The following is a 228,178-nucleotide window of genomic DNA, read 5'->3' as shown; positions in this document are numbered from 1 at the left end:
GCGGTGCTGGCGCCCAAGCTCAGCTTCGCCTCGCATCAGAACTCAGTACCGGTGCTGCGCGATCTGCGCATCCTCAATCTTGGCGGCGCAGTCCTGGAAAATGTGGTGGTGGAGATCAGCGCCGACCCGCCGGTCTTCGAGGCGGCGCAATGGCGCCTGGATCGTGTGGCACCGGGCGGGGAAACACACATCACCAAGCGGGACCTGAAGCTGAATGCCGGTCTGCTGTTGCAGTTGAGCGAGGCGGTGCGCGCCACGGTCAGCCTGCGGGCCTGGAGCGGCGATGTGGAGGCGCTGCGGGATTTTCCCATCGAACTGCTGGCGCGCAACGAATGGGGTGGGGCAGGCGCCATGCCGGAACTGCTGGCGGCCTTCATCCTGCCCAACGATCCGGCGGTGGGCCGACTGGTCAAGGCGGCCAGCGAGGTGCTGCGCCGTGGTGGCCGGACGGACAGCATGGAGGGCTACCAGTCCAAGAGCCGCACGCGGGTGCATGAATTGGCGTCCGCCATCTGGTCCGCTATGTGCGGCCTGCGTCTGACCTATGCCGAGCCGCCGGCCAGTTTCGAATATCAGGGGCAGAAGGTGCGCACCCCGTCGCAGGTGCTGGAGACGGGGCTTGGCACCTGCCTGGATACCGCTTTGCTTTTCGCGGCGGTGATGGAGCAGGTGGGGCTTTATCCCGTCATCGTCATGACGCGGGGGCACGCCTTTGCCGGCGTCTGGCTCCAGCCCCAGGAATTCGCCACCCTGCTGGTGCATGACGCGGCCAGCCTGCGCAAGCGGGTGGCGCTGCAGGAACTGGTGCTGTTCGAGACGACGATGGCCACGGGCGGCGCGCCATCCGCCTTCTCCCGCGCCATCGCGCAGGCCAACCGCCAGATCGGGGAGGAGCGGGAGGAGGAGTTCGTCCTGGCGCTGGACATCAGGCGGGCGCGGATGCAGCGTTTGCGGCCGCTGGCCATGGCGGATGCGGGCGGTGCCACGGTGCCGGCGGAAATCGTGTCCGACCCGGCCGGCGATGCGCTGGAGGCGGCCCCGGCCCTGCCAGATTTCGACCTTGCCGAACCCGATGCCCCGCCCGCTACCGCCGAGGGGCGGCTGGCCCGCTGGCAGCGCAAGCTGCTGGAACTGACCACACGCAACCGGTTGCTGAATGTGAAGGAAGGGCCGGCCGCCATCCGTCTGATCTGCCCCGATCCGGCGGGGCTGGAGGATAGGCTGGCCGACGGCGCCAGTTTCCGGATCGTCGCGGCACCGCAGCTGGAAGGGGCGGCCGGGCGCGACGCGACGCTGCATCTGCAACGGTCGGGGGAGGCGCTGGACCTGGCCTATGCGCGCGAGGCGCTGGACAAGGGGGGAGATCCTGTCGCTGGCGCCGCCCGACAAGCTGGATGCGCTGCTTGCCGATCTTTATCGCAAGACCCAGTCGGACATGGCGGAGGGCGGGGCCAACACCCTGTTCCTGGCGGCCGGCTTCCTGCTGTGGCGCAAGTCGGAAAGCGATGCGCGCCAATATCGCGCCCCCTTGCTGCTGCTGCCGGTGAAGCTGGAGCGGCGCAGCGTCCGGTCAGGCGTGAAACTCTCCATCCATGAGGATGAGCCGCGTTTCAATCTGACGCTGCTGCAGATGTTGCGACAGGATTTCCATCTGGACATCCCGGAACTGGCCGGCGCGCTGCCGGTGGATGACAGCGGCATCGACGTTGACCGCATCTGGAACCTGGTGCGCCGGGCGGTGCGCGATACGCCGGGCTTCGAAGTGGCGGAGGATGTCATGCTGGGCACCTTCTCCTTCGCCAAATACCTGATGTGGAAGGATCTGGTCGATCGCACCGAGGTGCTGAAGCGCAATCCGGTCGTCCGCCATCTGCTGGAAACGCCGCGTGAGCATTTCGCCGGCAGCGAAGGGCCGCCACATCCACGCGACCTGGATGGCTCGGTCCAGCCCGACGAACTGTTCACGCCGCTTCCGGCCGACAGTTCCCAGCTTTCCGCCGTGGTGGGATCGGCGCGAGGCTGCGATTTCGTGCTGGACGGGCCGCCGGGGACGGGCAAATCGCAGACCATCGCCAATATGATCGCCCATAATCTGGCGCTGGGCCGCAAGGTGCTGTTCGTGGCGGAGAAGCGGGCGGCCCTGGATGTCGTTCATCGCCGGCTGGTGGCGCATGGGCTGGGGCCGTTCTGCCTGGAACTGCACAGCAACAAGGCGTCCAAGCAGGAGGTGCTGCGCCAGTTCGATGCGGCCTGGACCACGGCGGAGGAACATCCGGCCGAGGCCTGGCGCCGCCGGGCGGCCGAGTTGAAAACCAGCCGCGACCACCTGAACCGGCTGGTGGAGGCGATGCACCGCCGCCGGCCCAATGGAATGACGCTGTACAACGCCATCGGCCGTGTGGTGCGCGACGGGCATGGCCAGGTGTTCCGCCTGGGCTGGCCGCCGATGTCGGCCCATGGCGCCGATGAGTTGGAAGCCCTGCGCGAGGCGGCCCGGCGGCTGGATCTGCATCGCGGGGCCGCCGCCGGCCAGGATCCGGCGTTCGGGCATGTCGGCCGCACGGAATGGTCGAACGCCTGGCAGGCGGAACTGCTGACCCATGCCGTCGCCCTGGCCCGGTCGGCGGACGCGCTGGCTGTGGCGCGGGAAAGGCTGCTGGCCCTGCTGGGGGCGCCCGTCGATGCCGACCGGCGCGGGCTGGCGGCGCTGGCGACGCTGGCATCGGTGCTGCAATCGGCGGCCGGGCTGGAGCTGGGCTTCGCCTTTGGCGCGAATGCTGCGAAGATGCTGGAGCTGGCGCCGCGTGCCGTGGCGATCATCCGCGAATATAGGGATGAGGCGGCTGGGCTGTCCCGCCCCTTCGATCCGGCCACGGTCAAGGGCTTGGCCCTGGATGAGCTGGATGCCGCCTGGGCGGCGGCGGTCAAGTCGATCTGGCCCTTGTCCATCAGTCGGAAGAAGGCATTGGTGGCCCGTCTGGACCCGTCCGGCCAGATGGACCCGGATACGGCCCTGCCGCGCCTGCGCCGGTTGCAGGCACTGCTGGCCCAGTTGGATGAACTGAACCTCATGCCCGGCCTGCCGGGCTGGAACGGGGTGGCGACCGATCTGGACCGGTTGGGCCGGGTGCTGGAGGTGGCGGGAAGTTTGCGCCCGGCCATCGCGGGGGCGGCGCGCACCCCGGAGCAGTTGATCGACCTGCGCACGGCGCTGCGGCGGCTGTGCGTCGACGCCAACGACATGCTGGCGCCGGAAGGGGCCGTCGGTGCCGCCGGGCAGCTTTACCTGGACGCCCATGCCGCCTTCGTCGCGGCGAAGACGGAGTTCGAGATCACCGCCGCCGCCCCGGCCCCGATCGACGCTGCCGATCTGCCGGGCGAGTGCAAGACTATTGCCGCCGCCATCACCGCCCGCTCCGCGCAATTGAACGCCTGGGCCGGCTGGTGCCGTGCCCGGCAGGCGGCGCTTGATCTCGACCTGGGGGCGCTGGTCGCCGCCATGGAGGCCGGTGCCGTTCCAGCCGGCGAGGCGGTGGCGGCGTTCGACATCGCCTATGCCCGCTGGTGGGCGGAAGCCGCCATCGATGCCGAGCCGCTGGTGCGCGATTTCTCCTTGGCCGAGCATATGGATGTGATCCAGCGTTTCCGGGACATGGACCGTGAATTCGCCGGCCTGACGCAGCTTTATATCCGTGCCCGCATCGCCGGCGGCATCCCGCCCAAGGACGACAAGGCGCCACCCAGCGGCTTCGGCGCGCTGGCCCACCAGTTGAAGTTGCAGAAACGGCACAAGCCGGTGCGCCAGCTGCTGGGGGAGATGGGGCCGGCCCTGACCACGCTGACGCCCTGTCTGCTGATGTCCCCGCTGTCGGTGGCGCAGTACCTGCCGCCGGACGCCGCACCGTTCGATCTGGTGATCTTCGACGAGGCATCGCAGATCACGCCCTGGGATGCGGTCGGTGCCATGGCGCGGGGCCGGCAGATCGTCGTGGCGGGCGACCCCAAGCAGATGCCGCCCACCAGCTTCTTCGACCGTGGCGCCGGGGCGGAGGATGATGACGGGGAGACGGAGGCCGACCAGGAAAGCATCCTGGAGGAATGTCTGGGTGCCCGCCTGCCGCAACGGCGGCTCAGCTGGCATTATCGCAGCCGGCATGAAAGCCTGATCGCGTTTTCCAACCACCGTTATTACGATGGCGATCTGATTACCTTCCCCGCACCCGTGACGCGCGACACGATGGTCGGTTTTCGCCAGGTGGCGGGGGCCTGGTCCAAGGGCAAGAGCCGCACCAACCAGGCGGAGGCGGAAGCCATCGTGGCGGAGGCGGTGCGCCGGCTGCTCGATCCCGGCTTTGTCGATGAGAAGGGCCGGGCCCTGACGCTGGCGGTGATCACCTTGAATGCCGAGCAGCAGAAGCTGATCGAGGATCTGCTGGACAAGGCAAGGCGGCGCCACCCCGAACTGGAGCCGCATTTCGCCGAGGATGCGCCGGAGAAGGTGGTGGTCAAGAACCTGGAGACGGTGCAGGGCGACGAGCGCGACGTCATCCTGCTGAGCATCGCCTATGGACCGGAGACGCCGGGCGCGCCCGTCATGCCCATGAATTTCGGCCCGCTGAACCGGGCCGGCGGCTGGCGGCGGCTGAACGTGGCGGTTACCCGGGCGCGCCGAGAGATGATGATCTTCACCTCCTTCCCGCCCAACCTGATTGATCTGAACCGCACCAGTTCCGACGCCGTGCGCGACCTGAAGCATTTCCTGGAATATGCCGAGCGCGGGCCGCGCGCGCTGGGCGAGGCGGTGATCGGATCGGTGGGGGGCTTTGAATCACCGTTCGAACAGGCGGTAGCGCAGGGCCTGCGCCGGCGCGGCTGGACTATCATACCCCAGATCGGCGTTTCCCGTTTCCGTATCGACCTGGGTGTGGTGCATCCCGACCGGCCGGGCGATTTCCTGGCCGGGGTGGAATGCGACGGCGCCTCCTATCACAGCGCCGCCACGGCGCGTGACCGTGACAAGGTACGCGGCGAGGTGCTGAAAAGCCTGGGCTGGTCATTGGTGCGGGTCTGGTCCACGGATTGGTGGATCGACGCGCAGGGTGCGCTCGACCGGCTGGATGCGGCCTTGAACCAGGAACTGGAGCGATCGCGGGCGGAGGCGGCCCTTCGTCCCGAGGTGTCGCCCATCCCGGATATCGACCTGGCCTTCGAAGCGCCGGACCCGGAGGAGCCGGAAGCGGCTCCCTCTGAACCGGTGGCGGAGCTGCTGGGCGGCGATTACCGCATGACGGATTTCAGTGGCCAGGCGGTGATCGCACCGGAGCGATTCCACGATGCGGATTATGCGCCTGTCCTGAAGGACATGGTCCTGCGCGCGGTCGCCTGTGAGGCCCCCATCCGCGACAGCCTGCTGGTCGAACGGATCGCCCGTGCCCATGGTTTCAAGCGGTCTGGGCGGCAGATCCGTGACCGTGTCCTGTCCGTGGCGCGTGGTGTGGCCCATCTGGAGACGGAGCCTTCCGGTGCTGCTTTCATCTGGGCCGATGCGATGGCGCCGGCTACCTGGGAACGGGCCCGCTATCCCTATTCCGGCGATGATATCCGCATGGTGGAGGATATCGCCCTGCCGGAACTGACCGCCGCCATTCGTGGATGCGTGTCGGCGGAGGATTCAGTGTCCGAGGCGGCGCGGCGTTTCGGCATCCGCCGATTGAGTGCTGTGGCGAGGGAGCGCCTGAGCTTGGCAAAGCCTGTCACCGGACATATCCGTGATTGACGTCGTTTCCCAAGGTTGAGCATTACAAGTCCTTGGCTTCGGGGTAGTTCAATCCTTCCGCCATGCTGAACCACGCTGGGAACGGACGTATCATCGCTCAAACCCTTGCCGGCAGACGTCAAAATCAGTGCAGTCCTGTAAGCCGAAATTCGCAGAAACCTTGATAATAGGGCACTTTTCCGCCAAGCGCCCGGGCTCTCCGAAGGCAGAGGTCGCGCGTTCGATCGTGTCGGGTCCGCCATTTTCTCCCAATAGAAAATCAGATGGTTGGCAAGGTTAGGCTGACCTCGCTCTGACAATCATCGCTCGCTGCACGTTTGGGGTTTCGTGAAGGGTCGGGATTCTGAATCCCCGTCACGCTCATCAGCGGCCACGACCGCCCTTGCTCCAAATGTCCCGGACTTTGTCGTGCTGATTCTGCGGACCTTTGATATCAGCCTTCCGCGTTCCAGCCGTCAGTGTCCTTGCGGCTGGAACGCATATGATACTTGAAACGGTCGGGCCGGTAATGGGCATGGATGAGTTGCACCGCGCGTCCCGACCGGTCCCGCATGACACGCTCGATCCTGAGCAGCGGTGAACCCGATGCAAGGTCGAGCGCGGCCGCGATATGGGGTTCGGCGGCGACGGCCGTGATCCATTGTTCCGCGTCGAAGGCGGCGAAACCCGCCCGTTCGAGCAGAAGCAGCGTGGGCACCGCCTCCAGCTCCGCTGCGCTGATACAGGCGGCGATGTCGGCCGGCATGTACTGGATCAGGTAGCTGAACGGCGCGCCCGACAATTTGCGCAGGCGCACGGCCCGCTGTACGGTCGCACCCGGTTCCAGGTCCAACAAGGCGGCCAAGGTGGTCGGGGCCGGCAGATCAGATAGTTCCAGGACCTGCACCTGGGTTTCCAGGCCCATGGTCTTCAGGCTGTCGATCAGATTGTAGAAGCTGCCATGGACCTGGGGCAATGCCGCCGACGCGGTGACGACGGTGCCGCGCCCGCGATGCCGGCTGACCAGGTCATGGGCCGCCAGCTCGTTCAGCGCGCGTTTCACCGTGATGCGGGAAACGTTGAACAGCTTGGACAGTTCCTGTTCGCCGGGGATGGTGCTGTCGGCCGGAAACTCGCCCGTCCGGATCTTCTCCCGCAGCACCAGATAAATCTGGTGATAGAGCGGGGTGGGGGCCGTGGGATCAAGTTGGTCCGGGCTCAATCCTGCCGGAGTCGAGGCATGGTCCATGAAGCCTGTCCGTGGGACGGGGGAAGAAGGAATGCCCCTGATTTATCCGCATCTTGTGACCGATGCACAAGAATGGCGATAAGGCAGAGGCGATCCTGGGTTAAGCGGACAGCGCACCCATCAGGTCGGTCGGTGTGACGGTGGCGCAGTCCGCCCGGTCCAGCACGCCCTTCAGGCTCTCGCCCAGGGTCTTCACCCGGTAGGGCAGGCCGCTGACATAGGGGCGCACCGTCAGGGTCAGCAGGCGCGGGCTGTTGAACCGCACCGCCTCGTCCGACAGCCAGTTGGCCGCGTCGGTGACCTGGCTCACCCATTCATGTTCCGGCCGGGAATGGGTGATCAGGATCTGCCAGTCATCCAGCTCGTTGGACAAGGGCAGGGCGGCCAGCTCGCCCTTCCCCGTCTGGAAGCGGGTGGGCAGCTCGTCATGCGCCCAGTCGGCGAACCAGCTTATGCCGGCATCGGCCAGCCGGGCCGGGGTGGCGAAACCTTCGGCGCGGGCCGGGCTCAACCAGCCGTCGGGACGCTTGCCGGCGGCATTCTCGATGGCACCCAGGGTCATGGCGATATAGCCCTGCTCGGCTTCCGCCGACAGGCCGGAATGGTGCAGGCTGTCATTGTCCCAGCCATGGGCACAGATATTGTGCCCGTCGGCCAGCACATCCTTGACCAGGGCTGGATAGCGGTCGGCGACCGCCCCCTGCACCGCGAAGGTGGCGCGCAGGCCCAGCCTGTCGAACAGCTTCAGCAGCCGGTAGGCACCGACGCGATTGCCATAATCGCGGGTCGTGTAATGGCGCAGGTCGGGATAGGGCGTCTGCATCGACCCCGGCGCCTTGAAGGGCAGACCGGACGGGTTCAGCGGGAAATATTCCAGCGGCACCACCACCCACAGGCCAAGCTTCGCCCCACCCGGCAGGGTGATGGGGGCGCGGGTCCGCACCGGCGAGGCCGGATAGAAGCCGTGATCGGGGCCCTTGTGACGCTGGGGATAGACCAGATAGCTGTCGGGCAGGAGGCTCATCGCGTGTTCCCCTTCAGGCCGGGATTGAAGCCGGTGCCGGGCCGTGCATTGCCGCGCCGGGCGATGTCGGCCAGGGTCTGGTCGTAATGATTGTCGCGGTAGAACTGGGCGATCTCCTTGGCCGTCGTTACCCAGATATCGTCGCGATGGCCGGTGATGTAGCGCAGCGCCTCGCGGAAGGCGCCGATGCGGTGCGGATGGCCCACCATATAGGCGTGCAGCGGGATGCACATGACGGTGCCCGTCTCCGCCCCTTCCTCCAGCAACTGGTCGAAATGGCGCATCAGCGCGTCGGCATAGGCGCGCGGGCTCTGGTTATAGACGCCATAGGTGATGACGTCGTTGACCTCCAGACTGTAGGGCATGGAGATCAGGCGGTTGTCGCCCTTCACCTTCACCGGCTGCGGCTGGTCGTCCTGGAACAGGTCGCAGGTATACCAGAAGCCATATTCGGCCAGCAGGTCCATGGTGCGTTCGGTATGGGTCAGGGCCGGGGCCAGATATCCGCGGATGCGCTGGCCCGTGGCGTCCTGGACCGACCGGATGCTGTCCTCGATGACCGCGCGCTCCTGCGCCTCGGTCATGTTGTAGGAATAGCGGGTATTGTAGATGCCATGGCTGAAGAATTCCCAGTCCCGGTCCACGCAGGCGCGGATGATCTCCGGGTGATGGTCCAGCATGGCGACGGACAGGCTGACGCTGCCGCGCAGCGTGAACTCGTCCATCACCTCCATCAGCCGCCAATGGCCGACGCGGTTGCCCCAGTCGCGGGCCGAATAGGGCACCACATCGGGATGCGTCCGGCCCCAGGGCTTGCGCGACGGGTTGGTCGGCGGGTCCAGTTCATAGAATTCGATATTGGGGGCAATCCAGAAGGCCAGCTTCTTGTTGCCGGGCCAGGTGATCTTGGGCCGGTCGCGATAGGGCCAGAAATCATAGAGATTGGGGTCGCGCTGCATGTTCCGCCCTCCGCGCTTATTTGGCCAGCGATGCCAGATGGGCATCGACCTCCGCCACCTGGACCACATCGGCATATTTCAGCAGCAGGTCGGTCAGGTTGGCGTAGTGATAGCTCTCATGCTTGTCGGCCACGCATTCCTCCGGAACGATGGTGCGGTAGCCGTGCGACAGGCTGTCCACTGCCGTGGCGCGCACACAGCCCGAGGTGCTGCCGCCGGTGACGACGACCGTGTCCACCTTGTGCCAGACGAGGTAGGAGGCGAGCTGCGTCTCGAAGAAGGCGGAGGGCATGCGCTTGGTATAGATCAGGTCGACCGCCTGATCGATTTCGCAGCGCGTGTCGAACGCGTGGCGCTCGCTGTCATATCTGATGTTCTGCAAACTGTCGGGCGTGTTGGTGCGGGTGCCCCACACACCGGCATCGCCCGCGTCCGGCTTGTAGGCCACGCGGGTCCAGATGACCGGCATGCCCAGGCGGCGCGCGGCGGCGCTGATCCGGTTCACATGCGCGATCTGGTCGGGATCGGTGACGTAGGAGGTCTTGGGGAACAGGTCGGGCCGCGTATAGGCCTGCTGGAAATCGACATTGACGATGGCCAGCCTGTTGCCGAAGCCGAACTTGGCCCGCGCAGGATTGGCCTTCACCTGTTCATAAAGCGCGCGGGCCGTCTTCTCTTCCCGCACCATCGTCGGCTCGAACCGCATCTGTTCGCCTCGCTCTGCATGCTGATTGATATAACTTTATATCATTTAAGCGCATTCGCGCGGGTGCAGCAATGGGGATTATTGGAAAAATCATCCGGGGTCTGCATCGCCCATCGGCACCGGCGCCGGATCGCCGGTGATTTCGGCCATGGTGTCGGCGAAACAGTCGGTGACCCAGGACCGGAAGGACAGCGCGCTGGCGCTCAACACCGTGCCCGTCTGCCAGACCAGGTGATAGCCATAGATATCCTCCGCTCGCACATCGAACAGCCGGACCAGACGCCCACGCCTGATCTCCTCCTGCACCATCAGGCTGCCGGCCAGCGCCACGCCCTGGCCGCTGCTGGCCACCTCCACCAGCATGGAACTGTCGGACAGGGTCAGGCCGGCTGTGGGTTCCGGCATGCGCAGGCCCGCCGCCCGCAGCCAGTTCGACCAGCTTTGCCAGCCATGGCGCAGCAGGGTGCAGCGCCGCAGGTCCTCCGGCGTGCGGATATCCAGCCGGTCCCGGTATTCCGGGGTGCAGACGGGATAGAATATCTCTCCCCCCAGCCGCAGGCTGGTGCAGTTGGGCCAGTCGCCGGCGCCATAGCGGATGGCCAGATCGACGCCGCGCACCAGGAATTCCTCCAGGTCGGCCGTGGAGCGGATGGTGACGGCGACGTCGGGCATCGTCCGGGTGAAGCTGCCCAGACGTGGCAGCAGCCAGCGCGTGGCCAGTGCCGGGTGGATGGAAATGACCAGCGCCTCGTTCCCGTCGCTGCGGCGATGGTCGGGAAAGGCGCGGTCCAGGATGGCCAGGGCCTGGCGGACATGGGCCAGCAAGGTCACCGCCTCGCGCGTGGGCGCCATGCCGCGCCCGGCCCGCCGGAACAGGGTGATGCCCAGCCGTTCCTCCAACTCCCGGATACGGTGGCTGATGGCGCCATGGGTGAGGCCAAGTTCGTCGGCGGCGGCGGAATAACTGCCGTGGGTGGCCGCGCGGTCCAGGGCCCGCAGGGTCTCGATCGAGGGAAGGCTGCGCATGGCGCCCTCTGCTATTGTGAAATTCCTTCACATCTTAGGCCAAATCATATCGTTTGTCATGATGGGTTATTTCCCGGACGCTATCCCCAACAAACAAGCAAAGGAGCACGCCAATGACGAGTGCCCTGACGGCAGGTGAGACGGGTAAAGGGCAAATGCAGCGGATGCGCGACGCATTGCGGTCTGGCTGGTATATGGTAATCCTGCTCACAACAGCGCAGATCGTCTCCTACATCGACCGTTTCCTGCCCGGTCTGTTGATCGGTCCGATCAAGGGTGATCTGGGCCTGACGGATTTCCAGGTCGGTCTGTTGCTGGGGCCCGCCTTCGGCGTGTTCTACGTGCTGATGGGCCTGCCGCTGGGCTGGATGGCCGACCGGTACAACCGGCGCGGCATCCTGGCCGTCGGCATCACCATCTGGTGTTCGATGACGGCGCTGGCCAGCCTGGCCAAGGGCTTTCCGGCCCTGTTCGCCACCCGCCTGGGTGTCGGGCTGGGGGAGGCGGCGCTGGCGCCCTGCACCGTATCGCTGATCAGCGATCGGTTTCCGCGTGAAAAACGCGCCCGTGCGCTCTCCATGTTCATGTCGGGCACTTTCTTAGGCGCCGGTGCCGCCTTCCTGCTGGGTGGGCCGCTGGTCCATGCCATTGCCGGCCTGCCGGGCGTGGTGGTGCCGCTGCTGGGTGAGTTGAAGCCCTGGCAGATGAGTTTTCTGATCGTCGGCCTGCCGGGCCTGCTGCTGGCCGCCCTGATGTTCACCTTCAGCGAACCGCCGCGCCAGGAGCGGGTGGTGGATGCGGAATCCGGCCTGGATGGTGAAAAGGCGTCGATCCCCCAGGCGCTGCGCTTCATCGGCAAGCGCTGGCGGGCCTTTGGCGTGCTGTTCGTGGGATCGGCCGCCGTCGTTACCATGGGATCACTGGCCTTCTGGAATGCCAGCCTGTTCGAACGCAGCTTCGGCTGGAACGTCCGTGATGTCGGCATCGCCACCGGCGTGATGTTCCTGACCGGCGGCCCCATCGGCACGGCCATCGGCGTCTGGCTGACCAACCGCTGGATCAGGGCCGGGCGCAAGGATGCCACCCTGCGCACGCTCCTGTCGGGGCTGTTCGTGGCAGTGCCGGGCTTCGCGCTCTATCCGATCATGCCGACGGCGGAACTGGCCATCGCCGCCCTGTTCTTCGCCTTCGTCGGTCAGGCCATGGCAGCGGCGGCCGGCCCCGCCTCGCTCAGCCTGCTGGCGCCCGGTCAGATCAAGTCGCAGGCCACGGCCATCTATTATCTGGTGATCTCCATTTCCGGGCAGTTGATCGGCCCGCCGCCCGTGGGCTGGATGACCGACATGTTTGGCGATCCGTCCAAGCTGGGCTGGGCCATGAGCATCGAGGCCGCGACCGTCGGCGGGGCCGCCCTGATCATCCTGTCCTTCGGCATGCCCGCATATCGCAAGGGTGTGGAAGCGGTGGAGCGCATGATCGGCGAGGGGGACCGCACCCATGGCTGAGGCGTCCCGTCCCTTGCTGGGCACCATCCGGGCGGTCACCCATTGCGTGCCCGACCTGTCGGTGATTCGCACCGCCTATACGGAGGTGCTGGGCTATCGCGTGGTGGAGGAAGGCCATGTGCCGGCACCCGTGGCGGCGTCCTGGTCGGCACCCGCCATGGCGGGCCGGGCCTATATGACGCTGGCACCCGCCTGCGGCACCCCGTCCTTCCTGCGCTTCGTGGAGAGCAAGGCGGCGGCGGGTTACCAGGCGCTGACCAGCCATGGCTGGAACGCCACCGAGATTCTGGTGCAGCAGGTGGATAAGCTGGCCGAGAAGCTGGAGAACAGCCCGTTCTTCCGCATCATCGGCCCGCCGAAAAGCCTGCAGCGCTTCCCGATGATCCGCGCCATGCAGGTGCTGGGACCGGCCGGGGAGTGCCTTTATTTCACCCAGGTGGGTGATGGCAGCGGGCTTGATCTGGCCCAGGCCAAGGGGTTCGTGGGCCATGTCTTCATCGTTGTGGCCGGCGGGCCTGACCTGCCGGCGATGTTCAACGCCTATGCCAGCTTCGGCAATGACATCGATCCGCCGGTTTCAACCAAGGTGCAGGTGATTTCCTGGGCCAATGGCTTGTCGCCGGAGACCGAGCATGCGCACGGGCTGATCAAGTTGCCCCTGGGCACGCTGATCGAACTGGACGCCTATCCGGACGTGACCCGTCCCCGGCCCCGGCCGGAAGGGGAGCTGCCGCCCGGCATGGCGATGGTGAGTTTCGCCGTCGATGATCCGGCCCTGCTGGAGAATGCGGCGACCCTGCCGGCCTTGTTGCCGGGGGGCGGGGCCGCCACCTGCTGCCGGGGAGCGGCGGGTGAGTGGATTGAACTGATCGGGCCGGTCTGACGGGGTTTCCCTGCGGGAACCTTGCCCGCGGGAACCTTGAAGGACGGTGCCCATCCTGAGGTTTGGCTGCGTCGCCTGTGCGGCGCGGCAACGGGGGCTGCTGTGCCGGATTACCGGCACCACGATAAGGAGGGTGAACCATGGTGATGGCACTGGAAGACCGGGCCAACCTGGATTTCGTCTTGAGCTTGCGGCGCCATTGGGCGGCCACGGTCTATCCCCGGCTGCGGGGGGATTTCGACGCCATCGAACCCCCGCCGCCACGGGTGAACGACGCGGCCAGCCTTGCCCCCCTGGTGCATGGGCTGCCGACATATCCGTGGTTCTCCTGGCTGGAGCGCGGATCGCAGAAGATGCTGTGGCGGGCCGTGACCGATGCGGTGGTGCATGAGGGGGATCTGGCCGCCCCGCCCGCTGGTCCTGCCAGCGTGGAACCCGACCCCGATCTGGTGCTGCCGCAATGGTACACGGACTGGGACATCCATTTGCAGCCCGGCAGCTTCTGGTCCCATGATCTGGCCGGCCGCGTCTATGAGCTGGGTGCCCGGCTGGTGATGCTGGGCGAGAATGACGATTACGGCTTCCACCGCCTGTTCACCCGCACCGCCCTGCCGGCCCGCCCCTATCGCCGCATCGTCGATATGGGCTGCGGCTTCGGCAAGTCCGCCTGGCCGATGAAACAGGCATTCCCCAAGGCCGAGGTGGTGGGCGTCGATCTGGCGCTGCCGTGTCTGGAACTGGCGGCACGGCGGGCCAGCGAGCGCGGCCTGGCCGTGCGCTTCCGCCAGGCCGACGCCGTGGCCACGGGGCTGGAGACGGGCAGTGCCGACCTGGTGACCTCCACCATGTTCGTGCATGAGGTGCCGACCGACGTGCTGCCCGACATCTTCAAGGAGGCCTCGCGCCTGCTGGCGCCGGGCGGCCTGCTGCGCTTCCTGGATTTCCAGCGCACGGGCGACGGGCTGCGCGATCTGGCCATGGTCGAACATGGTGCCCGCAACAACGAACCTTTCCTGCCGCCGATGATCGCCGCCGACCTGCCCGCCATGGCGGCGGCTGCCGGTCTGGTCAATGCCCGCTGGGTCGCGTTCGACGAACGCGGTGGCGGCAGGCAGGAGACCCTGTCCTGGCCCGAGCGCCCCGAATGGCATTTCCCCTGGGCCGTCCTTGAAGCGGAGAAGCCGCAATGATCCCCAACCTACCCCCCATGCAGCCGGATATCGGCCGGCTGACCGGGCTCGTGTTCGAGCTGGCCGCCCAGCTTCATATCGAGCGCACGGGCCGCCTGGCCCTGGAAACCGCCCTGGAGCGCGCGGGCGCCCTGGCGCCGGGTGCCCTGACGGCGCTGGCCGATGACGCCGCCTTGCTGTCCCGCTCGCGCGGTGAGCTGGAGGCGTCGATGCGCAAGCTTCTGCGCGTGCTGGGCGACGATCCCGATCCGCGCACGCCGCTTTCCGGCGATGTCCCGACTAACCCTTCTTCGACTTGAGGAGCCACGATTTTGGCACGCTCATGGGTAGAGTTCGTCCAATCGCAGCATATCCCCTGGCAGCCCCACGACCTGTGGGGTCTGCGGCCGGGGGTGGAGGCGCGGCTGCTCAGCCGGGATGATGAGACCGGCGCGGTCAGCATGCTGGTCCGCTATCCCGCCGGCTATACCGCTTCCGCCGCGTCTTTGCCGGTGGATGAGGAATTCCTGGTCATCGACGGCTCGCTCGCCATCGACGATCAGGCCTATGGCCACCTTTGCTATGCCCACCTGCCGGCCGGGTTCCAGCGCGGGAGCCTGACCAGCGTGTCCGGGGCCGTGGTGCTGACCTTCCTGTCGGGCGACCCGGCGGGGGTGGAGGTGCCTGCGACCTATGATCCCGCCCGGCTGGTGCTGCGGGCCGATGGGTACCAGATTCCCTATACGGGCAACTTCCATCCGGAGTTCCCGCCCGGTGCCGGCCGCAAGCTGCTCTACAAGGATCCGGTGACGGGTGACGTCTCCTGGCTGCTGGGCACGTTGCCGGTGCGCTGGGCGGAACGGTCGGAGGTCCATCCGACCGTGGAGGAGATGTATCTGCTGGGCGGAGAGGTGCATGGCAATCGCGGGGTCATGCGGCCCGGCGCCTATTTCTGGCGCCCGCCGACGGTGCCACACGGCCCCTACGGCACGCTGACCGGCAACCTCTATTTCTTCCGCACCAAGGGCGGGCCGCTGACCACGGACTATGTACCGCCCGACCGCCCCTTCCAATGGTGGCCACCCTACGACCCGGTGCTGCCGCCATCGCTGGAGACCTGCCGCGGCGAAGTGCCCGGCACCCCCCTCGCTTTCTGAGGTTCGGTGGACAAGGCGTAACCGCCGCCGCCAAGATCAACAATCTGACATGGGATGCATCATAATGAAGGCCAAGTTTCTGGGAACCGCGTCGTTAGCCCTTATCGCCACGCTGACGGCGAACAATGCCCTGGCGCAGACCGCCCCGGCCCCCGCCGAGGAAAGCTTCCAGCTTGAAGAGATCGTGGTGTCGGCACAGCGCCGCCTGCAGAACCTGCAGGAAGTGCCGCTGGCCGTCTCCTCCCTGGGTGCCGCCGATCTGGAAGACAAGCAGATCCGCAGCACCATCGACCTGATCCGGGAGATCCCCAATCTGGTCGGCAACAACAATGTCGGCCTGGGCAGCTCCAACACCTATTATATCCGCGGCATCGGCAATACCGAATCCATCGCCACGCAGGACGTGCCGGTCGGCACCTATGTCGATGACGTCTATATCTCCCGCCAGAACGCCAATAATTTCGGCCTGTTCGACGTGGAGCGGATCGAGGTGATGCGCGGGCCGCAGGGCACGCTGTTCGGCCGCAACACCACCGGTGGCGCCATCAACGTCATCATGAAGAAGCCGTCCACCAAGCCCGGCGGCTATCTGGAAGCCGGGGCCGGCCGGTTCGGCGCCATCGATGTCCGGACCAGCATCGACGCCCCGCTGGCCGAGAAGGTGCTGACCAAGATCAGCGCCTATCGCTCCACCAGCGACGGCTATGTCACGCAGCGCTCGACCGGCAACAAGTTCAACGGGACGGATGCCTATGGCCTGCGCGGTGCCGTGCGCCTGCTGCCCAATGACGATCTGACCATCGACCTGTCGGGCGATTATGTCGATCAGGAAGCCTCCAACCTGATCAACTATGTCGATCCGGTCACGGGCAAGCGCGTGTCCAGCCTGGGCATCACGCAGGGCGCGCTGGCCAACTATTTCACCGGCTCCAAGGCCCGCAACAAGCCCGGCAACGAGACCAAGAACTGGTCGCTGGCCTCCAACATCGCCTGGGAAGTGGGCGGAGTGACGGTCAATTCGATCACCGGTTACCGCGACACGACCCAGCGCTATTTCATCGACAGCAACCCGGCGGCCCCGAACCCGATCCCGACGGGCGTGTCGCCGATCACCAATTACAGCCGGCACAAGCAGTTCTCCCAGGAACTGAAGGTCAATGGCCTGGCGTTCGACGACAAGCTGAACTACACGGCCGGCCTCTATTACCTGCATGAGAACAACGACACCGATCTCGGCACCGGGGTGGGCACCGCCACCGGCTTCACGGTCAGCGGCGACCGCACTATCTCCAACGACCTGGACTCCTACGCCGCCTACCTGCAGGGCGACTACAAGGTGACGGATGCTCTGACGGCGACCGTCGGGGTGCGCCTGTCGCGGGAGGTCAAGGACCTGGAGGTGGAAAGCAATCCCGGTGCCCGTGGCCCGGTGTTCAGCACCGACCTGATCGAGGCGTCGGGCATCCCGACGGAGCTGAAGAACAGCTTCGTCACCCCGCGTTTCGCCTTGTCTTATCAGGTCGATGACGATGTCATGCTCTATGCGTCGGTGACGCGTGGCGAGAAGTCGGGCGGCTGGAACGGCCGTGCGCTGTCCAACAACCTGTTCTTCGCCTTCTCGCCGGAGAAGGTCTGGTCGGAGGAGGTGGGTATCCGTACCGACCTGTTCGACCGCACCCTGCGCCTGAACGCCACCGCCTTCTACAGTGAGGCGAAGGACGTGCAGATCTCGGCCGCCTATACCACGGCCCAGGGCGCACGTATCTTCACCACCACCAACCCCGCCGGCATGCGCAATTACGGTGGTGAGCTGGAAATGCTGTGGCGGCCGATCAAGGGGCTCAGCATCAACGGTTCTGTGGGCCTGCAGCACGCCCGCTATATCGACATTTCCGACGATGTGCAGGTGCAGCTGGCAAACTGCCAGGCGGCTCTGGCTTCGGCCAACGCTACCGGCATCGCGGCCAATTGCAATCGCGGCTTCGTCGATTTCAAGGGCCGCATTGCCCGCCCGGTGCGCGCGCCGGACTTCTCCAGCATCCTGTCGGCCACCTATGACCTGGAAACCGATACCGGCATTTTCCGGCCGACCGTCGGTTTCACCTATAATAACGGCTATGCCATCGGCAATGCCGGCAACACCGACAGCACGGACGGCGCCTGGACCGACCATCAGATGCTGTGGAATGCCAGCCTGGCGTTTGAGCCGGCCGCATATCCGGACCTGACCCTGTCGGTCGGGTGCAAGAACTGCACGGACCAGAACTACAAGGTCTCCTTCCTGTCGGCGACCTCGATCTTCCTGAACGAGCCGATGACCTGGGACGTGCGCGCCCGTTACCGGTTCTGAGTTTTTACCACTCCTTCTGTTCAACTCGCATTCGCGGACCCCGGTCGCCCTTCGGCGGCCGGGGATTTTTTATACCTGCGGGATTGCATGACTCCCCCTTGCATTTGCGCTAATGATATATTTATATATCATTTGAATTGAGATCGGGACGGGACCGGAAAATGGGGCAGTCGCTTGTCGAGAAACTGTGGGAACGCCATTGCGTCGCCGATCTGGGCGACGGGACGGACCTGGTCTATATCGACCGGGTGCTGCTGCATGAGCGCACAGGGTCCATGGCCCTGAAGGGGCTGAAGGAACAGGGGCGCGCCGTGCGCCATCCCGACCGGGCCTTCGTCTGCATGGACCATATTGTCGACACGCTGCCGGGGCGCGGCGATGCCACCACCATGCCGGGCGGCACCGCCTTCATCCAGGAGACCCGCGCGGCGGCGCAGGCGGCCGGCATCCGCATCTTCGATATCGGCGATGACCGGCAGGGCATCGTGCATGTCGTGTCGCCCGAACAGGGCATCGCCCTGCCGGGTGCCACCCTGGTCTGCCCCGACAGCCATACCTGCACGCAAGGCGGCCTGGGGGCGCTGGCCTGGGGCATCGGGTCGACGGAGGCCGCCCACGCGCTGGCCACCCAGACCCTGGTGGTGCGCCGCCCCAAGACCATGCGCGTGCGGTTCGAGGGGGCGTTGGCCCCCGGTGTCGGGGCCAAGGACATGATCTTGCACCTGATCGCGGCGCAGGGTGCGAGTGGCGGTGCGGGCTATGCCATCGAATTCGCCGGTGGGGCCGTCGCTGCCCTGTCGGTGGAAGCGCGCATGACCTTGTGCAACATGGCGGTGGAATTCGCCGCCTGGACCGGGCTGGTGGCGCCGGATGCCAAGACCATCGATTGGGTCAGAGGCCGGCCCTTCGCGCCCAAGGGCGACCTGTGGGATACCGCCGTCGCCGACTGGCGGGACCTGACCAGCGATGCCGATGCGGTCTTCGACAGGGAGATTGTCATCGACTGTGCCGACATCGCTCCCACCATCACCTGGGGCACCAGTCCGCAGCATGCGGTGCCGCTGTCGGGCCGCGTGCCCGACCCGGCGGATATCACCGATGCCACGGCGGCCCAGGCGCAGCGCCGGGCACAGGATTACATGGGCCTGACGCCGGGCACGCCGCTGATCGGCCTGCCCATCGACGGTGCCTTCATCGGCAGCTGCACCAACAGTCGCCTGTCCGATCTGCGCGCGGCGGCTTCGATCCTGAAGGGCCGCAAGGTCGCCAAGGGCGTGCGCGCCATCTGCGTACCCGGTTCCATGCAGGTGAAGGCGGCGGCGGAGGCCGAGGGTCTGCATCTGGTGTTCCGTGACGCCGGCTTCGAATGGCGGGAGAGCGGCTGTTCCATGTGCTTCTTCGCGGGGGGCGAGCATTTCGGCAAGGGCCAGCGCGTCGTCACCTCCACCAACCGCAATTTCGAGAATAGGCAGGGGCCGGGCACCCGCTCGCATCTGGCCAGCCCGGTGACGGTGGCGGCATCCGCCATCGCCGGCCATATCGCCGATCCGCGCACGCTGGGAGGGCTTTGACCCATGGAGAAGTTCACCCGCCTGACGGGCGTCGCCGCCCCGCTGTTCCGGCCCAATATCGATACCGACGCCATCATCCCGTCACGCGAGATGAAGCGCGTGTCGAAGGAGGGGCTGGGCGAGGGCATGTTCGCCGACTGGCGCTACAGCGATGTGGCGGCCCGGGTGGAGAACCCGGATTTCGTGCTGAACCGGCCCCCCTTCCGCAAGGCGCCGATCCTGCTGGCCGGCCCCAATTTCGGCTGCGGGTCGAGCCGCGAACATGCCGTCTGGGCCTTGCAGGATTACGGCGTGCGCTGCGTCATCGCCCCCAGCTTCGGCGCCATCTTCCAGGGAAATTGCGTGCGCAACGGCATCCTGCCGCTGGTATTGCCGGAACCGGCGGTCGCCGATCTGGCGGGCAGGGATGCGCCGCAGACCCTGACCATCGATCTGGCCGCACAGACGGTGCGGGTGCCGGGCGGGGCGGAACTGCCCTTCACCATGCCGCCGGCCGACAAGGAAATGCTGCTGGAAGGGCTGGACGCCATCGGCGTCACCCTCAAGCGGCTGCCCACCATCCAGGCGTTCGAGGGCGGATATCGCACCCGCCAGCCCTGGCTTTTCTTCTGACCTTATAATCTTGAGGTTCATAGCATGTCGCAGGACGACAAGGCCGCCCCCCTGCCGCTGGCCGGGCTGAAGGTGGTGGAATTCACCCACATGGTCATGGGCCCCACCGTGGGCATGGTGCTGGGCGACCTCGGCGCCGACGTGGTGAAGGTGGAGCCCATCGGCGGTGACAATACCCGCCGCCTGCTGGGGTCCGGTGCCGGTTACTTCCCCATGTATGGCCGCAACAAGCGCAGCCTGTCAGTGGATCTGAAGTCCCCCGAGGGCAAGCAGATCGCGCTGGACCTGATCGACAGGGCCGATGTCCTGATCGAGAATTTCCGCCCCGGTGCCATGGAGGCTTTGGGGTTCGGGGAGGCGGCCCTGGCCGCACGCAATCCCAACCTGATCTATTGCTCGGCCAAGGGTTTCCTGTCCGGCCCGTACGAACATCGCGCCGCGCTGGACGAGGTGGCGCAGATGATGGGCGGGCTGGCCTATATGACCGGTCCGCCGGGCCGGCCGTTGCGGGCAGGGGCGTCGGTGATCGATGTGATCGGCGGCCTGTTCGGCGTCATCGGCGTGCTGGCGGCGCTGATCCAGCGCGGCGTGCTGGGCCGGGGCCAGACGGTGAAGTCGGCCCTGTTCGAGAATTGCGTGTTCCTGGTGGGCCAGCATATGGCGCAATACGCCGTTACCGGTACGGCGGCGCGGCCCATGCCCGTGCGCATCTCCGCCTGGGCCGTCTATGACCAGTTCCAGACCAAGGATGAACAGACGGTCTTTGCCGGCGTGGTCACCGATGGGCAATGGACGGGCTTCTGCAAGGCCTTCGGCCTGGATGATTTCGCCGCCGACGAGACGCTGGCCAAGAATAACGGCCGGGTCCAGGCCCGCGACCGGGTGATCCCCCGCGTCCAGGAATTGTTCAAGACTTTCACCAAGGCTGAATTGCTGGCCAAGCTGGAGGCGATCGGCCTGCCATTCGCCCCCATCAACCGGCCGGAGGATCTGTTCGACGACCCGCATCTGGCGGCGTCGGGCGGCTTGCTGGACATGAACCTGCCGGATGCCGGCCCCATCCGCCTGCCGGCCCTGCCGGTGGAGATCGACGGGCGCCGTCCCGCCCTGGTCCATGATCTGGCCAAGCCGGGTCAGCATTCCACCGAAGTTCTGGCTGAGCTGGGTTACGCCGGCGACCGCATCGCCGACCTGACGGCGCGCGGCATCATCGTGCAGGCGGAGGGCTGATCATGGCGGGCACTTTCATCGAAATCTCCGAGGTCGGTCCCCGTGACGGGCTGCAAAGCATCAGCCCGATCATGTCCACCGAGGCCAAGAAGGCCTGGATCGCGGCTGAGGCCGCCGCCGGCGTGCGGGAGATCGAGGTCGGGTCCTTCGTCCCGGCCAAAATCCTGCCGCAGCTGGCCGATACCGCCGAACTGGTGGCCTATGCCCGCACCATCCCCGGCCTGACCGTGGCCGTGCTGGTGCCCAACCTGAAGGGTGCCGAGGCGGCGGTGCTGGCCGGTGCCCACAAGATCACCATCCCCCTATCGGTGTCAGAGACCCACAGCCTGCGCAATGTCCGCCGCACCCATGCCCAGATGCTGGCGGAGACGGAAGCCATCGCCGCCTTGATCAGGGCCCAGCCAGAGGGCAGCCGGCCCAAGTTCGAAGGTGGCCTGTCCACCGCCTTCGGCTGCACCCTGGAAGGGGTGGTGCCGGAGGCCAAGGTGCTGGAGATCGCCGAGGCGCTGATGAAGGCCGGCTGTGACGAGGTCGGGCTGTCCGACACCACCGGCTATGCCAACCCCGCACAGGTGAAGCGGCTGATCCGGGCCGTGCGCGGCGTGGTGGGCGACCATGCCTGTTCGGGCGTGCACCTGCACAATACCCGCGGCCTGGGCCTGGCCAATGCGCTGGCGGCCCTGGATGAGGGCATCACGACGCTGGACAGTTCCCTGGGTGGCATCGGCGGCTGTCCCTTCGCGCCCGGCGCGTCGGGGAACATCGTGACGGAGGACCTGGCCTTCATGCTGACCGCCATGGGCTATGACACCGGCATTGATCTGGAGAAACTGCTGGCGGTGCGGGAAGTCGTTAAGGCGGCGCTGCCGGAGACGGAGTTGTACGGCTTCACCCCCGATGCCGGACTGCCCAAGGGGTTCTGTGGAGCGTGGGGCATGTGAGCAATCGTTGGCCCCTCCATGCACAGGCGGAGCACGCTGCCATGGCGGCGTGACTCAAGCCAACTTGCCTCCGGCAAACCGGCGCGGTTCACCCTGCAGCTTTCGTATACGCCGCAAGTTTCGCGACAGACTAGATTGTTAGGTTGGCTTCCGATGACTATCAATCGTCTGAGGAACCAGCCATGCTGCACAGAGTTCTGCCTCTTACCGCTGTTATACTACAGGTATCCGTTGCGCTTCCGGCGCATGCCCAAGCGCAACAGGAGGCAGCGGGCGCCGTTCGTGGACGCATCGTGGATTCGGTTACTGGACGGGCTGTGCCGACGGCAACTGTACATCTCATGCGCAATCAGCGGGTCCACGGCACGGTCGAAGCCGATACCGCCGGCGAGTTTTCGTTCGATCAGGTGCCGGAAGGTGTGTATTCGGTCGAGGTGGAAGAGCAGGGCTACGTAAAGGCCGTGCAGGCGGATGTGCGGGTCGTGCTTCGCAGAGTGGCTGCCGTCGAATTCGCGCTGTTACGCGGGAGCAACGACGTAATCGACGAAATCGTTGTCTCGGCGCGCGCGACGGCTGGGGATCCGCGGGCCACGCCGAACACCGTGCAGCTGGAGCGCGAAGAGATCCGACGCAATCCCGGTAGCGCCGGCGACGTGTTCCGTGCGCTGGACGTTCTGCCGGGTGTCGTCGCGACAGGCGAGTTCTCAAACTTCACCGTGCGCGGCAACGGGCCCCGGGACAACCTGATCCTGATCGATGGCATCCCGTTCGATAAGGTTGCGCATTTCGATGAGTCGCTCGGGGAGGAAGAGATCAATGGCGGCGGACGGTATTCGATCTTTGCCCCGAACATCATCGGCAATGCCAAGTTTTCCCCAGGGGGCTGGCGGGCGGCCGAGGGCGGCAAGAATGGCTCGCTGCTCGACCTGGAGATCGCCGAGGGCAATCCTGAGAGTTCCACAACCGGCCTCCGCCTCGATATCATCGGCGTGGAGGCGGACTACGATGGGCCGAGCTACGTGTCCGATAACACAAGCCTGTTGCTATCGGCCCGCCGGTTCGATTTCAGCACCTTGTTCAAAGCGATCGGGGAGAACGACATCGGCAAGATGCGCATGACTGATTTCATCGGGAAATCCGTCACCAAGCTGAATGACGATCATCGTCTCGAGCTGCTTGCGATCTACGCAGGCGAGGATACCAGGCGCACGGTCGAGAATGCACTGGCGTCCGAGAATTTCGAGGACGCGGATATCGGCAACTCGAAGCAACACAGCACGTTGTTCGGCATGACCTGGCGATGGTCGCCCGGTGCGGCCGCACAGCTGCGCAATACGGTCTATTACCGTAACAGCAACATGAAAAGCCGGCAGGGTGAGGCATTTCCCGATCTTGGGGGTTCCGACCCGACGCCCGCGACGACGCCGGTCCGCGAGAACATTCTGAACATCAAGGAGAGAGAAACCGAGATCGGCTGGCGCAGCGATTTCAGCACGCCGCTCAACGCCGAAGGGCTCTTCTCCGCCGGCGCGCAGGTCGCTCGCGTGGACCTCAACTTCGACCATCGCCTCTCCGGCGACTGGATACGGTATGTATATGATCAGTCGGACTTTCGTGCCGACCCGACACAACGATATATCGTGCTGACGCCTGGGGAGTTCAACTCGACCATGAGCGCAGCGGAGACGAAGATTGCCGCCTATGCCGACTATGCCTGGACCTTCGGCGATTTCACAGCGACACCCGGAATTCGCTATGAGCGCGATGGATTTTCCGGAAAATCTGTCGTCGCCCCACGTATGCTGTTGAGCTGGCAAGCAGATCAGGTCACCCGCGTTTGGACCGGGGGTGGCGTGTTTTATCAGGCACCGCGTTATCTCGATATCGCGGCAGATCCGTCAAATCTTGATCTGAAGAAGGAGCGCTCCACGCAGTGGTCGGCGGGCTTTTCCCGGCACCTGCGCGACGACCTGTATTTTTCGGCCGAAGGGTATTATCAGCGGCTCGACGATCTGATCGTGTTCGATGATCGGACCTCGAACACTGCAATGAACATCGGCAAAGGGTCTGCGGCAGGCCTGGATCTGATGCTGACCAAGCGCATGAGCCAAGAGTGGAGCGCTTCGGCCACCTACTCATTATCGCGCGCCCGCCGCGATGATAAACTCGGCGAAGGGAAATATGCGGCCGATTGGGATCGGCGACATGCGTTCGGTATCGTCGGCGCCTGGCAGCCGAGTGATCGATGGACATTTTCGGGCAAGTGGAAATATGCTTCGGGCCGGCCCACCGATGCGTTTGTGGTGCATAGCAACGTGTTGGGAGGTGCCGGCCCCGTGCGTTCCTCGAAGGAGCTGACGCGCACCAACGTGGGACGTCTGCCTGCCTATCATGCGCTGAGCCTGCGCGTGGATTACCAGCGCCGCTTCGGCCCGGTCAGCCTGGTTGCCTATCTTGACATTCTGAACGTCTATGGTCGCAAGAACGGCAACGCTTATGAGTGGAATGAGCGTCGCGGCGAAAATGTTATCGAAGGACTCGACGAGCCACTTCCCACGATCGGGCTCAGGATCGAATACTGACTTCAGCCAATAAGCCGACCCATGAGATTGCTCATCATCGAAGATAACCAGCGTCTCTGTCAGGCCATCACCGAGGGCCTGCGGGCGCAGGGATTCGCGGTCGATGCCGCCGGTTCGGCGTACGATGGACTGGGGGTGTGGCAGGCCGCCGACTACGATGCCGTCGTGCTTGATCTCATGCTTTCGGACGGAAACGGCCTGAAGGTGCTGAAGGAAATGCGTGACCAGGGCAATATGACGCCCGTGCTGATCCTCACCGCGCTCGGGTCGATCGAGGATCGCGTGCGCGGTCTGGATTGCGGCGCGGACGACTATCTCGTCAAACCCTTCGCAATGCAGGAGCTCATCGCCCGGCTGCGCGCCCTGTTGCGTCGTCCGGGCGCAGCATTGGGGCGCATGCTGACGCTTGGCAGCGTGAAGCTCGACACGTCTGCCCGTATCGCTACCGTTGCCGACGCGCCGCTGGATCTGACACGATCGGAGCTGATTGTGCTGGAAGCGTTGTTGCGCAATCAGGGACGCGTCATCTCGAAGGAGCGGCTGGGCGAATGTCTGTACGATTTCGAACAGGAGCGCAGCGCAAACTCGGTGGAAACACAAGTGCACAGGTTGCGCAAGAAGCTCGCGGCGGCCGGCGCGGATGTGTCGCTGCGGACCTTGCGTGGTCTGGGCTATCTTGCTTCATGAGGGCGACATGATGCGCGCCCCGTCCCTGCTTCGAGCCCTCGTCGTTCGACTGACCATCGTGGTGATGCTGGCGCTGGCCGGCAGCTACCTGGTGTTGTACTTCGAATTTCGCGACGGTCTGATGGGTTTGGAAGGGCAGAGTATTGCCGTCCAGGTACAGGACCTGCGTGCGTCGATCGTGTCGGAGACCGATCCACCGCGTCTCGCGTTGCCACCGTCCCTGCAGGAGTTCTACGCCCAGCCGGATACATTGAACGGCTATCAATTGCTGAGCGCGGATGGCACCGTGCTCGAGTCAGGCGGTTTCTCTGCTCATTATCTGCCGTTGCCGGTCGCTGAAGGCAACGGGCAGGTCGTCATGCAGTGGGAAACGGATTCGTTGTCGGGCAACCGTGTCCTGGCGGCCGCGCTCAACCTCGATGATCGTCAGGGCCGATACTGGTTGCGCGTGGTGCGGAATCTCGAAGATGACGAGAGTCTGGTCGCCCAGCTCATGCTCGGCGCGTTGGACGAGCTGTTTCCACCCATTGCCCTGCTGCTGATCGCTGCGGTCGGCGTCGTGGTGGTGACGGTGTTGTCCTCGCTTCGTCCCTTGCGGGCCGTTTCGCATCAGGCGGCGGCGTTGTCGCTGAGCCGTCTGGATGAGCGGCTGCACGCCCGGAACCTTCCTCGGGAGCTCGTCCCGCTGGTTCAGGCCGTCAATGCCTCGCTCGACCAGCTTGAAGCGGATTATCGCGTGCAGCGGGAATTTACCGCAAACGCCGCGCATGAGCTGCGCACCCCGCTGGCGACATTGCGCGCACGGCTGGAATCGCGCTTTTCGGCCCGGGAGTTATGCGATGTTGCGTTGGAAATCGAACAGCTCTCGCGGCTCCTTGAGCAGCTGCTCTGTCTTGCGCGTCTGGATTCGCAGGAACAGCTCCAGTTTGCCGCGTTCGACGCTCATGCCGTGGCACTGGAAGTGGCTCGGGAGTTGGCACCTATTGCGCTGGAATCAGAGCACTACGTGACCGCCGCGACGCCCGACGCTGCCGTGCCTGCGCACGGGAATGCAACATTGACGCGCCTTGTCTTTCGCAACCTGATCGAGAACGCGATTCAGTATACGCCACCAGGCACGTCAATCACGCTGTCCGCTGATACTGCCACTGTGATCATTGCCGATGATGGGCCCGGAATTGCCGCACCTGCCGCTGCTTGCCTGTTCGAGCGGTTCCGCCGCGGTCCCAATGCCTCGGGTCCTGGTGCTGGCCTTGGGCTTGCCATCGCGAGGTGCATTATGGAGCGGCAAGGCGGACACCTGTCACACGACACGACCGCGCCCCGTGGAGCGCGCTTCGTGGTGGAGTTTTCCAAATGAGGATCACGTCCTGAACGGATCGCCGGCAAACCGTAGGGCGGAGCAACATGCCGAGGCGCAAGGACATATGGCGGTGCGGGCTGCTGACGCTGCCGGTTGGGGAGGTTCTGGCCGGTGGGCTGTCGCACGCGCCGATGCATTGGCTGCCGGAGGAGCCGGCCTTTCGTTTTCTGGCCGATCCCTTTCCCTGGCGGGGACGCGATCATCTGCACATCTTTGCGGAACGCTATGATTATGCCACGCGGCACGGGACCATCGACCTGTTGACCCTGGACGAGGGCTTCCGGGTGATCGACCGGCGCCCCTGCCTGCGGGAGGATTGGCACCTCTCCTATCCCCAGGTTTTCGACGCCGACGGCGCCACCTGGATGCTGCCGGAGGCTTACCGGTCAGGCGGCCTCACTCTTTACCGAATGGGTAAGGGGCCGGAGGGTTGGGTGCGGGAAACGGAAATACGGCTTGATTGCGTGCCGGTGGATGCCACACCTCTCCGGCATGACGGGCGCTGGTGGCTGTTCTACTCCCCCGCCGACAGCAAGGTCACGAAGCTGGGTCATCTGCATGTCGCCTGGTCGGAAAGGTTGACGGGGCCCTGGCATCCGCATCCGGGCAATCCCGTGCGGATCGACAGCACTTCTTCCCGTCCCGGCGGTACCGCCATGGTGCTGGACGGGCGGATCATGCTGCCGGTGCAGGATTGCACCCGCACCTATGGCGGGGCTATCCGGCCGCTCTGGATCGACCGGCTGGACGAGACGGGTTTTGCCGCCCGTGCGGGGGCGCCGCTGGCGCTACCGGTGTCGGCGGGCCTCTATCGTGACGGCATGCATACGCTGAGCAGCGGGGGCGGTGTCACCCTGATCGATGTGAAGCATATCGACCGGTCCCTGGCGGGCCTGTGGCTGGACCTCAAACGGACCCTGGGTCGATCCTTCGCATGATGGTCAGGCCCGCTTCCCGGAACCGGTCCGGGGAGAAACAGTCCAGGATGCGTTCGCGCGCCGCCCCTCCCATGGCCTGCAACCCGCCGGGATCGAACAGCAGAGGTGCCAGCTTGCGGGCCAGCGCGCCGGCATCACCCGGCGGTACGGTATGGCCCGTGACCCCATCTTGAATGGAATGCGGAATTTCACCAACGGCGGAAGCCAGGACGGGCAAGCCGGCGGCCATGGCCTCGTGTGCCGCGATGCAGAAACCTTCCGAGCGGGAGGGCTGGAGGTAGAGATGCAGACCGGCCAGGAAGTCGCCAGGGCGTTCCACATATCCCGGCAACACGATCTCAGCGATCCCGACTTGGCCCGCCATGGCCTCCAGCCGTTGGCGTTCCTCCCCCTCTCCGGCCAGGGTCAGGCGGACGGGGCAGGGCAGGCGGAAGCCCTGGGCCTGCAACCGCGCCAGGGCTTCGATCAGGATGTCGTAGCCTTTCACGGGATGCAGCCGGCCCAGGCTGCCCAGGTGCAGCACCCCTCCCGGTTGCCAGGGGGCGGCAAGCGGTTGCTGCGGGTTCGCGGCGAAGATGGGCCAGGTCATCAGGCGGTCTTCACCCACGCCCAGCCTTGCCCGGGTCAGTGCCGACACCGACGCCGAATCCCCCACCCAGAGCAGGGCGCGCGATTGCAGCAGCCGCATCAGCCGCCGGTTCCATGGTTTCAGGAAGGCGGCATGCTGCCAGCAGATGACGGGCAGACCCAGGTGCGGCCCCACCAGCAGGCCCAGGATGGTGGCGCGGCTCAACGAGGTCCAGAGATGGGTGGCGCCCCAGGCGTGCAGCTGTGTGTATAGCCAGCGGGCCGCCTGCCAATGGTCCCCCGTTCCGCCCTCGCGCACCAGCGGGTCCAGCCCCGCCGCCTGCATGGGCGGCAGGGCGCGCCCGTCACGGCGGGTCAGGGCGAAGACGCGAACCTCCGCCCCCGCGTCGCGCATGACCCGCGTGACGGAGGGCACGGGCAAGGCCGCCCCGCCGCCTTCCACGGAATTGATGACATAGGCGATGCGCATCGCGGTCACGACATGCCGCTCCTTCTCCAGGCCAGGACCAGCAGCAGCAGGCTGGCGGCCAATGACTGGGCCACGGCCTGAATCCCCGCACCCGCCAGGCCGAACAGGTGCAACAGCGGCGGCAGGGCCGGCAGGAACAACAGGCTGACCGCCAGGTTCGCCCCCATGGACCAGCCGGGCTTGCCCAGTGCCGTCAGGGCGGCGCTGCAGGGCGGGCCGGCCATGGCCAGGGCGCGGGCGATGACCAGCACCACCATCAATCCGGCGGCCTCCGCGAAGGCCGGCCCGGCGATCAGCCCGACAAGCCGGTCGGCGAACAGCCAGACGATCAGGATCACGGGCAGGCAGGCCCCGACCGCGATGGCCACCACCCGGCCCAGGGTCCGGCGCAGACCCGGCCCGCCATGACCGCCGGCCACCATTCGGGCCAGTTCGGGATAGGCGGTGTTCCCCAATATCTGCGCCGGCTGCGCGATCAGGACCGTGGCGCGCTGCGCCACGGAGAACAGGCCGGCGGCGGTCGGTCCCAGCATCCAGCCCACCACCAGCGGCGCCACCCGCCCGGCCAGTTCCGTCAGGGTGACATCGGCATTGCTGGCCATCAGGAAGCGCCAGATGCCGGGATTGTCGGCGACGGCGTCTCCCTGTTCGGGCCGGTGCAGGTCGGCTCCCAGATGGCGCCGCGCCTGCCACAGGCCCAGCGCCCATAGGGCCGCGAACTCGCACAGGGCCGCCAGCAGCCAGGCCGCGAGGAACCCTTCCAGGCCCCAGCCCGCCAGGGCGGCGATGCCGGCCCCCACCAGGCGCACACAAGGTGCGACCAGATTATGCAGGCCCAGCAGGTCGAACCGGTTCAGCAGCTGCAGATATCCCGCCGGCGTGGAACGCACTGAACCCAGCACGGCCAGGCTGTAGGGCAGGGCCAGGATGATCGCGGTCTCCGGCCAGCCCAGGTGCTGGCCCACCAGTGGCGCGCAGGCGGCGCCGACCAGGATGGCTGCCAGCCCGCCCAGCAGTTCCACCCGCGCCCCGAACCGCAACAGCCGGGACAGGCGGTGCCGGTCATCTGTCCGCTGCGCCTCTGCGCCATAGCGGATCACGGCCTGCCATGAGGGGAACTCCACGATGCCGCAGACCGTCGTGACGTAGGTGTGGATCAGTACCAGCACGCCGTAATCATGCGGGCCCAGCGTGCGCGTGGCGATGACCAGATAGGCCAGGCTGATCAGCCCCGCCCCGGCCTTGCCGCCCAACACCATCCCAAGGCCGCCGAAGATGCGGCGCAACGTGCCGGACGGGGGCGAGGCCTGGCTCATGTCCAATCTTTCATGCCCACAGGCTGAACCAGGACTGCGGGGTGTGGAGGGTGCCGCCGGCGAGGCTGGCCAGGATTTCGGCCGCGCGTTCCGACGATGGCCTGTCCGTCAGATCGAAACTGCGCGCGAACATCGCCGACTGGGTTGCACGGTACTGGCCCTCATGGCTGTCCATGGCGTGTCTTAAACCCTGTGCCAGTTCGGCCGGCGATCCGATCACGGGGCCGGCCTGCCAATGGGCATAGTTGGCGTCGCTACGCCAGTCGACCCCATGGCTGTTCAGGAACAGGCAGGGGCGGGGGCGCCACAGGAACTCGTAGATCTGGCTGCTGACGTCGCCCAGATAAAGGTCGGCCATCAGCGTATAGCTCATATCGGTGGAGGCGCGGCTGCCCAGGTCGATATGGATGTTGGGGGCACGCAGATAGCGCTCTTCGATATGGCCGGGCCGGTCGATGCGCAGCTTGTCGATGGTCAGCGCGAACTTGCGTTCGAACAGCATGACGTGCGGGGCGAAGATCAGTTGATAGTCCGGGTTGTCGAGGAAAAAATCCAGCACCTGACGCCCATGCTTGAACCAGGAGGAAAGGTGGGTGGAGCAATGGGGATTGTAGAGCACGACGGGGGCCCGCGAGCGGACGGGGAAGATCGTCACGGACGGATCGACCGTGTCGAACTTGGGATAGCCCACCATGCTGATCTTCTCTGCCGGTACGCCGGCTTCTGCAATCAGCCGTTTCTTGATCTTGGGTCCGGAACAGAACACATGGTCGAAGCCCGCCGACGCCTTGTCGAAGCCGATGGCGCGGTCTCCGGCGCCGTGGCGTGTATGGATGATCTTCAGGTTCTTCAAGCCATAGAGGCTTTTCAGGACCAGCGACGTTTTTTCCGCCACGACCAGCACGTCCAGGCTTCTGAAGAAGTCCAGGTTGTCGCCATAGACCAGCAGCTTGCGCGACGGCACCAGGCTTTCCAGAACACCCGACAGGATTTGGGAGTGGGTGCGCAGGCCAAGATCGACATGCGTGATCCGCCGGCCGATCTCATCCCCGCCGAGGCGCAGAACCTCCCGGCGGATACGCTCATTCGTCGTCGCGACAAGGATTTCGCCGTCGAAGCCGCCGCGGGCCAGTGCCAGGGCGATGGGGAGACTATGTGCGACCTGATGTATCTGGTCATGGTTGAAAAGAAAACCAACACGCATGGTCGCTCTCCGGTGCCACAGCATTTGTGGCAGCCACCCTAGCAATCGAGTCTGTCGTGAAACTTGCGACGCATACGGAAGTTGCGGGGAGCTCAAAGTTTGTCGTGCGCAGATCAGCGGAGGTGAACCTGGCAAATCGGACAGGGTGTTAAGTCGGCATTACAGTTGCATTTTTCTTGAAATTCTAAATCAATGGGCGATCTTGTTTGGGGGATATCCGTAAAGTCTCCAATCCGTACAGTATCAACCACGGGCACGCGCTCCTTCGGGGTCGTAGAAAACCGGATCGCAGATTTCCGCCTCCACGGCGGTTCCGCTCAGCAGCTCATCCTGTGGCCCCGGGCGCCACGATCCGGCCCGACCAGTTGGCGGATAGCGGGATGTCCTTGAAGCAGATGATTTGCCGACGGCGCCTATGGAGCCTGTTCGAACTGCGCGCGGCTCGCGTAGTGCCGGGCGAGCGTGGCGCAGACGAGCAGCTGTAATTGATGGAACAGCATGAGCGGCAGCACGATGATGCCGACCTGTGGCCCGGCAAACAGAATGCTGGCCATCGGCAGGCCGCTGGCCAGTGATTTCTTGGAGCCGCAAAATTGCAGGACGATTTCATCCTGGCGGGAAAAGCGCAGGATCCGGCGTGCCGCGAACCCGGTGATGATGAGCACCGATGCCAGAAGGATCGATAGCAGGGCGACCAGAACAAGCAGGTCGGTCAATGCGAACCGGCTCCATATGTCAGACACGACGCCCTTGGAAAAGGCGACATAGATGATCAGCAGGATGGAGCCGCGGTCGGCATAGCCAAGCAGCTTCTTTCTCGTCTCGACCCACTTCCCGATCCAGGGGCGCAACGCCTGTCCCGCCAGGAACGGCACCAGAAGCTGCAATGTGATGTCGCGGAAGACGCCGAACGACAGGTCCACGCCTTGCGTCGTCAGCAACCAGCCGGCAAGCGCCGGGCTGATGAAAACGCCCAGCATGTTCGATGCCGATGCCGCGCAGATGGCGGCCGGCACATTTCCCCGCGCGATCGAGGTGAAGGCGATGGACGATTGCACGGTCGACGGCAGCACGCAGAGGAACAACAGGCCGGTCACCATCTCCGGCGGCAGGCTGGCCGGTGCCAGATAGTCCAACGCCTTGCCCAGCAGCGGAAACAGGATGAAGGTGCTGGCCAGGACGCAGAGATGCAGCTTCCATTGCAGGAGCCCGCCCAGGGCTGCGCGCGGGGACAGGCGTGCGCCATACAGGAAGAACAGGAACACGATCCCGCCATCGGCCGCGATCCCGGCAATGGCGGCCCCGTGCCCCCGTGCCGGCAGGATCGCGGCCACGACCACGACCAGCAGCATGAGGGCGATGTAGGGATCGAACAATCGGCGCAGACGGTGAAACATCAATTCTCTCATCTGAACGGATACGGAACCGACTGCTTCCGGTCACCGGAAGCCGCCCTAAAGGCTGCGGGCGATCAGGTCCTTCATCACCTCGTTGGCGCCGCCATAGATTTTCTGCACGCGCGCATCGGCGAACAGCCGGGCGATCGGATATTCGACCATGTAGCCATAGCCGCCGAACAGCTGCAGGCACTCGTCGGTGACGCGGCATTGCTGCTCCGTGCACCACCATTTCGCCATATAGGCGGCTTCATCATCGAGCGTGCCGTCAACCAGCCGCTGGATGCAGTCATTGACGAAGCCGCGGACGATATGGGCCGTGGTCGCAATCTCGGCCAGCTTGAAACGGGTGTTCTGCATGTCGAACAGGCTGCCGCCGAACATGCGGCGCTGCTTGGTATAGGCGATCGTATGGTTCAGTGCGCACTCGATCTGGGCGGCGGCCGGGACCGCGATCAGCAGGCGCTCGAACGGCAGCTGGCTCATCAGCTGCGCGAAGCCCTGGCCTTCCGCCCCGCCCAGGATGTTCGAGGCCGGCACACGCACATTGTCGAAATACAGCTCGGCCGTGTCGGAGGCATGCTGGCCCAGCTTTTCCAGCCGCGAGCCGACCTTGAAGCCGGGCTGGTTCTCCGTCTCCATCAAGATCAGCGAGATGCCGCGCGCGCCATCGCCGCCGGTCCGGCAGGCGACGGCCAGCATGCTGGCGGTGGAGCCGTTGGTGATGAAGATCTTGGAGCCGTTGACGGCATGATCGTCGCCATCGCGCCGGGCGGTCGTACGCAGGGCCTTCAGGTCCGACCCGTGGCCCGGTTCGGTCAGGGCGATCCCGCCCAGATGCTCCCCGCTGGCCAGCCGGGGCAGCCAATGGGCCTTCTGCGCCGGGGTGCCATAGTCGAGGATATAATGCGCCACGATGGCGTGCACGGTGAGGGTGCCCGGCATCTCGGCCTTGGCCAGCTCATCCTGCAATACCAGCTGATAGGCGGCGCTGGTACCGGCCCCGCCATATTCGGCCGGCAGTTCGGGCAGCAGGAAACCCAGCGCCCCCATGCCCTGCCACACGGTGCGCGGGATATAGCCCTGCCGGCGCCATTCGGGAAGCCGGGGGGCCAGTTCGGCCCGGATATAGCGGCCGACCTGTTCGCGGAACGCCTCGATATCCGCATCCATCCAGGGAAATTGATAGAGCCTCGGGGGCATGGGTTAGTCCCTTCGTTGCTGGTCTCAGGAAACCTGCTGGTCGCGGTCGCTCCAGAAGCGCTTGCGCAGTTCGGTCTTGAGGATCTTGCCCGGGCCGGACAGGGGCAGCGTATTGACGATTTCGATGCTGCGCGGGCACTTGTAGCCGGCGATCCATTGCCGGCAATGGGCGATCAGTTCGTCTTGGGTGGCGGCCTGTCCGGGTTTCAGGATCACGAAGCCGTGGACGGCTTCGCCCCATTTGTCGCTGGGAATGCCGATGATTGCGCAGGTTTGAACAGCCGCGTGCCGGGCCAGCGCATTCTCCACCTCGGCGGAATAGATGTTCTCGCCGCCGCTGATGATCATGTCTTTCATCCGGTCGATGATGAACAGGAACCCGTCCCCGTCGAGATAGCCCACATCGCCGGTATGCATCCAGCCGCCGCGCAGGGCGGCGGCCGTCTGTTCGGGCTTGTTCCAATAGCCCTTCATCACATTGGGGCCGCGGACCAGCACTTCCCCTTTCACGCCCGCCGGCAGGGGATTGTCGGCCGGATCGGCCACGCGGATTTCCGTGCAATAGGCGGCCCGTCCCCCGGAGCGCAGCCTGTCTCCCCTGCGCCCCTCCGGCCGGTGATAGGCGGCGGCCAGGATGGTGGCCACGGGCGCCAGCTCGGTCATGCCATAGGCCTGCCAGAAGGAGACGTTCGGCAGGGCCGCCAGCGCGCGGTCCAGGACGGCCTCGGAAATCGCGGAGCCGCCATAGAGGATGGTGCGGATGCTGCTTATGTCCCGGCCTTGGGCCATGACCGGGTGATCGACCAGCATCTGGACCATGGTGGGCACCAGCAGCGTATCGGTCACCCGGTCACGCTCTATGGCCTCCACCACCGAAGGCGGGGAGAAGCCGGGGATGAAACTGTGCGCATTGCCCAGGATCCAGGCCACGCTGGAACAGCCCAGGTCCGCCAGATGGAATATGGGGGCTGCGTGCAGGAAGACGCCGCCCGGCGTCACGATGCCCTCGGCAGCCAGGGCGAGGGCGGAGGACATGAAGTTGGCGTGGCTCAGCATGACGCCCTTCGGCGCTCCGGTGGTGCCGCCGGTATAGAACAGGCCGAGCAGATCCTCGTCCCGTCTCAGGGCGTCGGCCATGGGATCGGAGCGGGCGATCAGTTCCTCGTAACCCACCATGCCGTCGGGCGTGGGCACATCGCCGATATGGATGACCAGGTCCAGGTCTTCGCACAGGGCCTTCAACTCGGGCGCGAGAGCCTGGAACATGTCGTCGACCAGCAATATCCGGGAACCGGAATCATTGAGCGCATAGGCCAGTTCCGCCACGCTCCACCGTGTGTTGCAGGGGTTGATGATACCCCCGCCCCAGGGCACGCCGATCAAATACTCGAAATACCGGTCCGAATTGAGGGCCAGGATGGCGACGCGGTCGCCATCCCGCATGCCCAGTCCGCGCAGCCCGCCCGCCAGCCGGGCGACGCGGTCGGCCAGCTGGCGAAAGCTGGTCCGCCGGGAACCGCAGATCAGGGCGGTCCGGTCCGGATGCTGTTGCAGCGCACGGTGGAGGGGTTGGGTGATGTACATGCCGGTCCTCATCCTGTGATGCACGGGCGATGGCGGCTCATATTCCCGTCAGGCCGCCGGTGCACATCAGCACCTGGCCAGAGACGTAGTCGCTTTCCGGAATGCAGAAGAGATAGACGGCACCCGCCGCTTCCTCCGACGTGCCGGCGCGTCCCAGGGGGATCGATCGCGCCATCATCTCCATGACGTCGGGATTGACGCCGATCCTGATATCGCGGCCATCGATCGTCGCCGTGCTGCGGGCGTCGGCCGTGGCTTCGGTGAGGCGTGTGCGGATCAATCCATAGGCGACGCAATTGACCGTCGTATCGATCCGCCCCCATTCCTTGGCCAGTGTCCGGGTCATGCCGGTGATGCCGGCCTTGGCCACGGCATAGTTCGTCTGTCCGGCATTGCCGAACAGGCCGGCGACGGAGGAGATGTTGACGATCTTGCGGACGTTACGCCGGCCCGCATCGGCATCCGCCTTGGCCAGCGACCGGATGACGGGCTGTGCCGCGCGCAGGATGCGGAACGGTGCCGTCAGGTGAACGTCGAGAATGGCGTACCATTGCTCGTCGGTCATCTTCTGGACCACGCTGTCCCAGGTATAGCCGGCATTGTTCACGATGATGTCCAGGCCCTTGAAGCCCTCGACGGCCGTCCCGATGAAGCGTTCGGCAAAGTCGGGGGCGCTGACGCTGCCGGCGCAGGCGATGGCCTCGCCGCCAGCGGCGCGGATCGCCTCCACCGTCTCCATCGCGGGTTCGGCGTCGAGATCATTGATGACCAGGCGCGCCCCCTCGCCGGCCAGCTTCAATGCGATGGACCGCCCGATGCCGCGGCCCGATCCGGTCACCAGGGCGACCTTGCCCTCCAGTTTCAAAGACATGTGCTGTTCCCTCCGGGGGATGTTTTGATGGTCAGCCGACCGCGACCAGCGCTTCGCCGGCGATCCGGGTCTGGCCATATTGGTTGGTGTTGCGCAGTTCGATCCGCGCGCAGGTTTCGCCATTGAAGGTGACCAGATCCTTGACCGTTGCGGTGACGGTGATCCGGTGGCCCAGATGGGTGATGCCCAGGAACCGGGCATCGAGCTTGCGCAGCCTGTCCTGCGGCACCCAGGCGGTGATCGCCCGCGCCATCCAGGCCATGCCCAGCATGCCCTGCGCGAACACGTCCGGCATGCCGGCCTTGCGTGCGAAATCGATATCGAGATGGATGGGGTTCAGGTCACCGGACGCGCAGCCGAACGTCGCCAGCAGGGTGCGGTCGACGGGCTCAAGGGCAAGCGGCGGCAATTCCCGCCCCGGCGCCAAGCCGGGAGGGATTTCTGTGCTCATGACCGGACTCCAACAAGCGTGTGTCATACCATCGGTCAAAATTTGACCGATGGTTCGGCGGCGACTGCCGCCGCGCGCCGCGTGGCGCGTAAGCCAAGCCCACGGATGTGGGCGCCGGCGACTGAGGGGCATGAAAGGCCGACCATCGGTCGGTTTTTCATGCCAATGGCATCAGTTGCGGACGACGATGACGGTCCGCATTTCGGCGACCAGCTCGCCATGCTGGTTGCGGGCCGCGGACCGTTTCTCCACGAATTCCAGGGCACCGTTCTTCTTGTCGTAGATGTCGGCGATGTGCGACGTCACCGTGAGCACATCGCCGGCGCAGGCCGGGCGGTGATGGGTGAAGCCCTGCTCGCCATGCAGGATGCGGGCGATGGGAATGCCCATGTCCGCCAGCATGGCGTCCAGGGCGCCGCTGTCCAGGTCGGCGGCGAACAGGAAGGTGGGCGGAACCGGCAGGTCGGCATATCCGGCGGCCCGTGCGGCCGAAACGTCATGATAGACGGGATCGGTCTCCCCGATGGCCCTGGCGAAGGAACGCAGCCGCCCCCGTTCGATTTCCAGGACGGATGGTGTCAGCTCACGCCCGATCCATGATTTCTCGATCATCGCGCACCTGTCAGCATTGTTCGTAAAGGGTGACGACGCAGGCGCCGCCCAGACCCAGATTGTGGGCCAGCGCGTGGCGGACCCCGTCGACCTGGCGCCCGCCGGCGCTGCCGCGCAACTGGTGCGTCAGCTCGAAACATTGCGCCAGGCCGGTGGCGCCCAGCGGATGCCCCTTGGAAAGCAGGCCGCCCGACGGGTTGGTGACGACGCGCCCGCCATAGGTGTTGTCGCCGTCGGCGATGAACCGGGCGGCGCCGCCCTCCGGACACAGGCCCAGCCCCTCATAGGTGATGACCTCGTTATGGGCGAAGCAATCATGCAGCTCGACGACGCGGATATCGTCGGGCCCGACGCCCGTCTGTTCATAGACTTGGGCGGAGGCGCGTTCGGTCATGTCCTTGCCGACCAGCTGGATCAGGTCATGCGATTGCAAGGTGACCGGGTGGTCCGTGGTCATCACCTGTGCCGCGATGCGGACCTTGGGATCAAGCCCATGCTTTTTGGCGAAGTCGCGGGAGACGACCAGGGCGGCGGCGGCTCCGCAGGTCGGCGGGCAGGCCATGGGCTTGGTCATCACCCCCGGCCAGATCAGCGGGGCATCCAGGACATCCTGCGCCGTCATCTCGTTGCGGAAGACCGACAGCGGGTTCCGGGCCGCGTGGCGGCTGGCCTTGGCGCGGACCCTGGCGAAATCCTCCAGGGTCGTGCCATATCTCTCCATATGCGCCTTGCCGGCACCGCCGAAATAGCGCAGCGCCAGGGGCAGGTCGATATCGATCAGCGCGTTGCATTCGGTATCGAAATCGGCGAAGGGGCTGACGCGCTGGGGAAACGCGTCGGGGATGGGGCCGGGGTCCATCTCCTCGAACCCGACGGCCAGGGCGCATTCCGCCATGCCGCTGGCCACCGCCTGCCGGGCGAGGAACAGGGCCGAGGAACCGGTGGAGCAGTTGTTGTTGACATTGATGATCGGGATGCCGGACATGCCGGCCCTGTAGACCGTGCGCTGGCCGGCGCAGCTGCCGGCGAAGACAAAGCCGGCATAGGCCTGTTCCACCGTGCTGTAATCGATACCCGCATCGGCCAGCGCCAGCCCGATCGCTGCCGCCCCCATCTCGTCATAGGGAGGGCTTTTCCCCGGCTTGGCGAAGGGCACCATGCCCACGCCTGCGACAAGCACTTCTCTGGTTGCGGACAAGGTCGTTCTCCCCGGTGTTTTGCGGTGACGGGCCCTGTGGGCTACGCCACGATGTTTTTTCCGGCGCAGGCGGTGGCATGGTGCGAGATGTTGCGCCAGACGCCGTCGCGGCGGATATAGACGCGGGTATGGCGCCCGCGCTTCACCAGCGCCGGGGCCGTCCCGCCGATGAAACTGTTCTCGAAGACGCCGGTGACAATGGCGGCATCGCCGAACAGGCGGATCACCGTTTCGATCAGATCGTACCGGTCGAACCGGCCGCCATCGGGGGCGACGCCGACCAGGAAGGCTTCCTTGTCACGGGTTCGGCCCGACGCTTCGATATGCACGTAATCGTCATCGGTGATCCGTGCCAGGGTGGCGCGGTCGGCCGCGACGATGGCTTGCGCCCGCGCGTTCTCCAGCCGGGCGATTTCCGCCCGGTCGTCCTCGATTGCCATGTCCTGGTTTTCCTTTTCATGCCCCTCAATCGCCGGCGCCAGCATCCGCCGGCTTGGCTACGCCGCGTGTGCGGCGCGGCGGCGGTCGCCGCCGTACCACCGGTCATAAACTATGACCGGTGGTATCAGGTCAGTATGCCCCGTCCCGGCACGATCTCCGGGGCGGAGGTCACCCGGTCCGCACCCAGTGGTTCCGCGAAGATGACCTCGATGCGGACGGCGCTGGGGTCGAAATGGTGGACCTGGGTGTAGGGCGTCTGATCGACCGGCCGCGCCTCGAACCAGCACTGCGCCTCGCGCAGCTTGGCGATATAGGCCGGCAGATCCTCCCCCCGGAAGGCCACATGGTTGAACATGCTGACCCCCTGGTTGCGGGGCGTTTCCAGCAGATGCAGGATGGGATAGTCGCCGTCGGCGGCATACAGCCAGGCACCGCCGACGCTCCAGTCCGGCCGCCATCCCGGCTTCAATCCCAGGAAATGGCCGTAGAAGGCCACGCTGGCCGCCACGTCGTCGGTGTTGATGGTCGCGTGGTCCAGTCGGACGCCCTTCATTTCTTACTCCCTTGCAGTCCGCAAACGGCGTCAGAGACGCAGCGTGAGGTCCACGCCGACGGTGCGCGGCTCGTTGAGGCCCTTGAACAGATAGCCCGCCGCCACCGGCGATGCGCCATCGGCATGGCGCTCGTCGGTCAGGTTGCGGACCCAAAGCGCCAGTTCCAGGCCGTCATCGCGCCGCTCCAGTGCCAGCCGCATGCCGACGCTGGTATAGCCGTCCTGAAGATAGCGCCCGTCATTGAACGGCGCGACAGTGGATCCCGGCTGGGAATAGACCTTGCTGCGGTTGGTCGCGGTCAGCGAGATGCGCCCATCGAAATCCTCCGTCACCTGATGGCGATAGTCCAGTGCCAGCGACGCCTGGAAGCGCGGCGCCTCGACCAGCGGGCTGCCGGTATAATCCACGCCCGGCCCGCCGCCATTGGGGAAGGACCGGAAATAGGCATGGTTAAGCCCGACGCCGCCCGACAGCCGCAGGCCCGGCAGCAGGGAGGCGTCGAAATCCGCCTCGATCCCCTGGCTGCGCACGCGTGCGGCATTGGTGATGACGTTGATGACGGTGGGCAGCGTACCGGCCGGCGGGTTGGGATCGATGATGTTCTGCGCCTGCTGGAAATCCTTGAACCTCTGCCGATAGGCGGCGAGGTTCAGGCGCAGGCGGCGGTTGAACAGCTCCGTCTTCAGCCCGGCTTCGTAATTGACCACGGATTCGGCATCGAAGGTGACGCCGCTCAGCGTCTTGACCACATCCATGTTGAAGCCGCCGGCCCGGTCGCCCGTGCTGTACAGCGCATAGACGCTGATATCGGATGTCGGCTTGACGGTGACGCTGGCCATCGGGTTCAGCGTGGGGTCGGACAGGCCGAAATGGGCTTTCATCGCCGGATAGCCCAGCAGGATCGCGGTGTTGTCCTGCACCTTGTCGGCCGACTTCGTGGTCCGCTGATAGCGCAGCCCGGCGTCCAGCGCCAGCCATTCGGCCGGGCGCAGCGTGCCATGGGCGAACAGGGCCGTCTGGTCGGTGGCGACCACACCGGTGCCGCCGATGATCGCACCCCGCACGGGGACCACCGGATAGTCGGACCCGAACCGGACCGTCTGCACCTCACTCGGGTTCTGGTGATAATAGAAGGCCCCGACGACATAGTCGTAGAGGGGGTTCTTGGGCGAGGCGATGCGCAGTTCCTGGCTCAGTGCCCAGTCGGCATAGCGGAATCCGACATTGATCAGCGAGGACGGCGAGCCATCGCCGTCATAATTGAAACTGTCGCGCGACCGGCGGTAGGAGCTGATTGAGGTCAGCACGAAATCCTCGGGCAGGGTCTGCTCGACATTCAGGCCCAGGCCCCAGATGGTGCGGTCGCGGAACGGCCTGACATTCGTATTGAACGTATAGTCCGCCATGCCCGCCATGGGCCCGGTGGAGAACTTGCCCACGCCCAGCAGGATCTCATCCTTGGCGCGCACGCCGTCGGCGGAGAAATCGATGGTGGTGTCGGAAGTGGGCACATAGCGCACCTGCAGGCGGCCGGCATAGTTGGTACCGCCGCCGGCCGTCGACCCGTCATAGGCGTTCTTGTAATAGCCGTCCTGGCTTCTGCCGGCCGCAGTGAGGCGCACGGCCAGATCGTCCGTCACCGCCTTGTTCACATAGCCGGAGCCGGCGAACAGGTTGCGCTCGCCCGTGGAGACGGTGGTGCGGCTGCTGTCCTGGAAGCCGGGCTTCTGCGACTGGATGGCGATGACGCCGGTCAGGGAATTGTTGCCGAACAGCGTGCCCTGGGGCCCGCGCAGCACCTCCACACTCTCGATATCGAAGATCGGATAGTTGATGGAGGAGGACCGGCCTAGCGGTGCGCCATCCAGATACATGCCCGTCCGGTTGTCGATGCCGGGATTGCGCGAGATGTCACCCACGCCGCGGATGCCGATGAAGGGCTGCGGACGGGTATTGTCGGGACGCAGCACCAGCCCCGGCACCTTGTTGTCCAGGTCCATGGTGCTGACCACGTTCTGCGCCTGCAATTTGTCGCCGGTCACGGCCACCATGGAGAACGGCGTGTCCTGCAGGTTTTCCGACCGCTGGCGCGCGGTGACCACGATCTCCTCCAGCATGTCGCTGTCGCCGGGGGCCTGCTGCGCCCCGGCGTTGGAGGAGGCGAGGATGGCCAGCACCGACGCCGATATGAACAGGGGCCGCCACGACCGCTGCGATGGTGCCGACTTGAAACTTGAAACCTTCATTCCCGTGTCCCCCTGAGAGACGTCGCCGGATGCTTGACTGCTTCCTGGCTGATCATGTGCGGCCAAGTAGGCGGCAAAGCGCGCCGGCATGCCAACACCGTGTGTTCATCCAATCCATTCATGCAGGGTATAGGGGATGGAGGGGCATCGGCTTTCATCTGCCTTGTTTTGCGCGGAAGTTGTGGGTCCGCTTCACCACTCCCATGCCGGAGCGGCATTAGCCGGAATGAAAAACGCCACGCGCCGATGGCTCGGCGCGTGGCGTGTGGATGCGGTACTCGAAGGGTGGAATGACCGTCAGGGGGCGGGCCTGCGCGCCTGGAAGCGCAGGAAGATCGTCAGGCAGGCCCAGGCCCACACCGTCGTTACCATTGCGCATAGGGCCAGCGGTACCCCGATCCCCTCCGGTGCACCCAGCAGTCGCGCCAGCAACGGCACGGAGGAGGGGCCCAGCACCGTGCCGATGGTGCCCGGAACCAGGAAGTAGAGGGCGACCGCGCGGGCGCTGAACTGTCGTGGGAACAGCGCCTGGAACCCGTAGGGTCCCGCCGCGATCACCGCCCCGACCGCCAGCATCCCCGCACCCGCCGCCGCCAGGGCCGCCAGCGGATGGGGAACCAGGCAGGACGCGAGGGTCGCCCCGCCCAGCAGCAGGATCGCTGCCCTGACCGTCCGGATCAGTGCATCGCGATGCCCGCGCGCGGCCAGGTCGCTGATCAGCTTGCCGCCGCCCAGGGCGCCGATGGCCCCGCACACCAGATAGACCGCGCCATAGGCGGCACCGGTCTGCCGGGCGCTCCATTGATGCTCGCGGATGAACAGGGTGGGCGTCCAGGACGTGGCGGCGGTCACCAGGGCCGCGATGGCGGTGAACGCCACGAGATAGGCCAGGATCGCGGCGCGGTCGTTGCGGATCGCGGCCAGGAAGGCGGCGAGCGAGGTGCTTTCCTTCGGTACCGGCTGGCGTTCCGGTTCGCGCATGAACGCCATCAGGACCACGCCCAGGATGCCTAGCACCGCGCAGGCGACGAACAGCCAGCGCCACGGCGCCAGTTCCGACAGCCAGGACAGGCCGGGCGCCGGATCGGACGCATGGGCCGTCAGCCAGTCCAGCACGGGGCCGCCGATGGCCAGCGACGCGCCGCCGCCGACATAGACGCTGAGCGTCAGGGCCCCCATGGCGAAGGCCTGCCGGTCCACGGGGTAGCTCTGGCGCAGGATGGAGATGGCGGCCGGCGACAGCCCGGCTTCGCCCAGCGCCACGGCCATGCGCGCGGCCAGCAACAGGCCCAAGCTGCTGGCCATGCCGAACAGCAGCGTGGCGATGCTCCAGACGGCGACGCTGACCATGATCACCGCCTTCCGGCTCACCCGGTCGGACAGCCAGGCGATGGGGAATGCCGCCAGGCAATAGGTCAGCCCGAACGCGGCACCCTGCAGCAGGCTGAACTGGCCGTCGCTGATCTGCAAATCCGCGCGCATGGGTGCGACCAGGATGTTCAGCAGCTGCCGGTCGAGGAAGGCCAGTACCGATACGACGAACAGCGCGAAAAGCGTGAAACGTGTGCCCACAGGTGTATTCCTTCCAGGATGACGCATGGTGCCAAGTCCAACCCGATCCTGTCCATCGCCCGGTACCACGGCAAAGACCGTCTCCTCATCGTCCCTATTCATCGCGGACATAGGGGGCCGATGCCGCGCGGGAATATTCCGCATGAGCAGGTAGGATTGGACGGCGGCGGCGGCGGGCGGATAGCGTCGGTTCAAGAGGGGCGGCGGCCCCATCCCATCAGAACAAGGATACGATGCTTTGAGCGGGAGCAGACGACGCGTTCTCATTTCCGGGGCCAGCATCGCGGGTCCGGCGCTGGGCTATTGGCTGCATCGGCATGGGTTCGACGTCACGCTGGTGGAGCGGGCGCCGACCATCCGTCTGGGCGGCTATGCCATCGATGTCCGTGGCACGGCGATCGACGTGATCGAGCGCATGGGCATCCTGCCGGCGCTGAAGGCCGCGCATGTCCATACCCGCAAATTCACCTTCATCCGGCGGGACGGCCGCAAGGTGGGCTCCATCGATCCCGACGCACTGATGGGGGCCGAGGCGCACAAGGATGTGGAACTGCCGCGCGGCAGCCTGACCTCGATCCTCCACGACCTCACCCGCGACAAGTTCGAGTATATATTCTCCGACCATGTCACGGCGCTGGAGGATGGTCCCGACGCGGTCGCCGTCACCTTCCAGAGCGGGCAAAGACGCAGCTTCGACCTCGTGATCGGTGCCGACGGCCTGCATTCGCGTACCCGCGCCATGGTTTTCGGCCCGGAGGAGCGGTTCAGTCGCTATCTCGGCTATTGTTTCGGTGTCTTCACCATGCCCAACGAATTCGGCATGGTGCGCGAAGGCTGCGTCTTCAACGCGCAGCAGAAGATGGCCGGCCTGTACGCGATCGGCGATCAGGCCTGCATCCATGGCATCATGGTGATGAAGATGCCGGAGCCGCCGCGGGACGCGCTGGGCGACGCCGGCTGGCAGCGCCGGGCGCTGCATGACGGGTTCGGGGGTGAAGGCTGGATGGTGCCGAACCTGCTGAAGGGCCTGGACCGCAGCGACGATCTCTATTTCGATACGATGATGCAGATCCGCATGCCCAGCTGGTCGCGGGGCCGGGTGGCGCTGGTCGGCGATGCGGCCTTCGCGCCGTCCTTCTTCTCCGGCCAGGGCACCAGCATCGCGCTGGTCGGGGCCTATGTGCTGGCCAGCGCCCTGGCCAGCCATGCCAGCCACGAGGCAGCGTTCAAGGAATATGAACGTCTGGCGCGCCCCTTCATCGAGGCCAACCAGGCGACGGCGGCGGATGGCAGCTCGATCATGGTGCCGGACAATTCCACCAAGCTGTGGCTGCGCAACAGCATGATCCGCCTGTCACCGCTGCTGTCGCGGCTGGGCCTGGTCAGCCGCAATTCCCGCAAGGTGCACAGCCTGCTGGATATCGCCACCGTGCCGCAGCCAGCACCCGTCTCCAGCGGATCGGCATGAGGCATGGGCACGCATATCGATCTCGGCCTGGAAATCTTCGCGGCGGCCCGCGACCGTATCCGGCCGCTGGCCTTGCGCACGCCGCTGCTGCGCCTCCAGGTCGCGGGACGGACCGACATCTATCTCAAGTGCGAGAATTTGCAGGCCGTCGGGTCCTTCAAGATCCGCTGCGGCGCCAATGCGCTGCTGCGGCGGCGCGAACTGGCACCGTCGGGGGTGTTCACCGCCAGCGCCGGCAATTTCGCGCAGGGGCTGGCCTATGCCGGCCGGGCGCTCGGCTGCCCCGTCACCAGCTATGTTCCCGAAACGGCGGCGGCGAGCAAGGTGGAGGCGCTGAAGCGGCTGGGTGCCCGCGTCATTGCCGTACCCTATGGTGATTGGTGGGCCATGCTGGCGCAGCCCGGCGACGATCCCGCCTTCATCCATCCCGTCACCGATCCCGACGTTCTGGCCGGCAACGGCACCATCGGCCTGGAGATCCTGGAGGATCTGCCCGATGCCGCCACCATCCTGGCACCCTATGGCGGTGGCGGCCTGTCGGTCGGCATCGCCGCCGCTTTGAGGGGTGCGGGGTCCGATGCCAGGGTCGTCGCGTGTGAGACGGAGGCCGGGGCACCGCTGACGGCGGCGCGGGCGGCGGGCGGGCCCGTCACCATCGATTTCAACCCAAGAACCTTCATCACCGGCATGGGCGGCCCCGCCGTCCTGCCGTCCATGTGGCCGCTGGCCAGGGCGCTGGTGGCGGACACGGCTGTGGTGTCGCTTTCCCAGGTGGCGGGTGCCATCCGGCTGCTGGTGGAACGCCATCACCTGGTGGTGGAAGGGGCGGGGGCGGCGACGGTGGCCGCGGTCCCGGACCGGGATTTCCCCGGCCCCGTGGTCTGTATCCTGTCCGGCGGGCATCTCGATCCCGGCCATCTGGTGACCATCCTGCAAGGGGGCGTGCCATGAGGGCGCCGCCGGCCCCTTTCCGCATCCTGGGGCGCGAGGCCATCCGGACGGCATTGCCGCTGGCCGCCTGCATCGACCTGATGCGCGACACGATGATGGTTGTCTCCAACGGCGGGGCGAGGCTTCCCCTGCGCACGGTCATGCCGTTGCCGGGAGAGGCGGGTGCCTTCGCCCTGATGCCCGGCTTCCTGGAAGATCCGGCGGCGCTGGGTGCCAAGCTCTTGTGCCTGATGCCCGGCAATGCGGCGCGAGGCCTGTCTTCCCATACCGGCGTCGTGCTGCTGTTCAACAGTGCGACGGGGCAGTTGCAGGCGCTGCTGGACGCTGCCGAAATCACCGCGCTGCGCACGCCGGCGGCGACGGCAGCCGCCAGCCGCGTGCTGGCCCGGCCGGATGCCGGCGACCTGGCCCTGCTGGGAACCGGTGAGCAGGCATTCGCCCATCTGGCGGCGCTTTCCCTGGTCCATCCGCTGCGCAGCGTCCGGCTATGGGGCCGCGACCCGGAAAAGGCCCGGAGCTTCGCCGCCCGGGCGCAGGTATCGATCGCCGCCCCCATCACCGTCTGCGGGTCGGTCGAGGCCGCGGTCGACGGGGCCGACCTGATCTGCACGGCCACCGCCTCTGCGGAGCCCATCCTGCGGGGCCGGTGGATCGGTGCCGGCACGCATGTCAACCTGGTGGGGGCAAGCGTCCAATCCGCCGCCGAAATCGATGGCGAGGGGGTCCGCCAGGCCCGCTATTTCGTGGATTACCGCCCGTCGGCCCTGGCCCAGGCGGGGGAACTGGCTCGTGCGGTGCAGGCCGGAGAGGTCGGCTGGGATCATATCGCCGCCGAGATCGGCGAGGTCCATCTTGGCCGCCATCCGGGCCGGGCCGATGGTGACGACATCACCCTCTACAAGTCGCTGGGCATCGCCGCCCAGGACCTGGCCGCCTGCACCGCCGTACTCGCTGTGGCCGAGGCGGAGAACCTGGGTCTTCTGGCCGAACTATAATCATATCCGGAGTCCACTCATGTGCCTTGACCTGAAGCGGACGGATGCGATCGCCACGATCACGCTTGCCCGGCCCGACCGGGGCAACGCGATCAATATCGAGCTGGCCGATGCGCTGCTGGCCGCCGTGACGGCGTGCGAGGCCGATGCGTCCGTCCGCGCCATCGTGCTCACCGGTGCGGGCGCCCTGTTCTGCGCGGGCGGCGATATCGACGCTTTCGCCCAGGCCGGAGAAGAGGCGCCTGGGCTGATGCGACGGCTCACCGGGCCGGTCCATGCCGCACAGGTGCGGCTGGCCCGGATGCGCAAGCCGCTGGTCACGGCGATCAATGGTGCTGCCGCCGGGGCGGGACTGGGCCTGGCGGTCATGGGGGATGTGGCCTTCGCCGCCGCGTCCGCGACCTTCATCGGCGCCTATGGCGCCGTCGGGCTGTCGCCGGATGTGGGGGCCAGCTGGTGGCTGCCCCGGCTGGTCGGTCTGCGCCAGGCGCAACGCCTGCTGCTGCTGGGTGAGAGGATCGATGCGGTGGAGGCGGAACGGATCGGCCTGGTGACGCGGGTGGTGCCGGATGCGCAGTTGATGGAAGCGGCAATGGCGGTGGCCGGGTGCCTTGCCCACGGATCGCCGACGGCATTCCAGCGGACGCGGGCCCTGCTGCTGGACGCGCCCCTGGCCGATCTGGAGACCCATCTGGACCTGGAAGTGCGGGCTCTGACGGCATGCGCCGCAGGGCCGGACGCGGTGGAGGGCATCGCCGCGTTCCGGGAAAAGCGGCGGCCCTGCTTTAGCGCCTGATGGCATCGGCCGCCCGTCAGCGGGCGACCGCGTAACCTTGCATGCCGCGCGGGTTGGCGGCGGCGCGGATGATCGGATTGCCGCCGTCGCGATCGAAGGCGCAGGCGGAAAGCCGGCCTTCCGACCAGTCGCCGCCGACCGTGACCGCATGGCCCCGGCGCGTCAGTTCCTGGACCGTCTGCTGCGGATAGCGTCCTTCGACGGTCAGCGTCCCCAGTGCCACTTCGCGCGGCCAGAAGCTGGCCAGCATGTGGTCGGTGTGGAAGGCCGGGGTCTCGATCGCCGCCTGCAGGGGCAGGCCGCACTGGCGATGATAGAGCCAGAGCAGCAGCGACCATTGGTCCTGCTGGTCACCGCCGGGCGTTCCGAAGGACAGATAGGGCCGCCCCTGGCGGAACGCCATCGATGGCGTGAGCGTGGTGCGCGGGCGCCGGCCCGGGCGCAGGCTGCTGGCCAGGCCCGGTTGCAGCCAGAACATCTGCATGCGGGTGCCCAGCGGAAATCCCAGTGCCGGCACCACGGGGCTGGATTGCAGCCAGCCGCCCGACGGCGTGGCCGAAACCATGTTGCCCCAGCGATCGACCACGTCCAGATGGCAGGTGTCGCCCGTCAGGCTGGGGCCGTCCTCCGCCGGGGTGGTGGTGCGGGCCATGGTCGGCTCACCACCGCCGGCGGCCGCCGATGGCTGGCGGCCGCCCAGTGGCACCACGGGCGGGAAGGGGGGCTTGCGGCCGGCGACCGCCCCTGGCCGCAATTCCGTGCTGGCCCGGTCGGTAATCAAGGAGCGACGTTCACTGGCATAGCGGCTGCTCAGCAGGGTTTCCAGCGGCACGTCCGGATCGTCGCCATACCAGGCGTCGCGATCGGCCATGACCAGCTTCAGGGTTTCGGTGACCAGATGGACGAAGTCCGGGTTGGTCGGCGCATAGCGCCCGATATCGAACCCTTCCAGGATGCGTAGCGCCTGCAGAAGCGACGGGCCCTGGCTCCAGGCCCCGCATTTGAAGATTGTGTAGTCGCCCTGGTCGACGCCGCATGCCTGTTCGATCGGCGGGCGCCAGCCGGCCATATCCGTGGCGCGTAGCAGCCCGCCATGCCGGCGGCCGCTGACATCCATGGCCTCATGGGTGCGGCAAAAGCCGTCGATGGTTTCCGCCACCTCGCCTTCGTACCAATGGCGCAGTGCTGCATCGATCTGCCCCTCGCGCGAGGAGGAGGCGCTTTCCGCCTGGCGCAACAGGCGCTGGTAGAAATCGGCCAGCGCCGGGTTGGCGAACAGGCTGCCGGCCTGCGGCGTCTCACCATTGTGCAGGAAGATGGCGGCGGAACTGCGCCAATCATCGACGAACAGGTCGCGCACGGACGCGATGGTACTGGCGGTATTGGGCAGCAGCGGGTGCCCATGCCGTGCATAATGGATGGCCGGTTCCAGAACCTGGCGGAGCGGTACGGTGCCCCAGTCGCGCAGCATGGTCAGCCAGGCCCCGAAGGCGCCGGGGACGCAGGCCGCCAGCAGGCCGGTCGCCGGGATGAGGTCGAGGCCCAGCGACTGGAAACGCTCGATCGTGGCGGCGGCTGGCGCGACGCCCTGCCCACAGATCACGGTGGGGGTCTCATCCTCCGCGCGGGCCACGATGATCGGGGCGTCACCGCCGGGGCCGTTCAGGTGCGGTTCCACCACCTGCAGGGTGAAGCCGGCCGCCGCGGCGGCATCGAAGGCGTTGCCGCCCGCTTCCAGGATGCGCATTCCGACCGCCGATGCGATCCAGTGGGTCGAAGCGACCGCACCGAATGTTCCACTGAGCTCAGGCCGCGCCATGAACCGCTTCATCTACCCTCAACCCCTGTCCGGATGTGTCCGCGTGAATGGGGCGGAGTATTCCGCAAGTGGTTTCGGCAGCGCCAAGACCTCTTCCTCATCGATCTCATTCAGCATTGTAATAGCGGGGGGATCGTCCCAAGACCTGTTGCGCGACGCGGCTGCGCGCGAGCATCATGCCCGATGATCACCGGCCGCCCGCGGCCCGGGATGTTGCAAAGCGATGATCGGGAGAAAATGCGTTGGAGCTACGCCAGCTTCGCTATTTCAAGGTGATCGCCGATGCGGGCAGCTTCGCGGCCGGGGCGCAGCAGCTCCGGGTGGCGCAGCCCGCGCTGAGCCGTTCCATCGCCAAGCTGGAGGACGAGGTGCAGCGCAGCCTGTTCATCCGCCACAGCGCCGGTGTGACGCTGACCGATGTGGGCAGGCGGGTCTATGAGCATGCGGAACGCGTGCTGGCCAGCGTGCGCGACCTCATGGACGGCGTCACCGCCGAGGAGACGGAACTGAGCGGCATGGTGAAGCTCGGGGCGCCGCGTTCCGTCCTGGCCCAGCTGGTCATGCCCGTGGCTGCCGATTTCCTGCGGGCGCATGCCGGTTGCCAGCTGGACCTGGTGGAGAATTCCGGCGCGCGCCTGAAGGAGCAGGTGCTGGAAGGCGCCCTGGATCTGGCCGTCCTGCCACACAGCATCGATGCGGGCATGCATCTGACGCCGCTGGTGCGTGAGAAGATCTGCCTGATCTGCCGGGTGGAGGACCGGTCCAGCTTCGGGCCGGTGGTCGCGGTGGAGGAATTGCTGACCCTGCCCTTGATCCTGACCGGCTATCCCGACAGTCTCCGGCTGTTCCTGGAACGCCAGGCCCCGCACCTTGCCGACCGGTTGAAGTTCCGGAGCGAGGTGAACAGTTCCACCTCCCTGGTCGATCTGGTCCTGCGGGGGGTTGGGTTCGGCGTCGCCCCCTGCTGCGTTGTGGCGCAATGCCCGACCGGCCTCTCCTACGTGCCGGTAGAGGATCTGGGGGTAGCCTGGGTGATCGCGACCAATTGGCAGCGCCGGGGGCTGCGGGCCGTCCAGCAGGTGGAGGCCATGTTGATCGAGAGCGTGAAGGCGCAACTGGCCCAGGGCAGCTGGCCGACGGCGCAGCCGCCGCTATAGGCCTGCCGGCAATGCCGGACGCTCATGGCATGCATTGCCCGAAGCTTTTGGACGGTCGGCGATCGGACGCGATAGGGTCGCGGATAACGGGAACGATTGAAGGGGCCGGTGCGATGGCGCAGGTCGATGTGAATGGTCTGTCGCTGCGCTATGACGAAAGCGGCGCGGGCGAACCGCTGATATTGCTGCACGGCCTCAATGCCGACCGCCGGCAGTTCGACTGTTTCCGGCCGCATCTGGGTGACGGTATCCGTGCCATCGCCCCTGATCAGCGGGATGGGCCGGACAGCCCGTTCGACGCCCCCTATGCTATGGCCGATCATGCCGACGACGCGGCCGAACTGATCGCACAGCTGTGTGGCGGTGCGGCCCATGTCTTCGGTACATCCTATGGCGGTGCTGTCGCGATGACGCTGGCCATCCGGCATCCACACCGGGTGAAGACCCTGACGCTGGGCGCCACCGCCCCCTGTTTCGACCAGTTCAAGGCGCCGGACGTGGCGTCGGTCGCGGAACAGGGGGCGGTGGCGGTCCGCCGCTTCGTGATGGAACATTTCTTCACACCCGACGCCATCGACCATGACCGGGCGCTGATGCAGGCGGTGGAGGACAGTTTCGTTGAACGGTCACCGCAGGCGGGCACCCGGCGCATGGCGGCGATGAAGGGGCACGACGTGCGGGACCGGCTGTCGCATATCAGTGCCCCGACCCTGGTGCTGCAGGGTGAATTCGACCCGATCATCGCGCCGGAGGTCAGCCGGTCCCTGGCCGGGGCGATCCCCGGCGCGCGGCTTGCCATCCTGCCGGGGGTGCGGCACGGCATCTCGATGCAGGGTGCTGGTCATGTCGCTGGTCTGGTCCGGGATCACGTCCTGGCCCCCGCCTGACCGGCACCGTCAGAACCGTTCGTTGATAAGCTCCTCGCTCTTCTCCCACAGCGCCCTGGCGGTGTCGGCATCGACCGCATATTCGCGCACGCCCTTGCGGATGGTGTCGCCATGGGCCAGCCCCGCGACATTGCAATCCTCGCAGTAACGGCCGCCGACCGCCGCGCCATCGGCGGCGACCGCCGCCCAGACCGATGTCGCGGCGGCCTGCGGGATGGTCTTCAGCTTGAAGGCGGGCGCGCCCGTCTCGGCCTTGGCGACGGCATTGATGCGGGCGACCAGCGCGTCCATGTCGGCCTGGGAGACATCGCGCTTCAGCCCGGTATCGGCCCCGCCGGGATGCACGGCGGTGGCACGGATGCCGCGATCCTTCAGGCGGCGGTCGAGTTCGACCGCGAACAGGGCGTTGGCGGTTTTCGACCGCCCATAGGCGACCCAGGGATCATAGGCGGCGGTCTCGAAATTCGGGTCCTGAAGGTCGACATCGGAGAACCGGTGCGCCGCCGATGACATGATCACCACCCGGCCGCCATCCCTGATCAGTGGCGCGATGCGGTTGATCAAGGTGAAATGCCCCAGATGGTTGGTGGCGAACTGTGCCTCGAACCCATCGACCGTCCTGGCGAACGGGACGGCCATGATGGCGGCATTGGCGATCACGGCATCGAACGGCCTTGCGTCGGCGACCAGTGCGTCGGCCGCGGCGCGCACGCTGGCCAGCGAGGCGAGATCGAGCGTGATCAGGCTGAAGCCGCCCCCACCCTTGGCCGCCGCCGCCCGCACGTCAGCGCTCGCCTGCTCCGCCCGGGCAAGGTCGCGTACCGCGCCCACCACTTCCGCCCCATGCGCCACCAGTGCGCGGGCCGTCTCCAGGCCCAGGCCGGAGGAGGTGCCGGTGACAAGGATGCGCTTGCCTGAAAGTGTCAGGCCGGCCAGCACGTCGTCGGTCGTGGTCGTTACATCGAATTGGGTCATTGACGTTTCCTCATCGGTCAGTGGATGCTGTCATCCTGTCCCGGGCATGATATCGGACCAACGCCGCGCCGGACTGCCGGATCGGAGCGATTGCTTGCCCAATCCGATCAAATCCGACCGACCGACTGCGGGGACACCGCCGATGCAGGACATGATGGAGACGATGCGGCGCCGGGTGTTGCGGCATGCCGGCGCGCCCGCCACGCAAACCCCGATCGCCCGCTTGAGCCTGAGCGTGCTGACCCGGCCCGGCAGCGGTGTGGCCACCATCTTCACCCCCGTCACCTGTTTGATCCTGCAGGGGTGCAAGCGGGTGACGGTGGGGGAGACGACGCTGGAATATGACAGCGCCCGCTATTTCGTGGCCTCGCTGGACCTGCCGGCGATGGGGCAGATACTGGAAGCCAGCCCGGACAGGCCCTATGTCGCGGTCGGCCTCACGCTGGACCGGTCGATCCTGGCCGACCTGATCGCCAGCCTGCCGCCGGGGCTGATCGGGCAGGAACCGGTGATGGCCGATCAGCCCTGCTTCGGGACCGGTCCGGTGACGGTTGATCTGCTGGAGGCCTGGGGCCGGTTGCTGGCGCTGATGGACCAGCCGGAGGATGTTCCGGCACTGGCCGCCGCCCGCGAGCGGGAGATACTTTATCGCCTGCTGCGCGGGCCCTCGGGTGGCCATCTCTGCCAGATCGCGCAGGCGGACAGCCGTCTGGCACGCATCCGCCACGCCATCGAGTGGATCGGCAGCCATTTCGAGGAACCGCTACCCACGTCGATGCTGGCCGGGATCGCGGGGATGAGCGTGGCGTCCTTTCACCGGCATTTCCGGGCGGCGACGGCGATGAGCCCGCTGCAATACCAGAAGACCATGCGGCTGCACATGGCGCGCCGGCTGCTGGCATCGGGGATGGAGGCGGGCAACGCCGCCTATTCGGTTGGCTATGAAAGCCCCTCGCAATTCAGCCGCGAGTATAGCCGCGCCTTCGGTGCGCCGCCGTCGCGTGATGCGGAACGGCTGGTCGCACCGTAAAGATCGCTACCGCACGCCCTTGATGAAGGCGACGCAGAGCGTGCCCAGCACGATGAACCCGATCCCCATGGGGAACAGCACGCCATAGGTTCCCACCACGCTGACCATGGCACCGGCCAGGCCCACGCCCAATGTCTGCGACAGGGTGGTGGTCATGTTGATGATGCCCAGATCCTTGCCGGCATCATCCTGCGACGGCAGGACCTTGGTGATCAGCACATAATCCACCGACCCGAAGCCGCCGAAGCCGGCGCCGATCAGGAAGGAATAGACGACCATGCCCGTGAAGGTGGGGAAGGCCAACGGTATCAGGATGGCACCCACCATCAATGCGGCGCAGACATAGATCAGCGGCCGCGTGACGCCCAGCCGGTCGCTGAGCCATCCCGCCAGCGGCGTGCCGATGGCGGCACCGGCCATGCCGGCCAGGCCCATGGCCGGCACGTTCTTCACCGCGTCCGCACCCAGCCCGACATAGTCCTGCAGGATGTAAAGCAGATACACCTTCAGTGGGAAGAAGCCGGTCAGCATCAGGAAGCGGCCCAGGAAGGTCCAGCCGAAGGCCGGATACTTCACCGGATTCACCCAGAAGGTGGACAGCAGCCTGGACAGGCTGAACGGTGTCTTCGGCTCCCCGATATTGGATCGGCGGTTCACCGCCACGAAAGTGATGATGGCCGCCAGCAGCAGGGTGCTGATCACGGCATAGCCCAGGACCATTTCCTGGGCGAAGGCGGCACCGAATACCTGCCCGAACAGCACGCCGGTAAGATGGGAAAGCCCGATGGCGGCGGAGAATATCCCCCGGCGCGCCACGGGCACCCGTTCCGGGATATAGACGGTGATCGGGGTGAACACCAGGTTGGTGCTGACCTGGATCAGCAGCCAATAGATGGCCAGTTCCGTGATGCTGTCGGCATGGGCCAGTAGCAGGGCCAGGACGATGGTCGCCCCCGCACCGGCCAGCATCCAAGGCCCCCGCCCGCCGATCCTGCTGCGGGTCCGGTCGCTGAGCGCGCCGGCGACCGGGGCGGTGAACAGCGCCCCGATCGCCCCGATGCCGATGACGAAGGCCAGCCCGCCCGCTGCCCCGCCAGGGTCGATCTTCTGGACCTGCAGGGCCAGGAAGACCGATTGCAGGGCCGTCCAGAACAGGAACAGCGTGACCGCGGCGAGCCCCAGCGTGACGAGCAACCCGACCAGCCGCAATTCGCGCAGGCTGGGTGCCGCCGTCCCGGGGATGGACCCACCGGTACCGGTGGCGGTCTCTTGACGAGCAACGGACATTGGCGCTCCTTATGCGCGACCATGGATATCAGGCGGGAGGCGGTGGCAGGTTGTCCCCTACCGCCCGTACCGTTCCAGCAGGTTGAAAAGGGTGCGGGCCGGCTGTTCGGACGGCAGGTAGTTGATGAACCAGCCCTCATACTCCCCGGCGATGGAGCCCTTGAAGCCATGCTTGGCCAGCATGTCCAGCAACTCCTTGTAGGGCGTGTTGGGTTCCTCGCCATCGGCGTCGAACATATGCGCCTTGGCGTGGCAATGGACCGTGTATTTCAGCAACGGTTCGAAGGTGGAAAGCGGGTTGGTCTGGATCTGCCCCGGTGCGTTGGGCCCCTGCCAGCAGGAGAAGTCGGGGACCAGCCGGAACCAGGGTGAATCCACCGCTTCCAGCGCCTCCTGGTAATAGGAGGGCGGATGCGGGGCGTGCAGTTCCACGCCCCAGATCACGCCATATTTCTCCAGCGTGGGCAGGACGGCGTTGACGAAGTCGACCAGTTCGCCCACCGGCTCCGCGTTGAAGGCCGGGCGCATGATCCTGGCGCCCAGATGCGCGGTCAGGGCGATGACCCGCTTGGCATTGTGGATCAGCTCGTCCCGGGTCTGGGGGCGGTCGCTGCGGATATTCTTGCCGAAATAGCAGCTGAAACAGAAGATCTCCATGTCCAGCGAGGCCACCAGTTCCCGGATGGCGGTCAGATCATCCAGGTTGGGGTTGGGCCAGCCGGGAATATGCTGCTCCGCGATGATCTCGACGCCGTCGCAGCCGATCTCGGCGGCTTTGCGGATGGCATCATGGACGTTCATCTTGCCAGCATGGATGTCGGCGCCGAAGGTGTAGAGGCTGAGGCCGAGTTTCATGTCAACGCATCTCCAGTTCGCCGGTCAGCCGGTAGGGCAGCGTGTCGTTCGGGAAGCCGTAGCTGAAGGTGGTGCGCATATCGATGTCGACACCGACCTGGTTCGTCGCGGTCAGGATATCGGCCAGTGCGGGGTCGGTGAGGAACAGTTCCGCCACCTCGCCCATGCCCCACCAGATCTCGTGCAGGTTCTTGGCATAGGCGGCGGGGATCCGCTGCCCGCGCAGCGCGATGAAGGTGTCCGCCTCCGGCACCACGTGGCCGTTCACACTGATCTGGATGAAGGACACGGTGGACAGGTAGGTGCCCGTGTACCAGGGGTTGCGGATTTGCAGGCGCCAGCCGGTGTCCGTCCGCTCGATCAGGGGAGAGGCGAACAGGTCGCGCTGGGCGACGCGGGAAAAGACAACGATCCCCTGCTTGGCCCGGTCGGCCTGGTTCCTGTTGGTGCGCTGCAGCTCGGCGCTCATGGGCGTCTCCTCGGCATTTCTTGTTCTCCGGTACGCTTTGGACAGGGAAAGGGCGTCATCGTCTCCGGATCACGCCGGGACGTCGGATGGGGCCTTGCGGGACCGCGGCCGTCAGGCGGGCGGCATTCGGCACATGGATGACGAACATGTGCCATTCCCGGTCCGGGGCACTGCGGCGTCCCGGCATGGTCGCGGTCTGGGACATTCCCGTCCCCGCGCGGCCATGATTTGGCTTCTCCAGGAATATCAGGCTTTCATCTGACATGCAAGGTGCGCGATCCGGGATGGATTTTGGGCGCGATCGCAACAATTTCCCATGTCCAGGGGCCGAAATCCGACGGATCACGCAGAGGATATCGATGAAATTGCCAGAATCTAGAATGCTTGCATTCCAGTTTGATCGCTTGTATCACCGTTATCAGGCATGCGCCGCTGGCGCCGGGACCTCGCCCCACCGCCGGGGCGGCCCTTGCCGCTTATCAAGCTCGAGATGCGCCGCGGAGCTGCCCGCGAGACCGAACCCCGCTCGTCGTCCGTGCGGCCGGGAACGTTCGGCCATCAATCAAAAAGCAAAACGGGGGGGGGGGAAGGATGCGGCGGCTACGCATGGGATTGATCGGCGGCGGACCGGGGGCGTTCATCGGCCCGGTTCACCGCCTTGCCGCCGAACTGGACCGGGAGATCGAACTGGTCGCCGGCGCCTTCAGCAGCGATCCCGCCCGGTCGCGGCAGGCGGGGGAGGCCTATCGCATCGATCCGAGGCGGGCCTATCCCGATGTCGCAACGATGCTGGCCACGGAGGCGGGGCGCGACGACGGGATCGATTTCGTCACCATCGCCTCTCCCAACCACCACCATTTCACCGCGGCGCGCATGGCGCTCCGCGCCGGCATCGCGGTGATGAGCGACAAGCCCGCGACGGCAACGCTGGCCGAGGCGAAGGAACTGGCCGCCATCATCGCCCGCACCGGCCGGCCCTATGGCCTGACCTACACCTATTCCGGCTATCCGCTGGTGCGCGAGGCCCGCGCCCGGGTGGCGGCGGGTGCCCTGGGTGGGGTGCGCAAGCTGGTGGTCGAATATCCGCAAGGCTGGCTGGCCGGTGCGGCGGACGGCAAGCAGGCGCTCTGGCGCGTCGATCCGGCCCAGGCGGGGGAAGGCGGGGCCATCGCCGATATCGGCGTACACGCCTTTCACCTAGCGGAATTCGTGACCGGGCTGCGCGTGACGCAGTTGCTGGCCGATCTGGCGGCCGTCGTGCCGGGACGGGCGCTGGATGATGATTGCCAGGTGCTGCTGCGCTTCAACAACGGCGCCCGCGGCGTGCTGCTGGCCTCGCAGATCATGGTGGGGGAGCGCAACGGGCTGCGCCTGCGCGTCTATGGCGACAAGGCTGGCCTGGACTGGTGCCAGGAACAGCCCAACATCCTGACCTGGCGCCATGGCGACGGAAGGACGGAGATCATCCAGGCCGCCGATGCCGCGTTGGGCCCCGATGCGCGCTGGGCCACCCGCCTGCCGGGTGGGCATCCGGAGGGCTATCTGGAGGCCTTCGCCAATCTTTACCGCGACTTCGCCCGGCAACTGCGCGGGCAGGGGGACGGGCTGCTGCCCGGCATCGATGACGGGTTGCGCGGCATGGCCTTCATCCATCTGGCCGTCACCGCCAGCCGCGCCGGTGCCGGCTGGGTCGAATTCGAGGTTTGACAGACATGCGCACGATCAAGGGACCCGCCATCTTCCTGGCGCAGTTCGCGGGTGACAAGGCGCCGTTCAATACCCTGGACGCCATCGCCGGCTGGGCCGCGTCACTGGGTTACAAGGGGGTGCAGATCCCCAGCTGGGATGCCCGCCTGTTCGACCTGGAAAAGGCGGCGCACAGCCGGGATTATTGTGACGAGGTGCTGGGCACCCTGGCCCGCCATGGGCTGGCGCTGACCGAGCTTTCCACGCATCTGCAAGGCCAGCTGGTGGCCGTGCATCCGGCCTATGACGCGCAGTTCGACGCGTTCGCGGCACCGTCCGTGCGCGGCAACCCCAAGGCGCGGCAGGAATGGGCCGTGGGCCAGATGCATCTGGCCGCCCGCGCCAGCCGCAATCTGGGGCTTGAGGCACATGCCACCTTCTCCGGTGCGCTGGCCTGGCCCTATCTCTATCCCTGGCCGCAACGTCCGGCCGGGCTGGTGGAGGATGCGTTCGCGGAACTGGGGCGCCGCTGGCGGCCGATCCTGGATGCGTTCGACAGCCACGGCGTCGACCTCGCCTACGAGATCCATCCCGGCGAGGATTTGCATGACGGCGTCACGTTCGAGCGGTTCCTGGAGGAGGTGGGGGGCCATGCCCGCGCCAATATCCTCTATGATCCCAGTCACTTTGTGCTCCAGCAGCTGGATTATCTGGCCTTCCTGGACATCTATCGCGAGCGGGTGCGCTGCTTTCATGTCAAGGATGCCGAATTCCGACCGACCGGTCGGTCGGGCATCTATGGCGGCTATCAATCCTGGGCCGACCGGCCCGGACGGTTCCGGTCGCCGGGCGACGGGCAGGTCGATTTCGCGGGCATCTTCTCCCGTCTGGCACAGTATGATTTTCCCGGCTGGGCCGTGCTGGAATGGGAATGCGCGCTGAAGCACCCGGAGCAGGGGGCGGCCGAGGGCGCGCCCTTCATCGACCGGCATATCATCCGCGTCACGGAGCATGCATTCGACGATTTCGCCGCGGCCGGTGCCGACCGGGCACTGAATGCCCGCGTCATGGGCATCGCTTGATCAACGATAATCGGGGGGAGGCGACGCAAGAATGGACGAGTTCGATTATATCGTGGTGGGGGCGGGTTCGGCCGGCTGCGTCGTGGCGCGGCGGCTTTGCGATGATCCGGCCAACCGCGTGCTGCTGGTGGAGGCGGGGGGCACGAACCAGAGCGTGTTCATCAAGATGGCGGCCGGGTTCGCCAGGATCATGGGGCAGCCGGAATATTACTGGTCCTTCCCCGTCGTGCCGCAGGCCGGCCGCCGTGCCGAACGGCACAGCTATGGCCGCGGGCTGGGCGGCTCTTCCGCGGTGAACGGCACCTGGTACCTGCGCGGCCAGCCCCGTGACTTCGACGGCTGGCGCGATCGGGGCCTGCCTTCCTGGGGCTGGGATGCCATCGAACGCGCCTATCGCCAGATCGAGGGTTATCGCGCGTCCGCCGCCGATCCGTCACGCGGGCAGGACGGGCCGCAGCAGATCACGCAATCCACATATAAGGGCCCGGTCTTCGATGCCATCGTCGGGGCCTGCCGCGAGATGGGCATTCCCTGGACCGAGGATATCTGTGCCCCCGCGGCGGAGGGTGTCGGGCGGACCCAGTACACGGTCAACCGCCAGGGCCAGCGCGCCTCGGCCTATGAATCGTTCCTGGCGCCCGTGCGCCACCGCCCCAACCTGACCATCGTCACCGATTGCTTGGTGAAGCGCATCGTCATTGAGGGCGGGCGGGCCGTTGCCGTGGAATGCGCGCGCGGGGGCGAGGCCGTGCGCTATGCGGCGCGGCGCGAGATCGTGCTGTCGGCCGGGGTCTACCACTCGCCAAAGCTGCTGATGCTGTCGGGCATCGGGCCCGGCGCGCATCTGACGCAGCAGGGCATCCAGGTCGTGCGTGACCTGCCGTCGGTGGGGGAGAACTGGTGCGATCACCAGAAGCTGGGCATCTCCTACGACCTGCGCAATCATCCGGGCCTGAACCGGGAATTCAGGGGCTGGCGGCTTTCCCGCAATGCCCTGCGCTATTTCCTGACGCGCACGGGGCCGATGGCGCGGGTCGGCATGCCGGTCACGGCCCTGGTCTCCGGTGAGGGCGCGCCGGCGGACTGGCCCGACATGCAGCTGGCCGCGTCCCCCTTCGCCATGCGCACGGTCAAGGAAATGGCGGCCAATCCCGGCAGCCCCATCTCCGATCAACCCGGCATCACCTTCGCCGGCTTCCATCTGCGGCCCAAGGGCCGGGGCCATGTCCGGCTGGCCAGCGCTGATTTCCGTGACGCCCCCATCGTCGATCCACGGTTCTGGAGTGAGGAGGAGGACCAGCGCAAGGCGGTGGAACTGTTCCGCCTGCTACGCCGGATGGCGGGTGCCAAGGCCCTGTCGCCCTATGTCGGGGAGGAGCGGCAGCCCGGTGGGGCCTGCCGGAGCGATCAGCAGATCATCGATGAACTTCGCACCCTCACCGATCCCGGTCTGCACGGCACGGGGACCTGTTCGATGGGCACCGATCCCGCCAGCGCCGTCGTCGATGATGCCTGCCGGGTGCATGGCATCTGGGGGCTGCGGGTGGTCGATTGCTCGATCATGCCGACGCCCGTGTCGGGCAATACCAACGGCCCCGCCATGGCCATCGGCCAGCGCGCCGCCGATTTGATCCTGCGGCGGGCATGATTGGTGGGGGACAAGCGAAATGGGCCCGCGGAAAATCGCGGGTTCGTTTCCTTTTGAGAAATATCGGTATCGATATTCCCCCCTAGACGAAGCCGATCCACCGCCCCGCGAACGTGACCCCGACCCAAAGCAGAAGCGACAATCCGCCGGCGATCCTGACACCAAAGGGCGGACGCAACGCGTGGTCCCAGTCGCCGATCCTGCGATAGGCGGTGACATGGAAGACCGCCATGTTGATCCCCGCGAGAGCCAGCAGCAGCATCTTGCCCTTGAACGGCCCTTTCCCGACATAATCGGTGGCATGGGCGGCGAACAGCAGCAGCCCTGTGGCCAATGCAAGGGCGAAGGCGCCCCAGGTGAAGGGCAGCATCTCCCGCATCAGTTGCCGGGCACTGCGCCGATGTGCCGGATATCCGACAAGCCGCAGATCGACAATGGCGATGGTACCCAGCACCAGCGTGATGGCGATGACGTGCAGCGTTGCGGTCCAGGGCAGGGCGGCCGCGTTCTCGCGCATGAACTGTGCGACCGGTGACGTCTCGATGGAGTGGAGGATGTCGCTCATGATGCCCCCATCGGCACGGCATAGGCGATGCCATGGCCGCAGATGATCGCGGCGATCCAGATCGCCAGCGATGCCCAGGCCAGCGGTTTGGCCGGCCGGTTCCGCTGCAAGCGCAACGTCACCAGGACGGCGACGCACAGCAGCAGCATCTTCGCCCAGAAGGCCGGGTTGGCGATCAGCCGGTCGGGCCGGCTCACGGCCAGGGCCAAGCCGCTCGACAGCGCCAGGACGAACGCCCCCCACAGCCAGGGCAGGTGCCGCCGCAGCACGGTGCCCAGTTCCACATCGCCGGCCAGGGCGCCGGCAAGGCGCAGATTGCCGACCAGGGCGGAACCGATGATCAGGGTGATGGCGAGCAGATGGACGACCAGCAGGGTCGGGATGATCCAGGGAACCGTGCGGATCGTCAGGCTGAACGGCGTTGCCTGCAGCCAGGCAGCGAATTCCATGCTTTCCTCCCTGCGATGGGGGGATGTCGGGAATGGCGGGAGCGGGTCGGGCGTCGGGCCCGACCCGTGTTGGCCGATCAGAACTTGAAGCCGGCCCGCACGCCGAAGGTGCGCGGGTCGGAGATTTGTGCGGTGCCGTCCGTCATCGCCGGGTAATTGGCCGACAGGGCCACGCTGCCCAGCGTGATGTCATTCTCCAGGTTCTTGGCGAAGGCCTGGATATAGTAGCGATCGCCCGGTGCGTTGTAGGTGGTGGTCACGTCCGTGCGCGTGAAGCTGGGCTGGCGGAAGAAATTGCGCAGCGAGGTGTTGATCAGGTGGTAGCCACCGCTGATCCGCGACCGCGCGCCCAGCACCAGCGAACCTTGGCCCACCGGCAGCGTGTGGTCATAACCCAGCGTCGCCGTCCATTTCGGCGAACGGTCCAGCTGCTCACCCTTCAGGTTGACGCCGGGCGCGACCGCGTAATCCGTGTAGCGTGCGTCAAGCCAAGCCAGTGACAGGTTGAAGCGGTTGCGCGCATCGGGCTGGGCCAGGGCTTCCAGTTCCACGCCGTCGATCTTCGCCTTGCCGGCATTGCTGGTCACCAGGCAGGGCGCCCCGCCGCAATAGGTGGCGGAGATCTGGCTGAGCTGGAGATTGGAATAGTCGTAGTGGAAATAAGCGCCGGTCAGGCGGATCTTGCGGTCGGCCAGGCTGGTCTTCACCCCCACCTCGTACGCCGTCAGCGTTTCGGGCGAATAGAACAGGTCGGTTGCGGGAACCGGGCTGTTGCAGCTCATCTGCCCGGCCAGGCACCCTTCGTTGAAGCCGCCGGCCTTGTAACCGGTGGACACGTTGCCATAGAGCATCGCGTCCGCGGTCAGGTCGTAATCCAGGCCGCTGCGCCAGGTCAGCTTCTTGTAGCTGACCGCGGCATTGTTCAGGGAGTCCCGCTGCCCGCGTGGATTGGTGGTCCCGGGCTGGGTGGCCAGGGTGAAATCCAGCGGGTCGGTGACATTGGCGTGGTTGATGGTGGCGCCGACACGCGACTTGTCATCGCTGGTATGGCGCAGGCCCGCCGTGAACCGAAGCGTATCGGTCACGTTGAACGTCGCCTGCCCGAAAAAGCCCAGGGTCTTGGAGATGGTCGGGTCCTGCGGGAAGCCGTAGACATAGCCGCGCTGGCCCGGCGTGAAGCCGCGGGTGCCGAACAGCAGGAATTCCACCCCCGACTGCTCCCGGAAATAATAGGCGCCACCCTGCGCCAGCAGCCGGTCGGTCTGGTAGGCGAAGCGCAACTCATGGGACTGCTGCTCATAATCGCCCTCGAAGGTCGCCTCCAGGGGCATGCGCACGCCCGGTGGCGGCAGGCCCGGCAGCGCCTGATAAGTCAGGCCGACATAACCGCGCTGCAGCTCGTCACGGGTGAATTCGCGGTAGGAGCCCAGATAGGTGGCGGTCAGGTTCTCCGCGACATCGACCTCCAACTCGCCATGGAGGCCCCAGGTGCTGTTGTCACTGGTCGATTGGCGGTTCTGGGTGAAGCCCAGGGTGCGCAGTTCGCGCGACGATTGGTCGGAAACGCGGACCGGCACGGCGCCGCGCTGTCCGGCGGCGGGGCCGGTGATCGGCATCTGGAAGAAGTTCGACAGGGCCACACCGGTCTGCGGGTTGCCCTTCATCGTGCTGGCATCGCCCTTCACGTAAAGCCGGACGCGCTCGCCGATCTCCGCATTGGCGCCCAGACGGAAGGACAGGTCCTTCTTGCCGGGATCGAGCGAGGCACCGGAGGCCCCCTCATAGAGATAGCTGTCGCGGTAATTGTAGTTGGCGGCGGCACGCACGGCGATATTGTCGTCCAGTGGCACGTTGACCATGGCGGTGGCCTGCACGGTGTCATAGCTGCCATAGGCCAAGTCGCCCGACGCCATGAATTCGCCCTTGGGACGGGCGGAGATCAGGTTGACCAGGCCCGCCGTCGTGTTGCGCCCGTAAAGCGTGCCCTGGGGACCGCGCAGCACCTCCACCCGTTCCAGGTCGAAGAAGCTGACCTCCTGCGCCTGCGGCCGCGCTATATAGACGCCGTCCACCAGGAAGGCGGCCGACGGGTCGCCTTTCTCGCTGTTATCGGTGCTGGAGACGCCGCGGATGGTGATCTGCACGCCGGCACCGTTCACGCGGTCGATGGCCAGGTTCGGCACCGCATCGGCCAGCCGGGTGGCGTCGGTGATGCCCTGGTCGCGCAGATTGTTGGCGCTGACCGCCGAGACGGAGACCGGTGTCTTGGACAGCAGGGTTTCGGCGCGCACGGCGGTGACCACGATCTCCTCCAGCACGAAATCCTGTGCCAGGGCGGCGGGTGCCGACAGGCCGGTCAGCAAGGCGGAACTGGCCAGAAAAAGCTTCTTCATGATTACCTCCCCAAGATTTTTGTTGTATTGGTCGATTATTCACCCAGGAAACGGGTGTTGGGCATGCGCCTGCCCGGCACCGCTGCCGGGGGAACTTCCGGCGGCCGTTCGATGGCATTGGAATGTGTGCGAGGCCCGTTTATACGGGCCGATGCCTAGCTCAGAATGCCGGCCCCGTGCCGGTAGTGCCCGATGCGTTCGCATGGGCGTGGCGGACCAGCCGCGCGACGGTCGAAACCTCTTCCTGGTTGCGGGGTGCGTAGATCATCACCGTGTCCGGCGATACGGTCGGGTAACCGGCCAGCGGATGCGGCTCTGCCCATCCCGCCGCGATGGCGCGGCTGCGCAGCGGTTCGGGCAGGACGGTATGCAGGCTGCCATCATCCTCCAGATGCACATGCGCGAATTCATGGCCCAGGAGGAAGGCCCGCGGCCGTGTCGCCGCCGGACCTTGCCGCAGGTAAAGGCCGATGGTGCCGGGTGGGGCCCGCATGCTGCTGCCAGTTTCCACGCCGGGCAGTGTCGACAGCATCGTCAGCAGTGCCTGGCCCAGTTGCCGGCGGTCCGGCGGGATCTGGTCGATCTGGCTGTGCGGGGCGCGCGGGATGGTTTGGGGCCTTGGGCCGTATCGGGCGGGCAGGATGCCCTCGAAGGTGTCAACAGTCTCCATCTGTTTTGTCCCGGTGGGTTCGGGTGGCGACCTGCCGCCCATGTGTCAACACTTTGCGTCAGTCCGGCAGGATGGCGCATTCCACGCGCCCTCCCGGCAGGCCGCGTACACGGATGGTGACGCTGGTCGGTCCGGCCTGGCCCGCCACGCTCAAGGCAGCGCGGACGGCCTCCAGATAAAGGTTCAACTGCACCGGCAGGTACCGCCGGTCCAGATAGGCCAGGGCCTTGCCGCCGATATCGCCGATCTTCTCCGCCAGGAACAAGCCGGCAGCGGCGGCGTCCCGCCTCTCGCATGCATCCAGCAGGGGCTGGAAACCGTTTTCCAGCGGATAGGGCGGTGGCGTACCCACCACCTGATGCAGGGCACGGAACATGGCCAGGCGGTCCAGCAGATCATCGATCAGTTGCGTGGCATGGCGCCCGCCATGCCGGCACATCGTACCGATGAGCCGGCGGAAGGCCAGGCGGCGGCGCGTGGCCCCGCGCGGGCTTTGCGCTGCTTCCGGTGCCATTTCGATCCGGGTGACGGCACGGCGGATGATGGCCATGTCCGCATCCGTCAGCCGGTCGGCCCCGGCCTGGATGGCCAGCGCGGCATTCAGCGACAACAGCGAGAAGACCTGCTCCAGGTCGTCGATGGAATAGCTGACGACGCGCCCCTGCTGATTGGTCTCCGCCTCGATCAGTCCTTCCTGCTGCAACATGCGCAACGCCTCGCGCACGGGGCCGCGACTGGTCTCGAAATCCAGCGCCAGCTGCACCTGCGACAGGGGCTGCCCGCCCTTCAGTTTGCCGGACAGGATCATCCGCCGCAGGCGGCGATAGACGGCGGAGACATTCTCCCGCGATTGGGGGGTGCGTTCATTCATCATGCGAACCATATTAGCGAAACTTGTCGACAAGGCAATAGCAAACTGTTGACACTTTGATTCTCGTCTGCACATTGTAGCGGCATAAATATCCAAACAGGGAGGATGACATGCCGACGGACGCATTTGCCGTTTGGGCGACGATGGAAGCCCGCCCGGGCCGGGAGGAGGCGGTGCGCGCTTTCCTGACCGAGGCGGCGCGGCGGCTGCGGACGGAACCCGGCACCACCAGCTTTCGCGCCATGGATCTGGGGGAGGGGCGCTTCGCCATTTTCAACACCTTCGTGGATGAGGCGGCTTTCAAGACCCATGTCGGCGGAGAGGTCGCCCGCTGGGTGCAGGATAGCCGCGAGGAGCTGTTCACCGACCCCTATGCCATCACGCTCTGCCGGACCTTTGCCGCCAAAGGGGATGTCGCATGAGCAGCGAGCCGGATTGCGACGTTCTGGTCGTCGGTGCCGGACCCACCGGCCTCATGGCGGCGTGCCTGCTGGTGCGCAGCGGGGTGCGGGTGCGTATCATCGAACGACGGGTGGAACCGACGCGTGAATCCCGCGCGTTTGCGGTGCAGGCCCGTACCCTGGAACTGATGCGGGCGCTGGGGCTGGCGGACCGGTTCCTGGCGCGCGGGGTGATTGCCGGTTCGGTGAATTTGCATGTGGGCGGCCGTTTCCATGGCGGCCTGAATTTCGATCTGGCGCAGGCCGGCGACACGCCCTTTCCCTTCATCCTGATGATCCCGCAGTCGGAGACCGAGGCCCTGCTGATCCAGGATCTGGCGGAGCAGGGCGTGCGGGTGGAACGCGGCCGGGAACTGGGCGGCCTGATGCAGGATGATGACGGCGTCATCGCCCATATCCGCGCCCTGGACGGGGCGGAGACGGAAATCCGCAGTGCCTTCATCATCGGGGCGGACGGATCGCGCAGTGCGGTCCGTGAAGCCACGGGTATTACCTGGGACGGGGAGATGCTGCCGCAGCGTTTCCTGCTGGCCGATTGCAAGGTGGACTGGCCGCTGGACCACCACCGGTTCCGGGTGTTCCTGAACGGCCGGCGCATCGGTCTGTTCCTGCCGCTCTATGGCAGCCAGCTGTCACGCGTCATGGCCACCGATCTTTCCGGCGGTTTCGGCGACGGGGAGGCGTCGCAGCCGCTGCCGCTGGACCTGAAGGAGATGCAGGAGGGCCTGTCGGAAGCCATCAACATGCCGGTCACGCTCAGTGATCCGGTCTGGATCACCCGCTACCGCGCCCATCACCGCTTCGTCGACCGCTATCGGCGGGGCCGGGCCTTCCTGGCCGGCGATGCTGCCCATATCCATTCACCGGCGGGGGGGCAGGGCATGAATACCGGCCTGCAGGATGCCGCCAACCTGGCCTGGAAACTGGCCTCCGTTCTGCGCGGCGGCAACCCTGCCCTGCTGGACACCTATGATGGCGAGCGCAGGCCGGTCGGGGAGAAGGTGGTGAAAAGCACGGGCCGCCTGTTCGCCGCCGCCGCGGGTCAGGCGGGGTTCAAGGCGGCCTTGCGGGACCTGATCCTGCCGCTGGCGCTGAAGATCATTTCCCGCGCGCGGCCCATCCAGACCAAGGCCTTCCGCCGCCTGTCGCAGCGCGACATCGTCTATCCCGCCGGCACGCCGGCCGTTTCCCGCGACGCCGTCGCCTGGAAGGCGGGACCGGTGCCGGGGGCGCGGGCGCCAAACGCCGCCCTGCGGCCGGGACGGGAGGTGTTCGACCTGCTGTCCGGGTACCGGACGGTGGTGCTGGCCCTGTCGCGCAAACCACTGGAAGCGCACCAGGTGGAGCATCTGAAACTCTCCCTGGCCGGGCTGGTGGCGGGACGGCCGCACGTGTCGTTGCATCTGGTGGCCCGCCAGGCCTTCGGCATGGGGGAGGGTGTGGAGTTCACGGCCCTGCCGGACATTTTCGACCGGTATGGTGTCGGCCGGGGTGACGACCAGGCGCTCTACATCATCCGTCCCGACGGTTATGTGGCCTGGCGCAGCCCCAGCTTGAATATCCAGGGGGCCGCGGCCTTCCTGGCGGATGTGGCGTAAACTTTCCGATCTGTTGTGCGGAAACACCGCCGGTCAGGGATGGGCCCAGGCCCATCCTTGACCGGCGGTCTTTTTTGCCCGGAACCATGGACGCAAAAAGAAGCGCCCGCCGTCACCGGCGGGCGCCCAGTCGGGGCAGGAGCTTCCCCGTCCGTCAGAAATTTCCAGGATAGAGGCCGCCATCCATCTGGATGTTCTGACCCGTGATGTAGCCGGCATAGCGTCCGCACAGGAAGGCGCAGGTGGCGCCCAGTTCCTCGGGATCGCCGACGCGGCCGGCCACATGGTTCTTGGTCAAATGCATGGTGATCGCCTTCGAATGACGCAGGCGGTTGGTGTCGAACGGGCCGGGCAGCAGGTTGTTGATGGTCACCCCCTTGCCCGACAGGCTGGGCACCAGCCCCAGCACGAAGCCCGTCAGGCCCGACCGCGCCGCGCTGGACAGGCCGATGACGGGGATCGGCACGCGCACGGAAGACGAGGTGATGTTGACGATGCGGCCATAGCCGCGCTCCGCCATGCCATCCACCGTCAGGCGGATCAATTCCACCGCCGTCAGCAGATTGGCGTCCAGCGCCTTGATCCAGGTGTCGCGGTCCCAATCCCGGAAATCGCCCGGCGGCGGGCCGCCATTATTGTTCACCAGGATGTCGGCCCGGGGTGCGGCCGCCACCAACGCCGCGCGCACCGCCGGGTCGGTGACGTCGCCCACGACTGTGGTCACCGCCACCCCCGGTGCTTCCCGCCTTATGTCGGCGGCAGTGGCCTCCAGCGTCTCTTCCGTGCGCCCATTGATGACGACATCCGCCCCCTCGCGCGCCAGGGCCATGGCACAGGCCCGGCCAAGCCCCTGGCTGGCGGCGCAGATGATGGCGCTCTTGCCCTTCAGTCCCAGATCCATGCTTAGTCCCCCCTTTTCTCAATCGATCTCGTAATTGCGGCCGAAATCGGGGGGTGGCGGGCCGTCGGCCGACCACAGGAACATGCCGTCCTGCTTGGTCCATTCCACGGCCTCCCAGTCGCACTGCGCCGGGATATGGTCCATATCGTAATAGTACTCGCACATGCCGTTCCACGGATCGCGGAAATAGTGGAAGTAGTTGGACCCGATGGCATGGCGACCGGGTCCCCAGGCATGTTTGTAGCCCTTGGATTTCAGCTTCACCGCCGCCAGTTCCGCCTCGTCGATCGACGCCATCTCGAAGCTGGCATGGTGGAAGCCGGGGGCGGGGGAGTTCAAAAAGCCGATGACATGATGGTCGCTGTCGCCGGCCACGCGCAGGAAGGCGCCATATTCGTCCTTCAGCGTGTCCGACACCTTCATGCCCAGCATGTCGCAATAGAAGCCCAGCTTGCGCTTCACATCGGGCGTGAACAGGATCAGATGGCCCAGCCGGCGCGGATTGGTGGGCAACGCCCGCGTCGGACAGCCGCGGGTGCCGGAACGCGGCATCAGGCCGGGGCTGTTGATCACCGGCCCCGGCTCCGGTGCGCGTGTTGCCGGCACGGCCACCTGGATATTCACCAGATGCCCATCGGGATCATGGAACCACAGCCCTTCCGCCGCGCCCGCGAACGGCCGCGGCAGCAGTTCCACGCCGCGCATCCGCAGCCGTCCGGCAATGGCCTCCAGCCCCGCGGCATCGGTGCCGAAGGAGACATGGTGGAAGCGCCGCGACTGCCCGGTCTCGACCAGAAGGATCTGGTCCTGGTCGCGGCCCTTGCAGCGCATGGCCAGATGGTCGGACCGGTTCTCCACCTCAAGACCGAACGCCCCGTAGAAATCGGCACCCGGCGCCAGGTCCGGCACCCCCAGCGCCATATGTTGCAGCGACCTGATCATCTGATCTTCCTCCCCCTTTATCGTTGTACCCGCACCCTTTTCAGGTGCTGAGCCGGCCTGCCAGCCGGGCTACCGTTTCCCCCTGATGGCGGGCCCCCTCCAGCTCGGTTTGCGAGGGAAGGCGCTCGCCCTTCATGCCGCTGACGGTGCTGGACCCATAGGGGGACCCGCCCGTCACCTCATCGATGCGCATCTGTCCCTGGAAGCTGTAGGGCAGGCCGCACACCACCATGCCATGGTGCAGCAGATTGGTGATGATGGAGAAGAGGGTCGTTTCCTGCCCGCCATGCTGGGTGGCGGTGGAGGTGAAGGCGGCCCCGACCTTGCCGCGCAGCGCACCCTGGTACCAGAGCGGGCCCGTACGGTCCCAGAATGCCGCCATCTGGCTGGCGATGCGCCCGAACCGGGTGGGGGAGCCGACGATGATGGCGTCGTAGTCGCCCAGCTCTTCGACCGTGGCGACAGGCGCCTGCTGGTCCAGCTTGAAATGCGCGGCCTTGGCCACGTCTTCCGGTGTGGTCTCCGGCACGCGCTTGACCACGGCCTCGGCCCCGGTGCTGCGGGCACCATCGGCGATCGCCCCGGCCATGGTCTCCATATGGCCATAGGCGGAATAGTAAAGGACGAGAACCTTCGTCATGTCATTGCTCCCTCAGGCCGCGGAAAGGTGACGCGCGGTGGCGATGCCCATGCCGGCGTTCCATTGCGGAATGTCGCGATAGAAGATCTGCTGGTGATCGAAGGGCCCCAGCGCCGCCATGGCGGCATAGGCGGCGACCCAGTTGCGCACCTCATGCCCGCCACAGCCGGCCAGTTGCGTCAGCTCCGCCTCGCCCAGCGCTGCGACGCTGTCGAAATCCAGGGCCGCCATCTGCTCCATGAAGCGGCGGTCCCAGTCGGGGTTCAACGGCGTGGCCCGCCCTTCACCGCGTGCCAGCTTGCGCGCCGTCTCGTAGTTCGCCTGTTCGCGCGCCCGCCGTGCTTCGATCGGCGGGTTGCGGCCGGCAATCAGCATCTCGGCCACCGGAGGTGGGGCGGTGGTGATGCTGGGGATGGGCGGATCGTGCGACAGGCCGCCGGAACCCAGGATCAGCACCCGCTTGTTCAAACTGGCAAGCCAGCGCCCGACTTCCGTCCCCAACCGCCGTACCTGCCGGAACGATGGCAGCGGCGGGCCGGAACAGTTGATATGCACCGGCAGCACCGGATAGCGCCCGATCCCACCGGTCAGCAGCACCAGCAACTGTGCAAACCCATGATCCAGCTGCGCGCGGTAGGACATGGCGGCATCGACATCCGCTCCATGCAGCGCCCGCACGCAAGCCAGCGCCAGATCTTCCGGCACATTGAATGCCGCGCCCCTGTCGCCGATATCGTAATCGCCGATGGCCGTGGCCCGTACGCCCACCGTGAAGGGCGGCAGCATGTCGTAGAAGAAGCCCTTGAAATGGTCGGGTGCGAATTCGACGATCAGCTCGGGATCGAAATCCGCCACCTCCGCCGCCAGTTCCGCGAAATGGCGCCGCACATCGGCGTCCACCAACGGATCGGCATCCACATGGTCCATCAGCGGCGTGTGGGAGGCGCAGATCATGCGCACATTGGGGGACATGGGGCCTCCTCCGTTCAGGCCGCGGACCGGCTGGCCGCCGGTGCGTAGGGCGCCAGGAAATCCAGGTGTAGACGGTTGAACGCGTCCGCCTTCTCCCACTGCGGCCAGTGGGCGCAATCATCCATGATCACCAGCCGCGCGTCGGGAATGGCGCGGGCGAAACGCTCGCCCGTGGCCACCGGGGCGGTCGGGTCATGGTCGGTCCAGATCACCAGGGTCGGGGCGGTGATGCGCGACAGGCTCTCGTCGGTCAGCACATTGCGCATCCGGATCTCCATGTTCTGGAGGCAGAGGATATGTTCCATGGCGCGCAGGAAACCCGGCTGGGTGTAGATGGCCAGCCGCAGTTCCACCAGATCATCGGTCACCCGCTTGGGATCGTGCATCAGCCATTCCAGCCGGGCGCGCACCGTGGCCGGGCTGGCCTCTGCCACCGCCTTCATGGTGACGTTGTAGACGCGTTGCATCACGGCCGGATCGGTGTTCAGCCCGCCGGCGGTGTTCAGCGTCAGGGTGGCCACCCGGTCGGGATGGTCGATGGCGAACTGTGCCGCGATCCAGCCGCCCAGCGATTCCCCGTGCACATGGATGCGTGCCAGGCCCAGCGCGTCGCAGAAATCCAGCAGGTGCCGCACATAATGCCGGATCTCGTAATCATGGTCGGGCTTGTCGCTATAGCCATGGCCGATCATGTCCAGGGCGATGGTGCGGTGCTGCTCGGCATGGGGCAGCAGGTTGCGCGTGAATGCCTCCAGATGCCCGCCCGTGCCGGGAATGAAGACCACCGCCTCATCGGCGCCGGCATCACCCGCCTCCACATAGCGCGTCCGGATCGGCCCCGCCTGGACATAGCCCAGCCGGATGCTGCCGCGTGCGATCTCAGGCCAAAGATGCATGTTTTCCTCCCGTCATTTGTTACACGCTAGCATGCTAGTTTTGATGTGATTTGTCACGCGGGTTTTTCGGGGGAGGAGGGGATAGAGATAAGAGATGCTAAATTATATATACAAAACAATCATATAATGCCCATTCCGTCATCCCGGCGAAAGCCGGGACCCAGGGGCCACAGGAGCAATCCTCTCGGTAGCGTCGATCGACGTGGTGGAGAGGTTGGGCGCTTGACCCCTGGGTCCCGGCTTTCGCCGGGATGACGGAATGGGCAGATTTATGCGGTGATTCGTCGACTTACCCGTCGTCATCCCAAACTTCCATGTTGCATCCTAGCACTCCAACTTGATACGGATTCTTAAAACCGCATGCGCCCGAGGGGAAGCCGCCGTGAACAAGAAGGACGAGGTCTACGAGCTGCTGGTCGGCCGGCTGGTCGAGGCGCAGTACACGTTCGGCCAGAAACTGTCGGTCAAGGATGTGGCCGCCGACACCGGTGCCAGCCGGCAGCCGATCATGGCGGCGCTCAACCGGCTCTCCGCGGAGGGGTTCGTGCGCATCATTCCCCAGGTCGGGTGCGAGGTGGTGAATCCCGATCGCAACCAGATCGCCGATTTCTACCTGATGTTCGAGCGGATGGAAGGCCTGCTCGCCGAGTTGGCGGCTGCACGCCGGACCGAGGCGCAGATGAAGGAATTGCGCGACATCCAGGCCCGCATACGCGCCATCGACTTCGCCCTGCCGGAATCGGCGCGGGCCTATCTGGACCTGAACCGTGCCTTCCACCAGCTGATCCATGACATGGCCCAATCCCCCTTCGTGGATGAGCGGCAGAGCAGCAACTTCAACATGTCGGATTTCTTCATCAACCAGGCCGTCGGCTTCTCCGCCTTCATGGGCGGTGCCGCGCAGGAGCATGAGGAGATCGTGGAGGCCATCGAGACCAAGTCCCCCTCGCGCGCCCGTACGCTCTCGGAAAACCACATTGCCGGTGTGGCCTCCTCCGTGGCCGCCGGCCTGCGCGCCAAGTGGGCGCGATAATCATTCGATTCCCGAACTGACATGCTTGCATGCTAGTTCGGGATATGTAAAAGTATCCCCATCCTGACGTTGGGAAGGTCACAAGACCCTGTCCCCACAACGGGAACAAGGGCCGGGGCAACCGGCACCGAACGGAATGCCGGCCGACAATCGCCGGACCGGCACGGGGAGTGCGCCACATGCAAGATCATCCTGCCCAGGGGCCGGCCTATGATGCCGACGCCCTGCGGAAAAAGTACCGGGCCGAACGCGACAAGCGCCTGCGCAAGGATGCGGACGCGCAATATGTCGAGGCGGCCGGCGACTACGCCCATTTCGCCGACGATCCCTATGTCGCACCGGGCTTCGCCCGCGCAGGCGTGAGCGAGGATGTCGATGTCCTGGTGGTTGGCGGCGGCTTCGGCGGCCTGCTGACGGCGGCCAAGCTATGCGACCGCAACATCCGCTCCTTCCGCATCGTCGAACAGGCGGGCGATTTCGGCGGCACCTGGTACTGGAACCGCTATCCCGGCGTCCGCTGCGATATCGAGGCCTATATCTATATGCCGCTGCTGGAGGAGGTGGGCACCGTCCCGGCGGAGAAATATGCCACGGGGGCGGAGATACTCGCCCATGCAAAGGCCATCGGCCGCCATTACGGCCTTTACGACCATGCGCTGTTCCAGACCAAGCTGGAAAAGCTGGAATGGGACGAGGCGGCGGCCCGCTGGATCGCCACCACCGACCGTGGCGACCGCATCCGTGCCCGCTTCGTCTCCGTCAGCCAGGGCCCTCTGGCCAAGGTGAAACTGCCCCGCATCCCCGGCATCCAGAGTTTCAAGGGCCGCATCTTCCATTCCAGCCGCTGGGATTATGATTATACCGGCGGCGATGCGTCGGGCGGGCAGGTGAAGCTGGCCGACAAGCGCGTGGCCATCATCGGCACCGGTGCCACGGCGGTGCAGATCGTGCCACGCCTGGCCGAACATGCCAAGCAGCTGCTGGTGTTCCAGCGCACGCCCTCGGCCATCGATGTCCGCGACAACCGCGCCACCGACGCCGACTGGTTCAAGGCCCAGCCCAAGGGCTGGCAGCGCCGGCGCATGGAGAATTTCCTGTCCATCATCACCGGCCGGCCGCAGGCGGAGAACATGGTCGGCGACCATTGGACCGACCTGTGGCTGCGCATGGGCGCCCTGATGGCCGACGGCAAGAGCCCACCGCCCGTGGCCATGCAGCAGGCCGATTTCGAGAAGATGGAGCAGATCCGCGCCCGGGTGTCCGGTGCCGTCGGCGACGCGGACACGGCGGAAACGTTGAAGCCCTGGTACAATTTCCTGTGCAAGCGGCCGCTGTTCAGCGACGAGTATCTGCCCGCCTTCAACCGCCCCAATGTGACGCTGGTCGATACCGGCGGGCAGGGGGTGGAGGCGGTGACGCAGACCGGCATTCGCGTGGGCGGCACCGAATATCCTGTCGATTGCATCATTTTTGCCACCGGCTTCGACGTGGGCGCGCCCGCGCACAAGGTTGGTGGCTACCAGGTGCTGGGAAGGGGCGGCCGATCGATCCAGGACAAGTGGCAGGGTGGCCTGCGCTGCCTGCACGGGACCATGTTCAGCGGCTTCCCCAATTTTCACGTCGTGGGCGGGGCGGAGCAGGGGACCACGGCCTTCAACTTCACCCACACGCTGGACATCCAGGCCACGCATGCGGCGGAGATCATCCGCTACGGCCTGTCCAACGGCATCGCGGCGCTGGAGGCCACACCGGAAGCGGAGGAACGCTGGCTTTCGGTGGTGGAGGCCAAGCATGTCGATCACGAGCATTTCTATGAGGAATGCACGCCCGGCTTCCTCAACAACGAGGGCGCGTTCAAGGATCGCCCGACCTATGTCGGCGGCACCTATGGCGGCGGGCCGCTGGAATACGAGGCCGTGATCACCGCCTGGCGGGCGGAACGGCTGGCCCAGGACATGGATATCCGCGCGCTGGACCGGGCGGCGGAGTAGGGGCGTCACCGGCCCCTGCCGGTTGGGCTGTGGGGTTCGGGCAATACCTACCGTCATCCCGGTGACAAGCCGGGATCCAGGGGCCACAGGCTGCACGGCATGGTTTGCCTCACCAAACGTTGCCGACAGGTCGGGCGCTTGGCCCCTGGGTCCCGGCTTGTCACCGGGATGACGGGAAAGCGCGCCCGTGCCCCCAACTAGAATTCTAGAATTTATCAAACAACGACCATAAAAACGGGAGGAAAGTCATGCTTCACCACACGTTGAAGGGTGCCGTGTGCGCCGCCGCCCTGCTGGCCCCGACCATGGCGGGCGCTGCGGAAACCCAGGTGGCCCAGGTCGATATGCTGGAGGAGGTGATCGTCACCGCCACCAAGGCGGGCGAGACCACGGTGCAGAAGACCCCGCTGGCTATCAGCGCCTTTTCCGCCGACAAGCTGGACAGTTCGCTGGTCCTCAATGTGAAGGATCTGGTGGCGGTGACGCCCAACCTGTCGGTGGCGCAGGTGACTGCCAGTGCCGTCATCTATATGCGCGGTATCGGCAGTTCCAACGTCTTCGGCGGCTCCGACCCCAGCGTGACGACGCAGATCGATGGCGTCTATATTGCCCGTGCCTTCGGCCAGTTCCAGGATTTCGTCGATATCCAGCGGGTGGAAGTGCTGCGCGGTCCCCAGGGCACGCTCTATGGCCGCAATGCGGTGGGTGGCACCATCAACATCATCTCCAAGACCCCGTCCGATAGGCCCACCGGCAAGGTACAGCTGACCGTGGGCGATCATGAGCACCGCCAGGGCCAGTTCTACCTGAGCGGTCCGCTGGTGGAGGAGAAGCTGCAGGCCAGCCTGTCCGGCACCTATATCCGCCACGATGACTACATCGACAATCTCTACGCTGCCGGCCAGCCCGGCACCAACAATGCCAAGCGCGGCGGTGTGCGGGGGCAGCTGCGCTTCGTCCCGGCCGAAAAGGTGGAGATGATCACCCGCCTCGATTACAGCGAAAGCGACGAGCGGTTCGACAGCTACAGCCATCTGCTGGTGCCTTTCCGCCCCAATGGCACCAACCCGGCACCGTTGGCGACTTCCATCGTCGGCGACTATTCCAAGGTTGCGATCAATTCGCCGCAGACCAACGACACCAAGCTGTGGGGTATCGCGCAGGAGGTCAATGTCGACCTGTCCGACACTTTGGCCGTCAAGTCGCTGACCGCCTTCCGCAAAAGCCGCTACAATCTGCTGGTGGACAGCGACGGGACGGAACTGCTGGCCCAGATCAGCAACCAGAATGAATGGTCCAAGCAGTTCAGCCAGGAGCTGAACCTGACAGCCAATCTGGACCGGTTCAATGGCGTGCTGGGCCTGTTCTATTTCCACGACAAGACGACGACCCTGCTGCAATCCACCAACTATGCCAGTCCGGTGCTGCCGCCGGCCAACGCCTTCTATATCCGCACCGAACCCGACAGCTTCACCACCTCCTACGCCGCCTTCGCGCAGGGCACCTACAAGCTGACGGATGATCTGGGGCTGACGGCCGGCCTGCGCTTCACCCAGGATACCAAGCGCATCGAGCAGAATTTCAACCGCGTGTCCCTGGCCACGGGCGCCTCCACCCCGGGCTTTCCCTTCGTCTATGAGCTGAAGCGGAAATTCGATGCGGTGACGCCCAAGGTCGGTTTGGATTACCAAGTCAGCGACGATGTGATGCTCTACGCATCCGCTACCCGCGGGTTCAAGAGCGGCGGCACCAGCATCTTCGCCAACAATGCCACCGACCTGTCCTTCGAGCCGGAGACGATCTGGGCATACGAGGGCGGCATCAAGAGCGACCTGTTGGACCGCCGCCTGCGCTTCAACACCAGCCTGTTCCATTATGATTACAAGGATCTGCAGGTTCAGTCGCTGATCGCGCCCGGCGTGGTGGCCATCCGCAACGCCGCCAATGCGCGCGTGCGCGGCGTGGAGTTCGAGATGACGGCGCGGCCGGTCGCCGGGCTGGAACTGGGCGGCAACCTGTCCTTCCTCAATACCAAGTACCGGTCCTTCCCCACCTCCAGCGTGCCCAACCAGCTGGTCAATTTCGTGGCCACCGACCCGCGCTACAACGCCGCCACCCGCACCTTCAACGCCACGGGCAACCGCCTGAACGCGGCGCCGAAAAGCTCGCTTTCGGGTTACGGCCAGTACAGTTTCGATGTCGGGCCCGGCACGGCCTTCGTCCGGGGCGAATATTTCAAGCAGGGCAAGGTCTATTACGACGCGTCCAATGCCGAGATATTCGCCCAGAAAAGCTATGACCTGATCAACGCCTCCGTCGGCTGGAACAGCGACGAGGGCGGCTGGGGCGTGCAACTGGTGGGCAAGAATCTGGCCGACCAGCAGTACCTGATCACCGTTGCCGCCAACGGCCTGGTTCCCGCCGGCCTGGCCGGGGCGCCACGCACCTGGGTGTTGCAGGTGTCCAAGAGCTGGTAGGCCGCAAGTCATCCATGAGACCGGGCGTGTTGTTTAGCCTTTCGGCGAGGATCCGGATATTCGCCGGCTCCGATCGTGGCGGCGATGCGCCCGGATGTCGGCACGGTCCTGTTGAGCGGCGGTGCCAATTTCCAGGCCGATCTGGTGCCCGACGAATTGGCCCGCGCCCTGTCAAGCTTCTGGGAACCGCTGAGGTGAGCGGCGAATGCGGGGGTGTCAGCCCCCGTTGCGCCCGAGATGCGCCACTGCCTCCGCCAGGCCGATGACATCGGCATATTTGGCGTTGAGGTCGAACAGGTTGGCCTCATGCACGCGCTGGTCCCGGTCACCCACCGCCTCGCGCACCACCAGCGGCACGAAACCGTGCTGACAGGCATCCAGGGCCGAGGCGCGGACGCAGCCCGAGGTGGACAGCCCGGCGATCAGCAGCGTGTCGACGCCGCTCGATGCCAGGGTGGAGGCCAGCGAGGTGCCGAAGAAGGCGCTGGCATATTGCTTGGTGATCACCGGTTCGTGGGGCAGGGGTTCCAGCCCTTCGGCGAAGGCCGCCCAGTGCGGGTGCTTGCCGCGCTCGAAACAGGACAGCGCCTTGACCTTGCGGAAGAACACGCCGCCATCAACGCCGCCCGGCGTATAGGCGACGTTGGTGTGGAGGATGGGCAGGCCGGCGGCGCGGGCGGCCAGCAGCAGCGCTGACGCCGCGTCGCGTGCCTTCTCCACCCCGGCATAGAGCGGACAGTCCTTGTCCAGGTACGCCTGCACGAAATCGATGATCAGCAGGGCGGGGCGCCGGCCCCAGCCCAGCCGGTTGCCGAACCCGGCCTGCGCGTAATCGGCATTCAGGTCCGTCGCCATGATCAGATGATCCCCGTCTTGCGCAATTCATCCAGCCGGGCGGCATCCAGGCCCAGCAGCCCGCCCAGCACATCCACCGTATGCTGGCCCAGTTCCGGGCCGGCATGGACGACGCCGCCGGGCGTATCCGACAAGCGCGGGGCGACATTCTGCATGGCCAGCTTGCCGAAGACCGGATGGGCGACCTTGATGATGTTCTGGCGGGCCTGGAAATGCGGGTCCTCCAGCATCTCCGGTGCGCGGTAGATGCGGCCTGCCGGCACGCCATGCTTTTCCATCAGGTCCAGCAGCGGCCCGGATTCCACCGTGCGGGTCCAGTCGGAAATCAGATCGTCCAGTTCCTGCTGCACGGCGCCGCGTGCCGAATGGGTGGCGTAGCGCGCATCGGCGGCCAGTTCCGGGCGACCCATGGCTTCGGCCAGACGCTTGAACACCGTATCCTGGTTGGCGGCGATCAGGATCATCTGGCCGTCGCTGGCCGGGTAGACATTGCTGGGCGCGACATTGGGCAGGATGGGGCCGGTACGTTCGCGGACATAGCCGGTCTGGTCATATTCGGTGACCAGGCTTTCCATCATGGCCAGCACCGCCTCATAGATGGCGCTGTCCACCACCTGACCGCGCCCCGTGCGCTCGCGCGCATGCACGGCCATCAGCGCGCCCAGGGCGGCATAGGTGGCGGCCAGGCTGTCGCCGATGGAAATGCCCATGCGCGACGGGGCCGTGGACGGATCGCCCACGACATAGCGCAGGCCGCCCATCGCCTCCCCGATGGAGCCATAGCCGGCCTGGGAGGAATAGGGGCCGGACTGGCCGAAGCCGGTGACACGGACCATCACCAGCTTGGGGTTGATCTGGGACAGGACATCATAGCCGAGGCCCCAGCGCTCCATCGTGCCCGGCCGGAAATTCTCGATCAGGATGTCGGACTTGGCCACCAGATCGCGGACGATGTCCTGGGCGGCCTTCTCCCGCAGGTTCAGGGTCACCGACTTCTTGTTGCGGGCGACGACGGGCCACCAGAGCGACTTACCATGCGGCTTTTCCCGGCCCCATTCGCGCATCGGGTCGCCGCTGCCGGGCTGTTCCAGCTTGATGACCTCCGCCCCGAAATCGGCCAGCAACTGGCCGCAGAAGGGGCCGGCCAGCAACTGGCCCATCTCGATCACCCGCAGGTCTGTCAGCGGGCCCTGGCGCTTCGCCACCTGTCCCGTGCCGCCGGTCGGTTCCGTTGCCTGGTCGGTCACCCTTTTTTCTCCTGCTGAATGTATACATAATTCGTGAAGCCCTGCCGTCGCCGGAAGGTCGGCCCCAGCGCGTATCCGCCGACAAGAATGCATACAGTGGGCGGCGATGGCAAGAGGTGCCGCGCAAGGAAAAGTTCGGATCAATCCCCCTTGTCAGGGTCGATGAAAGCATGATTGTATACATTTGACTGTTGATCATGAACGCCAAGAGCAGGGATATGGTTGCCAAGATCGAGATCGTGGAAGTCAGCCCGCGCGACGGCCTGCAGAACGAGGCGGTGCAGGTTTCCACCGCCGACAAGGTGGAGCTGATCAACCGCGCCATCGCCGCCGGCGCACGCCGGATCGAGGTGACCAGCTTCGTCAATCCCAAGCGCGTGCCTCAGATGGCCGATGCGGAGGCGGTGCTGGCGGCCCTGCCCAAGGATAATGGCGTCTCCTATATCGGGCTGGCACTGAACGGGCGCGGCTTCGACCGGGCGCTGGCGGCGGGTGCCAGCGAGGTCAATTACGTGCTGGTGGCGTCCGACACATTCTCCCAGCGCAACAGCGGGGCACCGACGCTGGAGACTCTGGCCGGCTGGGCGGAAGTGGCCGCCGCCGCGAGGGCGGCCAAGGTGGCGACCAGCATCACCATCGGCGCCTCCTTTGGCTGCCCGTTCGAGGGTGAGGTGCCGGTGGTGCGGGTGGTGGAGATCGCCCGGCGCGCGGCGGAGCATGGCACGGACGAGATCGCCCTGGCCGATACGATCGGCGTGGCCAGCCCCACCGATGTGGTGGAGCGGTTCAACGCCGTGGCGGCGGCACTGCCCGGCATCCGCCTGCGTGCGCATTTCCACAATACCCGCAATACCGGCATCGCCAACGCCTATGCCGCTGTCACGGCCGGCGTCACGGTGCTGGACAGTTCGCTGGGTGGTATCGGCGGCTGCCCCTTCGCCCCGGCGGCGACGGGCAATATCCCGACCGAGGATCTGGTCTACATGCTGGACCGCATGAAGATCGAAACGGGTATCGACCTTCCGGCCGCCATCGGCGCGGCCAAATGGCTGGAGGGCGTCATCGGCCGCCCCAATCCGGCCATGCTGGGCCGGGCGGGGATTTTCCCGCCGGTCCGGCCAACCTGACGGCGGGAACAACCACGCCGCGGCAAAGCAGAAGAACATTCGGGAACAGGAGTTTTAGAATGGCTTACAGGCTCGGCGTGGATGTGGGGGGTACCTTCACGGACCTTCTGCTGATCGAGGACGAGACGGGCGAGAGTTTCCGGGACAAGGTGCCCTCCACCCCGCACGATCCGTCCGTTGCGGTGGTCAGCGGCACTTTGCAGATCTGCGCCAAGGCGGGGATCGATCCCGCAGATGTGCAGCTGTTCATGCATGGCACGACGGTGGCCACCAATACCGTGCTGACCGGCACGGGGGCCAAGGTCGGGCTGGTGACGACGGACGGGTACCGCCAGGTCCTGCATATCGCCCGGTCCTTCGTGCCGGGCGGGCTGGCCGGCTGGATCGTCTGGAACAAGCCGCCGCTGACGGCACCCCTGGAAAGCACCGTGGAGGTGCCGGAACGTATCGGTGCCGATGGCTCCATCGTTCGGCCGCTGGACGAGGCGGCCCTGCGCACGGCACTGGAAGGGCTGAAGGGGGAGGGGATCGAGGCACTGACCATCGCCTTCATCAATGCCTATCGCAATGATGTGCATGAGGTGCAGGCCGGGCAGATCGCGCGGGAGGTGTTTCCCGACCTGCCCATCTCGCTATCGTCGGAAGTGCTACCGGAGATGCAGGAATATGAACGCGCCCTGACCACGGTGGCCAATTCCTATGTCCGCCCGCGCGTCGCCAACTACGTGCGCAACCTGAAGGCGGAACTGAACAAGGCCGGCATGAACGGGCAGATGAACCTGCTGCGTTCCGATGCCGGGCTGATGAGTTTCGAGAAGGCGCAGGACCATCCCGTCAACCTGCTGATGAGCGGGCCGGCCGGCGGTGTGGCCGGCGCCATGTGGGTATGCGGCAAGTCCGGTTTCGGCAATCTGCTGACCGTCGATGTCGGCGGCACCTCCACCGACGTGGCCCTGATCGAGAATGGCCAGCCGCGTCTGGCGCGGGAGACGGAGTGCGGCGACCTGAAGGTGCGCGCCACCTCGCTGGACATCCGCACCGTGGGGGCCGGCGGCGGCTCCATCGCCTTCGTACCGGAACTGACCAAGGCGCTGCGCGTCGGCCCGGCGTCCGCCGGTGCCGTGCCCGGTCCGGTCTGCTACAGCCGGGGTGGCGACAAACCCACCGTCACCGACGCCAATGTCGTGCTGGGTTACCTGCCGGAGGAGTTGCTGGGCGGCACCATGCGGCTGGACCGGCCGGCGGCGGCCGCTTCGGTGCAAGGTATCGCCGATACGCTGGGCATCGGTCTGGCGGAGGCCGCCAACGGCATCTATTCCATCGCCAATGAGACGATGATGGGTGCTTTGCGCCTGATCTCCGTCCAGCAGGGCTATGACCCGCGCGATTTCGCACTGGTGGCCTTTGGCGGGGCCGGTCCGCTGCATGCCAATGCGCTGGGCAAGCTGCTGGGCAGCTGGCCGGTGATCGTGCCGCCCAGCCCCGGCGTGCTCTGCGCCTTCGGTGACGCCACCACCCGCCTGCGGGCTGAGCGCGCCAAGTCCATCGGCAAGCCGTTCCCGGATGTCGATAACCAGTCGGTGGCCGCGGTGCTGCGCGAACTGCATGCCGCCGTGTCCAGGGAGTTGCTGGCCGAGGGCGTGGCGGAGGCCGACCAGGAAATCAGCTTCGAGGCCGGCGTGCGCTATTCCGGGCAGGCGTTCGAGGTGTCGCTACCCGTCGCCCTGGATGGGTTCGCGGCGAACGGGCTGGAAAAGCTGGGCGACGCCTTCGACAAGGAGCATGAGCGGCTGTTCACCTTCTGCCTGGAAAGCGACCGGGAACTGGTGACCGTGCGGGCCACGGCCCTGGGCAAGGCATCGGCGATCCGGCTGGAAAAGCTGCCGCAGGGCAATGGCGACCCGTCGGTGGCCAAGGTCCGCGACCATGTCATCTGGGCTGATGGCCGGGAACATGCCGCCATCATCTATGACCGGTCACGGCTGAAGGCGGGCGATCGAGTCATCGGCCCCGCCATCATCTGCGAGATGGACAGCACAACCGTGCTGCTGCCCGGCCATGTGGCCGAGGTCGACCCCTATGGGCTGATCCTGATCCGCCCGCTCGCCGCAAACTGATATCCAGCTTCGGACAAGGGGACTGACCCATGGTTGCCCAGATCATCCAGACCAACCCGACCCCGTTCCAGAAGATCGCCATCGACCCGATCACGCTGGACATCATCGAGAACGCGCTGCGCAATGCCCGCGCCGAAATGGACGCCACCCTGTTCCGCACGGCCATGTCGCCGGGCATCCGCGAACAGGGCGACGCCTTCCCCCTGATCGCCAACCATGAAGGCAAGATGGTGGTGGGCCAGTTCGGCTCCTTCCTGGGTGGCTTCCTGAAGAACTATAAAGGTTCGATCGAGGAAGGCGACGTCATCTGGCTGTCCGATCCCTATTCGGTGGAAGGGGCTATCAGCCATCTGAATGATTGGCTGATCATCCTGCCGGTGTTCCACGAAGGTCGCCTGGTCGCCTGGACCTGCCATTTCGGCCACCAGACCGATGTTGGTGGCAAGGTGCCCGGCAGCCTGCCCACCGACGCCACCTCCATCTTCCAGGAAGGCATCCGCATCCCGCCGGTCAAGCTCTACCGCAAGGGCGTGCTGAACGAGGATCTGCTGGAACTGGTGCTGAACAATACCCGCACCCGGGACTGGTGCCGGTCGGACCTGAACGCCATCATCGCCTCATGCCGTATCGCCGGACGGCGGGTGGCGGAACTGTGCAAGCGCTTCCAGACGGATATCTTCATCTCCGCCGTCGATGAACTGCTGGCCCGCAACAAGCGCGCCATGGCCAAGCTGATCGCCACCTCCATCTCCGAGGAAAAGGTCAGTTTCGAGGATTATATCTGCGACGATGGTCGCGGCTTCGGCCCCTACAAGCTGAAAGCCACCATGTGGCGGGAGGGGGAGAAGGTGATCCTGGACTGGGAGGGCACTTCGCCCCAGTCGGAAAGCTCGATCAATTTCTACCTGAATGAAAACATGCTGAAGATGTTCTTCGGCATCTACATGATCATGGTCTTCGACCCGCAGATCCTGTTCAACGACGGCTTCTACGATCTGGTGGAAACGCGCATTCCGGAAGGATCGCTGCTGAAGCCGAAATATCCGGCGGCATTGTCGTGCCGCACCCATGGCATCGGCCGGGTGTTCGACGTGCTGGGGGCGCTGCTGGGCCAGCGCACGCCGGAATTCCTCAATGCCGCCGGCTTCTCCTCCTCCCCACACCTGATGCTGTCGGGCACCTATCGCGGGTCGGGGAAATACTATCAGCTGTTCCAGATCGGTTTCGGCGGCATTCCCGGCCGGCCGTTCGGCGACGGGCCGGACGGGCATTCGCTGTGGCCGAACTTCACCAATGTGCCCAACGAGTTCCTGGAAGCCTATTTCCCGCTGCGCATCGAACGGTACGAGACCATTGCCGACAGCGGTGGGCCGGGCCTGCACCGCGGCGGCAATGGCGTGCGCATCGCCTATCGCTTCCTGGAACCGGGCGCCATCGCCATCCATGACGACCGCTGGTTCACCTATCCCTGGGGGGTGAATGGCGGGGAGCCGGGCTGGCGGTCGCGCCGTGTCCTGGTCCGTGCGGACGGCAGCGAGACGGTGCTGGCCGCCAAGATCGACGATATCCAGGTCCGTCCGGGCGACCTGCTGGTCTTCGATACCTGGGGCGGTGGCGGCTGGGGCGACCCGCTGGCCCGCGATCCGGCGCTTGTGGCGGTGGACGTCAAGCGCGGTCTGGTGACGCGCGAGGGTGCCAAGCGCTATGGCGTCGTGCTGGCGGCGGACGGAACAGTGGATGCGGCGGCCACGGCGGCGCTGCGCGACAGCCTGGCCAAGGCGCGCGGTGAGATCGACCTGTTCAATTTCGGTGGTGGTGTCGAGGAACTGCGCGAACGCTGCCTGGCGGAGACCGGCCTGCCGGCACCGAAGGACCCGGCGCAGCAGGAGAGTGTGCTGTCAGCGGCATGAGGAAAGAGGGGGCGGGGTCAGTGCCGGTCCCGCTTCTTATCCGCCCTTGTTCAGGTCCAGTGCCTGGTGTCCGCTGCGGTTGACAAGCTTCACTGCCCGCTTGTCAAAACTGGCGAAAACCTCACCGCCGGCGGTGGCGCCGACATGAGCGATGACCCCATCGGAAAAGTCGCCGCCGGCTTCCAGGAATGCCAAACCGGCTTCGACGGCGGCCCGGTCGGTCTGCACCTTGTCGGCCATCAGAAGCCTGCGGATAATTGGTGCGATATCGGTAGCGGGCTGCTTATAGACCGACGTCAGAACCCAAACGAACTCACACAAAGCAGGCAGCGTCACCACCACCAGCTCGCTTTCGCTCAGCAGTCGAATGGCTGTTTCCGACTGAACGGGATCATCCATCGCCGCAGCACGGACCAGAACATTGGTGTCGGCCGTAATCCTCAAGACTTGCCAGCCCAACCGGCGGCAATGGCGTCGTTCATTTCCTCGATGCTCGGCGCTTTGGCCAAGGGTGATTTCAGGCAGCCGAAGAAGCCCTCGATCCCTTCCTTCGGCGCGACCCGTACTTCGACGCGGCCCGACGGCAGCATCTCCACTTCCAACTGATCGCCGGGGCCGGCGCCAAGATGCTCCAGCAGTTCCTTGCGGAAGGTAACCTGGCCCTTGGCTGTCACCGTCAATATCACGCCCATTGGCATCCTCCCTGATGGGAAAGTGATTGTAAGGCAAATTATGCCTTACCGCCAGATATCATCACTCCGCCGCCTTGCGCACGGGCTCCCTTCCGCGGTTGCTGGCCTCGATCGCATGCCAGGCGGCGGCGATGTGGCTGCGCATCACCGATCCGGCCCAGGCGCCGTCGCGCACCTCGAACGCGTCCACGATCTCCATATGGTGGCGCAGGCTGCGGCGCAGCGCTTCGGCATTGTAGCGGTGGAAGGTGCGCAGGACGAGCGGCACTTCGATCACCTGCGCCATCATGGTGGTCAGGCGGTGGGTGCCGGCGGCCTGGGTGATCAGCCGGTGGAATTCGGCATTGGCCTCGGCGATGCGGCCCAGCGCGTCGGCCGTGCCCGTGGCCTCCAGCGTCAGCATCTCCTCCGCCAGCACGCGCAGATGGGCGATCTGTTCCGGCGTGGCCCGCACCGCGGCCTGTTCGGCGGCATAGCCTTCCAGGATGGCGCGCAGGTCGAAAATCTCCTTGATCTCGTCACCGGACCAGTCGGCGACGAAGGCGCCATGGTTGCGCATGAAGCGCACGGCGCCCTCCGCATTCAACCGGCGTAACGCCTCGCGGATCGGCGTGCGGCTGACGCCGATGATCTCCGCCAGCTCGCCTTCCTTCAGATGCGTGCCGGGCGGGAAGCGGCCGGCATGGATGGCGTCCCGGATCTCGGCATAGGCCTTTTCGACAGCATTGCTCATCGGTGATTTCCTGGTCGCATCCGTTCGGGCGGGTTCGGGCAAGTCCACCCCGCTTTCTACCGCAAACGATCCGCTGCCGGCCAGCCGTCCTTGTGGCCCTGGTTCGCATCGGCACGCAGAAATCCGATGCCGCGCGACGGATGGTGTCAGCGTGGCTTTCAGGTCAATCTTCCCTATTAAAGTATACAATGTCATGCATTGGGGCTTGCCGAAAGCGGAAACTCATATAAGTTTTTCCTGGAGGGCCAGGGTCGCCGGCAAACCGGCTGCACCCCCATAAAACCCAATAAAATACAATGAAACAGCGGAGACCAGCGACGATGTGGAACAGACGTTTCCTGCCGGCCTTGATGACGGGTACGGCTTTGTGTGCTTCGATGATTGTATCCAATGTGCCCGCCCTGGCGCAGGGTGCCGGGTCGCAGGCCGGTTCCTCCATCATGCTGGAGGAGATCGTGGTCATCGCCCGCCAGCGCAACGAGACGGCGCGCGAAACCCCGGTGGCGGTGGCGGCCTTCACGGCGGAGACGATCGAGAAGGCGGGCATCAGCGGTCCGGCGGATTTCCTGTCACTGACGCCCAATGTCAGCTTCCTGCAGACCACCAATGTCGGCGAAAGCCAGGTGCATATCCGCGGCGTCATCCAGCCGCGCGATGCCGAACCGTCCTTCGCCTATGTGCTGGACGGGGTGCTGGTGCCCAATCCCAACGCCTTCAACCAGGAAATGATCGATATCGAGCAGATCGAGGTCATCAAGGGCCCGATCGGTTCCATCTATGGCCGCAACGCCATCGGCGGCGCCATCCTGGTCACCACCAAGAAGCCGGGTAACGAGGCCGAGGGCCAGGTGCAGGCCGGGTACGAGTTCCGCGGCAATGAATACAAGGTCGGCGGCTATGTCGGCGGCCCGCTGGTGGAGGACAAGCTGTTCGCCCGCCTCACCGCCGTCTACAAGGATCGCGGCGGCTATTACGACAATGTCACCTTGAACAAGAAGGAAGACGATTTCAGCGAGGGGCTGGTACGCGGCCGCCTGGTCTACAAGGCGACCGACGATATCGAGATCGACCTGTCCGCCGGCTATGGCAAGATCAAGGGGCCTGCCTTCAATTTCAACAACCAGACGGCGGGCACGCCCGGCTTCGTCAACGGGGTGAACATCAAGGACACCTCCATCCCCTATGCCGGCAATGTCGACAGTTTCAACAATCAGGAACGCGTGGATCTGTCGGCCAAGGTGGATTGGGATTCGGAGGCCGGGACCCTGACCTTCACGGCAGCCTATCACGACCTGAAGGAGAATATGGGCGGCGAAGGGGCGGTCGATCTGGCGCTGTTCGGCGTGCCGTTCCCCGGCGGGCCGGCGCCCGGTGACTTCTTCACCAACCCGGCCCTGATCGAAGGCTATGGCCCCACGCTGCGCGACGGCACCCAGTATCAGGAGCGCAACCAGGACGACACGTCCTTCGACCTGCGCTTCACCTCTCCGGGGGAGAACCGGCTGCGCTATATCGCCGGCGCCTATTATATCGATTTCAACCGCGAGATCGTGCTGAACCGCGGCAACGATCTGGGGCAGGGGGTGGTGGTGGCCGACCCGCTGGGCGGTGCCGCCAACCCCGTCGTCGCCGTCACCTGGACCGACAATGCCAACGATGCCTGGGCCCTGTTCGGGCAGCTGGCCTATGACCTGACGCCCGACCTGGAGCTGTCCACGGCCCTGCGTTACGACAAGGAGAACCGGTCGTCGGAGAACTTGACCCCGGCCGCCTTCTCTCCCATCCCCAATGTGCAGGGGCTGGTGCGCAAGGACAGTTTCAGCTCGCTCCAGCCCCGCGTGTCGCTGCGCTGGAAGGCGACGGAGGATGTTTCCGTCTATGCCACCTATGGCGAGGGCTTCCGGTCCGGCGGCTTCAACCCGCTGGGCAGCCGGTTCAACATCATCAATACCGATGGCGTCACCAACACCACGGTGCAGGACGCGTTCGGCAAGGAGACGTCGTCTTCCTATGAAGCCGGCGTGAAGAGCCGGCTGCTGGACGGGCGGATGACCCTGAACGTGGCGGGCTTCAATACCAAGGTCGACAATGCCCAGTTCTTCCAGTTCTTCCCCTTCTCCCTGTCGCGCGTGATCTCCATCGTCGATCGCAACGAGATCACCGGTTTTGAAGTGGACGGCATGGCGCGCGTGGCCGACGGGCTGGACCTGTTCTTCGGCTATGGCTATCTGCATTCCAAGATCAAGGAGAACAAGGAACTGCCGCAGACGGTGGGCAACCGCTTCCCCTTCACCGCCAAATATGACGTGATCCTGGGCGGCCAGTATACGGTGCCGCTGACCGCGGATTACGACCTGTCGGCCCGCGTGGAATATAACCGCACCGGCCCGATGTTCTTCGACACGCTGAACACGCCCGGCACGGAACGCCCGGCCATCGATCTGGTCAATATCCGCCTGGGCGTGGAGAACGAGACCTGGGGTGCCACGCTCTATGCCCGCAACCTGTTCGACAAGCGATACAATGTCGATGGCGTGGTGCTGGTCGTGCCCAACACGACGGTCTTTAATTTCACCACCAAGGCCATTCCGCGCACGGTGGGCGTGGAACTGAAGGCCAGATTCTGAGGAGCATCGATGTCGGGCAACCGCTCGACTTGATGCGTTGGAGGTCTTGGCGTGCGAGAGGGGGCGAGGTGCGCGTGATGGTCGCATCGTCGCTCCCTCCACGACAACGGCCCCGTTGATTTCGGCGTCTTCGCAGAGTGCTGCCAGAACAGTTCCCAACCTTGGTGCTGTTCAGATTTTTTGATACCTCAGGCGGCTGAAATGTCAGCCTTCATCCGCAATCCGCACCCGGATGCCTTCCAGGTTTCCGGTAATGGGGATCTGGCAGGACAGCCGGGAGCCTGCACTTCTGTCGGGCGATCCCGCCAGCAGATCATCCTCATCCTGGCCAAGCGGGGGCAGGGCCTCTTCGGCCGCACCTTCGACATGAACGTGACAGGTGGCGCAGGACAGGCAACCGCCGCACATGGCGATCAGGTCTTCAAATCCGCTGTCATCGCGGACCACCTGCATCAATGTCTTGCCGATCTCGGCCCCGGAGGAGGCCGATGCCAGGCTGGTCCTGGCTGCGGTGGACAAGCTGACGCCCAAGCTGTCATCGGTGGCCGGGGATGTCTGGTCCTATGCCGAGATCGGTTTCAAGGAGACCAAGAGCGCTGCCCGGCTTCAGAAGGAATTGAAGGAGGCCGGGTTCAAGATCGAAACCGGCGTGGCCGGTATTCCCACCGCCTTCGTGGCCACGGCCGGGTCGGGCGGTCCGGTCATCGCCCTGCTGGCCGAATATGACGCGCTGCCCGGCCTTTCGCAGACGGCCGACCCGGCCCGCCAGTCGGCCGGCGGCATTGCCGGCCATGCCTGCGGCCATAATCTGCTGGGGGCGGCGTCGGTCACGGCGGCCATCGCCCTGAAACAGTGGCTGGACAAGACAGGCGTGAAGGGCACCATCCGCCTCTATGGCAGCCCGGCGGAGGAGGGCGGCTTCGCCAAGGTCTATTTCGTGCGCGACGGGCTGTTCAAGGATGTGGATGCCGTCCTGTCCTGGCACCCCGGCGGGTCCAACCGCGCCTCTCAGGGTCAGCTTCTGTCGATGCTGACGGCCAAGTTCACCTTCACCGGTGTGCCCTCCCACGCCGCCGCCGCCCCCGAACGCGGCCGCTCCGCCCTGGACGGGGTGGAGCTGCATAATATCGCGGTCAATTATCTGCGTGAGCATGTGCCACAGGAAACCCGCATCCATTACACGATCACCAATGGCGGCGATCAGCCGAACATCGTGCCGGCCAACGCGCAGAGCTTCTATTATGTCCGCCACCATGATCCGGCGGTGGTCCAGGATGTTTGGGATCGGGTGCAGAAGGCCGCCGACGGTGCCGCCCTGGCCACCGGCACCAAGGTGGCGGTGGAGATCATCGGCGGCTCCTACTCCACCCTGCCCAACGACACGCTGGGCCGGGTGGTGGATGCCAGCCTGAACCGCGTGGGCGGCTACAGCTTCACGGCCGTGGAGGCCGCCTATGCCAAGTCCGTCGCGGCGTTGCTGCCCGGCGGCAATGGCGATCCGGGCGACCCGTCGAAGATCGGTACCTATGAATTCGGCCGCAAGGGTTCCGCATCCTCGGATGTCGGCGACATCAGCTGGGTGGTGCCCACGGCCAGCCTGGGTACGGCCACCTGGCCCGCCGGCACTCCGCCGCATAGCTGGCAGGCGGCGTCGGCCAGCGGCACCAGCATCGGGGTGAAGGGGGCGCTCGTCGCCGCCAAGACCCTGGCTTTGTCCGCCACGGAGCTGTTCCGCAAGCCGGAGATTGCGGCCAGGGCGAAGGAGGAACTGGAGAAGAGCCGGGGCAAGGATTTCGCCTACAAGCCGCTGCTGGGCGACCGCGCCCCGGCACTCGACTATACCGACCGGTCGTGAGCGGGGGGGCGTTCATCGGCGCTGAGGGTTACGCGCGGTATAAAGCGCGCAATTCCGCGCTGGCCCTTACGCTCTTGGCGGAAGCCGACGCGCCAAGGTCGTTTTCGGCTTGGTCTGTGGGTCCGGCAACGCCGGTATGGCCATGCTTGCCGCATGTTCCGGCGCCGGTGGAAGACCGGCATCTGGCCGGCCGTCTATTCGGCTGCGATTATGTGCCGATCGTTCTTCATGAACCCGATACTGTCCAGGTCCGCCGGCAGGTCGATGTCGCAGGCGAAGCCCCGGCGGCGGAGGGTGGTCTGGATAAGGCCGGCGGCCTTGGCAGCGGCGCTGTGGGCGGTGAAGCTGTTCTGACCGTAGAGGAAGGGAATGGCGCCGATAGGGGCCGTCAGCATGGCATTGGTTCCGATACCGGAACGATCTGGGGCGATGGTGACCGCACCCGGCCGGGCCGTGGCGATCATCGCCTCAAGATCGTTTCGTTCCAGGAATGGTAGGTCGCAGCTGAGGCAAAGCGTGGCGTCGGCACCCTTCCGCCGGGCGGCGGCGGCACCCAGGCGCAGGGCGGTGTTCAGGTCGCCGGGATGGGCCTCCGCCACTATATGCAGCCCGGCCTCCTGGCCATAGGCCAGCAGGTCCGGGGCAGCGCTGACCAGAATGATGTCGGATGCCGGCAGCACGGAGCGGGCCACGGCCACGGTGCGGGTGAAGAACCAGCCGGTCAGGGCGCGGCGTTCGGTGGCCGACAAGGCCGGGCTGAGCCGGCGCTTGCCGTCATGCAGGGCGCGGACGGGAATGAGGATGTTGATCTTCATCGCTCACCCTCCCTCACCCTGCATGCAGGGCCGTGGTGAAATCCAGAACCTCACGCGCCAGCCGCGTCTGGTCGTCACTGTCGCGCATCAATGTGCCGGTGACATGGCGGCGGACAGGGCAGGCGGCGTCCGTATCTTCATGGTCGATGACCAGCCCGTCGATCAGGCCATCATAGCATGCGATCAGGCCCGATGGTGTCGGCGCCAGCCCCAGTTCGGCGAATATCTTCCCTGCCGGCCCCTTCACTGCCTTGGCCCCGATGAAGGGGGAGACGGCGACGATGGGCACGCGCCGTGCCCGCAGCCGGTCGGCGATGCCGGGCAGGCTGAGGATGGGACGCACCGACAGGATGGGGTTGGACGGGCAGAGGATGATGCCGGCCAGGGCGGGATCGTCCAGGGCCGCCAGCAGGCCGGCGGCGGGCCGCGCCGTCTCGGCACCTTCGAACCGGATCGACCGGAAGCGCGGTTCGCAGCGGCGGCGGACGAAATATTCCTGGAAGGGCAGGGTGCCTTCGTCGGTTTCCACGATGCTGCGCACCGGATCGTCGGACATCGGCACGATGGTCTGGCTGATGCCTAGGCGGGCGGCGAAATCGGCGGTGATGGCGGACAGGGTTTCGCCCGCCCGCATACGCTGGGTGCGCAGGATATGGGTGGCCAGATCCTGGTCGCCCAGCAGGAACCAGTCCGGCCCGCCCAGCCGCGTCAACGCCCCCATGGCGGCCCAGCTTTCACCGCCGATGCCCCAGCCCTGTTCGGCATTGTTGATGCCGGCCAGCGTATAGGTGACGGTGTCGATATCGGGTGCCACATGCAGGCCGACATGGTCGAAATCATCGCCGGTATTGACGGCGACGGTCAGGTGCCCGGCTGGCAGGGCACGGGCCAACCCGGCCGCCAGCCGCGCCCCGCCCACACCGCCCGCCAGGGCCAGATAATGTCCAGGCTTCATCGGAACATGTCCTGTTGCAACGGACGGATCAGTTCGGCGGCGCTGCCGTCGCGGCGCGACAGGGACAGGCCGCGCACCAGCACCAGGGGCCGTCCCTCCGCCGCCTGACCCATCAGCAGGGAGGCGGCGGCGGCAACCTCATCCGCGAAGCCGACCTCCGTCGTCATCAGGGGACGGTGGAACAGGTCGGGCCGGCCGCGCAGATTGGCCAGGCCCGGTGCGCCGGCAATGCCGATGGCGGTGCCGATGGTGCCGTTGCGCCAGGCACGGCCCACGCTGTCCACGATCATCACGGCCGGGGCCACGCCGGTCAGACTGGCCAGCCGATCGCGCAAGGCGGCGCAACTGGCATCCGGGTCGGCGGGTAGCAGCAGGGCGGTGCCATCACCCTCCTGCGTGACATTGGACTGGTCGATGCCGGCATTGGCCAGCACCATGCCCAACCGGTGGCGGACGATGATGACGCCGCGTCGTGCCCGCACCACCTCGCTGGCTTCCGACAGCACCAGTTCCACCAGCCTTGCATCCTTGGCCGTGACCTCCGCCAGTTCCGTGGCACGGGGCGAGGGCGTGACATCGGCCAGCCGGACCAGCCGCCCCTCCGCCTTGGAAACGATCTTCTGGGCCAGAACCAGCACGTCATCAGGTTCTAGCACCAGCCCCTCGCCGGCCAGGGCGTCGGCGATCAGGCCGGCCAGATCGTCGCCCGGTGCCACCATGTGCGGGAAGGCGGGCGCGGTGAGGGTCAGGCCGGCCATGGGATCAGGCTTCCGGACGCGGAACGCCGGTGATGCGGATGCCGGCCGCCGGCACCTTGTAGCGTTGGTTGAGCGCGATCAGCACCGATGTCAAACCCTCCGCCACCACGGAATTGGCCAGCACACCGCCATACCATGCGCCCAGCCCGGCGGATTTTGCCAGTTCGATCACCTGATCGGCGGCGTCCTTGTCATCGGCGCAGACCAGCACGTCGCAATCGATGACATGGTCCAGCTTCTTCAGGTGATGGGCGGAGATGTTCTGGAAGGCGGAGACGACCTTCACGCCGGGCCCCAGCAGGGTCTGCACCGCCTCCACCGCCGAACCGTCATCGGGCAGCTGCACGCGGTTGACCTTGGGCGGGACCAGCGGGACGGTGACATCGACCAGGATCTTGCCGTCCAGCTGCGCGCGCACCTCCTCCACCGTCGATTTCTGCGCGGCGAAGGGGACGGTCAGCACGATGATCGCAGCCTCTGCGGCGGCGTCGGTATTGGCGGCACCTCGGGCGGCGTCGCGGCCCAGCAGTCTATTGATCTCCGCCGCCGCCTCTTGGGCGCGCTCGGCCGACCGGCTGCCGATGATCACGGGGTAGCCGGCATTGGCCCAGCGCAGGGCCAGCCCGCTGCCTTCCTTGCCGGTGCCGCCCAGGACGGCGATGGTCGGGCGGGGTGTATGGGTGTCATTCGGCATGGCAAACGCTCTCTTTCCTCACCTGTTCGGCCGGGGGCCGTTTGTTGTCTTGTTTGCGTGGTGCTGTCAGCACCAGCGGCGCCAGCGGTGCGGCACCACGACCCAGGGCCTGGGTGGCGGCATCGACAGGGCCGTAAAGGGTGGTGCGCTGGCGGGGCGTGCGCCCGGCGGCCAGGATCAGGTCTTCCATGGCTTCCGGCGGCATTTCCTGGCCATGGCGTGTGCCGGCGGCGCGGGAGATGCTTTCATCCATCAGCGTGCCGCCCAGGTCGTTGACCCCGCCATCCAGCACGATATGCGCGCCGGCCGGGCCCAGCTTCACCCAGGACAGCTGGATATTGGCGATCAGCGGGTGCAGCACCAGCCTTGCCACGGCATGCATCAACCGCACCTCCCGGAAGGTCGGGCCCTTGCGCGTGCGGCCGCGCAGGGCCATGGGCGCTTCCATATGCACGAAGGGCAGCGGCACGAATTCGGTGAAGCCGCCGGTCCGCCGCTGCAAATCACGGATGCGGATCAGGTGGCGGGCCCAGTGGCGCGGGTGGTCGACATGGCCGAACATGATGGTGGCGGTGGTGGGCAGGCCCAGTTCATGCGCCGTGCCGATCACCTCCAGCCATTCGGTGGTGGACAGTTTGTCGGGGCAGATAACATCCCGAATTTCGTCATCCAGCACCTCCGCCGCCGTGCCGGGCAGGGTGGACAGGCCCGCCGCCTTCAGCCGTGCCAGGAAATCGCGCACGGGCAGGCCCAGCGTGGCGGCCCCCTGCGACACTTCCAGGGCGGAGAAGGCGTGGATATGCATGTCGGGCGACGCCGCACGGATGGCGCGGGCCAGGGTCAGATAGGTGTCGCCGGTATAGTGCGGGTGGATGCCGCCCTGCAGGCAGACCTCCGTGGCGCCACGGGTGGCGGCTTCGGCCACGCGGCGCAGCACTTCGCCCTGGTCCAGGTCATAGGGTTTGCCGCGCAGATGGTCTTCGGTGCTGCCCTTGGAAAAGGCGCAGAAGCCGCATTTATAGGTGCAGATATTGGTGTAGTTGATGTTGCGGTTCACCACATAGGTGACGGTGTCGCCATTGACCATGCGGCGCAGATTGTCGGCGGCGGTGCAGACCTGTTCCACCTCCACATCGCGCGTGGCGAACAGGCGGGTGATCTCCGCTTCACCCAGCATCTCTCCGGCGACGGCACGGTCCAGGAGGGCGGCAATGCCGGCATCGGGTTCCAGGCCGGGGGCGGGCGGGCGCACGCGCGGGGTGACGGTGGAACCGGGGCACCAATCATCGTCGCGGGCGAAACCTTCCCCATCCATGCCCTGGCGGACCAGACTGGCCAGGGAAGGTTCCTGCCAGCGGGCGCTGTCCAGCGCATAGGCGGGGTAGACGGGCAGACGCGGCACCAGCAGACGGCCCTGCGTCGCCGTGGCGGCGCGCAGCCGCTCGATGGCGGGCCAGGGTGCTTCCGGGTTCACATGATCGGGCGTGACGGGGGAGATGCCGCCCCAATCATTGATGCCGGCCGTCAGCAGGCGGGGATAATCCGCACTGGACAGGTTGGGCGGGGCCTGGATGTTCATGTCCGGGCCCAGGATCAGCCGGGCGACGGCGATGGTCCAGAGCAGGTCGTCCATGTCCGGTTCGGGGTGCCCGGCCATGGGCGTGCGCGGCTTGGCCCGGAAATTCTGGACGATGATTTCCTGGATATGGCCGTAGCGGCGATGCAGGTCGCGCAGCGCCAGCAGGGCGTCGATCCGTTCTGCCCTTGTCTCCCCGATGCCGATCAGGATGCCGCTGGTGAACGGCACGGAAAGTTCACCGGCCAGCCGGATGGTCTCCAGCCGCCGGGCCGGCACCTTGTCCGGCGAACGGTAATGCGGCCCACCCTTTTCACCCAGCCGGTCGGAGATGGTCTCCAGCATCAGTCCCTGGGAGACGGACACGCGGCGCAGCGCCGCCATCTCGTCGGCTTCCATGGTGCCGGCATTGACATGCGGCAGCAGGCCCGTCTGCTTCAGCACCAGATCGCACATGGCGGTGAGGTAGGAGAGCGTACTGTCATGGCCCAGCCGCGCCAGCTCGTCCCGCGCTACCCCATGGCGCAGTTCCGGCTTCTCGCCCAGGGTGAACAGCGCCTCCGTACAGCCGGCGCGCTGGCCTTCCCGGGCGATGGCCAGCACCTCATCGGGGGTCAGATAGGCCTTCTGGCCCCGGCCCGGCACGCGGGAGAAGGTGCAGTAATGGCAAAGGTCGCGGCACAGCTGGGTCAGCGGGATGAAGACCTTGCGCGAATAGCTGACGATCCTTCCATGGCCCGACCGGCACAACGCCTCGGCCCGGTCCATCAGGTCCGGCAGGGCGGCATCCAGCAAATGGCGGCGCAGGGCCGCATCGTCGGCGGCCATCGACGGATCGGACAGGCTGGTTTGCGTCACTCGCGACCTCCCTGATGATGGATGCGGACTATAGGCCCGTCTTTTCCGGATAGTGTGATGATCAGCCGGCAATCGCCGGCACATCGCCCGCGTGGCCGTTCAGGACGGTCGCATCTTCCGCCGGCGCTTCCAGCAGGGCCGTCAGCGACAGGACGAAATGCGGGATGACCGTGGACGACCGCCAGACGGGATGGTCGCGCACCGTGTCGGTCAGCGCCGCCTCCCGCATCGACAGCACGCTGCCCAGGGCGGCACCCATGAAAATGAAACGCTGGTTCTTCATGGCCGCCGGCATGGGCGGCATCAGCCGGCGCAGATGGTCCAGGCAGCGCAGATAGCCCGAATTCCACTTGCCCTGCAGGGCATCGATGAACAGGTCGCGATGCGTCATGCCCAGCATGGTGACAAAGCGGATATAGGTGCCTTCGGCATCGCCATCCTCCCCCATATTCACCGAGGACTGGACCAGAACATCGACGATTTCCCGGATCGTGCGGGGGCCGCCGTCAGCCTCCAGCGCGTCCAGGGCGGCGTTGCGTCGCTGATCGATCAGGATGGCGCCATCCAGGATGATGTCGCGGACCAGCGCTTCCTTCGACCCGAAATGATAGCCGACGGCGCCGTGGTTCTTCTGCCCGGCGGCCATGGCGATCTCCCGCACCGTCACGCCATCCACCCCCCGTTCGGCGAACAGGCGGCGGGCGACCAGCTTTATATGGTCGGCGGCCAGGCTGGGTTGTTTTGTGTCTAATCTAACCATGAGTGCAAAAATACCATTGCCAAAAATCTACGTCAATCGCATTATCCAACTGAATTAATCACGGGAGGAACCACGAAGTGGAGGCCGCACAAGACCTTTTCGCACTCGCGGGATGGATGGAACGCCAAGGGCTTGGGCGCGGTCCCGTCAGGGATTGCGTGCCCTTGACCGGGGGTACGCAGAACATCCTGTTGCGCTTCACCCTGGACGGCCGCGCCTTCGTGCTGCGCCGCCCACCGATGCATCCGCGGGCCAATTCGAACGAGACGATGCGGCGGGAGGCACGGGTGCTGGGTGCCCTGGCGGGCACCGGCGTGCCCCATCCCGGCCTGATCGCGGCGTGCGAGGATGAGGGGGTGCTGGGTGCCGTCTTCTATCTGATGGAACCGGTGGACGGCTTCAACCCGGCGGCGGGCCTGCCTTCGCTGCATGCGGAAAATGCCGATGTGCAGCACCGGATGGGGCTGGCCCTGGTGGAAGGGATCGCAAGCCTGGGCATGCTGGACCCGATGGCATTGGGCCTGAACGGGTTCGGCAAGCCGGAGAAGTTCCTGGAACGGCAGGTGTCGCGCTGGCGCGGGCAACTGGAGGGCTATGCCGCCTTCCAGGGCTGGCCGGGGCTGGGCGGGCTGCCGGGGGTGGCGGATGTTGCCGCGTGGCTGGAGACCAACCGGCCCAGTGACGCACGGCCCGGCATCCTGCATGGCGATTATCATCTGGGTAACGTGATGTACCGGCCGGATGGGCCGGAACTGGCGGCGATCATCGATTGGGAACTGGCCACGATCGGCGATCCGCTGATCGATCTGGGCTGGCTGCTGGCGACATGGCCGGAACCGGGGGAGGCGGGCACCGTGTCGGTGCAGCCCTGGATCGGCTTTCCCACTGGTGACGAGCTGGTGGCGCATTACGCGGCGCATAGCGACCGCGACCTGTCTTCGGTCGGCTGGTACCGGGTGCTTGCCTGCTACAAGCTGGGCATCCTGCTGGAAGGCAGCTACGCCCGCGCCTGCGCCGGGCAGGCACCAATGGAAACCGGCGAGAAGCTGCATGGACGGGCGGTGCGCCTGTTCCAGCGCGCCTTGAATTGGATCGGCTGACGCGCCCGCAAGAGGCGTGGCCCAGAGGGGTGGAAGATGAGTGATACGGATTTCACGGGCAAGAATGTGCTGGTGGTCGGCGGATCCAGCGGTATCGGCAACGGCATCGCCCAGGCCTTCCGCGCCCGCGGTGCCGTGGTGCATGTCTGGGGTACGCGAGCGTCGGCATCGGAATATGACGGGGTGGAGGGGTCGGACCTGACGGGCCTGGGTTACACCCAGGTCGATGTCAGCGACCCGGACGCCATCGCCGCCGCACCCGGCCCGTTCGGGCAGCTGGATGTGCTGGTGCTGTCCCAGGGCACGGTCCTGTACCGCCGCCAGGAATTCTCGCGCGAAGGCTGGGACAAGGTCATGGCCATCAATGTCGACAGCGTCCTGCACTGCGCCCAGCGGTTCGAGGCGGCACTGGCGGCGGCGAAGGGCAATGTCGTGGTGGTCAGTTCCGTGGCCGGTTTCACCGCCGTGATGGGCAACCCGGCCTATGCCGCGTCCAAGGCCGGTGCGGTCAGCCTGGTCAAGACCTTGGGCCAGGCCTGGGCCCCGCAGGGCATCCGGGTCAACGGCTTCGCTCCAGGCCTGGTCGATACCAAGCTGACCAAGGTGACGACGGAGCATCCGCAGCGGCGCGAGCGTGCCTTGTCCAAGATCCCGCTGGGCCGGTTCGGCCTGCCGGACGACATGGCCGGGGTGGCTTTGTTCCTGGCCTCGCCCATGGCGTCTTACGTCACCGGCCAGACCCTGATCGTCGATGGCGGCCTGACGCTCTGAGAAGCGGCTGTCCCGCAGGAGAAAACAGATGAATTTCGAGCATTCCGACAAGGTCAAGGACCTGATCGCCCGGCTGGAATCCTTCATGGAAAGCCATATCTACCCGATCGAGAAGGAGCGGGAGAAATGGCTGCAGGACCCGACCAAGCTGTGGCAGCCCTGGCCGGGGGCCGATGCCATCAAGCAGAAGGCGCGCGATGCCGGCCTGTGGAACCTGTTCCTGCCGCATGAGTACGGCGCCTGGAGCCCCGGCCTGACCAACCTGGAATATGCGCCGCTGGCGGAGATCATGGGGCGGGTGTCGGCCAGTTCGGAATTCTTCAACTGCAACGCGCCCGACACCGGCAATATGGAAGTGCTGGCCAAGTATGGCACGCCGGAACAGCAGGAACGCTGGCTGCGGCCGCTGCTGGATGGCGCCATCCGGTCGGCCTATGTGATGACGGAGCCGGACGTGGCCTCGTCCGACGCCACCAACATCGCCACCACCATCTTGCCCGATGGCGACGATTACGTGATCAACGGCCGGAAATGGTGGATTTCCGGGGTGATGAACCCCGATTGCAAGCTGCTGATCGTGCTGGGCCGGACGCTGTCCGACGGGCCGAAGCATCAGCGCCATTCGATGATCCTGGTGCCGCGCGACACGCCGGGCGTAGAGATCGTGCGGCCGCTGTCCGTCTTCGGCACCTATCATTCGCCGGGTGGCCATGCCGAACTGCGCTTCACCGATGTGCGCGTGCCCAAGGAGAATCTGGTGCTGGGCGAGGGCCGCGGGTTCGAGATCGCGCAGGGCCGCCTGGGTCCCGGCCGCATCCATCATTGCATGCGCTCCATCGGTCAGGCGCAGCGCATGCTGGAACATATGGCGCACCGGGTGGACAACCGCGTCGCCTATGGCCGCAAGCTGTCCGAACAGGGCAGCATCCGCCAGGACGTCGCCAAGTCGTTCTGCGAGATCGAGATGGCCCGGCTGCTGACCCTGAAGGCGGCCGATGCCATGGACCGCTATGGCAACAAGGTCGCCAAGGACCTGATCGCCGCCATCAAGATCGTGGCGCCGCAGATGGCCCAGACCGTGGGCGACCGCGCCATCCAGGCCCATGGCGGCGCCGGCGTCAGCGGCGACACGCCCGTGGCCCAGCTTTTCCTGACCAACCGCTATGTCCGCCTGACCGATGGCCCGGACGAGGTGCATATGGCCCAGCTCGGTAAGCTGAAGATCGCTGAATACACAGCCAAGCCACTACGCTGAGCCCACAAAAGCAGTACCGGCGATAACAAGAACAGGCCGGTGACGTGAGCAGTGCAATGGGAGGAAATCGGATATGGCGCAGGATGTGACGGGCACGCCCGTGAAGGCCGCGGATGCGCGGGACGTCGGCTTCAGCAGCTGGTGGATGGTGGCCGTGCTGTTCGGCCTCTATGTCTTCTCCTGGCTGGACCGGCTGATCCTGTCGATGCTGGTGGGGCCGATCAAGGCCGACCTGTTGCTGTCCGATTTCCAGATCAGCCTGCTGCTGGGTCCGGCCTTCGCCGTGTTCTATGCCGTCTTCGGCATTCCGCTGGGCTGGGCCGTGGATCGCTATGCGCGGCGCTGGGTGGTGTTTTTCGGCGTCACCCTGTGGGCGGCAGCGACGGTGGCCACCGGCTTCGCCCGCTCGTTCGAAGCCTTGCTGCTGGCCCGCATCGCCGTGGGCATCGGGGAGGCGGCGCTGTTGCCGGCCGCCTATTCCCTGCTGGCTGACGAATTCCCGCGTAGCAAGCTGACGCTGGCCACGTCGGTGTTCCAGATGGCGGGCAAGGTCGGGTCGGCCGCCGCCTTCGGTCTGGGCGGTCTGGCCATCGCCTATGCCGCGACGCTGGACGGCACCGACTGGCCCTTCCTGGGCGAGGCGGCGGCCTGGCATCTGGTGATGATCATGGTGGGCCTGCCGGGCTTTGTCCTGGCATTGGCCGTCTTCACCTTCCGGGAGCCGGCGCGGCGGGAAACGGCAGGCGTGGCCGCCATGGCGGCAAAGGCGCAGGCCCAGGGCGGCGGGCCGCTGACCGCCTTCGTCCGGGCCAACTGGCAGCTGGTGTCCTTGATGCTGATCAGCTTTTCCGGGCTGGCCATCGTCGGCTATACGCTGACCTCCTGGATCCCCACCTATATCGGCCGCGCCTTCGGCTGGACGCCGCTGCAATACGGCCCGGCGCTGAGCCTGATGAACATCATCGCCGCGGTATCGCTGGTGGTGAATGGGCGGGTCGTCGATCATCTGTTCGGGCGTGGCATGAAGGATGCGCATCTGCGCTTCTACAGCTGGCTGCTGCTGGTCACGGGGCCCGCCGCCTTCGCCATGTTCCTGACCGGCAATGCCTGGCTGTTCCTGGTGCTGTACTGCGTGGTGCAGTTCGCCACCGTGCCCTTCATGATCTATGTCTCCTCCATCGTGGCGCTGCTGGCGCCCAATGTGGTGCGCGGCCGCCTGATCGCCGGTTTCCTGTTCTGCTTCACCATCCTGGGTCTGGGTGCCGGGCCGGCCATGGTGGGCGCCATCACCGATTTCGTGTTCCAGGACGAGGCGCGTATCGGATCGTCGATGATGATCGTCGTCGTGTCCTGCTTCGTCGTGGCCTTCATCGCCATGCGCGCCGCCCTGCGCTATCTCGCCCCCGCCGTGCTGCGGGCGGAGAGTGCGGCGGCCGGTGCCAACGCACAGACCCCTTGAGGAGAGGACCGATGTCCCTGGTTAAACCTGCCGGTGCGCTGCCCCTGGACGGGCTGGCGCTGGCCGATGAACGGGTGCGGTATGACTGGACGGCGCTGGACCGGGTGCTGAACCGGGTGACCAATGCGCTCTTGTCCCTGGACTATTTGCGCGAACGCCGTGCGGCCGTCTATGCCGCCAACAGTGCCGATGGGGTGCTGGCCTATGCCGGCACGGTGCTGGCCGGGGTGTCGGCGGTGCCCGCGAACTTCCATCTGACCGTGGATGAACTGGTCTATATCCTGACCGACAGCGGTGCGTCGGTGCTGTTCGTGGGACCGGAAAATGCCAAGGCCGGGCTGGAGGCGGCGGCCAAGGCAGGGATCGGCACAATCATCGGCTGGCGCTGTCCGCCGACACCGGGCCTGATCGCCTGGGAAACCTGGCTGGACGCAGCCAGCGACGGGGAGCCACCGACGGATATGCGGCCGGTGCCGCACCTGCATTACACGTCGGGCACCACCGGCCGGCCCAAGGCCACGGAAACCCCACCCGCCTATTTCCCGCCCGCCGCCAGTGTCGCCGATCTGGTCGCCATCCTGCGCCAGCGTGCGGCCTTGCTGCCGGCCGGTCCCGGCGTCGTCGCCGGTCCGCTTTATCATACCGGTCCGCTGACCATGGTCCGGTCCATGCTGGGCGGCATGGGGCTGGTGACGATGGAAGGGTTCGATCCGGAGACGGTGCTGCGCACCATCCAGACCCATGCTATCGCCAATTCGGTGATGGTGCCCACCCATTTCTCCCGTCTGCTGGCGCTGCCGGACGCGGTGAAGGCGCGGTACGACGTCTCCACGGTCAAGCGGTTGGCCCATACCGGGGCCGCCTGTCCGCGCGATGTGAAACAGCGGATGATCGACTGGTTCGGGCCGGTGCTGGTGGAGGCTTATGGCGGTACGGAGGCCGGCACCACCAACATGATCAATTCCGTGGACTGGCTGCGCAAGCCCGGTTCCGTCGGTCCCGCCGTCCCGCCCTTCCAGGTGGTGATCATCGGGGAGGATGGGGGGGAGCTGGGTCCCAACCAGGTCGGCCAGCTTTATTTCCGCGACACGACCGGGCGCGGCATCATCTATCACAATGATCCGGACAAGACCGCCCAGGCCCATATCGCGCCGGGTGTCTTCACCCTGGGTGAGGTCGGGTATATCGATGAGGAGGGCTTCGTCTTCATCACCGACCGCGTGTCCGACATGATCGTCAGCGGCGGGGTCAATATCTATCCGGCGGAGACGGAGCAGGTGCTGTTGCAGCATCCCGATATCGCCGACGTCGCCGTGATCGGCGCGCCCAACAAGGAGATGGGGGAGGAGGTGAAGGCCCTGGTCATCGCCGCCGATCCCGCCAACCCACCCAGTGCCGACACGCTGAACCTTTTCTGCCGCCAGCATCTGGCCGGCTACAAATGCCCGCGCAGTTACGAGTTCGTGGCCGATATCGGCCGCAACGTCATGGGCAAGATCAACAAGCGCGAACTGAAGCGCCGTTATTGGCCCACCGACCGCATGATCGGGGGTTGATCGGGTCTCTTAAATATTGCACTATAGTGCAAAAGTTGATTGAAGAACGACGGAAACCGGATCAACGGGTTTCCCTTTGAAATCCTTGGGGAGAAAGCGATATGGCCGGCCCGTTGGAGAGAATTTTCGTTGTCGACGCATCGACGGTGATGCCGGGTGCCATCGCCAGCATGATGCTGGCCGATCACGGGGCCGAGGTGTTGAAGGTGGAGCCGCATGGCGGCGCCTGTTTCGCCCATGATTTGACCCGCAAATCCTGGGACCGCGGCAAGCGCAGCGTGGAACTGGACATCAGGGCCGAGGGCGACCGCGCCAAACTGCTGGGCCTGCTGCGCGGTGCCGACCTGTTCATCCATTCGCTGGAAACGGCAGAGGCGACGGCACTGGGCCTGGATCAGGACAGCCTGGCCAGGGATTATCCGGGCCTCGTCGTCTGCGCCTTGACCGCCTATGGCGACGACACGCCGTTCGCCGGCCGTCCCTATGGCGAAGGTTTGGCGGCGGCGCTGCTGGGCACCATGGTGGACAAGGGCAGTTCCTTCCGCACCGGCCCGGTCTATCTGGGTCATCCGGCCCTGCATTACGGTCAGGCCTTCCTGGCCGTGATCGGGTCGCTGTCGGCGTTGCGCGCGCAGCGGCAGACGGGTCGGGGGCAGAAGGTGGAGGCGTCGCTGCTGGACGCGATGCTGGCCCAGTCGCCGATGAACAACTGGTGGCAGGAGGACGGCATCTCCTACATCAAGAAGGGCGACAGCGGCGCCGTCGACCGGTTCGGCAAGGTGCGTCTGGTCACCGCCATGTTCCAGTGCGGCGATGGCCTGTATCTGCAGATGCATACCGGCGGGGCCGGCGCCTTCAAGGCGGCCATGGATATCCTGGGCTTCGGCGACCGGATCAAGGCGATCAAGGGCCCGGAAATGGCCGTGCCGCTGGAGGATGACGAATATCAGGCCGCCCGCGTCGAGATTTTCGAGGCGTTCAAGGCCAAGCCGCGCGCGGAATGGCTGCGCCTGTTCCATGCGGCCGACGTCGCGGCCCTGCCGGTGCTGGAACCGGCGGAGGTGCTGCTGGACGATCAGGTGGAATTCGTCGGTCAGCGCATCGAGTTGGCCGACCCGGATTTCGGTACCATCCATCAGGCCGCGCCCGCCGTGCGCTTCGCCAATATCGCCAGCGTGAAGCCGGTGCCGGCCCCTGCCGTGGGGGCGGATAATGGCCGGCTGGCGGAATTCCTGGCCCGGCCGGCACGTCCGGCGGCAAATGGCGGCAAGGACCTGCGTCATGCCCTGGAAGGCTTGCGCATCCTGGACTTCTCCTCCTTCTTCGCCTGCGGTTTCGCGGGGCGGCTGATGTCCGACCTGGGCGCCGACGTCATCAAGGTGGAGACGCCGGAAGGCGACCAGATGCGCCCGCTCCCCGACGTGTTCGATGCGGCCCAGCGCGGCAAGCGTGACATCGTGCTGAACCTGAAGACGCCGGAAGGTCTGGCGGCGGCGCACAGGCTGATCGCCGGGGCCGATGTGATGATGCACAATCTGCGGCCCGGCAAGGCCGATAAGCTGGGCATCGGGTATGAGGCGATGGCGAAGATCAATCCCAAGCTGATCTACGCCTATCTGCCGGGTTATGGCTCCAAGGGTCCGAAATCGCTGCTGAAAAGCTTCGCCCCCCTGGTCAGCGGCTGGACCGGCCTGCTGTGCGAGGGCGGGGGGGAGGGCAATCCGCCCACACGGTCGGTGTTCGGCAATGAGGATTACAATAACGGCTTCCTGGGCGCGGCCGCCGTGCTGATGGCCCTGGAGCACCGCGACCGCACGGGCAAGGGTGACTATCTGGAATGTCCGCAGCTGCATTCCAGCCTGTGGACCACGTCGGAGCATTTCCTGGATGCCGACCGCCGGCCCGTCTATGGCATGCGGCTGGACAAGGGGCAGATGGGGTTCAATGCGCTGGACCGGCTGTATCGGACGAAGGACGAGGGTTGGCTGTGCATTTCCTGCCGCGATGACCGGCGCTTCGCGGCGTTGGCCCAAGCGCTCGACCGGCCGGACCTGACCGCCGATCCCCGCTTCGCCACCGCGCGTGACCGCAGCGCCAATGACGCTTCACTGCTGGATACCCTGACCCCGTTCTTCGCCGGTCTGACCACCGAGGAAGCCGTGGCAAAGCTGGGTGCGGCCGGGGCGCCGTGCGAGGTGGCACGGCTGAATTCCTGGGTGCAGGAGGTGCTGTGGCAGGACTGGGCGCTGAACAGCAACCGGGTGCTGGAACATCACAATTCCATGTATGGCCATATCCGTGAACTGGGCCTGTTCAACCGGCTGAGCGCCACGCCCGGCCTGGCCCGCGGACCGGCCCCGCGGCTGGGTGAGCACACCCGCGCCATCCTGGCCGAGGCCGGGTACGGCGCGGACGAGATCGAGGATCTGATCGGTCGCGGCATCGCCGTGACCGCCGACGGCAACCAGCGGGCAAATGCCCGCGTGCGGGCTTAACCCGCTGATTATAAGGATCGAGGAGACATCCAGGTGGAACTCAATCTCCGCTACGACATGAACAGCCCGCCGTTCGGCGCGCCGCATCCGGCCCTTTACCGCGCCGCCATCGAGCAGGCGGCCTGGGCCGACCGCCAGGGCTTTGATCAGGTGTTCCTGGCCGAGCATCACGGCGCCGAACATGGCTATTGCCCGTCCTCCATGGTGCTGGCCAGTGCCGTTTTCGGGGTCACGAAAGACATCCTCGTGCATCTGTCGGCCCTGGTGGTGACGCTGCACGACCCGCTGCGGCTGGCCGAGGATCTGGCCGTGCTGGACAATATCTCCAACGGCCGCATCGTGTTCACGGCCGGCATGGGCTATCGCCCGCATGAGTTCGAGATGTTCGGCCGCGACATCACCAAGCGGCTGGCGATCATGAACGGCACGATGGAGACCCTGGCCAAGGCCTGGACCGGGGAGCCGTTCGAGTATGATGGCCGCACGGTGCGGGTGACGCCCAAGCCGGTGCGGCCGGGCGGGCCCAAGATCTATATGGGCGGGTCCACCGACAAGTCGGCTATCCGTGCCGCCAAGGCCGGGTACCAGTATTTCCCCGGCCATCCCGACCTGTTCGAGATCTACAAGGCCGAACGCGAGAAGGCCGGCTTTCCGCCGCCCGAACAGCTGCTGAAGCCCGGCCCCAGCTTCCTTTATGTCAGCGACGATCCCGACCGCGACTGGCCGAAGCTGGCGCCGCACATCGCCTATGCCACCAACACCTATGCCGAATGGGCCAAGGAACGCGGCACGGGCGAGACCCGCTATGCCGAGGCCACGTCGCTGGACGCGCTGCGCGCCATGCCCAACATCAAGGTGGTCACGCCCGACGATTGCTACGGTCTGATCAAGGGGCTGGGGCCGGACAGTCAGGTCACCTTCCACGCGCTGCTGGGCGGCCTGGACCCGGAACTGTCCTGGAACAGCCTGCGCCTGTTCGGGGAGAAGGTGCATCCGCGCCTGGTGGCCGACGGTCTGGTCCGCGCGCCGCGCGGGTAAAGCGAAAGGGAGGAGTGCCGAGAATGACGAACGACACCATGCCGGTGCCCGACCGGCGCCAGGGTTTGCGCAGCCTGCTGGCTTTGCCGGTCGGGCTGGCCGCCGCCGGGGCCGTGGGCGGGACGGCGATGGCCAAGACCGACAAGGATGTGCTGTCGCGTCTGGACCGGCTGGAGAGCCAGCATCAGATTTCCGAACTGCTCTACGCCTATGCCCGCGCCAATGACCGGTTCGATGAGGCGGCGTTGCGCGCCTGTTTCTGGCCGGAATCCACCCACAAGCATGGCGGCTTCGACGGCACCTCCACCGCCTTCGTCGATTTCGCGCTGAAGATCGTGCAGCCGCTGAAATACACGGCGCACCATATCTCCAACGTGTCGGTGGAGGTGGCGGGCGATCGCGGCTTCTCCGAATGCTATTACCTGGCCCAGCATCGCCGCACCGCGAAGTCGGGGGAAGGGGAGGAGGACGCCTTCTTCCAGGGCCGCTATATCGACCGGCACGAACGCCGCAACGGCGTGTGGAAGATCATCCAGCGCCGGGGCATCAGCGACCTGTCGCTGGTCCTGCCGGCCACCAAGCCCTATGCCGACTGGCCCGCCGGCCAGCATAGCGCGCGGGCGCCGGACGATCCCTATTACCAGCTGCGCGCCCTGTTCCAGTCCGGGCGGTGATTGCCATGAAGGCTGTCGTCTGTACCGAACATGGCCCGCCCGAAGCCCTGCGCCTGCTGGACCAGCCCGTGCCGGAACCGGGGGCGGGGGAGGTGCGCATCGCCATGCGGGCGGCAGGGGTGAATTTCCCCGACAGCCTGATCATCCAGAACCGCTACCAGATCCAGCCGCCGCTGCCCTTCAGTCCGGGCAGCGAGGTGGCAGGCTTGATCGATGCGGTGGGGCCGGGCGTCACCCGGTTCCAGATCGGTGACCGTGTGGCCGCCATGACCTTCCAGGGCGGCTTCGCCGAACAGGTGGTGGTGCGCCAGGAGCGGGTGCTGGCCATTCCCGATGCCATGCCGTTCGACGTGGCCGCCGGCTTCACCATGGTCTATGGCACGGCCTTTTACGGGCTGAAGCAGCGGGCCGGGTTGAAGGCGGGGGAGACTGTGCTGGTGCTGGGGGCGGCCGGCGGGGTGGGCCTGTGCGCGGTGGAACTGGCCAAGCTGATGGGCGCCCGCGTCATCGCCGCCGCATCGACGGCGGAGAAGCTGGACCTGGCCCGGTCGCTGGGCGCAGATGAGGGCGTGAACTATGCCACCCAGGATCTGAAGCAGGCGGTCAAGGCCCTGACCGGCGATCGCGGCGTCGATGTGGTGCTGGACCCGGTGGGCGACAGGCTGGCCGAGGCGGCGTTCCGCACCCTGGGCTGGAACGGCAGGCACCTGATTGTCGGTTTCGCCGGCGGGCAGATCCCGTCGCTGCCCCTGAATCTGCCTTTGGTCAAGGGATCGGCGGCTATCGGCGTGTTTTGGGGGGCGTTTACCAAGCATGAGCCGGCGGCGCATCTGGAGAATATGGCGACGCTGTTCGACTGGTATGTCCAGGGCAGGCTGCGCCCGCATGTCAGCCGGCGCTTCACCCTGGCCGAGACACCCGACGCCATCCGCTGGGTGATGGACCGCAAGGCCGTGGGCAAAGTGGTGGTGACGGCGGGTTAAGCGCTTATCGCGCCGCCGCCCGCCGGAAGGCCGCCCGCTGGCGGGCCTCGTTCCAATAATCCTGGTCGAACACCGCCTGCATGGCGATGCCGTAGAGTGCGGTACAGATATCCTCCGCCCGCCGTTCTGCCGCCGCGGGTGCCTCGCTCGACGCCGTGAAATGATCGCGCAGCCGTTCGCGCGTGCCGGCCAGCCCCTGGCGATGTTCGGTCAGCAGGCCGGGTTCGAACAAAGCCGCCGTCCAGAAGCACAGCCAGACGATCCAGTGCCGCCGTTGTTGTGGCCCCACGGGCAGCAATTCCTCCACCGCGCGCACGGGATCGGCGGGCAGGCCCGCCAGTGCCTGTTCCCGCAAAGCCACGGCCTGATTGAAATTATACTGGTAGGTCTCCATCAGCACCGCATTCCGGTCACGGAAATAATGGCTGATGACGGTGGTGCTGCAACCAAGGCGCGCCGCGAGGTTGCGGAAGGTGACCGCGTTCAGCCCGCCTTCGACGATCAGGTCGGCCGCGGCGGCGGCGACATCGGTGCGGCGCTGGTCACTGTCCACGGCGACGGGCATCGGCCCTTCCTTCCCCTGTTCTGTGATGCCTGTTCTACCAAGCCGGCAAGGCATGTGGGAAGGGCTGTCCAAAAGTGCCCATCGGTGCAAAAACATATGTTGTACAACACATGTTTTATCTGCATAGTCTGGGGCAGGGAGGAGCGGCCATCCAAGGCCGCCGACAAAGCAGGAGGATGCGATGCAGCCGCACGCCATCCCCGACCATGTGCCGCCGGGCCTGGTACGGGATTTCAGCTATTTCAGATCACCGGGCATGGCCCGCACGCCCAATGGCGATCCGCAGGCCGCCCTCAGCTTCGTGCATTACAGCGGGCCGCCGATCTTCTACGCGCCGGCCAATACCTATGACGGGCGCGGCACCTGGGTCATCACCCGTGCCGACGATCAGCGGCGCATCCTGCAGAACCCGGAAACCTTTTCCAGCAACCGCGGCATCTTCAAGGCCGCGCTGGGGGAGGATCTGCCCATGGTGCCGCTGGAGGTGGACCCGCCCGACCACCAGTCCTATCGCGCCCTGCAGAACCCGCTGCTGTCGCCCAAGCGGGTGGACGCGATGGAAGCCGGGGCCCGCGAACGGGCCGTGCGCCTGATCGAGGGGTTCAAGGCAAAGGGCAGCTGCGAAGTGATGAACGACTTCGCCTTCCCCTTCGCGGTCGGTGTGTTTTTGCAGTTCCTGGGCGTGTCGGACGACCGGCGGGACGAGTTCCTGGGCTGGGCCGACGACCAGTTCCACGGCACGCTGGAAAAGCGGCTGGCCGCCATGCGCACGGTGGTGGATTTCATGCGCGGGCTGCTGGAACAGCGCAAGCGGGAGCCGGCCGATGATTTCGTCGGCTTCCTGTTGCAGGCCAAGGTCAAGGACAGGCCCCTGACCGACAAGGAAATCCTCGGCATCGCCGTGCTGCTGTTCGAGGCAGGGCTGGACACTGTGGCGGCCGCACTCGGTTTCGATCTCTGCCATCTGGCCAAACACCCGGACGACCAGCAACGCCTGCGCGACGACCGCGAGCTGATCAAGCCGGCGGTGGAGGAATTCTTCCGCGCCTATTCCACGGTGCAGATGCTGCGCAAGGCGGTGAAGGATTATGATTTCGACGGCATCCTGATCAAGGCGGGCGACCTCGTCTCCTGTCCCACCATGATCGCCAACCGCGACCCGGCGGAATTCCCCGATCCCGATCGCATCGATCTGGCCCGCGACAATAACCGCCACACCGCCTTCGCCTATGGCCCGCACCGCTGCCTGGGATCGCATCTGGCGCGGCGCGAACTGATCATCGGGCTGGAGGAATTCCTGGCCCGCATCCCGACTTTCCGCATCAAGCCGGGCACAGCACCGCTGACCTATGGCGGGCATGTGTTCGGGATCGAGAATGTCGTGCTGGATTGGGAGGGCTGAGCGATGCGGATCAGCGTCAAGCCGAATACCTGCCAGGGCCATGCCCGCTGCTACGCCCTGGCGCCGGAGATTTTCCAACTGGACGATGCCGGCTATATCCTGCCGGACGATATCGAGGTGCCGGCGGGTCAGGAGGCGCTGGCCCAGCGCGGCGTGCGCTCCTGTCCCGAACGCGCCTTGTTCGTGGCCGACCAGCCCGAGGTGGGGTGAGAGATGGCGAAGGTGCATTTCGTGGCGCCCGACGGCACGCGCGAGACATTGGCCATTCCCGACGGCTGGTCGGCGATGGCAGGGGCGATGGCCGACGGGCTGGACGGTATCCTGGGCGATTGCGGCGGGGCCATGGCGTGCGCCACCTGCCATGTCTATGTCGATCCCGCCTGGGTGGCGGCGCTGCCGCCGCCCACGGATACCGAACTGGCCATGTTGGAAATGGCCATCGATCCCCGTGCCGAAAGCCGGCTGGCCTGCCAGATCCGTATCCAGCCCGCCCTGGACGGGTTGGTGCTGGGCCTGCCGGCGCGGCAGTTCTGATCCCAGGGGGAAATATTATGGACCAGAACCAGACGGACCCCGCCTATCCCAGCCCCGCCACGGGCTGGGTGACGGTGGCGGTGCTGTTCGCGCTTTATATCCTGTCGTTGACCGACCGCTATATCATCGCGCTGCTGGTGGAGCCGATGAAGCGCGATCTGGGGCTGTCCGACTTCCAGATCAGCCTGTTGCAGGGGCCGGCCTTCGCGCTGCTGTTCTGCCTGTGCGCCATCCCGGTGGGTATCGGACTGGACCGGTTCAGCCGGCGGCTGGTGCTGTATGGCGCCATCACGCTGTGGAGCGTGGCGGCCACCGCCTGCGGGCTGGCGCGTGGGTTCGGGGAGCTGTTCGTGGCCCGCGCCGGGGTCGGGGCGGGGCAGTCGGGCTTCGGCACCGGCAGCTATTCCATCATCGGCGATAGTTTCCCACCGCACCGGGTGTCGCTGGCCATGTCGATCTTCGTCATGGGCGGGGTGATGGGGGCGGGCATCGTTTTCCTGCTGGGCGGGCCCATCGTGGCCATGGCCATGGCGGCGGGTCCGGTGGACCTGCCGCTGCTGGGCATCGTGCAGCCCTGGCAGTTCGTGTTCATCGTCACCGGCCTGCCGGGCGTGGTGCTGGCCTTGCTGGTGTTCCTGTTCCGCGAACCGGTGCGGCGCGCGCGGCCCGCCGCCATCGGGTACGGTCCGGCCATCGCCTTCCTGCGCGAGCATAAACGGCTCTATGCGGCGATCTTCCTGGGCTTCGGCACCACCTATGCCGTGACCATCGGGTTTCAGCTGTGGATGCCCACCTATTTCATCCGCATCCATGGCTGGGCCCCGGCGCAGGTGGGTATGGTGCTGGGCATCGCGCAGATTTTGGGGGCGGCGACCCTGCCGCTGCATGGCTGGATGGTCGACCTTCTGTTCAGGCGCGGGCGGCGCGATGCGCATCTGTTCTGGTGCGTGGTGACGGTGCTGCTGGCGGCACCCTGTGCCGTGGCGTCGGTGCTGGTGGATGATGGCTGGGTGGCGGTGGTGCTGTTCACCCTGTACGTGGCCGGTGTCCTGTCCACGGCCAGCATGGGGCCGGCGATTACCCAGGTGGTGACGCCGCCGGCCCTGCGCGGGCGGGTATCGGCGGTCTATGTGCTGATCACCGGCCTGATCGCCATGGCGCTGGGCCCGGCCATGGTCGGGTTCATCACCGACAAGCTGCTGGGGGACGAGCGCCAGGTGGGGCTGTCGCTGCTGTTGACGGTGCCGTTGCTGCTGTTGCCGGCGGTGGGGATGCTGGCCAGCGGGCGGGGCGCGATGCGGCGGCGGCTGGAGGATCAAGACGCCTGATGCACCAGCGCCGAGCCCGCTAACGCCGTCCGCGCCCGGATGATGCAGCCGGTGCCGCGGGAGACGACATGCAGGTCGCGGCGCCCCGGACCGCCCCAGGCCAGGTTGGTGGGGCGGTTCAGCACCGTGCCGGCGGGATCGTGCAGCATTTCCACCAGCGTGCCGGTGGGCGTCAGCATCACCAGCTTGTTGGCGAAGGGCAGGGTGATCCAGAGATTGCCGGCCATATCGAAGGCGAGGCCATCCGGATAGCCAAGTTTGGCCTGCGCTGCCGCGTCCAGCTTCAGGATGTCCTGGAACATGGCGTCGGGTGTCACGTCGCCCAGGACGGGGCCGAAATTCTCCGCCGGTCCCAGGCTGCCATCCTGGCGCCGGGGCAGGCGGACGATGCGGCCGGCGGCCGTCAGCGCGACATAGAGATATTTCTCATCCCGGTCCAGGCAGCAGCCATTGGCGCCGCGCAAGCCGGAGGCCACGGTGCCGGCCTTGCCGTCCGGCGTGACGCGATAGACGAAGCCGGCGGGGATGGTCGTGCCGATGCGGGCCGGTTCCGACCAGGTGCTGTGGGTGCAATAGATGGTGCCGTCGCGGGCCACGGTGGGGAAGTTCGACGCCACCAGCTGCCGCCCTTCCACAGCATCCGCCAGCGTTTCCAGCGTGCCGGTGGTCGGGTCCAGCCGCTGGAGGGAACCGGGCATGTTGCTCAGCAGACCGAAATTGGCCAGGATCACCCGGCCCTGGCGGTCCAGCGCCACGCCATTGGCGCCGGATGGTGCCCCGATGGGGCGGAGCGTGCCGTCGGGTTCGCGGACCAGGATGGCCGACTTGCCATTCGACAGGAACAGGCGTTCGTCGTCGGCGATGGCGATGCCTTCCGCCTTGTCCACACCCGTCACGACGGTTTGGAAATCGGCGGGTGTCAGGGGTTTCGCCTGGGGCTTGGTGGCACAGGCGGGCAAGGACAAGGCAAGGCCGGTCGCACCCAGCGACCGGATCAGGGTACGGCGATGCATGGCGCTTTCTCCCTATTCTACCGGCGCGAAGCCGGCGACGATATGGTCCCCCGCCTGCACGGGCGACAGGCGGGCCCGCATGCCGCACGCGGCCTGTCCGTCACCCACGAACAGACCCGGTACGCGGGCATGGGGGGCGTCGTCGGAACAGAACAGCACGACGGTGAACGGCACTTCCGCCTTGTGGTCGCCGGGCAGCAGGCTGCGGGTGATGGTGGTGAAGCTGTAGACGGTGCCGACGGGCGATACCTTCCGCCATTCCAGCTGCGCTGCCGGATCGCCGGGCACGATCTCCGGCGGGTACCAGACCGGCTCACCCGTGGTTGTGCTGAAAGTCAGGCGCAGTTCGCCCGCCGCCAGCCCCTCATAGAAGGGTTTCAGCAGGTCGCTGTCGAAGCGGGGAGGATGGATCGGGATGCCCATGTCAGCCCCTCGCCAGGATGGTGGTGGAATGGGAGTTGCCGCCCAGGCCGGTGACGGCGCAGAGGCGCGCATCCTTGACCTGGCCCTCGCCGCGATGTCCGCGCAGCTGCCGCACGCCCTCAACCAGCAGGGTGATGCCGGGCAGATAGCCGCCGGCCAGATGGCCGCCGCTGGTATTGATCGGCACGCGCCCGCCGGGCAGGCCATGGCCGTCCAAATAGAAGCGCCCGCCTTCGCCGGTTTCACACAGGCCCAGCATCTCGGTCTGCAACAAGGCGGAGATGCTGAACCCGTCATAGATCTGGGCCAGATCCAGGTCTTTGGCTCCGACCCCGGCCATGGCATAGGCGTCGGCCGCCGATTGCCGGGCGGGATAATCCAGGATGTCGGGTTTCTGCGTGAACACCACCGATTGCGGCCAGCGGTTGGTGTCCATGCCGACGCCGGCCACGGTGACGACCGGATGCGGCATGTCGCGCGCCCGGTCCACGGCGCTGACGATATAGGCGGCCCCGGCATCGGTCATCAGGCAGCAATCGGCCACCCGCAGCGGGGTGGAGATCATCGGCGACTTGCGATAGGCGTCCAAATCCAGCGGCTCCCGCTTCTGCGCCGCCGGGTTCAGCATCGCCCAGCGGCGATAGGTGATGGAAACCGCCGCCAGCTCCTCCTCCGTCAGCCCATGTTCATGGGCGTAACGGTTGGCCATCATGGCGAAATAGGATGCCTGGCCGAAATAGCCCACGGGCATTTCCAGATCGGCCTTCAGCGGCTCGCGCGAATGGAAACCGTACGGCCCGCCGGGCCGTGTGGCCTGGAAGGCGTAGGGGACCAGGACGTGTCTGGCCAGCCCCGCCTCGATCGCCAGCTGGGCAAGGACCAGGGCCTGTCCCGCCGGCGCCGTGCCGCCCACCGTGTCGGTGACGGCGGTGAAGGGGCGGCGTTCCAGGCCCAGCGCGAAGCCGATCTCATCGGCGCTGTGGGTGTTGCGGTTGCAGACGATGCCGTCGATGTCCCGCACCTTCAGGCCGGCATCGGTGATGGCGGCGAAGCAGGCGTCGGTTTCAAGCTTCAGCAGGCTGTGCGGGCTGGAGCGCACCATCGGGGTCTCCGCGACCCCGGTGATGGCGACCTTCGATCCTTGCACGGGGAGGGTCCTCCTGTCGGGGTTACTTCGCGGCCAAAGTTTCGCGGGCGCGCTGGCGGATATAGTGGCGCAGGCCGTCGATTTCGCCATCATTCAGGATGTCGAAATTGGGCATGCCGCGTTCCATCAGGATGCCGTCATGCAGGACGGCGCGGAACGTGTCGGCATCCATGGGCACGCCGGATTTGCGCAGATCGGGGGCGGCACCGCCGGCCACCATGCCGGCGCCATGGCAGATGACGCAGCTGGAATTATAGACGCCGGCGCCGATCTTGGCCTTTTCCGGATCGATGGTGAAGGCGGCATCGTCCACCACGGGGATGTCGGAGCGGTCGGCCGGCGGCAGCTTGGCTTTGCCATCCAGCACGAAGGTCAGCACGCGGCGGCGCTGCTGTTCATAGTCCCAGTTGGGCTTGCCGGCGAAGCTGCTGCGGAAGCCGGTCAGGACGGTGACATATTGCTTGCCGCCGGCTTTATAGGTGATGGCATTGCCCAGGATGCCGTTCTGGGCATCGAAGGACCAGAGCTTGCGGCCATCATTGGCGGCATAGGCGTTGAACTGGCCCTGATTGTCGCCCTGGAACACCAGGTTGCCGGCCGTGGCGATGGTGCCGCCATTCAGCAGGCCGCCCAGTTCCACCCGCCAGGCGGGCTTGGCCTTGGCCACGTCCCAGGCCAGCAGCGCGCTGGTCGGCGGCGGCACCTTGATGTCGGGCGGCGGCGCGCCCAGGCCGGTATTGACGAACATGCCGGGCTTGTACTGCCAGGTGGCGAGGTTGGGCGGATCGACGAAGACGCGCCCACCCTCCATCACCGGGATATAGGCCAGCCCGGTCTTGGAGCTGAAGGACATGGGCTGCACCCCGTGCGCGCCCTGCGGGAACGGATAGACGACGAAGGGCTTGCCGTCGGGGAAGCGGGCTTCCGGGTTGATCACCGGGCGGCCGGTTGCCAGGTCGATCTTTTCCGCCCAGTTGACCTTGGCGAATTTCTCCGCCGACAGCAGCTTGCCGTCGCGCCGGTCCAGCACATAGAAGAAGCCGTTCTTGGGCGCATGGATCAGGACGGGCCGCTTCTGCCCGTCGATGGTCAGCTCGGTCAGCTGGATATCCATGGCATTGTTGTAATCCCAGGTATTGCCGGGATCGGTCTGGTAGTGCCAGACATACGCGCCCGTCGTCGCGTCCAGCGCCACGATGGAGGAGAGGAACAGATTGTCGCCGCCGCCGGGGCTGCGGATCTTCTGGTTCCAGGGCCAGCCATTGCCGGTGCCCAGATAGAGGCGGTTGAATTTCTTGTCATAGGCCATGGCGTGATAGACGGTGCCGCCGCCGCCCAGCTTCCACCATTCGCCGGTCCAGGTCTTGGCGGCCATTTCCATGGCCTTGTTCTCGAACCCCTTGGCGGGATCGCCGGGGACGATATGAAAGCGCCAGGATTTCTTGCCGGTCTTCACATTATAGGCGGTGACATAGCCGCGCACGGGGCTGTAATCGGCCCCGCCGAAGCCGATGACGACATTGTCGCCGGCGATCCAGGGCGGGCCGGTGATATAGCCGCCTTCCGCCTCGTCCAGCGTCTCCACGCTCCATAGCAGCTTGCCGTCCTTGGCGTTGACCGCCAGCAGGCGCCCGTCGCGGGTGCCGGTATAGACGACGCCATCCTTATAGGCGATGCCGCGCACGCCCCAGCCGGCGCGCATGCGGGCCCCGGCATATTTGGCCACTTCCGGATCGTAGGTCCACAGCACCGTGCCAGTGCGCGCGTCCATGGCGTGCAGGATGGAATGGCCGACGGCGAAATAGATCACCCCATCCACGGCCAGCGGTGCCGTATAGCTGTCGAACGTCTCCAGATCATGTGACCAGGCCAGGCCCAGGCGGGCGATGTTCTTGTCGTTGATCTGGGAAAGCGGGCTGAAATGATCCTCGGTGTCGGTGCGGCCGAAGGCGGACCAGTTGGTACCCTCATCGGCGTTGGCGTCCGCCTTGCCGGCAGAGAAGGCCGGCTGGATCGGGGCCAGCCCCAGGGTCAGCGCGCAGGCGCCCACCATCATCCACCGCGCCGGACGATTGAAAAGCCTGCCGAAATCCATGCCGGACATTCTCAACGTTCCTCCTGGTGCATTCGTGTATTTTCTGCACTATTGTGCAACATTCAGCGGGTGTCAAACGAAACCACCCGTGGCGATGACACTATCGACAGCCGTCGGAACAATTCACCAAAATTGCATTGACAGGCAATTTTGTGCATGTTACCCCACAGAAAAATACATAACAGGTAAAAATTGGGAGGGCGACCATGGAGTTTCCACGCCGCCTGCGACAGGGTGTTTCCGTCCTGGCGCTGCTGGGCCTTTTCCTTCCAATGTCGGCCGTCGCCGCCGGTGCCGATACGGCACCGGTCGTCGATACCGACCTGGGCAAGCTGCGCGGCGAGACGTATGGCAAGGGGGGCGTGTTCAAGGGCATTCCCTTCGCCGCCCCGCCCGTCGGCCCCCTGCGCTGGCAGGCTGCCGCACCCGCGGCCCCATGGGATGGTGTGCGTGACGCCACACAGTTCGGCGCCATCTGTACCCAGCCGGTGCGGCCGGGCGCCACCGACGCCCCGGCACAGAGCGAGGATTGCCTGACGCTGAACGTCGCCAGCCCGGACCTGTCGGCATCCAAGAAGCTGCCGGTGCTGGTCTCCATCCATGGCGGCGCCTATTTCGTTGGCTCCAACCGCTACCTGATGGACAAGGGGCTGCCGGCCCTGGTCGATCAGGGCGTGGTGCTGGTGTCGCCCAATTACCGCGTCGGCCGGATGGGCTTCTTCGCCCATCCGGCCCTGGCGGCGGAGGCCAAGGCCGGGGCCAAAGACGGTGTCGTCGGCAATTACTGGCTGTCGGACCTGATCGCGTCGCTGCAATGGGTGAGGCGCAACATCGCCCAGTTCGGTGGCGATCCCGACAATGTCACCATCCTGGGCTGTTCGGCCGGCGGATCGGCGGTCAATGCCCTGACCTCATCGCCGGTGCCGCGCGGGCTGTTCCGCCATGCCTCCATCCATTCCGGCGGCGGCTTCTTCAATGCCACCCGCACCCTGGACGTGGCGCAGCAGCAGGGGTTGGCCTATGCCCAGCGTGTTGGGGTGGAAGGCAGCGATGCCGCCGCCCTGGCCAAACTGCGCGCCCTGACCCCGGCCCAGGTGCTGGAAGGCGACAAGGGGCCGCCGGAATTCGGCGCCATCATCGATGGCAAGCTTTTGAACCGCCAGCTTTCCGCCACCTTCGCGCGGGGCGAGATGGCGCGGGTGCCGATCATCAGCGGATCAACCAGTGACGAGGCCAGCGTCTTCGGTCTGATGGGCTTCGATGCCAAGGTCCTGGATGAACGGTTCGGCATCAAGATGGACAGTCTGAAGCCCGCCTATGGCGCCTTGGATGACAAGGAGATGCTGCGGCAGGTGCAGACGGATTTCATCTTCACCTCTGCCGCCATGGGCATGGCCGGGCTGGCGTCGCGCACCGGGCAGCCCGCCTATGGCTACCATTTCGACTATGTCGCGCAGGACCAGCGCGGCAAGGTCGCGGGCGTGCCGCATTGCGGGGACATGCCTTATATCTTCGCACCGGAAGGCGGCCGCGACGGCAAGCCCCTGCAGGGGAAGGACGCGGAAATTGCCCGCATGATGCAGGGCTATTTCCTGAACTTCATCCGCACGGGCGATCCCAACGGCAGCGGCCTGCCGGCCTGGCCCCGTTTCAAGCTTGAAACCGCGACGCCACTGGTCATCGCGGATCAGACGGCGGGGGTTCCGGGTTTCCGGGCCACCCAGCTGGCACCCTGGTACGCGAAATGGAGTGCCGAGACGGGGGAAACCCTTTCCCGCTGACCCTGGGGTCGGCCGGTTTGGTGCAGAAGGCATTACCACCCACGACCTGCGCGTGGGGTTTGGCCTTGCGCCCTCTCGTCAAGACCCCTGAATGCAGGGGAATGTATCGCCCAGCATAAAATTGCATTGACAGGCAATTTTGGCTGGCGCTTAATTTCCAGAAAAATGCACGACTGTGTAATAAATCCCTGGGGAGGCAAAACAATGAAAGCACGCATCGTCGGCACCCTGCTGGTGAGTGCCAGTTCGGTGTTCCTCGCGGTCCCTGTCATGGCGCAGGACGCACTGGAGGAGATCGTGGTCACCGGCTCGCGCATCACGCGTGATGGCTATACGGCCCCGACCCCGGTGACCGTGGCGCCCGTGGCCGATCTGGTCAAATCGACGCCGTCCAACATTCCCGACGCGCTGAACAAGCTGCCGCAGTTCCAGCTGTCTTCCAGCCCGTCGCGCTCCACCCACAATTTCGCCAACAGCGCTTCGCACGGCAACATCCTGAACCTGCGCGGCGTCGGTGGTAACCGTACGCTGATCCTGTTCGACGGTGCCCGCGTGCCGCCCACGACCTTCCGCGGCGATGTCGACACCAATGTCATCCCCAACATGCTGATCGAGCGTGTGGACGTGGTGACGGCCGGCGCATCGGCCGCCTATGGCTCCGACGCCGTGGCCGGCGTGGTCAATTTCGTGCTGAACCGCAAGTTCAACGGCGCCAAGGTCCAGGCCCAGTACGGCACGTCCGAACAAGGCGACAACGAGACCTACCGCGTGGGTGCGGCGTTTGGCACCGACCTGCTGGATGGCAAGGGCCATTGGCTGTTCAGCGCCGAACAGTTCGACAGCAAGGGCATGCTGCGCAGCGACCGTGACGTCGCCAACCAGGGCTATATCTATGCCGGCAAGAACCCGGGTGCGGGCACGCCGGGCTCCGCCGCCAATCCCTATGTCATCTATAGCGGCGTGAAGCAGAACCAGGCGTCCGACGGCGGCAAGATCCTGTCCGGCCCGCTGGCCAATTACCGGTTCCTGCCCGACGGGTCCATCGTGCCCTTCGTCGACGGCACCGCGACCGGCACCCCGGCCTATTATGTCGGCGGCGATGGCTATCGCATCCCGTCCGACGTCACCACCGTGTCGCCGTTGAAGACGCAGCAGATTTTCCAGCGCTTCGATTATGACGTGGCCCCGGAACTGCGCTTCTACGCCCAGGGTGGCTTCACCCGCAGCGACCTGTCCTACAGCTCGCTGGCCAACAGCTTCGTGGCACCGACATCGGCCACCATCTATCTGGACAACCCGTATCTGAACCTGACCACGGCGCAGCGGGCGCAGCTGACGGCGGCGGGTGCCACCTCGATCAGTGTCGCGTCCTACAGCCCCTATGCGCCAAAGCCGCATACGGAGGAACGTACCGATTATTACAACGCCACCCTGGGCTTCGAGGGCGATATCGGTGCCGATTGGCAGTGGAATGCCGGCTATGTCTATGGCAAGTCCAAGCACTCCATGGACCAGAGCGGCCTGTTCAACTGGCGCAATACCTACGCGGCATTGGACGCGGTGCGCGATGGCAGCGGCAATATCGTCTGTCGTGCCACGCTGGATGCCGATGCGGCCATCCGCCAGCGCTTCGCCGATTGCAAGCCGCTGAACATGATGGGCGAAGGTTCCATGCTGAAGACCCCGGACGGCTATAAATACGCCACCGGCACCTCCAGCTATGACGCCGCCATTTCCCAGCATCTGGTGCAGGCTGCCTTCCAGGGTGTGCTGTTCGACCTGCCGGCCGGTCCGCTGATGGTGGCGGCGGGTGGTGAATACCGCACCCAGAAGCTGAAGTTGAACAGCAATGCCGATCCGGCCCTGCTGGACACGGCGGCGGAGCGCGCGGAATATTTCCGTGGCGTGCGCGGCGTGCCGTCCTCGGCCCTGTTCTACTGGCTGACCAATGTCGGTTCTGCCGATGGCGACGTGAACGTCAAGGAAGGCTTCGCCGAGGTCAATATCCCGGTGCTCAGCGATGTTGCCTTCGCCAAGTCGCTGGACATCAATGCCGCCGGCCGCGTCACCGACTATTCCACCAGCGGCCGGGTGGAAACCTGGAAGCTGGGCGCGACCTGGAAGCCGGTAGATGATTTCCTGCTGCGCGCCACGCGGTCGCGCGACATCCGCGCACCCACCCTGTTCGACCTTTATGCCGGCGACCAATCGGCCATCGGCACCCTGGTCGATCCCGTCAGCGGCGTCACCGCCAACGTGCCGCAGATCAGCGGCGGCAATGCCGGCCTGAAGCCGGAAGAGGCGGACACCTTCTCCTTCGGCGGCGTGCTGTCGCCGTCCGGCCTGCCGGGCTTCAGCCTGTCGGTCGATTATTTCCGCCTGAAGATCAACGGCGCCATCGGCAGCCTGTCGCCCATCCAGATCGTCACCAACTGCCAGGCGTCCGGTGGTTCGGCGCCGGAATGCGCCCTGATCGACCGGCCCAGCGCCACGGCCTTCCCCAACTCCATCCGCGTGGCCCCGGCCAACATCGCCTTCCTGCAGACCAGCGGCATCGATTTCGACGCCACCTACCGCACGGAAGCCGGTCCCGGCGACCTGACCTTCCGCCTGTACGCGTCCTATCTGGACGAATACAAGACGCAGCAATCGGCCACGGCCCCGGTCTATGATTTCTCCGGCTATGGCAGCAGTGCCAACCAGCCGGTGGCCCGGCCGAAATGGCGCGGCACGCTGAACGTCTCCTATGATATCGGCGACTTCAACATCTTCGTCTCCGAGCAATATATCGGCAAATGGGCCCTGGGCAGCCAGGAGCCGAACCAGAACTACAACGGCGCCAAGCAGAGTGCCGTCTGGTACACCGATGCCACCGTCACCTATCGCACCCAGGCGCTCGGCGCCGAAACCGAACTGTTCGTGACCGCGAACAATCTGTTCGATCGCAATCCGCCGCTGGTGCCGGGCACCATTCCCGGTCTGAACCTGCCGACAATCATCTCCCTGTATGACACTGTCGGCCGCGCCTACACCGTTGGTCTGCGCGCCAAGTTCTGATCGGCGAAAGCCGGGACGGGGTATCTCACAGTCTCGGCTCTCCTCCCGGTAACCTGACCCTCCCCGGTGGCCCTGCCACCGGGGTTTTTTCATGCACGCACACCGCGTGGACATGAAAAAACCGCCGTCCCGGTGTCATCCGGAACGGCGGGTTGAACGCGTACCGCTGGCCTCAGCGGAAGTCCTTGAACCCCTTGCCGTCGGCCGCCAGCTGTTCCAGCAGCGGGGCCGGGACCAGGTTGCCGCCATGGGCGGCGGCCAGTTCCCGCAGCCGTTCGGCGATCTTGGGCAACCCCTGCAAATCGGCCCAGAACATCGGCCCACCCCGGTATTTGGGCCAGCCATAGCCCGTGACCCAGACGATATCGATGTCGGACGCGCGGGCGGCGATGCCGTCGGCCAGGATTTTGGCCCCTTCATTGACCATGGAAAGCAGCAACCGGTCCTGGATCTCCGCATCGTCGATCGTGCGCCGCGTGATGCCGTCGCGGGCGGCGACATCGGCGATCACCTGCAGGGCCACGGGCGACAGGGTGGCGTTGCGGTCGGCATCGTAATCGTAATAGCCGCCGCCCGATTTCTGCCCGTGGCGGCCCTGCTCGTTGAGGATTTCGCGGACATTGGCGGATGTGCTGGTGGCACGGTTCCAGCCCACATCCAGCCCGACCAGATCGCGCATGCGGAAATGGCCCATGGCGAAGCCGAAATCATAAAGGATGCGGTCGACATCCGCCGGGCTGGCCCCTTCCAGCACCAGCTGGTCGGCCTGGACATTGCGGGCGGCCAGGATGCGGTTGCCGACAAAGCCATAGCCGTTGCCGACCACGACGCCGATCTTGTCGATGGTGCGCGCCAGCTTCACCGCCGTGGCCAGGACGGGGGCGGCGGTGTCCTTGGTCCGCACGATCTCCAGCAGCCGCATGACATTGGCGGGCGAGAAGAAATGCAGGCCCAGGACGTGATCGGGCCGGCCGGTGGCCGCCGCGATCGCATCCACATCCAGATAGGAGGTGTTGGTGGCCAGGATGGCGCCCGGCTTGGCCACCTTGTCCAGCCGCGCGAAGACGTCCTTTTTGACATCCATCTGTTCGAACACCGCCTCGATCACCAGATCGCAATCACCCAGATCACCCAGGTCCAGGGACCCGGTCAGCAGGCCCATGCGCTTTTCCAACGCCTCTTGTGTCAGCTTGCCCTTGCGGGCGGTGTTTTCATAATTCTTGCGGATGATGGCGATGCCGCGATCCAGCGCCTCCGGCTTCGTCTCCACGATGGTGACGGGCAGGCCGGCATTCAGGAAATTCATGGCGATGCCGCCGCCCATGGTGCCGGCCCCGATGACGCCGACCCTGGCGATGGGCAGGGTCGGTGTGTCGGCGGGCAGGTCATCGACCTTCGCGGCCTGGCGTTCGGCGAAGAACACGTGGCGCAGGGCGGCCGACTGGCTGTCGGCCATCAGCTGGTTGAACAGGGCGCGTTCATTGTCCATGGCCTGATCGAAGGGCAGGGACAGCGCCCCTTCCACGGAGCGGATATTGTATTCCGGCGCCAGATAGCCCCGGAACTTGGCCTCATTGGCGGCGCGGAACCGCTCGAACAGGCCGGGATCGCGCCGCGCCTCCTCCAGCTTCTCATCCAGGTCGCGGACCTTGCGCAAGGCGCGTTTCTCGCTCAGTACCTGGGACGCGAAACTGATGGCGCCCTGGCGCAAGCCGCCTTCCGGTACCAGCGCATGCAGCAGGCCCATCTCATGCGCCTCCCTGGCCGGCACATGGCGGCCGCTGGTCACCAGTTCCAGGGCCTTTTCAACGCCGACGATGCGGGGCAGGCGCTGGGTGCCGCCGGCACCGGGCAGCAGGCCGATATTCACCTCCGGCAAGCCGCATTTGGCCGATGGCACCGCCACCCGGTAATGCGCCACCAGCGCCAGTTCCAGTCCACCGCCGAGCGCGGTGCCATGGATGGCGGCGATCACCGGCTTGGGCGCGTTTTCCACGATCACCTGCAGCTGCCGCAGTGTCGGTTCCACCGGCGGCTTGCCGAATTCGGTGATGTCGGCGCCGGCGAAGAAGGTGCGGCCCTCGCAGATCAGCACCATGGCCATCACGGCCGGATCGGCGACGGCCTGATCGACGGCGGCGGCGATGCCCTGGCGCACGGCGGCGGACAGGGCGTTGACGGGTGGGGAGTTAATGGTGATGACGGCGATGGGGCCGTCAACATCCAGATCGGTGACCTCATTGACCTTCATTGCTGCCTCTGCTGGCTGGCGGGCGGGCTTGGAGGCCGGCGGCGACCGAAGCTTCCTCCCGCGCGCGTTGATGGATGTAATGGCGCAGCCCTTCCAGCTCGCCATCGCTCAATTCGGGGAAGTCGGGCATGCCACGCTCACGCAGCAAGCCGTCATGCAGGACAGTCCTGAAACTGTCGGCGTCGCCGACGATGGGGGACCGCAGCAGATCGGGGGCGGCCCCGCCGGAACGGGCGGCGGGACCGTGGCAGATGGAGCAGCGCTGGGCGTAGGTGGCACGGCCGGCGGTGGCCAGGGTTGGGTCGATCCGGTCGGTTTCGATCAGCGGCAGGGCCACCGGTTCCGGCCGGGGCGGCAGGGTGGCCTTGCCATCCAGGGCAAAGGTCAGCACCCGCCATTGCTGGTCATGATAATTCCATTCCCGGTCCAGCCCGACGGCACCGGGATAGCGGGCACCGGCGATGACGGTAATGTACTGCCTGCCCTTGGCCATATAGGTGATGGGCTGGGCCTGCACCGCTGTTTGCGCGTCGAAGGACCACAGCGTCTTGCCGCTGTCGGCGGCCAGGATATCGAAGCGGCCCAAGGCGCGGCCCTGCATGACCAGATTGCCGGCGGTGGTGGCGGTGGCTCCATTGCGGGCCCCCTTCAGCGGCAGACGCCAGGCCTCCTTCTGCGTCACCGGGTTCCAGGCCAGCAGGGCGCTGGTCGGCGGTGGGGGCTGCATGTTGTCGGGTGGGGCGCCGGTGCCGGTGGACAGGCGCTGGCCGCCGGAATGGCGCCATTGCGACAGGTCGCCCGGCGGGTCGACATAGACCTGCCCGCGTTCCATCACCGGGATATAGACCAGTCCCGTCTTGGGGTTGAAGGACATCGCCTCCACATTGTGGGCCCCGAAGGGGGAGGGGAAGACCAGGGCCGCTTTGCCATCGGGATAGCGGGCGGCCGGGTTTTCCAAGGGGCGGCCGGTTGCCGTATCGATCCGGTCGGCCCAATTGACCTTCACGATCTTCTCCGCCGAGATCAGTTTCCCCGTCTCCCGGTCCAGCACATAGAAGAAGCCGTTCTTGGGCGCATGCATGATGACCGGCCGGCGCTTGCCGTCGATCTCCAGCTCCGCCAGCTCGATATCCATCGAGGAATTATAGTCCCAGGTCTCCCCGGGATTGGTCTGGTAGTGCCAGACATATTCGCCCGTATCGGCATCCAGGGCGATGATGGAACAGAGGAACAGATTGTCGCCGCCGCCGGGGCTGCGGATCTTCTGATTCCAGGGCGACCCGTTGCCCGTGCCGATATAGAGCCGGTTGTATTTGGGGTCGTAGGCCATGGTGTTCCATACCGTGCCGCCGCCACCGTACTTCCACCATTCCCCGGTCCAGGTCTTGGCGGCCATCTCCATGGCCTTGTTCTCGAACCCCTTGGCGGGGTCGCCCGGCACGGTGTGGAAGCGCCAGAGCTGCTTGCCACTCTTCTGGTCGTAGGCGGTGACATAGCCGCGGATGGGCGCGAAATCGGCACCACCATGGCCGATCACCACCTTGCCGTTGAACACCCAGGGCGCACCGGTGACGTAACGTTCGTCATCCTTCTCCACCGTCGTCACGCTCCATTCCGGCTTGCCGGTGCGGGCGTCGATGGCGATCAGACGGCCATCGATGGTGCCGGTGAAGATGCGGCCATTGTCATAGGCGATGCCGCGGATGCCCCAGGCACCGCGCAGCTTCTGCCCCGCCTGCTTCCAGGCTTCCGGATCATAGCGCCACTGTTCCTTGCCCGTGGCGGCATCCATGGCATGGATGACGGCGTGGCCGGCCGCGAAATACAGCACACCGCCCACCGCGATGGGGGCGGTGAAGCTGGACGGTGGCACGTCGATATCATGATACCAGGCCAGCTTCAGGCGGTTGATATTGCCGGCGTTGATCTGGGCCAGCGGGCTGTAATGGTTCTCGTCCGGACCACCATAGCCGGGCCAGTCGGCCCCCGGCGGGGCGGCGCGCAGCGGCATCGCGGCCACGGTCAGCAACAGGGCGGCGGCCAGCAGCGGCCGGCGGAAAGGCATCGACATGGGCTTCTTCCCTGGTGGCCGCCTCTTGGGCGTGGACGGCGTCTGTACTCAATTGCACCTCTTCTCCGTCATCCCGGCGAAAGCCGGGACCCAGGGGCCAAGCGCCCGACCTTTCGGCAGCGTCAATCAACGCAGCTTCGAGGTTTGATCCTGTTGCCCCTTGGTCCCGGCTTTCGCCGGGATGACGAAAAAAGGGGGCGATCTCCTCAAATCCGTTCCGGATCGAACGCCGGCCGTTCCATCTTGAACGCGTCGCTGTTGCGCACGTACCAGCCGCTGCCATGGGTGCGGCCGATCAGTTTCATGGCGGGCGTGTCGACATATTGTTTGGCCGCGTCCAGCACGAACCGGTCCTGGATATGGGTCATCAATATCTCGCCCAGCACGATGGTCTGGCGGCCGATATCGATGGCGGAATGCTTGCGGCATTCGAAGCTGACGGGGCTGCTGGCGATGCGCGGTGGCTTGACCAGGACGCTGTCGGCCGTCTCCACCCCGGCATAGAGGATTTCATCAACTTCGGCCGGGGCATCGACGCTGCACTGGACCATGCGGTCGGCATCATCCTCGCACACTAGGTTCACCACATATTCGCCGGTCTCCACGATGTTGCGGGCCGTGTCCTTCATCAGGCCGGTGACGGGATGCTTCAAAAGGCCCAGGACCAGCAGCGGCGGATCATCGCCCACGGCGTTGAAGAAGCTGTAGGGGGCGGCATTGCGCACCCCGTCGCGCGAGATGGTGGTGACCCAGGCGATGGGGCGCGGCGTCACCGTGGAATTCAGGATCTTGTAGCGCGCCAGAAGCGGCAGGCTGCGCATGTCGAACTGCATGGGAAAAGCCTTTCCGGCAGGGGAGGTCAGTCTTGCTTGGCGGCGTTGGCGGCGGCGCGCTTGGCGGCGAAGGCCTCGCGTGCCTGGCGCAGCTCCGGCCCGTCCTGCAAACGGGCGCAATAGACCAGTTCCATGGCGTGGCTGGTCTCCAGGTCGCCTGTCTGTGCGCCGTGCAGCAGCCGCTTGGTCAGCTCCACCGCATGGCGGTTGCCCTGGCCGATACCGGCGGCGAACGCCAGCGCCTCCGCCACCACCGTACCGGCGGGGCAGATGCGGCTGACCAGCCCCACCGATGCGGCTTCGGCCACCGGCATGGACCGGGCGGAAAAGATCAGTTCGGCGGCACGGTAGCGGCCCAGCTGCTGGGTCAGGAACCAGGCGGCCCCGCCATCGGGCGTCAGGCCGTAATTGACGAAGGGGGCACCGAAGGCGGCATTGTCGGCGGCGAACACCATGTCGCAGGCCAGCACCAGGCTCCAGCCGATGCCATAGGCCCCGCCTTCCACGGCGGCGATCACCGGTACGGGAAGGCGGCGCAGGCGGGCGATGATGCGCTGGCCCCATTCCAGCCGGGCGGCGGTGGCCAGCGCCCCGTCACCCCGGTTGGGCGGCACCTTCAGATCGCCGCCGAAGGAGAAATAATCCCCGGCCCCGGTCAGGACGATGGCACGGGGTGGCGTTTCCCGCTCCACCTGGTCCAGCAGGGCGGAGAAGCCTTCCCACATCTCGAAGGAGACGGCGTTGCGGGCTTCCGGCCGGTTCAGGGTGACATGCAGGACGCCGTCCGGCCTGCTTTCCGCCAGCAGCCGCGAGGTGCCGGTCTGAAGGGTCTTCGCCTGTTCTGTCATGGCATTCCGCTGGATCGAGGGGACGGATAGCGGCCGCACATGCCGTGCAGCCTCCGTCGGGTCCAGCGGACTATATCATGTCTAATATTGCAGTGAAGGTTAAAATTAAGAGCACATCACCCCTCGTCGGCCAAAGCCGCCTCCGCCGCCGGCAGCGGGGCGGTGGGTGTGGACGACGATGTCGCGGCGAACGGCAGCCGGCCTTCCAGGATATCGTCCAGGACCGTTTCGATCTCCTTGCGCGCCGCCCCGCGCGTCGCCCCGGACATCAGCGTCAGGCAGGTGGTCAGCAGATGCGGGATCACCGCGTCATCGGCGATATGGCCCCGGCACCAGTCATAGATGATGGCATATTCGAAACGCACCACATCATCGGCCAGCCGTTGCGCGTCGATCCAGGGCTGCAGCTGGCGCCGCGCCTTCAGCGCCTCGATCCATTGCAGGTTGGGGGTGACGGCCATGGAATGCATGGTCGTCCAGATGTCGCTGTCGGCATCCAGGCTGAAATAGATCGACATGATCGCGCTGATGTAATTGCGGATCTGCCGGTTGCGCTGGATCACGAACACCATGCGTTCGACATTGCGCTGAAGCGTGCCAGCCGGGCTGGAATAGGGCAGGCGGGAGATGTAGCGCTCGAAATATTCATGGATCGCCATGGCGATCATGCGTTCCTTGGTCTGGAACGCGTTGTACAGCGTGCGCTTGGACACGTCGGCGCGCTTGCAGATCTCATCCATGCTGAAGCCGATCAGGCCGCGTTCCGCGATCAGCTTGCGGGTTTCCTCCAGGATGCGGCGGCGGCGCGCATGGATGGCGGGGCTGGAATAGACCAGGACCTTTTCCGGTTCGATCCGCGACACGTGAGCCTTACTCCTTAACCAAACTGTCCGCTGCCTTTCCCTGAACATAGGGAATGCTTCATCTATATGACAACATTGCACGTCTGTAAAAGTTTGGATGAGGGTCCGGGGCGGGACATTCTGCGGCGGGCGGCGCGGACTTGCTGGCATATCGCTGCATCGCGAAGGGGCCTGTCGTGCCGTCCCGCATGTCCGTCACGTCCAACATAATAACCTACGATGCAATTTTTGTCGTGCAAACGCCATCCGGCTGAATTAAGGTCGAAGGCATCAGAAGCGATAAAGGTCCGTGGCTTGGCAACGACGAGGCCCCCGTTGGCGGGGCCGGCGGCACGGATGGCGGCATCGCCGGAACCACGCCCTCACGGGGGCGGTAACGGAACAGTTGGCTGAAATGGCAGACGATGTGGAGCAGGGGTTCAGAGCTGAAGTCGCCGAATGGCTGAAGGCCAATTTTCCGGTTTCACTCGCCTATAAGAACCCGCAGCCCTATCACAATGATGGCGCGCTGGCCGACGCCGATGCGGATTTCCAGCTTTGGCTGCGTCGAATCGCGGACAAGGGCTGGGGGGCCGTGACCTGGGCCCCGGAATATGGTGGTGCGGGCTTGTCCCGTGCGTATGAGGCGGTGATCAATCAGGAAATGGCGCGCATCGGCGCCTTCAACCCCAATCGCAGCTACGGCATGATGATGCTGGGGCCGACCCTGCTGGAATATGCCGACGAGGAACAGAAGCTGCGGTTTCTGCCCGGCATCGCCAAGGGGACTGTCCGCTGGTGCCAGGGCTTTTCCGAACCCGGTGCCGGGTCCGACCTGGCGTCGTTGCAGACCAAATGCATCGACCAGGGTGATCATTGGCTGGTCAATGGCCAGAAGATCTGGACCTCGGGCGCCAACCATGCCCATTGGTGCTTCTGTCTGGTGCGCACCGATAACAGCCGCAAGCAGGCGGGCATCAGCTTCCTGTTGATCGACATGTCCAGTCCGGGGGTGGAGGCGCGGCCGATCACCCTGATCTCCGGCACCACGCATTTCGCCGAGGTGTTCCTGACCGATGTGCAGGTACCGAAGGAGAATGTCGTGGGCGGCGTCAACCAGGGCTGGGCCGTCGCCAAGCGCCTGCTGCAGTTCGAACGCGACAGCTTGGCCGGCAACCGGGCGGAAGCGCCCAGCCTGGCGCCGCTGGCCAAGCGCTATGTCGGGGAGGATGCGGACGGCCGCATCGCCGATCCCGACCTGCGCCGCCGGCTGATCCTGAATTCCATGCGCTCGCGCGCCTATTCCCAGACCTTCCAGCGTGCGGCCAGGGAGGCGAAGGCCGGCACCGGTACGTCGCCCGCCCTGTCGGCGGTGAAGAACCTGGGGTCGGACGTGTCGCAGGAACGCGGCGAACTGATCGTGGAGATCATGGGCAATCGCGGCCTGGGCTGGGAGGGCCCGGGGTACGAGGTTGACGAGCTGGAGGCCACGCGGGCCTGGCTGCACGGCAAGGCCTATTCGATCTATGGCGGCAGCTTCGAGATCCAGAACAACATCACGGCGAAGCGGGTTCTGAACCTGCCCGATTACCAATAACAAAGAACACCAGGAGGAGGGGCCGATGGCTGTCCTCAGCGAGGAACAACGCATGCTGCGCGATGGGGCGGAGGCATGGGCGCTCGACCGCGCGCCCGTCACCGCGCTGCGGCGATTGCGGGAAGGCGATGGGCAGACGGGGTTCGATCCGGCGCTTTATGCCGAAATGGCGGAGATGGGCTGGACCGGCATCCTGGTGCCCGAGGAATTCGGCGGCAGCGATTTCGGCCATCTCAGCCTGGGCCTGATCGTCGAACGGCTGGGCCGCACGCTGCTGCCCTCGCCATTGATCGACAGTGCCGTGGCGGCGGTGGGGGCCTTGGTCCTGGCCGGCAACAGGGATGCGCAGGAACGTTTCTTGCCCGCCATCGCCAGTGGTGAGCTGGTGGCCGTGCTGGCGCTGGACGAGGATCGGCGTCATCCGCAGCGCCAGGTGGAACTGGCGGCCGAGCGTGACGGGGCCGGTTGGCGCCTGTCGGGCGTGAAGCGGCCGGTGCCGTTCGGCATGGCGGCAGGCCTGTTCATCGTGCCGGCGCGCACGGCGGACGGTGTGGCCCTGTTCCTGGTTGATGGCTCGGCTCCCGGCCTTGGTCGACATCCGTTGCAGGAGGTGCTGCCGCGCGGTGCCGCCATCCTCCGCTTCGACAATGTCGCGGTGGGGGCCGACGCCCTGCTGTCGCCGCCTGGTGAAGGGCAAGGGGTGCTGGACCGGGTGCTGGACCGCGCCTGCATCTGTCAGGCGGCGGAAATGCTGGGGGCGGCGGTACAGGCGTTCGAGACGACGCTGGACTACCTGAAGACCCGCAAGCAGTTCGGCCGCATCATCGGCCAGTTCCAGGCTTTGCAGCACCGCGCCGCCAACCTTTATGCCGAACTGGAGCTGACAAGGTCGGCGGTGGAAGCGGCGCTGACGGCGCTGGACGAGGGCGGGGAGGATATCCCCGTCCTGGCATCGCTGGCCAAGGCACTGGCCGGCGACACGTTGCGCCGCATGGCGACGGAGATGATCCAGCTGCATGGCGGCATCGGCATGACCGACGAACATGATGCCGGCTTCTACCTGAAGCGGGCGCGGGTGGCGGATATGAGCTTCGGCAACGCCGCTTTCCACCGCGAACGCTATGCCCGCCTCTGCGGCTATTGAGAAAGCAAGGAGAGGCAGATGAGCCTTTCGCGTGAAATCCGCCTGGTCAGCCGCCCCGTGGGCGCACCGGTGCGTGAGAATTTCGAGCTAGCCACCGTGACCGTGCCGCCCCCCGGTCCCGGCGAGGTGCAGGTGCGCAACCGCTGGATGGCGGTCGATCCCGCCATGCGCGGCCGCATGGGGGAGACGAAAAGCTATGTCGCGCCCTTTGCCCTGGGCGCGCCCATGGAAGGGCCGGCGACCGGCGTCGTGGAGCAGTCCAACCATCCCGATTTCGCACCGGGCGACGTGGTCTGGTCACGCCTGGGCTGGCGGGAACTGTTCAACGCCCCGGCGGATGCGCTGAAGAAGCGCGACTGCTCGGTGCTGCCCGAACAGGCCTATCTGGGCTTTGCCGGCATGACGGGCCTGACCGCCTATACCGGGCTGCTGCATATCGCCGACATGCGGGCGGGCGACACGGTGTTCGTGTCGGCGGCGTCGGGCGGGGTCGGTTCCGTCGTCTGCCAGATCGCCAAGCTGAAGGGCAACCGGGTGATCGGGGCGGCGGGCGGGGCGCTGAAGACCGCGTTCCTGCGCGACACGCTGAAGCTGGACGGCGTCATCGACTACAAGGCCGAACCCAGCCTGACCAAGGCCCTGGCGCGCGAGGCCAAGGCCGGCATCGACGTCTATTTCGACAATGTCGGCGGCGACCATCTGCAGGCGGCCATCGCCATCGCCAATCCGGGCGGGCGCTTCGCGCTGTGCGGCATGATCTCCCAGTACAATGCCACCGAACCGTCGGCGGCCCCGCGCAACCTGACCCAGGTGGTGGTGAAGGGGCTGCGCCTGCAGGGCTTCATCGTGCTGAACTATCTGCATCTGGAGGAACAGTTCCTGCGCGACGTGACGCAATGGTACCAGGCCGGCCTGATCCAGGCGGCGGAGACCGTGCATGACGGCATCGACCATGCGCTGGACGCGTTTTTCAGCCTGTTCGGCGGCGACAATCTGGGCCGCGTGCTGGTGAGGATCTGACGCCATGTACGATATCCTGAAGGGATTGCGCGTCGTGGAAGGGTCGGCCTTCATCGCCGGCCCGTCCTGTGGCCTGCATCTGGCGCAGATGGGGGCGGAAGTGATCCGCTTCGACAATATCGGCGGCGGCCCGGATTTCCGCCGCTGGCCCCTGGCCGGTAATGGCAGCAGCCTTTATTGGGAAGGGCTGAACAAGGGCAAGAAATCCATCGCGTTGAACCTGTCCAGCCCGGAGGGGCGCGAACTGGCGCTGGCCCTGGCCACGGCACCGGGTGAGGATGCCGGCCTGTTCCTGACCAATTATCCGGCCGACGGTTTCCTGTCCTTCGACGCGCTGCGAGCCAAGCGGGCCGACATCATCTGCGCCCGCATCATGGGCTGGGCCGATGGTACGCCGGCGGTGGATTACACGGTCAATGCCGCGTCGGGCCTGCCCCTGATGACGGGGCCGGCCGATGGGACCGACCCGGTCAATCATGTGCTGCCGGCCTGGGACCTGCTGGGTGGCGCCTATGCCGCCTTCGCCCTGCTGGCGGCGGAGCGTGACCGGCGGCGCAGCGGTATCGGCCGTGAAATCCGCATCCCCCTGTCCGACCTTGTCGCTTCCAGCCTGTCGCATATCGGGGCGGTGGCGGAGGTGTTGGAGGGTGGTGGCGACCGGCCGCGCATGGGCAACGACCTGTTCGGCGCCTTCGGGCGTGATTTCACCACCGCCGACGGGGAGCGGGTGATGGTGGTGGCCATCACGCCGCGGCAATGGACGGGCCTGCTGAAGGTGCTGTCGCTGGGCGCCCCGGTGGCAGCACTGGAGGCGGAACTGGGCGTGTCCTTCACCGCCGATGAGGGCCAGCGCTTCCTGCACCGCCAGCGCCTGTTCCCGCTGTTCGCAGCCGCGATCGGCAAAAGCACGTTCGACCAGCTGGCCCCCGCCTTCGATGCCAGCGGCGTCACCTGGGGCCGGTATCAGACGCTGCATCAGGCGGTGACGGGCGACCAACGGCTGTTCGCCGCCAACCCGATCTTCCAGACCCTGTCGCATCCCAGCGGCCGGCACTATGCCGCGTCCGGCCCCGCCGCGACCCTGGCCGGCGCCGAACGCCTGCCCCTGACACCTGCGCCCCGCCTGGGTGAACATACCGATCAGGTTCTGGCCGATGTGCTGGGCCTGGGCAGTGGGGAGATCGGCCGGCTGCATGATGGCGGCATCGTCGCCGGGATGGAGAGGGACGCATGACCAGTACCGTCGACCCCACCGAACTGGAGCAATGGCGCGGCTGGATCGGCCGCAGCGAGGCCCGCACCGAAACTCTGGATGCCGAAGCGCTGCGCCGGTACGCGGCGGCCCTGGGCGAAGATCTGGATGTCGAGCGGCGGCAACCGTCGCTGGCCCACTGGGCCTTCTTCCTGCCCGTGGTCGCCGCCGACCGTATCGGCCCGGACGGGCACCCGATGCGCGGCGGGTTCCTGCCGCCGGTCAGCCTTTCCCGGCGCATGTTTGGCGCCGCCGCTATGGAATTCGGTGACGCGCTGGTCCTGGGCAAGGCCGCGACCCTGACCGCCACCATCGCCGATGTCCGGCACAAGCCGGGCCGCAGCGGCGATCTGGTGTTTGTCGAGGTGGATCGCGAGATCGCCCAGGACGGGGTGGTGAAGGTGCGGGAGCGCCAGACCATCGTCTATCGCCCCGCCGGCGTCCCTGTGGCGCCGATCGAAGAGACGCGGCTGCGGGTCGGCGAGGTCGACCGGGTCTGGCGGCCGGGTCCGGTGGAGCTGTTCCGTTTCTCCGCCGTCACCTTCAACAGCCACCGCATCCATTACGATCTGCCCTATGCGATGGACGAGGAAGGCTATCCCGGCCTTGTCGTGCATGGGCCGTTCACGGCGGCCCGGCTCTATGGACTGGCGGCGGAACAGGCGGGCGCACCATTGCGCCGCTTCGGCTTCCGCGCCGCCGCACCTCTGTTCGCCAACCAGCCCATCCTTTTGTCGCCGGGGGCGGAGCCGGGCTTCGTCCAGGCCGTCCGCTGCGACGGCACCGTCGCCATGACCGCCACGGCGGCAAGCTGAAACGGGAAAGAATCCCATGGATATCGAGACCTTCGACCTTCTGCGCGGCACGGTGCGCCGCTTCGTCGATGAGCGGCTGATCCCGGCGGAAGACCGGGTGGAACATGACGATGCCGTGCCGGCCGAGATCATCAAGGAGATGGGCCAATTGGGCCTGTTCGGCCTGTCGGTGCCAGAAGAACATGGCGGCCTGGGCCTGACCATGGCGGAGGAGGCGGCGATCATCCGCGAGTTGACCCGCGCGTCGGTGGTCTTCCGCTCCGTCATCGGCACCACGGTGGGCATCGGGTCCCAGGGCATCGTCATGGACGGCACGCCGGAACAGAAGCAGGAATGGCTGCCCCGGTTGGCGGCCGGTGAGGCGGTGGCCAGCTTCGCCCTGACGGAGCCGGAGGCGGGGTCGGACGCGGCATCGCTGCGCACGACGGCCGTGCGGGAAGGTAATTATTACCGCGTCAATGGCACCAAGCGTTTCATCACCAATGCGCCCCGCGCCAGCATGTTCACCCTGATGGCGCGGACCGAAGCCGATGTGAAGGGCTCTGGCGGCATTTCCGCCTTCATCGTGCCCGCCGACACGCCCGGCATCAGCCTGGGCAAGCCGGACAAGAAGATGGGCCAGAAGGGGGCGATGACCTGCGACGTGATCTTCGACGATGTGCTGGTGCCGGCGGCCAACATCATCGGCGGCGTGCCGGGGCGCGGCTTCAAGACGGCGATGAAGGTGCTGGATCGCGGCCGCATCCATATCGCCGCGGTGGCTTTGGGCATGTGCGACCGTCTGGTCGATATGAGCCTGCGCTATGCCATGGAGCGCAAGCAGTTCGGCCAGCGCATCGCCGATTTCCAACTGGTGCAGGCGCTGCTGGCCGACAGCAAGGTCGACACGCTGACCACCGAGGCGCTGATGTGTTCCGTCGCCACCCGCTTCGATGCCGGGGAGAAGGTCAGCCTGGAGGCATCGGCGCTGAAATATTTCTCCACCGAGGCGGTGGGCCGGGTGGCCGACCGGGCCGTGCAGATCCATGGCGGCGCCGGCTACATGGCCGAATACAAGGTCGAACGCTTCTATCGCGACGTCCGCCTGCTGCGCATCTATGAGGGCACGTCCCAGATCCAGCAGCTCATCATCGCCCGCGAGATGCTGCGCGGCGCGGAGGCCTAAGACCAGTCCCTGGGGACTGGTCCGGCGGCGACTGCCGCCGCGCCGCACATGCGGCGTAGCCAAGCCACCGGATGGTGGCGCCGGCGATTGAGGTCGGTGATCGGTCACGATCACCGAGACTGGGTATAGGGTCGGAAGGAACAAGATCATGCGCAAAGCCGCAATCGTTTCCCCGCTGCGCACGGCGGTAGGCAAGTTCAACGGATCGCTGGCCAATATCCAGGCCGGCGATCTGGGTGCCATCATCATCAAGGCGCTGGTGGAGCGCACCAAGCTGGACCCGGAGCGCATCGACGATGTGGTCTTCGCCCAGGGCTACGGCAATGGCGAGGCGGCCTGCATCGCCCGCTGGTCGGCGCTTGCCGCCGACCTGCCCATCCGCATTCCGGGCTATCAGCTTGACCGACGCTGCGGCAGCGGCCTGCAATCGGTGATCGACGCCGCCATGATGGTGCAGACCGGGGCGGCCGATGTGGTCATCGCCGGCGGCGTGGAGAGCATGAGCAATGTCGAGTACTACTCCACCGACATGCGCCGTGGCGCGCGTTCCGGCTCCGTCACCATGCATGACCGGCTGACCCGTGGCCGGGTGATGTCGCAGCCCATCGCGCGGTTCGGCGTGATCAGCGGCATGATCGAAACGGCGGAAAACCTGGCCAAGGATTATGGCATCACCCGCGAGCAGGCGGACGAATTCGCCGTCATGTCGCACAGCCGTGCCACACGGGCTTGGGCGGAGAACCGCTTCGCCGACGAACTGGTGCCCGTGCCGATCCCGCAGAGGAAGGGCGATCCCATCCTGTTCGCCCATGACGAGGGCTACCGTCCCGACGCGTCCATGGAGACGCTGGGCGCGCTGCGGCCCATCGAGAAGAGCGGCATCGTCACCGCCGGCAATGCAAGCCAGCAGAACGACGCCGCCGCCGCCTGTCTGGTGGTGGCGGAGGACAAGCTGGCCGAACTGGGGCTGGAGCCGATGGCCTGGTTCCATAGCTGGGCGGCGGCGGGGTGCGAGCCGTCGCGCATGGGCATCGGCCCGGTGCCGGCGGTGGAACGGCTGTTCGCCCGCACCGGCCTGGGCTGGAAGGATATCGATCTGGTGGAGCTGAACGAGGCGTTCGCGCCACAGGTGCTGGCCTGCCTGAAGGGCTGGGGCTGGGACGATCGCGACAAGCTGAACGTCAATGGTTCCGGCATCTCGCTGGGCCACCCGATCGGCGCCACCGGTGGCCGCATCCTGGCCAATCTGCTGCGCGAGTTGCACCGGCGCGACGGCCGCTATGGGTTGGAGACCATGTGCATCGGCGGCGGCCAGGGGCTGGCGGCGATCTTCGAGCGGGCACGATGATGGGCGGGCAAGCGGTCCTGGCGGGCGTGAAGGTGCTGGACCTGTCGCGGGTGCTGGCCGGTCCTTGGTGCACCCAGATCCTGGCCGATTTCGGCGCCGACGTGATGAAGGTGGAGGCACCGCGCGTCGGCGACGACACCCGCAGCTGGGGCCCGCCCGATCTGCCGCGCGAGGAAGGCTGGGACGGGGCGGGGGAGAGCGCCTATTACCTGTCCTGCAACCGCAACAAGCGCTCCGTCGCCATCAATCTGGCAACCAAGGAAGGTCAGGCGCTGGTGCGAAGGCTGGCGGCGCAGGCCGACATCCTGGTGGAGAATTTCAAGGTCGGTGGCTTGAAGAAATACGGCCTGGATTATGAGAGCCTGAGGGCGGTCAATCCCAGGCTGGTCTATTGCTCCATCACCGGCTTCGGTCAGACCGGCCCCTATGCCGACCGGCCGGGTTATGATTTCGTGGCCCAGGCCATGGGCGGGATGATGAGCATCACCGGGGAGAAGGACGGCCCGCCGATCAAGCCCGGCGTGGCCATGGCCGATGTTTCCACCGGCATGTATGCCACCGTCAGCATCCTGATGGCGCTGCGCCATGCGGAGAAGACGGGGGAGGGGCAGTTGATCGACTGTTCGCTGCTGGACACCCAGATATCGATGCTGGCCAACCAGGCTTTGTCCTACCTTGTAGGCGGCAAGCCGCCGGGCCGGCTGGGCAATGCCCACCCGACCGTCGTGCCCTATCGCATGTTCGAGGCGGCGGACGGCCCCATCGTCGTCGCCGTCGGCAATAACGGGCAGTATGCGGCGATGTGCGCCGTGCTGGGTGTACCGGAACTGGCCAGCGACCCGCGCTTCGACACCAATGCCAAGCGGGTGATCAACCGCGCCGTGCTGGAACCGCTGCTGCAGGGGATCATCGGGCGGTTCGCGGTGGCCGACCTGATGGCGGCCTTTCCGGGCAAGGGTGTGCCGGCGGGTCCGGTCAATGATATCGGACAGGTGTTCCAGGACCCGTTCGTGGAAGCGCGCGGCACCGTCCACCGGTTTGAACGCGCCGACGGGGTGGCTGTCCCGTCCGTGGCCTATCCGGCCAAGCTGTCGGCCACCCCGGCCCGGTTCGACCGGCCGCCGCCGCGCCTGGGCGAACATACGATGAGCGCGCTTGCCGACTGGCTGGATGTGGGCGATGGCGAGCTGGATGGGCTGAAACAGGCCGGGATCATTGCCGATCGCGATTGAAGCGCGACCGGTCTGAGGGAGGATTGAACATGAAGCTGGGTAACGACATCGCTGCCATCGTCACCGGTGGCGCCTCCGGCCTGGGGGCCGCTACGGCCCGTGCCCTGGCCGCCCAGGGCGTGAAGGTCGCCATTTTCGACATGAACCCGGAGACGGGCGAGGCGCTGGCGGCGGAGATCGGTGGCGTCTATTGCGCGGTGAACGTGACGGACGAGGCGGGCGTGGATGCCGGTTTCGCCAAGGCCCGCGCCGCCCACGGGCAGGAACGCATCCTGGTCAATTGCGCCGGCACGGGCAATGTCGTGAAGACCGCCAGCCGCGACAAGGCGACGGGGGAGACCAGGCATTTCCCCATCGACGCCTTCGACCGCATCATCCAGATCAACCTGGTCGGCACCTTCCGCTGTGTGGCCAAGTCGGCCCAGGGCATGCTGGGTCTGGAGGTGCTGGAGGATGGCGAGCGCGGGGTCATCATCAATACCAGCAGCGTGGCGGCCCAGGACGGGCAGATCGGTCAGGCGGCCTATGCGGCGTCCAAGGGCGGCATCACGTCCCTGACCCTGACGGTGGCCCGCGACCTGATGAATGACGGCATCCGCGTCAACGCCATCCTGCCCGGCATCTTCGACACGCCGCTGATGAGCCGGGCCGCCGACGCGGTGAAACAGTCGCTGGCCGCCAGCGTGCCGTTCCCCAAGCGCTTCGGCAAGGCGGAGGAGTACGCAGCGCTGGCGCTCTCCATCATCGGCAACACCTACCTGAATGGCGAGAATATCCGCCTGGACGGCGCCATCCGCATGGCGCCCCGCTAATCGGCCTATGAGTTTTTCCAGGGACGGCGGAGGGAAAGGCCCTTTGGGTTGGGCTTGGCTTGTCCTTAAAATTGCACTACAGTGCAAATAATGCCGATGAGGGACGGAATATGGAAAACGCGTCGGACGCCAGCCAGCCGGAAATGTTCGTTAAGTACGAGGTGAAGGACGCCGTCGCCTGGATCTGGCTGGCGCGGCCGGAATGCGGCAATGCCCAGAATTACCGGCTGCTGAACCAGCTGGACGACTGCTTCCGCCGGGCGGTGGAGGATGACGGGGTCCGGGCCATCGTGCTGGGCGGGCAGGGCAAGCATTTCTCCGCCGGGCACGATCTGGGCACGCCGGCCAAGGACCGACACCTGCCGCGCGAGCGTGTGCATCTGTGGGGCGACCACCTGACGCGCGAGGGGGCGGAGGCGCAATATGTGCTGGAGCAGGACGCCTATCTGGGCCTGTGCCGCCGCTGGCAGGAAATACCAAAGCCGACCATCGCCATGGTCCAGGGGGCGTGCATCGCCGGCGGCGTGATGCTGGCCATGGTCTGCGATCTGATCGTGGCGTCGGACGATGCCTATTTCCAGGACCCGGTGGTGCGCATGGGCGTGCCGGGCGTGGAATATTCGGCGCACATGTTCGACCTGCCGCCGCGCATCGCGCGGGAATTCATCATGCTGGGCCTGCGCATGCCGGCACAGCGCGCCTATGATTTCGGCCTGATCAACCGCGTCGTGCCGCGCGCGGAACTGGAAAGCCAGACGGCGTCCATTGCCGCCGAACTGGCCAGCCACCCGACCTTCGGCATGGCGCTGGCCAAGCAGGCGATGAATTTCGTGGAAAATATCCGGGGCAAGCGCACCTCCATGGATGCGCTGTTCCACATGCATCACCTGGCGCATGCCCATAACCAGCTGGTCACCGGCAATCTGGTGATGAGCATGGGGGCCAAGGCCATGTCGGCCGCCAACAAGGCGGCGGCCGGCGAGGCGGAGAAGGGTTGAACGATGGCCATTCCGGCAAATGTGAAGAATGAACCCCTGGTCCTGCCCGGTCTGGTGCCGCTGCTGCGCGATGCGGCGACGGCGGCCCAGGCTTTCGTGGCGGCGGCCCGCGCGCCCGTGCTGGCCCGCATCGCCGTGGGCGGCAAGGTCGACCGGCGGCTGGCCGATCTGGAACAGCATATCGTCCATGGCTATGGCTGGTTCTGCGCCTACGCCGAACTGCTGAACCAGGTGGCTGGCTGGGCGGAACGGCTGGATGGTGGCGGGCTGTTCGGGGAGACCGAGGCGCTGCTGTCGCAGCTGCTGTTCGCCGAATATGCCGCACAGCTTTCCGGCGGCATCCCCATGAACCAGGGGGAGGTGATCCGCGCATCCGATCTGGCCGACGATCCCGCCATCCTGGCTTTGTTGCAGGCGCCGGCCTTGGCCAAGCTGGCGCGTGGCGCCACCCAGGGCGTGAAGACCCGCATCGCCGAACTGCTGGTCGCCGCACGCGGCCGCCCGACGCTGGAACGCACGGGCCTGGACGAGACGATGGAGATGGTCCGTGACCAGTTCCATGTCTTCGGGGAGGAGAAGATCGTCCCCTTCGCCCATGAATGGCACCTGAAGGATGAACTGATCCCCATCGCCTTGGTGGATGAACTGGGCGCCATGGGCGTGTTCGGGCTGACCATTCCGGAGGAATATGGCGGCCATGGCATGGGCAAGACCGCCATGTGCGTGGTGTCGGAGGAATTGTCGCGCGCCTGGATCGGCGTCGGCTCCCTGGCTACCCGGTCGGAGATCGCGGGCGAGCTGATCCTGTGCGGCGGGACGGAGGCGCAGAAGAAAGAGTGGCTGCCCAGGATCGCGTCGGCCGAAATCCTGCCCACCGCGGTGTTCACCGAGCCCAATACCGGGTCCGACCTGGGGGCCCTGCGCACCCGTGCGGTCATCGATGGTGGTGATTATGTGGTGACGGGCAACAAGACCTGGATCACCCATGCCGCCCGCGCCGATGTGATGACCCTGCTGGTCCGCACCGACCCGGCGACGACCGATTATCGCGGCCTGTCCATGCTGCTGGCCACCAAGCCGCGCGGCACGGTGGAGCACCCGTTCCCCGCCCAGGGCATGAGCGGCGGGGAGATCGGGGTCATCGGCTATCGCGGCATGAAGGAATATGAGATCGGCTTCGACGGGTTCCATGTCGATCGCGCCAACCTGCTGGGCGGGGTGGAGGGCCAGGGCTTCAAGCAGCTGATGGCCACGTTCGAGAGCGCCCGCATCCAGACGGCGGCCCGCGCCGTCGGCGTGGCGCAGGCGGGGCTGGAAACCGGCCTGTCCTATGCGTTGGACCGTATCCAGTTCGGCCGCCCGATCATCGAATTCCCGCGCGTGGCCAACAAGCTGGCGATGATGGCGGCGGAATTGCTGGGCGTGCGGCAGCTGACCTATTTCGCCGCCCGGCAGAAGGATGGCGGCAAGCGCTGCGACCTGGAGGCCGGGATGGCCAAGCTGGTGGCCGCCCGCGTGGCCTGGGCGGCGGCGGACAATGCCCTGCAGATCCATGGCGGCAACGGCTTTGCCATGGAATATGCCGCCAGCCGGTTGCTGGCCGATGCCCGCATCCTCAATATCTTCGAAGGGGCCGGCGAGATCCAGGCGCAGGTGATCGCACGGCGGTTGCTGGATGGTGGGAACTAGAGCGGTTTTCCTTTGACTGGAAGTATTCCCCTTTTCGTCATCCCGGCGACGCCGGGACCCAGAGGCCAAATGCCCGACCTTGCCACAGCGTCGATGGAAGCTGCTTCAAGGTTTGATCCTGTGGCCCCTGGGCCCCGGCTTTCGCCGGGATGACGAGGGCGGGGAGGATTCCGGTCCAAGGAAAGTCGCTCCGGCGTTTGAGGAACAGAGGAAAGCTGAATGGCGGTGCTGCATATCAATGGTCGCGACATGATTGTGGAGGCGGCACCCGATACGCCACTGCTTTGGGTCTTGCGCGACCATCTGCACCTGACCGGCACGAAATATGGTTGCGGCGTGGCCCAATGCGGGGCCTGCACCGTCCTGGCCGATGGCACGCCCATCCGCGCCTGCGTCGCGCCGCTGGACAGCGTGAAGGGGATGAAGATCACCACCATCGAGGGGTTGGGCGGCGACCATCCTTTGCAGCAGGCCTGGCAGCGCCACAATGTCCCGCAATGCGGCTATTGCCAGTCGGGCCAGATCATGGCCGCCGTCGCCCTGCTGGCGGAAACGCCCAAGCCCACCGACGACCAGATCACCGACGCCATGTCGGGGAATATCTGCCGCTGCGGCACCTATAACCGCATCCGCGCCGCCATCAAGGACGCCGCCGGCATCACCAAAGGGGGACCGGCATGAGCGGGTTCAAGCCCAGCCGCCGCGCGGTTCTGTTCGGCGCCGTCCTGGCGGCGGGCGGTGGTGCCCTGCTGGTCGGGCGCCTTATTCCCGGTACGAAACCGGATGCGGTGGCCCTGGCCGATTTCGGTCCCTTCCTGCGCATCGCATCCGATGGCACCGTCACCGTGATCGCCAAATTCTCCGAACTGGGGCAGGGGGCGCAGAGCGGTATGGCCGCCCTGGTGGCCGAGGAACTGGATGCCGACTGGTCCAAGGTGCGGGTGGAGACGGCCCCCGCCGATCCGACCCGCTTCGCCCGCGCCTCCTTCAAATTGCAGATCACCGGCGGTTCCGCCTCCATCAGCGACAGCTGGCTCGACCTGCGCCGCACCGGTGCCGCTGCCCGTGCCGTGCTCGTGCAGGCGGCGGCCACCGAATGGGGCGTGCCGGTGGGCGAGGTGACGGTGCGCGACGGGGTGATCGCCCATGCCGCGTCGGGCCGTAGCGCCGGGATCGGTGCTTTCATCACGGCGGCCGCAGCCCTGACGCCGCCGGCCGAGCTGGTGCTGAAGCAGCCCACGGAATTCCGCCTGATCGGGACGCAGCGTGTCACCCGCCTGGATGCGGCGGCCAAATCCACGGGCAAGGCCGTGTTCACCCAGGATGTGCAGCTGCCCGGCCAGCTGGTCGCCATGGTTGCCCATTCCCCGCGCTTCGGCGGCAGGCTGGCGACATTCGACGATGTGGCGGCCCGCGCGGTGCCGGGTGTCGTGAAGATCGTGCCCATCACCAGCGGCGTCGCGGTGGTGGCCAGCAACACCTATGCCGCCCGTCAGGGTCGCGACGCGCTGGTGGTGGAATGGGACGATGCGGCGGCGGAAATGCGCTCGTCGGATACCATCCAGACCGAATATCGGGAGATGGCGGCGGGCATGCGTGAAGCACCGTTCGCCCCCTTCGTTAGCCATGGAGACGCGTCGTCGCTGAAGGGCAAGGTCGTGACGATGGAGCTGGCCCTGCCGTTCCTGGCCCATGCCACGATGGAGCCGATGAATTGCGTGGCGCAGGTCGATGGCACGCGCTGCCGCCTCAGCTTCGGCACGCAGAACCACACGGTGGATCAGCGCAACATCGCCAAGCTGCTGGGCGGTGCGCCGGAAGAGGTGGAGATCGTCACCCTGCCGGCCGGTGGCAGCTTCGGCCGCCGCTCCGTCGCCACGTCGGATTACCAGCGCGAGGCGGTGGAGATCGCCCGTGCCGTGGGCGGCTTCACGCCGGTCAAGCTGGTCTGGACGCGCGAGGATGACATGGCCGCCGGCTATTACCGACCGCTGACCCATCACCGCGCCCGCGTGGCGCTGGACAAGGATGGCTATCCCGCCGCCTGGGAGCATCGGCTGGTCACCGCCTCCATCCTGACCGGCACACCGTTCGCCGGCGCCGTCAAGGACGGGGTGGAAAAGCATGGGGTGGAGGGGACGGTCGACAGCCCGTACCTGAAGGCCACGCCTGCCGTCGATGCCAGGGTCTACCATCCGCCCACGCGCATCCCGGTGCTGTGGCTGCGCTCCGTCGGGGCCACGCACACGGCCATGGCCATGGAACATATGGTCGATCAGTTGGCGCGCAAGGCCGGCATCGATCCCGCCGATTACCGCCGCGAACTTTATCGCCGCGCCGGGGCCGACAGCCATCTGGCGGTGCTGGAACTGGCACTGGAAAAGTCCGGCTGGGGCACGGACCTGGAGCCCGGCTGGGCGCGGGGGCTGGCCGTGCATCATTGCTTCGGGTCCACCGTCGCCAATGTCGCGGAGGTCTCGCTGGTCGATGGCGAACCGCGCGTGCGTCGGGTCACCGTGGCCGTGGATTGCGGCATCGCCGTCTCCCCCGATCAGGTGCGCGCACAGATGGAGGGCGGGTTGATGTATGGCCTGTCCTACAGCCTGTTCGGGGAGGTGAAGATTGTGGATGGCGTGGTCCAGACCACCAATTTCGACACCTACCGCGTGCTGCGCATGAACGAGGCGCCTTCGGTGGAGGTGCATATCCTGCCGTCGGACCGGCCGCCGGCCGGGGTGGGGGAGCCGGGAACCCCCGTCATCGGGCCGGCGGTCGCCAATGCGCTGCTGGCCTTGACGGGCAGGCCGGTGACGGCGCTGCCATTGGTGAAGGCGTAAGGACGGAGGCCGCAGCCCCCGTTGTCGTTACAGCCGCTCAACAATCGTCACATTGGCCATGCCGCCGGCCTCGCACATGGTCTGCAAGCCATAGCGCTTGCCATGGGTGTGCAGCGCGCTGACCAACGTGGTCATCAGCTTGGCACCGCTGCCACCCAGCGGGTGGCCCAGCGCGATGGCGCCGCCATGCACGTTCAGGCGGGACGGGTCGGCATCCAGCGCCTTGGCCCAGGCCAGCGGCACCGGCGCGAACGCCTCGTTCACCTCGTAAAGGTCGATCTCGTCCAGGCGCATCCCGGCCTTCTTCAGCGCTTTTTCCGTGGCCGGGATGGGGGCTTCCAGCATGATCACCGGGTCATGGCCCAACACTGTCATCTGGTGGATGCGGGCCAGCGGCCTGGTGCCCAGGCGCTTCAACCCCGCTTCGTTCACCACCAGCAGAGCGGCGGCCCCGTCACAAATCTGGCTGGCATTGGCGGCGGAGATGCAGCCGCCCTCCTGCAACAGCTTGACGGACCCGATGCCTTCCAGCGTGGCTTCGGCACGGATGCCTTCGTCGGTATCATGGATGACAATGGTGCCGTCGGGCAGGGTGACGGTCAGGGGCACGATCTCTCCCTTGAAATGCCCTTCCCTGGTGGCGGCCGCCGCGCGTTGGTGGCTTTCCAGGGCGTAGCGGTCCAGCTCCTCACGCGTGAAGCCGTACTTGGCCGCCAGCATCTCAGCACCCTTGAACTGGCTGAAGGGCGTGTCGGGATACCGCGCCTCCAGGCCGGGGCTGCGATAGGTGCCATAGCCATGCTGGGCCGGCAGGGTCCAGGGCAGGCCCATGGGCACGCGGGTCATGCTTTCCACGCCGGCCGCGATCACCACATCCATCTGGCCGGTCATCACCGTGGCAGCGGCGAAATGCAGCGCCTGCTGCGACGAGCCGCACTGGCGGTCCACCGTCGTGCCCGGCACGCTTTCCGGCAGGCCGGCCGACAGGGCGGCATAGCGGCCGATATTGGCACCCTGTTCCCCGCCGGGACAGGCGCAGCCCATGATCACGTCTTCGATCGCCGCCGGGTCCACGCCCGACCGTTCCACCAGGCTGCGCAGCACGGCACCGGCCAGATCCGTGGGGTGCCAGCCGGCCAGCCGTCCCCCCCGCTTGCCGCCGGCGCTGCGCGCCACGGCGGTGATGAACGCCTCGGACATCTTCCCCTCGTGCTTCTTAAATTTGCGTTACCGGATACAATTTCATTGCCGGCATTCTCCGTCAAGCGCATTATCCAAGTGAATTAAATGACCGCCCAGGGAGGGGCCGCACCCATGTTGTCGACCCGTTGGCGTTCCCTGCTGTTCGTGCCCGCTGATGACGGGGTGCGGCGGGGCAAGGCGGCGGCGTCGGGTGCCGATGCCGTGATCCTGGACCTGGAGGATGGGGTGGCGCCCGCCGCCAAACCGGCGGCACGGGCGGGACTGGAAGTGGCCGCCGCGGCGGTTGCCGCCGCCGGGCCGGCGGTGGTGGTACGGGTCAATGCCGGCTGGCTGGCGGCCCTGGAAGACCTCAAGGCCGCCATCGGCCCCGACGTGCGGGCGATCATGGTACCGAAGGTGGAGGATGTCGCCCGCCTGACGGTGCTGTCCGCCATCATTGATGAGCTGGAGGCCGAACGCGGCCTGCCGCCCGGTCATACCGGCCTGATCGTGCTGGTGGAAAGCCCGGCCGGGCTGGCGGTGGCCGCCGACCTGGCCGCCTGTCCGCGTGTCATCGGCCTGGCCCTGGGGCCGGAGGATTTTGCGGTCTCCATGGGCGTGGCGCCGACACCGGCCCTGCTGGACCTGCCCAGCCGGCAAGTGGCGCTGGCCGCCGCGACCCGTGGCCTGATGGCGTTGGCCGTGCCCCTGTCCATCGCGCAGTTTCGGGATGTCGATGCCTGCGTCGCGGCGGCGGGTAGGGGGGCGGAATATGGCGTCACCGGTGCGCTGTGCATCCATCCCAACCAGGTCCGGGCCGCCAATCAGGTTTTCCAGCCCAGTGCGGCGGAACTGGATCTGGCCCGCCGCGTCCTGGCCGCCTGGGACAATGCCCAGGCGGCAGGGGCAGCCGTGACGACATTGGACGGGTCGATGGTGGACCTGCCCGTGGTGCTGCGGGCCCGCGCCCTGCTGGCACGGGCCCCGTCCTGATCATCGGGCGTAGCGCTTGATCAGGGCGTGGAGGTAATCGCGCCCCTCCATGACGCTGCGCACCCGGATGCGCTCATCGACGCCATGGGCGCCATTGCCATCGGCGTCCAGCAGGATGCCGGGAATGCCATAGGTGGGAATGCCGGCGGCGCTGAGATAGCGGCCATCCGTGCCGGCGGTCAGCAATGTGGGGATCAGCGGCAGACCGGGGAACAGTTCCCGCGCCACGGCTTCGGCCGGTTCCACGATGGCCGGGTCCAGCGGTGGCGGTACCGCCACCACGCCGGCCTCCCCCACGCGGGACAGTTCCACCCTGGCATCGCCGATGGCGTCGCGCAGCAGCCTCTCCGTCTCCGCCACGCTGTCGCCGGGGAACAGGCGGCATTGGATATGGGCGCGCGCCCGCTGCGGCAGGGCATTCACCGCATGCCCGCCTTCCAGCGTCGTGGCCACGCAGGTGGTGCGCAGGGTGGCATTGTAGACGGGATGGGCTGTGACGGCGGCGATGGTGGCGGCATCGGCCTTGCCCTGGGCCAGCCGCTGCATCTTCGCCCCCATTTCCCCGCCGACCACATTGCCCATCCGGTCGAAATAGGTGCGGTTGGCATCGGTCATGCGGATGGGAAACGCCAGGTCGCGGATGCGCAGCAATGCCTGGGACAGGTCATAGATGGCATTGTCGGCGCGGGGGCGGGAACTGTGGCCGCCGGGATTGCGCGCCTCGATCAGGAAGGTCTGGGAATGTTTCTCCCCCACCGCCAGATACAGCGCCCGCGGCTTGCCATCCGCATCGGTCATGCCGTAACCGCCTTCATTGAAGGCGACACCGGCCGCCACCGCGTCCCGCCGGTTCTCCAGCAGCCATTTCACGCCATTGACGGCCTCCCCACTTTCCTCCCCGCAGGTCAGCGCGATCTTGATGGTGCGGCGGGGCCGGAACCCTTCCGCCTTCAGCCGGATCAGGCTGTCCACCCAGATGGCGGACAGGGCCTTGTCATCGATGACGCCGCGCCCGATGAAATAGCCATCCGCCTCCACCAGCGTGTAGGGATCGCGCGGCCAATCCTCCCGCCGTGCCGCCACCACATCGATATGGTCGACCAGCAGCATGGCGGGCGCTTTGGCGTCCGTGCCGTCCAGCCGGGCCACCAGCCCGCCATCCTTGGGATGCCCATCGGGCACGAATATGTCCGCCTGTCCGGCCCCGAACCCCGCCTTGCGCAGCCGGGCAAGCATGCGGTTGGCGGCCAGGGTGCAGTCGCCCGTGGCTTGGCTGGTGTCGGTCTCCACCAGCTCGCGATAGAGATCGACGAAGGCCGACTGGTCGGGCCGCAGGGGCGGTGGGGTCTCACCCGCCATCGCCGTGAAGCATGACGACAGCAGAAATCCTGCGGTCGCAACAGCGGCGAACGATCTGCGTGGCATGGTCTGTCCCATCAAATATTGCACATAAGTGCATTATTATACTCGGACAGCTCCATGTCCACCTGTTCAGCCCGACAGTCCTACCCGCGTGCCTCCCCATTGCGTTCATGGGGCAGCAGGTGACCCCATATCCGGGTGGTGGTGAAGGTTTTCACCTGCCAATCCGCGTCATCGACCAGCACGCCGCCGGTCCCCAGCTCGATCCCCATGCCCGACGGGCAGACGAAGTAGAAGGAGGTGGTGGCATCGTTGCTGTGCCGCCCCAGGCTCATGATCACCGGGTCGCCCCGGCGCAGCACCCGGTCATAGGCGCGGCCGACATCGTCCAGGCTGGCATATTCCAGCATCACATGGTTGGTCTCCCCGCTGCCCATGCCCAGGGATTCGTTCAGCAGGGCCAGACTGTGATGGCGCGGATTGCAGCGCATGAAGGTGCCGTCCATGTCGGCCCAGACGATACGGTCGGAAATCCGGAAGCTCAGGATGTCGGCATAGAAATCCACCATCTCCCGGTACCGCCGGCAATGCCGCACGACATGGCCCAGCCCCAGCGTGCCGGCCGTGAAACCGGAAACCGGCAGGCTGGGACGCAGCGGTTCGGTCCCATGTTCCGGGCCTAGATAAAGCTCGTTGGCGTAGCCGTCCGGATCGGTGAAGCGCACCAGCCGGTCGACATGCCGGTCGGCGCAGGTGGCGGCATCGCCTTCCTGCGGTCGGGCCCCGGCCTTGTCCAGGGCTGCGACCAGACGATCCATCTCCCGCGCGCTTTCCACCTGCCAGCCAGCATAGAGCACGTCGTCGCGGTCGGACGGGCGGATGGCCAGCCGGTGGTGCATGGCGTCGATGCGCAGGCGCATCGCGTCATCGCCGGCAACCGGGTCCAAAATCTCGGCCCCGATGACGCCGGTGACCGTGTCGCGCCATGCCTCCATCCTTGTCGTGCCGATGCCGACATAACCCAGCTGCGTGACACCCATCGTTCCCTCCATCGCTTGTCGTCCGCCCCCTGGTTCTAGGGTCGGGCGGGATGGCGGCAAAGGGTGGGAGCGGGATGTGGAACCGCATTCTTGCCGGATCGCGATCATGCCTTCCCGGACCTGTTAGCGGCCCACCGCCGCCCGCCGATAAGCTGTCCCCGACATGACAGGCCAGGGGCGGAACAGGCGATGAGCGGCACACGCGATTGGGAACGGTTGATCCAGGCGGACCGGGTGCACCGGTCCGTCTATACCGACCCCTCCCTCTTTGAAGACGAGATGCGCAAGGTGTTCGGCGGCACCTGGACCTATCTCTGCCATGCGTCGGAACTGCCCGAGGCCAACAGTTTCAAGCGGGTGCGGATGGGGCTGCGGCCGCTGATCGTCACCCGCGATGCCCAGGGCATCATCCATGCGCTTTACAATCGCTGCGAGCATCGGGCGGCCACGGTCTGCCAGGCGGCCAGCGGCACCGCCAGCCGCTTCACCTGTTCCTATCATGGCTGGACCTACCGCAATAATGGCGACCTGCTGGCCGCCCCCTTCGCCGACGCCTATGGCGTGCCGTTGGACAAGCGGGCGCGCGGTCTGCGCCGCATTCCCAGGGTGGAAATCTATCGCGGCTTCATCTTCGCCACCCTGAACCCGGAAATGCCTTCCCTGACGGACTATCTGGGCGGGGCGGCGGATTATCTGGACCGGTTCATCGACCGGGCCCCGGGACGGGACCTGGTGGTGCGGTCGGGTGCCTATCGCGGCACCTATCATGGCAACTGGAAACTGGCCTGGGACAATGCCGCCGATGGCTACCACCCCGCCTTCGGCCACCGCTCCCTGTTCGAAATGACGCGCATCCGCAACGGCACGGGGCGCGGCGGATCGCATTTCGCCCGCAATCCGGACGAAAGCCCGATGTATTGCCGCACCTTCCCCTATGGCCACGGGCTGCTGCACCAGCGGCCGGGCATGGGCCCGTCGCTGTGGGACCGGGTGCGGCCGACGCCGGGGGGCGAGCATCTGGCCGATGGGCTGGTGGAACGGCTGGGCCCGGACGGTGCGCATGCCGCGCTGGAGGGGGCGCCCGGTGCCGGCATCAACCTGAATATCTTCCCCAACCTGCTGATCATCGGCAACCAGATCCAGGTGGTGGAACCGCTGGCCCATGACCGCACGCAGCTGACCTGGTACGCGACGGCACTGGCCGGGGCGGAGCCGGAGGTGAACGAGCTGCGCATGCGCATCGCCGAGGATTTCCCCAATTTCGGTGAGGTGGACGACATGGAATCGTTCGAGCGCTGCTGGGAGGGGCTGCAGGCGCCGGAATCCGAATGGGTCTTCATGGATCGCGGCCTGCATCTGGGTGGCACCGACGGGCAGGGGGAAACGGTGCGCCCCACCGACGAGGGGCCGATGCGCAATTATCTGATGGCCTATCGCCACATCATGGAAAGCGAGGTGAAGCTTGTCACCGAATGATCAGACCGGGATCGATTACGCGGCCCTGCTGCGCTGGCGCGCGGATGGTGCGGCACTCGGGCCCGCCACGGATGCTGGCCTGGTCGCCGAATGCGCGGCCTTCCTCTATCACGAGGCACGGCTGCTGGACCGGCGGGATTTCACCGGCTGGCTGTCGCTGGTGGCCTATGACGGCATCTATTGGGTGCCGATGGATGATACGGCCGATCCGCGCAATACGGTCAACATCGCCTTCGATGACCGCCGGCGGCTGGAGGACCGCATCACCCGCCTGCGCACCGGCTTCGCCCACAACCAGGAACCCGACCGCCGCATGCGCCACCTGATCGGCAATGTGGAAGCCTGGGCGATGGGCGGTGACCGGCGGGTGATGGCCAATGCCCATGTGTTCGAACATCGCACGGGGCGGCCGATGGTGGATTATGTCGTCGGCCTGGATTACTGGCTGACCCCGTCCGCCGATGGCTGGCGGATCAGGGTGAAGCGCGCCGTGCTGCTGAACAGCCTGGACGGGATCGAATTGCCGACATTGTTGTGATCCACCGCCGGCGGGGATCACTCCGCCGGCCGTTCCCCCCGTGCCAACCGGTCCAGCAGTTCCAGCGCCCGGTCGGTATCGGCCACCATCACCGGCATCAGGCGGCGCAGGGCCGCGAAGTCGGGCGCGCTCAGCGACCCGAAATGCGCATCATTGACCGGCTGCTGGACCTGCGACAGTTCCACCAGTTTGCGCCGCCCAGCCGGTGTGGTCAGCAGCAGCACGCGGCGGCTGTCATTGGTGTCGCGCAGCTTGCGCACCAGGCCCTTGGCCACCAGCTTGTTGACCTCCGTCGTCACGAAGGTGCCCGACAGGCTCAGATGCTCGGCCACGGTCTTGACATTGACGTCGCCCAGCTCCTGCAGATGGTCGATGGAAACCAGGATCGTATATTGCGGTCCGGTCAGCCCGATCAGCCGGCCGAACCCGTCGCGCACCGCCGTCAGCCGGCTGCTGAAGGCCAGGGCCGCATGGACGAAGGCGCGGAACGCGTCGTCGCGCCCCTCCACCAGCAGCGCATCGCGCGTCACGGTGGGGGCGGCCGCTGTCCGGCCCTTGTCTTTTCCGCTGCCCTCTTCAACCATCCGCCCACACCCGTTCTTGATAGCCGGCATACCGGCCTGGATCGCGCATCGAAGGGCGATTTCCCCCTATATCGTGCACGGCATGTTGCATGTGCAAGGGCCGGTGCCTATTCCACCGGCATTTCGCCTTGGTCGATGAGGGCATCGACCAGGGCCCCGGCCCCCTTCCAATCATAGGTGCGGAAGCTGTGGCCGCGGGTGACGAACTGCGCGCCCGCGTAGAACATCTCATATTGCAGATGCCGGCTGGCGAATTCCGATCCCAGCGCGTCCCAGGCCAGTTTCAGGAACCGCACCCGCTGGCGCGGCGTGCAGGCACCCGATTGCTGGATGCGGTCGATGGTGGCGGCCAGGGCCGGGTCGCCATAATCGGCGGCCGAGGAGGGCAGCATGATCAGCGCACCACCTGCCAGTTCCCGGATCATGTCGATGAAGCGGGGATAGAGTTCCTGGGTGAAGACCTGGGCGGCATAGAGCATGTGGCGGTTGGGCAGCCAGGCCCCGCCAACCTCTTCCCCCGTGGCCTCCATGCCGGCCACGAACGCCTCCACCGCGGCGGCGTCGGATGCCAGCTTGCCCAGGATCGACTGTACCGGCGGCAGGGCGATGGTGCCCAGCGTGTCGGCCAGCCGCCTTGCCACGCCGACCAGGAATTTCAGCTTCACCATCAGGCGGATCTGCGCCTGGTAGTTCTGGAAGACATGGCCAGGCGTGCCGTGGAACTGGTCGCGGGCCATGTCGGTGTCGCGATGCACGAACACCCGTTCCCAGGGCACATGCACATCCTCGAACCAGACCAGCGCGTCATTCTCATCGAAGCGGCTGGCCAGCGGGTTGTCGAAGGCGCTGACGGCGTGCGCCTCATAGGATTTGCGTGACAGGATCTTCAGGCCCGTCGTGCCCATGGGAATGGCGAAGGAGACGGCGTAATCCTCCTCCCCCTTGCGCAGGGGCTGGAGATTGGCCACGAACAGCTCGTTCGACAGGATGGTGCCGGTGCCCATCATCTTGGCCCCGCGCACGATGATGCCGCTGCTATCCTCGTCCACCACCCGCATGATCACATCGTCGAACGCCTGCTCCCCCGTGGCCTTCGACCGGTCCAGCTGCGGGTTGATGATGACGTAGGACAGGTAATGGTCGGCATCGCGCGCCTGTTCGTAATAGGCGGCGAAATTGGCGGCCAGCCGGGGGTTGGCGGTGCGGAACCGGTCCAGCCCCATATATTGCCCGGTCAGGGCCGAGGCGACATGGTCGGGCGACCGGCCCAGGAAGCCGCCATGCATGCGGGCCCAGGCCACCAGCGCCTGGCGCCGCTCCACCATCTCCCGGTGGTTGCGCGGGATCTGCCAGGCCCGCCCGACCTGCCCGCCGGAAGTGGGGGAGGTGAAGGTCATCCGCTCCACATTCTCCGGACGCGCCTGCATGTCATAGAGGGCGGCGGCGGAGCGCACGGCATTGCGGAAGGCCGGGTGCAGCGTGACGTCACCCGCCAGCTTTCCGTCCAGATGCACGGTGCGCCCGTCGCGCAGGCTGCTGATATGGCGGTCGCCATCCTTGATCGCGGTCATGCTTCGCATCCTTCAAACGCGGGAGGGGCGGGAGGCAGGGCGTGATAGCCGCCGCCGAAGAACAGCAACGGCCTTCCTTCCCCGGCATGGCCGCCATCCAGCAGCCGGCCCATGAACAGGGTGTGGGTATCGGTGCCCCATTCGTCATGGCGCGCGCAGGCCATCCAGGCCAGCGCACCGGCCAGCACGGGAACGCCGGCCTGTTCGGTGAAACGGGGGATGAGGCCCGGCACCGGCTGGCCGGCGAAATGCCGGGACAGGTCGCCCTGGTCGTCGGCCAGGACGGAGATGCCGAAACGGGGATGGGCCAGCATCTTCTCATGCAGGCGCGCCTGCCGCCGCACGGCCACCAGCAGCAAAGGCGGGGAGAGCGAGACGGAGACGAAGGAATTCGCCGTCATCCCGTGCACCTCCGTCCCGTTGCCGCAGGTGACGACCACCACACCGCTGGCGAAGCGGCCGAAAAGGGTGCGCAAGGCGCGTGGATCGTCCGCCGGGTTCATGCCGGTGCCTCCCCATATTTTAAAGATAGCTTTCTGACAAAGCTTTAAGGGCCCAATTCAATGACCGGCACCCGTCAGATCCAGTGGCAGGCTGCACCGTGCCACCACAGGCATCCGTGTCGGCGCGGGGGTGTTGCGGCTGCGGCCCACGAAGCGGGGCACGCCGGCGGTGATGACGGCGCCGATGCCGGGCGGGTCGCCATTCTTCATGGCGGCCAGGGCCGTGTCGGTCGTGGCCCCCACCGGTGCATCCATGATCACCAGATCGGCATCGCGCTCCGGCCGCAGATGGCCGCAATTCAGGCCATAGATATCGGCGACATTGCCGGTGGACGCGGCGATGAACCATTCCGGCGGCATGTCGGTCAGTGATGCCAGGTTGATCATGGTGTAGATCATGCCCAGCGGCATGATCCCGCTGCCCGTCGGCGTGTCGGTGGCGATGAGGAAACGGTGGAACTGGTCGTGACGGCACGCCAGTTCCGCGCACAGGATACTGGTGCGCAGGTTGCCGGCCGTGCAGACCTGCAGGGCGATGTCGCTCTCCCGCGTCAGCAGCTCATATTCCGCATCGGGCAGGGCCACCGGCCCGCCATTGACATGGAAGGAGACGTGTGGCCGCATGGCCAGCAGATGGGCGGCGCGGATGGGCGACGAACCGGGAATGGACGCTCCGCCCGTATGGACGGTGGTGATCATCCCGGCGTCGCGTGCCCAGCCGATCAGCGGGGCATAATCGAAGGGGCTGGGGAAATTGCCGAAACCCGCCTTGGCCAGCCAGACGCCATCGCGGCGCAATTCATGGAAATCCGCCTCCACCAGCCCCGGCTCCAGGATCACCGATCCGGCATGCACCCGCATGCCGCCCGGCCGGTAATGCTCGAAGCATTTGTGTGCTGCCAGGGCCAGGGCCTTGATCCCGGCCGGGTCGCGGGGGCGGCCCGGCACATGCACCTCGCTGGCGCTGATGCTGGTGGTGGTGCCGCCATGGACATAGCTTTCCAGAAAGCCCACCGTCTTCTGCCGGGGCGTATAATCGCCGAAGGTGTTATGCACTTGGCTGTCGATGAAGCCGGGACAGACGGTGCCGCCGCGCGCGTCGATGACGATGTCCGCCGCCTCCACCGTCGCGGCATCGGCCGTGCCGACGGATCGGATCAGCCCGCCGTCGCACAGGATCGTGTCACCGGCCACGAAGGGGTTGCGGAAATCGCCGCTGACGATGGTGGCGATGTTGGTGATGGCGAGTTTCATGGCCCAGTCTCCTTTGGACTTGTTCCTCAGTCGCCGGCGCCGCCATCCGGCGGCTTGGCTACGCCGCATGTGCGGTGCGGCGGCAGTCGCCGCCGGAGCTGCTTCCGGTCACCCGGAAACAGCTCTATCTCAGCCCGTCCAAGCCCTTGGCCTCTTCCTTGGCGACACCGCCCACCCGCTGGTTCAGCCGGCCGCGATTGGCGAAACCGCAGATCACGGCGATCTGGTCGGGCAGGGGGGCGGAATGCAGCGTCACGCTCATCGCGTCATAGTGGGAGCGGACATAGAGCGCGTCCTTGTAGGCCAGCGGAATGTCGATGCTGGTCCCCGGCCCGCCGATCTTGGTGGCCGAGGAGACCCAGGCCGCCCCGCCGCCCACCGCGTCGCGCATGATGTCGCCGAAGATGGTGGTGAGCATGGCGACGCCATGCTCCTGCTCCCCGGCCAGGCCGACAATGGCGCCCTTGCCGTAGCTTTCCACCTTTTCCGTTCCCATCAGCTCCACGCCGCGCCTTGTGATGGCATGGCCGACGCTGCGGCTGCCCTCGATCAGGACGGACAGGTCCTGCTGATAGGGGCGGCCGGCATAAGGATTCTCCACGATGCCGGCCACCACCACCTTGCGCAGCAGCCGGTCGGCATCCCGCCCCGCCTCGGCGAAGCTTTCCTCGATGAAGCTCAACAGCTTGACGATTTTCATGCCTGTTCTCCCGCGTCATATCAGTTCCCGGTGATCGGTACCGATCACCGGGCCTCAATCGCCGGCGCCCACATCCGTGGGCTTGGCTACGCGCCACGTGGCGCGCGGCGGCGGTCGCCGCCGGACCAGATCACGATCTGGTCTCAGAAACGCTTGCGCACGGACAGCGACCATTCGCGGCCGCGATCCAGCACCAGTTCGGTCAGGCCCAGGCTGATATCGTCGCTGAAGGCGCCGGAGATGAAGCGCTCGTCCCCGATATTGCGGACCCGTGCCAGCACCGACCATCCGGCATCCTCATTGTCGAAGGCGACACCGGCATCGACCAGGTGATAGCCGGGCTGATAGGCCTGGGGCGAATTGATGGAATTGTTGTGCACGCCCGTGCGGTAGGACCAGTCCAGCCGCGGCGTCACATTCCAGTCACCACCCGTCTGGATGATGTAGGAGACCGCACCCGTCAGGCTCCATTCCGGGGTCTTGATCAGGCGGCTGTCGACCGTCACCTGGGCGCCGGGAGCGGTTTCCTTGTATCTGGCATCGGTATAGCCCAGCGAGCCTTCCAGCTGCATCCCTTCCACCGGTACGGCCAGCAGTTCCAGTTCGCCACCCGTGATGCGGGCCTTGGCGGCGTTCAGGATGATGGGGGCCACCGACACGTTCTGCACCGTCACCTGCACATCGCGATAGGTGGTGCGGAACAGGGCGCCATTCAGGCGCAGGCGTTTGCCGGCCAGGTCGGATTTGAAGCCCGCCTCCATCACCTTGGCCACTTCCGGCGCGAAGAAGGGGATGACATCGTGCGGGTCCTGGCCCGGTGCCGGGGCGATGGGCGGGAACACGCGCTGGGTAAAGCCGCCGGACTTGAAGCCTTCGGAGTAGGTGGCATAGGTCATCAGCTCCTCGTCCCAGCGATAGGCGAGGTTGACCATCGGCGTCCATTTCTTGAACACCCGCTCCACCTCCACATTGGGCAGCAGCGGCGTGCCGGCGGGGATGCCGATCTGGGTGCTGATCGCATACTGGTCGGGCAGGAAGCGCTTGGCGTCACGGGTGAAGCGGATGCCACCCGTCAGGCTCAGTTTCTCGGTCAACTGCGCCGTGCTCTGCGCGAAGAAGGCGATGCTGTCATTATCGACCGAACCGCCGCTCTGGAAATCGGCGACGGGGAAGGTGACATGCTCCAGGCTGGTGCCCTTCTCCTTGAAATAGAAGGCACCCAGCAGATAGTTCAGCTTGTCGTCAAAGGCCTTACCCAGCACCTGCAGCTCTTCGCTGAACTGCCACTGGCTGCTCAGCGTGTCGACATAGGCGATATCGACCGGCGTGTGGTCCTGGTCGATATTGTAAGCACTTTCTACGTCGCGGTAGGCGGTGATGGAGCGCAGTTCGACCGCTCCCAGGTCCCAGCTGACATTGACCGACCCGCCCCAGATATCCAGATCGGAATTGGGCTTGCGCGTCGCGTAGTCCTGGTCCAGGCCGGGCGATACCCAGTGCTGGCCGAAACATTGCGCCAGGGCCGGCGGGTTGGTGGCGGGCGGGGCACCGCCGGCACAGGTGGCACCGTTCAGCACGACATTGTGGAAGAAGGGGAACAGCCCCGCCTTCTGGTCAGCCGGGAACGGCGTCGGCACCCCGTCGGGGCCCTGCGGATAGAAGCCGGCGGCGTTGGTATCGGCCAGGACATAGGCGGCACCGTTGGTACGCTCCCGCGTCACGTCGAAGGCGGCGTCGATGGTCAGGCTGTCGGACGGCTGGGCGCGCAGCGCCAGGCGGCCAGTGGACCGGTCCTTGTCGCCCGTGCTGGTGCCGCTGCCATGCTTCACATAGCCGTTCTGCACCTCCCGCGCCGCCGACAGCTTGGCGGCGATATCGTCGGACAGGGGCACGTTGACGCTGCCCTTGGCCACGATATGGTTGTCGCTGCCATAGAGCAGGCTGGCGCTGCCGCCCGTTTCGTAATCGGGCTTGGCGGTGGTGATGCTGATGGCGCCGCCGATGGTGTTGCGGCCGAACAGCGTGCCCTGCGGCCCGCGCAGCACCTCCACCCGCTCCACATCCAGCAGATCGACGACACCGCCGACCGAGCGGGCCAGATAGACGCCGTCGACATAGAGGCCGACGCCCAGATCGACGGTGGGGATGGATTCGACCTGGCCGATGCCGCGGATGAACATCACGGCCACGGCGCTGTTGCCGGAGATCGGGGCCGCCGTCTCGAAGGTCAGGTTGGGGGTGAATTGCGCGATGGAGGCGATCTGCTGGATCTGCCGCGCCTCGATCCCCGCCTCGCTGAAGGCGGCGATGGAGATGGGCGTGTCCTGCAATTTCTCCACCCGCTTGCGGGCGGTGACGACAATCTCCTCCAGCAGCAGCGGTTCTTCCGTCGCCTGGGCCAGGGCCGGGGCGGCCATGGCCAGCGCCAGGGTGGAGGCCAGCAGGGCCGTTGCGGGGCGGCCGAAATCTCGCGTGGGTTTGTCGATCATCCTCATGGTTCCGTTCGGTTCTGTCATGTTGATTGCCAAGGCCCGACCGCCGGGGCGCACCAGGCCTTTGCCCGCTTCGTGATCGTGGCGGGTTGGATGGCCAAGGTCTGGGAAGGGGCCGGCGACGGCGTTGCGGGCTGGGGTGTCCTCCGTCGCCCTGGAAGATTGCGCGTTTGCGGCCGGAAGGAAATCGCCCGATCGCCCCGGCCTGACACGCCCCGGCAGTGGATAGCGCAATCCGGTACGAAACCGCCCCGGCCCGCCAACGGCCGATTGCGCGGCCCCCCGGCCGGTGGCTCATGTGGCGGCGACGGGCCCGGCTTTGCTGCCCGCATCCCCCCATTCCATCCATCCGAGGAAGACAGCATGACCATCGCGCCCGCATCGCGTACCGGCCGCACCGTCACCATCGCCGACGGCAACAGCATCGAAGCCGCGCGTCCGCAAAGCCGCTACCTGGATGCCGGCGGCATCCTGACCCATTATGTCGAGATGGGCGAAGGCGTGCCGACCATCCTGATCCATGGTGGCGGGGCCGGGGCCGATGGCTGGGGCAACTGGCGCGTCTGCCTGCCGCTGTTCGCCAAACGCTGCCGCGCCATCGCCATCGACCTGGTGGGGTTCGGGCGCAGCGACGTGCCCGATCCGGCCCATTTCACCTATTCCCAGGATGCGCGCGACCGGCAGCTGGCGGAATTCATCAAGGCGCTGGGCGGCGGCCCCGTCAATCTGGTGGGCAATTCCACGGGCGGGCTGACGGCCATCGGTGCGGCACAGCTGGTGCCCGATCTGGTGAACAAGGTGATCCTGATGGGCAGCGCCGGCGTGCATACCGGCATCGTGGCGCCCCTGCGTGCCCTGACCGAGTATGATTTCACCGTGGATGGCATCCGCCGCATCATCGGGTCGCTGGCCAATCCCGATTTCAACCCGCCGGAAGACCTGATCCAATATCGTCATCAGCTGTCAATCGATCCCGATGTGCGCCGTGGCTATTCGGCCTTCATGGGCTGGATCAAGCAGGAGGGCGGGCTGCACCGGCCCGACGCGTTCATCGCCCGGCTGAAGCATCCGGCCCTGGTCCTGCATGGCAAGCAGGATGCCGTCGTGCCGCTGTCCAGTGCCCATCGCCTGCTGGAGCTGATCGAGAACAGTTCGGGCTACATCATGCCCCATTGCGGCCATTGGGCGATGATGGAGTATCCCGAGGCGTTCACGCGCATCTCGCTCGACTACCTGTTCAACGACTGAGACCAATTCCCGATGAGCTTGCCTCATCGGGAATTGGTCCGGCGGCGACTGCCGCCGCGCGGCACGTGCCGCGTAGCCAAGCCAACGGATGTTGGCGTCGGCGATTGAGGTCGCTGATCGCTTGCGATCACCGAGACCAAGTATGGATGGTGGAGAATGCGATGAAGCCGGAGCCGGTGAGGCCGGGCATGCTGGATGTGCGGACCATCGCGGAGGTGCCGCGCGTGGCCGCCGCCCAGGACCCGGCCGTGGAGATGGCGTCGCGGGTCCTGGGCGATTTCGCGCGCCTGCTGATGGCCGCCCGCCTGCCGGAGGAGGCCGTGCCCGCCACGCGCTTCCTGCCATGATGGTCATGGCCCGCGCCCTGTCGGCGGCCAAGGCCAGCATCCTGTCGGGCAAGGGGTGGGTGGGCCGGCTGATGCCGGCCCGCGCCGCCAATGATGCGGGTGGGACGGGACCGCTGGCCGGCCTGCCCTATTTCGCCAAGGACCTGTTCGATATCGAGGGGGAGCCGACGGTCGCTGCCTCCCCACCACGATTCCGCGCGCGTCCGGCGGTGCGCGATGCGACCCTGGTGGCGCGGCTGCGCGCGGCGGGGGCCGTCCTGCTGGGCACCAGCAACATGGATGCCCTGGCCTATGGTTTCGCCACCAGCACCGCCTGCTACGGCATCGCGCTGAACCCGCATGACGCGTCGCGCCTTTGTGGCGGATCGTCGGGCGGGTCGGCGGCCCTGGTGGCGGCCGGCGTGGTGCCCTTCGCGCTGGGCAGCGACACCAACGGGTCGGTGCGGGTGCCGGCGGCACTGTGCGGGGTCTGGGGCCTGAAGCCCACTTATGGACGGTTGAGCCGGACCGGCTGCTGGCCCTTGTCGCATGACCTGGACCATACCGGCCTGCTGGCCTGCGACCTGGAGATGCTGGAGCGGGTGTTCGCCGTCCTGGACGGGTACGACGGCGCCGATCCGGCCAGTGCCGTGGCCCCGCCGCCGCAGCCTGTCCGGCCGGGAAGGCCGCGTGTGGCCCTGGCCGGCGGCTATTTCAACCAGTGCCTGGAACCGGCGGTGACCATGGCCATGACCGATACCGCGCGGCGGCTGAACGCCGTCGGGCTGATCGACCTGCCGCTGGCGGCCGAAGCGCGGGCCGCCGCCTATGTGCTGACGGCAGCGCAGGGGGCCTGCGCCAACCGGGCCGAACTGGCCACGGATTACGCCGCCATGGACCCGGCCTGCCGTGCCCGGCTGGCGGCGGGCTTGGCCGTGCCCTATGAATGGGTGGACCGGGCACAGCGGCTGCGCCGCCATTATGCCCGCCGCCTGGCCTCCATCTTCGCCGATGTCGACATCATCCTGGCGCCCGCCGTGCCCTGTCTGGCGCCACCCATCGACCAGCAGGAAATGCAGCTGGGCGACACGGTGCTGCCGGTGCGGGCGGCGCTGGGCCTGTTCACCCAGCCGATTTCCTTCGCCGGATTGCCCGTGCTGACGGTGCCGGTGGAAACCGTGGGCGGGCTGCCCACCGGCATGCAGCTGATCGCGGCCCCCTGGCGGGAGGATCTGCTGTTCGCCACCGCCCGCCTATTGCTGTGATCGCGGCAGGCGCACCACCAGCCCGTCCAGGGCCGCCGCCATCGTGATCTGGCAGGACAGGCGTGCGGTGGGGCCGGGTTCGGTGACGTAATCCAGCAGCTCGGCCTCCCCACCCGATGCCGGTCCGACCGTTTCCATCCAGGCGGGATCGACATGGACATGGCAGGTGGCGCAGGCGCACGCCCCGCCGCATTCGGCCAGGATCTCCTCGATCCCCGCACCACGCGCCGCCTCCATCAGGGTCTCGCCCTCGCCGATATCCAGGGTGCGGGCGAACCCGTCGCTGTTGATGAAGGTGACGCGCGGCATGGGTCGGGGCTCCGGTCAGAAAGGGGGATGCCCTGGCTTGCCACCCTCCGCGTCCCGCTTGAAGGGGGTGGAAAGGCACGGATGCGGATGGTTGCCCGATCGCGTCCGGTACTGCCGGAACGGGTTAGAGCGCCCCCCTTGCTACCCCGTAGAGTGCCCCCGTCGCTGCCCCCCATGGGCAGCGCTTAGGACAGGAAGGACATGATGGCAAACCCCTACCGCCCTGGCACGATCCCCGTGAATTACGACGGCCCCCCCGACCATACCGACCTGCGCGAGGCGGTATTCGAGCGTGTGCTGGAACGGTTCGGCTTCGATGCCCGGCCGGAACCCACGCGGGCCACGCTGGACCGGGTGATGCGGGAATGGTCGGGCCGCGTCGGCTATGACAATGTCCAGAAGCGCATCCATATCGCCGAGGACCGTACCGGTGCCTTTCCCGTGCAGGACCCGAACGATTTCTTCGAAGGCTTCCTGCGCCACGGCACCTCGGGCGGCTGCTGGCCCTCGTCGGAGGCGCTGTTCGGCCTGCTGCGGCTGATCGGGTTCCAGGCGGAACGCATCGCCGGCACCATGCCGGAAGTGCCGGACCCGATGAGCCCGGCCCATGGCGCGGTGGATGTGCATATCGATGGCAGGCTGTTCCGCGCCGACCCGTCCTTGGGCGCCGAAGCGGCGCTGGAATTGATCGATGGTGTCGCCACCGCCCAGGACAGCCCCGCCCATGGCATCTGGTCGCCCGGCGATGGCAGTGTGGGCTGGCGGCCCGGCCATTCGCGCAATCCCCTGACGGTGGTGATCTGGCTGCGCGGGTTGAGCGGCGCCTTCTTCGCCTATCGCAACGAGGCGACGAAGCGTTTCAGCATCTTTAACAACGCGCTCTATATCCGCAAGAACCGGGATGACGGGGTGTGGACCTATGGGCGCGGCAAGCTGTGCAAGGTCGATCCCGCCGGCAATCTGACGGCCGAGGATGTGGAACCCGCCGACCTGCCGGCCTTGCTGGTGGAAGGGTTCGGCCTGTCGGCGGAGATCGTGGACCGCATGCCCCGGCAGGATGCCGTGGGCGCCAATTTCTGATCCGTCAGTTGCGATGGCGGCGAAGGGTCTCACACGGCTTGATGCCGTAGCGGCGGCGATAGAGGCTGGCGAAATGCGACAGGTGCTGGAAGCCGATGCGGTTGGCGACGTCGGTCACCGTCGTCGTCGCCCGCGCCGCCGTCAGTTCCTCATGCGCCCGTTCCAGGCGCAGGTTGGTGAAATAGGCCATGGGGCTGGCGCCCCGGAATTCCCGGAAGCCGTTGGTCAGCGACCGGGGGCTGACGCCGACATGCTCGGCCAGATCGGCCAGCGTCAGCGGCTGCTGGATATTGGCCAGCATGAATTCCTCCGCCCGCTTCACATAGCGCGGGGCGGCGGGCGACAGGGGCCGGTTCACCAGTTCCTGGTGCGAACCCGGCTGGCCCATCAGCAGCGTGGTCATCAGCAGGCCCGCCAGCTGTCCGGCACCGGCCCGGCTGGACCACAGCCCGTCGGGCTGGCGGCTGTCCTGGTCGATGAAGTTCAGCAGCGACAGCCAGCGCATGCCCTGCGCTGTGCTGTGGTCCAGCTCCGGTTCGAACTCGATCTCCCGCTGCACGGGCAGGCCGGTCATGGTCTGGAAATGCTGGTTCAGGGCCTGCTTGTCGATGCGCACGGCCAGCACCCGGCTGTCGGGGCGCCAGCGGAAGCGCGTGGGGCGGGAGGGGGAGCAGAGGAAGGTGCGGCCGCTGGTGGTCACGATTTCCTTGCTGCGGTACTGGATGTCGCATTCGCCCTCCAGGTTCATGTGCAGCAGGTGGAAATCATTCATCGGCCCCGGCTCCACCACCATGTTCGACCCGTAATGCAGATAGACCAGCGACACGTCCGCCAGCTTCAGACAGTTCAGGCGGGTCTTGTGGTCGCGCGTCCGGTCCAGGCAGCGCATGTCGTGCTTTTTCAGGACCCGGGCCACCGTGGCCTGGGCGCTGTCCAGGTCGTACGTGTCCAGAAGGGTGGAGGATTGAAGGGGAATGTCCTGTATCGCGTGCATCTCTTGCCCCCACCTGTCGCCATTGCCCCTCCACCCGCCGGCTCTTTTCGTCCGGTGCTGCGGTTCCGGCCGGGGCCGGAAGGGAGGGGCCTTGAAAGATGGTTAAGATAATAGCTTTGTCACAAAGCAATGTAAACAGCTGGCGAATGTCGCCGACGCATGGGGGCAAGGATGATGGAGCAGGGCACGGGACCGGTCGTGGTGGCCGGCGCAGGACAGGCGGCCGCCCAACTGGCGCAGTCGCTGCGGCAGGGGGGGTATGCGGGGCCGATCGTGATGATCGGCGACGAGCCGCTGCCACCCTATGAACGCCCGCCCTTGTCGAAGGATTATCTGGCCGGCAAACGGGACGCGGCGCGCCTGCTGCTGCGCAAGCCGGAATTCTGGGCGGAGCGGCAGGTGGAGATGCGGCTGGGCCGCCGGGTCATCGCCGTGGATACGACAGAGCGCACGGTCATGCTGGGCGGCGGGGAAACCATCGCCTATGGCAGGCTGGTCTGGGCGGCCGGCGGCCGGCCCCGGCGCCTGTCCTGTCCCGGCGCGGAACTGGAGGGGGTTCATCATATCCGGGCGGTGGCCGATATCGACCGGCTGAAGGCGCATCTGGCACAGCCGGGGCGGCGGGTGGTCATCATCGGCGGCGGCTATATCGGGCTGGAGGCGGCGGCGGTACTGCGCTGCCTGGGCCATGGCGTCACCCTGCTGGAGATGCAGGAAAGGCTGCTGGCCCGCGTCACATCGCCCATCCTTTCGGATTTCTTCCTCAACCTGCACCGCGACAACGGGGTGGATGTGAGGTTGGCGACGGGTGTGGCGGAACTGGTGGGCGAGGGCGGGCGGGTCACGGGTGTCGCGCTGTCCACCGGTGAGATATTATCGGCCGATCTGGTCATCGTCGGCATCGGCATCATCCCCAATGTCGAACCGCTGATGGATGCCGGGCTGGCCTGCCCCAACGGGGTCAGGGTGGATGCGTTCTGCCGGACGGCGGACCCGGATATCCTGGCGGTGGGCGACTGCGCCCTGCATCCCAACATCCATGCCGGTGCCGAAATCCGCCTGGAATCGGTGCAGAATGCCATCGACCAGGCCAAGACCGCCGCCGCCGCCATTCTGGGCACGCCGCAGCCCTATCACGCCCTGCCCTGGTTCTGGTCGCACCAGTACGGGGTGAAGATGCAGACGGCCGGGCTCTGCGCCGGATACGACGATATCGTCATCCGTGGCAGGGCCGACGCGTCGCCATTCACCGTCGCCTATCTGAAACAGGGTCGGTTGGTCGCGCTGGATTGCCTGGATACGCCGAAGGATTTCATGCAGGGACGGGGGTTGGTTGCCGTCAAGCCGCGGATGGATCGCGACAGGCTGGGCGATCCGGATATCGAACTGGGAAATCTCGGTATCCCCGACGCCGCCAGCCTGGGCATTTGAGCCGCCGCTTCGCCAGGGCGAGTCGATATCAACCGAAGGCACCTTGCGATATGCGGTCCGCCGTATCGAGAAGCAAAGTCAGTAATGTCTCATCCGGCAGGCGGTTGCGGGCGGACATCATCTGCGACACCGAAATTGCCGCGGGCGTGCTGGCATCCCGGCCCCTGACGGGCACCGCCATGCACCGCAAATCCGCTGCGATCTCCCCATCGTCCAGGGCGTAACCCCGGGTGCGGACGCGGTCCAGCTCCTCGCGCAGCAGGGCCGGATCGGTGATGGTCCGTTCCGTCAGGGCCACGAAGGGGCCGCCGGCCAGATAGGCCTCCCGCTCCTCCTCCCCCAGATGGGCCAGCAGCACCTTGCCGATGCCCGAACAATAGGCTTCCAGCTGCATGCCCACCCGCGTGAACAGGCCGCTGGCCCCGCGCCCGGTCTTCAGCCGGTAGGTGACCATGTCATTCTCCAGCGTGCCCAGCTGCACGGTGCAGCGGACCTGCACGGCCAGCCGGTGCAGCAGCGGGGCGGCGATATTGACGATCACCTGCTTCTCGTCCAGCCGGTGGGCCAGACCCAGCAGCCGGCTGCCCGCCACATGCCGGCCCTTGCCTGAAGGGGCCAGATATCCCGCCTCCACCAGGGTCAGCACCTGGCGGTGGGCGGTGGCCACCGGCATCCCTGCCAGTCGCGCGATGTCGGAAACGCTGGACCGCCCGCCATCGGCGATCACCGCCTCCAGCATGGTCAGGGTCCGTTTCAGGGACAGGATGGGGGGCGTGCCGCTTCTCATGATGTGAGAATATAGCGTGGTGCCCATCTGGCGCCAAGCGCCGGAATATCCTAAGACTTTTCAACGCAAGGATGGCGGCCGCCACGCGCCCCAGGATCAGAAGGAAATCCCCCATGGCCTCTCCCACCCATGACGAGCTGGCGCGGCGCCTGCGCGATGCCTATGCAAGGGGGGCCGTGCCGCCGCTGCGCGACGGGCTGGATCCGCTGGATGCCGACGGCGCCTATGCGGTGCAGACCCTGAATACCCGTTTCTGGCAAGCCCAGGGAAGGCGCATCGTGGGCCGCAAGGCGGGGCTGACGGCCAAGGCCGTGCAAACCCAGCTGGGCGTCAGCCAGCCGGATTTCGGTGCCTTGTTCGATGATATGCGCGTTGCCGACGGTGGCCGCCTGGACCCGTCGCGCGCCTTGCAGCCCAAGGTAGAAGCGGAAGTGGCGCTGGTGCTGGGTGCTGCCCTGACCGACCCGGAAACGACACCGGAGCAGGTGGCGGCCGCGGTCGCCACTGTCCATGCCGCCATCGAGATCGTGGACAGCCGTATCGCCGATTGGAAAATCACCTTTGCCGACACGGTGGCCGACAATGGCTCCTCGGCCTTCTTCGTCATCGCCGATGAGGGCAAGCCCCTGGCGGGCCTGGATCTCTATACCTGCGGCATGGTGCTGGAGGTGGATGGCGCCGTGGTCTCCTTAGGCGCGGGGGCCGCCTGCCTGGGCCATCCGCTGAACGCGGCGGCCTGGCTGGCCCGCACGCTGGCGGCCCGCGGGGAGCCGTTGCAGGCGGGCGATATCCTGCTGACCGGTGCGCTGGGTCCGATGGTGGCGCTGTCGCCCGGCCAGACGATCGTGGCCAAGGTCGGTGGGCTGGGTTCCTGTTCCTTCACTTACGGAAAGGTCTGATCCATGGGCAAGACCAAGGTTGCCATCATCGGGTCGGGCAATATCGGCACCGACCTGATGATCAAGGTGATGCGCCTGTCGAACATGCTGGAGATGGGCGCGTTCGTCGGCATCGATCCGGAGTCCGACGGGCTGAAGCGGGCGCAGCGCCTGGGCGTGCCCGTCACGGCGGGCGGCATCGACGGGCTGGTTTCGATGCCGGAATTCAAGGATATCGCCATCGTCTTCGACGCCACGTCGGCCGGTGCGCACAAGCATCATGACGCCGTGCTGCGGGCATATGGCAAGCGGGTGATCGACCTGACGCCGGCGGCTATCGGCCCCTATGTCATCCCGCCGGTCAATGGTCTGGCGCATCTGGATGCGCCCAATGTCAATATGGTGACCTGCGGCGGGCAGGCGACGATCCCCATCGTCCATGCCGTCAACCGGGTGGCCAAGGTGCATTACGGGGAGATCGTGGCCTCCATCGCGTCCAAGAGTGCCGGCCCTGGCACCCGCGCCAATATCGATGAATTCACGGAGACCACCAGCCAGGCCATCGTCGATGTCGGCGGTGCCACACGCGGCAAGGCCATCATCGTCCTGAACCCCGCTGAACCGCCGCTGATCATGCGCGACACGGTCTATTGCCTGGCGGAGGATAGCGACCGCCAGGCCATCGCCGACAGTGTGGCGGCGATGGTGGAGGAGGTGCGCACATATGTTCCGGGATATCGCCTGAAACAGGCGGTGCAGTTCGAACATGTCGGGTCCAACCGCCCCCTGCGCATCCCGGAAATGGGCGGGGAATTCACCGGCCTGAAGGTGAGCGTGTTCCTGGAGGTGGAGGGGGCGGCGCATTACCTGCCCGCCTATGCCGGCAACCTGGACATCATGACATCGGCGGCCCTGCGCACGGCCGAACGCATCGCCACCCGCATGCAGGAAGGAAGGACGGCATGAGCCTCGATCCGACGCAGACCAAGCTCTATATCCAGGACGTGACCTTGCGCGACGGCATGCATGCCATCCGTCATCAATACGGGCTGGACCATGTGCAGGCCATCGCCAGGGCCCTGGACCGGGCGAAGGTGGACGCCATCGAGGTGGCGCATGGCGATGGCTTGAACGGTTCCAGCTTCAATTACGGCTTCGGCGCCCATACCGACTGGGAATGGATCGAAGCGGTGGCCGATGTGCTGGAGCATGCGGTGCTGACCACCCTGCTGTTGCCCGGCATCGGCACGGTGCATGACCTGAAACACGCCTATCGTCTCGGCGTGCGGTCGGTGCGCATCGCCACCCATTGCACGGAGGCCGATGTCTCCAAGCAGCATATCGAGGCGGCGCGCAGCCTGGGCATGGATGTCTCCGGCTTCCTGATGATGAGCCACATGTCGGAGCCGGACGCCCTGGCCAAGCAGGCCAAGCTGATGGAGGCCTATGGCGCCCATTGCGTCTATGTCACCGACAGCGGCGGGGCCATGAACATGGACCAGTATGCCGCCCGCCTGGCCGCCTATGACCGGGTGCTGAAGCCGGAGACGCAGCGCGGCGTGCATGCCCATCACAATCTGTCGCTGGGCGTGGCCAATTCCATCATCGCGGTCCAGAACGGGGCCGTGCGCGTCGATGCCAGCCTGGCCGGCATGGGGGCCGGGGCCGGCAACGCGCCGCTGGAGGTGTTCATCGCCGCCGCCGACCGCATGGGCTGGAACCATGGCTGCGACCTCTATGCCCTGATGGATGCGGCGGAGGATCTGGTGCGGCCGTTGCAGGACCGCCCCGTGCGCGTGGATCGGGAAACCCTGTCGCTGGGCTATGCCGGCGTCTATTCCAGCTTCCTGCGCCATGCGGAAAAGGCGGCGGGCGAACATGGGCTGGACACCCGCTCCATCCTGGTCGAACTGGGCCGGCGCAAGATGGTGGGCGGGCAGGAGGACATGATCGTCGATGTGGCGCTCGACATGGTCAAGCGCGGCCCCTGACGGAGGTCCGACCTTGCCCGGCACCGCGAGGGTGCCGGGCCTGAAAGGTCAGCCTGGAATCGTCGCGCCGATATGGCCGTCCGGCCGTACCAGAAGGCGGGTCAGGCCGGCCAACCGCTCACGGCCCACGATTTCCAGCGCATCGACGCGGCGGCCCCTGGGGTCGGATGCCGGTGCGCCGGGCAGGCGGATGTCCAGCCAGTTGCCCTCATGCAGCAGCGAATAGAGCGGAACGCTGTCACCCGATGCCAGCCGCAGTTCGACATCCGGCAGCCGCTCGCCGACAAGTGGCGTCCCATCCGCATAGGCGATGTCGAAGGCGCAGATCTGGTCGGCCAGCAGCCGGTTGACCGGCTTCAGCTTCAGCAGGTCGTTCAGCACATTGCGCAGCGCCAGGTCCCGGCCCTTGAAGGCCACCATCACCGCCGTCTGCGCCAGCGTATTGTCCAGCAGCGCCTGGCCCACCGGATGGCGTTCGGCGTGATAGCTGTCCAGCAAACTGTCCGGCGCTTCGCCCTTGATCACCGACGCCAGCTTCCAGCCCAGGTTGAAGGCATCCTGCACGCCGACATTCAGGCCCTGGCCGCCGGCCGGCAGGTGGATATGGCAGGCATCGCCGGCCAGTAGCACCCGGCCCTGCCGGTAGCTGGCGGCCAGCCGCGTCTCGTCCCCGAAACGCGACAGCCAGAACGGGTCGCGCATGCCGAAATCGGTGCCGGCGATTTTCAGGGCCGCCTGGCGCACCTCCTCCACCGTCACCGGTTCCGACAGGGGGGCGCCCAGCCGGTCGCCATCGACGATGGCGAAGCGGTGATGCTTGCCGTCGCCCAGCGGCACCACCAGGAACCGGCCCTTGTCATTGGCGAAGGAAAAGGTCTTGGGCGGATCATCCAGGACCATGTCGGCCAGGAACATGGTGCTGGTCGTGTCCGTGCCGGGGAAGGGGACGCCTGACAGGGTACGGATCGTGCTGCGCGCGCCATCGGCACCCAGCAGGAACAGACCGTCACCGGTGAAGGCGCCGTCCGGCCCCTCCGCCGTGACATGCACGCCGGCCTCATCCTGGGTGAAGCCGGTGACGCGGCGGCCGCGGCGCAGATCCACGCCCAGTTCCAGGGCGCGCTCCTCCAGCAATTCCTCCGTCACCGCCTGCGGGATGAACAATGTGTAGGGGCAGGACGTGTCCAGGGTGGTGAAGTCCAGCCGCGTGTCCAGCACCCCGTAATGGCCCGTGGGCAGGGGGATGCCGCGCTTCAGCGCCCGGTCCAGCAGCCCGCGCATGGAGAATATCTCCAGCGTGCGCGGATGCAGCGTCAGGGCGCGCGACTGTGCCACCCGCTGCGTGCGGCGCTCCAGCACCGTGACCTTGATGCCGGCCAGCGCCAGTTCGCAGGCGGCCATCAGGCCGGTCGGGCCCCCGCCCGTGATGATGACCTGGGTCGAGAAATTCATGTTTCACTCCATTAATCTAACGTTGTTAGGGATGACCTTACACTGTTAGAGAGAGATGATGTCAACGGGGAAAAACGATGCGGCTTGACCGGGAACAGATTGTCGCGGCGGCACTGGCGCTGCTGGACGAGGTGGGGGTGGATGGTCTGACCATGCGGGTGCTGGCCGATGCGCTGAAGATCCAGGCACCCTCGCTCTACTGGCATTTCAAGAACAAGCAGGCCCTGCTGGAGGCGATGGCCGACGCGCTGATCGCACCCGTGGCGCGGGCGGTGCCGCCGGGAAGCTGGGCGGAGCAGGTGTCATCCATCGCCTGGGAACTGCGCGCGGCATTGCGGTCCCGGCGTGACGGCGCCCGGGTCTTCGCCGGCACCTTCTCCATCAACGACAATGTCATCCGCACCGCCGACCATCTGATCGGCGTGTTGATGAATGCCGGCATGCCCCGGCGGAACGCCGCCTGGGGGGCATTGACCGTCACCTATTTCGTGCTGGGCTTCACGATAGAGGAACAGGGGGCGGCGGAGCCGGGGGGCAGCGAAGGGGTGGCCCTGGCCGCCCGCCGTGCGGAATTCACCCGCTTCATCGGCGACCGCTACCCCCATGTCGCCACCTGCATCCCCGATATCTTCGACGGCGACCAGGATGCCAGGTTCCGTCTGGGGCTGGAGATGCAGCTGGCCGGGCTGGCGGTGCTCAATACCGCCAGTTGACCTCCAGCCCATAGGTGCGCGGCGCGCCGGCGAAGGCGATGGCATAGCCCAGACTGTCCAGCAACGAGGCGCCGTTCTGGACATAGGCCTTGTCGGTCAGGTTCTTGCCATAGGCCGCCACCTCCAGCCGGTCATCCTGGAAGCGCAGGGCCGCCCGCGCGTTCAGTAGGCCATAGCCGCCCTGGGCGATGGAGCGGGTATTCTGCGGGTCGTGCCAGGTGCGGGACTTGGCGCTGTAATTGATATCCAGGTGGGCCGCAGCATTTTCCGACAATGCCCCTTCCCAGGCCAGGCCGACCAGGCCGCTATATTTGGGCGTATAGACGAACTTGCGGTCCGACACGTCGCCCAGCACCGCGTCCTGATATTCGTCATAGGCGGCGTCGGTCAGGGCACCGGCACCATAGAGCGTGAAGCCGCCGCCCGCCTGCCAGCGCGTCTCCACCTCCAGCCCCTGCACATGCGCCTTGCCGGCATTGGCCGTGGGCTGGAAGATCGTGCCGTTCTGGATGGCGAAGACCTGCAGCTGGATGTCCTTGTAATCGGTATAGAAGGCCGCGAGGTTGACCGTCAGGCGACGGTCGAACCATTGCGTCTTCACGCCGGCCTCATAGGCCCAGACCTTTTCGGCATTATAGGGCTGGAGCGTGCCGACCGTGTCGGGGTCGTAATTGAATCCGCCGCTCTTGAACCCCTTGGACAGGCTGGCATAGGTGAAGATTTCCGGCGACCATTCGTAATCCAGCCCGATGCGCGGTGACAGATCCTCGAAGGTGCGGGCATTGTCGGTGGGGCCGAAAATCGTGGCACCGCTGGCGATGGACCGGTTCCAGACGAAGATCGACTTGCGTTCCGACGTGTAGCGCAGGCCCACCGATCCCGACAGCTTGTCGGTCAGGTCGTAGCTGGCATTCAGGAAGGCGGCATAGCTCTTGGTGGTGACGTCCAGCTGCTGGTCGCGGGTCTGGTCCAGCCCCAGCGGCACGAAGGCGGGCACCAGGTTGGCCATGGTCAGCAGGCCCACATCCTCCTGATAATAGAACAGGCCGCCCAGCCAGTTCAGCCGCCCGTCCAGCGCCTCTCCCGATACCTGGAATTCCTGGCTGGCCTGCCATTGGTCCATGCGGTCGGCGAAATTGCCGATGGAAAGCGGGGAGGCGTCGGCATCCGACATGCGGTCGCGCTTGATCTCGCGATAGGCGGTGATGGATTTGACGTTCAGCTCATCCCCGCCATAAGAGGCGCGCAGGAAGGCGCCCCATACATCCTCGTTGGGGGAGAAGGGGGCCAGCACCGCCTCCTGTCCGGCATCGAAGCCGCCATTCCAAATATCACCATGCACGCTCTTGGCATGGGTACCGATATCGCCGATCAGCGCCTTGATGAAGGGGGTGATCTCCGTCTGCGCCGTTTCGATGACGAAGCCGTAATAGGGCGCCGACCGGTCGCGCGACCCGTCCACCGACAGCAGGATGTCGATGTCTTCCGACGGGTTGTAACGCAGCACGGTGCGGCCCGACAGCACGTCCTGGTCATTGCCGCGCGTGCCGGTCAGGTGGTTGCGCATGAAGCCGTCATTGCGGCTGCGGTCCACCGACAGGCGCCAGAACAGCGCGTCATCGACCAGCGGCAGGCTGACCGAGGCCTTGGCGGACAGGCTGTCGTAATTGCCGTAAGCCAGGCTGGCCGCATATTCGGTGTCGGGGCCGGGCAGCTTGGAATTGATCTTCAGCGCTCCGCCGATGGTATTCTTGCCATAGAGCGTGCCCTGCGGCCCGCGCAGCACCTCCACCGAGGCGACGTCGCTGATATTGACCAGCCCGCCCTGCAGGCGGCCCAGATAGACGTCATCGACATATTGCGCCACGCCGGGATCGGCCGTGGGGCTTTCATCCGCCTGGCCGACGCCGCGGATGAAGATGAAGCCGATGCTGGAACTGTTGCGGCCCGTGGCGATCTGCAAATTGGGCGCCAGCCGGCCGACATCGGCGATATTGCTGACGGCCTGTTCGCGCAAAGCTTCCTCCGCCAGCGCCGTCACGGCCACCGGCGTGGTCTGCAACGGTTCCAGCCGCCGCCGCGCCGATACGATGATCTCCTCGATCATCAGCCCGTCGCCGGCCGGTGCCGTCTGTGCCTGGCCATTCTGCGCCGTCACCAGGGCGAGCAGCGCCACCCCGGCGCGCAGCAGCGCCGGCCTTGTCCTTTTCCCGATCATGGAACCCTCACTGTTCGAAGCCGCCGGGCGGCCATTTTGTTTATTGGGCATATTGTTGCCCTAACAACATTAGGGACAACTCTGCGCGGCTTGTCAACGGCCAAGAAGCAAAGAAAATGCCCGGCCCCCTTTCGGTGGGCCGGGCATGGAACTGCGACGGGAAATGGCTGTTCACGAGACCGGGGTATGATCAGCCATCTGTTCATGGACGGGCGCCAGCAGCGGGACCCAGGGGCCAAGGTCGCCGGTGATTTGCAACCGTCCACCGGCCTGTTGTTCGGCCCTGAATGCCGCCAGTTCCGGGCCTTCATGCAGGCTGGCGGCCCACCGGGCATCCATCCAGTCGCAGATGATCTCCGCCCCGGCCCGTTCCCCCGGCGCGGTGCCGTAGCGGATGCGGGCCCGGCCGTCGACCACATCCAGCCGCAGGGCGGGTTCTCCCGTCGCCGGCCAGGGGGCATCCGGCGGCAGGTTGTGGAAACGCTCGATCAGGGACAGGCGCAGCTCCGCCCCATGGGGATGGGCATCCAGGGCCGCCTGCAACGCCGCTTGCGCCAGTGCCAGCCAGGCGGGGCTCATGAAGGCCGGCCGCGTCATGGCTGCCGCAGCCGGGCCACGGCCTCGATCTCCACCAGGGCGCCGTCGATGGCCAGCCCGGCGATGGTGGTGGACCGGGCCGGGGCCCAATCGCCGAACCAGGCGGCATAGGCGCTGTTGAAGGTGACGAAATCGGCCTGATCGGTCAGCCAGACGGTCGTTTTCACGATATCGGCGGGTCCCAGCCCGTGCCTCGCCAGGACGCCGGCCAGATTATCCAGGCATTGCCGGGTCTGCGCCTCGATCCCGGTGGCCAGCGCGCCGTTGCGGTCGAACCCCAGCGCACCGGACAGGAACAGCAGGGAACCCGCCGCGACGGCGGGGGAGAAATGCGGCTTCATGGATATTTCCCTTAAAGATCAAGCACCAGCGTGCCACCGGAACAGCCGGAGACGCAGGGCATCAGATGTTCGGCGCGGTCCGCCGGCTTCATGATCAGGTCGCGATGGACGGGCGCGCCGGCCAGCCAGCGGGTCTTGCACACGGCGCAGACACCGGCCTCGCAGGAGGATGGCACCTCCACCCCGGCCCCGCGCAGCGCCTCCAGCATGGTCTGGTCGGGCAGGACGGGAATGGTTTGGCCGGACCGGGCCAGTTCCAGCATATAGGCCGTGCCGCCGGCGGTCCGTGGCTTGCCGCCGAACTGTTCGATATGCACCGTGGCGGGATCGCGATCCTTCGTCGCCTCCAGCACGGCGGTAACCAGGCCGCCGGGGCCGCAGCAATAGACATGCTCCCCCGTCCCCGGCCGGGCCAGCAATCCTGCCACGTCCAGCGGCGTCGCCGGCAGGGTGCGGTCATGATGCAGCCGGACGACGCCGCGTTCCATCAGCGGGGCCAGATGCCGGCGGAACGCCGTTTCCTCCGGCGTGCGGGTGCAGTAATGCAACTCGAAATTCGCCCCCTGCCGGTTCAGGACCTGCAGCATGGGCAGCAAGGGCGTGATGCCGATGCCGCCGGCGATCAGCACATGGTGGCGCGCGTCCGGTGCCAGCGGGAAATGGTTGCGGGGCAGGGAGACGGGCAGGATGGACCCCACCCGCAGCTGCGCCTGCAGGGCCAGCGACCCGCCGCGTCCATTGGCTTCGGCCTGTACCGCGATCTGGTAGCGGTTGCGGATGGCCGGATCGCCGCACAGCGAATATTGCCGGACCATGCCGTTTTCCAGCCGCACATCGATATGGGCGCCGGGCGTGAAGGGCGGCAGTTCCCAATCGTCGGGATCGGCCAGCTCGTAATGGATGACGCGGTCCGTCTGCCGTTCCATGCTGCGGACGATGGTGGTGACATGATGGTGAAGCTTCAGGATGGTCACGGCGGGGCCACCCCGTCGCCCAGGCGGATGGTGCCGCCGGTGATGATCCTGGCATGCAGCCCGCTGCGGTTCAGCAGCAGGTTGAAGATCTCCTGCCCCGTGATCTGCTCGATATGGCGGCAGGGGGTGGCCAGGCGTGTACCTTCCAGCAAGGTGTCGCCGATGCGCAAGCGTTGGCCCACCAGATGGTTCAGCGGCACGCCACGCGTGGTGATGTTGCGCCGGTGGTCGGCCACGTCCAGCACCACCTTGTGGTCGCGGGCCAGCGCCTCCAGCGTCTCCACCTCGAACAGGGTGATCTGGCGGCCTGCCTCCGGCCGGTCGGAATAAAAGCCGTCGCCGGTGGCGTAACGGTCGCCTTCGACGCCGATGCCGGCCAGCAGGACCAGATGGTCCTGGCCCCGCATGGGCAGGAAGGAACGCGGCGCCAGATGCAGGGCGTGGACGGTGCCTGACCACATGGGCCGGCCTCCTCTCTATCTGAAGTGATTGGACAACAAGTTGTCCAAAAGACATTATCAGCCGCGTTTCCCTTGTCCAGCGGAATCGGCTGATCCAGCGCTATGGACAAAAGGTTGCTTATCCGGCAGGAACGGGGGCGCCGCGGGACAAGCGGCAGGTCCGACGGGAGAGGGAATGACACGCGCCGGAAAGAAGAGTGCCGCTACGGCGGCACCGGTGGATGCCAATGTCATCGCCAGTTCCATCCATGCCACGCGGCGGCGCAAGGGCATGACCCTGGCCGATCTGGCCGAGCGCACGGATATGGACAAGGGCTATCTGTCGCGGGTGGAGCGGGGGCAGAAATCGCCGTCGGTCGGCACCCTGCTGAAGATTGCCGACGCGCTGGGCGTGCCCGTGGGCCATCTGTTCGGGGAGAATACCGATGACAATGCCGTCACGGTGATCCGCCGCACCGATCATGTGGAGATCGCCGACGATGGTGCCGAGGGGCCGGGCGCCCTGGTCCGTGCCCTGCTGCCGGCCAGCGGCAAGCGCCGCCTCAGCGTGTTCATGATCGAACCGGGCAGCGACCGCCTGTCCCAGAAGGCCGACCATCCGGGGGATGAGTTCCTCTATGTCCTGGAAGGCAGCCTGGAAATCATCTTCCCCGACCGGGTCGTGCAACTGGATACCGGTGACGCCATCCATTTCGACGGTCACCTGCGCCACCAGCTGCGGCGGGTGGGCGAGGCCCCGGCCCGCGCCCTGGTCGCGGTGGCGCAGGATCTGACGTTACGGGGTGGGGAGGAATAACCGTCAGTCCGGCAAAGACACCACCGCATCCACCTCCACCAGCCATTCCGGCAGGCCCAGCGTCTGGACACCCAGCAGCATGCTGGCCGTGACGGGCCAGGCATCGCCGAATACATCCCGCCCGGCCCCGAAGAGGGGCGCGATCAGGCCGGGATGGTGGCCTGCGACATTGATCGTCATCTTGACGATCCGTTCCGGCCCCGTCCCCAGCGCCGCCAGGGCGGCGGCGATATTGGCAAAACATTGCCGGGCCTGGGCTTCATGGCTGCCGGCACCAACCAGATTGCCGTCCGCGTCCAGCGCCACTTGTCCGGCGATGAAGGCCAGCCGACCGGCCGGCGCGATGGCGATCTGGGCATAGAGCCCCATGACCGGTGGGGCCAGCGTGGCGGGGTTCAGTTTCTCGATCATTCAAGGTCTCCCAAGGCCCGGAAGGCCGGTCAGCGCATCGGCGACAAGATCGGGATGGGTGGTGATGCCCATATGGCCGGCGGCCAGTTCCGTCACCGACCACCCCTTGGCCGCCGCTTCCGCCGCCAGCGGGCCCGAGGGGGGGAACGCCGTGAAGCGCAGGTAATGGCAGCGGCAGGCCAGCCCCTCCACCCCGTGCCGTGCCGGTTCCGCATGGGTGCGCAGCGGCATGGGGCGCAGCAGGGCCATGGCCGGATCGGCAGGATCGAGCCCCAGGAAATCCGCACCCGGCGGCGGCACCATGCCGTCCCGCGCCATGGCGGTGAAGGCGGCGGCCATTTCCGGCATCTGGTCGAACAATGACAGCCCGGCGGCGGCGAGGGGGCCGTCGATAACCACCAGATCGCTGACCCTGTCCGGACGGCTGGCCGCCACCTCCGCCGCGACCAGCCCGCCATAGGAATGGCCGGCCAGGATGACGGGACCGGGTTCGGCGAAGTCCAGCACCGACAGGATATCGGCGACATGGTCGGACAGGCCGGTGCCGGCATTGCCCAGATGCTGGCGATCCCCCAGGCCCGTCAGGGTCGGTGTCGCCACGCGCCGGCCATGGGCGCGCAATCGCCCGGCCAGCGGCCGCCAGCACCAGCCGCCCAGCCAGGAGCCATGGATCAGCAGGATAAGCGGGGTGGGCATGGACGCTTCTTCCATCATCGAATCCTGTTTCAAAGGCAACTGGTTGTCAATCCGGATATGCCTGAAACCAGTGCTCTGGGGCCATTCCTAACGCAGAACACATTTGTGCTCAACAAACTTGTTGCGCAAAAGGCAACTTGTTGTCCAAATATGCATGGGATGGCGGGAAGGCCATTCCGACAAGAACAGGGAGCCTCAAACATGTCTTGGATGAATGAACGGCGCCGGCCCTCGCGGCTGGTGCTGACGCTGTTGCTCGCCCTGGCGGCGGGCGATGCCGCCCATGCCCAGTCCGGCGAAATGCTGGAGGAGATCATCGTCACTGCCGAAAAGCGCAGCGGTGTGGCCGACCGCATCGGCATGTCCATCGCCGCCTTCGGCGGGGAAGCGCTGGAAAGCCTGCGGGTGACCGACACAAAGGATCTGGTGCAGATGGTGCCCGGCTTCACGGCGGCGGATTCGGTGGCGGGCACGCCGATCTACACGCTGCGCGGCATCGGCTTCAACACGCCCAACCTGTCCGCGACCTCGCCCGTGGGCGTCTATCTGAACGACACGGCGTTGGCCTATCCCTTCATGACCCAGCAGATGGCTTTCGACCTGGCGCGGGTGGAGGTGCTGAAGGGGCCGCAGGGCACGCTTTATGGCCGCAACACCACGGGCGGCCTGATCAAATATGTCACCGCCAATCCCGGTGATACCTATGAGGGGGCGCTGACCGCCGGGTACGGCAATTACCAGAGTTTCACGATGCAGGGTCATGTCTCCGCCCCGATCAGCGAAACCCTGGGCATCCGCGTCGCCTTTACGGCGGAGAACAGCGACAAGGGCTGGCAGAAAAGCGTCACGCATGGCGAGCGGCTGGGGGAGAAGGACCGGCTGGCCGGCCGCGCCACCCTGCAATGGAAGCCGGAAGGCGGGCTGGTGGCTACGCTGCGGTCCAGCTTCTGGCGCGACCGGTCGGATACCCAGGCCCCGCAGGCGATCTATTACCTGCCGGAAAACCCGGCAGGCACATTGGCCTTGTCGCAGATCGCCCCCTCCCTGCTGCTGGACGCGAAGAACAGCCAGGCCGATTGGGTGCCTGCCGACCATCCCGGCCCCCGCACCTTCTCCGGCCAGCGCCCGCCCTATCGCATGAATGCCGATTTCCAGGGCCATGCGCTGGACCTGGAGTATGCGTTCGACAATGGGCTGCTGCTGAACAGCTCCACATCCTATAACCGCGTCACCCGCGACGACATGATCGATGCCAATGGCGCGCCGTTCGAGATGCTGAGCTATCAGCCGCGCGGCCATGTCAATTCCTTCTCCCAGGAACTGCGCCTGTCGGGCGATGCGGAGCGGCTGAACTGGACGCTGGGCAGCTATTACGCCCATGACGACATCTTCGAGGGCATGACCGCCTGGCTGGATGATTTCTCCACGGTCCGCGTGCTGCGCGCCGTCGGTGCCATGGTTCCCAACAGCTATCAGCCCGGCCAGATCGCTCAGGGGCTGCGCGTGGATGAGGCGGTGGCCGACATGAAGACCGACAGCTATTCGCTGTTCGGCAGCGGCCAATACGCGTTGACCGACGCCCTGAAGCTGACCCTGGGTGCCCGCTACAATATCGACCGCACCCTCTTCGACGGCTGCACCCGCGATGTCGCCAACAATACCGCCCCCATCTGGAATACGGTGGTGGCCGGTGTCCTGGCGGGCGTGCCGGCCAATATCCAGCCCGGCGGCTGCATCACCTTCAACGACACGATGACGGCACTGTCCGGCATGGTCCATGACCGGCTGCGGGAGGATAACCTGTCCTGGCGCGCCGGCCTGGACTGGACCCTGCCGGACGGCACGCTGCTCTATGGCACGATCAGCCGGGGGTACAAGTCCGGCGGCTTCCCCGTCATCGCCGCCAATACCAGCCGGCAGCTGCTGCCCGTCCGGCAGGAGGAGGTGACATCCTATGAGATGGGCACCAAGCTGCGGCTGCTGGACGGCGCCCTGCGCACCAGCCTTGCCGCCTATTACAGCGATTACCGCGACAAGCAGGTGTTCGGCGTGCTGACCGACCCGCTGTTCCGCACCCTGGAACGGGTGCTGAACGTGCCCAGATCGGAGATCTGGGGGCTGGAGGCCGATGTCAACTGGCGTCTGACGTCGGGCCTGACGGCACGGGCGGCGGCGTCCTGGACGCAGACCAAGGTGCTGGACTATCAGGGCTTCGACCAGTTCGGCAATGCGGTCGATTTCCGGGGCAGCGAATTCCCCTACTCGCCGGAATGGCAGGTCAATGCCGGCCTGGACCATGTCACCGACCTGTCGGCCGACCTGTCGCTGCGCAGCACGCTCTCGCTCAGCTACCAGTCGCGCTCCCACGGGGATTTCCAGGATCTGGCCTATTACACTGTCAAATCCCGCATGCTGGTCGATGGCGGCGTGACCCTGCTGGGACCGGACGAACGCTGGACGGCCGGCATCTGGGTCCGCAACCTGTTCAATCGGGATTACTGGACCAGCGTCAATTACGGCCGCGACATGTTCAGCCGCAGCGCCGGCATGCCACGCACCTATGGCGTCAATCTCGGCTGGAAGTTCGGGTGAGGAAAGGTGCGCGACGCGACCGGGGTCTCCGGGCCCGCGGCAGCGTCGCGTCCCTGCCGTTGAAGTTGCGGATGCGCCCGGTCTATCCTTGGTCAAAATGGCAGTCGCGCCCGATCAGCAGGAAGCCGCCCCCATGAGTTTGGACAGTTTCGATGTGAAGCTCCTGTCGGCCATCCAGGAGAAGGGCGATATCACGCTCAGCGAACTGGCGGAGATCGTCTGCCTTTCCTCCTCCCAATGTTCGCGCCGGCTGCAAAGGCTGCGCGACGAGGGCTATATCAACCGCGTCACGGCGCTGCTGTCGCCGGAGAAGCTGGGTTTTGCGCTGAAATCCTATGTGGTCGTCACCCTGCGTTCGCATATGGCGGAGCACACGTCGGAATTTTCCGGCTTCGTGCAATCCTCCCCGCAGATCCTGGAATGCTGCATGCTGACCGGGGATGCCGATTACATGCTGAAGGTGGTGGCGGCCGACCTGAAGGGGTTCGACCATTTCGTGCAGGGACTGCTGCGCCTGCCCTGCATCGCCACCGTCCGCTCCTCCCTGGTGCTGCGCGACCTGAAGGAAACGACGGACCTGCCCTTGCCGCTGTGAACCTCCAAACCCTCCAGATGCAAGTTTGTTGCGTGTCACTGTAATCCTGAGGGTCGATACGCAAAGTTTCCCCACCGAATATTGGCTATAATTTATTGACCGACTGGACGGTCATAAAATTATAGCGGGGACACCATGATCTCACAGAGCCGGCGCAGCGTGGCCGACACATTGCCGCGCAACACGCCCGATCCCTCCTATGATTGGCGCCGGATCACCCATCTGCTGCATGTGTCCCGCACGCTGGACGAGTTGGAGGAGAAGGTCCTGGTACCGGAGCGCAAGGTGCTCTACCAGTTCTCCGCCCGCGGCCACGACATGGCGCAGATTCTGCTGGGCGCGCGCCTGACCGACCGGCATGATGCCGCCTGCGGCTATTACCGCTCCCGCCCCATGCTGCTGTCGCTGGGCGTGGATATCGAGGATGCGCTGGGTTCCTCCATGGGTCGGGCCGGCGGCTATTCCGACGGGCGCGATATCGGCGTCGTCTTCAATTATCCCAATCCGGAGGGGGCCTCGGCCCTGCCCATGTGCGGCGGGGTGGGGGCGCAATACACGCCCACCGCCGGCTGGGCCCAGGCGATGGATTATTATGCCCGCGTCCTGAAACAGCCGGATTATGAACGGTCGATCGCCGTCGTGCTGGGTGGCGACGGGTCGGTGGCGGCCAACGGGTTCTGGGCGGCGCTGACCATCGCCACGACGCAGGCGCTGCCCATGCTGTTCTATATCGAGGATAATGGCTACGGCATCTCCGTGCCGTCGATCATGCAGACGCCGGGCGGCAACATCGCCGCCAACCTGGCCAGTTTCAAGGGCCTGACCATCCTGGCCGGCGACGGGGCGGAACCGGCGGAGGCGGCGCGTCTGGTCGACCAGGCGGTATCCCATGTCCGCGACCGCAAGGGGCCGTGCCTGCTGCGCCTGACGGTGCCGCGCCTGCAGGGCCATTCCTTCCAGGACACCCAGACCTACAAGCCGGCGGAATTCGTGGCATCCGAATGGGCGCGCGATCCCCTGCCGCGGCTGAAGGAATATCTGGTGCCGGCCGTGCTGGAAGAGGCCGAATGGGACGCCATCGCCGCCCAGGCCAGGGACGAGGTGGAGGCGGCGCGGGTCCAGGCGGAGGCACGGCCGGTGGCCGACCCCGTGGGTGTCATCCGCCATGTCTTCGCCGAACCGGGCGAGGTGCAGGCCAAGGGCGGGCAATGGTCGCACGGCTATGTCCCGCCGGTGCCGGTGACCGAGGCGCGGCCGGAGGGCCAGCGCCTGAACATGGTGACGGCCATCCGCCGTACCCTGGACAATGAGATGGCGCTGAACCCCCGCGTCGTGCTGTTCGGGGAGGATATCGGGCCCAAGGGTGGTGTGCATGCCGTGACCCTGGGCTTGCAGGAGAAATACGGCACCACCCGTGTCTTCGATACCAGCCTGTCGGAGGAGGGCATTGTCGGCCGGGCCGTGGGCATGGCGCTGGCCGGCCTGATGCCGGTGCCGGAAATCCAGTTCCGCAAATATGCCGAACCGGCCATGGAGCAGATCAACGATTGCGGCACCATGCGCTGGCGCACCAACAACCGTTTCGCCGCCCCCATGGTGCTGCGCGTGCCCGGCGGTTTCTTCAAATGCGGCGATCCCTGGCACAGCCAGACCAACGAGGTGCAGTTCTGCCACGCGCCCGGCTGGAAGGTGGCGGTGCCGTCCAATGCCGAGGATGCGGTGGGCCTGCTGCGGGGCGCGCTGCGCGGCAACGATCCCGTGCTGTTCTTCGAACACCGCGCCATGCTGGACGACGCCTGGGCACGCCGCGCTTGGCCGGGGGACGATTACGTCCTGGAATTCGGCAAGGCCCGCAGCCTGGCCGAGGGCGACGACCTGACCGTGGTGACCTGGGGAGCCATGGCCCCGCGCTGCCAGACGGCGGCGGAGGGAAGGTCGGTGCATGTCATCGACCTGCGCACCCTGATGCCCTGGGACGAGGCGGCGGTGCTGGCGTCGGTCCGGCGCACGCGGCGCTGCCTGATCGTGCATGAGGATATCCAGACCGCCGGCTTCGGGGCGGAGATCGCCGCCATTGTGGCCGACAAGGTGTTCCTGGACCTGGACGCGCCCGTGGCCCGCCTGACCATGCCCGACATCCCCAGCCCGCATAACCCGGTGCTGCTGGACTGGGCCGTGCCGTCGGTGGAGCGCATCCGCGCCCGGATCGACGACCTGATCGCCTTTTGATTTGGGGGACCCAACCCGTGATCGATATTTTCGGCCCCCTGGAACAGGAGGGGACCAAGGCTACCGTGCGCGCCTGGCTGAAGAAGGTGGGCGATACGGTGGCGGCCGACGAGCCGCTGGTGGAACTGGAGACCGACAAGGTGACGCAGGAGGTACCGGCGCCCGCCGATGGCATCCTGGCGGAAATCGCCCTGGCCAGCGACAGCGAAGCACTGCCCGGCGCCCTGCTGGGCCGGCTGCGGCCGGTGGGGGAGGTGGCTGCACCGGTGGTTGCCGCCACCGCGGCACCGGAACCGTCGCTGGCCGAGACGCGCTTGTCGCCATCCGCCAAGCGGGCGGTGAAGGAACTGGGCATCGACCCCGCCACCGTGACCGGTACCGGCCATGCCGGCCGCGTCACCCGTGCGGATATCGAGAAGGCGGCTGTCGCGAAGCCGGCGGCACCGCCCCTGCCACCCGCACCGGTGGAACCGCCGGCCGCATCCGGCCTGCGCTCCCACTCCATTCCGCATGACACTATGCGCCGGCGCATTGCCGAGCATATGTCGCACTCCGTCTCTGCTGCCCCGCATGTCACGGCTGTGTTCGAGGCGGATTTCAGCGCCATCATCGCCCATCGCCGCGCCCACAAGGCGGCGTTCGAGAAGGCGGGCGTCAACCTGACCTTCACCGCCTATTTCATCGCTGCGTCGGTGGCGGCCATGAAGGTCGCCCCGTCCATCAACAGCCGCTGGCACGACGACCGGCTGGAAATCTTCGATGAGGTGAATGTCGGCATCGGCACGGCGCTGGGCGACAAGGGGCTGGTGGTGCCGGTGGTGCGCGGCGCGCAGGACCTGTCGCTGCTGGGCATCGCCACGCGGTTGCAGGACCTGACCGACCGGGCAAGGCAGGGCAAGCTGGCGCCGGCCGACATGCGCGGCGGCACCTTCACCATCTCCAACCATGGCGTCTCCGGCTCCCTGGTCGCCACGCCGATCATCATCAACCAGCCGCAATCGGCCATCCTGGGCATCGGCAAGCTGGAAAAGCGCGTTGTGGTGCGGGACGTGGACGGGGTGGACACGATCCAGATCCGGCCCCTGGCCTTCGTGTCGCTGACCATCGACCACCGCGTCGTGGACGGGCACCAGACCAATGGCTGGCTGTCCCGCTTCGTGGAGGTGCTGGAAACCTGGCCGAAGGGGGATGGCAAATGAGTGCCGATCGCTTCGACCTGATCGTCATCGGCGCCGGGCCCGGCGGCTATGTCGCCGCCATCCGCGCCGCCCAGCATGGGCTGAAGGTGGCTTGCGTGGAAAAGCGGGCGACGCTGGGCGGCACCTGCCTGAATGTCGGCTGCATCCCGTCCAAATCGCTGCTGCACGCCACGCATCTCTATCAGCAGGCACGCGGCGGGCATCTGGCCCGGTTCGGCATCCGGGTGCCGGAGGTCGGGCTGGACCTGGACGCGATGCGGGCGGAGAAGGACAAGGCCGTGGCCGAGCTGACCGGCGGTATCCAGGGCCTGTTCGTCCGCAACAAGGTGCGGCATGTCCATGGCACCGCCCGCCTGATGGGCACAGGCCGTGTGGTCGTGGCCCTGGTGGCGGGTGGGGAGCAGGTGCTGGAAGCCACCGACATCCTGATCGCCACCGGCTCCGACGTCACGCCCTTGCCCGGGCTGGTGCCGGACGGGGACCGCATCATCACCTCCACCGGGGCTTTGGAGCTTGTTTCGATACCGGAACATCTTGTGGTGCTGGGGGCCGGCTTCATCGGGCTGGAGATGGGATCGATCTATAAAAGGCTGGGCAGTGCCGTCACGGTGCTGGAAATGGCCGACCGCATCGCTCCCGGCCTGGACGCGGAACTGGCCCAAGCCGCACAGCGCCTGCTGTCACGGCAGGGATTGAAGATCATTACGGAAACGAAACTTCTGTCGGCAGATAAGCCGGCGGCGGGTGGGCTGGTGCTGGAGGTGGCACCGGTGGCGGGTGGTCCGAGCGCACGCATCCAGGCCGACCGGCTGCTGCTGGCGGCGGGCCGGCGCCCATACACGGCCGGGCTTGGCCTGGAAGCCGTCGGCATCACGCCGGACGCGCGCGGACGCATCCCCGTCGACCATGATTTCCGTACGAAGGTGCCCGGCCTCTGGGCCATCGGCGACGTCGTGGAAGGCCCCATGCTGGCCCACAAGGCGGAGGAGGAGGGGATCGCCTGCGCCGACACCATCGCCGGCCGCACCGGTTTCATCGACCACGCCCTGATCCCCTCGGTCATGTATACCGAGCCGGAGGTAGCCAGCGTGGGGCGCAGTGAAGAGGAACTGAAGGCGGCCGGTGTGGCCTACAAGGTCGGTAAATTTCCCTTCGCCGCCAACAGCCGCGCCAAGGCCAACCGGGAAACGGACGGTTTCGTCAAGCTGCTGGCCGCCAGGGAGGATGGCCGGGTGCTGGGCGTGCATATCATTGGCGCCATGGCCGGCACCATGATCGCCCAGGCCACCCAGGCCATGGCCTTCGGCGCCAATGCGGAGGATATCGCGCTCACCTGCCATGCCCACCCCACCCATGCGGAGGCACTGAAGGAGGCGGCGATGGCGGCCTTCGGCAAGCCGATCCACCTGTGAGGGGGTCAGATCCCGCCGATACCCTGCAGGACCATGCCGGTGGCCATGTCGGCGATCTCATCCGCCCCCAGGGCGCCGTCGGGCTTCATCCAGGTATGGGTCCAGTTGATCATGCCGAAGAACAGCATGGCGGCCGTCCGCCGGTGGGCGGCATCACCGACAAGGGCGGGATGCAGGTCCGCCAGGATGGCCTCCACCAGCGTGACCAGGGCGCGCTGGCCGGCCACGATCTCCGCCCGCCGGTCCGGGGGCAGGTGGGCCAGGTCGTTCAGCAGCACCTTCTGCCGCGACGCGGCCCCGACATAGAGCCGCATGAAGCGCCGCGACAGATGCCGCAGGCGGGTGGCGGGACCCTGCGGCATGGCGGCCACTTCCGCGGCGGCGGCGGACAATTGCTCGACATGCGACGCCATCACGGCGTGAAGGATATCCTCCTTCGACGGATAGTAATGGTATATCAGCGACTTCGAGGTGTTGCAGGCCTCCGCCAGGTCGGCCACCGAACAGCCCAGGAACCCCTTGACCGCGAAAAGCTCGGCCGCCCGGTCGATGATCGCCTCGCGCCGCTGCTCGTAATCCGCCGCCTGCTTGCGTGCCATGCCCGTCCGATCCCGGAAACCCGATCCAGATGCCGGTGATGGACCATAAGTCCCCGGCGTTCAACCAAAAACACGGAAAAGGAAACCCCATGCCCTGCTACCGTTTCGACGGGCTTGTTCCGGTGGTCGACCCCACGGCCTTCGTCCATCCCACCGCCGTGCTGATCGGCGACGTGATCATCGGCCCCGGCTGCTATATCGGCCCGGGTGCCAGCCTGCGCGGTGATTTCGGGCGGCTGGTGGTGGAGCGCGGGGCCAATGTCCAGGATAATTGCGTCATGCATTCCTTCCCCGGCGCCGATGCGGTGGTGGAGGAGGACGGGCATATCGGCCATGGCGCCGTGCTGCATGGCTGCCGCATCGGACGCAACGCCCTGGTCGGCATGAATGCCGTGGTCATGGACAATGCGGTGGTGGGGGCCGACGCCTTGGTGGCCGCCATGTCGTTCGTGAAGGCCGGGATGCAGGTGCCGCCGCGCATGCTGGTCGCCGGCACGCCGGCCCGCGTCATCCGGGAGCTGTCGCCGCAGGAGATCGACTGGAAAATCCGCGGCACGGCCGAATATCACGACCTGACCCGCCGCTGCCTGGCGACATTGGCGGAGGTGCCGCCGCTGCCCGAAATGGAGAAGGACCGCCCCCGCCTGGGGGGCGATCATGTGCCGCTGGACAAGGCGCGGGGGTAAATCAGTCCCCGTCCGCCACCACCAGCGTGACCAGGTCACGGGCGAACCCCATCAGGTCCTTGCCGGCGGCGCGGTTTTCCGGGGATTTCATGGCGGCGTCGAAGCTGGCCGTGTCCGCATATTGCATCTCCACGATCATGAAGAAGGCCGGCTCCCCGCCCATCGGCGCGGCGGTGACGCGGTTGACCAATGTGCGCAGCAGGCCCGGCACCTTCTCCACCAGCGGCAGGTGCACATCGTTGTAATGCTTCAGGAAAGCCTCGACATCGTCGGGCTTGCGGTAGAGTGCGATCAGCTTCTTCATGGGCGTTCTCTCCTATCGTCCTTGCCAATGGGGTGGGCGTTTTTCCAGGAAGGCGGCAACACCCTCCTGCCTGTCCGCCGTACCCAGCAGGGCCAGGAAGCGGCGGCGTTCATGCAGCAGATGGTCGCCATGCGGCAGTTCGAACGCCGCTCTGACGCTGGCCTTGGCGGCCGTCAGGGCCAGGGGGGCGCGGCCGGCGATCATGTTCGCCAGCTCCAGGGCACGGTCCAGCGCCTGACCGGCTTGTACCATCTCCCCCACCAGCCCGGCGGCGACGGCGTGTCCGGCGTCGATGGCTTCCCCCGTCAAAACCATGCGCATGGCCAGGGTACGGCCCACCAGGCGGGGCAGGGTGGCGGTGCCGCCGGCACCGGGCATGATGCCCAGGCTGCTTTCCGGCTGCCCGAACGTGGCACCCGCCCCGGCCACCGACAGGTCGCAGCACATCAGCAACTCGCACCCGGCCCCCAGGCACCAGCCCTCCACGGCGGCGACCAGCGGCTTGGGAAAGTCGCGGATGGTCTCCCACGCCGCCTGACGGGGGCCGTGCGGTGGATCGTCGGGGGTGGAGGCCGCCAGTTCGCGGATATCCGCCCCGGCGGCGAACACCTTGGCATCGCCGGTGATCACCACCACGCGGATGCCGGGATCGCCGGTGGCGGCGTCCAATGCCCTGGCGATGGCCGACAGCAGCGGCGTGGCCAGGGCATTGCGCCGGTCGGGCCGGTTCAGGCGCAGCAGGCGCACGCCGTCCGACGGTGTTTCGATCAGCAGGTGGGGGGACTTAGCCGTCATAATCCACCACCACATCCGTCCCCACCGGCACCGACTGGCAGGTCAGGATATAGCCGGCCGCCACCTCCGCCGCCGTCAGCCCGTAATTGGCCCCCATCTCCACCGTGCCGCTGACCAGTTTGGCCCGGCAGGTGGCGCAGACCCCGGCCTTGCAGGCATAGGGGGCGGGCAGGCCGGCGGCCCGCGCATTCTCCAGGATATTGCCCAGGGCGGGATCGAAGCTGATCGACCGGCGCCGTCCGTCCAGGACCAGCACCACCTTGGCGCCTGCCGCCGCTTCCGCCCGCGCGGCCGATGCCGCGGCCTGTGCCGCGTCGGGCCGGTCGATGGTGAAGCGTTCCAGCAGCACCTTGTCCCGCGCCACGCCGCTCTCCAGCAGGCTGTGTTCCACCGCATCCATCATCGGGCCGGGGCCGCAGATGAAGAAGGCGGCGATGTCGGCGGCCGGGATGACCCGTCGTTCCAGCAGCTCCGCGCATTTGGCCCGGTCCAGGCGGCCGTTGAACAGCGCCACCTCCTCTTCTTCATCCTCCAGGAAATGCAGGATGGAGAGGCGTTGCATGAACCGGTCCTTCAGTGCCGCCAGTTCCTCCAGGAAGATGATGGAGGCGCTGTCGCGGTTGCCATAGAGCAGGGTGAAGCGGCTGTTGGGTTCGGCCAGCAGGGCGGATTTCAGCAGCGACAGCACGGGCGTGATGCCCGACCCGCCGGCGAAACCGACATAATGGTTGGAAGCATCGGCATCAAAGGCCCAGGTGAAGGCACCATGCGGCGCCATCACCTGCATCACCATGCCGGGCGCCAGCCCCTGGTTGGCGAAGCTGGAGAACAGGCCGCCGGCCACACGCTTGATGGCCACCCGCAACTCGCCTTCCTGCGGGGCGACGCAGAGGGAATAGTTGCGGCGCACATCCTGCCCGTCCAGGTCGGCGCGCAGCGTCAAATGCTGGCCCGGCTTGAAGGCGAAGACCGGCTTCAGCGCGTCGGGCACGTCGAAGCGGATGGAGATGGCATCGGCGGTTTCCCGGCGGATTTCGGCGATGGTCAGGGGGTGGAAGCCGGTGGACATGGGTTGATTGTCCTTCAATGGCATTTGAAACGGTCGAACGGTTCCAGACAGTCCTGGCAGCGCCACAGCGCCTTGCAGGGGGTGGACCCGAAGCGGCTGATCTCATCCGTGCGCGTGGACCCGCAGCGCGGGCATTGGGTGGGCAGGGCCCCACCGCGCAGGCTGGCGGATGCGGCACCGGGTGGCGGCGGCGCGATGCCATAGGCCCGCAGCTTTTCCCGCCCATCGGCACTGATCCAGTCGGTGGTCCAGGGCGGCGACAGCACGGTCTCGACATCCAGATGGCCCAGCCCATGGTCGGCCAGGGTGCGCCGCACCGCCATCTCGATGGCCAGCGTGGCGGGGCAGCCCGTGTAGGTGGGGGTCAGCAGCACGGCGGCACGACCCGCATCCACCCCGCGCACGATGCCCAGATCGACGATGGACACGGCCGGGATCTCCGGGTCGGGCACCGTGGACAGCACTTCCATCACGCGGGCAGCGTCAACGGGGCCCTTCATGGCATCACCAGACCGCGTCGGGATAGGCCCGCTGGAGATATTGCATGGGTGCCAGCAGATGGCCCAGATGCTCGCTGTGATGACCGGTGCGCCCGCCCAGGACGGGACGGTGGGCCGGGAGCGGCGGCAGCGTGGCCTCGGCCAGGGTCGTGGCGATGGCGGCATCGAAGGCGGGGCGCAATGCCGCCTTGTCCACCGCGATGCCGCGTGCCGACAGGCCGATTTCCAGCGCGTCCATCACGAACAGCTCATCTTTGAAGCGGGCCATCCATTCCAGCCCCTCGATCATGCGGCACCGGCTCTCCTCCGTCCCGTCACCCAGACGCACCACCCAGCCGGCGGCCAGGTCGGCATGATATGCGACCTCCTTCACCGCCTTGGCGGCGATGGCGGCCAGCTGCGTATCGGGTGAGGCGGCCAGCTTTTCCAGCAGCAGGCGCTGGTATGTGGAGAACAGGAACTGCCGCGCGATGGTCTGGGCGAAATCGCCATTGGGCTGTTCGACCAGCAGGCAGTTGCGGAAATCCAGCGCGTCGCGATGGAAGGCGAGATTGTCGGCGTCGCGGCCGGCCTTCTCCACCGCGCCGGCATGGCCCAGCAGATATGTCGCCTGCCCGATCAGGTCCAGCGCGATATTGGCCAGCGACAGGTCGATCTCCAGCGTCGGCGCGTGCCCGCACCATTCGCCAAGCCGCTGGCCCAGCACCAGGCTGTCATCGCCCAGGCGCAGGAGATAGTCGAAATAGGCTGTGTCGGACATGGGGGCGGCCCTCAGATATGCTTGATGTGGTCGGGCACCTGATAGAAGGTCGGGTGGCGATAGACCTTGTCGGCGGCCGGGTCGAACAGCGGGCCGGACTGGGCCGGGTCGGACGCGGTGATGGCGGCCGACGGCACCACCCACAGGCTCACCCCCTCCATCCGCCTTGTATAGGTATCGCGGGCATGGCGGATGGCCATGTCCGGGTCGGCGGCGTGGACGGAGCCGACATGCCGGTGCGACAGGCCGTTCTTCGACCGGATGAATACTTCCCACAGGGGCCATTGCTGGGACATGGTTTATTCCTTTTTTGTTCCCTCAAGCGCCGGGCGCCGCCATCCGGCGGCTTGGCTCACGGCGCATGGGCGCCGGGCCGGCGGTCGCCGGCCTGTAACAACCACGGTCATAAGTTCTGACCTGCGATCACGCCGCCTGTCTGTCCCGCTGCTTCCTGGCATGGGCGGTGGCGGCATCGCGGACCCAAGCGCCATCGTCCCAGGCCTTGCGGCGGGCCATCAGGCGCTCGCGCGCCGCCGGGCCTTCGCCGCGCACCACGGCATAGAATTCCTCCCAGTCGACGGGGCCGAAATCGTACTGGCCGCGCGCTTCGTTCCATTTCACGTCGGGGTCGGGGACGGACAGGCCGATCGCTTCGGCTTGCGGAACCGTGATATCGAAGAATTTCTGGCGCAGCTGGTCGTTGGTGTCGCGCTTGATGCGCCAGCGCATGGACTGGGCCGAATTGGGTGAATTGTCGTCGGGCGGGCCGAACATCATCAGCGACGGCCACCACCAGCGGTTCAGCGCGTCCTGGGCCATGCGTTTCTGCGCGGCCGTACCGGCGGCCAGCGCCATCATGATCTCGTAGCCCTGGCGCTGGTGGAAGCTCTCTTCCTTGCAGATGCGCACCATGGCGCGGGCATAGGGGCCGTATGAAGTGCGCTGCAAGGGCACCTGGTTCATGATCGCCGCCCCATCCACCAGCCAGCCGATGGCACCGATATCGGCCCAGGTCAGGGTCGGATAGTTGAAGATGGTGGAATATTTGGCCCGGCCGGTATGCAGCGCGTCTATCAGGTCGTCGCGCGCGGCCCCCAGCGTTTCCGTCGCGGAATAGAGATAGAGCGCGTGCCCGCCCTCATCCTGCACCTTGGCCAGCAGCACGGCCTTGCGCCGCAGCGAGGGGGCGCGGGTGATCCAGTTGCCCTCCGGCAGCATGCCCACCACTTCGGAATGCGCATGCTGCGACATCTGGCGGATCAGGGTCCGGCGATAAGCCTCGGGCATCCAGTCCTTGGGCTCGATGAACGCGTCATCCGCCACCCGCGCCTCGAACGCGGCCAGCAGATCGGCCGGTTCGACGCTGGTCACGGCGGCCTGCTTCTGGAACTCGGTCGTATACATCGGGACCTCTTCCTGGTTCGTTTGGGTAGATTATAATAGACCGACCAGACGGTCAATTAATTATGCGAAGCAAAATTGGATGGTCACACCCGTTCCAAAGCCAGGGCGATGCCCTGTCCGACCCCGATGCACATGGTGCACAGCGCACGGCGTGCGCCCCGGCGCAGCAGCTCCTCCGTCGCCGTGATCACCAGCCGCGTGCCCGACATGCCCAGCGGATGACCCAGCGCGATGGCGCCGCCATTGGGGTTCACGTGGGGCGCATCGTCGGACAGGCCCAACTGGCGCAGCACGGCCAGCCCCTGCGCCGCGAACGCCTCGTTCAACTCCACCACGTCGATGTCGGCAATGGACAGGCCCAGCCGTTCCAGCAGGATCAGCGTGGCCGGTGCCGGGCCGATGCCCATGATGCGCGGCGGCACGCCGGCCGTGGCCATGCCCAGCACGCGGGCGCGGGGGATCAGCCCGTACCGTTCGACGGCCGCCGCGGAGGCGACGATCACGGCCGCCGCCCCGTCATTGACGCCCGACGCGTTGCCGGCTGTCACCGTGCCGCCGGGCCGCACGATGGGTTTCAGCCCAGCCAGCGTCTCCAGGCTGGTGGCGCGGGGATGTTCATCCTTGTCCACCACCAGGGGTGCCCCCTTGCGCTGGGCGATCGTGACGGGCGTGATCTCGGCGGCCAGACGGCCATTGGCCTGGGCCGCCGCCGCGCGGGCCTGACTACGGACCGCAAAGGCGTCCTGATCGGCACGCGAGATGGCGAAATCATCGGCCACATTCTCCGCCGTCTCCGGCATGCTGTCAGTGCCGAAACCCTTGTGCATAAGCGGGTTGACGAAGCGCCAGCCGATGGTGGTGTCGAAGATCCGCGCCTCGCGCGAAAAGGCGCTCTCGGCCTTGCCCTGGACGAAGGGGGCGCGGCTCATGCCCTCCACCCCGCCGGCCAGGATCAAATGGGCCTCCCCGGCCTTGATGGCGCGGGCGGCCATGCCCACGGCGTCCAGCCCGGAACCGCAGAGGCGGTTGATTGTGGTGCCCGGCGCCTGCGCCCCCAGCCCGGCCAGCAGTGCCGCCATGCGGGCCACGTTGCGGTTATCCTCCCCGGCCTGGTTGGCGCAGCCCAGGATCACGTCGTCGAACCGGGCGCTGGCCAGGGCGGGAAGCCGTTCCAGCAAGGCCTTGATGGGAATGGCGGCCAGATCGTCGGCGCGCACGGGCGACAACACCCCGGCATAGCGGCCGATGGGCGTGCGCAAGCCGTCACAGATGAAGGCGTCGGCCATGGTCATTTCTCTCCGTCTTCGTCGGCAAAATTGAAACCGTCGCTGGGCAGGTACAGGGCGTCGCCGGTGGCCTCGGCCAGGTTCCGCAAGACCTTACGGACATGGGCCGCGCCGGCTTGCGCTACCCAGGCCAGGGGGCCCTGCGGATGGTTGGCGCCGTGGATCATGGCGGCGTCGATGCCGGCGGCGTCGGCGACCCTTTCATGGGCGGCATCGGCGGCGCAATTGGCCAGCTGCGCCAGGGTGCGCAGGACCAGCCCGCCCGGCCGGTCGGGCAGCAGCAGGGCGCCCTTGCCCAGGGATTGGGCGAAGCCGGCGAAAGCGGCGCGCGCCGCCCGATCCTGCGGGTCGGCCAGGCTGGCCACCAGGGTCGGAGCCGTGGTGAAGTCGCGCGCCATGTCCAGCATGATCCGGGTCCGGCCATCCTCCGCCGCCAGTGAAGCGGCCGTGCGGCCATCACCCAGGCGCAGCAGGATGCCGTCGATCAGGATGGCATTGGCGGACAGGGTGGCGTCACCCGCCGCGTTCGCACACAGCGATACCAGCCCCTCGCCAAAGCACACGCGGGCAGGGGCGGCGGCGGACGGTTCCAAAGGCACGACCGGCTTTTCCCCGGTCACGAACACCCCCCGGCCGGTCTTGCGGCCCAGATGGCCGGCCTCGACCAGCGCCTTCTGTGCGGCCTGCGGGCGGAAGCGGGTCCTGCCGGCATAGGCGCCGTAAACGGAACTGGCGACGGCGTAATTGACGTCATGGCCGATCAGGTCGGCCAGTTCCAGCGGCCCCATGCGGAAACCGCCGGCTGCCTTCAGCGCATGGTCGATGGAGGCGGCGTCCAGCCCCTCACCCAGGGCCAGGAACCCCTCGGCATAATAGGGCCTTGCCACGCGGTTGACGATGAAGCCCGGCACATCGGCGGCCAGCACCGGTACCTTGCCCCAGCGGCGCATCAGATCGACCAGCATCGGGGCGAGACCGGCCGGGTTGTCGCGGATGGTCACCACCTCCACCAGCTTCATCACCGGGGCGGGGTTGAAGAAATGCAGGCCCACGAACCGTTCCGGCCGTTTCAGGCTGGTGGCCAGGCCGGAGATGGGCAGGGATGACGTGTTGGACGCGATGATGGCATCCGGCGCCAGCACGCGCTCCAGCCGGGCGAACAGGCTGGCCTTGGCCGCCGTCTGTTCCACGATCGCCTCCACCACCAGGGCGCAGGGGCCGAGGTCGGTGATGTCTTCAGTGAAGGACAGGCGGGCGCGGATGGCGTCCGCATCCGTTTGTGCCAGCGCGCCGCGTTTCACCCGGCCGGCCAGCGAGGCATCGACAATGCTGCGCCCCCTGTCCAGCGCCGCCGCACCGACGTCAAGCACCACCACGCGGTGGCCGGCGGCCGCCGCGACCTCTGCGATGCCGGCACCCATGGCACCGGCACCGACGACGCCCACGGGCGCCTCTGTTCCTGGAATGGTTCGCATGGGGGATAGCTAAGCCGGGGAATTAGGGCTTGTCAATAATAGACCGACCAGTCATTCTATTAATTATTCCGACGGGACGACCGTCGCCAGTGGAGGGCCATGCCCATGTTCGAGACCATCCTGTTCGATGTCCAAGACGGCGTGGCACGGCTGACGCTGAACCGCCCCGACCGGCTGAACAGCTTCACGGTGCAGATGCATGCGGAAGTGGCCGAGGCGCTGACCGAGGTGGAGAAGCCGGGAGCGGCCCGCGTGCTGGTGCTGACCGGGGCGGGGCGCGGCTTCTGCGCCGGCCAGGACCTGTCGGATCGCGCCGTGTCGCCGGGGGGCGATGGTGTGGATCTGGGACTGTCGCTGGAGAACCGCTACAACCCCCTGGTCCGCCGCCTGACGGCGCTGCCGCTGCCGGTGATCTGCGCCGTCAATGGTGTTGCCGCCGGGGCGGGGGCCAATGTGGCCCTGGCCTGCGACATCGTCATCGCGGCGCGGTCGGCCAAGTTCATCCAGCCCTTCGCCAATATCGGCCTGGTGCCCGACAGTGGCGGCACCTGGACCCTGCCGCGCCATGTCGGTCACGCCCGCGCCCTGGGCCTGGCGCTGACGGGCATGCCGCTGCCGGCCGAACAGGCCAGGGAGTGGGGCCTGATCTGGGACGTGGCCGACGATGCCGACCTGACGGCCACGGTTGATGTACTGGCGGCCCGCATGGCCCAGGCCCCCACGCAAGGGCTGGCCCGCATCAAACAGGCGATCCGCGCCGGCTGGTCCGTGCCCCTGGACCAGCAGTTGGATGCCGAACGCGACCACCAGCGGGCGCTGGGCCGTACCGACGATTACCGGGAGGGCGTGGCCGCCTTCCTGGAGAAGCGCCAGCCGCGTTTCACGGGACGATAAGTATCTGGGAGGATTGAAATATGCCGATTTTGAACAATTACGCGTTGGACCGGTGGGTGCAGGCCGATACCGGGCTGGTGGCCATCCCGTCCGCCCTGGACGGGAGCATCGTGGCAGAAACCAGCAGCCAGGGGCTGGACTTCGCCGCCATGTTGCGCCATGCGCGTGTGGTCGGCGGCCCGGCCCTGCGCGCCATGACCTTCCATGAGCGCGCCCGTCTGTTGAAGGGGCTGGCCGAGGCCATCACGGCCCGCAAGGAGGAACTGTACGCGCTGGCCGTCCATACCGGCGCCACGCGCACCGACAACTGGATCGATATCGAGGGCGGGGCCGGCACGCTGTTCGCCTATGCCTCCAAGGGGCGGCGGGAGCTGCCCAATGCCCGCCTGCTGATCGATGGCGATACGGAGGTGCTGTCCAAGCGTGGTGGCTTCATCGGCCAGCATGTCTATACGCCGTTGCAGGGCGCGGCCGTGCATATCAACGCCTTCAACTTCCCCGTCTGGGGCATGCTGGAAAAGCTGGCGCCGACGCTGCTGGCCGGCGTGCCGGCCATCGTGAAGCCGGGTACGGCCACGGCGTACGTTACCAAGGCGGCGTTCCGCATCATGATCGATACGGGCCTGCTGCCGCCCGGCGCCCTGCAACTGATCGTGGGCGCCACGGGCGACCTGTTCGAGCATCTGACCGGCCAGGACGTGGTGTCCTTCACCGGGTCGGCCCAGACCGCCGCCAAATTGCAGAACCATCCCGCCATCGCACGCGAGGGCGTGCGTTTCGTGGCGGAGCGCGACAGTTTGAACGCCGCCATCCTGGGCCCCGATGCCACCCCGGACAGCCCGGAATTCGCGCTGTTCGTGAAGGAGGTTGTGCGGGAGATGACGGTGAAGGCCGGGCAGAAATGCACCGCCATCCGCCGCGCCCTGGTGCCCGCGTCGCTGATCGATGAGGTGCAGGCGGCACTGAAAACCGCCCTGTCCAAGGTGGTGGTGGGCGATCCGGCGAGCGAGAGTGTGACGATGGGTGCCCTGGTCGGCACGACGCAACTGGCCGATGTGCGGGCGAAGATCGCACTGCTGTCGCAGGAGGCACGCATCGTCCATGGCGATGGCGGGCCGGTTGCGGGAGCCGATGAACGCGGCGCCTTCATCGCGCCCGTGCTGTTGCGCACCGACGATCCGGACAAGGCGGAACTGCTGCATGAGGTGGAGGCGTTCGGGCCAGTGGCGACGCTGATGCCCTATCGCGACCTGGCGCATGCGGCGGCCCTGGCCAATCGCGGCAAGGGGTCGCTGGCCCTGTCCATCGTCACCCATGATCCTTCCGTGGCGACGGAGCTGCTGCTCGGTCTGGGGTCGTTCCATGGCCGCATCCATATCCTGAACCGCGATTGCGCCAGGGAAAGCACTGGCCATGGCTCGCCCCTGCCGGTGCTGGTGCATGGTGGCCCCGGCCGTGCCGGCGGCGGGGAGGAGATGGGCGGCATCCGCGGCGTGAAGCATTACATGCAGCGCACGGCCCTGCAGGGCTCCCCCGACATGCTGTCGGTCGTCACCGGCACTTGGCTGACTGGGGCCAGCCGGCAAGAGGGGGAGGTGCATCCCTTCCGCCTGCGCTTTGGCGAACTTTCCATCGGCTATACCAAGGTGACGGCGGCCCGCACCATCACGCTGGAGGATATCGAGCATTTCGCCCACTTCACCGGTGACACCTTCTATGCCCATATGGATGAGGAGGCGGCCAGGGCCAGCCCGATCTTCGGCGGGCGCGTGGCCCATGGCTATCTGATCCTGTCCTTTGCCGCCGGCCTGTTCGTCGATCCCGCCCCCGGCCCGGTGCTGGCCAATTACGGGCTGGAAGGCCTGCGCTTCATCAAGCCGGTGAAGCCTGGCGACAGCATCCAGGCGGCCCTGACGGCGAAGGAGAAGACCGCCAAGACCCCGGAGATGGGGGAAGTGCGCTGGAACGTGGCCGTCACCAACCAGGCGGGCGAACTGGTCGCCACCTATGATTTGCTGACGATGAACGCGGTTTGAGGCATCTGCTTTCCTGGCCAACCCTCTGGGCACCATCGTTGCCACTCTCACTACCGTCACCCCGGCGAAGGCCGGGGCCCATATCGTAGAGCGAAGCGCTTGTCACTTGGGCCCCGGCCTTCGCCGGGGTGACGGTAGAGTTTGCTGTAACCCTCACAGCCCAGACCCTAGGCGCCCAACCCTCCCACCGTACCCAGATACCCGAACACTGCCCTGTTCACCCGCCCGACCAAGGCGGCCTGATCCCGCTCATTCCGCCTGGATGCGGCATCGACCAGGCTTTTGATGATGGCCACAACATCCTCCGCCGTGTGCGGGCCCGGTGATGGCATGGATGTCATGCAGAAACGCACCACTTTCATCAGCTTGTCGCGCACATCGGCCAGCTCGCCCTCCATCGGCAACCGTTCCTCCTCCCGGTCCAGGATACGGGCCAGGGAAGGGCGCTGCAGCTGATGGCTGGCGGCGATGGCGATCAGTGCCGTCACCCGTGCCGGACCGGGCGGCATACTGGCAAGCGTTGCCGTCGCCGCCAGCAGCGCCTGCATGTCGCGCAGGATCAGCGCACTGGTGATCGCCTCCTTGTTGGGAAAATACTGGTAGAGCGATCCGATGCTGACGCCCGCGACCGTCGCGATGTCGTTGGTGTTGTAGGCGGGGAGACCGCCCATTTCCAAAATCCGGGCCGCGGCCTCCAAAATCACATCGACGGTGGCCGAGGACCGGCGCTGCGAGGGCTGCTTGCGGGCACTCAGGGGCTTCTTGGGCGGCATGTGGGCGGACGTTCGCTGTTCGTGAGCTTTCACTCGTATTCGTGATCGGGGAGGCTGGTCAAGCGCTGTGCCCGCCGCATTGTGAGCAACCGGCACGGATGGCCATCAGCACTGCCGAAATTCACAGCAAATGGAATGGTTTAGCCGGCAAAAGATGGGCGATCCCATGCGAGTAGGAACTGTGAGCAAATACTCGTAACTTCTTTCCCGAGCACAGAAAAATCGGGGAGAACGACATGCGGGCCATCATCGCAGGCGGCGGAATCGTGGGATTGACGACCGGTCTGGCGCTCAAATCCATGGGTGCCGATGTGGTCGTCTGTGAGCAGGCGACGGAGATCCGCGCCGCCGGTGCCGCCATCGGGCTTTGGGAAAACGCGCTGGATGTGTTCGCCGAATTCGGCGTCGGTGACGCCGTCCGGTCGATCGGCGCGCCCATCGAGACCTGGTTCTATGACGCGTCGGGCAACCGTTTCCGCGCCCCCGGTTACGGGCCGGCCGAGCATCGTTTCCTGCTGGTGCCGCGCCCGGAACTGAACCGCACCCTGGCCGATGCCATCGGTGCCGACAACATCGCCCTGGATGCCCGCGTCATCGGTTTCGAGGAGGATGCGGACGGGGTCACCGTGCGGTTCGGCGATGGCCGTACGGATCGGGCCGACCTGCTGATCGGGGCCGACGGCGTCTATTCGATGGTGCGTGAGCAGCTGGTGCCGGGATATCCCGCCCGCGACCATGTCGGCCATCATGTCTGGCGCGGCATCGTGGAGACGGGTGACGAGCCGGCCGAAGGCAGCGTCCTGACCGTGGGCCATCACCGCACCCGCGGCGGCTACACGCCGACCTATGGCGGCAAGACGGTCTGGATGGTCAACCAGTTCGACAGTGCGGCCCCCGTGGACACGCACAAGCGGGAGGCGCTGCGCCGTGCTTCGTTCATGAACGACAATGGCTGGGGCGACCCGCTGAACCGGCTGATCGAGCGCACGCCGGACAGCCAGATCCTGCACAACCAGATCATGTATGTGCCGGAACTGCCGCGCTGGAGTGGCGCCCGTGTCACCCTGATCGGCGATGCCGCGCATGGGCTGTCGCCGCACATTTCCGCCGGCGGGACGCTGGGGGTGGAGGATGTGCGGGTGCTGATCGACCGCCTGCGCGCCCACGACAGGGTGGCGGATGCGCTGAAGGCCTATGAGGGCAACCGCATGCCGCATTACCGCCACGTGCATGCCCTGGCCCATGCCGTGGAGCAGGCCCGTGATGCCCAGGAATTTGCCCGCGAATATGCCCGCTTCAGCCGCTGGATGCTGACCGACGGCGCGCGGCATGCCCGCCAGGGAGAATGACATGCTGGTCGAACAACGAACCTACACGTTGCAGGTCGGCGGCGCGTCGATCTGGCTCAGGGAATATGAGCGGCTGGGCAAGGAGACGCAGCTGCGCATCCTGCCGCGCATGCTGGGTTATTTCACCACCGAGATCGGGGTGCTGAACCAGGTGGTGCATCTGTGGGGCTATGACAGTTTCGAACAGCGGCTGGAATGCCGTACCCGCCTGTTCGCCGACCCGCAATGGCTGGAATTCGTGGCGGCGGTGACGCCGATCATCGTCACCCAGGAAAGCAAGCTGCTGCTGCCCGCCAGCTTCTCCCCCATGCGCTGAAAGGAACCGGACCGATGGCGACGCATTGCCTGCGGGTCGATCATGCCCGCTCCATCTGCGGCGATCCGCGCTGTTCGCATAATCGCTGGCATCCGGATATCGCGCCCGCGCTGCGCATCGCCAGTGGCGATAGTGTGGAAATCCAGGCGCGCGACTGCGCCGATGGCCAGATTCGCCCCGGCATGGTCAACGGCGATCTGGCCGACCTCAGCATGGACCGGTGCCACACGCTGACCGGCCCGATCCATGTCGAGGGCGCCGTGCCCGGCGACCTGCTGGCCATCCATGTGGAGAAGGTGGTGCCCGCATCCTACGGGTTCAGCGCCATCCTGCCCGGCCTGGGCCTGCTGCCCGAGGATGTCACCGGGCCGTTCCTGGTGCATTGGCAGTGTGAGGACGGCTACGCCACCTCGCCCCAGCTGCCCGGTATCCGCATCAAGGGCGCGCCCTTCATGGGGGTGATGGGGCTGGCCCCGTCGCTGGAGCGTTTGCGCCGCGTCAACCAGGCGGAAGCCCGTGCCGCCCGCAACGGGGCGATGGTCTTCTCCCCCCTGGCCAACGAGGCGGTGCCGTCGCTGGCGGCGGTGGCGGCCGAGGGCTGGCGAACCATCGCGCCGCAGGATACGGGCGGCAATATCGATATCCGCCAGCTTTCGGCCGGATCGACGCTCTATCTGCCGGTCGATGTGCCGGGTGCCCTGTTCTCCACCGGTGACGGGCATTACGCGCAGGGTGACGGGGAAAGCTGCGGCACCGCCATCGAGATCGCCGCGACCCTGACCGCGCGCTTCGAATTGCTGAAGGGGGCGGCGCGCGACCGGGGGCAGACCGCGCCATCCTATCTGGCGCCGCACCTGCATGCCCAGGATGAGATTCAAGGTTATTTCGCCACCACCGGCCGGTCGGTGGCCGGCGACGGGGCGGTGCATGTCAACGACGCCACCCTGGCCGCGCGCAATGCCACCCGCGAGATGATCCGCATCCTGGCCAAGGATTACGACCTGACGCCCGAGCAGGCCTATTGCGCCATCAGCGTCGCCGGCGACCTGCGGCTCAGCGTGATGGTCAATCCCCCCTATGCACTCGCCTCGCTGGCGATCCCGCGCTCCATCTTCGCGCGCGGCTGAACATCAAGGAACAGACGACATGGCCGAAGAGAACCTGAAGGACACGTTCCAGGCGCTGCTGGACAGCTGGACCATCGCCATCCAGACCAAGGACCAGGGCTGGTACGCGCGCCATATCGCCGATGATTTCCGCGGCAGCTCGCACCCCCTGCCGTCGCTGTCGCTGGACAAGGATCGGCTGATCGCTCTGGACAATGCCATCGACGAGATGGAGGCGACCTGGATCCATGTCGATCCCTACCGTTTCGGCGACATCGTCCAGGTGCGCAGCGTCGTGCGCTATCTGCGCGAGGCCTTCGCGGCGGGTGCTGAGATCGGGGAGGGCATGCCGACGGGGGAGCAGCTGGGCGGCTATGTCAGCGGCAATACCGTCCTCTATGTCAGCGCCTGGCGCCACAATGGCAGCCACTGGCAGATCTACGACATGCACCAGGTCGGCTCCATCGGGAAAGACAGCTGAACGAAGGCCCGTTCCGGGAGAACGCCCATGAAGCTGCTGAACTTCTCCGCCGGCAAGGTCAGGACGTTCGATATCGGCGGGCAGCCTGTCCCGACCGGTCACGTCAAGACGCCCATCACCGGCCCCTGGATCATCGATGAGAATGGGGCGGTGGGCGATGAACGCGCCGTCCATCCCGACAAGCTCTACGCGTTCAGCCATGCCGGCTACCGGTATTGGGCCGATCATCTGCAGACCGACCGCGACGCCTGGCCCGACGGGTTTTTCGGCGAGAACCTGACCTTCGACAGTCTGGATGAGGAGGAGATCAGGGTCGGCGACGAATTCACCCTGGGTGACGAGGTCCGGCTGTTCGTCACCGGCGCGCGCACGGCCTGCGCCAAGCTGGCCTGGCGGGTGAGCCAGCCGATGACCTTCCTGCAAAGCTTCTCCCTGTCCAAGCGGGTGGGTGCCTATCTGGGCATCATTGCCACCGGCCGCGTGCGGCAGGGCGATGCCCTGGTCCGGACCCGGAGCGATCCGGAGATGCCGACGCTGGCCGAACTGTGCCGCTACATCCATCACCGCGACATCCCGCCGCTGGAGCCGTTGCGGCGGGTGCTGGGTTTCGCGGGGCTGAGCCCCACGGCACGGCTGCTGCTGGGTGCGAAGCTGGAGGCGGCCGAACGGGCCGCGGCGACAGCGGGCGGGGGCTGGCGGGGGTGGCGGCCGTTCGTCCTGGATGATATCCGGGAGGAGGAGGCGCCGGAAATCCGCTCCTTCCACCTGCGTCCCGTCGATGGTGGCAAGATCGCCCAGCCCGTGCCCGGCCAGTTCGTCACGGTCCGCATGGGTGCGGAAGCGGTGACGCGCAGCTGGAGCCTGTCCGACTTTGTCGAGGCGCCCGAAAGCTACCGCCTGACCGTCAAGCGCCAGCAGGGGCCGGGGTCGAATTTCCTGCATGCGGCCAAGGTCGGCGACACGGTTGATCTACGCGCCCCGGCCGGCAGTTTCGTGCTGGACATGGGCAGCATCCGTCCCATCGCCCTGGTCGCCGCCGGGATCGGCATCACCCCGCTCTATGCCATGCTGCGGGCCCATGTCACGCGCAGCAATCCGGCGCCGGCCCAGCTTTTCTATGGTGCCCGCACCGCGCAGGAGGCGGCGTTGCGGGGCGAGATCGACGGGCTGGCGGCGTCGGTGCCGGGCGTCACCGTGCATTATTGCTTCAGCCGGGAGCCCGGTTGCCCGCCCTCGCGCATCACCGCCGACCAGATCATTGACCGTATGGACGGTCAGCAGATCGACCTGCACGGCAAGATCGTCAAGATGCCCTGGTTCGAGGGGGAGTTCTATCTCTGCGGCCCGGCGGATTTCTGCCAGTCGCTGAAACAGGAACTGGTGGCGCGCGGCGGCAACGCCAACCGCATCCATTTCGAACTTTTCTCCGCCCCGGACGCTGTCGAAACCGACCTGGAGGTCGCGGACGTGCGCTTCGCCCACAGCGGCAAGGCCGCCCGCTGGTCGGCCGACAGCGAGCTGAGCCTGCTGGAACTGGCCGAACAGGCGGGCGTGGAAGCCGCGTTCGACTGCCGCGCCGGCGCCTGCCAGACCTGCCGGACGAAGATCATCGACGGCAAGGCCACCGCGATGGTGGAGGAGGCCGCACTGATCTGCATCGCGCGCCCATCCACGCCCGTGCTGGTGCTGGATTTGTGAAATCACGCCAACAAAGGAGCCTGAAATGCCGATCCACCGCATCGATACCAATAGCCTGATGAGCATGGCCGTCATCCATGGCGATACCGTCTATGTCGCCGGCCAGGTGGCATTGGAGAACCCGGAGGCGAGCCTGGCCGACCAGACACGCATCGTCCTGTCGAAGATCGACGCGATCCTGAAAAAGGCCGGTAGCAGCAAGCGCTCCCTGCTGAATGCCAGCATCTGGCTGACCGACATCGCCCGGTTTCCCGAGATGAACGCGGTGTGGGCCGCCTGGCTGCCCGAGGGGGCCGCGCCGGCCCGTGCCACGGTCGGTGCGCAACTGGCGCTGCCGGGCCTGTGCGTGGAGATCGCCGTCATCGCCGCGCTGGAGAAGCCGTGATGCGCGACCTCGGCCTGGAAGGCAAAAGGGCGCTGGTCACCGGTGGCTCCCGCGGCATCGGCGCCGAAACCGCCGGCCTGCTGGCCCGCAACGGCGCCCGGGTCCTGGTTGCGTCACGCACCCGCCCCGAAGGCTGGGGTGGCGATATCGGCTTCATCGCCGCCGATCTGACAACGGCGGCGGGATGCGATGCCGTGATCGCGGAAGCGGGGAGGGTGCTGGGCGGGGTCGATATCATCGTCCATGTCATGGGCGGATCGACCAACCCGCGCGGCGGCTTCGCGTCGTTCGATGACGGGGCCTGGGAACGGGATCTGGCGGCCAACCTTTATCCTGCCGTCCGTATCGATCGCGGGCTGGTGCCGGCGATGGTGGCGCAAGGATCGGGCGTGGTGGTCCATGTCACCTCCACCCAGGCTCGCCAGCCGCTGCCGGGATCGCCCGCCTATGCCGCGGCCAAGGCGGCCCTGTCCAATTACAGCAAGGGCCTGTCGAACGAGGTGGCGCCGCATGGCGTGCGGGTGGTGCGGGTGTCGCCGGGGCTGGTGGAAAGCGATCCGGCGGTCGCCTTCATCACCGCGATGGCCCAGGCCGACGGCATTTCCTACGCCCAGGCGCGCGAAAGGTTCTGCGCGATGATCGGCGGCATTCCCATCGGACGGCCGGCCATGCCGGCGGATGTCGCCGACCTGATCTTGTTCCTGGTTTCCAACCGCGCGTCGATGGTCACCGGCGGCGATTACGTCATCGATGGCGGGATGATGCCGGCGGCATAGCCCACGCACATCGATGCCCAAGCAAGCAGCATCAACAGAAAAACAGACTGACCGTTCAGTCTGACAACAGGGGGTTTTCATGAACAAGCGCACTTGGTTCGCCTTGAGTGGGATATCTTTGCTGGCCCTGACGCAGCCCTCATGGGCCCAGAACGCGGCCGACGATCTGGCGCTGGAGGAGATCGTGGTCACCGCGACGCGCCTGGGCCAGACGGTGGCGCAGAAGACGCCGCTGGCGCTCAGCGTGTTTTCCGCCGACCAGCTGAACGCGTCGCTGACCAACAATGTCAAGGATCTGGTGGCCCTTACGCCCGGCCTGACGGTGACGCAGACCACCACCGCACCGCAGATCTATATCCGCGGCATCGGCACCAACAATGTGTTCAACGGTTCCGACCCCGACGTGACGGTGCAGGTGGACGGCGTCTATCTGGCCCGCGCCTATGCCCTGTTCACCGATTTCATCGATGTGGAGCGGATCGAGGTGCTGCGCGGGCCGCAGGGCACGCTCTATGGCCGCAACGCCGTGGGCGGCACGATCAACATCATCTCCCGCAAACCCGGTGACGAGCTGGCGGCCAAGGTGCAGGTCACGGGCGGCACGCATGGCCTGTTGCAGACCCAGGCCTATGTCAGCGGCCCCATCGTGGAGGACAAGGTGCAGGTCAGTCTGACCGGCAACTATATCCGCCACAACGACTATTTCGACAACAAGGTGCCCGGCGTGCATGGCACCGGCAACGCCAACCGCGGCGGGTTGCGCGGGCAACTGCGCCTAACGCCCGTGGAGGGCGTGGAACTGATCACGCGAGCCGATTACAGCAAGGTCGATGAACATATCGGCGGCTTCCAGCATACGCTGGCCCCGATCCCCGGCGCCCCGCTGGCCAATGCCAATATCGGTAATTACCGGGCGGTGGCGCTGAACATTCCGCAGGCCGGCACCAAGCGCTTCTCCGGCATCTCGCAGGAAGCCAATATCGACCTGACCGACGGTTTCACGCTGAAATCGCTGACCGCCTACCGCCATGGGCGCGAGCGTTACACCAACGATGTCGATGGGTCCGAACTGAACGCCATCGTCTATTTCAGCCGGGACAATGCCAAGCAGTTCAGCCAGGAATTCAACCTGAACTATAACAGCGATATACTCGATGCTGTCGCCGGGCTGTATTATTTCAAGGAACATGATGTCAGCGTGAACCAGATCACGGAGCCCGGTTTCGCCGTGCGTCAGGCCGATCCCGACAGTCACGCCACATCGCGCGCCGCCTTCGTCCAGGGCAATCTGAAGCTGGGCCAGCTGAGCCTGACCGCCGGGATCCGCTATACCAGCGACAGGAAGGAACTGGACCAGCTGGTCACCGCCCGCTTCCTGGGCGGACCGCTGATCGGCCAGTCGGTGCCCAGCTTCCCGCGCATCTTTTCCACCGACGATACCTACAAGGCCTGGACGCCGAAGTTCGGTGCCGATTACCGCGTCACCGACGATGTGATGCTCTATGCTTCGGCCACGCGCGGTTACAAGAGCGGCGGCACCAGTTTCGGCGGCCTGACCGCGCCCACCGCCGTCTATGGGCCGGAGGCGCTGTGGGCGTACGAGGCGGGGATCAAGAGCGAGTTCCTGAACCGCCGCCTGCGCATCAACAGCTCGGCCTTCACCTATGATTACAAGGGCCTGCAGGTGCAGTCGCTGGTGGCGCCGGGCGTCATCAACACCGCCAACGCCGCCACCGCCCGCGTCAGGGGGCTGGAGCTGGAAGTGACGGCCAAGCCAACCTCCGGCCTGATGGTGGGCGGCAATCTGGCGCTGCTGCGGGCGAAGTACCGGTCCTTCCCGGTTTCCAGCGTGCCCGACGCGCTGGTGGAATTCGTGCAGGATGATCCGCGCTTCTTCAATGCGGGGGACGAGGATGATCCGGTCTTCTCCTTCAATGCCAGCGGCAACCGCCTGAACGCCGCCCCCTCCACCGCACTGACCACCTTCGCCCAGTATGATTTCGATATCGATGCCGGGCGAGTGTTCGTGCGGGGTGAATATTTCTGGCAATCGCGTGCCTATTTCGATGCCTCGAACGCGAAGATCGCCAGCCAGTCGCCCTATGGGCTGGTGAACCTGTCCACCGGCTTCAATACCGACGAGGGCGGGTGGGGCGTGCAACTGGTCGCCAAGAACGTCACCAACAAGCACTATCTGATCACCGTGGGCGCCAACGGCCTGGTGCCGGCGGGCATCGCCGGCGCGCCCCGGCAGATCGCGGTGCAATTGTCCAAGACCTGGTAACCGGCCGCCGCTCCGGCGGCGGCTCCACCCATCCCATAAAAATCAGGAAGGCAGTTCCATGAACGCGAATGGTTCCGGATCCAACCGGGAACTCACCGGCAATTGGCGTGTATTGCTTGCAGCCTTGATCGGCAGCGGTCTTTCCATGACATCGCTGCCGTTCTTTTCCATCGGCATCCTGGCGCCGATCTTCGAGAAGCAGTTCAACTGGGAATTCAGCCAGATCATGGGCGGGCTGTTCCTGGTCTCCGTCGTCGTCCTGCTGCTGGGACCGTTCATCGGCAGTGCGCTGGACCGGTTCGGCCCAAGGCGGATTGCCACCGTGTCGCTGGTGCTGCTGGGCTTCAGCTACATGACGCTGGCGCTGGGGGATGGTTCGCTGGGGCGTTATTATGCCACCTGGCTGGCCATCGCCGTGCTGGGCATCGGCGCCACCGTCATCTCCTTCACCCATGCCATCAACACCACCTTCGTGCATCGCCGCGGCACGGCGCTGGGTATCGCCCTGGCAGGCTCGGGCCTGTCGACCATCATCATCAAGCCGGCGGCAAACCTGCTGGTGGCCGAATATGGATGGCAGGTGGCGGTGCTGGTGCTCGGGTCGCTGCCCATCCTGGTCGCCGCCCCTCTGGCCAGCTGGGGCCTGCCCGGCGGGCGCGGGACGGTGGCGGCGGATGAGGCCCGCCCCACGCCGCCCAAGACGGGCCTGACGGTGGGGGAGGCGCTGCGCTCGCGCAGTTTCTGGACGCTGATCATCATGTTCGGGCCGATCGCCGTGGCCAATGGCGCGCCGATCCCCAACATGGAGAAGATCCTGACCAAGCTCGCCCTTACCCAGGGGGAGGTCGTGCTGCTGACCGCACTGATCGGCGTCGGCATGGTGGCGGGGCGGCTGGTCGGCGGCTGGCTGATCGACCGGTTCTTCGCGCCTGTCGTCGGCGCCATCCTGATGGTGGCGGCCGCGGCCGGCTGTCACCTGCTGTCATCGCCGGATGCCGGTTTCCCCGTGGCCCTGGCCGCCGTCTTGATGCTGAGCCTGGCGGCGGGCCTTGAATACGACCTGCTGGCCTTCCTGGTCGCCCGCTATATCGGCATGCGCAGCTATGGCCGGATGTATGGCGTGATGTTCGGGGTCTTCGCCATCGGGGCGGGCGGCGGGCCGGCCCTGCTGGGCCATTCCTATGACACGCTGGGCAGTTTCGGGGTCGGGCTGAACTGGTGTGCGGTGGGCCTGCTGTTCGCCGCGATGGTCACGCTGACCCTGGGCCGCTACCCGGATTTCAGCGCGCGGGAGGCGGCATGACCCGGCAATGGCGGTCGGCCAAGATCTATGAAGGCGTGGTCCGCACCACCACCCGCGCCTTCCTTTATGCCCTGGGCCAGGATGACGAGGATATCGCCAAGCCGCATATCGGCGTGGTCCATACCGGCGGGGAGATGAGCCCCTGCAACCTGGCCATCCGCGACCAGGCGCTGCAGGCCAAGACCGGGATTTCGGCGGGCGGCGGCACCCCGCATGAATGCCCGGTCGTGTCGGTGTCCGACGGGCTGTCGGTGGCCCATGCCGGCATGCGCTTCTCCCTGCTGTCGCGCGAACTGATCGCCGACAGCGTGGAGGCGACGGCGCGGGCCCATCGCTGGGACGGGCTGCTGGGCCTGGGCGGCTGCGACAAGAACATGCCCGGCATCATGATGGGCATGGTCCGCTGCAACCTGCCATCGGTGTTCCTCTATGGCGGTGCCGCCTTGCCCGGCCGCCTGGATGGGCGCGAAGTCAACATCGTCGACACGTATGAGATGATCGGCAAGGTGCTGGCCGCCGACGCGCAGCCCGACCAGTTGGACCGGCTGGCGCGGGTCAGCGTGCCCACGGCCGGCGCCTGTGCCGGCCAGTACACAGCCAACACCATGGCCATGATCAGCGAGACGCTGGGCTTGGCGCCGCTGGGATCGTCCATGGTGCCGGCCGTCTATGCCGCCCGCGCCGCCCTGGCGCGGCGGGCCGGCCGGATGCTGATGGCGGCGGTGCTGCGCAACGGGCCGCTGCCGCGCGATCTGGTGACGCGACAGTCGCTGGAGAATGCCGCCGCCCTGGTGGCGGCGACGGGCGGGTCGACCAATTCCGTCCTGCATCTGCCCGCCATCGCGCATGAGGCCGGCATCGGCTTTTCCATGGAGGATGTGGCGGCGGTGCTGGCCCGCACCCCGCTGCTGGCCGACCTGAAGCCGGGTGGCCGCTATCTCGCGCGGGATGTGTTCGAGGTGGGGGGCGCCCCCGTCATCCTGCGTGCCCTGCTGGAGGGCGGCTATCTGCATGGCGACTGCCTGACGGTGACCGGCCGGTCGCTGGCCGACGAGCTGGCGGATGCCGCCCCGCCCGACGGGCAGGTGGTGCGCGATGCCGCCCACCCCCTGGCGCCGACCGGTGGTGTGACCATGCTGCGCGGCAATCTGGCGCCCGACGGCGCCATCCTGAAGGTGGCGGGATTGCGCCGGCTGGAATTCCAGGGGCCGGCCCGCGTGTTTGATTGCGAGGAGGATTGCCTGGTGGCGGTGCGGGCCGGGGCCTATGCGCCCGGCGACGTCATCATCATCCGCCATGAGGGGCCCAAGGGCGGTCCCGGCATGCGGGAGATGCTGGGCATCACCGCCCTGATCTATGGCCAGGGCAATGGGGAGAAGGTGGCGCTGATCACCGATGGCCGCTTCTCCGGCGCCACGCGCGGCCTGTGCATCGGGCATGTCTGTCCGGAGGCGGCGGTGGGCGGTCCGCTGGCCCTGATCCGCGACGGCGACATCGTCAGTATCGATGCGCGGCCGGGTGCCGGCCATCTGTCCGTCGCTCTGACGGACGCGGGACTGGATGCGCGCCGGGGCCTTGTGCCGGCCCGTTCCGGTTCCCGTCACGGCGGGGCGCTGGAGAAATACGCCGCTGTCGTCGGGTCGGCCCATCTGGGGGCCGTGACCCATTCCGGCGTTGCGCTGGAGGCGCTGGACCCATGATCGGCTTCATCGGACTGGGCGATATCGGCGCGCCCATGGCGGGCCGGCTGCTGGACGTGTATGGCGACCTCGCGATCTGGAACCGCAGCCCGGACAAGGCGGCGGGCCTTGTCGCCCGTGGTGCCCGGCTGATGCCCGGCCCGGGCGCGGTGTTGGCGGAATGCGACATCGTCGGCCTGTGCCTGACCTCGCATGATGCCGTCGCCGACGTGGCGGGCCAGCTTTTCGCCGCGCCGGTGAAGGGGCGGCGGGTGATCGTCGACCTGTCGACGGGCGATCCCGCCCAGGCTGCGGCCCGCGCGGCGGAAGCGGCGGCCCGCGATGTCGGCTGGGTGGATGCGCCGGTGTCCGGTGGCCCGCAAGCGGCGGTGACCGGCGGGCTCACCATCTTTGTCGGCGGGGAACCCGGTGACATCGCCGCCGCCGCGCCGCTGCTGGACGCGCTTGCCAGCCGCCGGACCATCGTCGGTGGCGCCGGAGCCGGCCAGAAGGTGAAGCTCTGCAATCAGTTGATCGTCGCCTGCACCATGATGATCCTGGCGGAAGCCATGGAAACCGGCAGGGCGGCGGGGATCGACGTCGCGCAACTGCCCACAGCGCTGGCCGGCGGCTTTGCCGACAGCAAACCCTTGCAGATATTCGGTCCCCGTATGGCGCAGCGGATGCATGAACCGCGCCTGGGTGCCATCGACCTGATGGCGAAGGATTTGCGGCTGGCCATGGCGTTGGGGGCGGATGCCGGGGCCCGGATGCCGCTGGCGGCCTTATGCGTGCAATTGTATGGCGCGGTCACCGATGGCAGTGCGGACCTGTCGCGTCTGGTCGACCTGTTCGAGGGCGGACATCGCAGGTGACCGGTGCCCTTGATACCGACATTCCCGTTGCAGGCGACATCGCCCTGCGTACGGAGGAGGCCCAATAGGCCATGATCCGGCACTCCCCCTCAAGGGGCGTGTCAGAACCCGACCCGGTCGCCACCCTTCAGGCCCAGCATGGCGCGGGCTTCGGCCGGTGTGGCGGGTTCCAGGCCCAGTTCGGCCAGGATGCGCCGGATCTTCACCACCTGCTCGGCGTTGGAGGCGGCCAGGCGGCCGCGTTCGATGAACAGGCTGTCCTCCAGGCCCACACGGACATTGCCGCCCAGCAGGGCCGCCTGGGTGACGAAGGGCATCTGCTGGCGCCCGGCGGCCAGCACCGACCATTGATAGGTATCCTTGCCGAACAGCCGGTCGGCCGTCTGCTTCATGAACAGCAGATTGTCGGGGTCGGCCCCGATCCCGCCCAGGATGCCGAAGACCAGCTGCACGAAGAAGGGCGGCCGGACCAGGCCCCGGTCCAGGAAGTGGGCCAGGTTGTAGAGATGGCCGACATCGTAGCATTCATGCTCGAACTTCACGCCGGCGCCGCCCAGGGTTTCCAGGATATGGGCGATGTCGCGGAAGCTGTTGCGGAAGACATTGTCGTCGCTGCCGGTGACATGGCCTTCCTCCCAATCATGCTTCCATTGCGTGATCCGCCGCGCGGCGGGGAAGAAGGCGAAGTTCATGCTGCCCATGTTGAGCGAGCACATTTCCGGCTGGAAGCGCCGCGCCGCCGCCAGCCGTTCCGCCACCCGCATGGCGGGGCTGCCGCCGGTGGTCAGGTTGATGACGGCGTCGGTGGCCTGTTTGATGATGGGCAGGAACTGCGCGAACACATCGGGATCGCCGGTCGGTGCGCCGTTTTCGGGCCGGCGGGCATGCAGGTGGATGATCGCCGCCCCGGCATGGGCCGCGTCGATTGATGCCTGGGCGATCTCGGCCGGGGTGACCGGCAGGGCTGCCGACATGGTCGGCGTATGCACCCCGCCGGTGATGGCGCAGGTGATGATGACCTTGTTGGTGGACATGGGGGTTCCTGGCCGTGCGGGAGCGGGTTAGGGCAAGGTTTTCGCCCATTGGGTCAGCACGTCGGCAAAACGCGGCGGGTTGGTGATGTGCAGGATGTGGGCGGCGTCGGGCAGGGAGGCATAATCGTAGCGCTGGCCGGCCTTGGTCACGATCTCGCGTACCATTTCCGCCTGCATGTCCGACAGCGCCCCCATCAGACGCCCGGTTTTCGGGTCGACCATCCGGGCATGGTGGGGCAGCAGCACGGGCACCTTGACCTGGGCCAGCATCAGTTCATGCGGGCAGTTGCGGGCGACATTGCCCTCCACGAAGGAGCGGGCCCATTCCGGGTCGTATTCCTTGGCATGCTGCGGCGGTTCGGGCGGCAGCTTCAGGCCCGGCGCGCCGGCCTGGATCGCCTCCACCACCTTGGCCCAGTTGCCCACGCTCCACTGGTCGCCCAGGTATTTCGCATGCGGTTCGAAGAAGAAGGCCGCGGCCTGGCGGATGCCCTGGCCGTACAAGGGTGTCAGTTCCGACGCGAAGAGCGGCGGGTCCTCCAGCAACGCGCCGCGCAACTGGCCCGGCAGGGCGAAGGCGGACAGCCAGGCGGACAGCACGCCACCCGACGAACAGCCGCTGGTGATCACCGGCCGCTTGATGACCAGGGAGATGAACCGCACCAGGTCGTTGCCCATATTGTCCAGCGTGTAGCGCCGGGGGGTCCAGGTGCTGCGCCCCTGGCCGCGCAGGCTGACGGCATAGACCTGGAAATCCTTCTCCAGGATGGCCATGGCCTTCTCATAGGCCCACCAGGAGTGGCCCTGGCCGGGGATCAGCAGCAGGGCGGGCTTGTCGGGGGAGCCGGCGACCGCATAGCTCATCGTGACCTCGCCGAGGTCCACCGACTGTTCGGGATAATCGTGATCGACGAACACGTTGCGATTGGCCGGAGAGATTTCCGCAGCCGGGTTGCTCATGCCATTCTCCAAAGGTTGATCTTGCGCAAAAAGGGACCTGGCTGGTCTCAGAAATTGACCCGCATGGTCACGCCGAATTCCCGCGGGCGGCCCAGATCGTAATGGGCGGCACCGGCATTGGCGTAGTAGTTCACGCCGCCGACATAATGCTTCTCATCCGTCAGGTTGGTCGCGAACAGGGCGATCGAATAAAGCCCGGACGCATCGGTCCATTCGACCCGGCCGTTCAGCAGCCGGTAGGCCGGCAGGATCAGCGTGTCGGCGTCGGTGGGCGTGCTGTTCTGGCGCCCCTGGTGGCTGAAATTGACGGAGGTGGTCAGGTCGCCGGCCGATCCCAGATCGTGGGTATAGGCGGCACCGATCGACCAGGTCAGCTTCGGCGCGCGCTGCAAGGGGCTGTCCACGGTGATGCCGGTGGCGTTGCCGATATCGGTATAATGCAGGTCCAGGATCGCCATGTTGCCGGTCAGGTGCAGGCCGGGCAGGACGGCATAGTCCGCCTCCAGCTCGAAACCCTTGCTCTCCGCCGTGCCGGCATTCTGCAAGACCACCACCCCGACGGCCGAACCCGGCGGAAAGAACACCGTCTGCACCTGGATCCTGTCCCAATCCTCATAGAAGACGGTCGGGTTCAGGGTCAGCCGCCGGTCCAGGAACTGCAGGCGCAGGCCGGCCTCGTAATTCGTGGCCTTCTCCGGCTCGAACGGCACCACTCCCTTGGTCGCATCCTGATAGGGATTGAAACCGCCGCCGCGATAGCCGGTGGAGACGGTGAGATAGCTCATGACAATGGGGGTCCACTGGTAACGCGCGCCCGCCCGCCAGGTCCGGCTGGCAAAGGTCTTGTCGAATTCCAGGTCGCCCGCCGGCAGCAGTACCCTGTCGCTCTTGTGGTCCTCGCTGTAGCGGAAGCCGCCCAGCAGGGTCAGGGCATCCGTCAGCCGGTAATCCAGGTCGATATAGCCGGCATAGGTCTTGGTCGTGCGGTCTTCCGCCGGGACCAGCGAGCCCGGTGCGGCCAGGACGATGGCGGGGGAGGCCTGGACGATGGCCGGGCTGTCCTGGTGGTAATAATAGAGGCCGGAGACGAAGTTCAGCCGGTCATCGAACGCGCTGCCGTTGAATTGCAGCTCCTGCGACCAGGCGGTGAAGCTCTGCTCGCGGATGCCGGTGCCGATCAGGGGCAGCGGCGTGCCGTCCAGGTCGATCTGGGCGGAACTGTCCAGATGCTGCCACCCGGTCAGCGACTTGATCGACAGCCAGGGTGCCACCTCCCAGCTGATGGTGCCGAAGACGTTCTTGTACTCGGTGGTGCTGAATTCCGGGTCGGTGCTGCCCGGCTGGCAATAGAAGCAGGTGGATTTCAGCGCGTCGGTGTAGAGCGGCAGGTTCCGGGCCGGTGCGATGACGGTGTTGTAGACGAACGGCAGCGACGGGCCCGGCTTGGGCGTCAGCGGCCCCGGCAGGTTGTAGGCGAAGCCGTCCAGGTCGGACCGGTTCCACATGCCGGACAGATCGACCGTCAGTTCATCGGACGGCTGGACCTTGACCTGCAGCTTGACCAGATCGGTCTGGGTCGCCCCCGCATCCGGTCCGCCGGCCTGGACCCGGACATAGCCGTCGCGTTCCAGGTGCCCGGCGCTGACCCTCATGGCCGCCGCCTCACCCAGCGGCACATTGACGGCGCCGACAAGGTCGGTGCGGTCATGGGAACCATAGGTGCCGGTGACGTGCCCGGATACCTCCCCCAGCACCGGCTGCAGGCTGTTGTACCGGATGGCGCCGCCGATCGTGTTGCGTCCGAACAGCGTGCCCTGCGGCCCGCGCAGCACCTCCACACTGGCCAGGTTGACGATGTTGAACACGTCGCCCTGCAGGCTGGGATAATAGAAATCATCGACATAGACACCGACGGCCGGTTCCGACCCGTTGCCGGCCCGCTGCTGCCCCATGCCGCGCAGGAAGAAGGTGGCCGATCCCCCGCCATCCCCGGCGGTCTGGGTCCCCACCTGCAGGCTGGGCACGATCTGCATCAGGTCCTGCGTGGTGGCGATATTCCGGTCGGCCAGGGCGTCACCCGATACGGTGGTGACGGCCAGCGGCACATTCTGCAGGTTCTGCGCCCGGCGCTGCGCCGTGACGATGATCTCCTCCAGCACCGGCGCCGCATCATCGGGCGCATCGGCCGCCGCAACCGCCGATGCCGTCGTCATCGCGATGCCAGCCAACAGCCAGGCGTGAAAATGCCTGTTCCGCATGGTTCCTCCCCTTCATTCGTTCCGCCGAAGCGGTGTGCGGTTCGCCGCAATTTGTATGAAGGGCTATAGCATCCGGCTTTCCGGCCGGGTGAATATGCAAATCAATCCATTGATACCGGTTTTGTTATCACACTGTTGTTTTACAATTCCCAATCGCCGGCCTACAAGCCGGCGACCCGCGTTTCATCGCGCATCTGGTATCCCGCCGCCCGCCGGAACAGGTCGGCCAGGAACTGCGCGGCGGGGGTCAGGGGCAGGCGGGCGCGGTTGACGATGCAGATGGGCGGGGCGGGCAGCAGTTCCGCGATGGGGATGGGCTGGAGCAGTTCACGCGTGGCCACGAACTCCATCCATTGCTTGGGCAGCATGGTCAGCAGGTCGGAATGGGCCACGACCAGGATGATCGCCATGGTCGATGCCCCCGTCATCTCCACCCGGGGCGGTGCCAGCCCGTGCTGCTGGAAGATGTTGGTCAGTTCCGACGATGGGTCCACCGACACCTGCGTGCGGATCCAGCCGGCATCGGCCAGTTCGTGCAAGAACCGGGCACCGGCCCTGGGGTGCCCCTTGCGCCCATAGACCAGCCGCGTGTTGTCGAACAGCTTCTCCGCCACCAGCTCCCCGCCCTGCGGGATGTCGGGCATGGGGCCGACATAGAAATCGATGGCCCCTTCCAGCAGCGGCCCCTCCGCCGTGGGAAAGGCACCTTCGCGCAGGGTCAGGTAGACATCGGGAAATTTCCGGCGGAACGGGGCGATGACGCGCGGCAGCAGGGCCATCTGCACCGCCGATGACAGTTCGATGGTGACCTGGCCCGTCATGTTGCCGCGCAGCTGCGCGATCTCGTCGGTGGCCAGGCGCAGCTCGTTCTGCACCGCCGCCGCCCGGCGCAGGAAGGCCTGACCCATCGGGGTCAGCGCCACGCCCCGTGGCAGCCGCTCGAACAGCGAGACGCCCAGTTCGTGCTCCATCTCCTGGATGCTGCGCGTCAGGGCGGGCTGGGCGATGCCCAGCTGACGGGCGGCGGCGCGCAGGCTGCCGCGTTCGGCAACCGCGGTGAAATGACGAAGATGCGTCAGCCTCATTCCTGCCTCCCTGTCAGCAACCGATACCGGTTTTGGCATCATTCGCCGGCTTTTGCCATCGTTCCCGCAATCCACGGCGCGTCTATCCATCCTCGGGAAACACGCCCTGGGGAGGGGAAATGATCGAACTGCAAACCTCCGTCCTGATCGTGGGGGCCGGACCGACGGGATTGGCGCTGGCCATCGAGCTTGGCAGCCGGGGCATCCGCTGCATCGTGGTGGAGCGCAACGACCGGGTCGGCTATGCCCCGCGCGCCAAGACCACCCATACAAGGACCCGCGCGCATCTGCGCCGCTGGGGGATCGCCGACAAGCTGGCCGCCGCCTCGCCCTTCGGGGTGGAGTATCCCTCGTCCATCCTGTTCGTCACCCGCCTGGCCGGACACCAGTTGGCCAGGTTCGAGAACGCGTTCAACTGCGCACCCGGCCGCAACGACCTTTATCCGGAACACGCGCAATGGGTGCCGCAATACCGGCTGGAGGAGGTGCTGCGGGCCCGCGCCGCCACGCTGCCCACCGTCGACCTGCGGTTCAACATCGATGTCCGGTCGGTGGAACAGGATGCGTCCGGCGTGCGGGCGCAAGGCGTGGACACGGCCAGCGGTGCTGAACTGTTGATCCGCTGCGATTACCTGGTCGGCGCCGATGGTGCCCGCAGCCTGGTTCGCGACCGGATCGGTGCGCGGATGGAGGGCACCTATGGCCTGTCGCGCAATTTCAACATCATCTTCCGGGCACCGGGCCTGGCCGCGGCGCATCCCCACGGGCCCGGCATCATGTATTGGCAGGTGAATACCGACATTCCCAGTGTCGTGGGGCCGATGGACAGGGACGATCTCTGGTACTTCATGCCGTCGCACGTGCCGGCCGACCTGCGGCTGACCGACGCGTCCGCCGGCGCCCTGATCCGCAAGGCCACGGGCATCGACCTGCCCTATGAGATCCTGAGCAGCGATGAATGGGTGGCCAGCCGGTTCGTGGCCGACAAATACCGCCAGGGACGTATCTTCATCGCCGGCGACGCCTGCCATCTGCACCCGCCGCTGGGCGGCTACGGTATGAATATGAGCGTGGCGGACAGCGTCGATCTGGGCTGGAAGCTGGCGGCGGTCCTCGATGGCTGGGCCGACCCGTCGCTGCTGGACAGCTATGAGGGGGAGCGTCGGCCCGTGCATCGCCGGGTGGTTGACGAGGCGGTCGTCAACCATGCCGCCGCCGCCGCCGTGCTGCGGCCGGGCCTGGAGGATGCGGGACCGGCGGGCGACGCCCTGCGGCGGGAGGTCGGGGACCTGATCCGCGGGACCCGTGTGCAGGAGTTCCGCAGCCTGGGCGTGGTGCTGGGCTATTCCTATGCGGGCTCCCCCTTCGTCGCCGCGGAAGACGCGGCACCGCCGGCACTCTCCATCACCGAGTACCGGCCGTCGGCCTATCCCGGACGCCTGGCACCGCATGCGTGGCTGGCGGATGGAAGCTCGCTCTACGACCTGTTCGGTGCCGGCTTCACCCTGCTGGTGATGGAGGACGGGGCCGATGCCGGCACGGCTGCCCGCGACGCCGCCCGCATGGGCGTGCCGCTGACCATCGCGCGCCCGTCCGCGCCGGGGCTGGCGGCACTTTACGGGGCCGGGCTGGCCCTGATCCGCCCCGACCAGCATGTCGCCTGGCGTGGGGATGCCTGGCCGGGCGGCGAAATCCTGGCACGGGTGACCGGCCGGCATGAAATGGAGGAAAACTGATGCGTTGGATCACATATCGCACGGTGGACGGTGCGGAAGGGGTGGGTATCGCCACCGATGGCGGCTATCGCGGCCTGAGCGTCGCCGATCTCGGCACCGACCTGCTGGCCCTGGTGGCCGGGGGCAGGGAAGCTCAGGAACGGGCTGCGGCCCGGCTGGCGTCGGCACCGTTGATGGCCTCTGGTAGCATCACCTTCCTGCCCGTGCTGCCACGGCCGCCCAAGATCATCTGCATCGGCCTCAACTATGTCTCCCATTCCCGGGAGTCGGGCTTCCAGCCCCCCACCTATCCGGCGATATTCGCCCGCTATGCCACCAGCCTGGTGGCACATGGCGCGCCGATCCTGCGCCCGGACGTGTCGGAACAGCTGGATTTCGAAGGCGAACTGGCCGTGGTGGTGGGACGGGGCGGGCGGCACATCACCGAGGCCGACGCCCTGGACCATGTCGCCGGATATGCCCCGTTCAATGACGGCTCGATCCGCGACTATCAGCTGAAATCGGCGCAATGGACCATCGGCAAGACCTTCAACGGCACCGGCGGTTTCGGGCCGGAACTGGTGACGCCCGATGAACTGCCGCCCGGCTGCCGCGGCCTGTGGCTGGAAACGCGGCTGAACGGGGAGGTGGTGCAGCGTGCGTCGACCGACGACCTGATCTTCCCCGTGGCCCGGCTGATCGTCCTCCTGTCGGAGGCGATGACCCTGGAACCCGGCGACGTCATCGCCACGGGCACGCCCGCCGGTGTCGGTGCCGCGCGCAAGCCGCCGCTCTGGATGAAGCCTGGCGATGTCTGCGAGGTCAGTATCGACGGCATCGGCACCCTGTCCAACCCGATCGCGGCGGAGGGCGGCGCATGAGCGTGGAATCACGGCGCCCGGGCGTGCTGGCCGTCCATTCGCTGGACCATTTCGCCATCACCGTCCCGGACCTGGATGTGGCCCGGGACTTCTACACCAATTTCGGGCTGGAGGTGCGGGAGGCGGAGGACGGGCTGGACCTTTACAGTTTCGGCCATCCCCACCGCTGGGCGCGATTGACCAAGGGTGGGCGCAAGGCGCTGCGCCATGTCAGCTTCGGGGTGTTCGACGACGATCTGGACCGGTTCGCCGCCCATTTCGCCCGGTTGGGGATTGCGGCGGCGGAAGGCGGCGATCCCGCCGTCCGTTCGCTCTGGCTGACCGATCCGCACGGCGTGCCGCTGGAAATCCGCGTCGCGGGGAAAAGCTCGCCCAGCGCCAAGGGGGCCGCCGCGACACCGGCCGCCGGCCTGCGCGGGGCGCCGATGCGCGATCAGGCACCGACCGTCCGGCCGCGCCGGATGTCGCACGCGCTGTTCTTCACGCCGGACATGGATACGACATTGGATTTTTATATCCACGTCCTGGGTCTGCGCCTGTCCGATCGGTCGGGGCCGGCCGCCTTCCTGCACAGCGCCCATGGCAGCGACCATCACCTTGTCGCCTTCGGTGAAGCGGCGGGAACCGGCTATCACCACAGCGCCTGGGATGTCGGGTCGGTGGACGAGGTCGGTCTGGGGGCCGCACAGATGGCGCGGGCCGGCCATGTGGTGGGCTGGGGCCTGGGCCGGCATGTGCTGGGCTCCAACTATTTCCACTATGTGCGCGATCCGTGGGGCAGTTACGCGGAGTACAGTTTCGACATCGATTATGTTCCGGCCGATCTCGACTGGCCCAGCATGCACGCTCCGCCGGAGAACAGCATGTCGCTGTGGGGACCGCCCGTCCCGGCGGGCTTCGGCACCAACCATGAGGAGGATGCGCGATGAGCCAACCCGAAGCCGGGACGGCACCGTCGCGCCGCAGCGCGGCCGAAATCACCCTGCTCGCCGTGCTGATCATCTGCGTGGCGCTGGTCTTTCTCAACCGCGGCGGCATCGCCTTCCTGTTCCCCACGCTCCAGCCGCAATTGCAACTGACCAACACGCAACTGGGGCAACTGATGTCGGTGACGGCGCTGTCCTGGGCCATCTCCAGCGTCTGCTGCTCGCTGGCCAGCGACATTCTGGGGGTCCGGCCCCGCACCCTGATCGTCATCTGCGCGCTGGGTTTTTCCGTGGTCGGCGGGCTGGCGGGGGCAGTGTCCAGCTTTCCGGCGCTGCTGGCGCTGCGGGCCGCGATGGGGGTCTTCGAAGGTCCCGTCATTCCGCTGGTCCAGGCCACGGTTGCCGCCGTCTCGCCGCCGGAACGGCGCGGGGCGAACCTTGGGCTGGTCATCGGCCTGTCGGGCATGATCGGATCGATGGTGGGACCGGCGCTGATGACCGGGATGGCCGATACGGTCGGGTGGCGCTTCGCCTTCCTGGCGCTGGCCCTGCCGGGGCCGTTCGTGGCGCTGGCCATCTGGTTCGTGATGCGGCCGCGGGCGGTGGCCGCCACCGCGGTCAAGGTCGAACGCCTGGATTTCCGGGCGGTTCTTCGCCTGGGGGCGCAGCGCAACATCTTCCTGGGCGCCATCGGTGCCATCACGACGATCGGTTCGGCCATCGCGCTGGGCACGTTCCTGCCGCTCTACCTCGCCTCGCTGCCCAGCTTCTCCACCGGTGAACGGGTGGCTTTCTTCGTGGGTCTGGGCATCTTCGCCCATATCGGCGGCATCGTCGTCTCCGCGCTGTCCGACCGTTTCGGCCGCCGGCCTTGCCTGATCGCCGCCTGCCTCTGCGCCGTGCTGGCGTCCGGTGCCGTGGCGATGATGTCGGTTTCGGCCTGGTGGGTGGTTCCGGCGCTGCTGCTGTCCTTCGTGGCGGCCGGTGCCTTGACCTTGATGGTCTATGTGATCCCCGGTGAAACGGTGCCGCCGGGAATGGTGGCCAGCACCTATGCCGTGCTGCTGTTCGTGGGCGAGATGGTCGGCGGTACGGCGGCACCGACATTGGCCGGCTGGATCGTCGACCAGTACGGGCTGGTCGCGGTGCAGGGGGTCTGCGGCGCGCTTGCCGCCATCGGCCTTCTGGCGGCCCTGTTCGTACGGGAGCCGGCGCCGAAGCGATCAACCGTATCTTATGCCATGTCCCGGTGATCGTAACCGATCACCGGCCTCAGTCGCCGGCGCCGCCATCCGGCGGCTTGGCTACGCGCCACCATGCGCGCAGCGGTAGTCGCCGCGCGCAGGGTGAGATAGGCCAGGTCGTTTGGCCACATTAGAAATCACCAATATTTCATTCACATGTACATCGAGTCGCAAGACGAGCCCAAAGATTCTCTGGGTGTCGGTGTACGGTTCTCCTGTTGGGGAACGTCATGCACCTATTTTAAATTGTTTTTTCATGGAATTATTTTGTCGTGGAAATTTGTACATAGTAAATTGACAAATAAATAAGCGTTAATATGTGAAGTATAATTTCAACATAATACAAATGGGTGCTTTTGTAATTAAAAATTATGGAGGTGTGAATCTATATTCATGAAATGTGCCGTTGTGACGTTGGTTTTCATGGTAATGTATTGGAGATAAAATTCGCATAAAATTTTCCATATGACTGTTTTTACTTTTAAAAGATCAAAGATCAAGACATGCTACCCATGGAAAATACGTTCGGATAGATTTCCACCGCCACCGGATATGGGTGGTTAAGTTTAAAACAGGGAGTACATAGATATGCAGATGCTTCAAGCGGAACTGGTGCAACATGGCTGGCTGCCCTCGATGACGGGTGGTGGTCTTCCGGCCACCCGCATCACGTCGGCGATGCTCGACGACGTGTATGGCGGTGACGATGCCAGCTTCGATCTGAGCTTCGACCTGAGCTTCGATCTGAGCTTCGATCTCAGCTTCGACCTCAGCTGGTCGCGCTAAGTCCTGCACATGCCGGCCCTTTACCGGCCGGTGTCTGGAAAGACCGGGAGTGCGGGTGAAAGCCTGCACTCCTTCGGATAAGGGGCGACCATGAGCGGATTGCGAAAAGGAAGCACACGGCGGATCGAGTGCATCATCAAGGCGACTGAGCGCTGCAACATCGATTGTTCCTATTGTTATTTCTTCAATAAGCACAACAAGGACTATGAGCGTCACCCGCCGATCATGAAGCCGGCCGTGGTGAAGGATATCGCGCAATTCCTGGCCCAGGGTGCCATCGACCTTGGCGCCGACCAGGTGGTGATCGATTTCCATGGCGGGGAACCGATGCTGCTGAAGAAGGAATCCTTCATCAATGCGTGCGAGACGTTCCGCGCGATCGTTGGCCCGGTCGCCGATCTGGTCTTGAAGATCCAGACCAATGCCACGCTGGTGGACCAGGAGTGGCTGGACATATTCTCCCGCTATGATTTCGTCGTCGGTGTCAGCCTGGACGGCCCGCCGGAATTGAACGACCGGTACCGGGTGGACCATCAGGGGCGTGGCACCTACGCCGCCACGGCGGCCGGATGGCGCCTGCTGCGTGATGCCGCCGCCGCCGGGCGCATCCGCACGCCCGGCATCCTGTGCGTCATCAACCCCGATTTCAACGGCCGCGAGGTTTACCGGCATTTCGTGGATGAACTGGGCGCGCGCGGTATCGATTTCCTGCTGCCGCTGGAAACGCATGACACGCTGCCCGGGGATCAGATCGGCCAGTTCGGGCGGTTCCTCACCGAAGCGTTCGATGAATGGACGGCGGATGACAATCCGTCCATCCATGTCCGCCTGTTCCGCCAGAACATGATGCGGCTGGCTTTCGGGCGCGCCGGCATGCAGCGGCTGGAAACCGACGTCATGCGGAACTATTGCGCGCTGACCATTTCAAGCAATGGCGAAGTCAATCCCGACGATACGCTGCGCGCGGCCCATGGCGATTGGTTCGCGTCGGGCAATTCGGTCACCAACATCAGTCTGAAGGACTTCATGGCGCTTCCCTATATGCGCGAAATGTCCGATGCTTTTGTCAATCTGGCGCCGGCCTGCAACAATTGCCACTGGTCCAATGTCTGCCGTGGCGGGCGTCTGGTCAATCGCCATGCGAAGGAGAGCGGTTTCGCCAATGAGAGCGTCATTTGCGCCGATCTGCGCCATTTCTACGGGCATATGGCGGCATATCTGCTGAATTCCGGCCTGCCGTTCGAGCGGTTGCAGGAGGCATTGCAACCGGCGGCATCACGGGAGACGGTCCATGCGGCTGCCTCTTGAGGGTCTGTTCCTGTCATTGTTGGTGAGTATGTCCGGCATGCAATGCGCGAGAGCGGAAGATCCGGGGTCGCCGGCGGCGATCCTGTCACTGCCCGGGCCGGGCCTGCTTTCGCTCAGCCCCGACGGGCTGCGCGTCGCCCGCGTCCCGGTCGCCGACGCGCCGGTGCTGCATTTCCTGGATACGCAGGATGTGCAGGGGGCGCCGGTGTCCATTTCGCTGCCGGTCAGGGTGCAGGCGATGACCTGGGCGCAGGACGGCCAGCGGCTTTTCCTGCGCGCGACTGAGGCGTCCGGCGGTGGTGAGCGGACCTATGTCGCCGATGTGGCCACCCGGTCCGTCACCGACCTCACCCCGGACCTGCCGGGCCGGGTGCGGCTGGTTTCGGGCACGCCCGATGGTGACGGCGCCTATCTGGTGATGCATACGCCCCAGCAGGGTGCCGCGGTCCGGCTGGTCCGGATCGACGGCAAGGGGGTGCGGCCGGCGGTGGACATAACACCGCCCGGAAACTATGGCTGGTTTGTTGCCGACGACCAGGGATTGCCGGCGGTGGCGCTGCAGATCGGCGGCGGCAGCAAGATGCAATGGATCGCCCTGACACCGGCGGGCCAGCCGGGTTCCGTGCTGGTCGATGCCGGGACGGCCGGCACCAATGAACCGGTATCGCTGATGCGCACCGCGGCCGGCCGGCGGATCGCCATCTTCAGGACCGCCCAGCCGCAGCAGGATTATCCGGGCCTGACCGGCTTTGATCTCGACGGCGCCGGGGCGACGGTGATCCTGACCCCCGACCATGATGTGACAGCCCCGCTTTTCGCCCGGCAGGAGCCGGAACTGCTGGCCTATGTCCGGGAACGGCTGGTGCCGGAACGCACGGTGGTGGATCCGGCGATGGCGGGCACGATGGCGGGACTGGCCGTCGATGGCGGTTTCGCCGAGATCGCGGCCCGCGCCAGGAATGGGCTGTGGCTGGTGAAGCGGCGTTATGCCGACCGCCCCGCCGCCTATCTTCTGTACCGGCCCGATAACGGGCAATGGTCGCCGCCCCTGGCGGAGATGCCGGGGCCGCCCATGCCGGCGCGTCAGGTTGCCGACTGGGTGACGGCGCGCGACGGATTGCGGCTGCCGGTCTATCTCACGCTGCCGGACCGGCCGGGTGCGGCACCGCTGGTGGTACTGATCCATGGCGGGCCGTGGCGGCGGGACCGGTTCGATTATGACCGTACCCTGCATTGGCTGGCCGCACGCGGCTATGCGGTGCTCCGCGTCAATTTCAGGGGATCGACGGGGTTCGGCGCCGCCTTCACCCGCGCGGGGGACGGGGAATGGTCGGGCGCCATGCTGGCCGACATCCTGGATGCCACGCGGTGGGCCCTGCGCCAGCCGGGAGTGGATCAGGGGCCCCCCGCCTTTGTCGGCGGCAGCTATGGCGGCTTTGCCGCCCTGATGCTGGCCAGCCAGGACGAGGTGCCGGCGCGATGCACGATCGCCATCGCCGCGGCCGTGGACCTGGGCAGCTTCGCGCCCCGATATGCGGCTGCCGAACGATCCTCCAAGGCGCAGCTGAAGAAGGCCCTGGGTGATTTCGACGATGCTTCGGTCCGCGATCACCTGACCACCATCTCCCCCATCACGCGGCTGGACAAGGTCGCGGCACCGGTGCTGCTGATCCATGGCGGACGCGATCCCCGCGCACCGCTGGACGATGTGAAACGCTATGCCGACGCCCTTTACAGCCGCAAACCGCAACTGGTCAGCTTCGCGGTGGCCCCGGAAGAGGGGCATTCCTTCAGCGACCCCAAGGCCATGCTGGCCGCCGTGGGCCTTCAGGACCGCTTCCTCGGTCGTTGCTTCGGGCGGGCGCTGCCGGCAGCGACGGAGGAGGATCCGGCACCGCTGCGCATGATCCATGCAGGTGCCGGCGCATGAGCGTGCAGGAAATCCACCGGCCGGACCTGGCATCACCATCGCCCCCTTCCGGGCCTCCCGCTGCGGCGGGCACGCCGGATCAGCCGGTCGGCTTCCGCCGGGAGGTGGCCGAGGCGCGCCGCTTTCTGACCTGGGGGTCGGAAACCTTCTTCGATCCCCGCCCCAAGCGCATCTTCGGCAAATGGGTGCTGGCGATGGCGGTCGCGATCATCCTGGGGCTGTGCGCCGCCCCCTATTCGGAGGTGGTGACGGCACCGGGCGAAGTGGTGCCGGTCGGCGGCATCGGCCGTGTCCTTTCCAGCGTCCGCGGCACCGTCACCGAACTGCTGGCGCATGAGGGGCAGGCCGTGAAAGCCGGGGATGTGCTGGCGATCGTGACGATCGACCTGCATGGCTCCAAAGGCACCAGCTCCACCAATTCCCGTTTCCAGGAACTGCGGACCCAGATCGCGCTGCTGGAGCGGCGTGCGGCGCAGCAGCGGGAGATCGATCTGGCGACGATCAGGCGGCTGGAACAGGAACGCCTGACCCTGCCCGACCGTATCGAGATCGCCCGTCAGGCCGTCGGGCAGCAAGAGCAGGTGACGGAAATCCTGCGCGCGCAGATGGAGCGGTTGCGCGCCCTTCAGCACGCGGGCAATGCCACGATCCTGCAGATGGAGAAGGCGGAGACCGATCTGCTGAAGGCGGAGGTCGACCTGCGCGACCGGCGGGCCAGTCTGCGGACCACGGCGCTCCACCTGGAGCAGATCGAACCCGAGATCAGCGAGGCCCGTGCCCGCGTGGCGATGAATGAAGCGATGATCAATCAGGAGATCGCGGAATTGAAGGAGAAGCTGGTCGATATCGATACCGACCAGGCCGTCAGCATCACCGCCCCCTATGACGGCATCGTGGCGTCCATCAGCGTCAACCGCGGCGCGTCCGTGGCACCGGACAAGCCGGTGCTGACCATGGTGGCGCCGGACGATCCGCTGGAGGTCGATCTGTTCGTTCCCAGCGACAGCATCGGCGCGGTGGAACCCGACATGCCGGTATCGCTGCGTCTCGACGCGTTCCCGGCCCATCTCTTCGGTTCGATCTCCGGCGAGGTGCGGGTGGTTTCCCAGGCGCTGGTGCCGCCCAGCTATCTGCCCGAATGGATGGACCGGACCAACCCGGCCTATCGGATCCGGGTGCGATTGACCGAACCGTTCAGGGTGCGGGGACGCGAGATCGACCTGAAGCCGGGCATGACCCTGAGCGGTGAGATCGTGATGAGCGTGCGTCCGCTGCTGCTGCGCCTGATCGATCCCATGGCCTTCATGCTGCGGGAAATGACCAAGCGCTATGGGCTGCGGCCCGACGCGCGGACACAGACCTGACCCCGGCATCCCCAACAATCAGGACCAACCATGCCGAGAACCCCGGTCATCCTGCAGTCCGAGCCGAGCGAATGCGGCCTGGCCTGCCTTTCGATGATCTTCGCCTCGTTCGGCCGCGCGGTGTCCCTGGCCGATCTGCGGCGGGCGACCCCGACATCGTTCCGGGGCACGACCTTGCGCCAGATGATGGCGATCGCGACCGATCACGGATTGGAGTGCGAGCCCTATCGGCTGGAGCTGGACCATCTGAAGGGCATCCGCCTGCCGGCGGTGCTGCATTGGGACATGCGCCATTTCGTGGTGCTGGTGCGGGCGTCGCGGCGCTATGCCTGGATTCACGACCCCGCCATCGGGGAGAGGCGGGTGCCATGGGCGGCGATCTCCGACCATTTCACCGGCTTCGTGATGCTGGTGCGCCCGTCACCGCATTTCGAGCGCTCGCCCGGCAAGTCCGGCGCGGCCGGGTCCGGCTTCAACGTCTCCACACTGCTGACCCGTGCCCTGACGATGCAGGGCGGGATTCCGTTGCTGATCGGCCTGTCGCTGGCGCTGCAGGTGCTGACGCTGGGCTTGCCGCTGTTCAGCCAGGTGCTGATCGACGATGTCATCCTGCGCGGCAGGCACGACATGGTGGCATCCATGTTCGTGGTCTTCGCCATCGTGGCGGTGATGTCGCTGCTGACGATGACGGCGCGCGGCCTGTTCTCGGTATCGCTGGGCACCACGGCGTCACTGGACCTGATGAACTGGATCGTCTACCGGCTGCTGCGCCTGCCCACCACCTTCTTCGAGGAACGGTCGACGGGCGATATCCTGACCAGGCTGTCACCACTGCGGCAGATACAGCGCACCCTGACCGACAATGTCGTCACCTCCCTTTCCGAAGGGCTGATGTCGGTGGTGCTGCTGGTGATCATGGCCATCTATGATCTGTGGAGCACGGTGATCGTATTGACCGTCGTCGCGGCGAAACTGACACTCGTCCGCTTCATCGGCCGGCGCATGAAGGTGCTCACCAACGAGGCGTCGGTGGCGGCATCGGCCGAAAGCTCGCTGCTGCTGGAGGCGATCCGCAACATCGTGCCGCTGCGCATATTCGGGCTGGAAAGCATGGTTCATTCCCGGTGGGGACGCCGGGTCTTCGATTCCATGCATGCCGGCGAGCGGGCGGCGATGGGCAATCTGGGCCTGATGGTATCCACCGAAGCGCTGACGCTTCTCCAGACCGCCGCCGTGCTGGCGCTGGGCGTCCAGTCGGTGGAGGACAAGACCATGAGCGTCGGCATGCTGGTGGCCTATATCGCCTTCATGGGCCAGCTCACGGGGAAGGTGTCGAAACTGGAATCCGCCATCGTCGACCTGACCACGACGGCCGCCCATGTGGCGCGGGTGGCCGAATTCGTCGCGGAACCGCTCACCAGCGGCGGCATGACCGCCGGCGGCGGGGCCCGCCGCCTGCCCGGCAAGACGGAGAGCGAGGTGGGCCTCACCCTGGCGCAATGCTCGTTCCGCTACGCGCCGCATCTTCCCTGGCTGTTCCAGGATCTGTCCCTGGACATCCAGCCGGGTGAAACGGTGGGCATCGTGGGGTCTTCCGGTGTCGGCAAGACGACCTTGCTCAATCTCATGCTGGGGCTGCGTGCGCCGACGCTGGGGGAAATCCGCGTGGACCGTGACCGGATCACGCCGGCGACCCGGCATCTGATGCCCTATCGCATGGCGGTGGTGATGCAGGGCGAAACCCCGTTCGCCGGCACCATCCTGGACAATATCTCGCTTTTCGAGGATGAGCCGGACCTGGCGCGCGTGCATTGGGCCGCCGGCATGGCCGCCCTGGATGACGATATCCGCAACATGCAGATGCGATATGACACACTGGTGGGCGAGGCCGGTGTCGGACTGTCGGCCGGACAGCGTCAGCGGCTGCTGATCGCCCGCTGCCTCTATCAGATGCCGCAGATCCTGATCCTGGACGAGGCCACGTCCAACCTGGATCCGCAGACCGAGGCGAAGATCGTCGACAATCTCGCCTCGCTGCGGATGACGACGGTGATCGTGGCCCATCGTGAAGCAGCACTGCGCCGGGCGGCCCAGGTCTATCAGCTGACCGGGGGGAGGCTGAACCGTGTGCGCTGAGGCCGCCCTCCCACCCTGCTTCGACCGGCAGCGCCACCTGGAGCCGCTGGCGCTGATCACCGTCCATGGCTGGGATCACCCGCGCCTGCAGGCCGAACTGGCGCGGGCGGTGCGGATGGCGCGACCCTGGTTCGCGGCGGGACTGCCGCCACCCGCATCCGCCTGCTGGGAAGACCTGCAATTGCCCATCGACAAGGTGGCGCAGATCCCGGCCAGCCGTATCCAGCGGGCGCCGATCAGCGCTGAAATCGCGGCGCGGATCGGTCAGGCCGACCGGCCGGAGGTGACGGCCGCCGTGCGGGTCCTGGCCTTGCGTCTCAGGATCGGCCAGGCGGTGCCCGGCGATCTGCTGGCCCTTCACGCGGCGCTGCTGCCCGACGCGCCGGCCGGCCTGCGCCGGGGGAGCATCGCGCTGAGGCGCGCCGACGACAGCATCGACTTCCAGGCGCCGTCAGCCGACTTCCTGGACGAGGGGCTGGCCTTCATTCTGGCCGAAGCCAACCGGGCGGTGGCCGGGGGCGATCTGGCGACGCTGGCCGGCTGCTACGCGGCGATCAATTTCCTGCATCCGTTCGCCGATGGCAACGGCCGCACCAGCCGCCGCCTGCTGCTGGCCGGCATGGGTGCCTGCCTGGACACGGA

At 66.4% G+C, this 228,178-nt stretch carries 197 protein-coding genes and 1 pseudogene (2 of these 198 only partly in view); 107 read left to right on the top strand and 91 right to left on the bottom strand.

Annotated elements, in window-relative coordinates; genetic code table 11:
• Window positions 1–1,320 (top strand): annotated as a pseudogene (locus ACM9HJ_RS04675) (DUF4011 domain-containing protein) (its annotated part extends 75 nt beyond the left edge of the window); the annotation flags it as partial.
• 13 nt (window positions 1,321–1,333) lie between these two features.
• Window positions 1,334–5,776 (top strand): DUF3320 domain-containing protein, encoded by a 4,443-nt coding sequence (locus ACM9HJ_RS04670; RefSeq protein WP_416570526.1) that lies wholly within the window; start codon window positions 1,334–1,336, stop codon window positions 5,774–5,776.
• Window positions 5,777–6,209: 433 nt separating this feature from the next.
• On the opposite strand, the gene ACM9HJ_RS04665 is transcribed toward ACM9HJ_RS04670, so the two are convergent.
• The 5 genes from ACM9HJ_RS04665 to ACM9HJ_RS04645 form a co-directional block, all read right to left on the bottom strand.
• A complete protein-coding gene (locus tag ACM9HJ_RS04665; protein ID WP_416570525.1) occupies window positions 6,210–7,004 on the bottom strand; it encodes a GntR family transcriptional regulator in 795 nt (264 codons plus the stop codon).
• Between the two features lie 100 nt (window positions 7,005–7,104).
• A complete protein-coding gene (locus tag ACM9HJ_RS04660; protein ID WP_416570524.1) occupies window positions 7,105–8,028 on the bottom strand; it encodes a polysaccharide deacetylase family protein in 924 nt (307 codons plus the stop codon).
• A complete protein-coding gene (locus ACM9HJ_RS04655; protein WP_416570523.1) occupies window positions 8,025–8,987 on the bottom strand; it encodes a polysaccharide deacetylase family protein in 963 nt (320 codons plus the stop codon). Before ACM9HJ_RS04655 ends, ACM9HJ_RS04660 begins: the two co-directional genes overlap by 4 nt.
• A gap of 16 nt (window positions 8,988–9,003) precedes the next feature.
• A complete protein-coding gene (locus tag ACM9HJ_RS04650) occupies window positions 9,004–9,693 on the bottom strand; it encodes an isochorismatase family protein (RefSeq protein ID WP_416570522.1) in 690 nt (229 codons plus the stop codon).
• Between the two features lie 90 nt (window positions 9,694–9,783).
• Entirely contained in the window at window positions 9,784–10,719 is a 936-nt protein-coding gene (locus ACM9HJ_RS04645) for a LysR substrate-binding domain-containing protein (RefSeq protein ID WP_416570521.1), read from the bottom strand.
• 194 nt (window positions 10,720–10,913) lie between these two features.
• On the opposite strand from ACM9HJ_RS04645, the gene ACM9HJ_RS04640 reads away from it, so the two are divergent.
• The 14 genes from ACM9HJ_RS04640 (at window position 10,914) to ACM9HJ_RS04575 (ending at window position 27,707) form a co-directional block, all read left to right on the top strand.
• Window positions 10,914–12,224 carry an MFS transporter gene (locus ACM9HJ_RS04640; RefSeq protein ID WP_416570520.1) on the top strand — a complete coding sequence of 437 codons (1,311 nt, stop codon included), beginning with the start codon at window positions 10,914–10,916 and terminating at the stop codon, window positions 12,222–12,224.
• Window positions 12,217–13,107 carry a hypothetical protein gene (locus tag ACM9HJ_RS04635; protein ID WP_416570519.1) on the top strand — a complete coding sequence of 297 codons (891 nt, stop codon included), beginning with the start codon at window positions 12,217–12,219 and terminating at the stop codon, window positions 13,105–13,107. Before ACM9HJ_RS04640 ends, ACM9HJ_RS04635 begins: the two co-directional genes overlap by 8 nt.
• Before the next feature lie 140 nt (window positions 13,108–13,247).
• The gene (locus ACM9HJ_RS04630; protein ID WP_416570518.1) at window positions 13,248–14,297 is read left to right on the top strand and encodes a class I SAM-dependent methyltransferase; all 1,050 of its coding nucleotides are present in this window, start codon (window positions 13,248–13,250) and stop codon (window positions 14,295–14,297) included.
• Entirely contained in the window at window positions 14,294–14,596 is a 303-nt protein-coding gene (locus ACM9HJ_RS04625; protein ID WP_416570517.1) for a hypothetical protein, read from the top strand. The genes ACM9HJ_RS04630 and ACM9HJ_RS04625 overlap by 4 nt, the downstream gene beginning before the upstream one ends.
• Window positions 14,597–14,608: 12 nt before the next feature.
• Entirely contained in the window at window positions 14,609–15,433 is an 825-nt protein-coding gene (locus ACM9HJ_RS04620; RefSeq protein WP_416570516.1) for a cupin domain-containing protein, read from the top strand.
• A 64-nt stretch (window positions 15,434–15,497) separates the two neighbouring features.
• Window positions 15,498–17,783 carry a TonB-dependent receptor gene (locus ACM9HJ_RS04615; protein ID WP_416570515.1) on the top strand — a complete coding sequence of 762 codons (2,286 nt, stop codon included), beginning with the start codon at window positions 15,498–15,500 and terminating at the stop codon, window positions 17,781–17,783.
• 161 nt (window positions 17,784–17,944) lie between these two features.
• Window positions 17,945–19,354: a 3-isopropylmalate dehydratase large subunit gene (locus ACM9HJ_RS04610; protein WP_416570514.1), complete on the top strand. Its 1,410-nt coding sequence runs from the start codon at window positions 17,945–17,947 to the stop codon at window positions 19,352–19,354.
• A gap of 3 nt (window positions 19,355–19,357) precedes the next feature.
• On the top strand, window positions 19,358–19,966 hold the full coding sequence (leuD, locus tag ACM9HJ_RS04605) for a 3-isopropylmalate dehydratase small subunit (RefSeq protein ID WP_416570513.1): 609 nt from the start codon (window positions 19,358–19,360) through the stop codon (window positions 19,964–19,966).
• Between the two features lie 24 nt (window positions 19,967–19,990).
• A complete protein-coding gene (locus tag ACM9HJ_RS04600; RefSeq protein ID WP_416570512.1) occupies window positions 19,991–21,196 on the top strand; it encodes a CaiB/BaiF CoA transferase family protein in 1,206 nt (401 codons plus the stop codon).
• Between the two features lie 2 nt (window positions 21,197–21,198).
• Entirely contained in the window at window positions 21,199–22,137 is a 939-nt protein-coding gene (locus tag ACM9HJ_RS04595; RefSeq protein ID WP_416570511.1) for a hydroxymethylglutaryl-CoA lyase, read from the top strand.
• Window positions 22,138–22,319: 182 nt separating this feature from the next.
• Entirely contained in the window at window positions 22,320–24,719 is a 2,400-nt protein-coding gene (locus ACM9HJ_RS04590) for a TonB-dependent receptor (protein WP_416570510.1), read from the top strand.
• A 21-nt stretch (window positions 24,720–24,740) separates the two neighbouring features.
• A complete protein-coding gene (locus ACM9HJ_RS04585) occupies window positions 24,741–25,406 on the top strand; it encodes a response regulator transcription factor (RefSeq protein WP_416570509.1) in 666 nt (221 codons plus the stop codon).
• A gap of 7 nt (window positions 25,407–25,413) precedes the next feature.
• A complete protein-coding gene (locus tag ACM9HJ_RS04580; RefSeq protein WP_416570508.1) occupies window positions 25,414–26,766 on the top strand; it encodes a sensor histidine kinase in 1,353 nt (450 codons plus the stop codon).
• Window positions 26,767–26,813: 47 nt separating this feature from the next.
• The gene (locus ACM9HJ_RS04575; RefSeq protein ID WP_416570507.1) at window positions 26,814–27,707 is read left to right on the top strand and encodes a hypothetical protein; all 894 of its coding nucleotides are present in this window, start codon (window positions 26,814–26,816) and stop codon (window positions 27,705–27,707) included.
• Here the strand turns inward: ACM9HJ_RS04575 and ACM9HJ_RS04570 are convergent.
• The 14 genes from ACM9HJ_RS04570 to ACM9HJ_RS04505 all read right to left on the bottom strand — a co-directional run bounded on the left by ACM9HJ_RS04570 (window position 27,676) and on the right by ACM9HJ_RS04505 (window position 43,413).
• Window positions 27,676–28,764 (bottom strand): glycosyltransferase family 4 protein, encoded by a 1,089-nt coding sequence (locus ACM9HJ_RS04570; protein ID WP_416570537.1) that lies wholly within the window; start codon window positions 28,762–28,764, stop codon window positions 27,676–27,678. The genes ACM9HJ_RS04575 and ACM9HJ_RS04570 overlap by 32 nt on opposite strands.
• Window positions 28,765–28,769: 5 nt before the next feature.
• On the bottom strand, window positions 28,770–30,080 hold the full coding sequence (locus ACM9HJ_RS04565) for a lipopolysaccharide biosynthesis protein (protein ID WP_416570506.1): 1,311 nt from the start codon (window positions 30,078–30,080) through the stop codon (window positions 28,770–28,772).
• Window positions 30,081–30,090: 10 nt separating this feature from the next.
• Window positions 30,091–31,284: a hypothetical protein gene (locus ACM9HJ_RS04560; RefSeq protein WP_416570505.1), complete on the bottom strand. Its 1,194-nt coding sequence runs from the start codon at window positions 31,282–31,284 to the stop codon at window positions 30,091–30,093.
• A gap of 413 nt (window positions 31,285–31,697) precedes the next feature.
• Window positions 31,698–32,681 carry a bile acid:sodium symporter family protein gene (locus tag ACM9HJ_RS04555; protein WP_416570504.1) on the bottom strand — a complete coding sequence of 328 codons (984 nt, stop codon included), beginning with the start codon at window positions 32,679–32,681 and terminating at the stop codon, window positions 31,698–31,700.
• A gap of 57 nt (window positions 32,682–32,738) precedes the next feature.
• Window positions 32,739–33,884 carry an acyl-CoA dehydrogenase family protein gene (locus ACM9HJ_RS04550; RefSeq protein ID WP_416570503.1) on the bottom strand — a complete coding sequence of 382 codons (1,146 nt, stop codon included), beginning with the start codon at window positions 33,882–33,884 and terminating at the stop codon, window positions 32,739–32,741.
• A gap of 24 nt (window positions 33,885–33,908) precedes the next feature.
• Window positions 33,909–35,468 carry an acyl-CoA synthetase gene (locus tag ACM9HJ_RS04545; RefSeq protein ID WP_416570502.1) on the bottom strand — a complete coding sequence of 520 codons (1,560 nt, stop codon included), beginning with the start codon at window positions 35,466–35,468 and terminating at the stop codon, window positions 33,909–33,911.
• A gap of 37 nt (window positions 35,469–35,505) precedes the next feature.
• Window positions 35,506–36,339: an SDR family NAD(P)-dependent oxidoreductase gene (locus ACM9HJ_RS04540; protein ID WP_416570501.1), complete on the bottom strand. Its 834-nt coding sequence runs from the start codon at window positions 36,337–36,339 to the stop codon at window positions 35,506–35,508.
• Between the two features lie 31 nt (window positions 36,340–36,370).
• A complete protein-coding gene (locus ACM9HJ_RS04535; RefSeq protein ID WP_416570500.1) occupies window positions 36,371–36,790 on the bottom strand; it encodes a MaoC/PaaZ C-terminal domain-containing protein in 420 nt (139 codons plus the stop codon).
• Window positions 36,791–36,961: 171 nt separating this feature from the next.
• On the bottom strand, window positions 36,962–37,402 hold the full coding sequence (locus ACM9HJ_RS04530; protein WP_416570499.1) for a MaoC family dehydratase N-terminal domain-containing protein: 441 nt from the start codon (window positions 37,400–37,402) through the stop codon (window positions 36,962–36,964).
• Between the two features lie 10 nt (window positions 37,403–37,412).
• A complete protein-coding gene (locus ACM9HJ_RS04525; RefSeq protein ID WP_416570498.1) occupies window positions 37,413–38,600 on the bottom strand; it encodes a lipid-transfer protein in 1,188 nt (395 codons plus the stop codon).
• Between the two features lie 41 nt (window positions 38,601–38,641).
• Window positions 38,642–39,040 carry a nuclear transport factor 2 family protein gene (locus ACM9HJ_RS04520; protein ID WP_416570497.1) on the bottom strand — a complete coding sequence of 133 codons (399 nt, stop codon included), beginning with the start codon at window positions 39,038–39,040 and terminating at the stop codon, window positions 38,642–38,644.
• 125 nt (window positions 39,041–39,165) lie between these two features.
• Window positions 39,166–39,594, bottom strand: coding sequence for a VOC family protein (locus tag ACM9HJ_RS04515; protein ID WP_416570496.1), 429 nt, complete (start codon window positions 39,592–39,594; stop codon window positions 39,166–39,168).
• Window positions 39,595–39,624: 30 nt separating this feature from the next.
• Window positions 39,625–41,841, bottom strand: a complete 2,217-nt coding sequence (locus tag ACM9HJ_RS04510) for a TonB-dependent receptor (RefSeq protein ID WP_416570495.1) — start codon at window positions 41,839–41,841, stop codon at window positions 39,625–39,627.
• A gap of 297 nt (window positions 41,842–42,138) precedes the next feature.
• Window positions 42,139–43,413: an MFS transporter gene (locus ACM9HJ_RS04505; protein WP_416570494.1), complete on the bottom strand. Its 1,275-nt coding sequence runs from the start codon at window positions 43,411–43,413 to the stop codon at window positions 42,139–42,141.
• A 238-nt stretch (window positions 43,414–43,651) separates the two neighbouring features.
• Between ACM9HJ_RS04505 and ACM9HJ_RS04500 the strand changes: the two genes are divergently transcribed.
• The 4 genes from ACM9HJ_RS04500 to ACM9HJ_RS04485 are packed head-to-tail and all read left to right on the top strand — an operon-like array spanning window position 43,652 to window position 47,623.
• Window positions 43,652–44,881, top strand: coding sequence for an FAD-dependent monooxygenase (locus ACM9HJ_RS04500; protein WP_416570493.1), 1,230 nt, complete (start codon window positions 43,652–43,654; stop codon window positions 44,879–44,881).
• 3 nt (window positions 44,882–44,884) lie between these two features.
• The gene (locus ACM9HJ_RS04495) at window positions 44,885–45,832 is read left to right on the top strand and encodes a threonine ammonia-lyase (RefSeq protein WP_416570492.1); all 948 of its coding nucleotides are present in this window, start codon (window positions 44,885–44,887) and stop codon (window positions 45,830–45,832) included.
• Window positions 45,829–46,827 carry an ornithine cyclodeaminase family protein gene (locus tag ACM9HJ_RS04490; protein WP_416570491.1) on the top strand — a complete coding sequence of 333 codons (999 nt, stop codon included), beginning with the start codon at window positions 45,829–45,831 and terminating at the stop codon, window positions 46,825–46,827. The genes ACM9HJ_RS04495 and ACM9HJ_RS04490 overlap by 4 nt, the downstream gene beginning before the upstream one ends.
• Window positions 46,828–46,846: 19 nt before the next feature.
• On the top strand, window positions 46,847–47,623 hold the full coding sequence (locus ACM9HJ_RS04485; protein ID WP_416570490.1) for an enoyl-CoA hydratase/isomerase family protein: 777 nt from the start codon (window positions 46,847–46,849) through the stop codon (window positions 47,621–47,623).
• A 16-nt stretch (window positions 47,624–47,639) separates the two neighbouring features.
• Here the strand turns inward: ACM9HJ_RS04485 and ACM9HJ_RS04480 are convergent, their stop codons facing one another.
• Window positions 47,640–49,370 carry a gamma-glutamyltransferase family protein gene (locus tag ACM9HJ_RS04480; protein ID WP_416570489.1) on the bottom strand — a complete coding sequence of 577 codons (1,731 nt, stop codon included), beginning with the start codon at window positions 49,368–49,370 and terminating at the stop codon, window positions 47,640–47,642.
• Window positions 49,371–49,684: 314 nt separating this feature from the next.
• Here ACM9HJ_RS04480 and ACM9HJ_RS04475 point away from each other — a divergent pair, with 314 nt between their 5' ends.
• Both ACM9HJ_RS04475 and ACM9HJ_RS04470 read left to right on the top strand, forming a co-directional pair.
• Window positions 49,685–50,599, top strand: a complete 915-nt coding sequence (locus tag ACM9HJ_RS04475) for a LysR family transcriptional regulator (RefSeq protein ID WP_416570488.1) — start codon at window positions 49,685–49,687, stop codon at window positions 50,597–50,599.
• Window positions 50,600–50,712: 113 nt separating this feature from the next.
• A complete protein-coding gene (locus ACM9HJ_RS04470; protein ID WP_416570487.1) occupies window positions 50,713–51,486 on the top strand; it encodes an alpha/beta fold hydrolase in 774 nt (257 codons plus the stop codon).
• Window positions 51,487–51,495: 9 nt separating this feature from the next.
• Here the strand turns inward: ACM9HJ_RS04470 and ACM9HJ_RS04465 are convergent, their stop codons facing one another.
• Window positions 51,496–52,461, bottom strand: a complete 966-nt coding sequence (locus ACM9HJ_RS04465; RefSeq protein WP_416570486.1) for an SDR family NAD(P)-dependent oxidoreductase — start codon at window positions 52,459–52,461, stop codon at window positions 51,496–51,498.
• A 142-nt stretch (window positions 52,462–52,603) separates the two neighbouring features.
• Here ACM9HJ_RS04465 and ACM9HJ_RS04460 point away from each other — a divergent pair, with 142 nt between their 5' ends.
• Window positions 52,604–53,491 (top strand): AraC family transcriptional regulator N-terminal domain-containing protein, encoded by an 888-nt coding sequence (locus ACM9HJ_RS04460; protein ID WP_416570485.1) that lies wholly within the window; start codon window positions 52,604–52,606, stop codon window positions 53,489–53,491.
• A 6-nt stretch (window positions 53,492–53,497) separates the two neighbouring features.
• Here ACM9HJ_RS04460 and ACM9HJ_RS04455 read toward each other — a convergent pair whose 3' ends face one another.
• The 3 genes from ACM9HJ_RS04455 to ACM9HJ_RS04445 are packed head-to-tail and all read right to left on the bottom strand — an operon-like array spanning window position 53,498 to window position 56,102.
• Window positions 53,498–54,778 carry an MFS transporter gene (locus ACM9HJ_RS04455; protein WP_416570484.1) on the bottom strand — a complete coding sequence of 427 codons (1,281 nt, stop codon included), beginning with the start codon at window positions 54,776–54,778 and terminating at the stop codon, window positions 53,498–53,500.
• A gap of 57 nt (window positions 54,779–54,835) precedes the next feature.
• On the bottom strand, window positions 54,836–55,633 hold the full coding sequence (locus ACM9HJ_RS04450) for a sugar phosphate isomerase/epimerase family protein (protein WP_416570483.1): 798 nt from the start codon (window positions 55,631–55,633) through the stop codon (window positions 54,836–54,838).
• A gap of 1 nt (window position 55,634) precedes the next feature.
• On the bottom strand, window positions 55,635–56,102 hold the full coding sequence (locus ACM9HJ_RS04445) for a C-glycoside deglycosidase beta subunit domain-containing protein (RefSeq protein ID WP_416570482.1): 468 nt from the start codon (window positions 56,100–56,102) through the stop codon (window positions 55,635–55,637).
• A 606-nt stretch (window positions 56,103–56,708) separates the two neighbouring features.
• On the opposite strand from ACM9HJ_RS04445, the gene ACM9HJ_RS04440 reads away from it, so the two are divergent.
• From ACM9HJ_RS04440 to ACM9HJ_RS04430, 3 genes are read left to right on the top strand one after another with little or no spacing between them, the layout of a single operon-like run.
• Window positions 56,709–57,809 carry a Gfo/Idh/MocA family oxidoreductase gene (locus tag ACM9HJ_RS04440; protein WP_416570481.1) on the top strand — a complete coding sequence of 367 codons (1,101 nt, stop codon included), beginning with the start codon at window positions 56,709–56,711 and terminating at the stop codon, window positions 57,807–57,809.
• A 5-nt stretch (window positions 57,810–57,814) separates the two neighbouring features.
• Window positions 57,815–58,870, top strand: coding sequence for a sugar phosphate isomerase/epimerase family protein (locus tag ACM9HJ_RS04435; RefSeq protein ID WP_416570480.1), 1,056 nt, complete (start codon window positions 57,815–57,817; stop codon window positions 58,868–58,870).
• Window positions 58,871–58,901: 31 nt separating this feature from the next.
• The gene (locus ACM9HJ_RS04430; RefSeq protein WP_416570479.1) at window positions 58,902–60,518 is read left to right on the top strand and encodes a GMC family oxidoreductase; all 1,617 of its coding nucleotides are present in this window, start codon (window positions 58,902–58,904) and stop codon (window positions 60,516–60,518) included.
• An 82-nt stretch (window positions 60,519–60,600) separates the two neighbouring features.
• Here the strand turns inward: ACM9HJ_RS04430 and ACM9HJ_RS04425 are convergent, their stop codons facing one another.
• From ACM9HJ_RS04425 to ACM9HJ_RS04405, 5 genes are all read right to left on the bottom strand, one after another.
• Complete coding sequence (locus ACM9HJ_RS04425) at window positions 60,601–61,083, bottom strand: DUF6644 family protein (RefSeq protein ID WP_416570478.1); 483 nt, start codon at window positions 61,081–61,083, stop codon at window positions 60,601–60,603.
• The gene (locus ACM9HJ_RS04420; protein WP_416570477.1) at window positions 61,080–61,532 is read right to left on the bottom strand and encodes a DUF6644 family protein; all 453 of its coding nucleotides are present in this window, start codon (window positions 61,530–61,532) and stop codon (window positions 61,080–61,082) included. Before ACM9HJ_RS04420 ends, ACM9HJ_RS04425 begins: the two co-directional genes overlap by 4 nt.
• Before the next feature lie 77 nt (window positions 61,533–61,609).
• The gene (locus ACM9HJ_RS04415) at window positions 61,610–63,925 is read right to left on the bottom strand and encodes a TonB-dependent receptor (protein WP_416570476.1); all 2,316 of its coding nucleotides are present in this window, start codon (window positions 63,923–63,925) and stop codon (window positions 61,610–61,612) included.
• Between the two features lie 160 nt (window positions 63,926–64,085).
• The gene (locus ACM9HJ_RS04410; RefSeq protein WP_416570475.1) at window positions 64,086–64,595 is read right to left on the bottom strand and encodes a luciferase family protein; all 510 of its coding nucleotides are present in this window, start codon (window positions 64,593–64,595) and stop codon (window positions 64,086–64,088) included.
• 58 nt (window positions 64,596–64,653) lie between these two features.
• On the bottom strand, window positions 64,654–65,466 hold the full coding sequence (locus ACM9HJ_RS04405; RefSeq protein ID WP_416570474.1) for a GntR family transcriptional regulator: 813 nt from the start codon (window positions 65,464–65,466) through the stop codon (window positions 64,654–64,656).
• A 110-nt stretch (window positions 65,467–65,576) separates the two neighbouring features.
• Here ACM9HJ_RS04405 and ACM9HJ_RS04400 point away from each other — a divergent pair, with 110 nt between their 5' ends.
• Together ACM9HJ_RS04400 and ACM9HJ_RS04395 are read left to right on the top strand one after the other, a co-directional pair.
• Window positions 65,577–65,888 (top strand): putative quinol monooxygenase, encoded by a 312-nt coding sequence (locus ACM9HJ_RS04400; RefSeq protein WP_416570473.1) that lies wholly within the window; start codon window positions 65,577–65,579, stop codon window positions 65,886–65,888.
• A complete protein-coding gene (locus ACM9HJ_RS04395; RefSeq protein WP_416570472.1) occupies window positions 65,885–67,525 on the top strand; it encodes an FAD-dependent monooxygenase in 1,641 nt (546 codons plus the stop codon). The genes ACM9HJ_RS04400 and ACM9HJ_RS04395 overlap by 4 nt, the downstream gene beginning before the upstream one ends.
• 154 nt (window positions 67,526–67,679) lie before the next feature.
• Here the strand turns inward: ACM9HJ_RS04395 and ACM9HJ_RS04390 are convergent, their stop codons facing one another.
• The 5 genes from ACM9HJ_RS04390 to ACM9HJ_RS04370 are packed head-to-tail and all read right to left on the bottom strand — an operon-like array spanning window position 67,680 to window position 71,876.
• Window positions 67,680–68,426: an SDR family oxidoreductase gene (locus ACM9HJ_RS04390; protein ID WP_416570471.1), complete on the bottom strand. Its 747-nt coding sequence runs from the start codon at window positions 68,424–68,426 to the stop codon at window positions 67,680–67,682.
• Between the two features lie 18 nt (window positions 68,427–68,444).
• Complete coding sequence (locus tag ACM9HJ_RS04385; RefSeq protein WP_416570470.1) at window positions 68,445–69,368, bottom strand: VOC family protein; 924 nt, start codon at window positions 69,366–69,368, stop codon at window positions 68,445–68,447.
• A gap of 40 nt (window positions 69,369–69,408) precedes the next feature.
• Window positions 69,409–70,008: an NAD(P)H:quinone oxidoreductase gene (gene wrbA / locus ACM9HJ_RS04380; RefSeq protein ID WP_416570469.1), complete on the bottom strand. Its 600-nt coding sequence runs from the start codon at window positions 70,006–70,008 to the stop codon at window positions 69,409–69,411.
• A 12-nt stretch (window positions 70,009–70,020) separates the two neighbouring features.
• Window positions 70,021–70,980 carry a 3-carboxyethylcatechol 2,3-dioxygenase gene (locus tag ACM9HJ_RS04375; RefSeq protein ID WP_416570468.1) on the bottom strand — a complete coding sequence of 320 codons (960 nt, stop codon included), beginning with the start codon at window positions 70,978–70,980 and terminating at the stop codon, window positions 70,021–70,023.
• A 14-nt stretch (window positions 70,981–70,994) separates the two neighbouring features.
• Window positions 70,995–71,876 (bottom strand): alpha/beta fold hydrolase, encoded by an 882-nt coding sequence (locus tag ACM9HJ_RS04370; protein WP_416570467.1) that lies wholly within the window; start codon window positions 71,874–71,876, stop codon window positions 70,995–70,997.
• A gap of 382 nt (window positions 71,877–72,258) precedes the next feature.
• Here ACM9HJ_RS04370 and ACM9HJ_RS04365 point away from each other — a divergent pair, with 382 nt between their 5' ends.
• From ACM9HJ_RS04365 to ACM9HJ_RS04350, 4 genes are all read left to right on the top strand, one after another.
• The gene (locus ACM9HJ_RS04365) at window positions 72,259–72,909 is read left to right on the top strand and encodes a GntR family transcriptional regulator (RefSeq protein WP_416570466.1); all 651 of its coding nucleotides are present in this window, start codon (window positions 72,259–72,261) and stop codon (window positions 72,907–72,909) included.
• A 179-nt stretch (window positions 72,910–73,088) separates the two neighbouring features.
• Entirely contained in the window at window positions 73,089–74,900 is a 1,812-nt protein-coding gene (locus ACM9HJ_RS04360; RefSeq protein WP_416570465.1) for a flavin-containing monooxygenase, read from the top strand.
• A gap of 248 nt (window positions 74,901–75,148) precedes the next feature.
• Window positions 75,149–77,377 (top strand): TonB-dependent receptor, encoded by a 2,229-nt coding sequence (locus ACM9HJ_RS04355; protein WP_416570464.1) that lies wholly within the window; start codon window positions 75,149–75,151, stop codon window positions 77,375–77,377.
• 75 nt (window positions 77,378–77,452) lie between these two features.
• Complete coding sequence (locus tag ACM9HJ_RS04350; protein ID WP_416570463.1) at window positions 77,453–77,575, top strand: hypothetical protein; 123 nt, start codon at window positions 77,453–77,455, stop codon at window positions 77,573–77,575.
• Between the two features lie 18 nt (window positions 77,576–77,593).
• Here the strand turns inward: ACM9HJ_RS04350 and ACM9HJ_RS04345 are convergent, their stop codons facing one another.
• Together ACM9HJ_RS04345 and ACM9HJ_RS04340 are read right to left on the bottom strand one after the other, a co-directional pair.
• The gene (locus ACM9HJ_RS04345) at window positions 77,594–78,232 is read right to left on the bottom strand and encodes an isochorismatase family protein (protein ID WP_416570462.1); all 639 of its coding nucleotides are present in this window, start codon (window positions 78,230–78,232) and stop codon (window positions 77,594–77,596) included.
• A gap of 2 nt (window positions 78,233–78,234) precedes the next feature.
• Window positions 78,235–79,479 (bottom strand): CaiB/BaiF CoA transferase family protein, encoded by a 1,245-nt coding sequence (locus ACM9HJ_RS04340; protein ID WP_416570461.1) that lies wholly within the window; start codon window positions 79,477–79,479, stop codon window positions 78,235–78,237.
• Window positions 79,480–79,697: 218 nt separating this feature from the next.
• Here ACM9HJ_RS04340 and ACM9HJ_RS04335 point away from each other — a divergent pair, with 218 nt between their 5' ends.
• From ACM9HJ_RS04335 to ACM9HJ_RS04325, 3 genes are read left to right on the top strand one after another with little or no spacing between them, the layout of a single operon-like run.
• Complete coding sequence (locus ACM9HJ_RS04335; RefSeq protein WP_416570460.1) at window positions 79,698–80,606, top strand: hydroxymethylglutaryl-CoA lyase; 909 nt, start codon at window positions 79,698–79,700, stop codon at window positions 80,604–80,606.
• Between the two features lie 59 nt (window positions 80,607–80,665).
• Window positions 80,666–82,723: a hydantoinase/oxoprolinase family protein gene (locus tag ACM9HJ_RS04330; protein ID WP_416570459.1), complete on the top strand. Its 2,058-nt coding sequence runs from the start codon at window positions 80,666–80,668 to the stop codon at window positions 82,721–82,723.
• Between the two features lie 29 nt (window positions 82,724–82,752).
• Window positions 82,753–84,633 (top strand): hydantoinase B/oxoprolinase family protein, encoded by a 1,881-nt coding sequence (locus ACM9HJ_RS04325; protein ID WP_416570458.1) that lies wholly within the window; start codon window positions 82,753–82,755, stop codon window positions 84,631–84,633.
• A gap of 36 nt (window positions 84,634–84,669) precedes the next feature.
• On the opposite strand, the gene ACM9HJ_RS04320 is transcribed toward ACM9HJ_RS04325, so the two are convergent.
• From ACM9HJ_RS04320 to ACM9HJ_RS04310, 3 genes are all read right to left on the bottom strand, one after another.
• Window positions 84,670–85,077: a type II toxin-antitoxin system VapC family toxin gene (locus ACM9HJ_RS04320; RefSeq protein WP_416570457.1), complete on the bottom strand. Its 408-nt coding sequence runs from the start codon at window positions 85,075–85,077 to the stop codon at window positions 84,670–84,672.
• Window positions 85,074–85,325, bottom strand: a complete 252-nt coding sequence (locus tag ACM9HJ_RS04315; protein ID WP_416570456.1) for an AbrB/MazE/SpoVT family DNA-binding domain-containing protein — start codon at window positions 85,323–85,325, stop codon at window positions 85,074–85,076. The genes ACM9HJ_RS04320 and ACM9HJ_RS04315 overlap by 4 nt, the downstream gene beginning before the upstream one ends.
• Window positions 85,326–85,386: 61 nt before the next feature.
• Window positions 85,387–86,058 (bottom strand): GntR family transcriptional regulator, encoded by a 672-nt coding sequence (locus ACM9HJ_RS04310; RefSeq protein WP_416570455.1) that lies wholly within the window; start codon window positions 86,056–86,058, stop codon window positions 85,387–85,389.
• A gap of 377 nt (window positions 86,059–86,435) precedes the next feature.
• On the opposite strand from ACM9HJ_RS04310, the gene ACM9HJ_RS04305 reads away from it, so the two are divergent.
• A complete protein-coding gene (locus ACM9HJ_RS04305; RefSeq protein ID WP_416570454.1) occupies window positions 86,436–88,685 on the top strand; it encodes a TonB-dependent receptor in 2,250 nt (749 codons plus the stop codon).
• 204 nt (window positions 88,686–88,889) lie between these two features.
• On the opposite strand, the gene ACM9HJ_RS04300 is transcribed toward ACM9HJ_RS04305, so the two are convergent.
• On the bottom strand, window positions 88,890–89,138 hold the full coding sequence (locus ACM9HJ_RS04300) for a ferredoxin (protein WP_416570453.1): 249 nt from the start codon (window positions 89,136–89,138) through the stop codon (window positions 88,890–88,892).
• A gap of 7 nt (window positions 89,139–89,145) precedes the next feature.
• On the opposite strand from ACM9HJ_RS04300, the gene ACM9HJ_RS04295 reads away from it, so the two are divergent.
• Entirely contained in the window at window positions 89,146–90,540 is a 1,395-nt protein-coding gene (locus ACM9HJ_RS04295; protein ID WP_416570452.1) for an amidohydrolase, read from the top strand.
• Window positions 90,541–90,734: 194 nt separating this feature from the next.
• Here the strand turns inward: ACM9HJ_RS04295 and cofC are convergent, their stop codons facing one another.
• The 6 genes from cofC to ACM9HJ_RS04265 form a co-directional block, all read right to left on the bottom strand.
• Window positions 90,735–91,355 (bottom strand): 2-phospho-L-lactate guanylyltransferase, encoded by a 621-nt coding sequence (gene cofC, locus ACM9HJ_RS04290; RefSeq protein WP_416570451.1) that lies wholly within the window; start codon window positions 91,353–91,355, stop codon window positions 90,735–90,737.
• A gap of 13 nt (window positions 91,356–91,368) precedes the next feature.
• A complete protein-coding gene (gene cofD / locus ACM9HJ_RS04285; protein WP_416570450.1) occupies window positions 91,369–92,310 on the bottom strand; it encodes a 2-phospho-L-lactate transferase in 942 nt (313 codons plus the stop codon).
• Window positions 92,307–93,068: a coenzyme F420-0:L-glutamate ligase gene (cofE, locus tag ACM9HJ_RS04280; protein WP_416570449.1), complete on the bottom strand. Its 762-nt coding sequence runs from the start codon at window positions 93,066–93,068 to the stop codon at window positions 92,307–92,309. The genes cofD and cofE overlap by 4 nt, the downstream gene beginning before the upstream one ends.
• 4 nt (window positions 93,069–93,072) lie before the next feature.
• The gene (gene npdG / locus ACM9HJ_RS04275; RefSeq protein WP_416570448.1) at window positions 93,073–93,762 is read right to left on the bottom strand and encodes an NADPH-dependent F420 reductase; all 690 of its coding nucleotides are present in this window, start codon (window positions 93,760–93,762) and stop codon (window positions 93,073–93,075) included.
• On the bottom strand, window positions 93,752–96,196 hold the full coding sequence (gene cofH, locus ACM9HJ_RS04270) for a 5-amino-6-(D-ribitylamino)uracil--L-tyrosine 4-hydroxyphenyl transferase CofH (protein WP_416570447.1): 2,445 nt from the start codon (window positions 96,194–96,196) through the stop codon (window positions 93,752–93,754). Before cofH ends, npdG begins: the two co-directional genes overlap by 11 nt.
• Window positions 96,197–96,257: 61 nt before the next feature.
• The gene (locus ACM9HJ_RS04265; protein WP_416570446.1) at window positions 96,258–96,956 is read right to left on the bottom strand and encodes a TetR/AcrR family transcriptional regulator; all 699 of its coding nucleotides are present in this window, start codon (window positions 96,954–96,956) and stop codon (window positions 96,258–96,260) included.
• A 164-nt stretch (window positions 96,957–97,120) separates the two neighbouring features.
• Here ACM9HJ_RS04265 and ACM9HJ_RS04260 point away from each other — a divergent pair, with 164 nt between their 5' ends.
• The 9 genes from ACM9HJ_RS04260 to ACM9HJ_RS04220 all read left to right on the top strand — a co-directional run bounded on the left by ACM9HJ_RS04260 (window position 97,121) and on the right by ACM9HJ_RS04220 (window position 108,287).
• Window positions 97,121–98,056, top strand: coding sequence for a phosphotransferase family protein (locus ACM9HJ_RS04260; RefSeq protein ID WP_416570445.1), 936 nt, complete (start codon window positions 97,121–97,123; stop codon window positions 98,054–98,056).
• A 36-nt stretch (window positions 98,057–98,092) separates the two neighbouring features.
• On the top strand, window positions 98,093–98,827 hold the full coding sequence (locus ACM9HJ_RS04255; protein WP_416570444.1) for an SDR family NAD(P)-dependent oxidoreductase: 735 nt from the start codon (window positions 98,093–98,095) through the stop codon (window positions 98,825–98,827).
• Between the two features lie 28 nt (window positions 98,828–98,855).
• Window positions 98,856–100,082: an acyl-CoA dehydrogenase family protein gene (locus ACM9HJ_RS04250; RefSeq protein WP_416570443.1), complete on the top strand. Its 1,227-nt coding sequence runs from the start codon at window positions 98,856–98,858 to the stop codon at window positions 100,080–100,082.
• Between the two features lie 73 nt (window positions 100,083–100,155).
• Window positions 100,156–101,541 carry an MFS transporter gene (locus ACM9HJ_RS04245; protein ID WP_416570442.1) on the top strand — a complete coding sequence of 462 codons (1,386 nt, stop codon included), beginning with the start codon at window positions 100,156–100,158 and terminating at the stop codon, window positions 101,539–101,541.
• A gap of 11 nt (window positions 101,542–101,552) precedes the next feature.
• Window positions 101,553–103,097, top strand: a complete 1,545-nt coding sequence (locus ACM9HJ_RS04240; protein WP_416570441.1) for an AMP-binding protein — start codon at window positions 101,553–101,555, stop codon at window positions 103,095–103,097.
• 101 nt (window positions 103,098–103,198) lie between these two features.
• Window positions 103,199–105,592 carry a CoA transferase gene (locus ACM9HJ_RS04235; RefSeq protein WP_416570440.1) on the top strand — a complete coding sequence of 798 codons (2,394 nt, stop codon included), beginning with the start codon at window positions 103,199–103,201 and terminating at the stop codon, window positions 105,590–105,592.
• 33 nt (window positions 105,593–105,625) lie between these two features.
• On the top strand, window positions 105,626–106,630 hold the full coding sequence (locus ACM9HJ_RS04230) for an LLM class flavin-dependent oxidoreductase (protein WP_416570439.1): 1,005 nt from the start codon (window positions 105,626–105,628) through the stop codon (window positions 106,628–106,630).
• A 23-nt stretch (window positions 106,631–106,653) separates the two neighbouring features.
• Window positions 106,654–107,304, top strand: a complete 651-nt coding sequence (locus ACM9HJ_RS04225; RefSeq protein ID WP_416570438.1) for a nuclear transport factor 2 family protein — start codon at window positions 106,654–106,656, stop codon at window positions 107,302–107,304.
• A gap of 5 nt (window positions 107,305–107,309) precedes the next feature.
• Window positions 107,310–108,287 carry an NADPH:quinone oxidoreductase family protein gene (locus ACM9HJ_RS04220; protein ID WP_416570437.1) on the top strand — a complete coding sequence of 326 codons (978 nt, stop codon included), beginning with the start codon at window positions 107,310–107,312 and terminating at the stop codon, window positions 108,285–108,287.
• A gap of 4 nt (window positions 108,288–108,291) precedes the next feature.
• Here ACM9HJ_RS04220 and ACM9HJ_RS04215 read toward each other — a convergent pair whose 3' ends face one another.
• Complete coding sequence (locus ACM9HJ_RS04215) at window positions 108,292–108,852, bottom strand: TetR/AcrR family transcriptional regulator (protein WP_416570436.1); 561 nt, start codon at window positions 108,850–108,852, stop codon at window positions 108,292–108,294.
• 181 nt (window positions 108,853–109,033) lie between these two features.
• Between ACM9HJ_RS04215 and ACM9HJ_RS04210 the strand changes: the two genes are divergently transcribed.
• The 4 genes from ACM9HJ_RS04210 to ACM9HJ_RS04195 are packed head-to-tail and all read left to right on the top strand — an operon-like array spanning window position 109,034 to window position 112,116.
• Window positions 109,034–110,254, top strand: coding sequence for a cytochrome P450 (locus ACM9HJ_RS04210; RefSeq protein ID WP_416570435.1), 1,221 nt, complete (start codon window positions 109,034–109,036; stop codon window positions 110,252–110,254).
• A 3-nt stretch (window positions 110,255–110,257) separates the two neighbouring features.
• Complete coding sequence (locus ACM9HJ_RS04205) at window positions 110,258–110,464, top strand: ferredoxin (protein ID WP_416570434.1); 207 nt, start codon at window positions 110,258–110,260, stop codon at window positions 110,462–110,464.
• 3 nt (window positions 110,465–110,467) lie between these two features.
• A complete protein-coding gene (locus tag ACM9HJ_RS04200; RefSeq protein WP_416570433.1) occupies window positions 110,468–110,788 on the top strand; it encodes a 2Fe-2S iron-sulfur cluster-binding protein in 321 nt (106 codons plus the stop codon).
• Window positions 110,789–110,805: 17 nt separating this feature from the next.
• Window positions 110,806–112,116 carry an MFS transporter gene (locus tag ACM9HJ_RS04195; RefSeq protein WP_416570432.1) on the top strand — a complete coding sequence of 437 codons (1,311 nt, stop codon included), beginning with the start codon at window positions 110,806–110,808 and terminating at the stop codon, window positions 112,114–112,116.
• Here ACM9HJ_RS04195 and ACM9HJ_RS04190 read toward each other — a convergent pair.
• From ACM9HJ_RS04190 to ACM9HJ_RS04175, 4 genes are read right to left on the bottom strand one after another with little or no spacing between them, the layout of a single operon-like run.
• Window positions 112,104–113,129, bottom strand: a complete 1,026-nt coding sequence (locus tag ACM9HJ_RS04190) for an SMP-30/gluconolactonase/LRE family protein (RefSeq protein ID WP_416570431.1) — start codon at window positions 113,127–113,129, stop codon at window positions 112,104–112,106. The genes ACM9HJ_RS04195 and ACM9HJ_RS04190 overlap by 13 nt on opposite strands.
• Window positions 113,130–113,141: 12 nt before the next feature.
• A complete protein-coding gene (locus ACM9HJ_RS04185; protein WP_416570430.1) occupies window positions 113,142–113,552 on the bottom strand; it encodes a Zn-ribbon domain-containing OB-fold protein in 411 nt (136 codons plus the stop codon).
• Window position 113,553: 1 nt separating this feature from the next.
• Entirely contained in the window at window positions 113,554–114,699 is a 1,146-nt protein-coding gene (locus ACM9HJ_RS04180) for a thiolase family protein (protein ID WP_416570429.1), read from the bottom strand.
• A 22-nt stretch (window positions 114,700–114,721) separates the two neighbouring features.
• Window positions 114,722–116,803 (bottom strand): PQQ-dependent dehydrogenase, methanol/ethanol family, encoded by a 2,082-nt coding sequence (locus ACM9HJ_RS04175; protein WP_416570428.1) that lies wholly within the window; start codon window positions 116,801–116,803, stop codon window positions 114,722–114,724.
• Window positions 116,804–117,000: 197 nt separating this feature from the next.
• Between ACM9HJ_RS04175 and ACM9HJ_RS04170 the strand changes: the two genes are divergently transcribed.
• Window positions 117,001–118,575: a carboxylesterase/lipase family protein gene (locus ACM9HJ_RS04170; protein WP_416570427.1), complete on the top strand. Its 1,575-nt coding sequence runs from the start codon at window positions 117,001–117,003 to the stop codon at window positions 118,573–118,575.
• A gap of 204 nt (window positions 118,576–118,779) precedes the next feature.
• Window positions 118,780–121,632: a TonB-dependent receptor plug domain-containing protein gene (locus ACM9HJ_RS04165; RefSeq protein ID WP_416570426.1), complete on the top strand. Its 2,853-nt coding sequence runs from the start codon at window positions 118,780–118,782 to the stop codon at window positions 121,630–121,632.
• Window positions 121,633–121,804: 172 nt separating this feature from the next.
• On the opposite strand, the gene ACM9HJ_RS04160 is transcribed toward ACM9HJ_RS04165, so the two are convergent.
• From ACM9HJ_RS04160 to ACM9HJ_RS04140, 5 genes are all read right to left on the bottom strand, one after another.
• On the bottom strand, window positions 121,805–123,883 hold the full coding sequence (locus ACM9HJ_RS04160; RefSeq protein WP_416570425.1) for a 3-hydroxyacyl-CoA dehydrogenase NAD-binding domain-containing protein: 2,079 nt from the start codon (window positions 123,881–123,883) through the stop codon (window positions 121,805–121,807).
• Window positions 123,870–125,954: a PQQ-dependent dehydrogenase, methanol/ethanol family gene (locus ACM9HJ_RS04155; RefSeq protein WP_416570424.1), complete on the bottom strand. Its 2,085-nt coding sequence runs from the start codon at window positions 125,952–125,954 to the stop codon at window positions 123,870–123,872. Before ACM9HJ_RS04155 ends, ACM9HJ_RS04160 begins: the two co-directional genes overlap by 14 nt.
• A 206-nt stretch (window positions 125,955–126,160) precedes the next feature.
• Entirely contained in the window at window positions 126,161–126,787 is a 627-nt protein-coding gene (locus ACM9HJ_RS04150; RefSeq protein ID WP_416570423.1) for a flavin reductase family protein, read from the bottom strand.
• 26 nt (window positions 126,788–126,813) lie between these two features.
• Complete coding sequence (locus tag ACM9HJ_RS04145; protein WP_416570422.1) at window positions 126,814–127,635, bottom strand: enoyl-CoA hydratase/isomerase family protein; 822 nt, start codon at window positions 127,633–127,635, stop codon at window positions 126,814–126,816.
• A 116-nt stretch (window positions 127,636–127,751) separates the two neighbouring features.
• Window positions 127,752–128,498: a TetR/AcrR family transcriptional regulator gene (locus tag ACM9HJ_RS04140; RefSeq protein ID WP_416570421.1), complete on the bottom strand. Its 747-nt coding sequence runs from the start codon at window positions 128,496–128,498 to the stop codon at window positions 127,752–127,754.
• 394 nt (window positions 128,499–128,892) lie between these two features.
• Here ACM9HJ_RS04140 and ACM9HJ_RS04135 point away from each other — a divergent pair, with 394 nt between their 5' ends.
• From ACM9HJ_RS04135 to ACM9HJ_RS04075, 13 genes are all read left to right on the top strand, one after another.
• Window positions 128,893–130,074, top strand: a complete 1,182-nt coding sequence (locus tag ACM9HJ_RS04135; protein ID WP_416570420.1) for an acyl-CoA dehydrogenase family protein — start codon at window positions 128,893–128,895, stop codon at window positions 130,072–130,074.
• Between the two features lie 25 nt (window positions 130,075–130,099).
• Window positions 130,100–131,218, top strand: a complete 1,119-nt coding sequence (locus ACM9HJ_RS04130; protein ID WP_416570419.1) for an acyl-CoA dehydrogenase family protein — start codon at window positions 130,100–130,102, stop codon at window positions 131,216–131,218.
• Between the two features lie 18 nt (window positions 131,219–131,236).
• Window positions 131,237–132,238, top strand: coding sequence for an NADP-dependent oxidoreductase (locus ACM9HJ_RS04125; protein ID WP_416570418.1), 1,002 nt, complete (start codon window positions 131,237–131,239; stop codon window positions 132,236–132,238).
• 4 nt (window positions 132,239–132,242) lie between these two features.
• Window positions 132,243–133,472 carry a CoA transferase gene (locus ACM9HJ_RS04120; RefSeq protein ID WP_416570417.1) on the top strand — a complete coding sequence of 410 codons (1,230 nt, stop codon included), beginning with the start codon at window positions 132,243–132,245 and terminating at the stop codon, window positions 133,470–133,472.
• The gene (locus ACM9HJ_RS04115) at window positions 133,469–134,305 is read left to right on the top strand and encodes an FAS1-like dehydratase domain-containing protein (RefSeq protein WP_416570416.1); all 837 of its coding nucleotides are present in this window, start codon (window positions 133,469–133,471) and stop codon (window positions 134,303–134,305) included. The genes ACM9HJ_RS04120 and ACM9HJ_RS04115 overlap by 4 nt, the downstream gene beginning before the upstream one ends.
• A 16-nt stretch (window positions 134,306–134,321) precedes the next feature.
• Entirely contained in the window at window positions 134,322–135,470 is a 1,149-nt protein-coding gene (locus ACM9HJ_RS04110; protein ID WP_416570415.1) for an acyl-CoA dehydrogenase family protein, read from the top strand.
• Between the two features lie 148 nt (window positions 135,471–135,618).
• Window positions 135,619–136,818 carry an acetyl-CoA C-acetyltransferase gene (locus ACM9HJ_RS04105; RefSeq protein WP_416570414.1) on the top strand — a complete coding sequence of 400 codons (1,200 nt, stop codon included), beginning with the start codon at window positions 135,619–135,621 and terminating at the stop codon, window positions 136,816–136,818.
• Window positions 136,815–138,050 carry a CaiB/BaiF CoA transferase family protein gene (locus ACM9HJ_RS04100; RefSeq protein ID WP_416570413.1) on the top strand — a complete coding sequence of 412 codons (1,236 nt, stop codon included), beginning with the start codon at window positions 136,815–136,817 and terminating at the stop codon, window positions 138,048–138,050. The genes ACM9HJ_RS04105 and ACM9HJ_RS04100 overlap by 4 nt, the downstream gene beginning before the upstream one ends.
• Before the next feature lie 29 nt (window positions 138,051–138,079).
• Window positions 138,080–138,862: an SDR family NAD(P)-dependent oxidoreductase gene (locus ACM9HJ_RS04095; protein ID WP_416570412.1), complete on the top strand. Its 783-nt coding sequence runs from the start codon at window positions 138,080–138,082 to the stop codon at window positions 138,860–138,862.
• A 110-nt stretch (window positions 138,863–138,972) separates the two neighbouring features.
• Window positions 138,973–139,860, top strand: coding sequence for an enoyl-CoA hydratase (locus tag ACM9HJ_RS04090; protein ID WP_416570411.1), 888 nt, complete (start codon window positions 138,973–138,975; stop codon window positions 139,858–139,860).
• A gap of 3 nt (window positions 139,861–139,863) precedes the next feature.
• Window positions 139,864–141,549: an acyl-CoA dehydrogenase family protein gene (locus ACM9HJ_RS04085; protein WP_416570410.1), complete on the top strand. Its 1,686-nt coding sequence runs from the start codon at window positions 139,864–139,866 to the stop codon at window positions 141,547–141,549.
• 219 nt (window positions 141,550–141,768) lie between these two features.
• Window positions 141,769–142,230, top strand: a complete 462-nt coding sequence (locus ACM9HJ_RS04080) for a (2Fe-2S)-binding protein (protein ID WP_416570409.1) — start codon at window positions 141,769–141,771, stop codon at window positions 142,228–142,230.
• Window positions 142,227–144,386 carry a molybdopterin cofactor-binding domain-containing protein gene (locus tag ACM9HJ_RS04075; RefSeq protein ID WP_416570408.1) on the top strand — a complete coding sequence of 720 codons (2,160 nt, stop codon included), beginning with the start codon at window positions 142,227–142,229 and terminating at the stop codon, window positions 144,384–144,386. Before ACM9HJ_RS04080 ends, ACM9HJ_RS04075 begins: the two co-directional genes overlap by 4 nt.
• Before the next feature lie 27 nt (window positions 144,387–144,413).
• Here ACM9HJ_RS04075 and ACM9HJ_RS04070 read toward each other — a convergent pair whose 3' ends face one another.
• Window positions 144,414–145,586, bottom strand: a complete 1,173-nt coding sequence (locus ACM9HJ_RS04070; protein WP_416570407.1) for an acetyl-CoA C-acetyltransferase — start codon at window positions 145,584–145,586, stop codon at window positions 144,414–144,416.
• A 114-nt stretch (window positions 145,587–145,700) separates the two neighbouring features.
• Here ACM9HJ_RS04070 and ACM9HJ_RS04065 point away from each other — a divergent pair, with 114 nt between their 5' ends.
• Complete coding sequence (locus ACM9HJ_RS04065) at window positions 145,701–146,561, top strand: HpcH/HpaI aldolase/citrate lyase family protein (protein WP_416570406.1); 861 nt, start codon at window positions 145,701–145,703, stop codon at window positions 146,559–146,561.
• Here the strand turns inward: ACM9HJ_RS04065 and ACM9HJ_RS04060 are convergent, their stop codons facing one another.
• Together ACM9HJ_RS04060 and ACM9HJ_RS04055 are read right to left on the bottom strand one after the other, a co-directional pair.
• Complete coding sequence (locus ACM9HJ_RS04060; RefSeq protein WP_416570405.1) at window positions 146,562–147,986, bottom strand: M20/M25/M40 family metallo-hydrolase; 1,425 nt, start codon at window positions 147,984–147,986, stop codon at window positions 146,562–146,564. It abuts the gene before it with no gap.
• An 80-nt stretch (window positions 147,987–148,066) separates the two neighbouring features.
• On the bottom strand, window positions 148,067–148,963 hold the full coding sequence (locus tag ACM9HJ_RS04055; protein ID WP_416570404.1) for a VOC family protein: 897 nt from the start codon (window positions 148,961–148,963) through the stop codon (window positions 148,067–148,069).
• A gap of 189 nt (window positions 148,964–149,152) precedes the next feature.
• Here ACM9HJ_RS04055 and ACM9HJ_RS04050 point away from each other — a divergent pair, with 189 nt between their 5' ends.
• A complete protein-coding gene (locus ACM9HJ_RS04050) occupies window positions 149,153–150,439 on the top strand; it encodes an aromatic ring-hydroxylating oxygenase subunit alpha (protein WP_416570403.1) in 1,287 nt (428 codons plus the stop codon).
• On the top strand, window positions 150,426–150,977 hold the full coding sequence (locus ACM9HJ_RS04045; protein ID WP_416570402.1) for an aromatic-ring-hydroxylating dioxygenase subunit beta: 552 nt from the start codon (window positions 150,426–150,428) through the stop codon (window positions 150,975–150,977). The genes ACM9HJ_RS04050 and ACM9HJ_RS04045 overlap by 14 nt, the downstream gene beginning before the upstream one ends.
• Before the next feature lie 17 nt (window positions 150,978–150,994).
• Here ACM9HJ_RS04045 and ACM9HJ_RS04040 read toward each other — a convergent pair whose 3' ends face one another.
• The 6 genes from ACM9HJ_RS04040 to ACM9HJ_RS04015 form a co-directional block, all read right to left on the bottom strand.
• Window positions 150,995–151,561 (bottom strand): MarR family winged helix-turn-helix transcriptional regulator, encoded by a 567-nt coding sequence (locus tag ACM9HJ_RS04040; protein ID WP_416570401.1) that lies wholly within the window; start codon window positions 151,559–151,561, stop codon window positions 150,995–150,997.
• A gap of 107 nt (window positions 151,562–151,668) precedes the next feature.
• On the bottom strand, window positions 151,669–153,132 hold the full coding sequence (locus ACM9HJ_RS04035; RefSeq protein ID WP_416570400.1) for a 4-hydroxyphenylacetate 3-hydroxylase family protein: 1,464 nt from the start codon (window positions 153,130–153,132) through the stop codon (window positions 151,669–151,671).
• Window positions 153,129–153,635 carry a flavin reductase family protein gene (locus ACM9HJ_RS04030; RefSeq protein ID WP_416570399.1) on the bottom strand — a complete coding sequence of 169 codons (507 nt, stop codon included), beginning with the start codon at window positions 153,633–153,635 and terminating at the stop codon, window positions 153,129–153,131. Before ACM9HJ_RS04030 ends, ACM9HJ_RS04035 begins: the two co-directional genes overlap by 4 nt.
• Before the next feature lie 57 nt (window positions 153,636–153,692).
• Entirely contained in the window at window positions 153,693–154,889 is a 1,197-nt protein-coding gene (locus tag ACM9HJ_RS04025) for an amidohydrolase family protein (protein ID WP_416570398.1), read from the bottom strand.
• A 124-nt stretch (window positions 154,890–155,013) separates the two neighbouring features.
• On the bottom strand, window positions 155,014–155,589 hold the full coding sequence (locus ACM9HJ_RS04020) for an amino acid synthesis family protein (RefSeq protein WP_416570397.1): 576 nt from the start codon (window positions 155,587–155,589) through the stop codon (window positions 155,014–155,016).
• A 143-nt stretch (window positions 155,590–155,732) separates the two neighbouring features.
• Window positions 155,733–158,078: a TonB-dependent receptor gene (locus tag ACM9HJ_RS04015; protein WP_416570396.1), complete on the bottom strand. Its 2,346-nt coding sequence runs from the start codon at window positions 158,076–158,078 to the stop codon at window positions 155,733–155,735.
• Window positions 158,079–158,444: 366 nt separating this feature from the next.
• On the opposite strand from ACM9HJ_RS04015, the gene ACM9HJ_RS04010 reads away from it, so the two are divergent.
• The 3 genes from ACM9HJ_RS04010 to ACM9HJ_RS04000 all read left to right on the top strand — a co-directional run bounded on the left by ACM9HJ_RS04010 (window position 158,445) and on the right by ACM9HJ_RS04000 (window position 160,920).
• The gene (locus tag ACM9HJ_RS04010; RefSeq protein WP_416570395.1) at window positions 158,445–159,329 is read left to right on the top strand and encodes an alpha/beta fold hydrolase; all 885 of its coding nucleotides are present in this window, start codon (window positions 158,445–158,447) and stop codon (window positions 159,327–159,329) included.
• 161 nt (window positions 159,330–159,490) lie between these two features.
• The gene (locus ACM9HJ_RS04005; RefSeq protein WP_416570394.1) at window positions 159,491–159,676 is read left to right on the top strand and encodes a hypothetical protein; all 186 of its coding nucleotides are present in this window, start codon (window positions 159,491–159,493) and stop codon (window positions 159,674–159,676) included.
• On the top strand, window positions 159,673–160,920 hold the full coding sequence (locus ACM9HJ_RS04000; protein WP_416570393.1) for an AtzE family amidohydrolase: 1,248 nt from the start codon (window positions 159,673–159,675) through the stop codon (window positions 160,918–160,920). Before ACM9HJ_RS04005 ends, ACM9HJ_RS04000 begins: the two co-directional genes overlap by 4 nt.
• Here the strand turns inward: ACM9HJ_RS04000 and ACM9HJ_RS03995 are convergent.
• Window positions 160,909–161,229: a 2Fe-2S iron-sulfur cluster-binding protein gene (locus ACM9HJ_RS03995; protein WP_416570392.1), complete on the bottom strand. Its 321-nt coding sequence runs from the start codon at window positions 161,227–161,229 to the stop codon at window positions 160,909–160,911. The two genes, ACM9HJ_RS04000 and ACM9HJ_RS03995, sit on opposite strands and share 12 nt — an antisense overlap.
• A gap of 201 nt (window positions 161,230–161,430) precedes the next feature.
• Here ACM9HJ_RS03995 and ACM9HJ_RS03990 point away from each other — a divergent pair, with 201 nt between their 5' ends.
• The gene (locus ACM9HJ_RS03990) at window positions 161,431–162,309 is read left to right on the top strand and encodes a hypothetical protein (protein WP_416570391.1); all 879 of its coding nucleotides are present in this window, start codon (window positions 161,431–161,433) and stop codon (window positions 162,307–162,309) included.
• A gap of 4 nt (window positions 162,310–162,313) precedes the next feature.
• Here ACM9HJ_RS03990 and ACM9HJ_RS03985 read toward each other — a convergent pair whose 3' ends face one another.
• Entirely contained in the window at window positions 162,314–163,303 is a 990-nt protein-coding gene (locus tag ACM9HJ_RS03985; protein ID WP_416570390.1) for a helix-turn-helix domain-containing protein, read from the bottom strand.
• A gap of 171 nt (window positions 163,304–163,474) precedes the next feature.
• On the opposite strand from ACM9HJ_RS03985, the gene ACM9HJ_RS03980 reads away from it, so the two are divergent.
• Window positions 163,475–164,734 (top strand): NAD(P)/FAD-dependent oxidoreductase, encoded by a 1,260-nt coding sequence (locus ACM9HJ_RS03980; protein WP_416570389.1) that lies wholly within the window; start codon window positions 163,475–163,477, stop codon window positions 164,732–164,734.
• Between the two features lie 28 nt (window positions 164,735–164,762).
• Here the strand turns inward: ACM9HJ_RS03980 and ACM9HJ_RS03975 are convergent, their stop codons facing one another.
• On the bottom strand, window positions 164,763–165,521 hold the full coding sequence (locus ACM9HJ_RS03975) for an IclR family transcriptional regulator (RefSeq protein ID WP_416570388.1): 759 nt from the start codon (window positions 165,519–165,521) through the stop codon (window positions 164,763–164,765).
• A 113-nt stretch (window positions 165,522–165,634) separates the two neighbouring features.
• On the opposite strand from ACM9HJ_RS03975, the gene ACM9HJ_RS03970 reads away from it, so the two are divergent.
• Genes ACM9HJ_RS03970 through dmpG form a run of 3 tightly spaced genes read left to right on the top strand, consistent with a single transcriptional unit; the run spans window position 165,635 to window position 168,390 of the window.
• Window positions 165,635–166,420: a 2-keto-4-pentenoate hydratase gene (locus ACM9HJ_RS03970; RefSeq protein ID WP_416570387.1), complete on the top strand. Its 786-nt coding sequence runs from the start codon at window positions 165,635–165,637 to the stop codon at window positions 166,418–166,420.
• 3 nt (window positions 166,421–166,423) lie between these two features.
• Window positions 166,424–167,365 (top strand): acetaldehyde dehydrogenase (acetylating), encoded by a 942-nt coding sequence (locus ACM9HJ_RS03965; RefSeq protein WP_416570386.1) that lies wholly within the window; start codon window positions 166,424–166,426, stop codon window positions 167,363–167,365.
• Complete coding sequence (gene dmpG, locus ACM9HJ_RS03960) at window positions 167,362–168,390, top strand: 4-hydroxy-2-oxovalerate aldolase (protein WP_416570385.1); 1,029 nt, start codon at window positions 167,362–167,364, stop codon at window positions 168,388–168,390. Before ACM9HJ_RS03965 ends, dmpG begins: the two co-directional genes overlap by 4 nt.
• A gap of 48 nt (window positions 168,391–168,438) precedes the next feature.
• On the opposite strand, the gene ACM9HJ_RS03955 is transcribed toward dmpG, so the two are convergent.
• Window positions 168,439–169,842 carry an FAD-dependent monooxygenase gene (locus ACM9HJ_RS03955; protein WP_416570384.1) on the bottom strand — a complete coding sequence of 468 codons (1,404 nt, stop codon included), beginning with the start codon at window positions 169,840–169,842 and terminating at the stop codon, window positions 168,439–168,441.
• 77 nt (window positions 169,843–169,919) lie between these two features.
• Here ACM9HJ_RS03955 and ACM9HJ_RS03950 point away from each other — a divergent pair, with 77 nt between their 5' ends.
• Entirely contained in the window at window positions 169,920–170,555 is a 636-nt protein-coding gene (locus ACM9HJ_RS03950) for a TetR/AcrR family transcriptional regulator C-terminal domain-containing protein (RefSeq protein WP_416570383.1), read from the top strand.
• Here ACM9HJ_RS03950 and ACM9HJ_RS03945 read toward each other — a convergent pair.
• The 5 genes from ACM9HJ_RS03945 to ACM9HJ_RS03925 form a co-directional block, all read right to left on the bottom strand.
• Window positions 170,539–172,773, bottom strand: coding sequence for a TonB-dependent receptor (locus ACM9HJ_RS03945; RefSeq protein ID WP_416570382.1), 2,235 nt, complete (start codon window positions 172,771–172,773; stop codon window positions 170,539–170,541). The genes ACM9HJ_RS03950 and ACM9HJ_RS03945 overlap by 17 nt on opposite strands.
• 171 nt (window positions 172,774–172,944) lie before the next feature.
• The gene (locus ACM9HJ_RS03940; protein WP_416570381.1) at window positions 172,945–173,370 is read right to left on the bottom strand and encodes a hypothetical protein; all 426 of its coding nucleotides are present in this window, start codon (window positions 173,368–173,370) and stop codon (window positions 172,945–172,947) included.
• Complete coding sequence (locus tag ACM9HJ_RS03935; protein WP_416570380.1) at window positions 173,367–173,711, bottom strand: RidA family protein; 345 nt, start codon at window positions 173,709–173,711, stop codon at window positions 173,367–173,369. Before ACM9HJ_RS03935 ends, ACM9HJ_RS03940 begins: the two co-directional genes overlap by 4 nt.
• A gap of 11 nt (window positions 173,712–173,722) precedes the next feature.
• Entirely contained in the window at window positions 173,723–174,685 is a 963-nt protein-coding gene (locus ACM9HJ_RS03930) for a PDR/VanB family oxidoreductase (RefSeq protein ID WP_416570379.1), read from the bottom strand.
• Window positions 174,682–175,146 (bottom strand): MOSC domain-containing protein, encoded by a 465-nt coding sequence (locus ACM9HJ_RS03925; RefSeq protein WP_416570378.1) that lies wholly within the window; start codon window positions 175,144–175,146, stop codon window positions 174,682–174,684. The genes ACM9HJ_RS03930 and ACM9HJ_RS03925 overlap by 4 nt, the downstream gene beginning before the upstream one ends.
• Window positions 175,147–175,321: 175 nt before the next feature.
• Between ACM9HJ_RS03925 and ACM9HJ_RS03920 the strand changes: the two genes are divergently transcribed.
• The gene (locus ACM9HJ_RS03920) at window positions 175,322–175,942 is read left to right on the top strand and encodes a helix-turn-helix domain-containing protein (RefSeq protein WP_416570377.1); all 621 of its coding nucleotides are present in this window, start codon (window positions 175,322–175,324) and stop codon (window positions 175,940–175,942) included.
• Between the two features lie 3 nt (window positions 175,943–175,945).
• Here the strand turns inward: ACM9HJ_RS03920 and ACM9HJ_RS03915 are convergent, their stop codons facing one another.
• Both ACM9HJ_RS03915 and ACM9HJ_RS03910 read right to left on the bottom strand, forming a co-directional pair.
• The gene (locus ACM9HJ_RS03915) at window positions 175,946–176,353 is read right to left on the bottom strand and encodes a RidA family protein (protein ID WP_416570376.1); all 408 of its coding nucleotides are present in this window, start codon (window positions 176,351–176,353) and stop codon (window positions 175,946–175,948) included.
• Window positions 176,354–177,049 (bottom strand): alpha/beta fold hydrolase, encoded by a 696-nt coding sequence (locus ACM9HJ_RS03910; RefSeq protein ID WP_416570375.1) that lies wholly within the window; start codon window positions 177,047–177,049, stop codon window positions 176,354–176,356.
• Between the two features lie 201 nt (window positions 177,050–177,250).
• On the opposite strand from ACM9HJ_RS03910, the gene ACM9HJ_RS03905 reads away from it, so the two are divergent.
• The 5 genes from ACM9HJ_RS03905 (at window position 177,251) to lpdA (ending at window position 185,076) form a co-directional block, all read left to right on the top strand.
• Window positions 177,251–179,641: a TonB-dependent receptor gene (locus tag ACM9HJ_RS03905; RefSeq protein ID WP_416570374.1), complete on the top strand. Its 2,391-nt coding sequence runs from the start codon at window positions 177,251–177,253 to the stop codon at window positions 179,639–179,641.
• 133 nt (window positions 179,642–179,774) lie between these two features.
• Entirely contained in the window at window positions 179,775–180,236 is a 462-nt protein-coding gene (locus ACM9HJ_RS03900) for an Lrp/AsnC family transcriptional regulator (RefSeq protein WP_416570373.1), read from the top strand.
• 135 nt (window positions 180,237–180,371) lie between these two features.
• A complete protein-coding gene (locus tag ACM9HJ_RS03895) occupies window positions 180,372–182,465 on the top strand; it encodes an alpha-ketoacid dehydrogenase subunit alpha/beta (RefSeq protein WP_416570372.1) in 2,094 nt (697 codons plus the stop codon).
• A 17-nt stretch (window positions 182,466–182,482) separates the two neighbouring features.
• Window positions 182,483–183,664: a dihydrolipoamide acetyltransferase family protein gene (locus ACM9HJ_RS03890; protein ID WP_416570371.1), complete on the top strand. Its 1,182-nt coding sequence runs from the start codon at window positions 182,483–182,485 to the stop codon at window positions 183,662–183,664.
• Entirely contained in the window at window positions 183,661–185,076 is a 1,416-nt protein-coding gene (gene lpdA / locus ACM9HJ_RS03885) for a dihydrolipoyl dehydrogenase (RefSeq protein WP_416570370.1), read from the top strand. The genes ACM9HJ_RS03890 and lpdA overlap by 4 nt, the downstream gene beginning before the upstream one ends.
• 5 nt (window positions 185,077–185,081) lie before the next feature.
• Here the strand turns inward: lpdA and ACM9HJ_RS03880 are convergent, their stop codons facing one another.
• Complete coding sequence (locus ACM9HJ_RS03880; protein WP_416570369.1) at window positions 185,082–185,675, bottom strand: TetR/AcrR family transcriptional regulator; 594 nt, start codon at window positions 185,673–185,675, stop codon at window positions 185,082–185,084.
• Window positions 185,676–185,764: 89 nt separating this feature from the next.
• Here ACM9HJ_RS03880 and paaY point away from each other — a divergent pair, with 89 nt between their 5' ends.
• Complete coding sequence (gene paaY, locus ACM9HJ_RS03875; RefSeq protein WP_416570368.1) at window positions 185,765–186,361, top strand: phenylacetic acid degradation protein PaaY; 597 nt, start codon at window positions 185,765–185,767, stop codon at window positions 186,359–186,361.
• A 1-nt stretch (window position 186,362) separates the two neighbouring features.
• On the opposite strand, the gene ACM9HJ_RS03870 is transcribed toward paaY, so the two are convergent.
• The 9 genes from ACM9HJ_RS03870 to ACM9HJ_RS03830 all read right to left on the bottom strand — a co-directional run bounded on the left by ACM9HJ_RS03870 (window position 186,363) and on the right by ACM9HJ_RS03830 (window position 193,924).
• Window positions 186,363–186,665, bottom strand: coding sequence for an EthD family reductase (locus ACM9HJ_RS03870; RefSeq protein ID WP_416570367.1), 303 nt, complete (start codon window positions 186,663–186,665; stop codon window positions 186,363–186,365).
• Between the two features lie 12 nt (window positions 186,666–186,677).
• Window positions 186,678–187,460, bottom strand: coding sequence for an enoyl-CoA hydratase-related protein (locus ACM9HJ_RS03865; RefSeq protein WP_416570366.1), 783 nt, complete (start codon window positions 187,458–187,460; stop codon window positions 186,678–186,680).
• Window positions 187,450–188,529 (bottom strand): 2Fe-2S iron-sulfur cluster-binding protein, encoded by a 1,080-nt coding sequence (locus tag ACM9HJ_RS03860; protein WP_416570365.1) that lies wholly within the window; start codon window positions 188,527–188,529, stop codon window positions 187,450–187,452. The genes ACM9HJ_RS03865 and ACM9HJ_RS03860 overlap by 11 nt, the downstream gene beginning before the upstream one ends.
• A gap of 14 nt (window positions 188,530–188,543) precedes the next feature.
• Window positions 188,544–189,029, bottom strand: a complete 486-nt coding sequence (gene paaD / locus ACM9HJ_RS03855; protein ID WP_416570364.1) for a 1,2-phenylacetyl-CoA epoxidase subunit PaaD — start codon at window positions 189,027–189,029, stop codon at window positions 188,544–188,546.
• A 4-nt stretch (window positions 189,030–189,033) separates the two neighbouring features.
• Window positions 189,034–189,789 (bottom strand): 1,2-phenylacetyl-CoA epoxidase subunit PaaC, encoded by a 756-nt coding sequence (gene paaC / locus ACM9HJ_RS03850; RefSeq protein ID WP_416570363.1) that lies wholly within the window; start codon window positions 189,787–189,789, stop codon window positions 189,034–189,036.
• Between the two features lie 11 nt (window positions 189,790–189,800).
• Window positions 189,801–190,085 carry a 1,2-phenylacetyl-CoA epoxidase subunit PaaB gene (gene paaB, locus ACM9HJ_RS03845; RefSeq protein WP_416570362.1) on the bottom strand — a complete coding sequence of 95 codons (285 nt, stop codon included), beginning with the start codon at window positions 190,083–190,085 and terminating at the stop codon, window positions 189,801–189,803.
• A gap of 127 nt (window positions 190,086–190,212) precedes the next feature.
• Window positions 190,213–191,193 carry a 1,2-phenylacetyl-CoA epoxidase subunit PaaA gene (gene paaA / locus ACM9HJ_RS03840; RefSeq protein WP_416570361.1) on the bottom strand — a complete coding sequence of 327 codons (981 nt, stop codon included), beginning with the start codon at window positions 191,191–191,193 and terminating at the stop codon, window positions 190,213–190,215.
• Between the two features lie 83 nt (window positions 191,194–191,276).
• Window positions 191,277–192,479 carry a 3-oxoadipyl-CoA thiolase gene (gene pcaF, locus ACM9HJ_RS03835; protein WP_416570360.1) on the bottom strand — a complete coding sequence of 401 codons (1,203 nt, stop codon included), beginning with the start codon at window positions 192,477–192,479 and terminating at the stop codon, window positions 191,277–191,279.
• A gap of 2 nt (window positions 192,480–192,481) precedes the next feature.
• Entirely contained in the window at window positions 192,482–193,924 is a 1,443-nt protein-coding gene (locus tag ACM9HJ_RS03830) for a 3-hydroxyacyl-CoA dehydrogenase NAD-binding domain-containing protein (RefSeq protein ID WP_416570359.1), read from the bottom strand.
• A 129-nt stretch (window positions 193,925–194,053) separates the two neighbouring features.
• On the opposite strand from ACM9HJ_RS03830, the gene paaG reads away from it, so the two are divergent.
• Together paaG and paaZ are read left to right on the top strand one after the other, a co-directional pair.
• Window positions 194,054–194,848 (top strand): 2-(1,2-epoxy-1,2-dihydrophenyl)acetyl-CoA isomerase PaaG, encoded by a 795-nt coding sequence (paaG, locus tag ACM9HJ_RS03825; RefSeq protein WP_416570358.1) that lies wholly within the window; start codon window positions 194,054–194,056, stop codon window positions 194,846–194,848.
• A gap of 20 nt (window positions 194,849–194,868) precedes the next feature.
• Complete coding sequence (paaZ, locus tag ACM9HJ_RS03820) at window positions 194,869–196,884, top strand: phenylacetic acid degradation bifunctional protein PaaZ (protein WP_416570357.1); 2,016 nt, start codon at window positions 194,869–194,871, stop codon at window positions 196,882–196,884.
• Between the two features lie 167 nt (window positions 196,885–197,051).
• Here paaZ and ACM9HJ_RS03815 read toward each other — a convergent pair whose 3' ends face one another.
• On the bottom strand, window positions 197,052–197,657 hold the full coding sequence (locus tag ACM9HJ_RS03815; RefSeq protein ID WP_416570356.1) for a TetR/AcrR family transcriptional regulator: 606 nt from the start codon (window positions 197,655–197,657) through the stop codon (window positions 197,052–197,054).
• 236 nt (window positions 197,658–197,893) lie between these two features.
• Between ACM9HJ_RS03815 and ACM9HJ_RS03810 the strand changes: the two genes are divergently transcribed.
• The 11 genes from ACM9HJ_RS03810 (at window position 197,894) to ACM9HJ_RS03760 (ending at window position 209,909) form a co-directional block, all read left to right on the top strand.
• A complete protein-coding gene (locus tag ACM9HJ_RS03810) occupies window positions 197,894–199,006 on the top strand; it encodes an FAD-dependent oxidoreductase (protein WP_416570355.1) in 1,113 nt (370 codons plus the stop codon).
• Between the two features lies 1 nt (window position 199,007).
• On the top strand, window positions 199,008–199,322 hold the full coding sequence (locus tag ACM9HJ_RS03805; protein WP_416570354.1) for an NIPSNAP family protein: 315 nt from the start codon (window positions 199,008–199,010) through the stop codon (window positions 199,320–199,322).
• 14 nt (window positions 199,323–199,336) lie between these two features.
• Window positions 199,337–200,449 (top strand): acetamidase/formamidase family protein, encoded by a 1,113-nt coding sequence (locus ACM9HJ_RS03800; RefSeq protein WP_416570353.1) that lies wholly within the window; start codon window positions 199,337–199,339, stop codon window positions 200,447–200,449.
• A gap of 19 nt (window positions 200,450–200,468) precedes the next feature.
• Window positions 200,469–200,909: a hypothetical protein gene (locus ACM9HJ_RS03795; RefSeq protein ID WP_416570352.1), complete on the top strand. Its 441-nt coding sequence runs from the start codon at window positions 200,469–200,471 to the stop codon at window positions 200,907–200,909.
• Between the two features lie 27 nt (window positions 200,910–200,936).
• On the top strand, window positions 200,937–202,607 hold the full coding sequence (locus ACM9HJ_RS03790; RefSeq protein WP_416570351.1) for an MOSC domain-containing protein: 1,671 nt from the start codon (window positions 200,937–200,939) through the stop codon (window positions 202,605–202,607).
• Window positions 202,608–202,632: 25 nt separating this feature from the next.
• On the top strand, window positions 202,633–202,992 hold the full coding sequence (locus tag ACM9HJ_RS03785; protein WP_416570350.1) for a RidA family protein: 360 nt from the start codon (window positions 202,633–202,635) through the stop codon (window positions 202,990–202,992).
• On the top strand, window positions 202,992–203,768 hold the full coding sequence (locus tag ACM9HJ_RS03780) for an SDR family oxidoreductase (protein ID WP_416570349.1): 777 nt from the start codon (window positions 202,992–202,994) through the stop codon (window positions 203,766–203,768). The genes ACM9HJ_RS03785 and ACM9HJ_RS03780 overlap by 1 nt, the downstream gene beginning before the upstream one ends.
• Before the next feature lie 79 nt (window positions 203,769–203,847).
• Window positions 203,848–206,052: a TonB-dependent receptor gene (locus ACM9HJ_RS03775; protein WP_416570348.1), complete on the top strand. Its 2,205-nt coding sequence runs from the start codon at window positions 203,848–203,850 to the stop codon at window positions 206,050–206,052.
• 145 nt (window positions 206,053–206,197) lie between these two features.
• Complete coding sequence (locus tag ACM9HJ_RS03770) at window positions 206,198–207,355, top strand: MFS transporter (protein ID WP_416570347.1); 1,158 nt, start codon at window positions 206,198–206,200, stop codon at window positions 207,353–207,355.
• Window positions 207,352–209,055 carry a dihydroxy-acid dehydratase gene (locus ACM9HJ_RS03765; RefSeq protein ID WP_416570346.1) on the top strand — a complete coding sequence of 568 codons (1,704 nt, stop codon included), beginning with the start codon at window positions 207,352–207,354 and terminating at the stop codon, window positions 209,053–209,055. The genes ACM9HJ_RS03770 and ACM9HJ_RS03765 overlap by 4 nt, the downstream gene beginning before the upstream one ends.
• Window positions 209,052–209,909: an NAD(P)-dependent oxidoreductase gene (locus ACM9HJ_RS03760; RefSeq protein ID WP_416570345.1), complete on the top strand. Its 858-nt coding sequence runs from the start codon at window positions 209,052–209,054 to the stop codon at window positions 209,907–209,909. Before ACM9HJ_RS03765 ends, ACM9HJ_RS03760 begins: the two co-directional genes overlap by 4 nt.
• A gap of 101 nt (window positions 209,910–210,010) precedes the next feature.
• On the opposite strand, the gene ACM9HJ_RS03755 is transcribed toward ACM9HJ_RS03760, so the two are convergent.
• The 4 genes from ACM9HJ_RS03755 to ACM9HJ_RS03740 all read right to left on the bottom strand — a co-directional run bounded on the left by ACM9HJ_RS03755 (window position 210,011) and on the right by ACM9HJ_RS03740 (window position 215,246).
• Complete coding sequence (locus ACM9HJ_RS03755; RefSeq protein ID WP_416570344.1) at window positions 210,011–210,943, bottom strand: 3-keto-5-aminohexanoate cleavage protein; 933 nt, start codon at window positions 210,941–210,943, stop codon at window positions 210,011–210,013.
• Window positions 210,944–210,970: 27 nt separating this feature from the next.
• Window positions 210,971–211,903 (bottom strand): alpha/beta fold hydrolase, encoded by a 933-nt coding sequence (locus ACM9HJ_RS03750; RefSeq protein ID WP_416570343.1) that lies wholly within the window; start codon window positions 211,901–211,903, stop codon window positions 210,971–210,973.
• Window positions 211,904–211,950: 47 nt separating this feature from the next.
• Window positions 211,951–214,161 carry a TonB-dependent receptor gene (locus ACM9HJ_RS03745; RefSeq protein ID WP_416570342.1) on the bottom strand — a complete coding sequence of 737 codons (2,211 nt, stop codon included), beginning with the start codon at window positions 214,159–214,161 and terminating at the stop codon, window positions 211,951–211,953.
• Window positions 214,162–214,322: 161 nt separating this feature from the next.
• Entirely contained in the window at window positions 214,323–215,246 is a 924-nt protein-coding gene (locus ACM9HJ_RS03740) for a LysR substrate-binding domain-containing protein (protein ID WP_416570341.1), read from the bottom strand.
• Between the two features lie 119 nt (window positions 215,247–215,365).
• Here ACM9HJ_RS03740 and ACM9HJ_RS03735 point away from each other — a divergent pair, with 119 nt between their 5' ends.
• The 10 genes from ACM9HJ_RS03735 to ACM9HJ_RS03690 all read left to right on the top strand — a co-directional run.
• Window positions 215,366–216,982: an FAD-dependent monooxygenase gene (locus ACM9HJ_RS03735; protein WP_416570340.1), complete on the top strand. Its 1,617-nt coding sequence runs from the start codon at window positions 215,366–215,368 to the stop codon at window positions 216,980–216,982.
• Entirely contained in the window at window positions 216,982–217,842 is an 861-nt protein-coding gene (locus ACM9HJ_RS03730; RefSeq protein ID WP_416570339.1) for a fumarylacetoacetate hydrolase family protein, read from the top strand. Before ACM9HJ_RS03735 ends, ACM9HJ_RS03730 begins: the two co-directional genes overlap by 1 nt.
• On the top strand, window positions 217,839–218,771 hold the full coding sequence (locus ACM9HJ_RS03725; RefSeq protein ID WP_416570338.1) for a VOC family protein: 933 nt from the start codon (window positions 217,839–217,841) through the stop codon (window positions 218,769–218,771). The genes ACM9HJ_RS03730 and ACM9HJ_RS03725 overlap by 4 nt, the downstream gene beginning before the upstream one ends.
• Entirely contained in the window at window positions 218,768–220,021 is a 1,254-nt protein-coding gene (locus ACM9HJ_RS03720; protein ID WP_416570337.1) for an MFS transporter, read from the top strand. Before ACM9HJ_RS03725 ends, ACM9HJ_RS03720 begins: the two co-directional genes overlap by 4 nt.
• A 579-nt stretch (window positions 220,022–220,600) precedes the next feature.
• Complete coding sequence (locus ACM9HJ_RS03715; RefSeq protein ID WP_416570336.1) at window positions 220,601–220,798, top strand: hypothetical protein; 198 nt, start codon at window positions 220,601–220,603, stop codon at window positions 220,796–220,798.
• Between the two features lie 90 nt (window positions 220,799–220,888).
• Window positions 220,889–222,106: a radical SAM protein gene (locus tag ACM9HJ_RS03710; protein WP_416570335.1), complete on the top strand. Its 1,218-nt coding sequence runs from the start codon at window positions 220,889–220,891 to the stop codon at window positions 222,104–222,106.
• Window positions 222,107–222,143: 37 nt separating this feature from the next.
• Complete coding sequence (locus tag ACM9HJ_RS03705; protein ID WP_416570334.1) at window positions 222,144–224,036, top strand: alpha/beta fold hydrolase; 1,893 nt, start codon at window positions 222,144–222,146, stop codon at window positions 224,034–224,036.
• Complete coding sequence (locus ACM9HJ_RS03700) at window positions 224,033–225,400, top strand: HlyD family secretion protein (protein WP_416570333.1); 1,368 nt, start codon at window positions 224,033–224,035, stop codon at window positions 225,398–225,400. Before ACM9HJ_RS03705 ends, ACM9HJ_RS03700 begins: the two co-directional genes overlap by 4 nt.
• A gap of 30 nt (window positions 225,401–225,430) precedes the next feature.
• Complete coding sequence (locus ACM9HJ_RS03695) at window positions 225,431–227,536, top strand: peptidase domain-containing ABC transporter (protein WP_416570332.1); 2,106 nt, start codon at window positions 225,431–225,433, stop codon at window positions 227,534–227,536.
• Window positions 227,526–228,178, top strand: the 5' portion of a protein-coding gene (locus ACM9HJ_RS03690) for a Fic family protein (protein WP_416570331.1). Its footprint extends 190 nt past the window's final position; 653 of the gene's 843 nt are visible here — the first part of the coding sequence; the start codon lies at window positions 227,526–227,528; the stop codon falls past the right edge of the window. Before ACM9HJ_RS03695 ends, ACM9HJ_RS03690 begins: the two co-directional genes overlap by 11 nt.

The organism is Niveispirillum sp. KHB5.9, assembly GCF_048066115.1.
Lineage (GTDB): Bacteria > Pseudomonadota > Alphaproteobacteria > Azospirillales > Azospirillaceae > Niveispirillum.
Note: the sequence above shows the minus strand (reverse complement) of the source record. Positions and strands in the feature narration are given on the sequence as shown.

Excerpts from the sequence above, each read along its gene's own strand:
- ACM9HJ_RS04670 (WP_416570526.1), top strand. The coding sequence starts at position 1,334 with ATGCGCGCGAGGCGCTGGACAAGGGGGGAGATCCTGTCGCTGGCGCCG.
- ACM9HJ_RS04665 (WP_416570525.1), bottom strand. The coding sequence starts at position 7,004 with ATGGACCATGCCTCGACTCCGGCAGGATTGAGCCCGGACCAACTTGAT.
- ACM9HJ_RS04660 (WP_416570524.1), bottom strand. The coding sequence starts at position 8,028 with ATGAGCCTCCTGCCCGACAGCTATCTGGTCTATCCCCAGCGTCACAAG.
- ACM9HJ_RS04655 (WP_416570523.1), bottom strand. The coding sequence starts at position 8,987 with ATGCAGCGCGACCCCAATCTCTATGATTTCTGGCCCTATCGCGACCGG.
- ACM9HJ_RS04650 (WP_416570522.1), bottom strand. The coding sequence starts at position 9,693 with ATGCGGTTCGAGCCGACGATGGTGCGGGAAGAGAAGACGGCCCGCGCG.
- ACM9HJ_RS04645 (WP_416570521.1), bottom strand. The coding sequence starts at position 10,719 with ATGCGCAGCCTTCCCTCGATCGAGACCCTGCGGGCCCTGGACCGCGCG.
- ACM9HJ_RS04640 (WP_416570520.1), top strand. The coding sequence starts at position 10,914 with ATGGTAATCCTGCTCACAACAGCGCAGATCGTCTCCTACATCGACCGT.
- ACM9HJ_RS04635 (WP_416570519.1), top strand. The coding sequence starts at position 12,217 with ATGGCTGAGGCGTCCCGTCCCTTGCTGGGCACCATCCGGGCGGTCACC.
- ACM9HJ_RS04630 (WP_416570518.1), top strand. The coding sequence starts at position 13,248 with ATGGTGATGGCACTGGAAGACCGGGCCAACCTGGATTTCGTCTTGAGC.
- ACM9HJ_RS04625 (WP_416570517.1), top strand. The coding sequence starts at position 14,294 with ATGATCCCCAACCTACCCCCCATGCAGCCGGATATCGGCCGGCTGACC.
- ACM9HJ_RS04615 (WP_416570515.1), top strand. The coding sequence starts at position 15,498 with ATGAAGGCCAAGTTTCTGGGAACCGCGTCGTTAGCCCTTATCGCCACG.
- ACM9HJ_RS04610 (WP_416570514.1), top strand. The coding sequence starts at position 17,945 with ATGGGGCAGTCGCTTGTCGAGAAACTGTGGGAACGCCATTGCGTCGCC.
- leuD (WP_416570513.1), top strand. The coding sequence starts at position 19,358 with ATGGAGAAGTTCACCCGCCTGACGGGCGTCGCCGCCCCGCTGTTCCGG.
- ACM9HJ_RS04600 (WP_416570512.1), top strand. The coding sequence starts at position 19,991 with ATGTCGCAGGACGACAAGGCCGCCCCCCTGCCGCTGGCCGGGCTGAAG.
- ACM9HJ_RS04595 (WP_416570511.1), top strand. The coding sequence starts at position 21,199 with ATGGCGGGCACTTTCATCGAAATCTCCGAGGTCGGTCCCCGTGACGGG.
- ACM9HJ_RS04590 (WP_416570510.1), top strand. The coding sequence starts at position 22,320 with ATGCTGCACAGAGTTCTGCCTCTTACCGCTGTTATACTACAGGTATCC.
- ACM9HJ_RS04585 (WP_416570509.1), top strand. The coding sequence starts at position 24,741 with ATGAGATTGCTCATCATCGAAGATAACCAGCGTCTCTGTCAGGCCATC.
- ACM9HJ_RS04580 (WP_416570508.1), top strand. The coding sequence starts at position 25,414 with ATGATGCGCGCCCCGTCCCTGCTTCGAGCCCTCGTCGTTCGACTGACC.
- ACM9HJ_RS04575 (WP_416570507.1), top strand. The coding sequence starts at position 26,814 with ATGCCGAGGCGCAAGGACATATGGCGGTGCGGGCTGCTGACGCTGCCG.
- ACM9HJ_RS04570 (WP_416570537.1), bottom strand. The coding sequence starts at position 28,764 with ATGCGCATCGCCTATGTCATCAATTCCGTGGAAGGCGGCGGGGCGGCC.
- ACM9HJ_RS04565 (WP_416570506.1), bottom strand. The coding sequence starts at position 30,080 with ATGAGCCAGGCCTCGCCCCCGTCCGGCACGTTGCGCCGCATCTTCGGC.
- ACM9HJ_RS04560 (WP_416570505.1), bottom strand. The coding sequence starts at position 31,284 with ATGCGTGTTGGTTTTCTTTTCAACCATGACCAGATACATCAGGTCGCA.
- ACM9HJ_RS04555 (WP_416570504.1), bottom strand. The coding sequence starts at position 32,681 with ATGTTTCACCGTCTGCGCCGATTGTTCGATCCCTACATCGCCCTCATG.
- ACM9HJ_RS04550 (WP_416570503.1), bottom strand. The coding sequence starts at position 33,884 with ATGCCCCCGAGGCTCTATCAATTTCCCTGGATGGATGCGGATATCGAG.
- ACM9HJ_RS04545 (WP_416570502.1), bottom strand. The coding sequence starts at position 35,468 with ATGTACATCACCCAACCCCTCCACCGTGCGCTGCAACAGCATCCGGAC.
- ACM9HJ_RS04540 (WP_416570501.1), bottom strand. The coding sequence starts at position 36,339 with ATGTCTTTGAAACTGGAGGGCAAGGTCGCCCTGGTGACCGGATCGGGC.
- ACM9HJ_RS04535 (WP_416570500.1), bottom strand. The coding sequence starts at position 36,790 with ATGAGCACAGAAATCCCTCCCGGCTTGGCGCCGGGGCGGGAATTGCCG.
- ACM9HJ_RS04530 (WP_416570499.1), bottom strand. The coding sequence starts at position 37,402 with ATGATCGAGAAATCATGGATCGGGCGTGAGCTGACACCATCCGTCCTG.
- ACM9HJ_RS04520 (WP_416570497.1), bottom strand. The coding sequence starts at position 39,040 with ATGGCAATCGAGGACGACCGGGCGGAAATCGCCCGGCTGGAGAACGCG.
- ACM9HJ_RS04515 (WP_416570496.1), bottom strand. The coding sequence starts at position 39,594 with ATGAAGGGCGTCCGACTGGACCACGCGACCATCAACACCGACGACGTG.
- ACM9HJ_RS04510 (WP_416570495.1), bottom strand. The coding sequence starts at position 41,841 with ATGAAGGTTTCAAGTTTCAAGTCGGCACCATCGCAGCGGTCGTGGCGG.
- ACM9HJ_RS04495 (WP_416570492.1), top strand. The coding sequence starts at position 44,885 with ATGGGCACGCATATCGATCTCGGCCTGGAAATCTTCGCGGCGGCCCGC.
- ACM9HJ_RS04490 (WP_416570491.1), top strand. The coding sequence starts at position 45,829 with ATGAGGGCGCCGCCGGCCCCTTTCCGCATCCTGGGGCGCGAGGCCATC.
- ACM9HJ_RS04485 (WP_416570490.1), top strand. The coding sequence starts at position 46,847 with ATGTGCCTTGACCTGAAGCGGACGGATGCGATCGCCACGATCACGCTT.
- ACM9HJ_RS04480 (WP_416570489.1), bottom strand. The coding sequence starts at position 49,370 with ATGCGCATCCTGGAAGCGGGCGGCAACGCCTTCGATGCCGCCGCGGCG.
- ACM9HJ_RS04470 (WP_416570487.1), top strand. The coding sequence starts at position 50,713 with ATGGCGCAGGTCGATGTGAATGGTCTGTCGCTGCGCTATGACGAAAGC.
- ACM9HJ_RS04465 (WP_416570486.1), bottom strand. The coding sequence starts at position 52,461 with ATGACCCAATTCGATGTAACGACCACGACCGACGACGTGCTGGCCGGC.
- ACM9HJ_RS04460 (WP_416570485.1), top strand. The coding sequence starts at position 52,604 with ATGCAGGACATGATGGAGACGATGCGGCGCCGGGTGTTGCGGCATGCC.
- ACM9HJ_RS04455 (WP_416570484.1), bottom strand. The coding sequence starts at position 54,778 with ATGTCCGTTGCTCGTCAAGAGACCGCCACCGGTACCGGTGGGTCCATC.
- ACM9HJ_RS04450 (WP_416570483.1), bottom strand. The coding sequence starts at position 55,633 with ATGAAACTCGGCCTCAGCCTCTACACCTTCGGCGCCGACATCCATGCT.
- ACM9HJ_RS04445 (WP_416570482.1), bottom strand. The coding sequence starts at position 56,102 with ATGAGCGCCGAGCTGCAGCGCACCAACAGGAACCAGGCCGACCGGGCC.
- ACM9HJ_RS04440 (WP_416570481.1), top strand. The coding sequence starts at position 56,709 with ATGGGATTGATCGGCGGCGGACCGGGGGCGTTCATCGGCCCGGTTCAC.
- ACM9HJ_RS04435 (WP_416570480.1), top strand. The coding sequence starts at position 57,815 with ATGCGCACGATCAAGGGACCCGCCATCTTCCTGGCGCAGTTCGCGGGT.
- ACM9HJ_RS04430 (WP_416570479.1), top strand. The coding sequence starts at position 58,902 with ATGGACGAGTTCGATTATATCGTGGTGGGGGCGGGTTCGGCCGGCTGC.
- ACM9HJ_RS04425 (WP_416570478.1), bottom strand. The coding sequence starts at position 61,083 with ATGAGCGACATCCTCCACTCCATCGAGACGTCACCGGTCGCACAGTTC.
- ACM9HJ_RS04420 (WP_416570477.1), bottom strand. The coding sequence starts at position 61,532 with ATGGAATTCGCTGCCTGGCTGCAGGCAACGCCGTTCAGCCTGACGATC.
- ACM9HJ_RS04415 (WP_416570476.1), bottom strand. The coding sequence starts at position 63,925 with ATGAAGAAGCTTTTTCTGGCCAGTTCCGCCTTGCTGACCGGCCTGTCG.
- ACM9HJ_RS04410 (WP_416570475.1), bottom strand. The coding sequence starts at position 64,595 with ATGGAGACTGTTGACACCTTCGAGGGCATCCTGCCCGCCCGATACGGC.
- ACM9HJ_RS04405 (WP_416570474.1), bottom strand. The coding sequence starts at position 65,466 with ATGAATGAACGCACCCCCCAATCGCGGGAGAATGTCTCCGCCGTCTAT.
- ACM9HJ_RS04400 (WP_416570473.1), top strand. The coding sequence starts at position 65,577 with ATGCCGACGGACGCATTTGCCGTTTGGGCGACGATGGAAGCCCGCCCG.
- ACM9HJ_RS04395 (WP_416570472.1), top strand. The coding sequence starts at position 65,885 with ATGAGCAGCGAGCCGGATTGCGACGTTCTGGTCGTCGGTGCCGGACCC.
- ACM9HJ_RS04390 (WP_416570471.1), bottom strand. The coding sequence starts at position 68,426 with ATGGATCTGGGACTGAAGGGCAAGAGCGCCATCATCTGCGCCGCCAGC.
- ACM9HJ_RS04385 (WP_416570470.1), bottom strand. The coding sequence starts at position 69,368 with ATGATCAGGTCGCTGCAACATATGGCGCTGGGGGTGCCGGACCTGGCG.
- wrbA (WP_416570469.1), bottom strand. The coding sequence starts at position 70,008 with ATGACGAAGGTTCTCGTCCTTTACTATTCCGCCTATGGCCATATGGAG.
- ACM9HJ_RS04375 (WP_416570468.1), bottom strand. The coding sequence starts at position 70,980 with ATGTCCCCCAATGTGCGCATGATCTGCGCCTCCCACACGCCGCTGATG.
- ACM9HJ_RS04370 (WP_416570467.1), bottom strand. The coding sequence starts at position 71,876 with ATGCATCTTTGGCCTGAGATCGCACGCGGCAGCATCCGGCTGGGCTAT.
- ACM9HJ_RS04360 (WP_416570465.1), top strand. The coding sequence starts at position 73,089 with ATGCAAGATCATCCTGCCCAGGGGCCGGCCTATGATGCCGACGCCCTG.
- ACM9HJ_RS04355 (WP_416570464.1), top strand. The coding sequence starts at position 75,149 with ATGCTTCACCACACGTTGAAGGGTGCCGTGTGCGCCGCCGCCCTGCTG.
- ACM9HJ_RS04345 (WP_416570462.1), bottom strand. The coding sequence starts at position 78,232 with ATGGCGACGGACCTGAATGCCGATTACGCGCAGGCCGGGTTCGGCAAC.
- ACM9HJ_RS04335 (WP_416570460.1), top strand. The coding sequence starts at position 79,698 with ATGGTTGCCAAGATCGAGATCGTGGAAGTCAGCCCGCGCGACGGCCTG.
- ACM9HJ_RS04330 (WP_416570459.1), top strand. The coding sequence starts at position 80,666 with ATGGCTTACAGGCTCGGCGTGGATGTGGGGGGTACCTTCACGGACCTT.
- ACM9HJ_RS04325 (WP_416570458.1), top strand. The coding sequence starts at position 82,753 with ATGGTTGCCCAGATCATCCAGACCAACCCGACCCCGTTCCAGAAGATC.
- ACM9HJ_RS04315 (WP_416570456.1), bottom strand. The coding sequence starts at position 85,325 with ATGGGCGTGATATTGACGGTGACAGCCAAGGGCCAGGTTACCTTCCGC.
- ACM9HJ_RS04310 (WP_416570455.1), bottom strand. The coding sequence starts at position 86,058 with ATGAGCAATGCTGTCGAAAAGGCCTATGCCGAGATCCGGGACGCCATC.
- ACM9HJ_RS04305 (WP_416570454.1), top strand. The coding sequence starts at position 86,436 with ATGATTGTATCCAATGTGCCCGCCCTGGCGCAGGGTGCCGGGTCGCAG.
- ACM9HJ_RS04300 (WP_416570453.1), bottom strand. The coding sequence starts at position 89,138 with ATGCAGGTGGTCCGCGATGACAGCGGATTTGAAGACCTGATCGCCATG.
- cofC (WP_416570451.1), bottom strand. The coding sequence starts at position 91,355 with ATGAAGATCAACATCCTCATTCCCGTCCGCGCCCTGCATGACGGCAAG.
- cofD (WP_416570450.1), bottom strand. The coding sequence starts at position 92,310 with ATGAAGCCTGGACATTATCTGGCCCTGGCGGGCGGTGTGGGCGGGGCG.
- cofE (WP_416570449.1), bottom strand. The coding sequence starts at position 93,068 with ATGGCCGGCCTGACCCTCACCGCGCCCGCCTTCCCGCACATGGTGGCA.
- npdG (WP_416570448.1), bottom strand. The coding sequence starts at position 93,762 with ATGCCGAATGACACCCATACACCCCGCCCGACCATCGCCGTCCTGGGC.
- ACM9HJ_RS04265 (WP_416570446.1), bottom strand. The coding sequence starts at position 96,956 with ATGGTTAGATTAGACACAAAACAACCCAGCCTGGCCGCCGACCATATA.
- ACM9HJ_RS04255 (WP_416570444.1), top strand. The coding sequence starts at position 98,093 with ATGAGTGATACGGATTTCACGGGCAAGAATGTGCTGGTGGTCGGCGGA.
- ACM9HJ_RS04250 (WP_416570443.1), top strand. The coding sequence starts at position 98,856 with ATGAATTTCGAGCATTCCGACAAGGTCAAGGACCTGATCGCCCGGCTG.
- ACM9HJ_RS04245 (WP_416570442.1), top strand. The coding sequence starts at position 100,156 with ATGGCGCAGGATGTGACGGGCACGCCCGTGAAGGCCGCGGATGCGCGG.
- ACM9HJ_RS04240 (WP_416570441.1), top strand. The coding sequence starts at position 101,553 with ATGTCCCTGGTTAAACCTGCCGGTGCGCTGCCCCTGGACGGGCTGGCG.
- ACM9HJ_RS04235 (WP_416570440.1), top strand. The coding sequence starts at position 103,199 with ATGGCCGGCCCGTTGGAGAGAATTTTCGTTGTCGACGCATCGACGGTG.
- ACM9HJ_RS04225 (WP_416570438.1), top strand. The coding sequence starts at position 106,654 with ATGACGAACGACACCATGCCGGTGCCCGACCGGCGCCAGGGTTTGCGC.
- ACM9HJ_RS04220 (WP_416570437.1), top strand. The coding sequence starts at position 107,310 with ATGAAGGCTGTCGTCTGTACCGAACATGGCCCGCCCGAAGCCCTGCGC.
- ACM9HJ_RS04215 (WP_416570436.1), bottom strand. The coding sequence starts at position 108,852 with ATGCCCGTCGCCGTGGACAGTGACCAGCGCCGCACCGATGTCGCCGCC.
- ACM9HJ_RS04210 (WP_416570435.1), top strand. The coding sequence starts at position 109,034 with ATGCAGCCGCACGCCATCCCCGACCATGTGCCGCCGGGCCTGGTACGG.
- ACM9HJ_RS04205 (WP_416570434.1), top strand. The coding sequence starts at position 110,258 with ATGCGGATCAGCGTCAAGCCGAATACCTGCCAGGGCCATGCCCGCTGC.
- ACM9HJ_RS04200 (WP_416570433.1), top strand. The coding sequence starts at position 110,468 with ATGGCGAAGGTGCATTTCGTGGCGCCCGACGGCACGCGCGAGACATTG.
- ACM9HJ_RS04195 (WP_416570432.1), top strand. The coding sequence starts at position 110,806 with ATGGACCAGAACCAGACGGACCCCGCCTATCCCAGCCCCGCCACGGGC.
- ACM9HJ_RS04190 (WP_416570431.1), bottom strand. The coding sequence starts at position 113,129 with ATGCATCGCCGTACCCTGATCCGGTCGCTGGGTGCGACCGGCCTTGCC.
- ACM9HJ_RS04185 (WP_416570430.1), bottom strand. The coding sequence starts at position 113,552 with ATGGGCATCCCGATCCATCCTCCCCGCTTCGACAGCGACCTGCTGAAA.
- ACM9HJ_RS04175 (WP_416570428.1), bottom strand. The coding sequence starts at position 116,803 with ATGTCCGGCATGGATTTCGGCAGGCTTTTCAATCGTCCGGCGCGGTGG.
- ACM9HJ_RS04170 (WP_416570427.1), top strand. The coding sequence starts at position 117,001 with ATGGAGTTTCCACGCCGCCTGCGACAGGGTGTTTCCGTCCTGGCGCTG.
- ACM9HJ_RS04165 (WP_416570426.1), top strand. The coding sequence starts at position 118,780 with ATGAAAGCACGCATCGTCGGCACCCTGCTGGTGAGTGCCAGTTCGGTG.
- ACM9HJ_RS04160 (WP_416570425.1), bottom strand. The coding sequence starts at position 123,883 with ATGAAGGTCAATGAGGTCACCGATCTGGATGTTGACGGCCCCATCGCC.
- ACM9HJ_RS04155 (WP_416570424.1), bottom strand. The coding sequence starts at position 125,954 with ATGTCGATGCCTTTCCGCCGGCCGCTGCTGGCCGCCGCCCTGTTGCTG.
- ACM9HJ_RS04150 (WP_416570423.1), bottom strand. The coding sequence starts at position 126,787 with ATGCAGTTCGACATGCGCAGCCTGCCGCTTCTGGCGCGCTACAAGATC.
- ACM9HJ_RS04145 (WP_416570422.1), bottom strand. The coding sequence starts at position 127,635 with ATGACAGAACAGGCGAAGACCCTTCAGACCGGCACCTCGCGGCTGCTG.
- ACM9HJ_RS04135 (WP_416570420.1), top strand. The coding sequence starts at position 128,893 with ATGGCAGACGATGTGGAGCAGGGGTTCAGAGCTGAAGTCGCCGAATGG.
- ACM9HJ_RS04130 (WP_416570419.1), top strand. The coding sequence starts at position 130,100 with ATGGCTGTCCTCAGCGAGGAACAACGCATGCTGCGCGATGGGGCGGAG.
- ACM9HJ_RS04125 (WP_416570418.1), top strand. The coding sequence starts at position 131,237 with ATGAGCCTTTCGCGTGAAATCCGCCTGGTCAGCCGCCCCGTGGGCGCA.
- ACM9HJ_RS04120 (WP_416570417.1), top strand. The coding sequence starts at position 132,243 with ATGTACGATATCCTGAAGGGATTGCGCGTCGTGGAAGGGTCGGCCTTC.
- ACM9HJ_RS04115 (WP_416570416.1), top strand. The coding sequence starts at position 133,469 with ATGACCAGTACCGTCGACCCCACCGAACTGGAGCAATGGCGCGGCTGG.
- ACM9HJ_RS04110 (WP_416570415.1), top strand. The coding sequence starts at position 134,322 with ATGGATATCGAGACCTTCGACCTTCTGCGCGGCACGGTGCGCCGCTTC.
- ACM9HJ_RS04105 (WP_416570414.1), top strand. The coding sequence starts at position 135,619 with ATGCGCAAAGCCGCAATCGTTTCCCCGCTGCGCACGGCGGTAGGCAAG.
- ACM9HJ_RS04100 (WP_416570413.1), top strand. The coding sequence starts at position 136,815 with ATGATGGGCGGGCAAGCGGTCCTGGCGGGCGTGAAGGTGCTGGACCTG.
- ACM9HJ_RS04095 (WP_416570412.1), top strand. The coding sequence starts at position 138,080 with ATGAAGCTGGGTAACGACATCGCTGCCATCGTCACCGGTGGCGCCTCC.
- ACM9HJ_RS04090 (WP_416570411.1), top strand. The coding sequence starts at position 138,973 with ATGGAAAACGCGTCGGACGCCAGCCAGCCGGAAATGTTCGTTAAGTAC.
- ACM9HJ_RS04085 (WP_416570410.1), top strand. The coding sequence starts at position 139,864 with ATGGCCATTCCGGCAAATGTGAAGAATGAACCCCTGGTCCTGCCCGGT.
- ACM9HJ_RS04080 (WP_416570409.1), top strand. The coding sequence starts at position 141,769 with ATGGCGGTGCTGCATATCAATGGTCGCGACATGATTGTGGAGGCGGCA.
- ACM9HJ_RS04075 (WP_416570408.1), top strand. The coding sequence starts at position 142,227 with ATGAGCGGGTTCAAGCCCAGCCGCCGCGCGGTTCTGTTCGGCGCCGTC.
- ACM9HJ_RS04070 (WP_416570407.1), bottom strand. The coding sequence starts at position 145,586 with ATGTCCGAGGCGTTCATCACCGCCGTGGCGCGCAGCGCCGGCGGCAAG.
- ACM9HJ_RS04065 (WP_416570406.1), top strand. The coding sequence starts at position 145,701 with ATGTTGTCGACCCGTTGGCGTTCCCTGCTGTTCGTGCCCGCTGATGAC.
- ACM9HJ_RS04060 (WP_416570405.1), bottom strand. The coding sequence starts at position 147,986 with ATGCCACGCAGATCGTTCGCCGCTGTTGCGACCGCAGGATTTCTGCTG.
- ACM9HJ_RS04055 (WP_416570404.1), bottom strand. The coding sequence starts at position 148,963 with ATGGGTGTCACGCAGCTGGGTTATGTCGGCATCGGCACGACAAGGATG.
- ACM9HJ_RS04050 (WP_416570403.1), top strand. The coding sequence starts at position 149,153 with ATGAGCGGCACACGCGATTGGGAACGGTTGATCCAGGCGGACCGGGTG.
- ACM9HJ_RS04040 (WP_416570401.1), bottom strand. The coding sequence starts at position 151,561 with ATGGTTGAAGAGGGCAGCGGAAAAGACAAGGGCCGGACAGCGGCCGCC.
- ACM9HJ_RS04035 (WP_416570400.1), bottom strand. The coding sequence starts at position 153,132 with ATGACCGCGATCAAGGATGGCGACCGCCATATCAGCAGCCTGCGCGAC.
- ACM9HJ_RS04030 (WP_416570399.1), bottom strand. The coding sequence starts at position 153,635 with ATGAACCCGGCGGACGATCCACGCGCCTTGCGCACCCTTTTCGGCCGC.
- ACM9HJ_RS04025 (WP_416570398.1), bottom strand. The coding sequence starts at position 154,889 with ATGAAACTCGCCATCACCAACATCGCCACCATCGTCAGCGGCGATTTC.
- ACM9HJ_RS04020 (WP_416570397.1), bottom strand. The coding sequence starts at position 155,589 with ATGAAAATCGTCAAGCTGTTGAGCTTCATCGAGGAAAGCTTCGCCGAG.
- ACM9HJ_RS04015 (WP_416570396.1), bottom strand. The coding sequence starts at position 158,078 with ATGATCGACAAACCCACGCGAGATTTCGGCCGCCCCGCAACGGCCCTG.
- ACM9HJ_RS04010 (WP_416570395.1), top strand. The coding sequence starts at position 158,445 with ATGACCATCGCGCCCGCATCGCGTACCGGCCGCACCGTCACCATCGCC.
- ACM9HJ_RS04005 (WP_416570394.1), top strand. The coding sequence starts at position 159,491 with ATGAAGCCGGAGCCGGTGAGGCCGGGCATGCTGGATGTGCGGACCATC.
- ACM9HJ_RS04000 (WP_416570393.1), top strand. The coding sequence starts at position 159,673 with ATGATGGTCATGGCCCGCGCCCTGTCGGCGGCCAAGGCCAGCATCCTG.
- ACM9HJ_RS03995 (WP_416570392.1), bottom strand. The coding sequence starts at position 161,229 with ATGCCGCGCGTCACCTTCATCAACAGCGACGGGTTCGCCCGCACCCTG.
- ACM9HJ_RS03990 (WP_416570391.1), top strand. The coding sequence starts at position 161,431 with ATGATGGCAAACCCCTACCGCCCTGGCACGATCCCCGTGAATTACGAC.
- ACM9HJ_RS03985 (WP_416570390.1), bottom strand. The coding sequence starts at position 163,303 with ATGCACGCGATACAGGACATTCCCCTTCAATCCTCCACCCTTCTGGAC.
- ACM9HJ_RS03980 (WP_416570389.1), top strand. The coding sequence starts at position 163,475 with ATGATGGAGCAGGGCACGGGACCGGTCGTGGTGGCCGGCGCAGGACAG.
- ACM9HJ_RS03975 (WP_416570388.1), bottom strand. The coding sequence starts at position 165,521 with ATGAGAAGCGGCACGCCCCCCATCCTGTCCCTGAAACGGACCCTGACC.
- ACM9HJ_RS03970 (WP_416570387.1), top strand. The coding sequence starts at position 165,635 with ATGGCCTCTCCCACCCATGACGAGCTGGCGCGGCGCCTGCGCGATGCC.
- ACM9HJ_RS03965 (WP_416570386.1), top strand. The coding sequence starts at position 166,424 with ATGGGCAAGACCAAGGTTGCCATCATCGGGTCGGGCAATATCGGCACC.
- dmpG (WP_416570385.1), top strand. The coding sequence starts at position 167,362 with ATGAGCCTCGATCCGACGCAGACCAAGCTCTATATCCAGGACGTGACC.
- ACM9HJ_RS03955 (WP_416570384.1), bottom strand. The coding sequence starts at position 169,842 with ATGAATTTCTCGACCCAGGTCATCATCACGGGCGGGGGCCCGACCGGC.
- ACM9HJ_RS03950 (WP_416570383.1), top strand. The coding sequence starts at position 169,920 with ATGCGGCTTGACCGGGAACAGATTGTCGCGGCGGCACTGGCGCTGCTG.
- ACM9HJ_RS03945 (WP_416570382.1), bottom strand. The coding sequence starts at position 172,773 with ATGATCGGGAAAAGGACAAGGCCGGCGCTGCTGCGCGCCGGGGTGGCG.
- ACM9HJ_RS03940 (WP_416570381.1), bottom strand. The coding sequence starts at position 173,370 with ATGACGCGGCCGGCCTTCATGAGCCCCGCCTGGCTGGCACTGGCGCAA.
- ACM9HJ_RS03935 (WP_416570380.1), bottom strand. The coding sequence starts at position 173,711 with ATGAAGCCGCATTTCTCCCCCGCCGTCGCGGCGGGTTCCCTGCTGTTC.
- ACM9HJ_RS03925 (WP_416570378.1), bottom strand. The coding sequence starts at position 175,146 with ATGTGGTCAGGCACCGTCCACGCCCTGCATCTGGCGCCGCGTTCCTTC.
- ACM9HJ_RS03920 (WP_416570377.1), top strand. The coding sequence starts at position 175,322 with ATGACACGCGCCGGAAAGAAGAGTGCCGCTACGGCGGCACCGGTGGAT.
- ACM9HJ_RS03915 (WP_416570376.1), bottom strand. The coding sequence starts at position 176,353 with ATGATCGAGAAACTGAACCCCGCCACGCTGGCCCCACCGGTCATGGGG.
- ACM9HJ_RS03910 (WP_416570375.1), bottom strand. The coding sequence starts at position 177,049 with ATGCCCACCCCGCTTATCCTGCTGATCCATGGCTCCTGGCTGGGCGGC.
- ACM9HJ_RS03905 (WP_416570374.1), top strand. The coding sequence starts at position 177,251 with ATGTCTTGGATGAATGAACGGCGCCGGCCCTCGCGGCTGGTGCTGACG.
- ACM9HJ_RS03900 (WP_416570373.1), top strand. The coding sequence starts at position 179,775 with ATGAGTTTGGACAGTTTCGATGTGAAGCTCCTGTCGGCCATCCAGGAG.
- ACM9HJ_RS03895 (WP_416570372.1), top strand. The coding sequence starts at position 180,372 with ATGATCTCACAGAGCCGGCGCAGCGTGGCCGACACATTGCCGCGCAAC.
- lpdA (WP_416570370.1), top strand. The coding sequence starts at position 183,661 with ATGAGTGCCGATCGCTTCGACCTGATCGTCATCGGCGCCGGGCCCGGC.
- ACM9HJ_RS03880 (WP_416570369.1), bottom strand. The coding sequence starts at position 185,675 with ATGGCACGCAAGCAGGCGGCGGATTACGAGCAGCGGCGCGAGGCGATC.
- paaY (WP_416570368.1), top strand. The coding sequence starts at position 185,765 with ATGCCCTGCTACCGTTTCGACGGGCTTGTTCCGGTGGTCGACCCCACG.
- ACM9HJ_RS03870 (WP_416570367.1), bottom strand. The coding sequence starts at position 186,665 with ATGAAGAAGCTGATCGCACTCTACCGCAAGCCCGACGATGTCGAGGCT.
- ACM9HJ_RS03865 (WP_416570366.1), bottom strand. The coding sequence starts at position 187,460 with ATGACGGCTAAGTCCCCCCACCTGCTGATCGAAACACCGTCGGACGGC.
- ACM9HJ_RS03860 (WP_416570365.1), bottom strand. The coding sequence starts at position 188,529 with ATGTCCACCGGCTTCCACCCCCTGACCATCGCCGAAATCCGCCGGGAA.
- paaD (WP_416570364.1), bottom strand. The coding sequence starts at position 189,029 with ATGAAGGGCCCCGTTGACGCTGCCCGCGTGATGGAAGTGCTGTCCACG.
- paaC (WP_416570363.1), bottom strand. The coding sequence starts at position 189,789 with ATGTCCGACACAGCCTATTTCGACTATCTCCTGCGCCTGGGCGATGAC.
- paaB (WP_416570362.1), bottom strand. The coding sequence starts at position 190,085 with ATGTCCCAGCAATGGCCCCTGTGGGAAGTATTCATCCGGTCGAAGAAC.
- paaA (WP_416570361.1), bottom strand. The coding sequence starts at position 191,193 with ATGTATACGACCGAGTTCCAGAAGCAGGCCGCCGTGACCAGCGTCGAA.
- pcaF (WP_416570360.1), bottom strand. The coding sequence starts at position 192,479 with ATGGCCGACGCCTTCATCTGTGACGGCTTGCGCACGCCCATCGGCCGC.
- paaG (WP_416570358.1), top strand. The coding sequence starts at position 194,054 with ATGCCCATGTTCGAGACCATCCTGTTCGATGTCCAAGACGGCGTGGCA.
- paaZ (WP_416570357.1), top strand. The coding sequence starts at position 194,869 with ATGCCGATTTTGAACAATTACGCGTTGGACCGGTGGGTGCAGGCCGAT.
- ACM9HJ_RS03815 (WP_416570356.1), bottom strand. The coding sequence starts at position 197,657 with ATGCCGCCCAAGAAGCCCCTGAGTGCCCGCAAGCAGCCCTCGCAGCGC.
- ACM9HJ_RS03810 (WP_416570355.1), top strand. The coding sequence starts at position 197,894 with ATGCGGGCCATCATCGCAGGCGGCGGAATCGTGGGATTGACGACCGGT.
- ACM9HJ_RS03805 (WP_416570354.1), top strand. The coding sequence starts at position 199,008 with ATGCTGGTCGAACAACGAACCTACACGTTGCAGGTCGGCGGCGCGTCG.
- ACM9HJ_RS03800 (WP_416570353.1), top strand. The coding sequence starts at position 199,337 with ATGGCGACGCATTGCCTGCGGGTCGATCATGCCCGCTCCATCTGCGGC.
- ACM9HJ_RS03795 (WP_416570352.1), top strand. The coding sequence starts at position 200,469 with ATGGCCGAAGAGAACCTGAAGGACACGTTCCAGGCGCTGCTGGACAGC.
- ACM9HJ_RS03790 (WP_416570351.1), top strand. The coding sequence starts at position 200,937 with ATGAAGCTGCTGAACTTCTCCGCCGGCAAGGTCAGGACGTTCGATATC.
- ACM9HJ_RS03785 (WP_416570350.1), top strand. The coding sequence starts at position 202,633 with ATGCCGATCCACCGCATCGATACCAATAGCCTGATGAGCATGGCCGTC.
- ACM9HJ_RS03780 (WP_416570349.1), top strand. The coding sequence starts at position 202,992 with ATGCGCGACCTCGGCCTGGAAGGCAAAAGGGCGCTGGTCACCGGTGGC.
- ACM9HJ_RS03775 (WP_416570348.1), top strand. The coding sequence starts at position 203,848 with ATGAACAAGCGCACTTGGTTCGCCTTGAGTGGGATATCTTTGCTGGCC.
- ACM9HJ_RS03770 (WP_416570347.1), top strand. The coding sequence starts at position 206,198 with ATGACATCGCTGCCGTTCTTTTCCATCGGCATCCTGGCGCCGATCTTC.
- ACM9HJ_RS03765 (WP_416570346.1), top strand. The coding sequence starts at position 207,352 with ATGACCCGGCAATGGCGGTCGGCCAAGATCTATGAAGGCGTGGTCCGC.
- ACM9HJ_RS03760 (WP_416570345.1), top strand. The coding sequence starts at position 209,052 with ATGATCGGCTTCATCGGACTGGGCGATATCGGCGCGCCCATGGCGGGC.
- ACM9HJ_RS03755 (WP_416570344.1), bottom strand. The coding sequence starts at position 210,943 with ATGTCCACCAACAAGGTCATCATCACCTGCGCCATCACCGGCGGGGTG.
- ACM9HJ_RS03750 (WP_416570343.1), bottom strand. The coding sequence starts at position 211,903 with ATGAGCAACCCGGCTGCGGAAATCTCTCCGGCCAATCGCAACGTGTTC.
- ACM9HJ_RS03745 (WP_416570342.1), bottom strand. The coding sequence starts at position 214,161 with ATGCGGAACAGGCATTTTCACGCCTGGCTGTTGGCTGGCATCGCGATG.
- ACM9HJ_RS03740 (WP_416570341.1), bottom strand. The coding sequence starts at position 215,246 with ATGAGGCTGACGCATCTTCGTCATTTCACCGCGGTTGCCGAACGCGGC.
- ACM9HJ_RS03735 (WP_416570340.1), top strand. The coding sequence starts at position 215,366 with ATGATCGAACTGCAAACCTCCGTCCTGATCGTGGGGGCCGGACCGACG.
- ACM9HJ_RS03730 (WP_416570339.1), top strand. The coding sequence starts at position 216,982 with ATGCGTTGGATCACATATCGCACGGTGGACGGTGCGGAAGGGGTGGGT.
- ACM9HJ_RS03725 (WP_416570338.1), top strand. The coding sequence starts at position 217,839 with ATGAGCGTGGAATCACGGCGCCCGGGCGTGCTGGCCGTCCATTCGCTG.
- ACM9HJ_RS03720 (WP_416570337.1), top strand. The coding sequence starts at position 218,768 with ATGAGCCAACCCGAAGCCGGGACGGCACCGTCGCGCCGCAGCGCGGCC.
- ACM9HJ_RS03715 (WP_416570336.1), top strand. The coding sequence starts at position 220,601 with ATGCAGATGCTTCAAGCGGAACTGGTGCAACATGGCTGGCTGCCCTCG.
- ACM9HJ_RS03710 (WP_416570335.1), top strand. The coding sequence starts at position 220,889 with ATGAGCGGATTGCGAAAAGGAAGCACACGGCGGATCGAGTGCATCATC.
- ACM9HJ_RS03705 (WP_416570334.1), top strand. The coding sequence starts at position 222,144 with ATGCAATGCGCGAGAGCGGAAGATCCGGGGTCGCCGGCGGCGATCCTG.
- ACM9HJ_RS03700 (WP_416570333.1), top strand. The coding sequence starts at position 224,033 with ATGAGCGTGCAGGAAATCCACCGGCCGGACCTGGCATCACCATCGCCC.
- ACM9HJ_RS03695 (WP_416570332.1), top strand. The coding sequence starts at position 225,431 with ATGCCGAGAACCCCGGTCATCCTGCAGTCCGAGCCGAGCGAATGCGGC.